This window comes from Butyrivibrio sp. Su6, assembly GCF_900108105.1.
In the GTDB taxonomy this organism is placed as follows: domain Bacteria; phylum Bacillota; class Clostridia; order Lachnospirales; family Lachnospiraceae; genus Butyrivibrio.
Genome location: NZ_FNUR01000002.1, coordinates 227,838 through 414,913, shown reverse-complemented (window position 1 = coordinate 414,913; position 187,076 = coordinate 227,838). Strand labels below are relative to the sequence as shown.

At 39.9% G+C, this 187,076-nt stretch carries 168 protein-coding genes and 1 pseudogene (1 of these 169 only partly in view); 21 read left to right on the top strand and 148 right to left on the bottom strand.

Annotated elements, in window-relative coordinates; genetic code table 11:
- The 10 genes from C4S54_RS04215 to C4S54_RS04170 all read right to left on the bottom strand — a co-directional run.
- A partial coding sequence (locus C4S54_RS04215) for an InlB B-repeat-containing protein (protein WP_146059961.1) occupies positions 1-4,606 on the bottom strand: 4,606 nt, incomplete at its 3' end.
- A gap of 36 nt (positions 4,607-4,642) precedes the next feature.
- Positions 4,643-4,876 carry a hypothetical protein gene (locus tag C4S54_RS04210; RefSeq protein WP_242973739.1) on the bottom strand — a complete coding sequence of 78 codons (234 nt, stop codon included), beginning with the start codon at positions 4,874-4,876 and terminating at the stop codon, positions 4,643-4,645.
- A gap of 332 nt (positions 4,877-5,208) precedes the next feature.
- The gene (locus C4S54_RS04205) at positions 5,209-5,400 is read right to left on the bottom strand and encodes a hypothetical protein (RefSeq protein WP_103868410.1); all 192 of its coding nucleotides are present in this window, start codon (positions 5,398-5,400) and stop codon (positions 5,209-5,211) included.
- A 239-nt stretch (positions 5,401-5,639) separates the two neighbouring features.
- Complete coding sequence (locus C4S54_RS04200) at positions 5,640-7,631, bottom strand: thiamine pyrophosphate-binding protein (protein WP_103868409.1); 1,992 nt, start codon at positions 7,629-7,631, stop codon at positions 5,640-5,642.
- Positions 7,632-7,637: 6 nt separating this feature from the next.
- Positions 7,638-8,417, bottom strand: a complete 780-nt coding sequence (rfbF, locus tag C4S54_RS04195) for a glucose-1-phosphate cytidylyltransferase (protein ID WP_103868408.1) — start codon at positions 8,415-8,417, stop codon at positions 7,638-7,640.
- Positions 8,418-8,500: 83 nt separating this feature from the next.
- Entirely contained in the window at positions 8,501-9,301 is an 801-nt protein-coding gene (locus tag C4S54_RS04190; protein ID WP_103868407.1) for a glycerophosphodiester phosphodiesterase family protein, read from the bottom strand.
- Positions 9,302-9,392: 91 nt separating this feature from the next.
- Entirely contained in the window at positions 9,393-10,355 is a 963-nt protein-coding gene (locus C4S54_RS04185; RefSeq protein ID WP_103868406.1) for a hypothetical protein, read from the bottom strand.
- A 146-nt stretch (positions 10,356-10,501) separates the two neighbouring features.
- On the bottom strand, positions 10,502-11,569 hold the full coding sequence (locus C4S54_RS04180) for a galactitol-1-phosphate 5-dehydrogenase (protein WP_103868405.1): 1,068 nt from the start codon (positions 11,567-11,569) through the stop codon (positions 10,502-10,504).
- A complete protein-coding gene (locus tag C4S54_RS04175) occupies positions 11,566-12,276 on the bottom strand; it encodes an IspD/TarI family cytidylyltransferase (RefSeq protein WP_103868404.1) in 711 nt (236 codons plus the stop codon). Before C4S54_RS04175 ends, C4S54_RS04180 begins: the two co-directional genes overlap by 4 nt.
- Positions 12,277-12,370: 94 nt before the next feature.
- Positions 12,371-14,200: an AAA family ATPase gene (locus C4S54_RS04170; RefSeq protein ID WP_242973738.1), complete on the bottom strand. Its 1,830-nt coding sequence runs from the start codon at positions 14,198-14,200 to the stop codon at positions 12,371-12,373.
- 230 nt (positions 14,201-14,430) lie between these two features.
- Here C4S54_RS04170 and C4S54_RS04165 point away from each other — a divergent pair, with 230 nt between their 5' ends.
- On the top strand, positions 14,431-15,246 hold the full coding sequence (locus C4S54_RS04165) for a Uma2 family endonuclease (RefSeq protein WP_330405580.1): 816 nt from the start codon (positions 14,431-14,433) through the stop codon (positions 15,244-15,246).
- A 138-nt stretch (positions 15,247-15,384) separates the two neighbouring features.
- Positions 15,385-15,513, top strand: a complete 129-nt coding sequence (locus C4S54_RS16300; RefSeq protein ID WP_278308901.1) for a hypothetical protein — start codon at positions 15,385-15,387, stop codon at positions 15,511-15,513.
- A 120-nt stretch (positions 15,514-15,633) separates the two neighbouring features.
- Here the strand turns inward: C4S54_RS16300 and C4S54_RS04160 are convergent, their stop codons facing one another.
- From C4S54_RS04160 to C4S54_RS04150, 3 genes are all read right to left on the bottom strand, one after another.
- On the bottom strand, positions 15,634-15,837 hold the full coding sequence (locus C4S54_RS04160; protein WP_278308900.1) for a hypothetical protein: 204 nt from the start codon (positions 15,835-15,837) through the stop codon (positions 15,634-15,636).
- A 94-nt stretch (positions 15,838-15,931) separates the two neighbouring features.
- Entirely contained in the window at positions 15,932-16,111 is a 180-nt protein-coding gene (locus C4S54_RS04155) for a hypothetical protein (RefSeq protein ID WP_074889355.1), read from the bottom strand.
- Positions 16,104-16,688: a hypothetical protein gene (locus C4S54_RS04150; protein ID WP_103868403.1), complete on the bottom strand. Its 585-nt coding sequence runs from the start codon at positions 16,686-16,688 to the stop codon at positions 16,104-16,106. Before C4S54_RS04150 ends, C4S54_RS04155 begins: the two co-directional genes overlap by 8 nt.
- A 184-nt stretch (positions 16,689-16,872) precedes the next feature.
- Here C4S54_RS04150 and C4S54_RS04145 point away from each other — a divergent pair, with 184 nt between their 5' ends.
- Positions 16,873-17,364, top strand: a complete 492-nt coding sequence (locus C4S54_RS04145; RefSeq protein WP_330405582.1) for a Uma2 family endonuclease — start codon at positions 16,873-16,875, stop codon at positions 17,362-17,364.
- 214 nt (positions 17,365-17,578) lie between these two features.
- Here the strand turns inward: C4S54_RS04145 and C4S54_RS04140 are convergent, their stop codons facing one another.
- From C4S54_RS04140 to C4S54_RS04060, 17 genes are all read right to left on the bottom strand, one after another.
- The gene (locus C4S54_RS04140) at positions 17,579-18,670 is read right to left on the bottom strand and encodes a DUF4422 domain-containing protein (protein WP_103868401.1); all 1,092 of its coding nucleotides are present in this window, start codon (positions 18,668-18,670) and stop codon (positions 17,579-17,581) included.
- A 14-nt stretch (positions 18,671-18,684) separates the two neighbouring features.
- Positions 18,685-19,365, bottom strand: a complete 681-nt coding sequence (locus C4S54_RS04135; RefSeq protein WP_103868400.1) for a glycosyltransferase domain-containing protein — start codon at positions 19,363-19,365, stop codon at positions 18,685-18,687.
- Positions 19,365-19,787, bottom strand: coding sequence for a hypothetical protein (locus tag C4S54_RS04130; RefSeq protein ID WP_103868399.1), 423 nt, complete (start codon positions 19,785-19,787; stop codon positions 19,365-19,367). Before C4S54_RS04130 ends, C4S54_RS04135 begins: the two co-directional genes overlap by 1 nt.
- Before the next feature lie 2 nt (positions 19,788-19,789).
- A complete protein-coding gene (locus C4S54_RS04125) occupies positions 19,790-20,977 on the bottom strand; it encodes a WcbI family polysaccharide biosynthesis putative acetyltransferase (protein WP_103868398.1) in 1,188 nt (395 codons plus the stop codon).
- 10 nt (positions 20,978-20,987) lie between these two features.
- Entirely contained in the window at positions 20,988-21,476 is a 489-nt protein-coding gene (locus C4S54_RS04120; protein ID WP_103868397.1) for a hypothetical protein, read from the bottom strand.
- Positions 21,473-22,396 (bottom strand): hypothetical protein, encoded by a 924-nt coding sequence (locus C4S54_RS04115; RefSeq protein WP_200821037.1) that lies wholly within the window; start codon positions 22,394-22,396, stop codon positions 21,473-21,475. Before C4S54_RS04115 ends, C4S54_RS04120 begins: the two co-directional genes overlap by 4 nt.
- The gene (locus tag C4S54_RS04110; protein WP_103868395.1) at positions 22,393-23,502 is read right to left on the bottom strand and encodes a hypothetical protein; all 1,110 of its coding nucleotides are present in this window, start codon (positions 23,500-23,502) and stop codon (positions 22,393-22,395) included. Before C4S54_RS04110 ends, C4S54_RS04115 begins: the two co-directional genes overlap by 4 nt.
- Complete coding sequence (locus C4S54_RS04105) at positions 23,495-24,427, bottom strand: hypothetical protein (protein ID WP_103868394.1); 933 nt, start codon at positions 24,425-24,427, stop codon at positions 23,495-23,497. The genes C4S54_RS04110 and C4S54_RS04105 overlap by 8 nt, the downstream gene beginning before the upstream one ends.
- A gap of 71 nt (positions 24,428-24,498) precedes the next feature.
- Positions 24,499-25,689 carry a glycosyltransferase gene (locus tag C4S54_RS04100; protein WP_103868393.1) on the bottom strand — a complete coding sequence of 397 codons (1,191 nt, stop codon included), beginning with the start codon at positions 25,687-25,689 and terminating at the stop codon, positions 24,499-24,501.
- Positions 25,686-26,891: an ATP-grasp fold amidoligase family protein gene (locus C4S54_RS04095; RefSeq protein ID WP_103868392.1), complete on the bottom strand. Its 1,206-nt coding sequence runs from the start codon at positions 26,889-26,891 to the stop codon at positions 25,686-25,688. The genes C4S54_RS04100 and C4S54_RS04095 overlap by 4 nt, the downstream gene beginning before the upstream one ends.
- A 158-nt stretch (positions 26,892-27,049) precedes the next feature.
- Positions 27,050-28,279 carry a nucleoside-diphosphate sugar epimerase/dehydratase gene (locus C4S54_RS04090; protein ID WP_103868391.1) on the bottom strand — a complete coding sequence of 410 codons (1,230 nt, stop codon included), beginning with the start codon at positions 28,277-28,279 and terminating at the stop codon, positions 27,050-27,052.
- 145 nt (positions 28,280-28,424) lie between these two features.
- The gene (locus tag C4S54_RS04085) at positions 28,425-29,480 is read right to left on the bottom strand and encodes a hypothetical protein (protein WP_103868390.1); all 1,056 of its coding nucleotides are present in this window, start codon (positions 29,478-29,480) and stop codon (positions 28,425-28,427) included.
- Positions 29,481-29,522: 42 nt separating this feature from the next.
- Complete coding sequence (locus C4S54_RS04080) at positions 29,523-30,599, bottom strand: FkbM family methyltransferase (protein WP_103868389.1); 1,077 nt, start codon at positions 30,597-30,599, stop codon at positions 29,523-29,525.
- Between the two features lie 31 nt (positions 30,600-30,630).
- Positions 30,631-31,641 carry a hypothetical protein gene (locus C4S54_RS04075; RefSeq protein WP_103868388.1) on the bottom strand — a complete coding sequence of 337 codons (1,011 nt, stop codon included), beginning with the start codon at positions 31,639-31,641 and terminating at the stop codon, positions 30,631-30,633.
- Between the two features lie 82 nt (positions 31,642-31,723).
- On the bottom strand, positions 31,724-31,909 hold the full coding sequence (locus C4S54_RS04070) for a carbamoyltransferase N-terminal domain-containing protein (RefSeq protein WP_242973737.1): 186 nt from the start codon (positions 31,907-31,909) through the stop codon (positions 31,724-31,726).
- 186 nt (positions 31,910-32,095) lie between these two features.
- On the bottom strand, positions 32,096-33,085 hold the full coding sequence (locus C4S54_RS04065; protein WP_103868387.1) for a hypothetical protein: 990 nt from the start codon (positions 33,083-33,085) through the stop codon (positions 32,096-32,098).
- Positions 33,086-33,527: 442 nt separating this feature from the next.
- The gene (locus C4S54_RS04060; RefSeq protein ID WP_103868386.1) at positions 33,528-34,097 is read right to left on the bottom strand and encodes a hypothetical protein; all 570 of its coding nucleotides are present in this window, start codon (positions 34,095-34,097) and stop codon (positions 33,528-33,530) included.
- Positions 34,098-34,358: 261 nt separating this feature from the next.
- On the opposite strand from C4S54_RS04060, the gene C4S54_RS04055 reads away from it, so the two are divergent.
- Positions 34,359-36,203, top strand: a complete 1,845-nt coding sequence (locus C4S54_RS04055; protein ID WP_160110674.1) for a LicD family protein — start codon at positions 34,359-34,361, stop codon at positions 36,201-36,203.
- Positions 36,204-36,210: 7 nt separating this feature from the next.
- On the opposite strand, the gene C4S54_RS04050 is transcribed toward C4S54_RS04055, so the two are convergent.
- From C4S54_RS04050 to C4S54_RS04005, 10 genes are read right to left on the bottom strand one after another with little or no spacing between them, the layout of a single operon-like run.
- Positions 36,211-36,897: a ribulose-phosphate 3-epimerase gene (locus C4S54_RS04050; RefSeq protein WP_103868384.1), complete on the bottom strand. Its 687-nt coding sequence runs from the start codon at positions 36,895-36,897 to the stop codon at positions 36,211-36,213.
- A 37-nt stretch (positions 36,898-36,934) separates the two neighbouring features.
- Entirely contained in the window at positions 36,935-38,935 is a 2,001-nt protein-coding gene (locus C4S54_RS04045) for a LicD family protein (RefSeq protein ID WP_103868383.1), read from the bottom strand.
- A gap of 28 nt (positions 38,936-38,963) precedes the next feature.
- On the bottom strand, positions 38,964-40,112 hold the full coding sequence (locus tag C4S54_RS04040) for a CgeB family protein (protein ID WP_103868382.1): 1,149 nt from the start codon (positions 40,110-40,112) through the stop codon (positions 38,964-38,966).
- Positions 40,113-40,145: 33 nt separating this feature from the next.
- Positions 40,146-41,177, bottom strand: coding sequence for a glycosyltransferase family 2 protein (locus tag C4S54_RS04035; RefSeq protein WP_242973736.1), 1,032 nt, complete (start codon positions 41,175-41,177; stop codon positions 40,146-40,148).
- 8 nt (positions 41,178-41,185) lie between these two features.
- Positions 41,186-41,902: a glycosyltransferase family 2 protein gene (locus tag C4S54_RS04030; protein WP_103868381.1), complete on the bottom strand. Its 717-nt coding sequence runs from the start codon at positions 41,900-41,902 to the stop codon at positions 41,186-41,188.
- Between the two features lie 3 nt (positions 41,903-41,905).
- Positions 41,906-42,232 (bottom strand): hypothetical protein, encoded by a 327-nt coding sequence (locus tag C4S54_RS04025; RefSeq protein ID WP_103868380.1) that lies wholly within the window; start codon positions 42,230-42,232, stop codon positions 41,906-41,908.
- Entirely contained in the window at positions 42,233-42,955 is a 723-nt protein-coding gene (locus C4S54_RS04020; RefSeq protein WP_103868379.1) for a glycosyltransferase family 2 protein, read from the bottom strand.
- Positions 42,948-43,610: an HAD family hydrolase gene (locus tag C4S54_RS04015; protein WP_103868378.1), complete on the bottom strand. Its 663-nt coding sequence runs from the start codon at positions 43,608-43,610 to the stop codon at positions 42,948-42,950. The genes C4S54_RS04020 and C4S54_RS04015 overlap by 8 nt, the downstream gene beginning before the upstream one ends.
- Positions 43,600-44,226 carry a hypothetical protein gene (locus tag C4S54_RS04010; protein ID WP_103868377.1) on the bottom strand — a complete coding sequence of 209 codons (627 nt, stop codon included), beginning with the start codon at positions 44,224-44,226 and terminating at the stop codon, positions 43,600-43,602. The genes C4S54_RS04015 and C4S54_RS04010 overlap by 11 nt, the downstream gene beginning before the upstream one ends.
- 52 nt (positions 44,227-44,278) lie before the next feature.
- On the bottom strand, positions 44,279-45,451 hold the full coding sequence (locus tag C4S54_RS04005; protein ID WP_103868376.1) for a hypothetical protein: 1,173 nt from the start codon (positions 45,449-45,451) through the stop codon (positions 44,279-44,281).
- A 140-nt stretch (positions 45,452-45,591) separates the two neighbouring features.
- On the opposite strand from C4S54_RS04005, the gene C4S54_RS04000 reads away from it, so the two are divergent.
- The gene (locus C4S54_RS04000; protein ID WP_103868375.1) at positions 45,592-46,539 is read left to right on the top strand and encodes a hypothetical protein; all 948 of its coding nucleotides are present in this window, start codon (positions 45,592-45,594) and stop codon (positions 46,537-46,539) included.
- Positions 46,540-46,617: 78 nt separating this feature from the next.
- On the opposite strand, the gene C4S54_RS03995 is transcribed toward C4S54_RS04000, so the two are convergent.
- The 6 genes from C4S54_RS03995 to C4S54_RS03970 are packed head-to-tail and all read right to left on the bottom strand — an operon-like array spanning position 46,618 to position 52,435.
- Positions 46,618-47,781: a CgeB family protein gene (locus C4S54_RS03995; protein ID WP_103868374.1), complete on the bottom strand. Its 1,164-nt coding sequence runs from the start codon at positions 47,779-47,781 to the stop codon at positions 46,618-46,620.
- 2 nt (positions 47,782-47,783) lie between these two features.
- Positions 47,784-48,953: a CgeB family protein gene (locus C4S54_RS03990; protein WP_103868373.1), complete on the bottom strand. Its 1,170-nt coding sequence runs from the start codon at positions 48,951-48,953 to the stop codon at positions 47,784-47,786.
- A 1-nt stretch (position 48,954) separates the two neighbouring features.
- Complete coding sequence (locus C4S54_RS03985) at positions 48,955-49,794, bottom strand: glycosyltransferase family 2 protein (RefSeq protein WP_103868372.1); 840 nt, start codon at positions 49,792-49,794, stop codon at positions 48,955-48,957.
- 11 nt (positions 49,795-49,805) lie between these two features.
- Positions 49,806-50,756 (bottom strand): glycosyltransferase family 8 protein, encoded by a 951-nt coding sequence (locus tag C4S54_RS03980; RefSeq protein WP_103868371.1) that lies wholly within the window; start codon positions 50,754-50,756, stop codon positions 49,806-49,808.
- Complete coding sequence (locus C4S54_RS03975; protein ID WP_103868370.1) at positions 50,731-51,354, bottom strand: hypothetical protein; 624 nt, start codon at positions 51,352-51,354, stop codon at positions 50,731-50,733. Before C4S54_RS03975 ends, C4S54_RS03980 begins: the two co-directional genes overlap by 26 nt.
- Entirely contained in the window at positions 51,326-52,435 is a 1,110-nt protein-coding gene (locus C4S54_RS03970; RefSeq protein WP_103868369.1) for a glycosyltransferase family 4 protein, read from the bottom strand. The genes C4S54_RS03975 and C4S54_RS03970 overlap by 29 nt, the downstream gene beginning before the upstream one ends.
- Positions 52,436-52,547: 112 nt before the next feature.
- On the opposite strand from C4S54_RS03970, the gene C4S54_RS03965 reads away from it, so the two are divergent.
- Positions 52,548-53,519 (top strand): DUF6492 family protein, encoded by a 972-nt coding sequence (locus C4S54_RS03965; RefSeq protein WP_103868368.1) that lies wholly within the window; start codon positions 52,548-52,550, stop codon positions 53,517-53,519.
- A gap of 5 nt (positions 53,520-53,524) precedes the next feature.
- Here the strand turns inward: C4S54_RS03965 and C4S54_RS03960 are convergent, their stop codons facing one another.
- The 39 genes from C4S54_RS03960 to rsxC form a co-directional block, all read right to left on the bottom strand.
- Positions 53,525-53,899 carry an HAD family acid phosphatase gene (locus tag C4S54_RS03960; protein WP_242973735.1) on the bottom strand — a complete coding sequence of 125 codons (375 nt, stop codon included), beginning with the start codon at positions 53,897-53,899 and terminating at the stop codon, positions 53,525-53,527.
- A 1-nt stretch (position 53,900) separates the two neighbouring features.
- Positions 53,901-55,361 carry a WavE lipopolysaccharide synthesis family protein gene (locus C4S54_RS03955; protein WP_103868366.1) on the bottom strand — a complete coding sequence of 487 codons (1,461 nt, stop codon included), beginning with the start codon at positions 55,359-55,361 and terminating at the stop codon, positions 53,901-53,903.
- Positions 55,362-55,372: 11 nt separating this feature from the next.
- Positions 55,373-57,472, bottom strand: coding sequence for an SIS domain-containing protein (locus C4S54_RS03945; protein ID WP_242973734.1), 2,100 nt, complete (start codon positions 57,470-57,472; stop codon positions 55,373-55,375).
- Between the two features lie 18 nt (positions 57,473-57,490).
- Positions 57,491-58,540: a GT-D fold domain-containing glycosyltransferase gene (locus tag C4S54_RS03940; RefSeq protein WP_103868365.1), complete on the bottom strand. Its 1,050-nt coding sequence runs from the start codon at positions 58,538-58,540 to the stop codon at positions 57,491-57,493.
- A gap of 17 nt (positions 58,541-58,557) precedes the next feature.
- Positions 58,558-59,517, bottom strand: coding sequence for a hypothetical protein (locus C4S54_RS03935; protein WP_103868364.1), 960 nt, complete (start codon positions 59,515-59,517; stop codon positions 58,558-58,560).
- A gap of 12 nt (positions 59,518-59,529) precedes the next feature.
- Positions 59,530-62,382, bottom strand: a complete 2,853-nt coding sequence (locus C4S54_RS03930; protein ID WP_103868363.1) for a glycosyltransferase — start codon at positions 62,380-62,382, stop codon at positions 59,530-59,532.
- Positions 62,370-64,400, bottom strand: a complete 2,031-nt coding sequence (locus tag C4S54_RS03925; protein ID WP_103868362.1) for a DUF6492 family protein — start codon at positions 64,398-64,400, stop codon at positions 62,370-62,372. The genes C4S54_RS03930 and C4S54_RS03925 overlap by 13 nt, the downstream gene beginning before the upstream one ends.
- A gap of 31 nt (positions 64,401-64,431) precedes the next feature.
- Positions 64,432-67,605, bottom strand: coding sequence for a glycosyltransferase family 2 protein (locus C4S54_RS03920; RefSeq protein WP_103868361.1), 3,174 nt, complete (start codon positions 67,603-67,605; stop codon positions 64,432-64,434).
- A gap of 28 nt (positions 67,606-67,633) precedes the next feature.
- A complete protein-coding gene (locus C4S54_RS03915) occupies positions 67,634-68,860 on the bottom strand; it encodes a WavE lipopolysaccharide synthesis family protein (RefSeq protein WP_103868360.1) in 1,227 nt (408 codons plus the stop codon).
- Between the two features lie 148 nt (positions 68,861-69,008).
- Entirely contained in the window at positions 69,009-69,827 is an 819-nt protein-coding gene (locus tag C4S54_RS03910; RefSeq protein ID WP_103868359.1) for a flagellin N-terminal helical domain-containing protein, read from the bottom strand.
- Positions 69,828-69,983: 156 nt separating this feature from the next.
- Positions 69,984-71,147: a radical SAM protein gene (locus C4S54_RS03905; protein ID WP_103868358.1), complete on the bottom strand. Its 1,164-nt coding sequence runs from the start codon at positions 71,145-71,147 to the stop codon at positions 69,984-69,986.
- 86 nt (positions 71,148-71,233) lie between these two features.
- Positions 71,234-72,052 carry a flagellin N-terminal helical domain-containing protein gene (locus C4S54_RS03900; RefSeq protein WP_103868357.1) on the bottom strand — a complete coding sequence of 273 codons (819 nt, stop codon included), beginning with the start codon at positions 72,050-72,052 and terminating at the stop codon, positions 71,234-71,236.
- 215 nt (positions 72,053-72,267) lie between these two features.
- Complete coding sequence (locus C4S54_RS03895; protein ID WP_103868356.1) at positions 72,268-73,446, bottom strand: glycosyltransferase family protein; 1,179 nt, start codon at positions 73,444-73,446, stop codon at positions 72,268-72,270.
- 12 nt (positions 73,447-73,458) lie between these two features.
- The gene (locus tag C4S54_RS03890; protein ID WP_103868355.1) at positions 73,459-74,268 is read right to left on the bottom strand and encodes a glycosyltransferase family 2 protein; all 810 of its coding nucleotides are present in this window, start codon (positions 74,266-74,268) and stop codon (positions 73,459-73,461) included.
- Between the two features lie 54 nt (positions 74,269-74,322).
- A complete protein-coding gene (locus C4S54_RS03885) occupies positions 74,323-74,802 on the bottom strand; it encodes a flagellin biosynthesis protein FlgN (RefSeq protein ID WP_103868354.1) in 480 nt (159 codons plus the stop codon).
- Between the two features lie 30 nt (positions 74,803-74,832).
- Positions 74,833-75,234 carry a flagellar export chaperone FliS gene (gene fliS, locus C4S54_RS03880; RefSeq protein WP_103868353.1) on the bottom strand — a complete coding sequence of 134 codons (402 nt, stop codon included), beginning with the start codon at positions 75,232-75,234 and terminating at the stop codon, positions 74,833-74,835.
- 39 nt (positions 75,235-75,273) lie between these two features.
- A complete protein-coding gene (gene fliD, locus C4S54_RS03875; protein WP_160110673.1) occupies positions 75,274-76,809 on the bottom strand; it encodes a flagellar filament capping protein FliD in 1,536 nt (511 codons plus the stop codon).
- A 59-nt stretch (positions 76,810-76,868) separates the two neighbouring features.
- Entirely contained in the window at positions 76,869-77,348 is a 480-nt protein-coding gene (locus C4S54_RS03870) for a flagellar protein FlaG (protein WP_103868351.1), read from the bottom strand.
- Positions 77,349-77,518: 170 nt separating this feature from the next.
- A complete protein-coding gene (locus tag C4S54_RS03865) occupies positions 77,519-77,824 on the bottom strand; it encodes a hypothetical protein (RefSeq protein ID WP_103868350.1) in 306 nt (101 codons plus the stop codon).
- Between the two features lie 21 nt (positions 77,825-77,845).
- Positions 77,846-78,181, bottom strand: coding sequence for a DUF5674 family protein (locus C4S54_RS03860; protein WP_103868349.1), 336 nt, complete (start codon positions 78,179-78,181; stop codon positions 77,846-77,848).
- Between the two features lie 81 nt (positions 78,182-78,262).
- Complete coding sequence (locus tag C4S54_RS03855; RefSeq protein ID WP_103868348.1) at positions 78,263-79,513, bottom strand: glycosyltransferase family protein; 1,251 nt, start codon at positions 79,511-79,513, stop codon at positions 78,263-78,265.
- Positions 79,514-79,575: 62 nt separating this feature from the next.
- Entirely contained in the window at positions 79,576-79,791 is a 216-nt protein-coding gene (gene csrA, locus C4S54_RS03850) for a carbon storage regulator CsrA (protein ID WP_103868347.1), read from the bottom strand.
- 75 nt (positions 79,792-79,866) lie between these two features.
- On the bottom strand, positions 79,867-80,322 hold the full coding sequence (gene fliW, locus C4S54_RS03845) for a flagellar assembly protein FliW (RefSeq protein ID WP_103868346.1): 456 nt from the start codon (positions 80,320-80,322) through the stop codon (positions 79,867-79,869).
- A 125-nt stretch (positions 80,323-80,447) separates the two neighbouring features.
- The gene (locus C4S54_RS03840) at positions 80,448-82,544 is read right to left on the bottom strand and encodes a flagellin N-terminal helical domain-containing protein (RefSeq protein WP_103868345.1); all 2,097 of its coding nucleotides are present in this window, start codon (positions 82,542-82,544) and stop codon (positions 80,448-80,450) included.
- Positions 82,545-82,622: 78 nt separating this feature from the next.
- Positions 82,623-84,470, bottom strand: coding sequence for a flagellar hook-associated protein FlgK (flgK, locus tag C4S54_RS03835; protein ID WP_103868344.1), 1,848 nt, complete (start codon positions 84,468-84,470; stop codon positions 82,623-82,625).
- A 54-nt stretch (positions 84,471-84,524) separates the two neighbouring features.
- Positions 84,525-86,183 carry a flagellar hook-associated protein FlgK gene (gene flgK / locus C4S54_RS03830; protein ID WP_160110672.1) on the bottom strand — a complete coding sequence of 553 codons (1,659 nt, stop codon included), beginning with the start codon at positions 86,181-86,183 and terminating at the stop codon, positions 84,525-84,527.
- Positions 86,184-86,282: 99 nt separating this feature from the next.
- A complete protein-coding gene (locus C4S54_RS03825; RefSeq protein WP_242973733.1) occupies positions 86,283-86,810 on the bottom strand; it encodes a flagellar protein FlgN in 528 nt (175 codons plus the stop codon).
- Between the two features lie 23 nt (positions 86,811-86,833).
- Positions 86,834-87,121, bottom strand: coding sequence for a flagellar biosynthesis anti-sigma factor FlgM (gene flgM, locus C4S54_RS03820; RefSeq protein ID WP_022773617.1), 288 nt, complete (start codon positions 87,119-87,121; stop codon positions 86,834-86,836).
- Positions 87,122-87,339: 218 nt separating this feature from the next.
- Positions 87,340-87,957 (bottom strand): thymidine kinase, encoded by a 618-nt coding sequence (locus C4S54_RS03815; RefSeq protein ID WP_103868342.1) that lies wholly within the window; start codon positions 87,955-87,957, stop codon positions 87,340-87,342.
- A 77-nt stretch (positions 87,958-88,034) separates the two neighbouring features.
- Positions 88,035-88,817 carry a mechanosensitive ion channel family protein gene (locus tag C4S54_RS03810; RefSeq protein ID WP_103868341.1) on the bottom strand — a complete coding sequence of 261 codons (783 nt, stop codon included), beginning with the start codon at positions 88,815-88,817 and terminating at the stop codon, positions 88,035-88,037.
- Positions 88,818-88,967: 150 nt separating this feature from the next.
- Positions 88,968-90,023 (bottom strand): hypothetical protein, encoded by a 1,056-nt coding sequence (locus C4S54_RS03805; protein WP_103868340.1) that lies wholly within the window; start codon positions 90,021-90,023, stop codon positions 88,968-88,970.
- A gap of 237 nt (positions 90,024-90,260) precedes the next feature.
- Positions 90,261-90,464 (bottom strand): hypothetical protein, encoded by a 204-nt coding sequence (locus C4S54_RS03800; protein WP_103868339.1) that lies wholly within the window; start codon positions 90,462-90,464, stop codon positions 90,261-90,263.
- 55 nt (positions 90,465-90,519) lie between these two features.
- Positions 90,520-90,987 (bottom strand): Hsp20/alpha crystallin family protein, encoded by a 468-nt coding sequence (locus C4S54_RS03795; RefSeq protein WP_022773610.1) that lies wholly within the window; start codon positions 90,985-90,987, stop codon positions 90,520-90,522.
- Between the two features lie 282 nt (positions 90,988-91,269).
- Complete coding sequence (locus tag C4S54_RS03790) at positions 91,270-92,067, bottom strand: RnfABCDGE type electron transport complex subunit B (protein WP_022775986.1); 798 nt, start codon at positions 92,065-92,067, stop codon at positions 91,270-91,272.
- A gap of 195 nt (positions 92,068-92,262) precedes the next feature.
- Entirely contained in the window at positions 92,263-92,850 is a 588-nt protein-coding gene (locus C4S54_RS03785) for an electron transport complex protein RnfA (protein WP_022775988.1), read from the bottom strand.
- Positions 92,851-92,852: 2 nt separating this feature from the next.
- Positions 92,853-93,623, bottom strand: coding sequence for an electron transport complex subunit RsxE (gene rsxE / locus C4S54_RS03780; RefSeq protein WP_022775989.1), 771 nt, complete (start codon positions 93,621-93,623; stop codon positions 92,853-92,855).
- A complete protein-coding gene (locus tag C4S54_RS03775) occupies positions 93,620-94,231 on the bottom strand; it encodes an RnfABCDGE type electron transport complex subunit G (protein ID WP_103868338.1) in 612 nt (203 codons plus the stop codon). Before C4S54_RS03775 ends, rsxE begins: the two co-directional genes overlap by 4 nt.
- Before the next feature lies 1 nt (position 94,232).
- Complete coding sequence (locus C4S54_RS03770; RefSeq protein WP_022775992.1) at positions 94,233-95,177, bottom strand: RnfABCDGE type electron transport complex subunit D; 945 nt, start codon at positions 95,175-95,177, stop codon at positions 94,233-94,235.
- A 15-nt stretch (positions 95,178-95,192) separates the two neighbouring features.
- Positions 95,193-96,509 carry an electron transport complex subunit RsxC gene (gene rsxC, locus C4S54_RS03765; RefSeq protein ID WP_103868337.1) on the bottom strand — a complete coding sequence of 439 codons (1,317 nt, stop codon included), beginning with the start codon at positions 96,507-96,509 and terminating at the stop codon, positions 95,193-95,195.
- Between the two features lie 374 nt (positions 96,510-96,883).
- Between rsxC and C4S54_RS03760 the strand changes: the two genes are divergently transcribed.
- Positions 96,884-98,674 (top strand): hypothetical protein, encoded by a 1,791-nt coding sequence (locus C4S54_RS03760; protein ID WP_103868336.1) that lies wholly within the window; start codon positions 96,884-96,886, stop codon positions 98,672-98,674.
- A gap of 64 nt (positions 98,675-98,738) precedes the next feature.
- On the opposite strand, the gene C4S54_RS03755 is transcribed toward C4S54_RS03760, so the two are convergent.
- The 14 genes from C4S54_RS03755 to C4S54_RS03690 form a co-directional block, all read right to left on the bottom strand.
- A complete protein-coding gene (locus C4S54_RS03755) occupies positions 98,739-99,926 on the bottom strand; it encodes a ribonuclease H-like domain-containing protein (protein WP_103868335.1) in 1,188 nt (395 codons plus the stop codon).
- A gap of 129 nt (positions 99,927-100,055) precedes the next feature.
- On the bottom strand, positions 100,056-102,305 hold the full coding sequence (locus C4S54_RS03750) for a carbohydrate-binding domain-containing protein (RefSeq protein WP_160110671.1): 2,250 nt from the start codon (positions 102,303-102,305) through the stop codon (positions 100,056-100,058).
- A gap of 268 nt (positions 102,306-102,573) precedes the next feature.
- The gene (locus tag C4S54_RS03745; RefSeq protein ID WP_022775998.1) at positions 102,574-102,831 is read right to left on the bottom strand and encodes a hypothetical protein; all 258 of its coding nucleotides are present in this window, start codon (positions 102,829-102,831) and stop codon (positions 102,574-102,576) included.
- A 171-nt stretch (positions 102,832-103,002) separates the two neighbouring features.
- Positions 103,003-104,295, bottom strand: coding sequence for a chloride channel protein (locus C4S54_RS03740; protein ID WP_103868333.1), 1,293 nt, complete (start codon positions 104,293-104,295; stop codon positions 103,003-103,005).
- Between the two features lie 215 nt (positions 104,296-104,510).
- Positions 104,511-105,500: a substrate-binding domain-containing protein gene (locus C4S54_RS03735; protein WP_160110670.1), complete on the bottom strand. Its 990-nt coding sequence runs from the start codon at positions 105,498-105,500 to the stop codon at positions 104,511-104,513.
- 13 nt (positions 105,501-105,513) lie between these two features.
- Positions 105,514-107,511, bottom strand: coding sequence for a methyl-accepting chemotaxis protein (locus C4S54_RS03730; RefSeq protein WP_103868331.1), 1,998 nt, complete (start codon positions 107,509-107,511; stop codon positions 105,514-105,516).
- A 132-nt stretch (positions 107,512-107,643) separates the two neighbouring features.
- Positions 107,644-109,299, bottom strand: a complete 1,656-nt coding sequence (locus C4S54_RS03725; protein ID WP_103868330.1) for a spermidine synthase — start codon at positions 109,297-109,299, stop codon at positions 107,644-107,646.
- Positions 109,300-109,337: 38 nt separating this feature from the next.
- Entirely contained in the window at positions 109,338-110,693 is a 1,356-nt protein-coding gene (locus C4S54_RS03720) for an MATE family efflux transporter (RefSeq protein ID WP_103868329.1), read from the bottom strand.
- Between the two features lie 31 nt (positions 110,694-110,724).
- Complete coding sequence (locus tag C4S54_RS03715) at positions 110,725-112,065, bottom strand: DUF2130 domain-containing protein (RefSeq protein ID WP_103868328.1); 1,341 nt, start codon at positions 112,063-112,065, stop codon at positions 110,725-110,727.
- Between the two features lie 342 nt (positions 112,066-112,407).
- Positions 112,408-113,943 (bottom strand): glycoside hydrolase family 28 protein, encoded by a 1,536-nt coding sequence (locus tag C4S54_RS03710; protein ID WP_103868327.1) that lies wholly within the window; start codon positions 113,941-113,943, stop codon positions 112,408-112,410.
- A 60-nt stretch (positions 113,944-114,003) separates the two neighbouring features.
- Entirely contained in the window at positions 114,004-116,487 is a 2,484-nt protein-coding gene (locus tag C4S54_RS03705) for a hypothetical protein (RefSeq protein WP_103868326.1), read from the bottom strand.
- A gap of 8 nt (positions 116,488-116,495) precedes the next feature.
- Positions 116,496-117,362 carry a carbohydrate ABC transporter permease gene (locus tag C4S54_RS03700; RefSeq protein WP_103868325.1) on the bottom strand — a complete coding sequence of 289 codons (867 nt, stop codon included), beginning with the start codon at positions 117,360-117,362 and terminating at the stop codon, positions 116,496-116,498.
- A gap of 10 nt (positions 117,363-117,372) precedes the next feature.
- Positions 117,373-118,287, bottom strand: a complete 915-nt coding sequence (locus tag C4S54_RS03695) for a carbohydrate ABC transporter permease (RefSeq protein WP_242973732.1) — start codon at positions 118,285-118,287, stop codon at positions 117,373-117,375.
- 82 nt (positions 118,288-118,369) lie between these two features.
- Positions 118,370-119,785 carry an ABC transporter substrate-binding protein gene (locus tag C4S54_RS03690; RefSeq protein WP_103868324.1) on the bottom strand — a complete coding sequence of 472 codons (1,416 nt, stop codon included), beginning with the start codon at positions 119,783-119,785 and terminating at the stop codon, positions 118,370-118,372.
- A gap of 179 nt (positions 119,786-119,964) precedes the next feature.
- On the opposite strand from C4S54_RS03690, the gene C4S54_RS03685 reads away from it, so the two are divergent.
- Positions 119,965-121,539, top strand: a complete 1,575-nt coding sequence (locus C4S54_RS03685; protein WP_103868323.1) for a response regulator — start codon at positions 119,965-119,967, stop codon at positions 121,537-121,539.
- Between the two features lie 3 nt (positions 121,540-121,542).
- Positions 121,543-123,315 carry a sensor histidine kinase gene (locus C4S54_RS03680; protein ID WP_103868322.1) on the top strand — a complete coding sequence of 591 codons (1,773 nt, stop codon included), beginning with the start codon at positions 121,543-121,545 and terminating at the stop codon, positions 123,313-123,315.
- Here C4S54_RS03680 and C4S54_RS03675 read toward each other — a convergent pair.
- Together C4S54_RS03675 and C4S54_RS03670 are read right to left on the bottom strand one after the other, a co-directional pair.
- Positions 123,275-126,232, bottom strand: a complete 2,958-nt coding sequence (locus C4S54_RS03675; RefSeq protein WP_103868321.1) for a glycoside hydrolase family 2 TIM barrel-domain containing protein — start codon at positions 126,230-126,232, stop codon at positions 123,275-123,277. The two genes, C4S54_RS03680 and C4S54_RS03675, sit on opposite strands and share 41 nt — an antisense overlap.
- Before the next feature lies 1 nt (position 126,233).
- On the bottom strand, positions 126,234-128,489 hold the full coding sequence (locus tag C4S54_RS03670) for a TIM-barrel domain-containing protein (RefSeq protein ID WP_103868320.1): 2,256 nt from the start codon (positions 128,487-128,489) through the stop codon (positions 126,234-126,236).
- Positions 128,490-128,610: 121 nt separating this feature from the next.
- Here C4S54_RS03670 and C4S54_RS03665 point away from each other — a divergent pair, with 121 nt between their 5' ends.
- Entirely contained in the window at positions 128,611-129,381 is a 771-nt protein-coding gene (locus tag C4S54_RS03665) for a helix-turn-helix transcriptional regulator (protein ID WP_103868319.1), read from the top strand.
- 13 nt (positions 129,382-129,394) lie between these two features.
- On the opposite strand, the gene C4S54_RS03660 is transcribed toward C4S54_RS03665, so the two are convergent.
- Both C4S54_RS03660 and C4S54_RS03655 read right to left on the bottom strand, forming a co-directional pair.
- Positions 129,395-132,457, bottom strand: a complete 3,063-nt coding sequence (locus C4S54_RS03660) for an alpha-mannosidase (protein WP_103868318.1) — start codon at positions 132,455-132,457, stop codon at positions 129,395-129,397.
- Positions 132,458-132,550: 93 nt separating this feature from the next.
- Positions 132,551-132,784 carry a NifU family protein gene (locus C4S54_RS03655; protein ID WP_160110669.1) on the bottom strand — a complete coding sequence of 78 codons (234 nt, stop codon included), beginning with the start codon at positions 132,782-132,784 and terminating at the stop codon, positions 132,551-132,553.
- A 273-nt stretch (positions 132,785-133,057) separates the two neighbouring features.
- Here C4S54_RS03655 and C4S54_RS03650 point away from each other — a divergent pair, with 273 nt between their 5' ends.
- The 3 genes from C4S54_RS03650 to nadE all read left to right on the top strand — a co-directional run bounded on the left by C4S54_RS03650 (position 133,058) and on the right by nadE (position 135,586).
- Positions 133,058-133,573, top strand: coding sequence for an adenylyltransferase/cytidyltransferase family protein (locus C4S54_RS03650; protein WP_103868316.1), 516 nt, complete (start codon positions 133,058-133,060; stop codon positions 133,571-133,573).
- 64 nt (positions 133,574-133,637) lie between these two features.
- The gene (gene pncB / locus C4S54_RS03645; RefSeq protein WP_103868315.1) at positions 133,638-134,843 is read left to right on the top strand and encodes a nicotinate phosphoribosyltransferase; all 1,206 of its coding nucleotides are present in this window, start codon (positions 133,638-133,640) and stop codon (positions 134,841-134,843) included.
- Positions 134,840-135,586, top strand: coding sequence for an NAD(+) synthase (gene nadE / locus C4S54_RS03640; protein WP_103868314.1), 747 nt, complete (start codon positions 134,840-134,842; stop codon positions 135,584-135,586). The genes pncB and nadE overlap by 4 nt, the downstream gene beginning before the upstream one ends.
- A gap of 1,173 nt (positions 135,587-136,759) precedes the next feature.
- Here the strand turns inward: nadE and C4S54_RS03630 are convergent.
- From C4S54_RS03630 to C4S54_RS03615, 4 genes are all read right to left on the bottom strand, one after another.
- Positions 136,760-138,037: an O-acetylhomoserine aminocarboxypropyltransferase/cysteine synthase family protein gene (locus C4S54_RS03630; protein WP_103868312.1), complete on the bottom strand. Its 1,278-nt coding sequence runs from the start codon at positions 138,035-138,037 to the stop codon at positions 136,760-136,762.
- An 11-nt stretch (positions 138,038-138,048) separates the two neighbouring features.
- Positions 138,049-140,085 (bottom strand): SpoIIE family protein phosphatase, encoded by a 2,037-nt coding sequence (locus tag C4S54_RS03625; RefSeq protein WP_103868311.1) that lies wholly within the window; start codon positions 140,083-140,085, stop codon positions 138,049-138,051.
- A gap of 15 nt (positions 140,086-140,100) precedes the next feature.
- On the bottom strand, positions 140,101-141,087 hold the full coding sequence (locus tag C4S54_RS03620; protein ID WP_103868310.1) for a diaminopimelate dehydrogenase: 987 nt from the start codon (positions 141,085-141,087) through the stop codon (positions 140,101-140,103).
- Between the two features lie 66 nt (positions 141,088-141,153).
- Complete coding sequence (locus C4S54_RS03615; protein WP_103868309.1) at positions 141,154-142,740, bottom strand: hypothetical protein; 1,587 nt, start codon at positions 142,738-142,740, stop codon at positions 141,154-141,156.
- A 150-nt stretch (positions 142,741-142,890) separates the two neighbouring features.
- Between C4S54_RS03615 and C4S54_RS03610 the strand changes: the two genes are divergently transcribed.
- The gene (locus C4S54_RS03610; RefSeq protein WP_103868308.1) at positions 142,891-143,802 is read left to right on the top strand and encodes a tRNA 2-thiocytidine biosynthesis TtcA family protein; all 912 of its coding nucleotides are present in this window, start codon (positions 142,891-142,893) and stop codon (positions 143,800-143,802) included.
- On the opposite strand, the gene C4S54_RS03605 is transcribed toward C4S54_RS03610, so the two are convergent.
- The gene (locus C4S54_RS03605) at positions 143,781-147,092 is read right to left on the bottom strand and encodes a DUF5107 domain-containing protein (protein ID WP_103868307.1); all 3,312 of its coding nucleotides are present in this window, start codon (positions 147,090-147,092) and stop codon (positions 143,781-143,783) included. The two genes, C4S54_RS03610 and C4S54_RS03605, sit on opposite strands and share 22 nt — an antisense overlap.
- 215 nt (positions 147,093-147,307) lie before the next feature.
- Between C4S54_RS03605 and C4S54_RS03600 the strand changes: the two genes are divergently transcribed.
- The 3 genes from C4S54_RS03600 to C4S54_RS03590 all read left to right on the top strand — a co-directional run bounded on the left by C4S54_RS03600 (position 147,308) and on the right by C4S54_RS03590 (position 151,623).
- Positions 147,308-148,159 carry an AraC family transcriptional regulator gene (locus tag C4S54_RS03600; RefSeq protein WP_103868306.1) on the top strand — a complete coding sequence of 284 codons (852 nt, stop codon included), beginning with the start codon at positions 147,308-147,310 and terminating at the stop codon, positions 148,157-148,159.
- Complete coding sequence (locus C4S54_RS03595; protein ID WP_103868305.1) at positions 148,149-150,908, top strand: glycoside hydrolase family 2 TIM barrel-domain containing protein; 2,760 nt, start codon at positions 148,149-148,151, stop codon at positions 150,906-150,908. The genes C4S54_RS03600 and C4S54_RS03595 overlap by 11 nt, the downstream gene beginning before the upstream one ends.
- 118 nt (positions 150,909-151,026) lie before the next feature.
- Entirely contained in the window at positions 151,027-151,623 is a 597-nt protein-coding gene (locus tag C4S54_RS03590; protein ID WP_103868304.1) for a 5' nucleotidase, NT5C type, read from the top strand.
- Between the two features lie 67 nt (positions 151,624-151,690).
- On the opposite strand, the gene C4S54_RS03585 is transcribed toward C4S54_RS03590, so the two are convergent.
- From C4S54_RS03585 to C4S54_RS03545, 9 genes are all read right to left on the bottom strand, one after another.
- A complete protein-coding gene (locus tag C4S54_RS03585) occupies positions 151,691-153,394 on the bottom strand; it encodes a flavocytochrome c (protein WP_160110668.1) in 1,704 nt (567 codons plus the stop codon).
- Between the two features lie 114 nt (positions 153,395-153,508).
- On the bottom strand, positions 153,509-155,044 hold the full coding sequence (locus C4S54_RS03580; protein ID WP_103868302.1) for a GGDEF domain-containing protein: 1,536 nt from the start codon (positions 155,042-155,044) through the stop codon (positions 153,509-153,511).
- A gap of 140 nt (positions 155,045-155,184) precedes the next feature.
- Complete coding sequence (locus tag C4S54_RS03575) at positions 155,185-156,588, bottom strand: carbon starvation CstA family protein (protein ID WP_103868301.1); 1,404 nt, start codon at positions 156,586-156,588, stop codon at positions 155,185-155,187.
- A gap of 143 nt (positions 156,589-156,731) precedes the next feature.
- Complete coding sequence (locus C4S54_RS03570) at positions 156,732-157,184, bottom strand: PaaI family thioesterase (protein ID WP_022775161.1); 453 nt, start codon at positions 157,182-157,184, stop codon at positions 156,732-156,734.
- A gap of 177 nt (positions 157,185-157,361) precedes the next feature.
- Entirely contained in the window at positions 157,362-158,351 is a 990-nt protein-coding gene (locus C4S54_RS03565; RefSeq protein WP_103868300.1) for a DUF4003 family protein, read from the bottom strand.
- A 50-nt stretch (positions 158,352-158,401) separates the two neighbouring features.
- The gene (locus tag C4S54_RS03560) at positions 158,402-158,572 is read right to left on the bottom strand and encodes a hypothetical protein (protein ID WP_022775164.1); all 171 of its coding nucleotides are present in this window, start codon (positions 158,570-158,572) and stop codon (positions 158,402-158,404) included.
- A 178-nt stretch (positions 158,573-158,750) separates the two neighbouring features.
- Positions 158,751-159,140 (bottom strand): DUF4342 domain-containing protein, encoded by a 390-nt coding sequence (locus C4S54_RS03555; RefSeq protein ID WP_022775166.1) that lies wholly within the window; start codon positions 159,138-159,140, stop codon positions 158,751-158,753.
- A gap of 166 nt (positions 159,141-159,306) precedes the next feature.
- A complete protein-coding gene (locus C4S54_RS03550; RefSeq protein ID WP_103868299.1) occupies positions 159,307-160,419 on the bottom strand; it encodes a glycoside hydrolase family 88/105 protein in 1,113 nt (370 codons plus the stop codon).
- A gap of 96 nt (positions 160,420-160,515) precedes the next feature.
- Positions 160,516-161,448, bottom strand: a complete 933-nt coding sequence (locus C4S54_RS03545; protein WP_103868298.1) for a DUF1848 domain-containing protein — start codon at positions 161,446-161,448, stop codon at positions 160,516-160,518.
- A 192-nt stretch (positions 161,449-161,640) separates the two neighbouring features.
- Between C4S54_RS03545 and C4S54_RS03540 the strand changes: the two genes are divergently transcribed.
- Positions 161,641-164,127, top strand: a complete 2,487-nt coding sequence (locus tag C4S54_RS03540) for a bifunctional diguanylate cyclase/phosphodiesterase (protein ID WP_103868297.1) — start codon at positions 161,641-161,643, stop codon at positions 164,125-164,127.
- A gap of 37 nt (positions 164,128-164,164) precedes the next feature.
- The gene (locus C4S54_RS03535) at positions 164,165-165,361 is read left to right on the top strand and encodes an MFS transporter (protein ID WP_160110667.1); all 1,197 of its coding nucleotides are present in this window, start codon (positions 164,165-164,167) and stop codon (positions 165,359-165,361) included.
- Here C4S54_RS03535 and C4S54_RS03530 read toward each other — a convergent pair.
- The 8 genes from C4S54_RS03530 to C4S54_RS03500 form a co-directional block, all read right to left on the bottom strand.
- Positions 165,358-165,582, bottom strand: a complete 225-nt coding sequence (locus C4S54_RS03530; protein ID WP_103868295.1) for a hypothetical protein — start codon at positions 165,580-165,582, stop codon at positions 165,358-165,360. The genes C4S54_RS03535 and C4S54_RS03530 overlap by 4 nt on opposite strands.
- 165 nt (positions 165,583-165,747) lie before the next feature.
- The gene (locus C4S54_RS03525; protein WP_103868294.1) at positions 165,748-166,128 is read right to left on the bottom strand and encodes a DUF1284 domain-containing protein; all 381 of its coding nucleotides are present in this window, start codon (positions 166,126-166,128) and stop codon (positions 165,748-165,750) included.
- Positions 166,113-167,504, bottom strand: a complete 1,392-nt coding sequence (locus C4S54_RS03520) for a transglutaminase domain-containing protein (protein WP_103868293.1) — start codon at positions 167,502-167,504, stop codon at positions 166,113-166,115. The genes C4S54_RS03525 and C4S54_RS03520 overlap by 16 nt, the downstream gene beginning before the upstream one ends.
- A gap of 176 nt (positions 167,505-167,680) precedes the next feature.
- The gene (locus tag C4S54_RS03515) at positions 167,681-168,265 is read right to left on the bottom strand and encodes an SOS response-associated peptidase (protein ID WP_103868292.1); all 585 of its coding nucleotides are present in this window, start codon (positions 168,263-168,265) and stop codon (positions 167,681-167,683) included.
- A 13-nt stretch (positions 168,266-168,278) separates the two neighbouring features.
- Positions 168,279-168,578: an HNH endonuclease gene (locus C4S54_RS03510; protein ID WP_160110666.1), complete on the bottom strand. Its 300-nt coding sequence runs from the start codon at positions 168,576-168,578 to the stop codon at positions 168,279-168,281.
- 94 nt (positions 168,579-168,672) lie between these two features.
- Positions 168,673-168,837, bottom strand: coding sequence for a hypothetical protein (locus C4S54_RS15920; protein WP_160110665.1), 165 nt, complete (start codon positions 168,835-168,837; stop codon positions 168,673-168,675).
- Between the two features lie 102 nt (positions 168,838-168,939).
- A complete protein-coding gene (locus C4S54_RS03505; protein ID WP_103868420.1) occupies positions 168,940-169,416 on the bottom strand; it encodes a GNAT family N-acetyltransferase in 477 nt (158 codons plus the stop codon).
- Between the two features lie 56 nt (positions 169,417-169,472).
- Complete coding sequence (locus C4S54_RS03500) at positions 169,473-170,018, bottom strand: prolyl-tRNA synthetase associated domain-containing protein (RefSeq protein ID WP_103868290.1); 546 nt, start codon at positions 170,016-170,018, stop codon at positions 169,473-169,475.
- A gap of 189 nt (positions 170,019-170,207) precedes the next feature.
- Between C4S54_RS03500 and C4S54_RS03495 the strand changes: the two genes are divergently transcribed.
- Positions 170,208-172,205, top strand: coding sequence for a glycoside hydrolase family 3 protein (locus C4S54_RS03495; RefSeq protein WP_103868289.1), 1,998 nt, complete (start codon positions 170,208-170,210; stop codon positions 172,203-172,205).
- Between the two features lie 42 nt (positions 172,206-172,247).
- Here the strand turns inward: C4S54_RS03495 and C4S54_RS03490 are convergent, their stop codons facing one another.
- The 4 genes from C4S54_RS03490 to C4S54_RS03475 all read right to left on the bottom strand — a co-directional run bounded on the left by C4S54_RS03490 (position 172,248) and on the right by C4S54_RS03475 (position 174,789).
- Positions 172,248-172,781 (bottom strand): hypothetical protein, encoded by a 534-nt coding sequence (locus C4S54_RS03490; protein ID WP_103868288.1) that lies wholly within the window; start codon positions 172,779-172,781, stop codon positions 172,248-172,250.
- Between the two features lie 120 nt (positions 172,782-172,901).
- Positions 172,902-173,573: an HAD family hydrolase gene (locus C4S54_RS03485; protein WP_103868287.1), complete on the bottom strand. Its 672-nt coding sequence runs from the start codon at positions 173,571-173,573 to the stop codon at positions 172,902-172,904.
- The gene (locus C4S54_RS03480; protein ID WP_103868286.1) at positions 173,570-174,025 is read right to left on the bottom strand and encodes a flavodoxin family protein; all 456 of its coding nucleotides are present in this window, start codon (positions 174,023-174,025) and stop codon (positions 173,570-173,572) included. The genes C4S54_RS03485 and C4S54_RS03480 overlap by 4 nt, the downstream gene beginning before the upstream one ends.
- Positions 174,026-174,069: 44 nt before the next feature.
- On the bottom strand, positions 174,070-174,789 hold the full coding sequence (locus tag C4S54_RS03475) for a sulfite exporter TauE/SafE family protein (RefSeq protein ID WP_103868285.1): 720 nt from the start codon (positions 174,787-174,789) through the stop codon (positions 174,070-174,072).
- Positions 174,790-174,984: 195 nt separating this feature from the next.
- On the opposite strand from C4S54_RS03475, the gene C4S54_RS03470 reads away from it, so the two are divergent.
- Positions 174,985-176,478 (top strand): hypothetical protein, encoded by a 1,494-nt coding sequence (locus C4S54_RS03470; protein WP_103868284.1) that lies wholly within the window; start codon positions 174,985-174,987, stop codon positions 176,476-176,478.
- Between the two features lie 14 nt (positions 176,479-176,492).
- Here the strand turns inward: C4S54_RS03470 and C4S54_RS03465 are convergent, their stop codons facing one another.
- The 19 genes and pseudogenes from C4S54_RS03465 to C4S54_RS03385 form a co-directional block, all read right to left on the bottom strand.
- A complete protein-coding gene (locus C4S54_RS03465) occupies positions 176,493-176,903 on the bottom strand; it encodes a peptide deformylase (protein WP_103868283.1) in 411 nt (136 codons plus the stop codon).
- 189 nt (positions 176,904-177,092) lie between these two features.
- A complete protein-coding gene (locus C4S54_RS03460; RefSeq protein ID WP_022775193.1) occupies positions 177,093-177,446 on the bottom strand; it encodes an arsenate reductase family protein in 354 nt (117 codons plus the stop codon).
- Positions 177,447-177,501: 55 nt separating this feature from the next.
- Positions 177,502-177,843, bottom strand: coding sequence for an arsenate reductase family protein (locus tag C4S54_RS03455; protein ID WP_103868282.1), 342 nt, complete (start codon positions 177,841-177,843; stop codon positions 177,502-177,504).
- Positions 177,844-178,326: 483 nt separating this feature from the next.
- Positions 178,327-178,830, bottom strand: a complete 504-nt coding sequence (locus tag C4S54_RS03450; RefSeq protein ID WP_103868281.1) for a GNAT family N-acetyltransferase — start codon at positions 178,828-178,830, stop codon at positions 178,327-178,329.
- 39 nt (positions 178,831-178,869) lie between these two features.
- Positions 178,870-179,418, bottom strand: a complete 549-nt coding sequence (locus C4S54_RS03445; RefSeq protein WP_103868280.1) for a GNAT family N-acetyltransferase — start codon at positions 179,416-179,418, stop codon at positions 178,870-178,872.
- A gap of 291 nt (positions 179,419-179,709) precedes the next feature.
- On the bottom strand, positions 179,710-180,081 hold the full coding sequence (locus tag C4S54_RS03440; protein ID WP_103868279.1) for a YccF domain-containing protein: 372 nt from the start codon (positions 180,079-180,081) through the stop codon (positions 179,710-179,712).
- Between the two features lie 68 nt (positions 180,082-180,149).
- Entirely contained in the window at positions 180,150-180,629 is a 480-nt protein-coding gene (locus C4S54_RS03435) for a YbaK/EbsC family protein (protein ID WP_103868278.1), read from the bottom strand.
- A 184-nt stretch (positions 180,630-180,813) separates the two neighbouring features.
- Complete coding sequence (locus C4S54_RS03430; RefSeq protein ID WP_242973731.1) at positions 180,814-181,620, bottom strand: nucleotidyl transferase AbiEii/AbiGii toxin family protein; 807 nt, start codon at positions 181,618-181,620, stop codon at positions 180,814-180,816.
- A 1-nt stretch (position 181,621) separates the two neighbouring features.
- Positions 181,622-182,227 (bottom strand): type IV toxin-antitoxin system AbiEi family antitoxin domain-containing protein, encoded by a 606-nt coding sequence (locus C4S54_RS03425; protein ID WP_242973730.1) that lies wholly within the window; start codon positions 182,225-182,227, stop codon positions 181,622-181,624.
- A gap of 135 nt (positions 182,228-182,362) precedes the next feature.
- Complete coding sequence (locus C4S54_RS16295; protein ID WP_278308898.1) at positions 182,363-182,497, bottom strand: hypothetical protein; 135 nt, start codon at positions 182,495-182,497, stop codon at positions 182,363-182,365.
- Positions 182,460-182,804 carry a hypothetical protein gene (locus tag C4S54_RS03420; protein ID WP_103868276.1) on the bottom strand — a complete coding sequence of 115 codons (345 nt, stop codon included), beginning with the start codon at positions 182,802-182,804 and terminating at the stop codon, positions 182,460-182,462. The genes C4S54_RS16295 and C4S54_RS03420 overlap by 38 nt, the downstream gene beginning before the upstream one ends.
- A 606-nt stretch (positions 182,805-183,410) precedes the next feature.
- Positions 183,411-183,830 (bottom strand): DUF523 domain-containing protein, encoded by a 420-nt coding sequence (locus C4S54_RS03415; RefSeq protein ID WP_103868275.1) that lies wholly within the window; start codon positions 183,828-183,830, stop codon positions 183,411-183,413.
- A 16-nt stretch (positions 183,831-183,846) separates the two neighbouring features.
- Positions 183,847-184,326, bottom strand: a complete 480-nt coding sequence (locus tag C4S54_RS03410; protein ID WP_103868274.1) for a MazG nucleotide pyrophosphohydrolase domain-containing protein — start codon at positions 184,324-184,326, stop codon at positions 183,847-183,849.
- A gap of 4 nt (positions 184,327-184,330) precedes the next feature.
- Positions 184,331-184,708 carry a zinc ribbon domain-containing protein gene (locus tag C4S54_RS03405; RefSeq protein WP_103868273.1) on the bottom strand — a complete coding sequence of 126 codons (378 nt, stop codon included), beginning with the start codon at positions 184,706-184,708 and terminating at the stop codon, positions 184,331-184,333.
- An 89-nt stretch (positions 184,709-184,797) separates the two neighbouring features.
- Positions 184,798-185,100: a Dabb family protein gene (locus tag C4S54_RS16425; protein ID WP_200821040.1), complete on the bottom strand. Its 303-nt coding sequence runs from the start codon at positions 185,098-185,100 to the stop codon at positions 184,798-184,800.
- A 27-nt stretch (positions 185,101-185,127) separates the two neighbouring features.
- Positions 185,128-185,319, bottom strand: a pseudogene (locus C4S54_RS16420) (DUF4298 domain-containing protein); the annotation flags it as partial.
- A gap of 217 nt (positions 185,320-185,536) precedes the next feature.
- Positions 185,537-185,755 carry a hypothetical protein gene (locus tag C4S54_RS03395; RefSeq protein WP_103868271.1) on the bottom strand — a complete coding sequence of 73 codons (219 nt, stop codon included), beginning with the start codon at positions 185,753-185,755 and terminating at the stop codon, positions 185,537-185,539.
- Between the two features lie 465 nt (positions 185,756-186,220).
- Positions 186,221-186,793, bottom strand: a complete 573-nt coding sequence (locus C4S54_RS16080; protein WP_200821036.1) for a hypothetical protein — start codon at positions 186,791-186,793, stop codon at positions 186,221-186,223.
- Positions 186,794-186,814: 21 nt separating this feature from the next.
- Positions 186,815-187,076: the end of a DNA/RNA non-specific endonuclease gene (locus tag C4S54_RS03385; protein ID WP_103868270.1), read on the bottom strand. Its footprint extends 707 nt past the window's final position; only the last 262 of its 969 coding nucleotides appear in the window; its start codon lies beyond the right edge, outside the window; it ends in the stop codon at positions 186,815-186,817.

Below are 187,076 nucleotides of genomic sequence, written 5' to 3'. Positions count from 1 at the left end.
CCTTGTACCAGCCAGTAAACTTATAGCCTGCCTTCTTCTGGGCTGTGGATCCATTGATTCCATCTGTTCCAAGTACCTGGATTCCTTCATCCTTGGCATTTGTTACTGTTCCCATCTTTGTATCATTGGATTCATAGCTTACTGTATATGTCTGGCCTGCATCTACTTCAAACTTTGCTGTGAAGGTTGTATTCTTATAAACTGCACCTTCCTTATTAAGTTTTGCGATAGCTTCTGCTGCTGTAAGCTCTGCGTCATCACTTGCAAGCTCTGTTCCGTTATACCAGCCTGTGAACTTATATCCTGGCTTTGCCTCTGCTTTTGATCCCGTTACTCCGGTTGTTACAAGCACCTGGATATCCTTATTCTCTTTTGTTGTAACATCTCCCATTGTTGCCGGGTCTGCCACGTATGTTACACTATAGGTCGCATCTGGATCTTCTTCCCAAACAGCATAAAGTGCATGATATGGTTCTTTCTCATCAGCTGCTACTTGAGCATGATTATATCCTTTATTATCTGAATAAACTGATGGATCATAAGTTATAAAGAGAGGGGATGTATTCGTTGTTGTAGTACCTACAGACTCAACATCTCTTGCCCAACCTTTGAATATGTAACCATGCTTTTCAGGAATGGATTCATCATCACCAAGTCCAAATACAGGAACAGCTTTATTTACTTCAAGATCTGTATCGTCACGATACTTACCGCCAAAATTGTCATACCATGTAATATGTGTTGGAGTAGGTTTCTCTACCTTTACATATTGCGCACGAAGCTGAATTGTATAGGATTTTTTCTCAGTTTCTGATGAATGCTCTTCATCTAAATCCTGAACACGCGCGTCATCCTTTAAAACCTGGAAAGTTGCTCCCGGAAGAACAGTAACATTTGTATCTTCAAACTTCTTAGTTGTGTCATTCCACTTCTGAACTACCCAATGTGAGAAACGTGATTCATAGGTCTTCGCATTTTCACCCTCACCCTCTGTTATAGCTGGTGTAGTAGTTGGAGCAGCACCTGCAGCTGCCCATGCTTTATCTCCATAAAGGTTAGTATCATTAGGTGCTGGATTTCCGCCATTAGCATCATAAATAATACCAATACCTGTAGCTCCGTCTAAAGTTCCTCGCCACTGCGCATATAGATCAAGCTTCTTTGTAATCCAAGGACGATCCACGTCAGCATTGGACTTAGTCTGATTTTCGACAAAATTCCCCCATTTATCCATTGGGTCAGTAAAATCTACTGTTTTATCATAACTATCATCCGTAACTGTTGTTTCATTTAAAACGAATGACTCAGCATCGAAACCATTTTTAAATTCAGGATCCAAGTACCAACCACGGAACTCATAGCCAGATGTTCTTCTACCGGTAGGAACACTCACTTTTCCGCCATAAGAAATTCGGAAACTCATTGCTTGAGATTCGGAACCCCAATCAAGAGTTGGGTCTGTTCCTGCATTAGGATGAAGAAATACACGGTACTGTATCTGACGCCATTTCGCATATACAGTTATTCCACCTTCAGGCATCGTACCAAATGTATATTCTGTTGTACATGCACTATCTACACACCAGCACTCAAATACATAACCGGCATGAGTCGGTGAAGGTTCATAATTAATGGTAGATATATCATCTAGGTAATAAATATTAGTTTTTTGGTGAAGCCGTCCTACATTTGTTTCTGATTCTATTGCCTTTCCATTACCATCAAAATATGCTCCATCCATATAGTTGATGGTATATTTGTTACGGGTATAAAAACAATTTAACGTTTTTACATTGCCATTTTTCCAATTTTTATCAACTTTGTTACCGTTGCTGTTGTAAGAAACAACTCCATATTTTGAAAATCCTGGTAATTCAATATAATCTTCTGCTTCTGTAAACCAATTGTAATCACAATCCAAAGATTTATATAAGACAAACGATTTACCTTCATATGACACTGTCTCTCCTGTTTCCCCTGGAAGTGCCTCAACATAATAATTGATTGTCCTAAATGTACCTGGCCCGTCAGTGTCCCTATGGAAAGTAACATCCGCATCAGGCATGATATCAATATATGATAATACCTGATTATATGGAGTACTGCTCTGTGGATCCCATCTTGCTGCAGTATAAGTTACCCCATCTGTACCAACAATAGGGAATTGATCGCTAATTGACTGTCCATAAAGAGCTTTTATCTCTTTGATAGTAGTATAGCTTCCAATGATGATAATACCCTTCCACACCTGGAACTTCAGCGTATGCTCATTTCTGTTATAGTAAACATTCACAACAGTAGTTCCCTCAGGAGCAATAGTTTTTCCTGACTGGTCGTCTCTATCATAATGGAAGCCTTTATAATCATCTCCATTATAGTCTTTAGTCCCTATCCTTACATATTTATTGTTTCCGGTTCCACGAACAGAAACAGCATTTATTGTTGATCCAACTGTTCCATTAAAGGTCAAAGCTTCTGCGAAGTCATAGCTTTGCCCATCGACGTTCTGTCTCCAGAGCAATATCGTATAATTTGCTGTAGTTGCTGAAATCCAGCTGGCATAGATAGTAGTTTTCTCACTAATTGTACTGCCAAAGGTAAACTTTCCAATTGTTACATTAGTATTCTGTGCATGTGCATTTGCATGTGCTTCTGTATCATACCAGCCACCAAATGTATAACCAAGACGAATCATTTCTTCAGGTTCGCATGGTTCAACTGTTGGTTTTCCAGATTTTACAAACTGAGGTGCATTATAAGTAGCACCTTTTCCGTTTTCATTAAATACAAGCCAGTGACCTTCAGCTTCAATAGCAGAAAAGGTAACATCACCTTTTATCTTAATATCAGCTCCGTTGGCATAAAGTTTACCTTCACCATCATTAGCTGAATAATCATAATCCTTAATATTGTCTTTACCTTCACTAACATGCCATCCCTCAAAATTGTGATTTTCATCACTTGCGGTATAATGCATATAAACATGATAGTCCTGATACCCATCATTATCATCTGCACGGAATTTTATCTCACTTGAACCAAGTGATGCGCCTCGATCATCAAGGTAAGAAACAGTATATGTTTTAAAGAGCATTGCATAATATGTTACAGTTTCCCCTTCTGCAACTCCGCTATTAAGCATATCTTTAATTTCATCACGAACATCAGCGATACTTTTCTCTTCTGTTTTTGTAGTATAATCAGCATTCTGTGTCCATCCACGGAACTGCACCCCGGGATCAGTCTCTCCAACTCCGGGATCATAAATAATATCATTAAAGTGAACAATATTATCAGAACCTTTAACAAGATCACTCTTCTTTACATAAGCTGAATATATCTCAGTAGTGCCATTCATAAATTTAACATTTAATCTGGCATCATTACCAGTGCTATCCTGGGCAGCCACAATAAATACAGAGAACTCATTACTATCAAGTTCTACCCCAGTCGCAACCTTTGTCTCGTCCTCAGGATCTTCGTTCTTTTCTTCTGTAGCGACTGTAGCCTCGATTTCTTTTACCTCGCCGTCATGCTGATGGAGCACGGTGAAGTCAGTACCTTCGATCTTATCAACAAGTGAAATTGATACGTGAACGTACTGTGCATCTGCAGGCTGGATTTCTTCTTTGTTGTATATGAACTTAATGTCAACACCCTTAGCCTCTTTTACGTTATCGCCAAGAGTATCCTGGGCTGTTTCAAGGGCCTGAGTTTCCGGAATAGCCTCAATTGATACAGTTGTGCCCTCAGGGAAAAGACCTTCCTCAGCCTCTACTAATACACTCATTCCTCCAGTTATCTTGCTCTCGGTAATTTCAGGCATTTCTTCAAGTTTCATGAACTTGGCTGTGAATGTTGTATCTTTTTCCACATCAGAAGGAACGAGCAAGGCATCATTGGTTACAAAATTGCCATCCTCGTCTACCCACTCTGTGAACTGATATTTATCATTCCAAGGAGTTGCCTCAGAGCCTTCAAACTTAGCATCTTCATCATTAAGGTCAACGGTTTCTTCTTTTACAGAAACACGTCCACCCATAGATGCTTTGTACTTAACAGTTACAAGGTTCTGCTCTTTTTCTTCTATTTCAGTAGAAGCTGAGCTTGCAGCGTCTGCTGCCTCTTCAATAGAAGCAGATGTTGCAGCTGAAGCAGCTTCTGTGCTTTCCACGTTTGCAGAAGTAGCTTCTGTTGAAGCCTCTACAGCTTCAGTTGCAGAAGCAGTTGCCTCTGTTGCTGCCGGAGCTGTTGCAGGTTCTTCTACAACATTTCCTCCATTTGTAATATCAGCGGTTGCCTCCTCGACAGCGCCTTCTGTAGCCTGATCTGAAGGTGTTCCCTCAGAGGCTTCAGTTTCTGTCTCGACATCCGCCTCGATATCAGACTCATTTTCCTCATTTTCAGCAGGAGTTTCTTCATCTGTTTCGATGTCCTCCCACTGGAGTTCTGAAGACTCTTCATTAGAATCTTCTGAGATCTGTTCAAGTTCTTCTTCGCTTCCTACAGCAAAAGATCTTGTGCTTGCATAATCACTACTAAAAGTAGTTGTAACAAGCGCAAGTGTCAGTAGGAATGCCAAAAATCTGTTTAGCTTTCTTGACATAACACTATGCCTCCCTCTCATAAAAAAATCGCAAAATCATGATGCAGTATGGGCCGTTTCCTTACTGCTCATGTTATTACCGCTTTTAATGGCCTCATCCATTAGCTGTAACATTTCCAATGTGCTTCTAAATCTGACACTCTTTTGTTCATTCGCCCAAACAAGTTCACCCTGCCAGGAGCCGTTCCGGCAATGGTCAACTTTTATAATGAACGTGTCTCCCATTTTATAAGTGCCTTTACAATACTCATTCATAACTCTTTTACTCATTACTTTCCCCCTAATGAGTAATTATATGGACCGGGTAATCATAAGACCTATCATAATTAACCATTTTTTTGAACTAAATTTCACATCGTCTACATAAAATTCTAAATAATATTTCAACCATGCGGAATAGGGAATTTATGAAGTTTTTATAAAATGTGTATTAAGTAAAAATAAACCGCAATAGCTCGTATTCTGCGGATTTTCAGACACTAAATATAGACATAGATTTATCTAAATAAGTTTATAGTTTTTTTAACAAAATAAAATACGGAGCCGGCGCACTTATAGTGCGACAGCCCCGCATTACATAAAGAATTTAATATTCTCTTTATTTATTCATTAACAGCTTCCTGATGGTGAATTCCTGCTGTTGCAGCTTCATCCATGAGTCTCAACATTTCCATCATACTTCTGAAATGTATAGTCCTGTTCGCTTCTGCCCAGACAATTTTTCCTTGCCAGGTACCATTCTGACAATCCGTGATCTTTACGATAAATGTCTGTTTGGCATCAAGTGATTTCATGTTTACCCCCTTTTTCAGGTTACCTTGTACATTAAGTCCTAACCCAATTGCATATATTGTACGCAAACAGCTATCATATTTTTAATCATAATCGCTCTTATTTTTGTTGTTTTTTCGTGAAATAAGAAATAAATCACTAAAGTTTTTCTAAAAAAACGTATTTTTGTGAAAAAAAAACCTACATCTGAAACGATTAAGTGTGCATCAGACATAGGCTTTATTTTTTGTTTAGAAACTAATTAAATATACATATTTTCTTCAAGTTCTTCTCTAGGAAGAAATGGCGCAAGGTCCTCTAAAGGAGCGCTTGTAAGGCTGCCATCAGCTTCTTTTTTCACTGATGACTTAGGAGCCCATGGCTGAACTGTGTCTGTAAATACTTCGCAAAACACAGGTGTATCTGAAGCCAAAGCTTTATCAATACCGTTTTCGAGATCACTTCCCTTAGCTATTGAAACATAGTTGTAACCGAAAACCTCTGCCAGCTTTCCAAATTCAGGAAAAGCAAGGTCTCCGCTCTCAGGCCCTATTCCAAACTTGGAATAATCACTGAAGTGATAGTTCTGAGTAAGTCTGATGGAGTGGTAACCATCATTATTTATAAGAAAGAGCTTTATAGGGAGCTTATTTGTAACTATAGTCTGAAGCTCCTGCAGGTTCATCATGATGCTGCCGTCACCTTCAAGGCAGATGGTCTCTTTTTTACCTGATGCAATGCAAAGTCCGATTGCTGCCGGAAGTCCATAACCCATGCTGGCTACAGCGTTATTAATAATGAATCTGCTGCCGTTCTTGATATGCCAGCTTTGAGAACCAGCGACACAGCAGGCACCGTTGCTGACTGCCGTGAGTGAGCCCTCACTAGCCTTGTCAGAAAGAGCTCTGATAAAGCCATAGACATTTACAGGCGCATCGCCGGTAGCACGCTGCTCTACAGACACAACAGGGTATTTCTCTTTCCACTTGATGCACTGAGCGCGCCAGTCATCGCATGGTGCAAAGTACAGCTGTTCATCCATTTTTGATTTCTGCCACTCTTTATTCTCATCAAGAGTTTCATTCATGGCTTCCATGAACAATCTGGCATCTGCGCGTATCTTCTTATCCACATGGATCGTGTGCTTTTCCATCTCAGCAGGGTCGATATCCACCATTATGACTTTGGCTGCTCTCGCCCAAGAACTCCAGGTATAACCGGTCTGTCTGATGGATATTCTGGATCCGATAACGAGCAAAAGATCTGAATTCTGAACTGCAAAGTTTCCAGGTCTATCGCCCATATAGCCGCCGCGACCGCAGTAGAGCGGATTTTCATCCTCTATGAGGTCAATAGAGTTCCAATAAGTACAAACGGGAACTCCAAGTTTGTCCACCATCTCTCTGAAAGTATCAAAACCCTTTGAAATGCGGATTCCGCCGCCCGCGTAGATGACAGGTCTTTTAGCCTTTTTGATCTCATCAAGAACCATCTGCGATACTGCCAGAAGTTCATTGTGGTTCATTGGCTCTGAGGCAGACGCATTGTCTTTTTCCACATCAGGGCAAAGACATGAATGCTCTTGTCTATACTCCTCGTCAAAGCTGCGAAGCTCGGCCGGATTAATTTCTTTTGCCTGGTAATTAACAGGAACGTCTACCCATACAGGTCCGGGACGACCGGTACTCATAAGGTGCCAGGCCTTCTCCATAACATACCTGATGTCTTCAGGCGCCTCAAGCATGACTGCGTATTTGCACATGTGCTTAGTCATCTGGGTGATATCGTATTCCTGGTCTCCTATGGAACGAGGAAGGCCTGAATCGTTTATAAATTCATGGCTTGTAATTGGTCTTTCTGAATCAGAGTTTTCCTGAATATCTGCGCTGCAGCCTCTTTTAGAGAGGCCGTACTCTGTGTTTCCTTCCATGTATCTGACTGTAGTGTCGTATCTGACCTGTCCACTTACAACGAACATGGGAAGTGAATCAAGCCATCCGCCAAGAACGCCTGTGATGGCATTGGTTCCGCCAGGACCTGAAGTAACGCAAAGAGCTGCAACTTTTTCTCCGTATCTTGAGTAGCTCTCTGCGGCAATAGCTGCGCCCTGTTCGTGATGGAAATGGGTACAGTGCATGCCCTCTGTATGGCCAAATGAGTTGTTAAGATGCATCGCGCCACCGCCTACAACTGTGAAACAGTCAGTGACACCTTTTTTGATCAAAAAATCTACTATATAATCTGATAATTTCATAAAACCTCACCACTTGATCCAAGGAGCTCTGCCTGTCTCAATGAGATCAGAGAGTTCATCTCTTTCTCTTGCAGTATCCATGCACTTCCAGAAGCCGTCATACTTATAAGCTGCAAGCTCACCGTCTCTTACAAGGTTATGCATTGGCTCTTTTTCAAAGAAGGTGCTATCGCCCTCGATGTAGTCGAAAACTCCCGGCTCAAGTACCATATATCCGCCATTGATACGGGCTCCGTCGATGTTGGCTTTCTCTCTGAAATCCTTAACAACTGATGAATCGTCAGAATCTATATCGAACACACCAAATCTCTGTCCTGCAAGAATGGCTGTAACTGTAGCAATCTTGCCATGGCTCTTATGGAACTCAAGAAGTTTGTTCATATCAAGATCGCAGACTCCATCACCGTAGGTCATGAAGAATGTCTCATTACCCACATGCTCTTTTATCCTCTTGATACGTCCACCGGTCATGGTGCTGTATCCGGTATCAACTATTGTAACTTTCCATGGTTCTGCCTTCTGAGAATGGAATGTCTTTTTATTCCTGTTAGCAAAATCAAAAGTTACGTCGCAGTTGTGGAGATAATAGTTGTTGAAATACTCCTTGATCACTTCCTGCTTGTATCCTGCACAGATAATGAATTCGTTGAATCCATAGTGGGAATACTCTTTCATGATATGCCAAAGAATTGGTTTGCCGCCAATCTCGATCATTGGCTTTGGACGCAAGTGGCTCTCTTCACTGATACGTGTTCCGAAACCACCGGCTAAAATTACTACTTTCATTTAAATGCCTTTCATTTTTAAAACTCTCTTTTTTAACCTATATAATATAAACCAAGTTGTTTGTTTTAACAAGGATTGGCAATTTACAGGTACTTCTCTGGCTCGTTGAGGAACACGTCGGTTATGCCCTTTGCAGCATATGCCTCTATGTTCATCCTGCCTCCTGTAGGAGCTTCAGGATAAAGATGTCCGCCGAACCACGCACGCACTGTTCTGCCTTGAATTCTCTCAATCGGAAGATCCATGTGAATTCCCGCAGGATGAAGCGCTATGCTGCCGTTCGGAACGTCTTCCCATAAGGATTCCAAGCCAATTGCCTTGTACAGACAATTTGACAAAAGATCATCCAAAACGCCAAGCTTTGCTGTTGGCTCAAACTCATGGATCTTGTAAAGAGATTCAGGGTAAAAGCTTGAGTAAACGATTGCTTCTTTAACGCCCATCTCATCCACAAGTTTAACTATTTTTTCCTCAATTCCAGGATAGTTGTAAACTGATGTTTTAAGCTCAATGTTGATGCGCATGCCGTCCTTTATCTCATCTTCAGGTATGCCTGCTTTAACTGCATCGCAGTAGACTTTAAGTTTTGGCATCAAAAGCTCAATGACTTCACGCATTGTAGGGATCTTCTCCGCAGGAACACCCTTGCCTGCAAAAATATGAAGAGCCTTAAGCTCCTCAAGTGTAAAATCTCTCACAAATCCAAATCCATCTGTTGTTCTATCCACACGCTCGTCGTGGATAACCACAAGCTCTCCATCCTTAGTCAGCTGAATGTCCAGCTCAACTCCGGCAAGGCCGTCAATTTCCATTGCCTTTCCAAAAGATGTAAGTGTATTTTCCGGATACATCTGACTGCATCCTCTGTGTGCCCAAAATCGCATATTTTTTCACAACCTTTCATTTAAATTCTAGAAGTTATCATAACTCTTTATAATTAAAAAGACTATACCATTTACTGGTATAGTCCGTTAATCATGCAGAAAATCGATTATAATACTCTTCTGCTTTTTCTATGGTAATCTTGAATCGTTTTACTAACTTTTCAATAATCGTCGCTTTCTCGACTCCATCTTCAATTTTATCAACGATGAATGCTTCTATTCCTTGTTCTATTCCTTGTTCTATTCCTTCTTTTAATCCATTTTCAAGTATAACATCACTCAAATTACACATATCATTAAGCCTCCGCTCAGTGTCTCTACTAACTTCTATCCCATACTCACCTGACAGCTTCTTCTTTTTCATTTCAGAATCTTCTTTTTTTAAGAGTGTCTCCAGCATCGCTATCAAAATATTTTTAGACTTCTCTAGGTTCTCATTACTTCTCAATCTGATTATAACACCTTGTAGCTTATCAATGTTTGGCAAATTCATTTTCTTGCCAAATAAAACCTCTTGAGTCAGAGAGATTCGATTAATTGAGTCCTCATCATCGCCAGCATCCATACATATCCATATACTGCGAACAGCCTTCAGACTATCGTAATCTGAATTTGTAAATTCTACTTCTTTCTGAGCAGAAATCATTCTTCCCAAATAAAAAACAACTCTGTTATCCAAGTGATAACCAAGTTTTGTTACTTTAGAACTCTTCTGCGCCTCAATGTTAATTAGTATCTTAATGAGCTGCACCCCGCAATAAACAGAAAATCTTATATCAAAATAAATCTTTCCTTCACTCGGTACATTATCTTCTTCAGAGCACTTTTTGATCTTATCAGCATTGGTATGCCCTGGTTCCACTCTGACCTTAGATATTTCCGGTTCATCAATATTGCTTATTATCGTCTGAATATCAGTATCCTTAAATTCATCTAATGTGTACTTAAGAATCCTAGCCAAAATCTGTTTATCTGCCAGCAACTCTTTTACATTCTCATCATATCTGGCTCTCTGACAAGTAATATCAATCGCCTGCGCTATATTTGTTTCCATTTGTATTACACTACTCCGTTTGCTTTACTTGTAGAAATAATATAGCACATATGTTCGCCACGAACAAGTGTTTGTTTTCCGCCTGGAATTGCACTTTTTCCCATTGATTCAGCATTATGCTTAGTCAGTAATTTTCGATTTTAACTTCAACCTACATCCACCATAATCTTTATGTACTCTTCTGATTTTTTTCTCATGATCTGAAGCCCTTCCTGCATGTGCTCAAGATCAAACCTGTGAGTGATGAGCATTGCGGGAGAAAAAGCCTGCTCACTCTTATGCCAAGTCGCAATTCGCTCTAATGCATAAGCCCAGTCGTCAGGATACGAAGAATTCCATGTCCCCATCAAGGTCATCTGGTTTCTCAATATCTTCCAGTAAACATTCCTAGGAAGTTCCATGTCTGAAGCAGGATTGCCAACAAGCATAACCTTTCCAAGTGGAGCCGTCAGGTTAACTGCCTGAGCGTAGCTCTCGGACCTTCCGATACACTCAAGATAGTAGTCAGCACCTTTTCCTTCCGTTTTTTCATTAATGAAAAATGAAGGCTCACCATATCTCACATCGCAGAAATGGTCATCGCTATACCCAATCTGCTTTATCATCTCTTTTTGAACATTCTTGTTTCCTATGAAAAAGACATTTCGACAGCCCGCATCTTTTAGAAGCATAGCCACCAGAAGTCCAATGGTGCCAAGACCGCAGACAACAATATTTTTCTCAGTCGCCGCTTCAAGTCCCTCTCCGACAAGTCCTATTCTTCTCAGCGCGTGCACTGCAACGCACATGGGTTCAAGCATGGCAGCCTCGTCATCCGTCACTTGGTCAGGGATGGGTAAAAGATTCCACAAAGGGGCGCATACATACTCGCCAAATCCACCATCAGAACGGGATCCCAGGTAATTATAGTTTTCACACATCTCATAATGCTGAGACTTGCACTGCCTGCAATTCATACAGGGAATCAGCGGAAAAACTCCAACTCTTTTACCCACAATTTCAGGATTATCGTCACACTTTTCCACAATTCCCATGAATTCATGCCCCGGAACAATTGGCATATTGTGGGCACCGGTCTTAAAAATGCGTGGAACGTCAGACCCACAAATTCCACACTTGCGCACCTTGATAAGCGCCTCGCCCGCCTTGGGCCTGGGGGCAGTGACTTCAGTGTATTTTAGATTGTCTATCCCATATAAGACTTGCGCTTTCATAGATAGTTTTCCCTCATAATCTCTTCTGCTCTGTCAAGATCCACCTGAGTTGTCACCTTGAAGTTCCTCTGATCACCCGGAATCATGGCAACGTCCATCCCCGCCATTACAGCAGGTTCTGTGGAGCCCTTTATCATTCTGATCTTATCGGGCAAAAGAGCTTCATTCGCCTCTAAATACTTCTTATAATTAAAAGCTTCCGGCGCCTGCCCGGCAAAAATAGTATTGCGGTTAAGCAGCTCGTCCACCCGAGCCCCTGTCCTGCTGAAATACACAGTATCATTCATAGGAAGAACAGGCATCGCACCATCATGGCTATCAAGCGCCTTAAAGCACTCCTCTATCATCTCTTCTGTAACAAAAGGTCTTGCAGCGTCATGGATAATAATATTATCGGTCATATCACCAAGTCCCATTTGCTCTATCTCTTTTAACGCATTATAAATAGAAAGCTGCCTGTTATCTCCCGGGTCAGAAAATCCCAGGATTTTCTCACTTATCTGCGGATCATCCGCGACGGCATCTTCAATCCTGTCACGCCACTCCTCAGCGGCCACGATCAGAATGTTATTAACGTACACAGATCTGCCAAAGGGCGCCATGCTATGCATGATCATCATCTGTCCAGACAACTCCACAAACTGCTTTGGTACTTCCGATCCAATCCTGCTGCCAATCCCGCCGGCAAGAATAATTGCAATATTCATAGGCACCTCGCTTTCTTATATACTTTTATATACTTACATTTCAATTATATACTCTTATATACTTCTTAGTAAGAAATCTGCTTAATATCGTTAATTAATCAACACTTTCTTTCAAATACTCTTCTACATTTTGATACTTTATTCCGTCAACTACTGCATTTTCACCACGGTACAAAACTGTCCTTGAGATAATTTCACCATAGTTAAATTCTATCTCTTTACATTTTTCTTCATCTATCAAGTGTTTGTACTGTTCCTCAACTATCTTGTCACTGTGCTTGATCTCATACAATTCGCAGGTTAGATTATCCTCATCATAAATGACCATATCAATCTCTCCAATGCTGAATAACAGTTTAAATACTCGTTTCTTCCTGGATTGCCTCTTCCTGGTTTCTAAAAGCACTATATCTTCCAGCATCCTGCCTCTTACCTCTCTAAGTATTCCCTCACAGATTTCCTGCCTTTCCTTTATAGGGTACTTAGAGAAAATCTCGTCTTTCATGAGAACGTGCACAAGTGCCTCTGCCTGGCAGTATCTCATTCCCGGCTGAGTAAAGATGATCTGTTCTTTAGGCTCTTTTACCCCAATTTGCTCCGTAGGGCAATTCACAATGAGATCCAGTAAATGAAGATACGACTTTATCTCTTCTACATGCTCCCTAGTTATCTCAACCGTCATATCTTTTTTATTTCTAATATCGAGTATCTTCTGAAGTCTATTAGTTATTTCTTTACAATCAACTTTTTCAAGTATGCTTTCTCTGGACTGGAGCATTGCCTTTTTGCGTTCAAGCTGTCTTGCAGTGCCCAAATCATGTGATACAAAATCCTTAGTGAGGACCGAGATCAAAAATCTGTGATTCATATCCTCTATGATCCTGTTGATCGCACCAGTTAATTCACCTGCTTCATATAATTCCTCAAGATGCATGAAATGACCACCATATTGATAGTTTGCCAGACTATGCTGAATATTTCTGGCTATTGCAGTATCAATATAGCGCCTGGTTGATTCATCGTCGCGAAAAGAAATGCTTTCATCCAGTAACTCTTCGGCATCAAAATTTTTTTCCCCCATCATGAATGTGCCGCCATAACGAATGTATTCGTCCACATCATTGATTCCAAGAAGCCTCGAATACTCCTTGAATGGAATAAATGTAGTATGAATTGTGTAGGCTCTATCATAAAGCTCATCACCAGTACTAAGCAGAAATCCAAGAGAATCTGTACCTGAGAGTACTATCTTCATGCCCATTGATGCATAAACATCAGAGAAAAGTGACGCTGAATCGATGAATTCACCAAGAAGTGTCACTTCATCAATAAACACATACTTAATCCCGGCGTTAATCATTTTCCTAAGATCATCATTAAGCTGATCCATAGTATCTGATGTCATGATCTTGATATATGCTGTTTCATCTGCCGGAAGCTCAGACATAGCCTGAAAAATAATAGTTGTTTTACCAGTTCGCCTAAGGCCGTAGATCAGACAGACTTTTCCAGGCAATCCATATTGGAGGTATTTTTTCAGAGGTGCAATGCAGTCCCTTTCTCCGTACTTTTGAGCTACAGCGCACATGTTCTTAAGCGCACTACCAGTAACAACGCGAGTTTTGTAGATCTCCATTGGCCTCAGCTTTTTAGTCTCAAAGTGAGGTGTATCCTCTGCTACAAAGCTTCCATAGTTTTCATCTTCAACCAACTGCTTAAGTTCTTCCTGAAGGTGCTTTCTCCTTTTTATCTGTGCTAAGACTATTGGCTCATCTTTGGCTTTTACATACTTATTGATCTTCTTTCCACCTTCATACCACTGAAGGTACATCCTAGGCTTACCTCTTATAACTTTGTATGTTAAGTTGCCCTTGGGCAAAGATCCTATCTCAGCAATAATTGCTTCCAGCTTGCTATCTGACATAATATATCCTCCATGTATTGAGCATAGCAAAAAGCAACCCTAAAAGCAACCCTCTTGTTATTTTATGGGGTTGCTTTTGGGGTTTGAACGTTTCCCATAAGGAGCAGCTATGGATATTTGTAGGATATTTATTGGATATTTATAAGTCACAATCAATCCATTTTTGGTTGATTCTCCATCCAATTTATATTATCATTATGCCAAACAAATTTTCTAAGGAGGACATACTAATGATGACAGTGGACGAAATGATACGTCAAAAGAACCAACTGAGATTAACTTACGCGCAGATTGCATCTCTTTCCGGCGTTCCGGTTGGTACTGTCCAAAAGGTCCTCGGAAAAATAACATCATCTCCAAGATATGACACATTACTTGCTCTTGAAAAAGTATTGAAACCCGAATCTGATTCGAATACCCTCAATGAAGATGAGCCTGCTTTTGGAGAAACAGCGCAATATAACAGCCAAACAATTATTCCTTCTGACAAAAAGCCTGGTGAATACACGCTTGACGATTATTATGCACTTCCTGACGATCAGAGAGTAGAGCTGATAGATGGAGTTTTTTATGACATGAGCACCCCATCTACCATTCATCAGATTATTTCGCTAAATATGTCTATCCAAATATCAAGTTTCATAGACAAAAATAAAGGTGACTGCATGGTATTTATAGCTCCTTGCGATGTACAATTGGACATGGACAATAAGACCATGGTCCAGCCAGACGTCATGATCATCTGCCAAAAAGATAAGATAGTTAAGAAAAATATATTTGGCTGCCCTGACTTCATTGTAGAGGTTTTATCTTCTACAACCAGAAAAAAAGACATGTCTCTCAAACTCGCAAAATATGAAAATGCCGGCGTGAAAGAATACTGGATGGTAGATCCGGACAAACTTAAGATCATAGTTTATGACTTCGCCCACGACTTTGATGTATCCATTTATGGTTTCGAGGACAAAGTGCCAGTAGGATTATATGACGGAAAACTCCAGATTGATTTCAAGCCTATTTTGGATGAGATAGAATTTTTGTTGTGAAAAATACTGGCGAAAAAAATTTGCTTCATATCAAGCCCGGAGGGTTTCCTATCATTATGCTCCCCAGTTAAACCACAGCATATATGCGAGGACAAAATAGAAAGAAATGCTCCCAAGGCTGAGGCTATGGAGAAGCTCGTGAAGGAACTTATCGGTGACAGACTACTAGAACTTAGCAGGTATGTTGTCATGGATATCTTGAACAAGACAATGATCATAGATAAAACAGCACTTACCGGTGCTGGATACACACTGGTAACTCATTAAAAGGTGGGTCAATTCACAGTGTAAAAATCGAGATTTATAAATAAAACTGACCCGCCCTCAAAATTGCACTGGCGGATCTAGGGGTGGGTCAGATTCAAGTGTTGTAAAAGTGGGTCAATTTTACTTGACATTCAACATCCCTGAAGTATGATTTCTTTCAACCATTTCCGAAAGCCCTTGCTCATATATTGGGATAATTCCCTTCTTTAACTTTTCAATCTTTTCTTCATTTACATCCACGCACCACACAGTGTTTCCCATCTCTGCAAAGAATGTTCCTGTAACAAGGACAACATAGCCTGTTCCAATTACTGCTACCCTCATAAGTTGCTGCCCTTCTTTATTAATATAAAAACTTCCCACATTGTAAAAAGTGCGGGAAGTTTAATAATCGAATTATCTCAGCCAATCTTTCTAATCAAATATTAAATTGCACACTGCATGCTGGCTTTTTCTTTTTACAGGGATGCTCTTTCATTTCACGGAACAATCTCTGTTCCTCAGCCTCTCTTTCCTCAGGTGACATCGAAAAAACACAATCAGGAATAATATTTCTATCATCTTCATATACTGATTCATATTCGTTATACTTATTCATCTATTGTCACCTCCTTATAGTTAATATCGAACTTCTCCATGCAAAACTTTATTGCTTTTTCTCTAGATTCACTTTCATTATATCCAAGCGATCTATATGATTCAACTTTTAACTCAAAATATAATTTATCAATTTCCTCATTACTGTTATATAGATATAATTTACCATTATGCCCAATAACTATTCCTAAATTATAACCATATATATAATTCGAATTAAAATCCTCAATACTTGGCGGTAATCCTGCTGGATGCGAATGAATGGTTACTAATCCAGAATGCATCTTTAAGAAATTTACAATGTTATGTGGATAAATTACTCTGGATTCCTCTATCGAATCCGTAACTTGAGCTACAACTTCAACGCTTTCCGCATCTATCCAATACATATCTTCATAGTTTGTCCCGCTTCTATGAAATAGCATCTTTTTTGCCAAGTTATACAATAGCTTATTTAATTCCGGTGAATCAGATATTTGGTCGAACTTCTTTCTAAATTCTCCGCCAGATATATAGGTATGATCAATACATGTATCCTTGCATCTGCCATACCTTTGTTCTTCTTGTTCATTATTCATTAGCAAATAATCCTTTCAAAATTCTAATTCCTGTGAAAAAGGCATATGCAGAAAACATTGCCATTTCCGAATGGATAAGACTCTGCGCGAAGCGCAACTTTGAAAGGATATCATATTACTTTATTTTTATCAAGTATAGAAAAGCTATCATAATATGATTATTGAATAAAAAAGTAAATTCCACATTAGGTACTTTTATTATGCAATAAACACCCCATCTACGATTCATCAGATAATATCACTGAACATGCCCATTCAGATAAAAAAATTCATCGATAAAAATAAGGGCAACTGCATGGTTTTTATAGCTCCATGTGATGTGCAATTAGATATGGATGATAAGACCATGGTCCAGCCAGACGTCATGATCATCTGCCAAAAAGATAAGATAGTTAAGAAAAATATATTTGGATGCCCGGACTTTATTGTAGAGGTTTTATCTTCTACAACCAGAAAAAAAGACATGTCTCTCAAACTCGTAAAATATGAAAATGCCGGTGTAAAAGAATATTGGATGGTAGATCCGGACAAACTTAAGATCATAGTTTATGACTTCGCCCACGACTTTGATGTATCCATTTATGGTTTCGAGGACAAAGTGCCAGTAGGATTATATGACGGAAAACTCCAAATTGATTTCAAGCCTATTTTGGATGAGATAGAGTTTTTGTTGTGAAAAATACTGGAGAAAAAAAATTTGCTTCATATCAAGCCCGGAGGGTTTCCTATCATTTCTCTTTTGGCATTTTCCACTTTTTTCCGGACTTCTGCCTTACTTTTGCCATAAACAGCTCTGTACACTGCTTTACCGCTTTCATCCCGGCTTTTCTATATAACGAGCTTCATAACGTCCGTCTTTCCTTTTCGGTTCGAGCCATAAAACATGATCCTTATACATATAGCTTGCATTCTGTGTGAACTACATTCAGTCTTTCTGCATTTTTAATGAAGTAGAGGGTTTCCAACGTCTCCCCCATATACCCGATATAACGATCCGACCTGTCACTTCCCTTTGGAACCGACAACTCTTCAGTTCTTTCAAGAATCGGGAAAAGCCACTCACAATACTCTCTAAGAACTGGCTTCTTAGCCAAAATAACATTGTAGTTATAGAGATACTGTTGCTCTAATACCAGCGGAAAGTATTCTGCATACTCCGGTTGCATTTCCCTTAGCGCTGTCAGCAATGCATTCCAATCAACCTCTTTTAGATACCGCTCATGATGCGCATGGATATTCGGCTCATACGGCATCGGATATGGCAACACAACATCCACGTCATTGTCCGGTAATCTCAAAAGATCATCATATGAAAACACAAGCATCCGCCTGTACTGAGCCAATCCATAATACTGCCCTTCTTCACCCTCTGGAATTCCAGTCTTGCAAAGCTTATTCTTCCATACCCAATACAACGCTGATAACTCAGAATAATTAACGTTCTTCTCTGAAATGTTCTCACCTTTATTATCCGTAATATCTGCGATTCTTATGTCGGTCAAAGCTGCACCTGCCTGTATCGGATACACATATTCAGGCAGTTTAGGGCAATTCTTAAGAGGTCTATCTACATGCGACTTAGCCATATACATCCTTGTGAACGGTCTATTATAGCCAACCGGTAAAGCAGATAATGGAAGGAAACGATCTAGCCTTATATGAAACATCTTCATCAACTCGCCCCATCGTTCAGAATCTAAACGACTATAATGCTTGAAACCATAATTTTCCAATATTTCCTCTATTTCAGGTTGTACATTTTCTGGAGTTGCAATGATTACCTCAAGTCCAGCCTTATCTTCCCTGGATATTGAAGAAGAAAACTCCGATAGTTCTCTTACGGGTATATTTCCTAATACAGGTGCATTATTTCCAATTTTAGACACTATAAAATACGGGATAACCCTCTTAGGATATAAAGTTCGTAGTGCTTCATAAGCACCCAGTGCATAACCTTGTGCCCCAAAAATTGCAAGCTGCATTCATCTTTTCCTTTCTATTTATAGTGTGCTCCTCTATCCCAACTTATATCAGGGTTAGTCAGGATATTATAATCTCCACCCAAATCACCGATATCATCTGCTCTTAGCCCCATAGTCCACAGCGTATATATAAGTGCTTGTTGATCGCGCCTTGCACTCCTCATATACTCCTCATACCAGTTCTTATATACCTCTACTGACATAGGATTATGAATATCCGTCACTATCATCCCGCATTCAAACATTCCGAAATGCCTTGGCAGTCCAACGTCAATATACCTAGCAATATCCTGTACAAGAATTTCCTTATCCACTGCTCCAAGCCATACAAGGAATATTCCTTCTGAGTAGATGCAGTCACGCTCCCTGTGCCTGTGTATTGCAATCCCAGTTTTCCCTACCTTCTTAACATAGTGAATTATCGGCTTTATTATCTGTATGGAGCCGTCCAAATAGATTGTGTAATCATATTCCGGAAATAGCAGATATGGATGTAGCTTACAGTATCTGTTCTTATCCTTGGGAGACATATTTATATCGGGCACTACTTCGTCAATATCTACCCAGTTGTATGCCTTCCCCGCCATAGCAGAATCATCCGATATCATGTAATAATCTGTTTCGTTTTCTATTGTAAGAGGTTCCCTAACATGATCGTATCCACCCGCAACGCATGTATATACTGCTATTTTCATTATTTATGAACCCCTCCATGCTCTACTGAATAATCAGTCAACTCCTTATATTTTTTATAAAGTGCCTCCCCATAGAATGATTCTATGACATCATCCATGAGTGCAAGTTCGCGTAACGTCACAGTGTGAAGATGATCATTCACAGCCAGCATTTTCTGAATTTCTAAATCATAAGGATCATCAACCAATATGAAGATTATTTTCGGACTTTCTGTCTTTATCAAATCTTCCTTATGTATTCCCTTCATTCCCGGCAATATTATTGAATCAACCTTGCTATCATCTCCATCACAATAATATTTTGCAGAAAGTCCAAGCATGTCCGGTATAACCTTATAAAGGCGCTTTCCAAGATATCCGAGACCGTATGTACATATATCCCAATTTTCATTTTTTGCATGCTTAATTATTTCATGATCCATTTTTAATCCATCTTTATCTGCTTTTTATATTTCTCATAATGCCGCCACCATAAATATTCTCTTATGAACTCAGGGAAATCCATATAATCTCCAAGCTTTTTTCCGGTCTTCCTCACATCATCTTCATCCCATATGATCCCAAGGAGTTTTCTGACGCATGGATACACACATTTTTCATGGGCATCCATCCTCTTATTGCAGATTAGCTCTTTGGGGTTTATCCCAAGAATTAATAAAACCTCTCTGGCTATATATTCCATGACAACATTGGTTGGATGGCCCGGATCATAAAACAACTTGTCTTTCCTGTAATTCTCCTCAATAAAATCCGCAATCTTAATATCCCATAGTGCCTCTCTGGTTCTTACCTTATTCATGCTGCTTTCATAATTAGCGATCACTTCCTCTTTAGGGATTGCCATATCTCCCATACAGAAACTGATAATCTCGTCAATATTCATTCCCTTATTAACGCAGTCCTCTATTACCCTGTCACCATACAGAAAGATTCCATCTGTATCTGTTCCTCCATTTAGAGCCTCATTGCCATTATCATTAAGTGTAATCACCTGTGGAAAGAACATCCTGCTTATCCCATACAAATGAGGAATCTTGATCTCACGAACTGCTTCCCCTAAATTTCTTCTTATATACTCGTCTGACACCTCATAACCAAATGAGTTGTTATTCCGTATATCCTCGTGAACCCATATATCGACATTTTCGAAAATTTCTGGCTCTGTTCTAAATTCCTTCGTTGATGATATAAGTAAAGGATATGGGTATATCGAATATTTATGAGTAAATTCTCGTGAAGACAACAGGTACTCTCTAAGTATTTCCATGTGACAGTTACCGTGAAGAAGAACTATATCCTTAATAAACCATTCATAATATGCAAAATTAACAAATTCCACCAGTCCTCGCTCCCTAAGCTCACTGGCAATCGTAGGATACAGATCCATGTTCGTTGCGACCACAAGTAGCATTTCTTTATCCGGCATAAAATCCACACCATACACAGGCTTACCACGAAAGGTATTACCACCATTCCTGTCTATGTAGCAGACAATATCTATCCCTGAAAGTTGGAACATATAGGTGCATCTCGCACCATGAATACCTGTTCCACGTACCACTACACCATTTTTTATCTTTTCTGCAATATCCTTGTTCATTCTAAGAGACATTCATCCATCCTCACATTCCCCAAACCACATCCTCAATAGATACAATAGGACAGGTTAACTTCTCATTAAGGGATTCATATATCTCTTTATAAAGCTCAGGCAAGGCAATTACGCACACATCTGTAGTTGGTAAATCTGCATCTGGCCTGTAACATTCCATTTCAAGGAAAAGGTTGTCAGCATTACGATCAATGCCGTAGTCCACTTCTACTCCACTGTCCTTCAACTCAGAGATAATGGCGTGAGCAATGTCGTTCATCCCATACACTGCAATATGACGATAACCTTTCTTATTAAAATAATCATCAAGCTTCTTACCCGCTTGATGCACCTTGACCCACTGCAGACAGACTTGATAATAATCCGAGAATTTATCCCCATTCTTCTCGATTTTCTCACAATGAAGGTCGTACTGCTTCCCGACCCACTTACTGCCAAAAATCACCCCAAAACAAAATCCCACTGCTATTCCAAACATTCCTGCAACTGTTTTTTTCATGACCTGCCTCCATACTTTTTATCAACTACAAGCCTTGCATAGTTGGAAAGCCCAATTCCAATAAAACCCGCTTCTTTAACGCTTTCAAATATAATTTCAATGTCTTCATATAATTTATCTATCTGCCCCTTGTTCTTGAAAGTGGGGCTTCCTCCTGGCATAAGCTCCGAGGAATGTATCATAAACTCAATATAATCTGTGCCGCATTCTTTCAGATAATGAATCATCCCAAGCATAGTCTCGCAATTATGTCCATTAGGACGGAACCACGCTGGTACTGTCCCTTTCCCTCTGTTGATCACAGTAACAGGAATTTCAACAAGATGCCTTTCCTTTACTCCGGAACAGATAATCTCCGGCGTTCCTTTCCATGAACTCCAATCAGTGCCTTTGCTTCTAATGCTCCAACCTGGTTGCCCTTCCCAAGATATGCCAGGCGTGCATGTGCAGTCGGCAACATATCCAAGGTCACACAGAACTTCTGCTATGCGTTTGTCGAAGCTCCACCTACCTCCCCTATGGGAAGTGATGTCGCAGTCAAATGCTTCCTCAAGTAGTGATGTCAACCTCCTAAGCTTCTCCCTGATGACAAGTTTAGGATATTCCGTCAAGTACGGCTTACCCCTATGGGCAGGCGATTTCACAAGAGGATAATAAGGCGGCTGATTCCATGCGTGTTCATGTGCACCTACTTCAAGTGTCATTTTCGCTAAACCTTCCCTTGCAAATTCCCTATAGCCCCCATCATGCGCCATCTCATAATTGGTCAGGTAGGTTGGAACGAAACCATACTTTTCACATAAAGCTTGAAACCTTGGAAGGAATCTGGCATTTTCAGTCGTTATCTCTGCCTTGATATCTGTTACCCCCCACAGGTTATCTCCCTCGGTGTCAATTGTTATTATGAAATATTTCTTCACAGCCAATCCTCTCTGATGCATAGCGCGCAGTGCGATTCCTCAAAAGCCAACACGTACTCATTCTTTGCAATCTCCTCATACTGCTTCCGTCTTGTGACTATTATAAGGAAGCTCTCATTGGGGGAGTAATCTTTAATAGCTTCCGGTCCACATATCCCTTGATTCTGATAAGGCACACTGTCTATAAGACACGAAGGCTTAATTCCATACACTGACATAAGCTGCCTGACAACATATCTTCCCCAATTGCCCATGCCCCATACGACCACTTTTCTTCCATTTGCAGCATCTTTTATAAGTGGCAGATTATGCTCCACGCACTCATAGTCTCTCTTCTGGAAAATAATCTTCGGTGCATAAGTTCTTACTTCACCGCCAAAGCTCCTCTTGAAATCAGATATGTTGGTAAGACTCACATCATCACCAATATACAATCCTCCAAAATCGAACCCTGTAAACCCCATTTCTCTAAGGTGGCACATAGCTTTATAATGCAGAAAGCTATTTGCTCTTCCTATCAGTGCTGACTTATCACTGTAACTGCGGAAATGGGACGCTCCAAAGGCAAAAGTGGATACTTTGTCCTCAAAATCCAAGATATATCCGTTCTGAACCAATTTTTCTCCATTCCTGTCACGGGCAGTGGCAAGCAGAAAACATCCGGCTTTGGCAGCTGCACTGAACCTTTCTATATCAAACTCAGCCAGTCCTTTGGTATGAGCAAATTCATTGTAAAATCTATTTAGGCTCTCCATTTGAATTACGTCAGGATACTGATCCATTTCTACAATAATTCCATCATTATCCCTCGCTCGCCTGACCTTGTATTTTCTGTTCTTATGAAAGCCGTCAAGGATTACCTTCTCCTCCGGAGTAATGTCAATCATTAAAGAATAATTTGTGCTATTCCAATCCGAACCTTTAGACATATAGATAAGCCCATTCCCATACCTCTCATTAATCCTGTCATCAAGTTCTCCAGCATAGAATATAGACAATTCATCGCAAGATGCCGCTTCCTGCTCAAATTCAGTTAGCTCCATCTTTTCAATAAAATATATATGCCTCACTTTACGTCCACCGGACTTATAGTCATACTCAATCATTTTGTGTTCCGTCCATAACATATATGTTTGTATACTTGCTCCAAAAGTCGTTGTATATCTTCCTTACTAGCCGGAATCTTCCGTTCCTAACAACTTCCTTATGCAAAACAACCCCACTATACATAAGGATTATTCTTCTTGGATTTCTGGTATAACTTGCCTCAATATTTGCAATAACCTTCCTGAAAGTCTCTCCACCAAACGGATTATTCATGTTGAATATAGTGTAGTAATCAATCTCTGTCGTAATCTTGGCAGCATCCTTATTGAATAACTCACAGTTTTCAATATTGCATTTTTCCAGATTGAGTTTGGCGATATCACATAATCTTTTGTCATATTCAACTCCCCCAATCTTCGCAGCACCATTCTGCGCGAACATTATCAAGGCTCCCGCCTTCCCATACCCGAAATCAAACATGTTTTCGCCTTCAAGACAAAGATTATCGAGCACATCTACAAGTGCATAATCGCAACCATATGAATAAAACACATTATCCCCAACAGCATTATCAACCATTGCACTTATATCAGTTCCATAAGCATAATCAAGCCAATCATAATATGAAACCTTGCTATCATAACCTTCCCCAAGACTCTTTCTAAGCCAGACATATGTAACACCTTCAATGTACCCATATTTTTGTAATCTAAGATTAACCTCTGTTTCCTCTTGAAAATCACATATAACAAAACAGTCATCAGCAGAAAGCTCATCCAATATAACTGATTGGAATACATGCATCTCTGACGGAAAATTTACTTTGTCATCAATAATCACATCAATAATTCGATTCATCCGACGAAAATAATGTGAAAGAAATTTTCCACTGAGTCCGTATCCCCACAGAACGATTCTTCTTCCGTTGGCCATTTTCAATATATTCTTTATTCTCCTGTCAAATTCAACCCACAGACCACCCATAATTCACCGTTACCTATCGTTCCAATACAATTCCTACACCTTGACATCTATACAATTTCTATTCAAAAAAATCATTCAACAGTCTCATCCCATATCACGCGATCCCACAACTCCATGACATTAGTCCTACTGTAATATTTCGCCCTTTTAATTGATCTTGCGCGATAGCGTGCATTAAGATCCTGATTAGAAAGCATTTCATACATAGCCATTCCAAGAGTCTTCTCTTCCGGCGTAATTTTCTCACTCACTTCGCTACTTCTCTGAATCCTTGGTGTCATCACCCCGTATTCACAATACACAGTCTCTGTTATATGCTTGCTTTTCCCCAATATTTCACCACAACCACCTGGAGAATCTGTTGATATTACAGGAACCCCGTAAGCCATGGCTTCCACCATTGCATTAGGAAATCCCTCCGCCTTTGATGCCATGACAAAACAGCACGCATTTGCAAGATACACTCCTACATCCTTCTGAAATCCAGCAAAGATCACTACTTCATCAAGCCCGAATTCATGTCTCAGTGCCTTCATATAATTCATCTGTCGTCCATCTCCGACAAATATCAGTCTCCCCTGTGGAAACATATTATGCGTTACAGAGAACGCCCTTAGCACAGAGTCAAATTGTTTTACCGGATCCATCCGTCCAACACATACCACCGTCTTATCTCCGTATAGCCACTCTATATCCTCACGGAAATCATCGTCCTCAAATCTTCGACGTTCAGCAGCATTTGGAATGATTACAATGTTATTTTTTTTAATGCCGTAATTTAAGGCAAGATCTTCCTTTACTCCACTGCTGACCGCAACAATCTTATCAGCAAACGGGTATATCTTTCCAAGAAGACGCCTGTCATACAGAAAGACTCCATCATATTCCCTTCTCTCGGATAGGACTGTCCTAATACTAATAATCACCTTCTCGTCTTTCTGTTTTGACAAAATGTTCAGTACATTACACCCCTCCATGAAGGATATACAGGCATCTATGCGGTACTTTTGTTTGAATCTCTTAAGGCTTCTAGCAGCAAACATCATCTCCCTAAAATTGTTAATGACATCAGATCCGACAAATGGATAATTAATATGTGTCTTAATAATCTCACCGTCTATATCGAAGAAAGATCGTCCGCTGTTAGCAAGGAGGAAATAATATACTTTATCACACTTGTGGAACAGATGCTTTCCAAGCTCCGCTGCAGCTCTTTCAGCGCCACCAGTGGTTAATGTAGGAATCAGGATTGCAATATTCATATGACCACCTTATCCCCAAGTATTCTGTCATACTCTTCCGGAACAAACTTGATACATCCACTCCATGTATAGAATGTAATCTCTCCAAAATACACTATTCCATCATGAAGATAGAAATCAACTCTGGCTTGTGGTAATCCAGCTGCAAGAATCTTAGAATATTCAACTATCTCATCCCATTTATCAGGTCTCTCCCATTTAATATCTGAATTTTTGTAGAAAGCCCAGAATGGAACACGTTTAAAGTTAATGTCATAATGGTCATTGGTTCTGGCATCAAAAGATGCGTGAGCTATGCCTCTACATATAGTCACAAATTCTACTTTACCGCCTATTACCGTTACCTTATATTCAACGGAATCAGGTTTGCCAAGAGAATCCATATACTTTTCAGCAATGATACGCGGTTTAACATCTTTGTATGGCCATTCCCTGTCCCCCCAGAAAGGATTAATGCTTAAACAGGTTTCCAAAACATTCTTAGCTTTCTCTTTGTCAAACTCTTTTTTATTTCTACAAACAACCATCCCTCCACTATCATGAGTACATTTCAACACAAAACTCTCTGGTAGTTTGTCAAAATCAATATCATCAAACCTATCCCACACTCCGTATAAAGGTGCTACATGCTCAGTACCTATTTTATTACTGACATACTCTTTCACAGCATACTTATCTACCATGGTTGTATATACGGGCTTTCTGTCGTACAGCTTAAGCCAATTAAGTTTCTCATTGAATGTTTTAGGATTTTCAAGGTCAAGTTCATATCCCATCCTATACTTGAACCGTACTTTCAAATATGTCGCGTCCTCCATAACGCTTGGGAATTTTTTTATAAGTTCTTTATTACCAAGGCCATCAAGGTAATGAGCAAGTTCAATAGGCGCATAGTCCGACTCAAAACGGTAATATGCCTTTATCCCCATACTATCAAGCTGCTCTGCTATTTCAGCCTCGGCAGTGCCTCTAACAGAAATGAACACAAAGATATCTGGATGCTCTTTAAGATAATCAACTGAGAAGATAGGAAGGCCGTTGCATTCTCCACCCGCTTTGTTATTATCCACATAAAATTCAATATCAAATCCAGCATCCTTTAAGAGTGCATAGCACCAAGTACTTCCATAATCACCTGCACCAAAGATGCAGATGTTCTCTTTTAAATTATTTACAAGATTTATAAATAACTCTTTATCCATATTTCCTCGTATAACAACTGGGTATAGTAATCAATAGTGTGAACCTATATAATCTATAACGAGCAATTTATTCTAGCGAGCTAAATAAACATAATTAAAAAAATAAATTAATCACCAACAAGTACTCCACCTAATTATTGTTATTAACCTCAGACCTTTTACTTACGTATTTCAAAGTATCTTTGATTCTTATTGCGAAATTCCATCATTTCTTTTTCTTGCTTTGAGTAGCAGAAATGTCCGCATACACTATTCAATAACATGACTCCATAATAACCAAAGTTTATACAATGTTGCATAATTTGAAATTCATCTCCGTCTTTCCAATCACATCCATTCCCATTAATTCCATCTAATTCAAAACCACCCATCGAATTATAGAATTCTCTCGAAAACAGAATAAAACAAATTGCATGCCTACCTGAAATCAATCTATACCGCTCCATCCCATGACTTTCTGCTCTGTTATTCAGCAAATCTATATTATCTATAGACCAATAAAACATCGGAAAACGGGAATCTACTCTAATATCAGGAGAAGCTATATCTCCACCATAATATAGATTTCTACTAAATTCTTTTTTGTATTTTTCCTTCAAATCAAACTCTTCTAAAAAAATATACGAACTTGAATTTAACGGAACCATGGGGCTAACAAACCCTACCTTTAACTCTCCAAGGTCTTTCATTTTTTCAAAAAAGGCAGACATCTTCCCAAAAACATTTTTTGTGACGTAAACATCTTCATCCATCTTGAATATAAGATCTTTTTCAGTAAATTCCGCCAACATCAAATTTTGTGCATACAAGGTATTGTTAATATCGGTTGAGAAATACGACCAACCATTTATTTTGGCAATCTCTGATAATCTTACATCATAGAGTCCCGAACTAAGCAAGCAGACATCTATGTCGCACGGGCAAAACTCTCTAACACGCTGAATAGTATCCCCCCATAAAAAATCTTTATATCCTATTAGAATATATAATAATTTCCGACTAGCCGTTTTCCTGTTTTCAAACCTCGTTTTACACGAACAAAGTCTTATATATTTTTTCGTTAAATCTTCAAAATACACCGTCCTATCCCAAGCATTAAGGTATTTGCCGCCTTGAATAATCCTCCATACCGGAATACCAATTTCCTGAAGTTCACGCATTATTTGTCTACCATAAAGATATGAAAGAATAATCACAACATCATACTTATACGACTTAATATTTAAAGGATCTATTACTTTGTATCCTTTTATTTTTTTCCCCCACAACCGCTCATCTTTATCAGCAATTACTAAGATATCCCACTCCTTAGGTACATTTCCAATTACCTCACGACAGTAATTTCCAGCTCCGTATATTATTACTTTTAGACAGTTATCTTTACCCACAGTTCCCTTCTCCAAATTATTCACTACTTACTAACATATTTACTGGAATTGAAAAGTATCAAATCATAATCACCTGCTCCAAAGATGCAAACGTCATTCTTAATATCATTAGCAAGACTTATGAATTTTTCACAATTCATTACCCTCACCATCTCTCTGTAATCTGTCCATAAATATCTATACAGCCACTCCTCTTATCAGATTCAACACGATGTACAAAATCATCCAGGCATATTACCTTACCTAAATAACCTATTTTATCTCTCAAACATTCCTCAATCTCCTCATAAAAAGATATTGCAGTTACAATGATAAGATCGGGACAAAAATTCCTCATGCAATCATCTATATCATTTGAGTCTGCTATTAGTGTTTCTTGTATCACACCCCCAGATGGTATTTCAGCGACCAAAAGCTTTCCTAATTCATTTTTTCCATAAACAAGCACTTTATATATGCCATACGATGCAAGATATTCATCAATCCTTATACCATCTTGCTTTATCCTTATCCATGAAAGCAGACAATCATTGAATTCATCCAATTTGCTAATGCGTATTTTATCCTCATTCTTTCCGTATAAATATCCAGAGGCAACATCAGTTGTAACATCTTCAACTTTGGAAGATTCTCTATCACTGTTTTTATGTAACCAAATAATCCGTCTGCGTGTATTCTCCCACGCAATGTATCCTTTCGACATATACTCAGGACTGTAACCAAGATCAGCAAACATAGATACATAGTCGTGACTGTACTCATAGGGCGGTGATTCTACTAAATCGACAACAATTCTTTCCACTATGTTTTTCATCACAAGTTGGGAAAACATCTGGTAAACTTCGTCTGGTGCAATACCATGTAGAAAATTTACAGCTATCATAAGACTAATATGTTTATTTCTTATATTCTCAAAAGTTCCTGTCTTAAACCTTGGTCCAAAAAGATGAAGAATCCTTGCTCCTGTTATAGTTTTGCTATCTATATCATAACCCAGTCGATTTTTATGGCGAATTTCCGAAATTATATCCCCAAGACCACAACCACATTCAACAATATACCCATCACCAATTTTACCTTTCCGGATAAGGTAATTTACCCTGTTAATTATCGAGAGGGCATATTTCTTTTCTTCAATACAGTTCAGATGCCACTTGTCAAAACCGATGAGCTTCTGAAGAATTTCTTTTTTATTTTTCATATCTTCAGAACTCTCCAATACAACGCATATATATTCCCTATTTCAAATAACAGCATATAAAATTGTGCCATACATCGACGCCCCGTAGTGCCTGATATGCAACTTATACTCCGGAACCATTTCATGTACCATCATAGGTATTTCCCATAAATGTGAGGGCTTGTGATATATGCATATTGCCATGCAAGGCTTATCTCTGCATATAGTTTGCCTGGCACCCTTAAGCGCCTCCACTTCACTTCCTTCTATGTCCATCTTAATGAAAGAAACTTTTTCGTTAACTACCTCATCAATGAAACATGTAGATATGCTCGCACCATAATCGGTCACCTTCCCTGAAACGGAATCATTTCCATCTGTGAAATGCAGAGTAGTATTGCAAGACCATAATCCCATATCATAAAACTTAATTTTATCTCCATATCTCCACAATACCTTGTCCCTTATTTGTCTTGCCTTATCAACCTGCGGTTCGAACGAATAGATTCTCTTAAAATCATTTCTTGTCCAAAATGCTATCTCTTCAATAGTGTCCCCATCATAAGCTCCGCCATCTATGTACACACCGTCTGCAAAAGGCTTCCAGTACTCGTCAATAAAATACTCACTCTTCCCTCTGTTCATAATGTCTGTATAATCAATTTCTCCATCTTCTCTTTTCCTAATGACAGAATCCAAAATGTTCACAGAATCCATATCACTCAGATGCATTTTTACTTCTTTTAATTTGTTTTTATCAAGTTTCTGCGAGATAATATCTTCTTTCAGTTCGAGTGGACGATTCATCCAGAATTCAGAATAATAGTTAGAAATCCCCAAACTTTCTAGCTGAGTTGCCATCTCATAAGTATATGTTCCACATATTAAAACAACTCCATCTTCTCGTATTCTTAAAGCGGATTCCTCTGGACTGCATACTTCATATTGCCTGTTAAATAATTGTATAGAACGTTGTTTATCATGGTCATTATCCAAAATACAGGCTATATTCCATACATTTCCGAAAGGTCTCATTTGTCTCAAAATCTTTACAGCACTGTTGAATCCAAACAAATACACCTTTCTTTTTGATGCCTCTAAAGCAAAATCTTCCCATGTGTCCTTCAAAAATTTTTTCATAGTCTCTTCTCTTTTTTCATTAACTAATATCTTAGTTAAGCAGCTTTATAAAATAGTTCAAATCCATAAAACCATCTTCATGCATAATCGCATAATCATTACCGTTGTACTGCTTGCACAAGCCAATATATTCATCCATCACATTGTTATCAATCTTAATTTCAAACTTATGGGTATCCCGACCAAAAGCCAAAATCATACCATCAAATGTTGTCGCAAGTTTAGAGTTATTATCATTTCCTGATGTCATAAAAAACTTACTATCTATGCGACTTACTAAAGCTGTATCGACATTCAATTTGTATGTTGGCATTGCTACACCATATACATACATTGCATTCCCAGTTTTCAAACCTCCTAGCACTTCCCCGCCATTATTCAACACATAAGAATTGATTATATTCCCAGATAAATCTGTAACAACAATACGTCCATTTTCGCAATTACGCGGTACAAACCATAATTTTCCATCGTCATACTGGATGCCAGCTATCCTACCTATATCGGAAATACTTTCTGTTTTCTGCTCATATGTTTCCAAGTCCAATAATAAATAATTATTAGTATATGATATTCCAACAGCCAGCTTATTATCCCAAAGTGCGTAGCTTCCTCCCCATAGTTGTTTTTTTTCTTTCAAAATATATTTGCCTTCTCTTAATTGCAAATCAAAAACATATATATCAAGCGCATGATCTCCCATCATAAAAACCTTATTATCTTTTAGAAATGCACCTGTAAATTGATATGCATGGTCTCCCATCCCATGCCAGGGAATATCATACTTTGTCCAATTATGATCTGTCCTTGTATATATCCAAAGATGATTTGCATTATATGGACACAAAATCACTTCATTTTCAGTAACACATATACCACCATATAAATCAGTTTTATATGCTGACTCTTCATCCGGGCCGATTAAATAATTGGTTATACCTGTTTTTATATCTATACGACCTATGATATTAACATCACGCATCGTAAAATAAATTGAATTATTAAAAATCGTACTGCTATGACCTATATGCCCTTTGTTCATTAATCTTCTTCCTCATCAAAAATATGTGCATTATTTCAATAATTCACTTTTATACCATTCTATAGCCACATCAATACCGCGTTCAAAATTCCAGTCTGGACTGTATCCCAGCCTCTTTCAAACAATACTTCATAGCATTCTCTGGTATATGGAAATCATGCTTTGTTCTTGTAAATCTTTCTTCCTGTGCTGCTGCAATAATTATTCCATCCTGAATAAGACATGCTGCAGAATCATGGTATAAACAAGAGACGCCAAGTATATACATTAATAGACGACTTTCTTTTTTATAGTTTCTATATGCTCCTCATAAGGAGGCATTGATGATCTGGTCACAAAGATTTTTTATGAGTCCATATTCATTTCCTTCACGGATACTCTGGGATATCTTAATAACAAATAAAAAACTCCCAACATAAGATTTCACACCTTACATTGGGAGTTATTATCATTATTATTCTGTTTTACTGAGCACTTTATTTATATACTCATTTGCTTTTTCTTCTGAGATTTCAAATCTCTTACACAGTTTGCTTTTTATTATATCAGTAGAAATACCATCTTCCAACTTATCTTCGATAAAGGCATCTATGCCTTGTTCTATACCTTCTTCTAATCCTTGATCATATGCTCTGAAGCACGGTAGATCTAATACTTTCCCACCCATAACGTCACCCACTTTCTTCTGAACATTGTCCTGTTTCATCGTTAGTTTGTACGCAACTCTATATGTCAACCTTATGATAGCATCATAGGAAAGTGCTGACAAGTTGCTGACTTCTTGCTCTTGCTTCAATCTCAGAAAAATCTTTTCATAAATTCCAAGTAAGTCGTCAATTTGAGCTTCATTGCAATTAATTTCCGGAAGTTTTCTCTCAAAGTTAAAAATATAAAAAGGAATCAACATATATAGCTTCTTACTAAAAATCTCATCAATGCTATAATCCGACACTTTTATTAATGGTATGTCATATGATACTTCCTTATTATTGGGCAATGCTATTTCAATTGTAGCCTTATCAGCAACTTCATTTCCTGCTCGCAAAAGTAACACGCCTGATTCAGGAAAAGTAAATCTTGCTTTATATAAACTCTTTTCTCCGTTATCGATAGCAATCTGAGTTCCATATTCAAATACTCTTACAAGTATTATTCCATCATATTTTTTACTTTCACATTCCAGATGATATCTTTTTGTGATATTATTGCAAGTTATATCAAAAAAAGAATCTGTTACTCTTTTCTCTTCTGAGCCATCCTCATGTTCAATATAATGTTCGTTTCGTAGTCTTTTTACCACTGCCGATTTATCATATTCTTCATCAAACATATAGTTTACAAATGGTATTAATAAATCATTACAGCGTCCCTCCATGGTTCTGAATGCATCATCGTATGCAGTTTCAGAATAGGCTGGATTATTCTTTTTGTCATTTTCTTTCAATTCTTTTCTCCTTTATGTATGTAATTACAATATCCAACACACATAGGTAAGATATAAGAAGACTTCCAAGACACAAAAAGACCATAAAAAGAAATCATCGTTAGTTCAAAAGTCAATCATGGGAATAGTCTGGCGAATTGCCACGAACACTATGCATGTAAGATTGCTTTGATACAATAGCATATCCCCACCCAGATGTAAAGTATGAACTTGTCAAGGTTCACCACTACTTCGCACTTCTTTTATCTAAATTCTGTATATATATATTTTATTTTATCGCTCTTTATGCACTCAATCAATCATTTAGATTCGTTTGGGCGTTAAAAAAGCCGATACACATTTAAATGTGCATCGGCTACAAGCTCTAGTAAAACTTTATACCTATCAGGTGTACATACTTCTCAAAACATTCACATTTCTTTTTATATCTGCCTTATATCAATTATTCAGTAAGATTAAGCTTCATTATATAATCAATTGACAATCCCGTGTTTTGTGCTACATACTCCGGGCTACTGCCACTCCTAAGAAGATTTTTTGCAATACCATCTGTTACACTTGCCGTTACACTTGTTGTTACCTTTTTAGTGTTTTCAGCAATAGCATCCTGTTTCTCTTTTTCTATTATCTGCTCTACCTTAGTCAACATCAGCATTCTCCTTATCTTATCAGCATCTTCCATAAGAATCACCTTATCACAAAATACAAGCAAACCTTTTAATGCAAATATTCTCTGATTCTCATTTCTTATCTCATCTACAAGTTCAATTGCTCTTTGGATCGCGATCTGCTTTTCTTCTCTTTCTATAAAAGTGAGCGGATATATTATAAGCTGCATCAGATCCTTGTCTTCAAGTTTTTCAAATCTTCTGACATTTTCTGATATTCTCACCCAAAGTTCTTCTGCATCTATTTCAGACAAAAATGCCTCTTCAATATGCATTGTAAAATCACCAAGGCTTAAATCAGGCTTTGTCTGAGTTCTTTTCACATCAGCAGTATAAATAATCAATACTCGCATTCTAGGGTAATATTTGAGTTCATTATACAAAGTTTTAGCTAGTCTAGCAACGTAACCCAGATACTTATGTCCTTGTTTTGATAGACAATTTCCTTTTTCTCGTCCATCCAGTTTCCTCCATTTAATATACTTGCTGAAAGAAATCCGTTCATGGACAGAACTATAGAATTATGTATAGTTATTCTTAGACCACAAAGTATTAACTTAATTACGATAACAATGTTACAATTATTTCATAGGAGATTAGCGACTATGAATCATTGCATAGACTTTTTCAGAGACGAAGTAAGAAACGGATTCTACATTCCCACGGCCATCAAGCAGGCGTGGGCCTGTGCTCTTGATGTGCTTGCAGAAATAGACCGTATCTGCACTTCCCACAATATAACCTACTATGCTGACTGGGGAACACTTCTTGGTGCAGTGCGTCACGGCGGATTCATTCCATGGGATGATGATCTTGATATATGCATGAAAAGAGATGACTACATCAGGTTCCGGGAAGTGGCTGACGCTGAGCTTCCGCCTGAATTTGTCATCCATGATTATGAGAGGCAGGAGAATCACTGGCTCTTTTTGGCAAGAGTTGTGAACAGTTCGAAATATGGGTTTAATGAGGATTATCTAAACCGCCACTACAATATGCCCTGGCTCATTGGCGTAGACATATTTCTAAAAGATTATCTGTATAAAAATCCCGAAGACGAGAAAAAGCGCTGTGATGAAATACTTCGCATCCTAGCTGTCGCTGAAAAAGAAATAAACTTAGGTAACGTATCTTCTGCCAGAGCACTTTATAAAAAAGCTGAAGATGCAATGTCCCGGGTTCCCGAAAGCGAATCCGACAGAATTTGCCAAATTTTCCCATGGGGGCTTAAAGGAAATACCGGTGAGCCAAAAGAATACTATGGAGAAGCTGTACGCCTTCCATTTGAAGACACAACAATCCCGGTACCGGTTCACTATAATCAGCTTCTTTCAATGCGCTATGGCAACTATCTTGAGATTCATAAAGTCTGGTATGCTCATTCATACCCAGCTTTTGACAACCAAAGGCAGTCCTTTGAAGAAGAGACTTCTGAAAAACTCCCTGCTTTTATATATTCAGATGATCTGTTAAAAAGAGCTCCATTTCATACAAAAAATCAACCCAGTAAAAGAACAGCTCTTTTCCTGCCAATCGGCCCAAGAGAATGGGCAGGGTTCCAGAAGGCATATGAAAAAGAATCTGCATCTCACGATACAGATGTATTTGTTGTACCTATTCCTCTTTTATTCAAAGACTACTTTGGAAGAATTAAAATGTCGGATGAAGAGATAATCGCAGCAACGAGGCTTTCTGAGTATCCATCTGACCTTCCACTTTACAACTGGCTGGACATAGATTTAGATAAACTATGCCCTGATTTCATATACATTCAAAATCCTTACGATGATCAGAACCCATGCCTTACAGTGCCTGATTATTTCTATTCACAGAATTTGCAGCAATATACTCACAAAATTGTTTACATCCCAATATCAAAAACCTGTGAATTTACTGAGACTGACCGAAATGACCAGATCAATATGAAATTCTATGTGAATATGCCAGCCCTTTTCTATGCTGATGAAATCTGGCTTCAGTCTGAAAATATTAAAAAGCAGTACCTGGCTAACCTTGTTAATTTCTCAAACAGCAAAAACGAAAATTACTGGGAAAGTAAGCTGATTGTAAAATCTGGACTTTATGACAGCGATATCAAAAGTGACCTCTCATCAGTCAAAAGAATACTATTCTGCATCTGTCCGTATGAAATAAAAGAGCATCAGGATATCATCACCGATGCTCTAAAAGAACGTATAAATATTTTCAAGAATACTTCAGATAAAATCGCCGTTACAATCTGTTCATACCCTTCGGACGATAGCTGCGCGCAGCTGCTGTTAGATATTGCTGCTCAGGAAGGTCTTATCTGCGACTACATAGCCTATGACCTCACAGACTTGGATGAAATTGCCATGAGTTTTGATGCTTACTATGGAAGCGCATCGCCTCTGGTTCCGGTATTTGCAGAGCACAAAAAGCCAGTGATGATCTCGAACTATAGTGTTTAATATAGCTTCACTTATGCTGTAAATAATCAAAATCCAGCTTCCTTATAGCATCAATAGTTTCTTTGTAAGTTCTTTTTTGTTCAAAAAGAACTGTTGTCCCCAACACAAACCCATCAACTCCATGGGGCGCATATTTTTTTATCTTATCTGCTCCGCAGGCTCCATCCCAAAAGAGTTTGAAGCCCATTTTATCTCTAAGTTTGATTAGTTGTTCTATCTTTTCACCTACAAAGGGCAAAAACATCTGGCTGGCATTCCCCGGATTTACAGCCATTACAAGCACGCTGTCCACAATTCTCAAAAGTTCTTTTATTGTTTCAACACTGGTTCCGGGATTTATAGCTATCCCGGGATGCATCCCGGCATCTATAATCTTCTGGATTGTTGCTGACGGATGATACTCAGCTTCAGGATGAATATACACAGTATCCCCGGGTCTGAGCTCATTTAGAAAAATGCTTATACTGTTCCTGGGATGTTCTATCATAAGGTGCACATCCAGAGGTTTTTTGGTCAGCCTCGCAATACACTCCATATCATACAGAGACATGGCGAAATTGTTCACATAACGACCATCCATTATATCAATATGAAAAGAATCAATTCCTGCTGCCTCAAGATCACGAACTTCCCTTTCAAGGTTTCCGAAATCCGCACACATCATTGAAGCAGTAAGCAAAAAATCATTCTTCATTATCACACCCTCATTCATAATAGTTCGCACAAAATGATCAGCAATCCACATTCTGTATCATTACTGGGATTCCTTTCCTAGCACACTCCTTCGGAATATATCCCGGATCTCCGTAGAAAGCATCCCAATTATCCATATACCCAATAGAAGTACCCTTTGGGTCATAGAAGCAATTGTGGTAACTATCTAAGCTTGTCATAAGTTCACTGAACTCAGACCATAATTCGCTATTAATATCTTCTAATTGGGAAATAATTGCCTCCTGAGGAACAACAACTGCAATTATTTTTTTCTGTTCCTCGGCAAAACTATCAAGCGATTTCTTTATCTTCTTAATTGACTTTTCCTTCCCCTTAAGAAGCATACTAATAGAAATGTAGTAAATTATGATTTTTCTTCCTTTAGCAATTTCTACAATTTTTTCCCACTCGCTATCAGCAGCATCTGAAATGTTTTCAAATATGTCTACACTATTCTCTTTACTCGCAGATTCATCAGATAGCTCTTTATCACCACAATACTCTCTTATGGTAATGATCTTATGTTCCCAGTAATTTCGAGTATTTTCACCTGTAAGCTCTATAAGTCTGTTAAAATAAATCTCTTTTTGTTTATCAGACTGTAATACCACCCTATCCGCACATATAACTGCCGGCTGTTCCACCAGCGTGGTGATCGCACTTTCAGCCTTCTCTTCCTTTTCTGACGGGTCCTCAATATCATAGCAAGGCACATAAATCAGTTCATCAGTATATTCTTTAAGATTGGATGAATAAAAAAACTCATGAACAGAAAAGCTGGTATTATATCCATCAAAAGGAACCTGAGTCACAATTATATCGGGGTGAATTCCAACAAAATCGAACTTCTCGCAATCTTCAACAGGTACATTTTGTGCAAACTTATTATGATCATCATGCTTTTGACCAATATTGCCATCAAAATCACAATCGAAATAAAATATTGGAAGCACATGGACTTCATACTCCTCAGAATTCGAAGAATAGAATTCCCAAAGCGGTTTCATAGTATTCCACCAAGCAGTTCTTACCGGTAAAAGAGCTACAATCTTTCTTTTGAGCACAGTTTCAGGTGACACAAGTTTTAATGCATAGCGTTGTACCGATGATAACAACTCATGATAGTTCAATGTATAACAAAACGGATTATGACCAATACTATTTTTCAAAATTTCCTGCTGACCGGAATATACCGGATAATCATGAAGCCCACCGCCCTTAATAATACGCATATAGTCTCCATAATCAGCAAGCAATTTCTCGTCATATCTCGCCATAACGTTCATAAATGTATTTTCAAAAGGTAGCCTGACAATACTATCATATATTTCCTTCGAATATTTATGACTTCCATCTGATACAAAGAAAGGCATGAACGCAACGTTCTCAGCATCATAACAAGAACGCTCACTATATAATGCTTCAATTTTCATTAAAAGAGACCAATATTTATCAGAATTTATTTCACCGGTGGACTTTAGTAACGACATTTCAGCCGACACATCCCTGACACGCTGTATCCTATCAGCTTCCTTTATAGGATCATCATATACTCCATCCAATGGAAAAATATCTACTCCTGCAACATATGGACAGCCATAATACTCTCTCATATGCTCCTGACTATAATCTATTGCATGGCTATTAACTACTCTTCCGGTAATCTCACTATATCCTTTTTGAGTGCCAATAGTAAGAATCTCATACTCTTCTGGAAGCTCTTTTTCAGCAATCTCAAAAAATCTAAGCCAATCCGGTCTTAACATACATATATCAAGATCATCATCCCATGGAATATAACCTTCATGTCTTACTGTCCCAATCAAAGTTCCATAATCTGCATACCACTTGATATTATGTTCATTACAAATTCGCGCAATATGAGAAAGCACTTTAAGTTGTACTGCCCAATAGCGCTTCATCATTGTTGTGACAAAGAATCCTTCTCGGACTTCGTCATAAAAAAAATCTGATGAAAAATCAATATTTTCAATTGAAAATCTTTCTATTCTCTCCATTTGACTATCAGCTCATGTATAGTTTTGTTTAGCTTAAAAGTTCAGCAATTCTATCTTCATATCTAAAGTTTTTCTCTATCTTTTCTTGCCCGGCCGCAGCAATTTTTCTTCTTAAATCGTCGTTTCGCAAGTAGAATTCAGTTTTGGCAACTGCATCCTCCAATGATTCATATAAGATGCACTCTTCTCCATCACTGAAATACTCATATATTTCAGGTTGAAAGCTGGATAAAAGAAATCCTCCGCAGCCCATAATATCCAGAGCCCTTAATGGAATTCCTGACCGATTAGCCTTAAGAACAGGACAAAGATTAACTTTACTTGCTTTAAATACTTGTGGCATTTCTTTCAAATAGTCTACCGGTCCTTCAAATTCTACATTTGCAAGTAGTTCTCTTTCATTATCTGAAAGCTCATGAGTATAAAGCTTAAGTTGGTGATCTTTGGACAAAAAACTAAGAAGAGTCATTCTTTCAAGATGCGTCAAGTAAGCAGCCACAGCCCAGCATAGTTCCTTTTGGTTTACCTGAATTGCATTTTCTGACAGGCTTCTATAACGTTGTCTTACTTTTTCTGTAAACTCTTCTGAAATAACATCATCAATGATATATGCGCCATACAGCTGAAGTTGTGCTTTGATAGCTCCGTCAATATATCCTTTTTGATATTCATCCATATGTGCCATTAATTGTGGCAGCATTGATTCATACAGCCTTCCGACAAAAGAAACATCGCACCCATATCTGCCATAGTCAGTTTCTATAGCATCCAGCCTCTTGATATTAACTGCAAGTGGAAGATAGTAGATATTATCAAGTCCTAATTTTTTGTATCTCTCATAATCTGCTCTCGCAAAGAAAAAAATTTTGTTGCATTCATAGTCCATACATTCTGCAGTGGGTAGATTGGGAGGACTATCAAAAAACCATGAAATGTACCTGATATCATGCTTCTTACAAACTTTAGAAACTACCGGCCAAAAATTTGTTGTAAAAACAAGATCATAATTGCTCTCAGATAGATCTTTTTCCATCCTGCTCATGAAAACATCATCATTATATTTATCGACCTCCTGCGCATAAGGAATGCTGTTGCACTTATGTCCTGCCTTCTGCAAAAAATACACAAGATCATATTGAATATAGGAATTTAGAAAATCATAAAGAAGTATATTCATCTATTACTTATTCACCCTTTTTCCTGTTCCATTTCATTTCGCAAATCTTTTATCGCATTCTTTTATAATTCCGACATCCAACTCAGCAATTCTGTTTTTTACCTCTTCATTTTGATCGTATGGGATTGTAATAACTTCGTTTTTAAGGACTGATAACTTCTTAAGCAAGCCTTCCTCATTCTTGCCGCAATCATCAAAGTATTTGCTTATTTTTTCTGTGCTTGCTCCATACCTTACAATCTGATCATGTATACACCTGTTAACTCCAAAAGAATACATTCTAGTCATTGCATACTCTATTATCTTCTTGCATTCTTCATATGAAGGCAGCTCATGACATCGATCATATGTAGCCCTAATTGCTCCATAAATAGAATCAAAATATGTGTTCAGATCCAGCGTTTTAGTGGCAGATCCTTCTATATCGCAATAGTTATAAAGAACTTCTTTAACATTTCCAATACTACCTGCGCGCATAAACATATAAATAAGAATCTCTGTATCTTCCAGGCACCTTATATTTTCTCTCATTCTAATCTGAGGCTCTTCCCATAATTCTCTTTTAAATATTTTAGTAACCAGGTACCCGCCACAGGCAATAAGTGCTTTTCTCTTATCATCATCAAGATAACCAGTCAGGTTATCTCCTGTGTACAACGTTGCTGTATCTTTGGATTCACTATAAAAACCTGTATCAACAATGTCATATCCGCCTTCTTTGGCTTTATTGTACAAAAGTTCATACATAGTTGACGCAACATAATCATCACTATCAACAAGTCCAATATATTCTCCTGTAGCTACATCAAAGCCCTGATTTCTTGCTCCTCCGCTTCCTCTATTAATTTTTCCATCAATTATGACTACTTTATCAGGAAACTGCTCTTTACAGCTTCGCATTATCTCCCAGGTATTATCGCTTGAAGCGTCATTTATTATGATTATTTCTATATCTTGAAGTGTCTGATTTACAAGGCTTGTAAGGCATCTGGTAAGAGTTTTACCGGAATTATATGCAGGTACGATTATGCTTACTTTTTTCATTTGTCCAGCTTTAGAGTCCATGCTATTCCTCATCTTTTTAATGACAAAAACAAATTCAGATCCTCTGGCGTTCCAAGTCCATGCATCTTCTGCCCCACGTTGCAATACACTATTTTTTTACCATCTGCAATCATTTCGTTATAAACAGGAGCCACATAAAACTCATTGTTTACTCTGATATTTTTATCTATCATTTGATGAGCATACTTAACAAAGTCCCTACCGTGCTTATAATTATAAATTCCCACAGTAGCTTCATTTGAAATCACTTCTTTCTCTCTTACCTCTGTTACAAATCCATTATCATCATATTTTATGTAACTCCATTTTGGATGATTAGCAGGCATAGTCATGATCAGCCCATCGTTGTCATATAGATGCTCCAGATATTCATCAATTACAGTATCAACATACTGGTCACTGTTTGCTATCATCATTTCATCATCGTTATCTATATATTTTTCGGCCAACAAAACAGTACAAGCTGCCCCCTCCGTGATGTGATCTATAGTTATGATCACAGGGTCCCCTGCCATTCGCTTTAGTTCTTTTTCAAGATCATATTTTACAAGATGCTCTGCCTGACAAATATAGATAAACCTATGGTCACAGGTAGGTCTTATATTGTCTGTAACAACCTCGATCATAGGCTTGCCATTAACGTCAATAAGAGGTTTGGGAACCTTATAACCAGCATCTGCAAATCTGCTGCCTCTACCAGCCATAGGAATCACTATATTTAGCATATTTTAGCCCTCCGTAAGGTATTTATCGTTGTTAGCTCCGGGAATCTTAACTACCACATTTTGAGCATCAGTAATTGCAGTAAAATCAGTAGCATCACCGGGTTCAACCACGATGATGTCACCCTCTGAAAACTCAGTATCAAACATTTTTACTTTTCCTTTTGTCACAAGCGTAAACTCTGTAGCAATCTTATGATAGTGTTTGTCTTCATAATCTCCTGCTTTGTAGTTCTTAACCGCAACTTCTACGTCATTTGTTTTATAGAGACTAGGTTCAAAATTCCCAATAAACCACCCCTTAGTCATATCATCTAATTTTTCAACCTTCATCTAGAATCTCCTTTTATCTTCATATTCCTTAATTTTTTCTGGAGAATAGAAGGTATTATACTGATCCCTTGCAACCTCATAAAAGCCAACTTTTCCTCCGTCAAGGATTATTTCATTAAGTGATGCTGAAATATAATAATTGCCGTTATAATTGTTATCCTTAAGTATTACTTTTTTTGCTGCCTCAACAAAATCCCTTCCTTTCTTAAAATAATAGAATCCTGCTATAGCATGCTTTGATAATGGTCTTTTTTCAGCCACTTCCACCACTTCTCCGTCTATGATCTTGGCATAACTCCATCTTGGATGAATGCTGTCAAAGGTGATAACGCCTGCATCAACATCGTTTTCACTAAAGTGTTTCAGAACATCGTTATAATCCACATCGATAGTCTGGTCACAATTTGTGATTATGAGAGGTTCATTATTATTGATACTCTGAATAGCCATTAGGCAAGTGCACAATGCTCCTGCTGTCTGTGCCCCAAGAATAACTATATCTGTATCATTTCCTGTAAGTATCCTGGCTGAATCATCTAAATGAAATTCAGCGCAATCTTTCTTATCAAAAACGAATACAAAATGCTTATCTTCAAGTCTAAAAAAGTTTTCAACCACCTGCTCAAGCATGGTCTTACCTTCTATTTCAATCATAGGCTTTGGAAAAAAAGAGTCCTTAAAGAACAATGACTTACCCATAGAGGGGATCAGTATATTATTCATTTATGACCTCCTTTCTTTGAACCTCGCCATTTTCACATTTTTTTATCATTTGTGAGATATTTTCATAATTGACGTCATACACTGTTTCCACAGCCAAAACATATGCTCCGCTATCTCTTCCTGCCTGAACTCCTTTAGGGTTATCCTCAACCACAAGACACTCTTCAGGTTTTAATTCAAACTTTCGAATTGTCACGTTATACATCTCTGGATCCGGTTTTGCTTTTACAACATCTTCATTGGATACATAAAGATCAATATATTTTTCCAAATTAGACATGCGCATCATATTTTCTATCGTAGCCCTCACACTGTTGGAACAAACTGCAATTTTATATCCTTTAGCATGAAGTCTAGATAATGCATACTCGTGATGAAACATAGGCCGACATTTAAGTGCAGTCTCTTCCATAGTATATTTTTGTTTAAGCTGATTTAAAAAAGGATGTAGTTCTTCAGGAAGATAGTACTGTTCACTCAACATTTTTAGCTTCTCTTTTGTCGGAAGTCCGTCAAATGTGTGAAGATGGTCGTATCTGCTTATGCCTAGCCCAAATAATCCCAGTGCCTTATTTAGCGATTCATAATGCCAGTCCTTGGCATCGATCAGTACGCCATCCATGTCAAAAAGAATCGCTTTGATCTTAGTTCCCATAGAAATATTCCTCCGCTTCCGCCGGTGTATCTGTACATAACATTACATCGGCATCATCTACGTATTTTTTTAGGAATTTCCACATATTTGCCTTATCCCGTCCATGTATCTCCGGTGAAATAATAGAAACCTTCTTGCCCTGCTGCCTCATCTGATCGATTACTTTCTCACTGATCCAGGAATTTTCCCATTCGTCCATCCACACACCATGAGACTTTTCCAAAAGAACCGGTTCTTTTTCATACTCACTCATCCTTGTGAAAACATTAAACTCCTGCTTGTGGTACACTACCTGCTCAGGAATAGACATATCAAAGACAAAGCAATTTTGAATATTATATTTTTCCAAATCTGCTCTTAGCAGATTCTGAATGCCATCTGCTTTAATATTAATAGCCAGCGGCGTATTCATATTCATCTCTGAATACAGCTTCAAAACTTCATCAAAAGAAAAACACTCTTTGGTGGCTACATTATGTGATACGACAAGCTTTTCTTCATAGTCTCTGATGTCAGTCTCTATGCCATAGCCATTTTCAAAAGCACGCCTGAAGCTTTCCAGTGTATTTTTCTCTTCTACTGTTTTCCAAAATCCCCGGTGCGCAAGTATCTGCATTACGAACCTCCTATTCTTGAAAACTATTATCAACAACTACTCAGAAGCTTTTTCACTTATCTATTTCTGAATTTAACATATCTGTAAATTTCAAAGCTCCAAGAAAGTTAAAATGTGAACTATCATAGTAATATCCACGATTTTGGGCAATGTCATCTCTTGAATAGTCCAATAATTTAAACTCATATTTTTCTCTTGCCCTATCTAATACTGAGTAAAAATAATTCTTCCATAGTTCAATCATTTCTTCCTCTTTAGCCCATACTCCGGAAAATCTTGGGATAATAGTCAAGTAAACCTTCATATCAGGATTAATCCCATATAATAACTCAAGCGTTTTTTCAAAATATTCTATATTATCGTTTAATGTATTCTCGAATTTCGTTTTAACATATCTACCGAGCCTAAACTTTTCAATATCATCGTCAGAAACCACCTCAAATCTATAAAATTGGTTACGAATAGGAAAAAAATCATCGCCATAAAGTTTATCAATACTAAGATAAAAGAGTTTTTCCCAAACATTTTTTATTTCATCACTTTCTCTACTATGCCATCCGTCATATACTAACTTTACCAATTCCGAATAGTTATATTTTTCTAAATGTTTGTTTTTATTAAAATTGTGTTCATCAAAATCAATACCCCCACTTGAAAGATATTTGATCATACTTTCAGAAAATGAACAATCATAGTCAAAATAGCTATAATCAAACATATCAATTATGGCAGTTTGAAGATTTACTAATTTATCCGGATAGTTTAAATAGCAATACTCTAAACTTTTATAATTGTAATAAATATCTTGCGCAGAAACTGCCAGATTAGCAAACTTCCCATTCCCGAGTCTACCTGAAATAATTCCAACTTCAGCATGAGAAATACCTAATATTACCCCCATATAATAATCTAAATTAGGTCTTTTCATCTCAATATCCGCTCTCATAATTGGCGTATAATCTTCCCTAAGCCTGTAAAAATCAATAAGCATAGCGCTATCGCCATAATTCCAGCTTAAAATATTCCATATTTTTCCTTTAAGAGATTCCAATTCGAACGCAACAATTATTATTTCGTATCCATCTAGGAAATTCCTCGGCGCAGTAAGCACCAAAAAATCGTCATAAACATATGATGCATCAACTAATTGAGGATATTTAATAGCTCTGTAAACATCCTCAATACCCTTTTTATTGCCTATTACTGCGATTTTTATCTCCTGCATACTTATTTGAGAACTCCTGTCACACTCTTCTGCAATCGTTATAACGTATATTTAAGTATATTTTATCATAGTTATATGCCAATAAACAGCGTAACGTAGTATAATTAGTTTATCCCCATGGGACTTTACGGAGGTTGAGAATGACAATCTACATAATTTCACCCCAAAACAGAATAAGTGGAGGTCCTGAGTTGGCTCATCAGCTGTGTAATGCCATAAACAGGCTGTCTAATGTAAAGGCCTACATGTGCTATGTCAATTTAGAAGAGCCTTATAACATCATTGAAAACGCCGTAACTCCCACTCCTTATCTCGTTTATAACACTGAAAGCCGTTCAGATATTGATGAGATTGACAGAGCAGGAAACATTGTTATTTTCCCTGAAGGTCTCACCTTTAGTATGATGCACATAAAGCGCGCCAAGATTGCCCTCTGGTGGATGAGTGTTGATAATTACATCACATCCACCAATGAGTGCAACGTTGATTTTATAAAAGACAACGTTTTCCTTCACCTATTTCAGTCTCGTTACTCTATAGAATACGTCAAAAAGATGTTTCCTGAAGCAAATGGGATTTATCTTTCTGATTATATAAATGAAGAACACGGCAAATTCATCTATCCTGCTGAAGGCCGCATGAATAATGCTTTATACAACCCGGCCAAGGGCTTTACCGAGATCAAACCGCTTATAGAAAAAGCTTCCTGGCTTAATTGGATTCCTTTGGTAAAAATGGATCTGCCACATATGATACTCACAATGCAGAGTTCCAAGTTATATGTTGATTTTGGAAATCATCCCGGCAAAGACAGGATTCCCAGAGAAGCTGCTGCCGATGGCTGCGTTGTTATAACAAACAAAAAAGGATCAGCAGCCTTCCATGAGGATGTGCCGATTCCTGAAAAATATAAGTTTGACGATCCTGCAAGCCAGCTGGATGACATAAATGATCTGATGCATGACATCTGTGACAACTTCCTTCAACATCAGAATGCCTTTGCTGACTATAGGAGCTTTATTGCTTCAGAGAAAGCAAAGTTTGATGAGGACGTTCTTAACTTTATTTCAGTACTTAGAAATTCATAAAAAACGTCTGTCGCATTCCTTCATGATAGTAAAATCCAGAAAACCGCATGATCTCAGATGAGCTTTTCTATATATGAATCATCCAATCTTTGCCAGTATACTTCCAAGGGCTTTATCGTAGCTATACTTCTCACTTACATGCTTATAGCCGTTTAGTGCTATCTGAAGCCTTGCTCTTTCGTTAGAAAGGTAAAAGCTGACCTTATCATGAAGCTCATCTATATCATGGAATACTTCTATATCCCTTCCGATAGTAAAGAGCTCCTCTATTTCAGGCTGATAACTACTCAGCATAAACCCGCCAACTCCCATAATATCAAATACCCTAAGGGGTACCCCTGATAAGATGGAATGAAGGGATATATTAAGATTTATCTTACTGAGATAGTACATCCTTGGAAGTTCTTCATCATAGGAAAGTCTGCCTCCAACCTTAACTCCGGAAACATCAACCGACGCATCATTTGTATGAAGTCTCACATCATAATCGGACAGCGACTCTAGTATGCAGCTTCTTTCCAAAAAAGAAATGTATCTTGCAAATAATCTTGCTCCAAGATATTCATCCTTGTCCATCAAAAATTCATCTGCCTCGTTTCCGCCATATATCTTCCACAGCTCTGAAACAGCTTCCGCGGAAAGCCTACCATTTATCCTGTTCTTTCCATCCCATATACCAAAAGAACTATTTACTATAGCTTCAATTTCTCTCCTTGTACTATCTGATGCTTTCTCCATGACATCTTTATAGCTGTTATCGCTATAAAGACTTCCAACAAAAGAAACATCGCAGGAAAACCTGGCCTCATCGTCAGAATTTATTACAAGTCCTGTATTTCTATAGACATTTGTAGCAAGAGGCTGGTAAAAAACATGCTTTCCTCCGGCTTTTTTTACCTGTTCCACCTGAATCTTGTCAAAGGAAAAGATATAGTTACAGCCATTTCCTACCTGCTTCTCATACAGTTCCTGCTGGGGCATATCATATATCCAGGAAACATACTTAATTCCCAGGTCTTCACAGGCATCACTGACAGCCGGTGAAAAATCCATGGTTATGGCAACATCAATCTTATCTTTTGTCAGCAGTTCTTTTACCTTGCAGGTATCGTTATGTGCCTTGCTGTGAATAGAAATCTTCGTGTCGATAACCTTTATGTCCCTGCCGGAATTAAGCATAGTCCATGCAATGTCATCATATTTAATTTCATTTAAATACAATAGTCCATAGACTGTGCCCATATTCACCCCTTAGTCACTATGTCAATTATATCCTGCAGGCGCCCTTCATATGTGTGATCGGCCAAAATCTTGTCGTGGCCTCTCCTTGCTATATCTCTTCTTTCATCTTCATGACCGAGGTAATATTCTATCTTCTCCATAAGGTCTCTTTTGCTCTCATAGTAGACAAAGTCTTCGCCGGGAACAAAGAATCTAAGATAGTCCTCCTGATAGTTAGACAAAAGAAATCCACCACACCCCATGATATCCATCGCTCTAAGCGGAATGCCCTTTTGAATGCTCCTTAATGAGATGTTTAGGTTAATGGCAGAAGTTTTGAATACAATGGGCATCTCAAGGTAATAATCTGCTTCTCCCCTGTTGTCTACGCCTTCTGCACTAAAAGTCCCATCCCCGGTATAAAGCTTTACAGGGTATTTTTTTCCAATTTCTCTTATAAACTCACTTCTCTCAAGTGCAGTAATTTTTCTGTTGATGACGTAATTGGCATAAAGGTATTCATAGGTTACAACGCTGTCGTATCCGGGCTTTATCTCCAGAACCTTTTCCATCTCTGCTATGACACGCTCTGTAAGGGAATTCTCAATAATGTTAACTCCTTGGATTTCCATTTGAGACTTAATAAGTCCATCCAAATAGCCCTTGGTATACTCTGAAATCCTGCCCTCCAGCCTGTCATAATATGTGTGGTCTTCAGTATATAACCGTCCCACAAAGGAAATTTCTCCGCCATATTTTCCTGCCATATCATCAGTAACAGTAATGGAGTCGTATCTCTCTACCGCCGCCGCCATAGGAAGATAAAAAACATTTCTAAATCCCTGACCGGCAAACAACTCGTACATCTGCGAATCAAATACAAAAATATAATTGCACTTATTTATCAGGGTGTAGGAAAAAAGCCTGACAGCAGGATTGTCATATACCCATGCCGCATATTTGATACCAAGTTCATTGCAAACCTTGGAAATAACGGGGAAATAGTTAAAAGAAAGGACAAAATCAAAGTTTAAATTCCCTATATCCTCTTTAAACTTTTCCATGAATTCTTTGTCATCATCATCTATATGATTGTCAAAGCCATAGGAAGTAACCGATATCCCCAGCTTTTTTGCAGCCTGTATCAGATCTTCGTTTCCTATGCTCTTCCAGTCCAAAAATAAGATATTCATATTACTTTTGTTCTTCCTTCATCTTATTAGCTATATTGATGATCTCGATAAGTCTGTCCGTACCATAGGTATTGATAATATTCTGATAAAACTGAAGCCTGAATACATCCACTTCCCTTGGATCATGGACTGTTTCCAGCATGTTCAAATAAGCAATAAAACCTCTTGGACTTTCCATGAATTTCTTGTCTGAACTTGCTGAAAGTCCATCAGGCAGATATTCGCATATATAAATGATCTCATTAAACCACCTGATCTTGTACCCATCTCTTGCAATACTGTCCCAGATCAGAGACTCGGGAACAAACTTTTCGCCCTCAAACTCAGGAAATGGATATTTTTTTAAAATGCTAGTCTTGTAAACTTCAGCTTTATCATCTAGCAGGTTATACAGATGTCTCTGGAGATTGGTGCAATCCACGTATTCCCCTTCAAACTTTCCATATCCGCCAACAGGCTTCATATTCGGCTCGCTTTTAAGTCCGCTGACCGCTGCAAAAGAATCATCATCTGCAATCTGGGAAAACCATCTGTTAACCTTCTCTATGGCATCATCCAGGATATAATCATCACTATCAACGATAAAAAAAGCGTTGCTTGAAGCCATTTGAACTGCCTTGTTGATTCCTCTGTGCTTTCCACCATTTTCTACTTTCCTGTAAATAATAGAGAAATCATTTTCTTCTCTGAGCCAGATTTCAAAAAGCTCATCAGTATTATCTGTGCTTCCATCATTTATAACAATCCATTCGAAATCTTTGGAAGTCTGCCTCTTGAGGGAATTATAAAGTTGTTCCAGCCTATATGCCCTGTTGTATGTAGGCGTAAAAACAGTTACCATATACAAATCCTTTACATGATCTCTTTAACTTTTGCCATAAGCTGCTGAAGCAGATCAGCCTGAGTCCTGTTTTTCTCATCAAGGCTTCTCATAAAATGCTCTATGGAATCATCTGTAACGGCAGATTCAACGAATTCCTCCAAAAGCCTCATATAAAGAGGTGTTTTCTTCGCATAATCCCACCACAATTTTTCAATATCATAATGATAATTGGCATTCTCCCATGGTTTTGCACCGGGGAAATGCACTATTGCCACATCTTTTTTTACTTCTTCGTAGGTTATCCCTGAAGTATGCGCAACTCTTGCAAAAAGGTCATAATATGCAAAATCGACATAACCGACATTTTTCCAGTGTACCCAATTAAGAATATCCTGATCGGGCGCTTCCATCTTATAATCCCAGGCTTCAAAGGCATCAAGATATGTTTTAAAGGAATATCTCCCGCGCATTAGCTCCAGATTAAGAAGCATAACCCCCGCATTGAAATATCTATAACCATGCTTGTAGGCTTCTCTAAACATCTCGTTGTGCTTTGGACCATAGCCCTCTTTTTGATTAAAACCTCCCTTGTCATCACAGGCAATTATTTCTTTACCGGCAAAGGCCATATTATAAAGGTCATCTAAGGCTTTATTGATAACCATATCTCCATCAAGATAAAGAGCTCTTGATACACTTTTGGGCAGTACTTCAAGCATCATTAGTCTAAAATATGTTTCAATGCTCCACTGATCATTTCTTGGAAGCCTGTCACTGAACTTACTCCTATCTACCGCAACGAGATGAATATTTACGTCATATTCATCCAATGCTCCCTGTAGAAACTCTTCATCTTGCCCCGTGAGTTCACTATGTAGAAGATATGCATCAACTTTCTCTTTTGAATTAATGCCAAGGGATGTAAGCATTACAAGAGTATATGGAATATACTTTTTATTCAGTGCAGTAATTACGTTCATCCTTTTTTCTCACTTTCCAGATTGCGCAGTCCGGCGCAAGTAGATATTTCTTTTCATTTGGGAACGCTCTCTCCATCTCCTGCCTGAGAGATGTATCTCCAATGCACATAGCCAAAAGAAGTCCACCATCCTTTAGGTTTTCATAGGCCTTATGAACAGCTGCTTCCGGCTCCGGACACTTTCCTACACCATTTACAACTACCATGTCGCTTTTTCTTTCATCACACCCCTTACTATATTCTGATTCCGGCTTTAACTCAGATAAAATATTCAGGAAATGTTTTTGTATATAATCGTTGGATGCGCCATATTCGGTAATATGCTTGGCGTCCTTGCTCCTTGTATGCTCTCTTATAAACATTGTATCTAGCATCCCAAAGCAAATGTCATACCGAGATATCATCTGATCTGAGCCGCAGAATGAAGAATGGGCATCAAGATTATTTAGAATCAGCGTTGATACCGTGATATTATCAAAGTAATCGTGAAAAGGAACCCTTCCCTTGTTAGAGAACCAGTCCTCAAGATCCAGCAATACTTCATCACCCTCTTCACTTTTATAAAGATATTTAAAACCCTCCAGCACAAAGTTTCCCATATATATCCCCGGCAATCTTTTCAAGGTTAAACAGCTCTTTTCCCCTGTTATAAGAGGCTTTTGACATTTTGCTTAAGTCCCGTTCTTTGCAAAGTTCAAGAAGTATCTTAGAAAAGTTCTCTGCATCACCGATAGGAGCGCTAAGACCTGCCTCGTTTTCTCCAATGCAGTCTTTATAAGACTCTATCTGAGTGATAGCCATAACACATCCTGTACACAGTGCTTCTGTCATGGCATTTGGAACTCCACCTTCCATATCGCTGGTGGAAGCAAATATCTTGGCTCTCTCATATTCTCTGTGAAGCTCTTCTTTGTCACTTATATTATCAACTATTATGACGCGATCCGATATCTCCGAATGATATTCCATAAACATATCCAGATACTCAAACATTTCAGGATCGATGGGACCTATCAACTTTAATTTCCATTCAGGAAGCTCATGAGATACAAGCGCAAAAGCATCAAGAAGAGTCTTTACTCTTTTTTGTTCCTCTATGATCCTTCCCACATACAATATGGTGTTATCTCTATCCTCTATCGGAACATATTCCACATCACTTGTGCCTTTTACAAGGTTATAATAACCATTTCTCTCGCACTCTATGTTCCAGTCCCATTTTTCATTCAAAAACTTAGTCATAGTAGCATCGGACTGCCACATAAGGTCCATATTGTCAAAATAGCTAAAAAATGGATCTTTATAAAACACAAGTCTGTCTGCATACTCAATATTCATGTCAAGGGCACAGGTCTTCATGCACTTTGCACCAATTTCTCTTAGATACTCAGACATCAAAAGGTCATGACTTGTAACGCCGTAGAACATGAACAGATCGATATCGTCGATATTCTTTCGTATGTATTCTTTTTTAGATTCAATGGAACTATCTTCAAGAACTACAAAATTTATACCTTCAAGGTATTTGAGATATGTATACTCTTCCCCAGGACCGGTCACCAAAGTAACTTCACATCCATGATTTTTGTGAAGCAGGTACGGAACAAGTGCGATATCTTTGGCAAGTTCCACATTGTACCAAGGCCTTGGTTCCCACACAATAGATGTTATCCTATGCATTACATCTCCATCTTCCAAAACTGTATTCAAACTCGTTGTTATGCTTAATTATACACCATATACCGTTAATTTTTGTTATAATGACTAATATACATATATCGGAGGTACCTGTATGACAAATCCAAATAATACCATGTTTCCTTGCATTATTCCTGCTATCCCGGAGGATTTTAACAGGGCAAAAGATACACTCCATTACCTGTTTGAATTTCTCCCTGTAAGCAAGATCGTATTTATAGGTCCATCTTCTCTGGAACCATTAGTTAACGAAACTGACGATTCCGATCTTCAGATTGATTATATAAACGAAAACTCTCTGGTACCTTTCTCCAAGGTAAAAGAAGTTTTTGATCCAATATTAGCTGCTGCCACTACCAAGGCCATATCCACAGTAAACTGGTATTATCAGCAGTTTCTTAAGATGGCATATGCCACAGTTTGCAAAGAAGACTACTACCTTTCCTGGGATGTAGATACTATTCCTGTAAAAAAAATAGACATGTTCGCAGAAAATGACAAGCCATACTTTGATATCAAACCTGAATACAATACCAGCTATTTTGTCACCATTGAGAGACTCTTTGGTTATACCAAGATAATTCAGGACTCCTTCATATCTGAACATATGTTATTTAATAAAGATTATATGCTTGAAATGATCGATGAAATTGAGAAAACAAGTTTTGAAGGAAATGCCTTTTATGAAAAAATTCTGTCAGCTGTAGGAACCGATAATCTAAAGCTTGGTTTTTCCGAGTTCGAAACCTTTGGAACCTTTGTGGCAATGCGTCACCAATCTGCATACATGCTCAGAAAGTGGAAATCCTTCAGAAATGCCAACTTCTTTGTGGATATCTCTGATATCACTCCTGAAGATATAAAGTGGCTCTCTAAAGATTATCACGCCGCGACCTTTGAAAAATACCAAGAAACTGAAGATATGCTGGCGGGCCTCTTTAGAGATCCTCATTACAGAGAAAAATTATCTCCGGAACAGTTCTATAAAGCCATCTTAGAAAGCGGCACCATGGGTGAGTACAATGACGGCAAGATAAAAGTAGGGGACAGCTATTTTCCTATCTGAAACAGTTACAGCTTTTCATCAATGGTAACATCTATTTCAGGAAATAAATCTCTTTTCAGATTAAGAACCATGCCCATTTTCAGGCCGCTTGGCTTATCATCATTAAGTAGTATCCTCTCCCCATAGGGCGCATTAAATATGATACTGTCGTATCTGATAGAATTCCTTTTCAGGAATTCTATTGTTTTTTCACGATATTCATCTGTTCTGGATGTAATGAACACGATCATATCCTCCTTGGGAATTCCATTTAGAAATTCCTTTGCCCCAGGTAAAAAAGTGTCTTCTCCATCTATCTTGTAGCCGTTGTGCTTCACTATAGTACCATCGATATCCAATATCCAGGTATGTCCAAGCTCTGATAAAACTATATTTTCCATATCACTCCTCAAATTCATGAAGATAAATCTGTAACCACGTGCTATTAGTAAGGCCGCCATCAGCAATAAGCGGATTGTTAGTCATGTATTCGTTGTCATATTTTTTCCAATAGAACATAAGCTGCAAGGGATCAATTATGATTGCAGCATTTTTAAGAAACTCCCAGTAATGCATCAGTTCATCATCACTTTGTTCAATAATTCTTCCTAATATAGCCCTCTCATAAAAGCTTCCGGCAAGATAAGATTCCGGATCCTTATATGGGCCTATCTTTTGACATAAGGCCAGCCTCTCGTCTTTAGTATAGCCCAAAACCGAGAATACATCGTCTCTAGGGGTAAGCCTGAGCACCCTATCATACTGATATCCTGTGCCTTTCTCATCTGGATAAGCGTTTTCCAATCTCTCATCTTCACAGGAACATGAATAAAACCTTTTTATATCTCCAACAGTTCCGAAAGTCATGAAATCTGTCAGTCTGAATGGATATGTCAAAAGAGATGAATATCCGCCAAGAAACTCTATTCTGCCCTCAAGTTCCTTCCGGCGAACCGGATACAGACTCATCATATTTCTCATATAGTTCAAGAAATCCGGTAAAAAGAATCTCTGATCTGTTCTGGTCTTTAATACATATTTTATATTCTTATCTCTTTCAGCAAGTTCTATCCCCTTTAATGAACTAAGTGCCTGCAATTTTACATTTGTCTTTCCTGTGATCTCAGGCTTTTCGTTTTCTAATACTACGATTCCTACCGCTTCAACCATGTATCTCAATTCAGTTGTAACTTCACCAGCCCAGGTAGACAGGATAATAGTTGTAACAGGATACAGCCTTCTGTAGTACAAAAGAGTCTCTAATGTAAAATCCCCTTCATAAAGAACAGGACCCTGAATCACAATTGCAGTATCAGAAAGTTCAATCCTCGGATATATCTTCCTCACTGAAAAATGCCACATCTTATTCAATGTGTAATAGTCCTTACTTATGGCAGTAAGTTTAACCATATTTTTGCATATTTCTAATAAACTGGCATCTACTATGGTTTCCATCGGAGGCGCAGGAACATCAAATCTTATCTTTAGTGATATGACTCCAGCCTTATCCTTTATGATATGAAGGCGATCAACTATATTACTTTCCTCTGTCTCATCAAGACACTTTGCGTATTGCTCCATAATAGCAAGAGCATCCTGCATAAGACTTTGCAATATTTCAAGTATCCTTGCTCTTTCAGGATCTTCTATAGATATCAGCGCAATATTTGAATACTTATGTGTAGAAAAAAATTCAAAAGTCACTTCAATATATTTAGAAAAAGCAAGCATATTCTGCTGTGCAGTCGTAACAATATTTCTGAAATCATCCTGACCAACATATTGCACTGCTATTGCTGTATCTTTTTCTACCTGATTAAATTTTTCTACAACAATTTTTTTAAAAGCTGCCGAGTATTCCATCTATCTACGCCTCAATTCTCAACTGATAATATCTCGCCAATTGCTCCTCCTGGATGATTTTCCTTGAATCTATCCAATGAAACATCCATCCTTCTGGCTAGCTGCATGGCAATCATCTGTAATACGATTAAAAAGCATGTAGTGGAATTGTTGGGGATTATATTCCATGGATCGCCCTCATGCTCAAGAGGAATAATAAGCTTATTGTCTGCATACTTCACTACGCTTCCATTTTCATTACAGCTCATAAGCCACAGCTTTACACCTTTTCTCTTTTTTATTAACTCTGCCAGATATACCGACTCTGTAGTGCTTCCGCTCTTAGTGAGAATTATAAGCACATCACCCGGATGAACCAGTCCCATCTCGCCATGTACGGCAGAATTAGTGTGTAAGAATCTTGCATCGAGTCCAAGAGAAACCATCGTTCCCTCAAATTTTTCGCAAATAGGAACGTTTTTGCCAAGGCCTGATGCAATGACCTTGTGCCCACCTTTCAATGCTTTCTCACAATCAAGTATAAGCCTGTCCATCTCACTCATGGATATTCCCCGAAGTGCACTGTTGATAAAGTTCATATTTCTGGAAAAATAACTATAAGCACTTTCCATTCCAAGAGCTTCTTCAAGATAATACAGTCCATTGTAAAAAGCTCCACATATTGAGTCATAGTCTTCCCAGGCATAAGTAGTAAGGCTTAACCAAATAATAGCTAATAATATCTTAACCTGGCGTCTTGTAACTTCACCCTCTAACAAGTCAAAGAAATACTCTTCCATATTTTCCCAACTGTTAGAACCTATATCTAACGTTACATCCTTTTCCCTTATATCAAGACTAAATCTCTTTAGATTAAACTGATCGTAATTACTAAAAAGGCTATAATATAGCTTAACCCAATCATAAGCTGCATCACCATAGAACTCGGTATTCCCAAAATAACCTCTAGGATCTATGAATACAGGATCAGAGTCATGGCGAAGGACTGTGTTACTAAACGTACAATCGCCGTGAATAAGGACGAATTCCCTTGGAGCATACTGCATTACAAGGCGTTCTACTTCTTCCTTGTGGAAAAAGATATTTCTACACTCTCTACCGTTAATAGTAACCACAGGGTCATTGGCAAATGGCACAAGATTTCTAACCTTTTTTAGCCTGTCATAGGTCTTATCAAGATAAGCCACTCTATAGCTCTCCTCGTCATAGGGAGCGCTTTCCATCTGATGTATCTCTTTGAGCTTTCCAATTATCTTTTCAAGAACATATTTCTTTTGCTCAGTAGGAAGATAGGTGTATTCATAAATATTCTTACCATCAACCAATTCCATTACTAAAGGATCATAAGAATAAATTGCAGGTATTCCATCAAAGTTTTTTCCCTGCATTTTCTGATACCAGGCACATTCTCTAATTGCGAGCCTCTTACCTTGCTCATCAATACCTTCTTTTATCACCTTATCGTTATCTATAGTGATCTTATTAAAAGGCCTGCATCTCATTTTGGGAAGTTTGTTCCACTCGCTGTACAGCCCATATTCCTTAGTCCTATACAAAGGCTGTTCTTCAAATTTAAGTCCTTTTCCTTTTAAATAACGTACAAACTCTCCATCCGCAGGAATGTCATTTATAAAGCTCTTATCCTTAAATATAAAATGACCGGCAACGCCATATTCATCGCTTCGTTCTTCTACAAATTCATTATTCTCATATTTCCATCGACAGGTAAAATCTTTGGAGATACCAATGATATTGTTATCTGTTTCAGGAATCTCATAATCATCAGACAGCACAAGATCGCACCAGATTAACATAAACCTTTCACCGTCCGGTACATAACTGAGTGCATCCGAAAGTCCAGCGCATGTTCCTGCATGCCCAGTCCCCGACACAAGCTTATAATCTACTGTGGCAAATTCACGCAAATAACGTTCAAGAACATCAAATTTATAGTCTCCGATGATTATGTATTTCTTTTCAGGATATTTTTTAAATAAGTGAAAAATCATTGGAAGGTTATTTACCGGAACCAAAGCTTTTGGCTTATTTCTGGTAAGCACCTGCATTCGGGATCCTTTTCCTCCTGCCTGAACGATTATATAATCAAGCATATTGCCTCCTTTGCTGAATTAGTAAACTCTTGCAACTATCTGTCTTTCGTACTGCTCATCCTTTACATCTTCTATCTGCCTTCTTTCACCGATCTCATCATTATTGCAGTATTTGTAAGGGATATTGACCTCATACAGACTTGATAAGCCTCTTTTATATTTTTCATAGATCAGATCTATATGTCCAATGTCTACAGCCTGATATCCGGCTTTGCACAGGTCATATGCCAAAACTGTTGCTGTAGGACCAAGAGAGATCAAAAATAGTGTATCTTCATCCCTCTTTATTGCCTCATCATAAATCTGCTGATATTTTTCAAATGCATTTTCAGAAGGTGCCAGAATTCTTGTTATCTCTAAAGCACCATTTAAAAGGTCATTTCCAACACCCATTCTGGTGTACTGGCCTTCTATTATGGTGACTTTTCTTTCTTCCCAGATTTTCTTAAGGAGATTAACATCCCCGTCATTTTCCATTCTATGCATAACTCCATTGGCATAGATCTTGTCTTTTTTTAAAAGTTCAGAATGGAAACGTCTGACCATAGGTCTCATATACGCTCTTACGCCATCTGCATCATCTTCTTCAAGGCCTTGCAATGAACTATAGAAATTAGGATTAAGACCAACCAAAAGATCAGGAACATCTACCTCTAATACTTCCCGCAGCCTCCTTCCAAGTTCTTCTGATTCGCCTTGGAAATTCCATCTTTTGGTCCCGGCTATTGCAGCAAACTCGCCGTCCCCCAGCCTTGCAACAGATTTCTTTTCCTCGATAATAAGACGGAGAGTCTCTTCGATTGACAGCATCTTCGGATAAATAACATCCACCTTGTAGTCAGGTGCCGCAAGCTCATAAGGAAGGCTGTCTATCCTATATCTGTTTATCCTTGCCATCTTATAGATCGCAGCAATCTGTGCCTCTGTGTTTTCATCAGCTGATTTACGCCCTTCAATTATCTGAATGAGCTGTGACAATAATCCATTTATCTCAGACTGCCACTTTACCAAAGCCTCATTTTCCTTTTCCAGATCTTCTATTTTTTTTTCAAGTTCAGAATGATCCATTCCTACTCCCCTACAGTTTAAATGTTTTCTACGATCGCTTTTAATAGTTCATCTTCCCACTCAGATCTGTACTGGTATGACTGTAAAGATTCCAGAGCATTTAATTGATATAAATGGTCAGATATATTGGCGTTTCTTTCCATTACAAGTCCGTCAATATCCTTATATGTAGGATGTAAGCAGGTGATATTACCCTCTCCAAGAGCAATCAAATCAAGTATTCCGCTCCTGAAACCAATAAATCTCTTAAAGGATCTTGATAAATTGTATAACTCTACCAATTTGGTTGATAAAGGCTTGGTTCCTTCAACTAATGTTTCATAAGGGAGATTGTTGTAATTACAATAGACCTCATAGCCCTTATCTTTTATCATATCAGCCATCTTTTTCCAAAATGACTCTGGAATATCTCCTGGTTGAGACTTGGCTGTAGGAAGAATCATGACTGCATTGCTATATTTGCTGGCACTTTCCGGAGGATTTGGTGCTATGGCACCATTCTTTATGCAATCGTCATCAAGTCCCAAAAAATCCCGCCTTGATTTGTTCATGAAATCATGGTCTCTGGGCCCCATAAATGTGAAATAAAAGGACACACCTGATTTATTAAGTGAAATTGTATAATGGAAAAAGCCATACCTGATATGATCTGAATACCATAACTGGTTAAATCCGATATAAGACTGTAATGCTGTAATTTCCTCAGCTTTAAGTCCCAGCACATCATCTATCTGCGTAAATAGCCGTGCCAGTTCAGTTTGATATTCAGGAACTACTGCCAATATCTGCTTGCAGCCATACTTTTTCTTATAAGCATCCAAAAAAACGAAATCCCAAAGCGTATCACCAATATGTTGAGGAATGATGATAACATCCATTCCTTCCGGTCTGTTTTCCTTTAAAGCGTTATATATTTCCTCACCCTTTAGATATTTCTCTGCAAGTGCAGCAATTCTTGCCTGAAAAACACTATCCATATGCTCCTCCACTTATATAAGTTTTTTTAAACTGCTGAATCCTATGTGCGCAGGATTGTAGTAATCAAATGTAAGTCTGTGTATAGCTTCGATATCCTGATCTTTATCTTCAAAAAGAGTTTCTACTCCTTTTCTGATATTGATTAGCTTTTCTACCTTCTCATTGCTACTTAAAATAAGGTTATGGCTGATCTTGAGCACCAGTTCTTCTATATCTTCAAAACGATTTTCCAAAATTAGCACATCCCTTAGATCGTTTGTATAAGCAAATATCTCTCTTAATTTCTCTTCTAAAGTCAGCTTGCAGCTATCATAGGTATATGAAACAAGTTCTCCTGTGAAATTCGCTATTCTTATCTGTCTGAACATGCTAAGCGCCTTCTCATCCAGCACCCCATATGTGGCAAAAAGTTCAATGCTCTTAAGATAAAAATCGTTATACATGCTGTGGGAATACGAATAGTATTTATCCACAGATGCATTCATACCTGATACATCCACATATGAGTTAAATCTGTACAGGCACTTTGGGTAATATGCAAAAGAATGAACCTTTGGCAAAACCTGAAGATTAAAGAAATAATCCGCTCCAAAAATATCGTTTCTAAAACGGATATCCTTAATGACACTCTTTTTATACACATTAAGCTGATTATTAAGAAGCCCTGCCCTCATGATGTTTCCCCAGCTGTACCTGCACTCTGCGTCTCCTTCAAATACAAAAGGCTCCTTACTGTACTCTATAACACTGTCAGCATCCTGACTCAGAATATTCTGATTCTCGTCGCACTTTGTAGTATTAACCGCAAAAAGAAACATATCTGTACCAAAGCACTTTAAGTAGTTTGCTGCTGTCATCAGTGCATCCGGCATAAAGAGGTCATCTGAATTCAGAAAAGTAACATAGTCTCCCTTTGCCATGGAAACACCTATATTAAGGCTTTCGTAGATCCATTCATCTGCATGGATAACACTTATCCTGTCATCAGCCTTTGCATAATCATCAGCAAGGATGCCGGTTTTATCGGATGATATCCCCTCCACGATGATAAGTTCCCAGTTTGAGTATTCTTGTTTTAGGACACTTTCAACCGCTTTATGGAAAAATCTCTCATTATTCTTAACAGGCATCACAACTGATATAAGAGGCCCACGGGCATATGCCTTTCTATCCACCGTGGTTAGTACTGTATATAGCTCATCTACTATTTTTTTATAGTCGTATTTATCACGATAATCTTTAAAGGAGTTTTTGCATTTTCCTTTGAGTTTTTCCTGATCCAGACATAAACTTCTAAGAGCTTCCGCCATAGCATTGGCATTTCCGGTAGGCACCACTTCACCGTTTTGACCGTAACCGACAGTCTCTTTGGCTATATCAATATCTGTAAGAGCCAATGCGCATCCGGCACTCATAGCTTCAGGAAGCACGTTTGGAAATCCTTCGAAATCTGAAGTAAGTGCAAAGATCTTGCCGGCAAGAAATTCTTCATGGAGCGCCCTTTTATCTGTTATCTCGCCGGTAAATACAACTTTCTCTTTAAGGTCAGGGTTACTTACATAATACTCATCTACATATCTCTTAAATTCTTCTGCGACCGGTCCTACCAGTTTGAGCGTCCAATCAGGGAATTCTGCTGCTATCTTTGCAAAAGCTTCCAATAAGACATCATTCCTCTTTTGCTTTGAACCAATCCTGCCAACAGTTAATATCTCATTTTTTTTGGAGTCAAAGTCAGGTTCAGTAACAGGTCCTACACCAACCGGATAATATCCGCATCTGACAACATCGATATCCATCTTCCACTTTAAAGCTATGAATTTCTGCAAGTTTTCGGTTGTTGTTGATATCACATCACAATTTTCATAGAAATCATCATACTTCTTGTCAAAGCGTGGAATGTTATTTACCCAATAGGAATTGGCATCAAGTGCCAGATAGATAATTCCATAGGGATTAACCTTCCTATAAATCTTGGAAACACTTATGTTATCCTCATATGTTCCATAAAGCATAAGGCAATCAATAGAGCTTCCATTTTCCTCTAGCCATTTTCCCTTGGACTTAAGATCATAGCTATCAAGCTCAACCATCTCTGTTCCGGAAACGAATTCCTTAGATGGATAATTTCCGGTTTTATCAAGTCCTACAAGATAAACCTTGCAACCTTTTTCCTTGTACAAAAGATAAGGAACAAGTCCTATAGCCTTAACAAGCTCAGAATTATTAAATGCTCTGTTGTGAGGTGTCATTGCCGCAACAGTGTGAATTGTACGTTTTACTTCTTTGCTTCTTTTAGGAATAATGTATTCAGGCGCCATGCCAGGCTTATAATCTGTCAAAACATCTATCATGTCAAAATTGTAAGTATCACAGTCTTCATAAAGGCCTTCCTCATGACCTTTAACCACAATAAATGCGCAATCATCTTTTTCAGGTATATTCCCACCAGAAAGAAGAGACACCACTTTTAGATCACAGCCACTGATCTGTACATCATTGGTACCAGCAAAAATGCACTCAGAATCTGGATGCATTTCTTTTACCGCTCCGTCAATAAAAGAGGTAAGCCATTTAATATCACTACCTACGCAGACAACCCTTATAGCATCAGGTGTTTCCATAGCCTTTTTTATCACCAATAAAATGATCATAAAAAATGCTTCAATAAGGCCCTGATTACCACTAAAGGAACCCGAAAAGAACTCAAAAGACCGCTTTACTATGGCGTCTATGGACTTATCTGCACTATGAAGAGGAATTCTGCTATAGTTCTTCAAATTGTCTTCATAGGAAAAGATTTCCTGGAGCTCCCCATTATTTTCATACCAATATTTAAAATCTGAATATGTTACTCTCCCCATTTTTCACCTATCATAACGCCATCTTCATTTAAAAGTGATGATAGCATTGCCATCAAGACTTCATCCTCCGGATTTTTCTCCACAAGGATAACGTCAAAAGAGCCTTCTCCATAGAAATCTATGACTTCTTCTATTCCGGGAAGGATGTTCTCTGTTTTTTTTGCAATTTCAGCCATTTTGCTGTCAGGCTCGATTCCAACTATCTCGCTCTGATAATACAGGTATTTAAGTGCTTTGATATCTGCACCGATACCGCATCCATAGCACATGATCATAAGTCTGTCAGAAGGATCTTTATTTATCTCTTGAATAAGTGACAAATTTACATGCTTAGCAGCCTCTACATCAAAGCCCCTTTCCTCAGACAGTTTATCTATCTGCCCTTTGGTGTCACCCTCTTCTGACTGAAGACTGGTATTGTATATAAAGCTGTTTCTTACAAGCATTGATCTATAGCCATTTTCTAATAACTTAAGGGCAAATGCTTCATCTCCAACTGCCTTTAAAGAGTAGCCCTCTTCCATGCCATGGACTTCATTCCAAACACTTCTCTTTATTAGCATGGCATAACTTGATAGCGATACCCTCTCAATACATGGGCGTTCCATAGGTATGTTATTTCTCATACCAAAATCCATGTACTCTTTTTCTGTGTCATACCGTGCATCAATGGTTTGCTTGTTAACTGCAAGATTAGATACGCAGCCAACTGCTCCTATATCATTTTGCGAATAAAGAGCTGATTTCAGGAAATATAATGTATCAAAAGCAAGCCTCGTGCTGCTGTCAAGAAGAAGTATGTCGCAGTCGTCAAAGTCCTGACCGGCAAGTTCCCTGATAGCCTTATTTATCCTTGCGCCATAGGTTAAGCTGTCATCTTTTCCTGCATAAACTATGGTATAGCTATCAGTATTAAGAGCGCTTTCAATACTTGCCTTACACCCATCCAAATCTTTTTTATCCGAATTATCAGAAATGACGATTACTACGCGTCTGTCCCTGTCATTTGTCTTGGCAAAATCTCCGGAATTTACATTTCCACTCTGCTTTGCGAGGATGTCATCCTGCCAGATTTCCTTGTACCCATCCGCAAATTCCATCTGCGCAAGCTGAAGCATCTTCTTGGCAGACAACTTTTCCTGATACTCTGGATTATCAAAGAAATTCTTGTTATCTTCTCTGACTTCCTGGCCTTTTTCAAAAGAAATTGCATCAAAGTCTTTGCTAAGCCAGGCAAAATCTCTATCGCATATGGTATTTAGATCAAAGAACATGGCTCCCATTCTAAAGGAATGCCAATCCCTCAGCTTATAAACCGATGGATAACGAAGCGCCACATAAGTGCCATATGTTTCAAATTCACTAAATGAAGAATCAAATATCTTATCCGGCTCTATGGCATTAATGATCTTTTCCCAGAATTTCTCTCCTTCTATGCTTTCATTTTTCTCAATGTCAGCAACAAGGTTCTTCATAATATCGCATCTTATGAGCATGTGCTCTGAGATAAAAGATCTTTCTATTACCTTCTTAAATCCGGGAAGTATCTTTCCTAAAGTTTCAAAGTATTCAGGATGATACTCATGCTTTAAATCTATATAGGGTTGCCCGGTTTCGGTGCTGAACATATTGATGTGTCTACAAGGAACCGTATCTCCATCCCAAACCATATAGTATTCATCCTTGCACAAGAAAGCATACTGCATCTTAAGAAACTGCTGATAATACCAGCCTGTTATTCCTCTGGGAAGTTCTTTACCTCCAAGCACATCTGCAAGCCTCTTGCTTAATACCTGATGAACATCATTAAATGCTATTACATCATTTTCGTTAACCCATGTTATATAGTCACGAATCTTTTCATTAGAATAAGCCACATCTCTAACCGCTTCATTTCCAATAAAGCAGATCTTACCGTAGGAATAATTATCAATGAGTCTTCTGTACATACCAAGAAGTCTCTGGCAATCTGGAGCTGTTACAACTATCAGTACATCGAAATGATTGTCTTTTTGCATAAGTTACTCCTTAATGCTTTTATCCTATTCTTCAGCCAAGTCCATGAGCTACAACGTCATACTCTTCAAGCTTTTTAGGTAATGCCTCGATGCTCGGATATACTGGAATGCATGAAATGGCAAATTTCCTTGCTGCCTCATTTTCCTCTACTCCGCATACATCAGCATTTGGATAAAGATAATGAATATGTCCTAACATATTCCCACATCCCGACCCTATGTGAACCAAGTTAAAACAGCTTTCTTCTGTATATCCTTTATATGCAAGACTCATAATGAAATTGTATTCATTACGGCTCATTCCGGCATAAAGAGTGCTGTCAAAGCCCCACTTTTCTATTACGATCTTTCTATGCTTAACAAATAGTTCGTGAGGATTCTCAACTCTAATAAAGCTCTGACTTCCAACATGATATATAAACGCGTTATGACAGACCATAGTTCTATATCCCAGATACCTTATATGAAGACAAATATCATCGTCTTCCACATAGCCGGGATTAAAACGCTCATCAAATCCACCTGTTTTATTCCAGACTGCTTTCCTGATAAGAAGCGCAAAGCCGCATAGCTTACTCTGCTCCTCAAGGGGCCGCTTTACATAGACATTAAAGTCTGCCCCATGCTTAACGTATTCTTCAGGATCATCAAATTCAACTTCATGAATCTGATCAGCATCAGCATAATTCTGGACAGCTCCAACTGCACCTATATCATCTGCTTCATAAAGTCCCATTCTCATCCAGAAAAGTGCATTGGCAGGTACTCTTGTATCGTTATTTAAAAAGAAAACATCATAGTCATCGGATATATACTGACATGCAGCATTATTGCCGCCGGAAAAACCAAGGTTTGTATCATTTAAGATAACCATGGCTTCATCGTGATTCTCACCCCATTCAGAGAGCCACTTCGCTGTTCCGTCTTTGGAACCATTATCAAATATCACAAGCAGATAATCATTTGGATTGCAGTTGTTATATATGCTCTCAATGCATCTCTGAAGCAAAAATAAGTTGTTATAAGACAATATAACAATTGCTGTCTTTTTTACCTTTATTTCATTATTACCGATAAGGTTATTTTTCTTATCTTCCAGCACATCTCTTGCGCTTACATCATCACAAAGGAAACGTGCATTTTCATAGCACAAATAGGCCTGATCCACATTCTTATCAACAAGACTGTCTCCAAGCTTCTCATATTCTTTATAGGTATCTTTGCTAAGGTATTTGAGCCTGTCTTCAATGACGATTCCATCAGAACCGGAATACATACCGGTATGCTCATTGACTGCGGAGCTTTCACTATCTCCCCAGGTCTCTTTGTACCCTTCCTTATATTCAAGCTGCGCTGCCTCAAGCATTTGTCTGGCAGTGAGTTTTTCCTGATAATACGGGTTATCAAAGAGATTTTTGTTATCTTCTCTGACAAAATGACCTTTTTCAAAAGATATTGCATCAAAATCCTTGGAAAGCCAGTCAAAATCTCTGTCAGAAATAGTATCTATAGAATAGAAAGTCCCTCCCTGTCTAAAGGAATGCCACTCTCTAAGCTTGTACATGGATGAATATCTGAGGGCAACAAAGGTGCCATAGGTTTCAAATTCACTAAAAGCAGAATCCTGTATCATTTCTGCAGGAATTGCCTCAATTATCTTTTCCCAGAATTTATTGCCTTCGAGAGAATCATTCTTTTCTATCTCCTGAATAAGTTCCCTCATAACCATAGTATTTATGAGCATATGCTCTGATATGAAGGATCTCTCTATCACCTTTCCAAATCCCGGAAGTATTTTACCTAAGGTTTCAAAGTACTCTGGATGATATTCATGCTTTAGATCCAGATACGGTTTTCCTGATTCTTCCTGGAACATTTCAATCTTATGACAAGGAATAGTATCTCCATCCCAAACCATGTAGAACTCATTTTCACATTGTAATGCGTACTGCATCTTGAGAAATTGCTGATAGTACCAGCCTGTAATTCCCCTTGGCAGTATTCTTCCGGCCAGAAGCTTTTCCATCTTTTTGGTCATGCAGGCATGTACCTGATCAAAACTTATAAGCGAATCTTCGTTTATAAACGACACTCTGGAGTTATCCAACGTACTATTACCTATGACATTTTTAACTTCATCAGTTCCAACAAAAAAGATAGTACCAAAATCAATGTTTGCTACCAGTCTTGGATATAATGGCAAAAGCCTCTCGCAATCTTTTGGTGTAATTACCACTAAAGTATTGATGTTAGTTTTTTCATCTTTTTTTTCTAAAAGATCCCCTAGTTCCATGATAAGCTTGTTTTCCTTTTCTCTATCATATGCAAAATTGTGGATCTCATTGCCGCCAAGGGCTTGTGGATTCGATGGAAACTCATATATTCCATTTCCTTTATCTATCCATTGTTCAGAATAGATTATTGCTAAATTAGCACCGCAAGCTGTCAGATAGTCACATATTCCACTCCTAAGCCCAATAAAAAGATCAATATACCGTGATAATTCCTGCAATTCATCAAATGACGAAGCAAGTGGAATTGTTCCGGGAATCATCACTTCCGACTCAAGATTGTTATAGTTTGTGTAAACTTTTTTTTGATAATTATCTGAAATATATCTTGCTAAGTGTTCCCAAAAATCTATATCAATCGGTTTGAAAGTATTTGCGCTCGGCATTAGAACAACAGAGTTTGAATAGTCTTCTTTTTTCTTTTTATCTATAGAGATTTCTGCGTGCATTCTTGATGGTTCGACATCCACACCAAGTCCTAAAATGTTCTTCCTTTCCTCGCAGATATCTGAATAATCTTCCAGATAAAGTGAAAGCGTATAGCTATCTTTATTCACAATAATAAATTCTCTATGGTTTCCTAAAACTATATGATTCTGATTCCATAGTTCATTTCTGACTATATAAAGCTCTAATGCTTCCATTTCTGCCGGAGTAATATCAAAAGTTGCATCAATAGCAGGATATTTTTGTACTATGCTAACTTGTGTAGTTTTCACAACATACATCAATCTGCATTTATTCTTTAGCTTATAAGCTTCCGCATATGCTGCCAGCCATACTGTATCCCCAAGCTGTGCCGAACAAATAATTACATCTGTGTTTTCAGGCCGTTTATCCTTGAGAATATTGTAGATTTCTTCTCCAACAATGTATTTATCATTGAAAAAAGTTATAAATTCACTCCATTCCATATCCTTTTCCTTGCAACCATATAATGAATTATTGGCATGATAACCACTCCAAAAAGCTTACCCTTCCTATTCCTCCTCCATGTTCATATCCACTGCTGTTATATTCTCTATCCTTATATTCATCGTCATTATATTTCTGCCAAAGAAGGTCAATGGTACTTCCATCCACTATTATAAAAAGTTCATTTCTGTAGTAATCACTATCCTCAATTGTGAATTTAAGTTCATACCCTAATTTTTCCAGGTAATAACTTGCAAACCAGGCTTCAGCAAAGCGAAGTCTTCCGAATTGTTCTGCATTGATCCACTCTACATGCGAATCTTTTCCCCAATCTCTTGTATCAAGTGGACAATCAAAATAATTTTCCACATCATCTATGTCGCCATAGATAAACATGTCGCAGATATTATAAACTCTGAATGAAAGTGTAGTTGTGCTGATAGCTATAAGTCTTTCCTTTTGAGTTGTTTTTATCTTTAATGGAAACTGTTCTAAAAGCTTTTCCATATAGAAAAAGAGGTTAGGTGTATGGAATCTCTGATCAGTTCTAGCCTTACACACTCTTTCGCAGCCAAGTTCTCTTGCTTTTCTGATTCCCTCTATTGAGGATAATGCCTGATAAGCACAATTAGCATATCCTGGTTTTTTGGGAGGTTCATTGAGCAGAACTATAGCCCCCAATTCTTCAAATTTATCTTTTTGATTCTCTTCACTTTTCCAGGTAGATAAGATTACCTCGCATTCCGGGTACAGCAATCTATATAGTTTAACTGATTCATAAGTGAAGTCATCTTCTTTTTTTATTGGTCCTTGTAAAACAATAGCTGTTTTTAACTTAGCCTGCTTGTGAGACCGTATTCCAATCTCATCAGCCTTTTTGGGTCTATATACCTTAGTCAAAAACTCTCCATCATCATGTATTCTTTCTGTCCTGTTGATGACAGTCAGTGATGTTTCTAACAGTTCAATTCCCTTATCATAGAGAAATTCAATCTCATCCGCATCATCTATATCAAAACTCTCAAATCTATCCAATAACTGTTCCATAAGCTCAATATACTCAGAAAGCTTATATATTGCCGCACTTTCATTCTCATAATAAAAAGTCATGGATTCCCTAACTGCTTTTGATGAACTTACCAGCATTCGAATAATATCAATTGCTAACGAAAATTCGAGATTACAAATGCTATTTTTTTCTTTTTTATGTGCTTCGATAATCTTCGATAATCCATCCATAATCAAGTCTTTCATGCAATTTCTCCTAATAAGTCATATATAATTATTTTACCATATTGCGTGTATAAATGTGCAAAAAAAGGACTTCAGATTGCTCTGAAGCCCTCTTGGTAGTCTGCAATGTTTGCAATAGACTGCTTGTTCATTCGAACAATAACAATAATTAACCGAGAAGTGAAAGAACACCCTGATTAGTCTGGTTAGCCTGTGCCAGCATTGACTGTCCAGCCTGTGCAAGGATGTTGTTGTTAGAATACTTAACCATCTCGGTAGCCATATCTGTATCACGGATAAGTGATTCAGCAGCCTGAGTATTCTCAACTACGTTATCAAGGTTCTTGATTGTGTGCTCAAGTCTGTTCTGGATAGCACCAAGATCAGATCTCTGCTTTGAAACTGACTCAAGAGCTGACTTGATAGATGTGATAGAACTCTTTGCTACGTCATGTGAGCTAACAAGAAGCGCGTTAACACCAATCTTTGTAGCACTCATCTCTTTGATACAGATGTTGATCTGGTTCTTTCCACCAGTCTCAGATCCAACCTGAAGGTTCTTGTTAGTAAATGTACCATCAAGAAGATTCTGATTGTTGAACTGAGTTGCAGCTGATGTACGAGAAATTTCAGATGAAAGTGCATCAAGCTCTGACTTGATATAGCCACGGTCAGTTGATGTTAAAGTGTCGTTTGCAGCCTTTGTTGCCAGCTCGTTCATTCTCTGAAGCATATCATGAACTTCGTTGAGGGCACCTTCAGCTGTCTGTACAGAAGAAATACCATCCTGAGCGTTTGCAGAAGCCTGTGTAATACCTCTGATCTGACGTCTCATCTTTTCAGAAATTGAAAGACCTGCTGCATCATCTGCTGCTCTGTTGATCTTGTAACCAGATGATAACTTCTCACTTGACTTTGCCTGAATACCAGTTGTAATTCCAAGCTGTCTGTTTGCGTTCATCGCTGTGACGTTGTGTTGTACTACCATAATATTATTCCTCCTTGAATATGTACGGCAGCATCCTTGCTGCTCGTGTGATTGTTTTGAAATAGTAGTTAGTGCTGGCCTAAATACTATCTCTGTTTTGTATTACACCTTTATTATCGACCATAAATATAAAAACTTTACACCTAACTTTATAAATTAATTATAAATTTTAACCCAATCCTCTAGCTTACTTGGTTTATTAATTCTATGCCATTGTACATCCTCCGGATTACGGCAATACCTGCATCTTTCAAAAGGAATCGCTAATCTTCTTTTTATGTTTTCTGTAGTCAATCCCTCTTCATAAAGATCTATAGCACCATCTTCAGGCAATTGCTTATTAAAGTACCTATTAAAATATTTCGTTGTAAACGGCAAAAAACAGGCCGCGATTTTCCCATCATACAAATTATTACAATTCTTCTGAAAACAGTTTTTAAATTTCACACCTGTACCTTCATCGCTGTTAGCCTCAAGACTTTGCTGCTTGCGAAAGACTGTCGCCATTTGAGATATTGCAAAGGGCACATCTTTGATTTCAAGAAAACTCCTTATCTCTTCAATTTTATCCTGCATTACTGGATAATAAGATACCCAAATCCCCGAATTGTTCCCGCAATCTTTAAGAGCTTGAAAAAATGAATCCGGCATATTGCGAAGCAGCAGGCCATTAGTGACAACGTGAATTGCCGAATCGGGATATATCTTATGTACCAGCTTTATGTATCTTACTATTTCGGGATTGAGAAGAGGTTCACCGCCCAAAATACGTATTAGTCCTATGTCTTCTATAAAAAATTTGAGTTTACTTATATCTTTCTCAAACTTATTGAAATCTGGAAAAACCGGCTCTTCAACCAGGCCCGAATAATGCTCACAATCAGCACAATTCAGATTACAGTGATCTGCAACATGAAATTCCAAATAGGGTAGCATTTTAGACTCGTAATAGGGTTTATAATAATCAAGAATAGTTTTTTCTTTATCATCGAGTTCTTGACATTTTCCCGATATATATACATTTTCTAAAGAAATCCCTACCTTCAATAAATTCCCCAAATAATCTTCCTGTCCTATGTAATTTTCAAAAGGTATTATAACCGCGCCTATATCCCCGCTTTCTACAAATACTTTTGCAGTACCTGTTGATAAAACCGGCAAAAATCCATCTGCATTGTCTTCATCATATGGATTCCAGTATGCAACCACGGCAAGTTTCTCTCCTCCATACTTTAAAGCTATCCGATTATAAGTTTCTTTGATAAAATGTTCATGGAATTTCGAAAACTCATTATTCATATATATAACTACAGGTATCATGTGCCCTCCAAATTAAACATTTTACTAATATCAAAAAAGCCAGCGGAGAAACATCATCTCCACTGGCTCCTATATCAATGCCGGTATTACTGAAGCAGTGAAAGAACACCCTGATTGGTTTGGTTAGCTTGAGCAAGCATTGACTGTCCAGCCTGTGCCAGGATGTTGTTGTTAGAATATCTAACCATTTCCTCTGCCATATCTGTATCACGAATAAGTGATTCAGCTGCCTGCGTATTTTCAACTACATTATCAAGATTCTTAATTGTATGTTCAAGTCTGTTCTGAATAGCACCAAGATCAGATCTTTGCTTGGAAACAGACTCAAGTGCGGACTTAATTGAACCAAGCGCTGATTTGGCAACATCATGAGTGCTGACTTCAAGTTGATTAACTCCAATATGAGTCGCTGACATTTCCTCAATACAGATATTGATCTGGCTCTGAGAACTTGTTTCGGCACCAACCTGAAGATTCTTATTTGTGAATGTTCCGTCTAACAAATTCTGATTATTGAACTGTGTAGCGGATGCAGTTCTGGTAATTTCTGATGCAAGAGCATCAATCTCTGATTTGATGTACTGACGGTCGGATGACTGCAAAGTATCATTTGCTGCTTTTACTGCAAGTTCATTCATTCTTTGGAGCATATCATGAACTTCATTAAGTGCTCCTTCTGCTGTCTGCACAGTAGAAATTCCATCTTGCGCGTTAGCTGATGCCTGAGTAAGACCACGAACCTGTCTTCTCATTTTTTCAGAAATCGCAAGACCAGCTGCATCATCTGCTGCTCTGTTGATCTTATATCCAGATGAAAGTTTCTCACTAGATTTAGCCTGGACATCAGTTGTGATTCCAAGCTGTCTGTTTGCGTTCATTGCAGTAATGTTGTGTTGTACTACCATATTATAATCCTCCATGAACGGGGCCCGCTTCCCTGCTGCCTTTCCATCTTTTCACTTGTGCAGCTTTCGCGGAGTCCCTTCCATGGCTGCTTTATTTTAACTTTCACTACTAATATCGGCCATGAATCAACTTTCTTAACCCTTTTTGAAATAATTTTTTATATTTTTTGAAAAATATGAAAAATTATTTTTGTGGTATTAATTTTTTAGACTTATTAGCCGATAAATGATGTCACCGCCTTTATCATACTAATAGTCCTCATAATTATTGTATGTTTTTGTCTGACCTCTTCAAATCCCAGCCTTGCTATTTTTTCTCTTTCATCATCATGTTCAAGATAATATTTTACTTTTTCCCTTAATTCCTCCTCATTTTCATAGGTTTCTATATGCTTTCCTATTTCAAAATACTCCTCTATCTCTGGCTGGTAATTTGTTAAAACAAACCCTCTGCAGGATAGTATATCCCATACTCTTTGCGGAATTCCAGTTTGTATTGATCGCATTGTAGTATTTATATTTATCTTGCTTTGTCTAAATACAAATGGCATCTCTGTAAGAGTCTTAACTCCATCATGCTTTACAATCCTTGGATCAATCCTATCAGTACTGCTTCTTGTAAAAAGATGTACTACTCCCTCCCCCATTTCTGATGCTAGAGAATTTAATATTTTCGTTCGTTCCAAATATGCCATATGATATGTAAGATAATTATTGATGAAAACAGACTGATCCAAATTTATTACCATATCTGCGTTATCAAACAATGACTCCTTAAAGTTTACATCTTCAATATCCTCTAATCTAAGATTTGAATTAATATAATCTATTCCAAATGAAGAATTCTGAATCTGCTTTTCCATAAGATCAGTTAAGTTCATTTTTTTATCAGATCTTATTTTCAGGCTTAAAAATGGATCTTTTTCATTGTATAGAGATCCAATAAAGGATATGTCGTACAGATAGGTATTTTCATCTCCTAATAGCCTTGAGTTCCTCTCAATCGGAGATCCCAAAGGAAGATAAAAAGTCCCTTCTGAGTTATAATCCTTTATTGATAAATACTGTGCATAATCAAAGAGAAATAACCTGTTGTTCTTATTTCTTATGCTGTTGTGATATATCTCAAAAACAGGGCAATCTACTGTTTCTGCCATATATATAACTCCAAGCTTGTCACAGATTATAGAAATAAAAGGAAAATAATTAATCGAAAAAATAAATAACGGAGCGTAATCTGCAATAAGCTCTCCAATTTTATGTATCTTCGATGATATATTCAAAGAATTATCCATTCCGTCATCATCTTCAATTACATTTATCCCCATACCCTTGAAAGCATCAATATAATCAGGCTCACACACACTGTTATATCTATAAAAAATCATATTCATCAGGCAACCCCATCACTTTAGATATGTTGAAAGAATATTCCCTACGTTTTCTAAAACTCCGTTCTTTTTTGCGCTTAAAAGCAGACTTTCGACTGCCTTATCAAATATTTTTCTTTCCAGTAAAATATCTTTATTCTTAGCAATAATGTAACACCTTGCATCATAATACTTTCCTATATCCGACGACATGCCCTCACTTATAAGATCTACTTTCATAAGAGATTTTGGTATAACCCGGATCTTATACCTGTAAGCAAATCTTATCAAAAACTCCCAATCTTCTAATGCCTTTATGTTTTCATCAAATCCACCTACATCACAAAAAGCTTTCTTATTCACTAAAATAGTTGGGGATCCAATAAAATTTCTTAGAGCAAGTTCTTCTAAATAGTCTTCTCTCTCATCTATACCGACTTGAACTTCACCATTTTCTTTTGTCAAAGCAGTATACCAATGGGAATATAACCAGGCATCCGGTTTTTTTTCGATATATGTACTCATTTCCTTCAATTTATCCAAATCCCATATATCATCACTGTCTTGTAGGGCTGCCCATTCTGTCTTTATAAGATTCTTAATGGCATAATTACGTGCTTTTGCTGCACCGCCATTAACTTCCATTTTATAGTAAGAAAGCTTAGGGTATTTTTCTTTGAGTTTTACGATCACATCTTTCGTATTATCAGTAGAACAATCATCCATTACCAATAATTCAGTTATCTCAAATAGTTCCCCATCACCTTCCTGTGAGAAAACACTTTCGATAGATTTTTCAATTTTGTCTGCCCTATTGTAGGTTGGAATGATCACACTTATTCTCATATTTTGCCCCCTTAATATAATTCTACCAAAAAAAGAGAGCCCTTGGCTCTCTTTTTAATTTTTGTTATCTAAAAATTGTGGAGGAATGTCTTTAAAATTGTTCATCGTTCTGTAATAGTTAAAGGCCGCTGCAGAGGTTTGTCTTGAAAAATTCATCTTCTGTCTAGCAGCGCTAAAATACTCTTCAGCAAGCTTTTTATTGCGATGTTCAGTAGCTTCTATGGAAGCACTTCTACCGGTTATCTCCTGAATCAGTTCTTGCATCCTTTTTATCTGTTCTTTAAAACTATCTTTATTTTGTCCAACCTCTTCCTTAACTCTATCGAAAAGAGTTTGAAAGCCATCATCAAGTTTAAGGAGCTGATCTATAAGTTCGCCTTTGTCATCAAGTATCTTGTCAAACGCCACTTCATCAACTTCATCAGGATTGCTTAGAAGATTTTTCTGTTTTTCATTCTCTTCCTCAATCTTTTTCATTACCTCGATTTTCTTTAGCAAACTTTCCTCTAGCATATCAAGACTGGCAGATAACATTATTTACCCCCTCTGCAAGTGATACTGGTTTCACGCATCTTTCACATAAACATGATTTGCCTTCATAACCTCAATCCAGTTATCACGAATTGCATGCATATGTCTGTTAACTTCAGCAACTATTTCCCTGTCTTTACCAATATTTGCCTCAACAAGTCTCCTTGCAATATAAGAGTACATGTTTTCAAAATCCTGTGCAACAGGATATTTCATATCGAGTGTGTTTCTTAGATAATCAATTATTTTTTCCGTTTTAATGATATTTGTATTAGCCTTTTCAAGATCTTTTTTCTCAATTGCATAGTCTGCAACATTTAAAAACTTTATAGCTCCGTCATAAAGCATAAGTGTCAATTCCGGTGCAGACGCAGACATTACCTTATTGTTTTTATACTGTGCATACGCTTTTTGTTGAGTTGTGAATACTGGCATATACGCTCCCTCGCAATCTTATTTATTATTTATGTTAGGTTAGCTTCCACTATTAAAAAAACCTGAAAGTGAACTGCTTGATGAATTTATCTTTGATAAAGCTGTTTCCATAGTAGAAAACTTTTTATAAAGTTTGTCTTGAGCTGCTGTAAGTGCATCCTGAGCGTCAGATATCTTAGTATTATACGCACTATACTGAGATGCCATAAGCTTGTCTTCATAAATTGTAAATGAACTGCTGTATTCTGTTCCTTTCATCAAATCTGATAATTTTCCATATAATGATTTGGATAGATCTGAGAAGAAATTCATTACAGCATCAGGGTCTGTAGAAATCATGCTTTTTAAGAGATCCGTATTGCCACTTGTTGACGAGTCATCCGGATCTCCGTCAATATGAAGGGCATCTCTTTCATTCTCTTCCGTGGAGAAATAGCTTCCTGTTGATATGCCAAAAGATGACAATGATAAGTTCTTTACTGTACCATCCTTAAGCTTAACATCAATACCAGAGCTCATAATGTCTCGCATGGCATTTCTTACAGTTGCTATTGTATCATCGCCGCTAAGAAGACCGCTCTTAATCTTATTTTCCCACTCTTCAACTTCAGTATCAGACATAGCCTCTTTCTGATCATCAGTGAGCATCTTATAGCTGCTGGCTTTATCTGCATTATAAAGAGTCGCAAATTCCTTCATCAGATCATTGTACTCTTTAAGCATTTTCTTGATGTTATCATAAATGCCACTAGTGTCCTGTTTTGTTGTAAGAGTTATTGGACTGTCTGTAACTTCATTAGCCGTGATCGTAAGACCATTTATCTCGAATGTATTGCTGTCTGATGTATATGTTTCACCGTTAAGAACAATCTCAGCACTTGAACCGGCAATGTAGTTTGATCCATCCTTTTTTACAGCGAGGCCAAGTTTACTCATAGCTTCGCTGGCACTTTCATCTATAGCAAAAGAAGCCGCAGCACCTGCTGACTTGGAAGATACATAAAATCTTCCGTTATTCTCATCATAATTAAAATTGAGACTGGTTCCATTAGTCGAAGTAGCACTTTTTAATTTAGAAAGTACACTATCAATTGTATCTCCATCTTCTATGGATACAGACAGCACGTCGGCACTATTACCACCAATTGTGAATTTGATCTCATCGCCCGCCGACAACCCCAAATCCTTGACCTTGGTCTCTTTAGTAGCTTTAGTATTGCTATCTCCTACTGTAACTTCTTTACCTGTTAAATAAGCAGATTTTGCAAGCTTTGTTATCTCAAGTGACTGAGTTGCCTCCATGGCATTTTCACCTGTAATAACTGTAGCGGCATTATTATTTGAAACAGTTGTTGTCTTCTTTGTGTATGCAGAGGAGAATCTCATATTACTAAGAGCACCATTGTAAAAAGAAACAACCTTTTTATTTAGTTCTTTCCATTTATCCTGTTTCCAGGTAAGCTTCTTCTGATTACCTTTTGCTGTATCAAGTCTATCCTGCTTGGTCTGTGTCAGCGCGGTTATGATACTTTCAGTATCAAGACCCGAGTTCATTCCTGTTATTCTGATAGGCATAAGCATTCTCCTTTCTCAATCCATGAGCGTGTTACATTGACTTCCATGTCAATTTGTCTTTATCTCTTCTCATCCACCATAATGCCGGCAATTTCCCACACTTTGGCAATCATATCAAGCGTTTCATCCGGTGGGAACTCCTTGATGACTTTCTTTGTCTCCTTATCAACCATCTTGATGGTTACGCGGTTTGTCTTTTCGTGGATTCCAAAAACAGCCTCCGCATTGGATCTGACATTCTTTGTCATCTCAGAGATAGCCTTTTTGACTTTTTCGTTATCAGCCTGAATCTGCTCTTCAGTAGCTTCAAGCCTATTCTGTCCTTCAGTATAATTTTGCGCGCCACCCTGAGCACCACCATTAGACCCGGACGCATTATCCGCGTTTTCAACCTTTAAATCCACGTTTTGAGTAGTGCCAGCTGCTTCTGCATTTGCAATTTCAGACTGAGACTGACTCTGCTCCTGTACCTGTGTTCTTACCTGTGGCTGTGCCTGCTGAACAAGAGGCGAAAAGCCATTAATTGCTTCCATTCCCATAATTCATATACCTCCGTGTCTGAACAAGGAACCTGCCTTATCATAAACGTTACATCCCGTTATTGGTTTATATAGCATTTCTTATCCTCTATATCGGAATGCCCGTCAAAATCTTTATAGCATCAAATAAAAAAAATCCTAAAATTTATAAAAATTTTAGGATTTTCTTTTTAACTAATTGCATCTGTATATTGTTTCCAATATCTCATAATATAATCATCATCAACCTCACCGTTATACCAGCGAAGAATTTCATTTTCCTCCTCTAATAGTTCTCTTTCTCTACGAAAATTTTTGGGATCCGTATATGTCATAAATATCAGGTTCTTTATCTTTTCCAAATAAGAATCGGAATGATCTTCTTTAGCAGTTCCATTTCTAAAATTATTTCGTGCACGGATAAGTCTCTTAACTTCTCCATGTATATTTGATAATTGTTCTTTTATATCTAATTTATACCAGTTTTCACAAGTCATAATATAATCCTCATTAAACAATTATTTGATCCACTCTTTGAGAATATCAAAGAGCTCATCTATGGTCGCCTGATCTGTAAGCTCTCTGCCGCGGCCAATTCCTCGTTCTCTATTCCTATCAATATTAGGATGAGATTCCCAAATTACTTCCACCGGATCTTTCATTATATTTCCGCCATAAATATCCTTGATATCAGAACCTGCATCATAAAGCTCATTTTCTAAATCAATATGCATATCTGCATCAATGGCAACTTGTCTTTTCTTCTTATCAATACAGAACTTAACCATATCATCATAAAAATGATTATGATTCTCCCATAAATCCTCTAAATCAATCGCATTACTTAATATCATCCCTTTTCCTCCAAACACCTTACATCTTGCTTATTAATATTTTGCATCTTACCCACAAGTTTACTACATATTCCCCAATTCTTAAACTTTCGTTTCATTCTCATCAAGAATCATTGGAAGCAACTTTGTATAAGCAAAATTTTCAAGTACTTTCTTTTGCCCGTTTTTGGCTATCTGCTTTCTTACATCATCATGCTTAAGATAATATGCCGTCTTTTGGATCATATCCTCTGGAGTGACCGCCATAACAAGGTCCACGCCATCTTCAAAGTACTCCGCAATCTCAGACTGATAATTTGTAATAAGAAACCCGCCTGCTGCCATAATATCCAGAACACGAAGGGGAACACCCGCCAGAATAGATCTAAGTGTAATGTTTAGGTTTACCTTGCTCCTATGAAATACTCGCGGCATCTTGTCAGTATAAGACGCAACTCCAAGATTGCAGACTCCATCAATAGGCTTGGCTCCCGGCATGGTATAAAGAACTGTATCAAATTGCCTGCCCATCTGCTCCAGTATGTTGTGACGCTCGTTTACAGTTACTTTCTTCCTAAGTATATCCAGCATAACACCGTCATAATCAATCTCATACTTGCCGGTCTGCTCAAACTTTATATATTCTCTAAGTTCTTTTATCTTTTCCTGAGGGTATATTGAACTTTCAGTAAAAAAATCCTGCCCAAAGACCTGTTCCTGCGCTTTTATTACTGCATCAGTATAGCCTTTTAAAGCCGGAGGCAGAAACTTAACCTGATCATAAAAATTAAACTCATTATCATACAGATTCCCCAGAAAGCTCACATCATGCTCATAAACTATCTCTCCACCTGTCTCCTCATCAAGCTTCTGGCAAAGCTCAGATAGTCTCTTATCATTAACTCCCAATGGTGAATATCTGACTGTGGAAACACCTTTCCCCACTAACCTCTTATAAAGCAAAGAATCAAAAACAAATATCCTGTTCACGGAATTATTTGTTACATGAGAATCCAGCGTATAATGCGGGCAGTCAAACACCCAGCTGATATACGGTATACCATATTTCTGGCAAGCCTCCGAAATGTTAGGGAAAAAGTCAAAACTAAAAAGTAAATCATATTGAAGATGATAACTGTGATGATCAGATTCATCCTCGACACTACCATCATCCACAGCATCACCTGCGTTTTTTCCACAGACAAGTCCTCTTATCTTCTCATCCATCTCCTGTGTCAGGTCAAATCCATGCATATCAAGCTTAAACACATCAACCTGGTGCCCAAGCCTTCTCATTGCATCCCTGCAATCCTCGCCATTAAATTCGTCCCAGTCATAATAAAGAATTCGCATTTTTTAACCTTTAAAAAAGCTGCTGCCCAATGGGACAGCAGCCTCTATTATCATAAATGTACTTACAACAACTTCTTAAGAGCATCAATGCCTGATACATCTGTAGCCTGTTTATTCTCATTCTGAATCTGGATATAGACTTCTTTTCTGTAGATCGGGATTTCCTTTGGTGCAGAGATTCCAAGTTTTATCTGGTCGCCTCTGATATCCAGTACTGTGATCTCAATATTATTATTGATGATGATCGCTTCATTCTTTTTTCTTGATAATGCTAACATTCGCTATCCCTCCATGGTTTTGTAGTTGTGCAGGTATAAATCTCCCCATCCCTGCTATATTTCTAGTAACTTTGATCACCCTTTTTCTTTATTCTTCTGAAGAATGTCGTAAATCGGGAACTTCACCGGATATTCATCATTATCAATAATTGTCTGGGAAGCCTTCATTTCTTTTGTATTAATTATAAATGGTCCCTTGAGATTTACAGTCATCTTGGTAAGATCATGTGGCACGGTTACTGTAACAAGAACCAGCATATCATCCTCAGCCAGTTCGCCAATGGCCTCTACCTCTGTCTTATCAACAAGTGGCTTATAATCAGGGCAAACAACAAGCGGATCCATAACCGGCATTGCAAAATTCGGCTCATCGATGGACTGAAGCCACTTTATAGTACCTGAACCCTGCTCTTCATCATGCATAAGGGTAAACTTCTGAAGGTCAGGAAAGCCTATGATACCGTTTGGAAAGCAGATTATCTTACTGTCATCAATTTCAACTTCTCCGAAAATCCTTGTCGCTAATTTCATTATGTAACCTCCATGCTATCATATGTACATATGTATATTGGTGTCACGATGATAAAGAGGTTCTCTCCTATCACCATTAATTATATACGTTATTTCGTCATTATGCTACAAATAATTAATACCCATCAGATATAATTTATAAGTGAACTCTGACTGATCTTACCTGTAGCCATAAGACTTGCTTCATATGTTACCTGGGCTGAAGTAAGCTGTGTAACAGTCTCAGCAAGATCGATATCTTCGTTGTCAGACTGCAAAGTCTTAAAGGTAGTTGTCTGGCTCATTAGTCTGGTACTAACCAGATCAAGTCTCTTTGACCTGGTTCCGTTTTCTGTAACCGCAAGGTTCGCTGTATCAAGGGCCTTCTGCATGGAAGTGATCTTGTGCTCAAACTCCTTCTGAAGTGTTATTCTCTGGCTGTCATAGGCTTTCTGTGCTGCTTCAATCTCAATCTTAAGCTTTTCTTTTACAGCTTCATCTGTAGTTACTGCCAGTTTTTCATTGAGAGCTTTCAGTGTTCCGTTCATCTGCTTGAGCTCATTTATCATGTTATCAAGGTCATCCACATCTCTTTTAACACTGGTTGTGAAAACTGCGTCTGCTGTTGTATTAACAACTACAGACTGGGCAAATCCTACATCGTAGGCAATATCATGAGCTGCAGTTCCATGGTTATAAAGAATCGTGCCCTCTTCATCGGTATATGTGCAGTTAAAAAGGTTCTCCGGCTTAATATCACCGGTACTCCATTCCTTCTTATCATAGACAACGTCGATAGAATTGGCATTGATAAGGTCAGGAAGCGTTGCGAGCTTATTAGTCAGCTCTTCATTTAAAAGAATCTCTCCGGTAGCCGCATTTAAATATGCCACAGAGCCGGTGGGCTGATCATTTATCTCATTATAAAAATCATCGATTTCAGCATCATCACTAGTTGTATAAATAATATTATCAGGCCCTATCTCAAGTGTCGTCTCAACATAGGATGAATGAATACTTCCATTTCCGGTGACATTCACTATATTTTTTGAATATGTACCATCGCCGTTTTCAGTAACGATATTATCTACTATAGTGTAGGTTCCATCACTATTTACTGTGGCAACTGCAGTATTTCCGTTATATTCAAGGTCCATTGTGTAGGTCTGACCAATAGCAGGCAAAAGAGGTATTGTATACTGAACCTGCTGTCCCGATGCATTTGTATAGGTAACGGTGGTCTTCTGCACAGACTCTATGTTTGTTATGCCTGATGCTACATTGTCACTCTGACCTGTGGAATCATACACACCATTTTCATCCATTTTGAAAACATATTCTTCAGTTTCAGTCTTTCCTGTAATCGTATAGGTGGCATCAGAATTTTGGCTAACAGTATAGGTAATGCCATCATTGGTCACAGAAAAGCTCTCGCCTTCAGCTGTGTCCTCATTCATAGGTATTGATGCGTAATGGGTATATCCCTCTGAAGTAGTAAAGGTCAGTTGAACAATCTTGGTCGTATCATCCACAGCACTTGTAGCCGGCTGTAAAAGAGATTCTCTCCACTTAAGCTGCGCTGTATTGCCATCATTCTTCTTATAATTCAAAGTGTCATAAGACAGTCTCAGTCTTCCAACACTTACTTCAACAATATCGCTCTGATAAACTGTCTCCGAGCTATCATTTAGGATATTCTCTGAGCTAAGCTTACTCATTCCGGTAACTCTGGTTGAGGTACCGATATTCCCTGCATTAAACTCATCGTTTATATCTGTATAATCTGCAGTTGTTGTCCTGTCAAAAGAAAGAGCGTTATCCGTTCTGTACCCGGTAAAAATATACCTTCCTGCAAAATCAACGTTACCTGTTGAGTAGTACTCTTTTGAAAGAGCTCCCATCTGAGTAACGATAGTAGAAAGGTCATCAAGAGTAAGATCCATGTTGGCGCCCTTGGTTGCCTGCTTTACGCAATCAGTCAAAACGGCCGTAACTGTAGAAAGAGCATCCGCTGTAACATCAAGCCAGCTCTCGGCATCCTTGGCATTCTTTTCATAATATTGGGAAATCTGTGTGACACTGCTTCTGAGTCTCAGAGCTCTGATAGCAATAACAGGATCATCCGAGGGTCGGGTTATCTTTTTACCTGTAGACATCATGGTGTTTAGCTGATTCTCGGTGATCTTGTTGTTATTGATATTATAAAGAGAATTGTTCTGCATTATTTTGTTGGTGATACGCATAAATATTCCTCCGGTTGACTTTCCATGTCAAAATAATGCATCCTTGCATATTATTCCTACACATATATAATCGGCAGATTATACTCCGGTCTGAAGTATCAGTCTGTCATAAATTTCTGAAAGAGTCTGGATCATCTTGGAGGAAAGAGAATATGCATTCTGGTATTTTACCAGGTTAGAAGCTTCTTCGTCTTCATCGACACCGGCATCCGAAAGTCTCTGGTTTTTAATGGTCACTTCAAGTGCGGTATAGGTGTCCTCCAAAGTTCCGGCGTTACTGGAATTAAGTGCCACATCCGCCAAAACCTTTGTAAGGAATTCACCTGATGTTGATCCTCTGAATATCTTTTGTGTGTCCAGCATAGTCTTGAACTTGGTAAGATTTCCAAATTCAGATTCTCCCTCTGTAATATCAGCCTTTGTTGCAAGTCTGTCCGCATTGTCCATCAGCACAGAATTAACCGCAAAGTTTCCACCATTCAGACTGTAGTATCCCTTATTTTCAGAAAGAGAAGTCAGCTGCTCGTAGCTGTACTGAGCTGCTGAGTTAGTATCCATTGATCCCGTAAGCATCGCTACACCATCAAGAGAATCTGAAGTATAGCCGCCTACCATTATTTCATTTACTTCTTTTGAAAACTGTCTTATCCACTCATTCATCTGAGACATATAATAAGGAAGTCCCTGATATTCATTGGCAAATCCAATATAAGCAACCCTGTTTGAATCAGGAATACTTGTCAAAGACTCCTCATCTATCGTAAACACATAAGTGTGCTCACCATCATATTCCCATGAATCGTACTTATAGTCCTTGTCGCCTATGTGGATTTTTCCATCAGCAGGAATCGTGCACATGGTCATATCCATAAGATGAGTATCTGAAACTTCAACCGTAACCCTTACAGGGCTTACCTTATCATTAACTACCGTACATTTTCCGTTAAAATAGTGATTATTATTGCCATCACGCATTGCAAGAAGCCCCTGAAGTTCGCCACCAATTATCTTTGACTCAATGGCAAAATCAGAGAGCTCTTTTACGTTATCTCCATCCTTGTAATTACCGCTCCCCCACTTAAGTTCATAAAGACCTGACACATCATTCTGGTTAACAGCGCCGTCTTCATCCCTTGCAACAGGAATAAGTTTCCTGTATTCATAGGTATCAACGAGCTCATATGCACCGGCCACCCAGATCTGATATCTTGTAGCACCGGTAACTCTGTCCGGATTGTTCTCATCAACTACTGGAGTTTCTTTGGTCTCAACTGAGATCATCTTGGAGAGCTCATCTACCAGCATATCTCTTTTGTCCCTGAGTTCGTTGGCCTTGGCCCCTGTCATCTCAATGATATTGATCTGCTTATTTATAGAAGCCACTTCCTGAGAAATTGAGCTGATTCTGTCTGCGCACAGCTTTATCTCAGAATTGACATCGCTCTGAAGTCCCTGAAGAGACGTATAAACATTGTTAAAATATTCCGTCAGCGCCTGCATGCTTGATATATAGGCGGTCTTGGTCTCTGTCGTTCCTGCAGCAGTCCTTACCGATTCAAGAGCTACTTCCATCTTAGAGAAAAGAGATGAGAATCCGCTGCTTCCATCGTCTTCAAGATACTGCTCTGCAAGCTTTGTGTAATAGTTTTTCTGTGATACCTGCCCCAGGAGCTGTTCATTGTTTCTGAACTTCACATCATAAAAACTATCGCGAACTCTTTCTATTGCGATAGTCTCAACGCCTGCACCGGCACATCCATATCTCGCAAATACCCTGAGGGCATCTGATGCCTCCTGTTTTACCTTCTGCCTGCTGTAACCATCAGTGTTGGCATTTGCTATATTATTTGCAGTTGTATTTAATGAAGCGTTGGCAGCTCTAAGTCCTGAAGCTGCGATATTAAGTCCAAAAAACTGAGAAGTCATAGGTTTTCCTCCTATAAGGAGCTAATCATCCCTGTAATCCACAAAGATCAAAGGTTATGCTCCTAAAGTACTGACAAGATGCTCAAGCATCTGACTTACTACATTTATGTATCTGCTGGATGCGTTATATGCATTCTGGAACTGTATCATATATTCAAGTTCTTCATCACTTGATACTCCAACGATTTGCTCTCTTGCCGCAGATACCGCTGAAACCGTCTGCTCCTGGGCCTCTTTTACGCTGTTATGTACATCGCCGGAATTGGCAACCTGTGATACCAGACTGTTATAGTAAGTAATAAAACTGTTTCTGCTTGCAACGTTCGGGTTCAGCACATATTTTTCACTGGTAAATGCTGCCCTGAGCGCCTCTGTTGTATCATTATCCTCATTTCCATCTTTTGTTCTGAAGGTAAAAGTCGTAGGGTCTTTTAACAAAATAGGATTTATCTGAGTATTCTTAATAGTAAAACCTGTAGTTACTGAGCCTGCAGGATGATCATCATCAATATCATAGGTAAGAGCATCAGTCTTATTGGCTACCACAAACATTGCAAAATCTGAAGTTGTTCCAAGACTGTTATCAAGGGTTGCCGGATTACTTTCTGCATCTTCCATGATCTGATTTATCGCAGTCATGATATTGTGGACCATCTGGTCGAACTCCGCCTGAACATTCATGATCACTGAATTAGCGATATTTGAATTGTAATAGTCTTCGCTTTCAGTTATGTCATGATATGTAGCGTTGTGATCACCTCTTGCCAAAAGAACTGACTTAAGCTTTCCAATATCGGTATTCGTGGAAGTTGAGATTGTTTGCGTCAGGTCGTATAAGTGGCCGCCCGAAATAGATGTGATTATCTCTTCTCCGTACATGTTATATTCTTTTTTGGCTGCGTATTCCCAGTATGGTGTGGCATATCCAACAGGGCTGTCCAAAGTTGTATCTATTCCGATATGATTGACGTGATCTGTTGTAACAAAGGATGATCCTTCAAAAAGAACTGTCACATTACCAAAAACATCCTCTGTATACTCTATTCTTCCCATTTCGCCAAGCTTATCCAAAAGATTGTTTCTCTCATCTCTAAGGTCGTTGGCTTTTTCATGTCGTCCTGATTCTATGCTTACAATATCTTCATTGAGTGTTCTTATCCGGTCGCCGTAACTGTTTATGTTATTAACCATTTCATATACGGACAGATCAAGATTTTCCTGATAGGATACCATTCCGTCGTAAACACTTTTGGCTCTGGTTAAAAACTCGTTACACCTTGTTACAAGTGAACTTTGCGTAACTGCTGAACAAGGATCCTTTGCCAGCTCCTGAACTGCAACCCAGAGGTTGTTGAGTGACTCAGCAAATTCTGTCCCGTTCATTTCCTGAAGCTGATCCTCGATCTCTTCAAGAGCCTTCTGTGAAATATCATAAAAAGCGTATCTTCCGGACTCCAGCCTGTAGGAAATATCCAGAAAATCGCTTCTTACCTGCTTACAGTTATTATATTCAACACCTGTACCAATCTGTTTCCAGGCGATGGCCTCATTTCTTTTTTCAAGAGTCTGATAAGCTCTTGTTCCCTGTGAGACCTGCTGCCTTGTGTAGCCCAATGTATCAACATTAGCCAGGTTATGTGCAGTTGTATTTAATGCGTTTTGTGATGTTGCCAGACCTGACTGACCAACATACAGATTAGCCATAAGTGACATATGCTGCCTCCTAAAAAAGGGTACAAAAAAGACACTACCGCGTTTAAACGGTTTCCACATGAGTTATCTTCTTTGCGCTCCCCCTATAAGGGGGAGATTTTATTGCTTTGCATCGAATCCGCCCTGTGTGTAACCTAAACATTCGCCTGTAGTGTCTAAAGCTCTTGAATAATTCGCCGTCTGCGGAGCGCTTTTTGACGCTTGGATGATGTTCATTTCAAATTTCACCATTTCCAGTGAACTAATAAGAAGTTCCTGGTTCTGGCTATTCACACGTCTGACACTATTAGCGACAGTAACGAGTTTATCCCGTCTTGATGCCAGATTTCTCTGATCTTCTGGTCTTTTCTCTAAAACTACGATCAGATCGGTCAGTTTCAATGAATTAACATCCTTGTTAAGCACGTTTGCAATATCCTGCATCGCGGTCTGTCTTTTCTTCTCGAGCGACTGGATATTACCTATTATGTGCTGCTCCTCATCCGTGATCTTCGCAAGTGCAGTCAGATCGCCCTTTACAATAATAGGGGTCTTTCTGCTTGATAACTCCAGTAATTGTTCATACATAGTACATTCCTGATCAAGCACGCTGACCAGATTCTCCATAAGACTAGCCACTGGAATCATCCTCCTGATATTTATTTAATTAATTACGCAAGCCCGTTAGCTTCGTCGAATTTAGCCAGTAATTTATCTGCAAAAGCCTCTCCACTCACGTCATAAGTTCCATTTTTAATAGCTGCTTTAAGCGCCTGCACTTTGTCTTCCCTGACATCCGGAGCAGCGTTCACAGCCTGTTTAGCAACCTGAATTTCTTTTCCGATAGAAGAAAAGGATACAGTATCCCTTGCGCCCTCAGTCTTCTTAGTTGCTGTGGTCTTATTAACTTTGCTTGTCGAGTAAATCTGCTGAACCTGACTGTATGCATCTATTCGCATAATCTTTTCCTCCTTCCTTGGAGTTTTTTTGCTTCTACTTCATTTATCGGTAGAAGTTGCCATTACTTTAGCTGTTTCTGAAAAATATTTCCCCAAATATTATTCACAAAGAAATGGCTAAAACACCCAAGGTTGCCATACTTTTTACGGTTTCCAATATCTTTATCGACCAAAAATTAAAAAACTTTAGAGTATTTTTATAATTTTTTTTATTTTTTTCAGTTAGTTTCTGAAAGGTCTCTTTCTCTGGCTCCGTCAACCTCTCCACTGAGGAAATGTCTGCGACAGAGGGAAACATAGGATTCATTTCCCCCCATCATGATCTGTTCACCGCTTCTGACGATCTTGCCATTGCTTACACGTGCATTGAAGTGAGCCCTTCTTCCACACCAGCAGACTGTAGGAACTTCTTCTATATAATTGGCAATTTCCATAAGTCTCTTTGATCCGCTGAATAAATGACTTGTAAAATCTGTTCTAAGTCCATAACAGATCACAGGAAGATCATACTTATCCACAACTTCTGCCAGCATATCCACCTGTTCCTCTGACAAAAACTGCGCTTCATCGACGATCACACAATCCAGCTTTTTCCAGTTGTCACTATTTCCTGTAAACCATTCATTTTTTACTTCTTCCAAAAAGTCTTCAACAAATGTGCACTCAGCACTGAGGCCAATCCTTGACTTTACTGTTTTTTCGCCATCTCTGTCCTCAGCCTTTGGCTTTAATAAAATAGCTGTCTGCCCCTTCTCAAGATAGTTGTAACGCACCATAAGTGCATTGGCTGTTTTGGAACTCCCCATTGCTCCATACCTGAAATACAGTTTTCCCATTGTTTCTCCCCTTGATTAATGTTTTTTGATCTATAAAAATCTATATCTGATCTGTCCTATACCACCTGGCACTCTTGTTATTCATTGCCCTTTATCAGTACCAATTTATTATAAGGAATCTCGATGCCTTCCTCATTAAACCGCTTCATAAGCTCAATGCGAACATCAGAGCAGGCTGTCGGATTATCCCTGAAATCAGCTGTCTCCATAAGTGCTCTTAAGGTCACACCGCTGTCATCGCAGCTTCTGCACAAAACATTTGGCCTCGCCCCGAAGTGCTTGGGATGAGATGCTATCACATCTGCCATAATTTCTTTTGCCTTCTCAATATCAGTGCCATAAGCGACCGAGATATCTATAGGATATGAAAAAGATTCTTCCTGAGTATAGTTAATTATTGAAGCTGCCCCAACTATGGAATTAGGAATGTAAATGATCTCATTCTGATAAGTCTTAATAACTGTGTGTCTAAGTGTGATGTTCTCTACAAAGCCCGGTTCATAGGAGTTGATCATTACCCTGTCACCTATGTCAAAAGGCCTTGAGTGAGAAGCAGAAAGAGCTATTCCTGCAAACACATTTGCAAGAGTCGACTGGGCTGCAAGACCAAGTACTACAGCTGCTATTCCGGAAGAAGCAATCGCCGTCTCCCAGGTCTTTGAAAAAGCAGGAATACCGCTCATTGCAGTAAGTGCTGCTACCACCCACAATATCGCTATTATGATACCCTTTAGGAAAATGAGATGGAGCTTGCCGCGAAGCATCTCTTTGCTCAAGAATTTATTCATCAGAAAGCTAAGTAAATAAGCCATAATAAATGGTAAAACATATTTTAGAAAAACATTTAAGAATTCTGTCATAATTGCTCCATATTGTACATTTTTAGTTATTTAACTTCTAAAGTATACCATATATGGACATAAGAAAGAATGCCGCTTGCAAAGCATTTTATTAATCAAAAGAAAGATCCCACCCGCATATTGATTACGGATGGGATCATGATCATTTTTTTACAAAGTTGCCATATCAAGCTGGTGCACTGTTCCGACACCGCCGCTTTCTCTTAAGAATAGCCCCGACGCCTTCATCATACCGGCGATCACAAATTCACTGTTTTGATGCGTGAACTCAGTTGATGCACTTCCAAGATAGATTGCTCCCACATCTGCCTCTTTTAGCGACATCAGATGGTCCTTCCCCTCTTCATCCCGGATCCATATCCTGAGAGCCTCATAAATCTCGTCGTTTTCATCAATCCACCCGTTGTTGTCTTTGTCATATACTCCCAAATCCTTGAAGCCATCCCCACTCTTCGTTCCAAAAAGCTCTGAACCGTCATTGATCTTTCCATCGCGGTTTCTGTCCAGGGCAAGATAACCGCTCCCTTGTGAAAGAGCTGAAATCTTTTCCTCTTTGCCATCACAATCAAGATCAAAATAGAAATGCTGGTCGGAAATAGATGAAACATCACTTCCAACATTGATGACAAGCGGATCAATAAACTTTGCAGCACTTGCCATAGTCATTCCTGCATACTGACAGAATCTCCTGGACATTGAAAAATCCACATTAAAGTCAATGCTTCTGCCATCTTCGGTCAAAGCCAGTCCCTGTCCTGAAAATGTGGTCATCTCTTCCTCAACATGCACCATCTCGACAGTTGTCACCTTAAGGAAAGAATTACTTGTCAGCATATTGGCTGTGTTAGAGATCGTATCCTTGAAATGTCTGCTTTGGTCTTCACCGCCAAGCATTTGCAAAAGACTCATGATTCTTTGAAGAATTGAATTCCTGATCTCTGCAAGCTGCTGCTCAAGTGATGACTCGTAATTACCAAGATACTCTGTCTTTGACGGTTTTAACGAGGAATAGTTTTCGCTTCCTGTCGCCTTGCTTTCGGATAGATCTCCAGTTGAAATCTCAAGACTATCCATCTTCTTTTCCTGATCATTTAAACTATCAAGAAAAGCGCTTCTGGTCACTACGCCACTTTGTACATTAACCGTATTCTCCTCGTAGTACTGGTGGCTTGAGACCATGTTTACCTGTGCCTGTGCAATTTTCATGGTACCTCCTTTGGGTCACGAAGGTTCATATTTTGCGCTAACAGAGGCAGACTCTATATTTGCGCAAAGAAAATGAACCTTCAAATGAAGATGTTGATCCTCCATGAAGATTCACGCTTTCCCTAGCTATAGTCGTAAGCCGCTGGCACTGCTTACTTTTTTGATGCAGCATTTAAGCTACTTATTGTATCGGTAAAAAAAACTTATACATTAGTCAAATAATAAAAGACTAAATATTCAGACTTCTTCATCATCCATTTCTTCAAATGCAATGATAGAATCAATGATATCCTCAAAGTCCTCTTGAAGTTCCTCTAAAGTATCGCCTTCGTAAGTGTAGATCTTGCCGTCTATCTCAACTTCTCCGGTATAAAAATCACACTTCTCATCATACTCTACAGTTCCCTTATATCCTTCGTATTCAAGTTCTTTTTTTGACATAAAAAATCTCCCTCGGTTATTCGCCGCGGGAGATTTTCTAAATAGCTGATAAATATCAGTCTTTAACTTCGATCCTTGCTGCCTCTTCCTTCTCAGGAATTGCTTCCTTTTTAGGAAGTGTAACTGTCAGTACACCATTTCTGTACTGGGCAATTATATCTTCAGGCTTAAGGCCTTCTACACTAAAGGACCTCTGATAAGATGAACTTCTTCTCTCACGACGGATGTACTTACCATCATTATTTTTTTCATCCTTATTTTCGCTGTGAGAAGCACTAATTGTCAAGACATCATTCTTCAGGTCGATATTGATATCCTCTTTATTAAATCCAGGGAGCTCAGCTTCAAGCTGATAGCAATTATCTTTTTCGATCACATCGGTTCTCATGAGGCCTGACATGTTATCAAACTTTTTGCCCGCGCCTTTGTTGTAATCGCAAAGCTCGCCAAAGAATCTGTCATTAAATAAGTTGTCCATCTCATCAAAAATATCATTATTACTCCAAAGCATAGGCATTAACATAAAACATCACTCCTTTTCTATTTATATTTTTTATTTAGGTTGTAGTAGTTTTGTGCAGCCAGTTAAGATTGTTTAAAATGTAATTAGCACTCTTTAATGTTGGCTGCTAATTTCTTGTTACAAGTATGTTATAGAACATGTAGCACATAATGTCAACACATTAATTTCTAAAAAAAATATAAACTCTCAAATACATACGTATAAAAAGAGAGTATTTCTGCTAAAGCAATACGCTTACGCAAAAATACTCTCTCTAATCTACATGAACAGTCTCTAATTATTTTAAGATATCTTATGAATAGCTTTCTTAGGACACTTCTCTACACATGTACCGCAATGTGTGCACTTCTCCTGGTCGATGGTTGCCACATTGTTTTCCACAGTGATTGCGCCGGCAGGACAGTTCTTTTCACAAATATGACAGGCAATACATCCAACCTTGCAATATCCGTTAACAAGTTTACCCATATCCTGTGATTTGCAGGCAACTGATTCCTGTGCTGAGTATGGAATTAGATCAATAAGGTGTCTTGGGCAGATGTCTATACACTTTCCGCAAGCCTTACAATTCTCTTTATCCACAACTGCTACGCCATTAACCACATGTATCGCATCAAACTGGCAAACCTGAACGCAGCTTCCGCCGCCAAGGCAGCCATAAGAGCAAGTCTTTGAGCCGCCGCCCGGAGCCTGTGCCTGAAGTCTACAATCTGATACGCCCTTGTACTCATATTTCTGAGCTGCATTCTCGCAGTCACCGTTACAATGAACAAATGCAACCTGCCTCTCTGTCTCAACAGCTGCAACTCCCATTATCTCTGAGATTGCTGCTGCAACAGGAGCACCACCAACAGGGCACTGATTAACTGCTGCCTCGCCTTTAGCTATGGCAGCCGCACAACCTGAACATCCGGGGAAGCCGCATCCACCGCAGTTATTACCAGGAAGTGCCTCTAAAATAGCAGCTTCTTTTTCATCCACATCAACATGCAGTTTCATGTCTGCCAGTCCAAGGATAAGACCAATCACAATTCCTACACCGGCTACAACTGCTGTTGCAATGATAATTCCATAGGTCATAGTCTTTTATCTCCTATTATTTTTATAGAGTGATATACGGATTGCTCCACTTCGTTTTCGCAATCCTACATACATTCGGAACACGATATGCTCATTAAATTCGCATATCTTTATTCCTCATGTATGTTCGGTCTTCAAGGTTACAAGTATATGCATGCAAGCATGCATACTTGTAACTTCTCATCCCTTTATCACTCACTTCAAAGCTGAGAATCCGGTAAATGCGATAGCCATAAGTCCGGATGTCAAAAGAACCATTGGCATTCCCTTAAATGGTGCAGGGATGTCATTGTATTCCATTTTTTCACGAAGACCTGCCAGAATTACAATAGAAATTGTAAAACCAATTGCTGTGGCAAAACCGCAAATTGTACTCTCAAGAATTGTGTATCCATCAGTTACGTTATTGAGGGCAACACCAAGAACTGCACAGTTTGTTGTAATAAGAGGAAGATATACACCAAGTGCCTGATATAAGGAAACGATGTATTTCTTCAGGATCATCTCTACGAACTGAACCAGCATGGCAATTACCAGGATGAATACAATAGTCTGAAGATATGAAAGATCAAGTGGATTCAAAATAAACTTATAAATAATGCTGCACACAAGTGAAGCAAGTGTGATAACGAAGATACATGCGCCACCCATTCCAAGAGCTGTATCTGTTTTCTTTGAAACACCAAGGAATGGACAAAGTCCAAGGAACTGGCTAAGTACTACGTTATTAATAAGTGAAGCTGAGATCATCAGCCCAATTAAACTAAGTATTGTCTCTCCCATGATTACTTAGCCTCCTTTTCTGCTGCAATCTTATCTGCTGCTTTTTCTTCAGCTGAGCCGCAGCAACCCTCGCCAAATTTTGAAGTATCCTTGCCTTTCTTGGCCATGTTTGATTTGATCTTATTCATGATAGCGATCAAAAATGCAAGAACAAAGAAAGCTCCGGCCTGCTGTACAAAGATGCTGATTGGCTGATATCCGGAAAGGAATGCACCAACTGGTCCGGGAACAACTGTGCCTGCTCCAAGGATCTGAACATCAAAAGCTGTGCCTGCTCCGACAAATTCACGAACAAGTCCGATAACAGTGATAGCGCAGGTAAATCCGATTCCCATTCCTATTCCATCAAAGAAAGCCGGAACAACGCCGTGCTTACTAGCATATGCTTCTGCTCTACCAAAAATGATACAGTTAACAACGATAAGAGGAATATATACACCAAGTGCGCTGTTAAGTGCCGGTACATAGGCCTGCATAAGAAGCTGGACCAATGTAACGAATGAAGCAATAACTACGATAAATGAAGGAATTCTGACTGTTCCCGGAATCACCTTACGAAGAGCGGAAATAACCGCATTACTAAGCGCCAATACAAAAGTTGTTGCAAGTCCCATACCGAGACCATTTATAGCTGATGATGTTACTGCCAGGGTAGGGCACATACCGATCATCAACACAAGAGTAGGGTTTTCAGCTACAAGGCCGTTAAAAAATCTCTCTAAAGGAGTATCTTTCTTAAATCCTAAAGCGCCCGTTTTTACATCTGCACTCATGACTGACCTCCTTTCAAAACATTCTCAAAATAGTTCACAGCTGCATTCACACCATTAGTTACGGCCCTTGAGGTGATTGTTGCACCTGAAATAGCCTCTATCTGTGTGGCTGAATCTGTCATCTGACCACTCTTCACAACTGTGAACTGCTGAGCATTTTTGTCAACGAACTGTGGAACCAGCACCTTTTCTGCATTCATTCCAAGTCCGGGAGTTTCAGCAATTGAAATGATTGAAATACCATTTACATTTCCATCATTTGTAATACCAACTGTGTAAGTAATAAAATCGCCATATCCTTTTGAGCTTACCTGAATGACATATCCAAGAGCTGCACCTGAAGCATCCACTGCCTCTTTTACGCTCTCAATAGTAACACCCGGGAATGCTGCACCAGCCTGCTGAGCACCGGCTTCATCTATTGCTACGTCATTGAAAGTAGCGGCTGCTGCGAATACTGACTGGTTCGCCTTATCCTGTGCAAGCTTTTCCTGATAAGCTATAGGCGCCTTTGTCACCTGGTATACAACTCCAAGAAGTACACCTGCAACTAAAGTGATTGCAAAAAGGATCAGGGCGTTTTTAATCATGCTCTTTGTATCGTTCATGTTATTTCGCCTCCTTTTTTGCAACTCTCTTTATACCAAAGGCTCTTGGAATAGTGAACTTCTCAATAAGCGGAACAAGAAGGTTTGAAATGATGATCGCATATGAAACGCCTTCAGCATTTGCTCCGAATATACGGAATATTCCGGTCAAAAGACCTAAGATAAAGCCATAGATATATCTTCCCTTGGTAGTGATAGGACATGTCACATAATCTGTTGCCATAAAGAAGGCACCGAGCATAAGTCCACCACCAGCAAGGTGTGCTGAAATATAGGACCAGTTAAATCCATACCCACCAAAAAGACCTACAAAAATAATGAAGGTGATTATGTAAGTAAATGGAATTACGTAATCGATAATGCCTATTGCAAAGAGGATCATGGCTCCTATCGCAATGCAGAGCATTGATGTCTCACCGATAGTACCTGCTGTTCTACCGATAAGCATATCCATTACATTAACCTCTACACCATTCTTCAAATTGGCAAGTGGTGTAGCTCCCGTATAAGTATCTGTAACGAAGTTGGTCATAATAGCCGGGAAAGAAATAACCAAAAAGCATCTTCCACCAAGTGCCGGGTTCATAAAGTTCTGACCAAGTCCGCCAAAGAGCTGCTTAACAAGGATAATTGCGAAGATACCTCCAAGGATTGGAATCCAGAACGGAACTGTTGATGGAAGGTTAAGTCCAAGCAAAAGTCCTGTTACTACTGCGGAGAAATCTCCGATAGTTATCGGCTTGTGCATTGCTTTTTCGTAAATAAACTCCGAAAGCACGCAGGAAGCAATCGATAATAAAATAATAATTAGTGCATCCAAGCCAAAGTTATAGATACCAAAACCTGTTGCAGGCAAAAGAGCTATCACAACCCACATCATAATATTTGAAGTAGTGGTTTTGGATCTCACATGGGGATTGGATGATACGCTTCTTAAATCACTCATCTTATCTCGTCCCCCTTACTTTTTTCTTTTTCCGAGCTGTATTTTTCTCATGCCCTTAATGAGCTGAGTAAGCTGGCGTCTTGCCGGACAAATATAACTACAGCATCCACATTCGCAGCATTCCATTCCATACATATCAAGGAATGCCTTCTCATCACCATGTTCAACAGCATCTGCCAGATTCTTGGGGATAAGTCTTTCAGGGCAGGCCTCTACGCAACGTGCACAGTTGATACACGCACTTGGCTCAAACTCTGCTACTTCATCCTTAGTAAGGCAGGTAAGTGCTGAAGCTGTCTTTGTAGTAGGAACGTCGAGATCAAAGATTGCAAATCCCATCATAGGACCGCCTGAAATGATCTTGGCAGGTTCTGTCTTAAATCCGCCTGCATCCTCCAAGAGCTCTTTGTAATTGGTTCCAATCCTTACCTTATAGTTTCTTGGATCTGTGATAGCGTCACCGGTAATGGTAACAATTCTCTCCATGAGAGGACGTCCCTCTTTTACCGCTCTGCACACAGCACAAAGAGTATCAACATTGTCAACGATACATCCAGCATCTGCCGGAAGCATTGAAGAATTGATCTCTCTACCTGTAACTGCATAGATGAGCATACGCTCAGCACCCTCAGGATACTTGGTCTTGACGGGCTTAACGCTTATCTTTTCCTCATCTTTTGTTAATTCTTTGAATTTAGCGATTGCATCAGGCTTATTGTCCTCAATTGCAAGGATTCCTCTCGCATTTGGGAAAATACTAACCGCAATCTTAAGACCTTCCAACAAAAGCTCAGGCTCTTCGATCATACGCCTGTAGTCGGAAGTCAGATATGGCTCACATTCAGAGCAGTTTGCGATAACATAGTCGATCTTATCCGGCTCTTTTGGTGAAAATTTAACAGCAGTTGGGAATCCTGCACCTCCCATACCAACGACACCAGCCTCTCGAACAGCTGCAATCTTGTCCTCGGCGGTCATTTCTTCGTACGGTTTTAATGGCTTAAATTCCACTTCGTCATAATTACCATCGTTTTCAACTATGATGCTGTCACACATAGCTCCTGTCGCAAGACGCCTTGGCTCGATTGCCTTGACTGTTCCTGAAACAGTTGCATAGATGGGCGCAGAAACAAAGCCACCTGCTTCTGCAATCTTCTGTCCTGTAAGAACATGATCACCAACAGCAACGATTGGTTTAGCCGGTGCACCTATATGCTGTGATATCGGATACACCAAATCCCCTTTAGGGAGGACTGATTTGATGGGCTTATCCTTGGATAATTCCTTACCTTCGTAAGGATGGATTCCGCCCGTAAAAGTACCTCTTGCCATCTCCTACCCTTCTTTCATATTTTTGTTTATAGTGAAAGTACAGGGGCTATCCCTGCACTTAAAACTACTTATTTAATTATACTAAATTATGTACAATTTTGCTTGATTAATATCAAAATAATCTGTCAATTTTATCCACCTGTCTATATATTGTGTTAATTAACCTTTCCCCCCTATATATATCGGTTTATAGATGCGTTATATTTGCTTTATTGTAATTTAATGCTTGCCATCAAGCCCAGTATTTCCGTGAATTCCCGCTTTTAGCAAACGCACGTTCGATTGTTTTCACTATAGCCAAGTGCTATTGTCATGTGCAGCGAAAATGACTTCGCTTAACAACACACATATATTCTATGGAGGGAATTAGTGTTATGCAAAAGAAATTTCTAGTATCTTTAACAGCAACAGCAACTGCTTTCTCAATGCTTGTTGCACCAAGTCTCACTGCATTTGCAGAAGATGCAGCAGCCGAAGATGTTACTACCCCTATCAATATAACTTCTGATAGCGAAGAAAAGAAAGTTGTAGTCGAAAGTGTTACTGTTGACACAGGCAATAGTGCTATTACTGTTTCAACTTCTGAAGGCTCTGTTACTGTTAATAAAGATGTAAATACAAGCGGATCAAATGGTACAACGACTCGTCATTACACAGATGGTGACAAGACATATAACACTTCTGCTCCTGCAATCAACGTAACTGCAGGTAACATCGAAGTAAAGGGAAATGTTAATGCAAATGGCGATGATCAGACTGGAATTACTGCTGGTTCCTATGTCACAAATGATAAGGCAGAAGTAACAGTTGATGGAAAAGTTTCTGCGAATGGTACCGGTATAAATGCACGCGGTGAAAATACAACTGTTGAAGTTGGAAGTGTCAATTCAGGAGATGATGCCATATTTGCATATGATGGGTCAACCGTTATCGTTAACGGAGATGCTATTTCAACAGGTGCAGTAAACACAACTTCATCCGGAGAATATAACAAAGAGACCAAGCAGTATGAAAAAAAGACCGAAAGTTTTTACGGCTCTGGCATCCAAACTGATGGAAGCGCTAATATTTTTGTAGATGGCAATGTTATTGGTATAAATAGTGACTCTGTTGGAATCTTTCAGGATATAGAAGATTATAACAATAATGAAGAGCAGGGAGCTATTATCATCACCGGCACAATAGCATCTTCTTCTGATAGTTCACCTCGTCTCTCAATTGGCAACTCTTATACATATGGTGATGAAGTAAAACCAACATATAAAGACCTAGATGATGTTTTGGCATCAATTCCAGAAATAACTATCTATGAAATGGATAAAGGATACATTAATATTGACAGAACAGTTGACGATGCTAATGTAACTTATAGCGACGTCTATAGAGCTGTAGTTAAGACAATCAACTATATCATCAACCAGGATACAGAAAGCCAGAAAAAATATGGTCTTAAGTTAACTGAAGATAATGAAAACGTGAAAACAATCTCTGATCCTAATAAAAAAACTTATGACACAGTAAATATAAGTGAAGCATTCAAGGTAGCCGCAAATGTTCCTGAAGGCTATGAAGTTACTGCCGGAGAGAACGTTAAAGTAACAAATAATGGTGATGGAACATTCACACTGGTTCTTCACAACGTTAAAGGCGGTATCAACGTTAAGGTAACAGCAATTGTTAAGACTACTGAGAATACAGATGGTTCACAGAGCTACGAAGTTGTAGTAGAAAATGTAACTCCATCTTATGCAGATCCTGCACAGGCTCCTGCAGGTGCAATAGTTGTATCTAACACTGTAAGCGCAGCAGATACTCCAAGCCAGATTGCAGCAATTAGCGGAACAAAGCCTGCACGTACTGTTTCCTATAACATGTCAAGCATTACTCCAATCCAGTACAAGGAATCAATCATTTCTAACGTAGCAGCAGCTCCTCAGGGCGGCGCTATGAACATTGAAACTGACAGAGTTGCCTGCCTCGATTCAAAGATGATCGCAGCAATCGCATCTCGTCCTGACATTGATGTAAACGTCGTATTCACATACGGTGGCAAGAAACTTAAAGTTACTATCCCAGCAGGATATGACGTAAGTAAACTTCTTGATGAGTATGGCTACTGCGGATTCTTAAGACTTATGTCAATTCTTGGATCTACTGAGCTTTAATAGTTTAAAAAAGAGTCGCATCTGCGGCTCTTTTTTTATTATTTCCTTACCCACTATGAACATCCTACAGTTCAAGCACATGTGCGATCACATGACAAGCGTACAGGCTCATTGCAAATCTGCTCTTTTTCATATTCTCATTAAGGTCAAAGAAAATATTCTTATCGTTATAATCTGATTTAAAAAACGGCGCAAAGCACAGGTTCCATTCCTGTAAATACTGTCCCTCTTTTTTGGTGTAGCAATTCTCAGGTGATGCCTTTACTCTGTAATCTTTGTCCACAAAGCTTGCGATAGACTTGTGCAAAGCTGTGTCTTCCTGTGGAAGATAATAATAATCCTTATAATTGGAATAGAAGTATTTTAATGTTGTTTCATATAATGGAACTCTGAGAACTGCCTCAGTTCCATCAATTTTGAAATAACATCCGTCAAGATTCCCTGAAAGTGAAGAAGGAAGAGGTTTAGGAACTGACAGTTTCATGTAGACTTCCTTTTTCTGCGTTCCATCTATGTCGTTATAGTAGTTGGCCTGAACTTTTTTAGCGCGGACAGGCAACAGCTCAAGAAGTTCTTCTGATGAAGGAATCTCTGCGTCAGTTCTGACAGCTTCTTTAGGAAGCTTTGAAAAAGAATTAAAGAACTCTTTATACTTGAGCATCGTAAGAACATCAAACATTCCTTTGACATCTTCATAATTGTGAAGCATGAGGAGCTTTAATTTCTCAGCATCTTTGGAAACAGTATAGTCCTGATAGACCGGAATAAGCTTCCCTCCATCATACTTATCTTCTCTCTGAATTCCCAAATAAAGCTCAATTGTCTTTTGCTTACAGTCAAGAAGCCCCAACTGCTTTTTATAAGGCTTTACCTCCTTATAAATATCAAGGGAACTCATATGCGCAAACGGATTTGAAAGTCCATACTTTTCAAATTTGGCTAAAAGAAATGGAATATCAAATCTGTCACCGTTAAAGTGGATAAGTATCTTATACTCCCTGGAGAATTCAATAAACGCCTCAAGAATCTCTTTTTCCTGATCAGGTGTCTCAGCAAAAAACTGACAGACGTGCCAGTTACCATTATCATGATAAGCACATCCAATAAGGTATATATCAGCACTCTTGGGAGAAAGCCCAGTAGTTTCAATATCAATAAAAAGAAAATCTTCAGGCTTGCAGTTTAAAAGATCCGGCAAAGTCCTTACAAAATGACTACCAGAAAGAACAATTCCCTCACTAGTCTTAATCATACACGTTTCCTCTTTCGTAATAATACGAAATCTCCTATAAGAAATATTTTATCAAATAGGTATAATAAAGCAAGAAGCGGTTCACAGATACCAGATCATCTGCAAACCGCCTCTTGGAGTCTATTTTATTCAGTTTCCTGATGCTGGAGCCTGCTCGTTTGTAGGTGCCTCACCTGATGGCGCCTGTCCATCAGATGGCATCTGACCACCGGTTGGGGCCTGGCCGTCTGTTGGCATTTGGCCCTGCATCATACCACGGCCGCCCATGCCGCCACCGTGGCCACCCATGCCCATGCCTCCGGTGCTGTTAGTTGTATTAATGCTGTCTGCTGTAATCTCACCTGACTGGTCACCGGCTGTAAATGTGTAGGTCTCGCCTGAAACAAGATCTGCTGAAGAATAAGTGATTGCGCTCGCACTCTTGATAAGCGTAAAGCTTGCAACTTCATTTCCTGATGAGTCACTGACTGTAATAACAGTTCCCTCTTCGAGCTTCTCGCTAAATACATAAGTAATTGTCTGCTGAGTTGATGAAGAGTCTGCATTTTCAAGCATTCCTGATGATCCAACCGCTGTCACTGTTCCTCCGTTTATAACGAAGATCCCCTGATTTTCAGTTCCTATGTCAATTGCGGCATTCATATCATCAGAAGGACCATCAACATATACTGTTCCGCCATTTATTGTAAGGTTCTTATTTGAATCAAGTCCGTCACCGCTGGCATTTACATAAACAACACCGCCATTTATTGTGATATCAGGATCTGTAAGGGTTGTAGATGCGTTAAATCCATCATCTGAAGATGTTACGCTTACTTCACCATCATTTATAGTAATGACTCCCGCTTCAATTCCTTCATAGCTGTCTTCTACAGTTATAGTTCCTCCGTTGACTGTAAGGTTTGTGTCTGAATGTACTCCATCATCCCCAGATGTAATGTTAAATGTTCCTGAGTTTATAACAACATCTGATGTTCCGTGAATTGCATCGTCCACTGTATCAATTGTAAATGTACCACCATCAATTGTCATAACACCTTCTGCTTTGATACCCTTCTGGCTCACACTGTTTGAATCTGAATCTGTAGAGTCGGCTGCATCATCCATCATTCCTCCGCCAAATCCACCGTTATCACCAGTCGGCTGCATATTAGCCTGATTCTGCGCTCCCATCTGTCCCGGCTGGAAGCTGCTCATAGCAGATTCAATTGCATCAATAGTTGTCTGATAATCAGCAGAAATGGTTCCATCTTCGACAAGTCCATTTAGCCAGTCAACAACACTATTCATGTCTCTTGGTGCACTTTCCAAAGCTCCTGCCTCTTCGAGTGCTGCAGCAAGATCACTTGCTCCATCAACTCCCATTCTCTCAAGCATTTTTGCGATCATATCGGAACTATTTCGCTCGCCGCCCATGCCGCCACCGCCAGGTGCTGCTTCGGATTTCTTTTCAACTGATGCTGATCCGTTTCCTGTAAAGATGTCAAAGTATCCATCCGCAATATTAAGAGTTCCGTCTGACTGTATTGCATCACCATAAGAATCAATATCAAATGTTCCTGATGTTATGTTAAGTTCTGTTCCTGCCTTAATTCCATCATTTGCTGAAACCAGAGTGAGATTAACGTCACTTATTGTCAGTATTTCTTTTGACTGAATGCCATTGTTGATGTATCCATTAACAGTAAGTGATCCGCTTCCGGCCACAGTGAGGCTACACTTAGCCATGATTGTTGCCTTCTGGCTGTTGCTAAATCCTTCATCCGCTGCTTCTGTGCTATCTGTACTTTCAGATGCACTTGCAGTATCTGCAGAAGACGTTTCAGTTGTAGCGCTATCAGACTCGCCAGCTGCCACATTTGTCTCAGCACTTGCATTTGCCTCATCAATAGCTGCCTTAGCCTCTTCATAAGTTGTCTCTGTTCCGCTTGTAAGCACGTTCTCAGTGCCTTCCATCACGTAGATAGTTGCGCTGTTTGCGTATTCAATATAGATTGCATCCTTCTCGCTGTTTGTAATTGTCGCTCCGTTCAGAACGATCGTTACATCCTGGCCCTCAGCCTCAACTTTGATTCTTCCTTCTGTTAAGGTACCACTAAATGAATAGGTTCCACCCGATGTGATCACAATGTCATTATCTTCTACACTTGCTCCGTTACCGCTCACAACTGATCCATTATCGGAAAGTGTGATCACTGCTGTAACATCACTTAAATCTATACTTGCATCAGAACTTGCAACAACTGTTGCACTCTCTGTACTAACCGTGGCTGTCTCATTTTCACCTGTTGTTGTCCCACATCCTGCAACCAACAAAGCTACTGCCATTACTGTTGCAAGTCCAATTCCCATTTTCGATTTCATTTTTTTATTTAACATATTATTCTCCATTCTACTTTTCACATGCCTTTAGGCTGTTCTTTAAACTCATTCTCTTTGTCTACACTGCCATTCTAAAAAAACAACCTAAATCCAGCCTAAAAAAATATTGAGGAAAATATAAATTCACGGCGCAAAGTAATTTCCAAAAACACATAAAAACTCACACTGATCATCCAACCAGTGTGAGCTTTAAATATTATCTTTATTAAATTAGTCGCCTATACTGAATATGCGAATCTGTCACGCAGAAAATCCACACATTTAATCATCTAGCCTGAGCCCATGTAACCCCGTACATCTGCTCCATGAGTTTTCTAAGTTCATCCTTCATGGAATTGCAGGCAGATGCTTCATCAACAAAGTTCATAACTCCGATGCGTTCTTTTTTATCCTGGAAAAAGACAGCCCAACCATTCTCAGTTTTATCAAGGCATATTCTATTCTTATGATGTCCACCAATTTTGTAAAGCTTTGATGGTACCAAGTGTTCTTTGAAATATTTCTGAAGTTCCTTTGCGTTCATAGTTGCCTCCCAAGTGAAATCTCTATTTGCTATCATGAAAATAGTGGTTTCTTAAATGATTGCATGTAGTTTTGATTACTACATATAATATATCACATAACTACTTGAGTGACAACATGCTTTTGATGCAAAAATAAACATGCCTCAATACCAGCTTATTTCCCTGCCATATCAATTTGTATCCCTGTTCACATACTTGTTATGGAACTTGGAATAAACGATCTTTTGACTGCTATAAAGGCTTGAATATCCGGAGAAGGTGTAGCTCAGTGCAACAGCCAAAAGATAATATGGCATGCCTTTGAAGCCAAATAATTCAAAACAAATAAATAGTGATGAAATAGGGCAGTTGGTCACTCCGCAAAAGAGCGCCCCCATTCCGATAGCAGCGCAAAGGGCCGGATCAAATCCTAAAAGTTGTGAATAAAGGCAGCCAAAAGTTGCGCCTATATAAAGAGCTGGCACAATTTCACCACCCTTGTAGCCGGCGCCAAGAGTCAGCGCTGTAAAAATGATCTTCAAAAGAAAAGCAAAATAAGGAGCCTCACCACTTAAAGCCATTTCAATCACATTCATTCCAGCTCCGTTGTAATACCTTGTTCCGGAAATAAAAGTAAGAGCCGCAACAATGCAGCCACCAACAAACACTCTCAAATATGGATTGGTAAAAAACTTCTTATATAGTCGCCCGGATATTTTCAAAACATCACAAAAGATAACGCTGACTACTGCACACAAGATTGCAAGAATTGCAGTAAATATCGCATTATAAACAGTAAACTCAGGCACGATGTTTACTGCAAATGTTTCCCCCTGAGCTCCCAAAAACTCTGCAACTCCTGAAGCTACCAGAGCCGATACAACACAGGGCACAAGAGCTGAATAGTACATAATACCTACATTTTCAATCTCCATTGCCATAAACGCAGCAGTCATAGGAGTTCCGAAAAGTGCTGAGAAAGCAGCACTCATGCCACACATAGTGATGATCTTTATATTTCCATCTTTTAGTCTGAAGAGCTTTCCGAGATTGTAGCCGATACTTCCGCCCATCTGAAGCGCCGCACTCTCACGACCTGTTGAACCACCAAACAGATGAGTCAAAGTCGTAGAGATGAAAATAAGCGGAGCTTTCGTAATAGGAAGGTTTTCTCCCGCCTGAATTGACTTGATCACAAGGTTTGTTCCCTTATCCTCATAATCCTTGCAGAGTCTGTACAGAAACACTATCAAAAGACCTGCAAAAGGAAGCCCTAGAATAATATAATCATGCTCGTTTCTAAAACCTGTAGCCCAAACTATCGCGCGTCCAAAGGCTGCACCAATAGCTCCAACCACAATTCCTGTTATACTTCCCAGAATTATCCACCTGAAAAAGACTCTTATCCTCCCAAGAAGATCCATCTCCGGCATATGATCAATGATATACTCGATAGGATTACTGTTCTTTTCCTTGTTTTCCATACACTTACCTCAAACTTCTGTTAAAAAAAATTGCTCATATCGCCGCAATATCGCGATATTTTTAGGATTATGACACATTTGCCCCGGTTTCGTAATACTTTTTTGGAATAACCATAAAACTTTCACAATTTAAAATCTGAGTTTTCATAATATGCAAAACAGGGCAATGAAATGCTTTTTAAGCACTGCACTGCCCTTTATTATCATATCACTTATTACTTGTACTGACTCACATTGGATGCATCTACAGCTTCAAACGGAACATAGATACATTTGTGATCCTCTGTAGCATAATCGATTCCCTCGATCGTACCGCCACTTCCAAGTGCTATAGCCGCCTTTACAGCTGAAGCCCCCTGACCTGCTGCGCTCTGAAGAACTGTAAATGCCATCTCACCGGAAGAGATTGACTCGCAGCCATCTGCTGTTGCATCGACACCGCACACAGGAATCTTGGTATAATCCAGACCATATTTTTTCATTCCACTGATAACACCAAGAGCCATCGTGTCATTGTTACAAAAAACAGCATCAACGCTCTGCCCTGTCTTCATAAAGATTCCGAGCTTATATTCAGCTTCAGCGTCAGACCAGTTTGCATAATCCTTAAATACATATGTCGCATTACAGCCATTTTCTTTTAAAGTCTTGACAACTGCATTGGTTCTTCCGATTGTAGCTGAATGTCCCTGCTCTCCCTCAAAAATAATTACATTTAGGCTTGAAGGATTGCCCAGTTTTTTAAGAACATATTCAGCCTGAAGCTGTCCGGCCTGTTCCTCACTTGAACCTGCGTAAATATATTTATCGGCAGTAAGATGTTCATCCGAAGGCTGGTTATTAACATAGATGATCGGAAGATTTCCTGCTGCCACATTCATCTGAAGAGCTGTGCTGGCATCAGATGGTCTCAGGATAATTGCTGTATATCCCTTTGAAGCTGCGGTTGCTACAAGCTCTGCTTCCATCTCAACGCTTCCGCCTGTCTCAACCAGATCAACAGTCGCTCCGCTGCTGGTTGCTGCTGATGTAACCGCATCGGCCAGCTGGCCTCTGAAAGTATCAGTAACATCATTCATAATCAAAAGAATTTTTGCCTTTCCGCCACCACCAGTGCTCGCCGTGCTTCCTGAAGCAGCTCCGCAGCCTGCGATGACCGTAACCAGCAATAATCCTGTTAAAAGAACTGTAATAATCTTTTTCATCTTACAAGCCTCCTCAAATCTTGAACTTCTGAACATAAGAAGTGAGCGTGTGGCTGGTTCCTGCAAGTTCTTCAGAATTATCTGCCACATCCTGACTACTTCTGGTGATATTCTCAGCCATCTCAACCATATTCTCTGATGTAGCAAGGATCTCATCTGCACTGGCTGCCTGTTCCTCAGAAATGGCTGCTACATTGGTTGCAACATCATCAACCTTCTGCACATCTTCTATCATGTTCTCAATAAGCTTGTTGGATTCCTGAATATTGTTATAAATCTGGTCAAAAGTACCAACGGCAACGCCGATAAGTTCACTGTTTTCCTGAATGCTTGTAGCACTGGCATGGGCCTGTCCCACCGCATTCTCTATAAGTTTGTGCACCTCTTCAATGAGGTTTGCAATATTCTGAGCACTTTCTGCTGATGTCTGCGCAAGTTTACCGATCTGAGTAGCAACAACAGCAAAGCCTTTTCCTGCTTCACCTGCTCTTGCTGCTTCTATGCTGGCATTAAGGGAAAGGAGATTTGTTTCCTCAGCAATCTCACCGATCATTCCAACAATATTTGTGATCTCTTCAGAAGCTGTTCCAACCTTGTTGATAGAATTAACAAGCTCGTTGTTTGCAGCTTCGATATCCTGCATGGCTGTGCTGAGTTTCTCCATGTCCTGACGACCTTTTTTAGAAATCTCAACGGTTTCCTTCATGCTCTCATTGGCCTTGTCACTATTATCTCTTGTGTCAGAAACAATAGTTGCAAGAGTTGTTGCATTCTGCGCAATATCATTAACCGCTGTAGCAAGCTGATCAACTGTCTCATTAAGCTGCTTCATAGCTTCTGACTGAGCCTGCGAAGCATCATACATCGTCCGTGAAACCTGATCACTGCTATCAGACTCCTGTCTTAGTTTCTCTGATTCCTCACTGATACTTCTAAGCATATTTCTCATGGAAGTAACAAACTCTGTAACCTTACCTCCCATGATTCCAATCTCATCATTACTCTCAGAATTAACTTCAATTGTAAAGTCTCCCTCTGACATAGCTGTGATATTTTCTGTAATATGTCCAAGAGGAGCGATAACTCTTCTAACCACATAGAGAATTGAAACAACTATAAGAACAACTGCGATAATACCGATAATGATAAGCAGATTACTCATCTGTGTTACCGCACTTAAGATAATGCTTGTAGGAATATATGATACAAGCACCCAGTCAGTTCCTTCTATTTCCTTAAAAGCTGTCATATAAGTTGCAATCTCTTCGGTTGTATAATCGCCGGCTGAAAGCTTTTTGTATGCTCCATCAAGAAAAGCATCTGATGATGCTCCTGTTAGCTTTGTTGATACAAGGCTTGAATTTCTATGGGCAAGGATCGTGTAATCAGACTTATCCACAAGGAAAGAGCTTGCATTAGCCATTTTTACACCGGAATTAACGATGATACTGATGGCGTCAAGCGGCACATCAGCGCCAAGAACCTTCAGCTCATCACCTTCCATATCTAAAATACCTGTAGCACTGATAACTGTTGTACCGTTTGCATCAGAATGTGCCCCGCCATAAGCCATATCCACTCTTGTGATACCCTGCTTATACCATGCACTTCCAAGTACATCAGACTCGGTAGTTTCAGACTTAGACGCTTTGATAAGCTTTCCATTTGACGTTCCAATATACAGTCCGTTTGGACAACTGGAGTTATAGCCATAGAACATATCCAGCATACCTGAAAGCTCGCCCTCTGCAGGATTTTCTTTTTCTATAAAGTATTTTACTGTGCTAAAAAACTGCAGATTTTCACTAAGCCATGCCTCAATATTGTCAGCCTGGTTTGAAATAGACGACTCAAGAGTTTCATTCGCCATTTCAGTCATTCTGCTCTTTGAAAGAAGCGACGCCACAAGAACAAGCGCGATAACCATCGCCGATACAAGCGGAACGATGTAGCTAATAAGCTTAGTACTTATCTTTTTTGTTTTTTTCTTTTTTTCAGTCTTTTCACCCATTTTTCTCTCTTTCTCGCTTTCGCGGACACAAAAAAATAGCACATTACTAAATCGGTAATGCATGTTTATTATAGCATCAACCATTTAGAAATGTGCTCGATTTCGTACTAATTTATACAATTTTCAGACAGTTTACAAACTGTTTATCAATCCTTCAATTCCCTGTGATCTGTAGATTTCCTTGTAATACTGCACTTCATCCTTGATTATTGAGTCAATCTGTTTCATACCAAGAAGCTCAACAGGTGCCTTGTCATCAGTCATGATATTCTCACCCGCTTCATATTCTGTCGCAGTCAAAAGAGCTCTCTCCATCATGGCCGCCAGTTTTTCATTTTCCTCTTTTGCCGCATTGCTCTCAAGATTAGTAAGAAACTCATCTGACTCTGTGGCAAACAGCTCTTTATTGGTTGCCCCTGGAACATCAACTACTACAACGTTCTTAAACACTGATGAAATGGTGTCCGCCAGATACGTGTTGATCGTAGCCTGCTGGCTTCCACTCTGGGACTCATCACTGTACATGTTCATGTTGACCACCATAACACCACCGGGTGCCAAATGCTCTTTTACCAGGGAAAAGAACTCCACAGAAGACATCTGAAATGGAATAGTAATATCCTGATATGCGTCAACCATGATAACATCATACTGGTCACTTACTGCTGCCAGATAGGCTCTTCCATCATAGGTTGTAACTGAAGTAGTATCAGGAAGTTCAAAATACTTATGGGCTAAATCTGTAATCTTATCATCAATCTCAACACCGGTGACATTCACATTATCAAAATATCTGCTAAGCTGTGTCGCGTATGTGCCTGACCCCATTCCAAGGATAAGTACATCCACATCCTCACCATTTTCCGCCTTGTCTTTTACTCCGCACATGTAAGGAGCTGCCATGGCATAGTCATAATACATACCGGTCAGCGCCCCTTCTTTTACCAGAACCGACTGAACTCCAAAGAGAACGTTTGTGGAAAGGATTACAGAATTTGGTGTTTCTTTTACCTGAAGATAGTTGTATACGGACTCGCCTTCATAGGTAAGGCCACTCTCCCAGAAAGCGAAGCTTGTGCTGTGTCCAAAGACGCAACATATATCAAAGATCAGTATCCCCGCTATTACTTTACTTAGATTTTTTTTTTGAGTTTTTTCTTCCGCCTCATCCGGACTTAGAAAATAGCAAACGCAAAGTGCTACCAGGATACCTGCGAAAATAAGGAATGTAACTGAAGTTCCGACTGCAGGAATAGTTATAAATGTAGGAGCAAAAGTACCGATAATGCTTCCTACTGTATTAAATGCACCGAGAGTTCCGATAATCCTTCCGTTATCCTCAAGGGAATCTGTTGTATATTTCGCAAGGCTCGGTGTAACAGTTCCAAGCAAAAACAAAGGATAAACAAACACGATCATACACGCCGCAAAGGCTGCGATCACGAGGAAATTCGAGTTAACAGTAAATACCAAAATTGCTGAAATTCCAAGTATTATGTACTTTCCAACAACCGGGATCAGCGCTATCCAAAGTGCTGCGATAAGAACCCTTCCATAGAGTTTTCCGGGATCCTTGTCCTTATCGGCTTTTCGGCCACCGTAGATATTACCAAGCGCCATGGCAATCATGATCGTTCCGATTATTATAGTCCACACAATCTGTGATGAACTAAAATATGGGGCCAGGAGCCTGCTTGCACCAAGCTCTACCGCCATTACAGACATTCCTGAAAAGAACTCTGTTAAATAAAGAAATAACTTATTTTTTAATATTTTCTTATGTCTCATCTACTCACCCAACACTTCTCATTTTTATATTGCCGGTATCAGTCGTTAAATTTCTTAAGCTCTGACGCGGCAAGAGGAATAGCCAGTCCAAAAGAAAGCACATCGGCACAGGACTGCGCCATCTCAACTCCAAGAATACCCAATAATGGAGGTAATATCAATATCATTGGTATAAAGAAAAGGCCATTTCTTGAGGATGCCATTATGGAAGCTTTGACACCTTTTCCAATAGACTGAAGCATCATGTTGCTGATAACGATTGTTCCTGAAAGCGGAAGCGTGCAGGCCTGAAATCTGAGTGCTGCCACACCAACCTCCATTGCCATCGGATTTTTGGAGAAAAGAGTTATTATATCCGGAGCAAAAATAAAGCATACAACGCCTATTCCAACGAGAAATACTGTTGAATACTTCACGCAGAAAATGAATCCCTCTTTTACCCTCTTTGTAAGGCCTGCGCCATAGTTAAATGAACAGACGGGCTGATATCCCTGACCAAATCCGATAAGAGCAGAAGCCATCATCATCATGACTCTTCCCGCAACAGACATTCCTGCGATTGCAGCGTCTGAGCCAATAGCTCCTGCAGTTCTGTTGAGGATAAGAGTGGCAATAGCTGCCATCCCCTGTCTGAATAAAGAAGGGGCACCGCCATTTACGATTTCTTTTAAGTAATAACCATTGATATGGACATTTTTCAGGCTGAGTTTAATATTCTCACCCTTGCTTGTTCCAATTAAAAGAACAATAAAGCTGGTGATCTGTCCCATTACTGTAGCGATTGCAGCACCTCTGACCTGCATGTGGAAGACAAGGATAAGAAGCGGATCAAGAACAATATTCATGACAGCGCCGCACATAAGTCCGATCATGGCATATACTGCACTTCCCTGGAATCGCAGCTGATTGTTGATAACAAACTGCGCCATCATAAATGGGGCTCCAAACAGGATTATCCTCATGTAATCCATGGTAAACTGCATGGTTGTGCTCGTGGCACCAAGAAACTGTGCAATCTCTTCTACGTAGATATTTCCTACTATTGCAAAGATAACTCCAAGAATCAGCGACAGTGCAAATCCGGTGGATGCCATCTCATTGGCCTCTTTGTGATTGCCAGCCCCAAGCATTCTGGAAAGGAAATTGCCTGAGCCGTGACCACAGAAAAATCCTGTTGCCTGAATAAGCGCCATCACTGTAAATACAAGTCCTACGGATGCCGTTGCTGCGGTATTGACCACAGGATCAGATGACACCCTTGCTACAAAAAATGTATCTGCTGTGTTATAAATAGCCGTTACCAGCATGCTTATTATAGTCGGCACAGACAGCGACAGAATAAGTTTTGGTACCGGTGTTGTTGTTAAATATTCTCTTCTGTTTTGTGTTGCCATTAAGTATATAACCTATTTTCTTCTTAATATTTTATTGCTGCTCTTTCAGCTCATCGAACTTCGCCTTCATAGTAGGATTGTTCCTTGTAAGCTTTTTTACGCTGACATCATCCACCTTACTGTTGGCAATCCTAAGCTGATTGTCGCTTCCAAGAAGTTCTTTTTTCACCTTTTCAAGGTGCTGGATAGTCTTATCGATTTCTTCTATAGCAGTATCAAAATGCTTGTGGGCAAGATTGTAATTCTTGCTAAAGTCATCCTTAAACTTCATGAGAGAATCTTCAAAATTGGAGATATCAATATCCTGATTGCGGACTGCTGCCAGCTCCTGCTTGTATGAAAGCGCACCAAGAGCGGCATTCCTTAAAAGCGTGATCATTGGAATGAAGCACTGTGGCCTTACAACGTACATCTTGTCATACTTGTAAGAAACATCAACTATTCCTGCATTATACAACTCACTATCGCTTTCGAGAAGAGATACCAAAACCGCATATTCGCAGTTTTTCTCTTTTCTGTCCTTATCAAGCTCCTTAAAGAAATCCTCGTTTTTATGCTTGGTAGCAGTTTCATCCATCTCATTCTTCATCTCGAACATGATGGATATGATCTCAACACCGTTCTCGTCAGTTTCTCTGTAGATATAATCGCCCTTGCTCCCGGTTCTTGCATCATTATCTTTTTCAAAATATGCATTCTTAAAAGCTGTGGCCCTGAGCTGATTAAACTGTATCTCACAGTGCTGCTCAAGGGTCTCACCAACCATCTTTGTGGACATCTTGGTCTTTAAGTCTTTATAGAACTCTACTTCTTTTTCCTTCTGCTCAAGAAGGATCTTTCCTTTTTCTTTTTCCTGAGTAAGTGCATTTTCAAGGTCTCTTGCCTTCTCATTGAATGAGCTTTCAAGTTCATGCTTCTCATCCTCGACCTTTTTTACCGCTTCCAAAACTGCAAGCCTGGTCTTATCTGAAGTGCTTTCTATCTCAAGCTGAAGCTTACTGTTCTTCTCCTGAGCTTCGCGGAGCTTGTCTTTTAACTGCTCAATTTCTGCAGCCTTCTCCTCTTTTAATTCATTTATTTTTTGGTTCTGCTCTTCAAGCTCTTTATACTGTTTCGTTTTTAACTCTTCGATGATCTTGATCTGATTTTCAATCTCTTTCTCATACTGCTGCTTGGTCTTAAGAGTGATCTTGTCCTCCTGCGCAGCCATCTCCAGAGCATGCTTCTCCTGGAGGTGTTTCTCAAGCTCACTTGTGCGCCTATCCAGGTCTTTTTCAAACTCTTTATCCCTTATCTGCTGAACGATCGAACTGAGCTCTGTATCATCAACCGTAAACGCCTGCCCGCAATGTGGGCACTTAAGTTCTGCCATATCCCTAACCTCCATCAAATCCATCAAATCCTTTACATATTATAGCGAATATTTGTTCGAACATTTGTTCTTGTATTAAAAAACTCCACATGCTATTATTACATGTGGAGCGGTAGCCTCGCATATGCGAGGAGGTGATGCCAATGGTGAGCTTTGCAGATATGTTTACTTACACCTTAGTTTTACTTGCACTTGCAACACTCATTGTATCAATAAAGAAGTAACCGCCCTGTTCTTGGCCGGACTAGCGGTTATAACTTTGTAACTACAGTTCATATCAAGCGGGGTTGCCGCTTCTTTATTTAGATTATATCAGACATGGTTTGCTTCGCAACATCTTTTTTACAATTCTTCTACTATGCATTCCCTTGTATTCATGCTTCGCGGCACAACATGGACACCTGAATATGTACACTTCGGTGCGTGCCTGATAAACAGGCCGTATGCCGGCACATCGCCCATAGCGCTGTTCTCAGGATAATCAGTGACATTCTCATGTATTTCAGGTAAAAGATTTATCTCTTCCTTGTCGTCTCTGTATGTCACATCAAATCCGCTTATCATGATCTCTCCAAGATCTTTTCCTTGGCCATCCTCCATCCTATATCCCGTCACAATTGATGGCACCTCAGCATTTACAGCCTTGATATTCTCAATAACCACGCCGTCTATAGAACCGCCCAAAAAGCGTTTCATCTCATCCTCTGCATCAGCATATCCAAACTTATTCCTCTTGCAAAGGCAGATAAAAAGCGGACAGGCAACGTTGTCCATGGTGATATTGCGAACAGTAACATTTTTTACATTGCTTCCATCAGCAGTCTCAATGGCAATACCGGAGCACGTTCCCGGATAAATATCTAAAAAGAAATGACAATTCTCGCATGTCACATTTTCAATGTCATAGTAAGTCTCTGTTCCAATCTTAAAAGCATTGGCAACGCTAAGAACCGTGCAGTCTGAAAAGCGTACATTCTTCGTGCCACGCATCTTTCCTTCGGAAGCCACATTTAATCCGTCGTGGTCGTGGACCCTTGGAGCCTTAACGCACAGTCCGTCATCTGCAGTAGAAATAAAGCAATGTTTGACCTCAACTTCTTCACTGCCCATAACATCAATACCATCAGTGTTTGCTACGTGGCGGTTTCCGTTGATTACTACATTTGAAACCTTCACATTGTCGCACCCATCAATGCACAGATTCCAGTCCATGGAATCCTCCAGGATGACATTCTCAATGATCACATTCTTACAACCATTAGCCCACAGCATGTACATAGGTCTCTTGATCTTTGGCTGACCATTTCCATATTTATCTTCAGCGTAGCGGATGCGGCTTCTGATCGCATATCTCATAGTATCCACAGGATATCCCATTGGATCATAAAGAAATGGTGGCTGTTTGATTTTTTCAAGAGGTGTCAAAAGAGGCTTCTTAAGAGGCAGATAAACAAAGTATTCTCCGCTGCCATAAATCCTTCCACCACCTGTAACGCGGACATTCTCCGCATTATCAAGGATCACAAACGCATCTACAAAATTGTCATGGTCTTTTGATGCAACCAAAGCACTATCCCCGGTTATCCACAAAGTAGTATTGTCATAGATCTTAACAGTACCTGAAATGTACCATCCGCCATCAACAAGCACTACTCCGCCGCCTGAGCTTTTTGCCGCATCAGCAGCTTTTTGAACAGCTTCCGTATTTACTGTCATTCCATCAGCAACTGCTCCGAAGTCTCTTATATCAAATACCTTCGACATGTTCTTATCCGGAAGCCCCTGCTGCCTAATATACTGCCCATAAGGAATTCCTTTATAATAATCACCCTCATAGATCACACCATTATCAGGCATTGTCGCCCTGTCTATCTGCATACCCGTTTTTCCTCCGCGATTTTTCTAGTATTTTATGATGACTTTGATCCCCTGTCATCATTATATTACATACTGCGTCTTGTCTACTCCTTTTTCATACTTCAGAAATTCAGTTCCGGAAACAAAAAGTTTTCCACAATTCTTGTCATAATAAGGGGCAAAAGAAACAGCTTTATTTCTGAAATTCTCAAAAGATCCATCATCTGTTTTACTTCCACATATAACAACATATGCAGAATCCCTTGAAGCTACTCTAAGCTCACTATCAAATATCATATCTGAGTATTTATAAGGCTTATGGCTGCACCAGATTGCCAAATAGCCATCTGCCTTTCTAAGAAACAGCCATGAACTATTGCCCTCGCCATTTGACTTCCCGGCAGCATTTTCAGTACCAAATGGCAACGCACCGATCACACTTCTGATATCTTCAAATTCGCAGACCTCATCAAATCTCTTTTCAGGCAGATATATATGCACAAAGCCCACAGGGTGCTCATCCGGAATCTTATAAATTCCCCCAAGTACATTGCCCTGTTGTCTAAGGGCAGGCATTACACCATTTCCAAACCAATAGCCCGGTCTCATATCTGACTCTTCATTTGATACTCCCGGATGGTTGATAAAAATAACCGCCTCTGGTGAAAGCGCTGCGTACCACATATGCTGCTGATATCCATATGTACCCGGTTCAAAATATGAAGTACCATGGAAGCTTTCGTTTAGAGACTTTGTGTATATATGCTCTGTTGCATCCCCAGCATCCATCTCATCCGATAGTGCCTTAAGCCTTACGTTTTCCCATCTTCTCTTCCCAAGACTGCAAGGCGACTGTACACTTGTAAGACAGTAATCCGCAGTCTTCTTTAAAACAATTTCCGCATTGCCTGTCTCGTACTTTTCATCTTGCTCACTTCTCATATAACCCACAAGCTCATCAGGAAATCTGTACTTACTTCCATGCATAAACGCACCCCAGCCCTCGCCGTAGGCACCCGGTGCAGTCTTATCAAACATCCTTATAGTTTCCTGTATTCCTTGGGCAAAAGGATAGATATTGCCTCTGTACACTCTTCCCATTGGAGCGATCATACATCCCTTAAAGCAGTGCTTTGCCACATGAATGAACATGTCATCCAAAATTTTCACTACCCTCTTAGATGTATTCTCATCAGTAAAATCAACAACATTTAATAAAACGGCAAAAGTAACATTTAAATATACAGAGCTCAAAAACTCCTCAAATCCGTACTCCTCAACGTCTTTGATCCAGGCTTCCAGATTCTTTTTACCAAATTCAAAAAGCTGCCTTCCATTCATTTCAGCCAGTTCAAAATACTCATCGGGGTACATTCTTCCTGCTTCATAGGCGCACATGTAAAACATCAGCGAGTGATTCTCACTCCAAAAGCACATGGCATCAGAGCCCTTCATGCTCATCCAGTACCTAAAACCAAGAATCACTTCTTTTACCCTGGCCATCAGTTCTTCATCAAAAAGATCCCCATGAAGGTGAAGAAGTCTAAATAAGCCGCAAAGCTCAAAATCAGCACAGTCCACTCTCTGCTCAATAAGATCAAGAGTATTAAAAAGAAGCTTTCTATCAGCGCCGTCCGTTCCAAGATCTGAAACTCCAAGTTCCAGTCTTGCAAGGATATTGGGCATTGAGAATCCAAACTCACCTCTGTTATTACTTGTAATCTCAGCTGTTGCCCTAAACACATCCCTGTCATATTCAGGCTTTCTCTTATCTGCATCTTCAAAAGTTCTCTCAAGCTTAAACTCAGAAATCTCTACACCAACCTTAACTACAGCAGATTTAAATTTCCCAACTGGCACTTTTTCATCTATATGCTTTGCGCACACATCATAATCAGGGCTCTCCAAAGCCTCCATCATGTAGGCCCCCTCAGGTTCTCTAATATCTGACACGATTTCAGATGCCTCAATCTTGATACTGTCTAGATACTTCCAGGCATCATATAATCTTTTTTGCTCACCCCCTTCAAAAAGAGCTACATGTATACTGCTCTTATTTTCTGATAAAATCTGTATTCCTAAAATATTTCTGCTGTCTCTTGCACCAAGATTGCTGCACACAGCATAAATACTGTTTTTCCCTTTTCGGAGTTTTAATTCCACATCAACATATTCAATTGGCTTGTATACAGCTCTGTCAGTGCCGCCCACCTTTTTACCATTGCAAAAAAGAGACGCCTTCATGTATGTCCAGAGCCTTGCCTTTATGCACATTTCCTCGTCCGCATAAAGATATGTCTGCGCCGCCAAGGATACCGTTTTCAGGGTAGAATAAAAAGCAGATACGTCAATCATATCTGCTTTGCAAGGCGCATACACTCTCCATGCTGCGCCCTTTATTCTATCTATACCACAATCATCAGAGGAAAACTCTCCTCTCAAAATACCCTCTAAAGTTAACTGATCTATTGCTTTTTTATCAGTATAAAAATCCTTTTCATCGGGGCCGGATATCAGGTACTGCCCGATAAATCCGCCCTCCGTAAGTTTCCACATATTTTCCATAGTAATAATTATCCCTTAACTGCTCCTGTTGTCATACCACCCATGAAGAATCTGCTAAAGCAGCAATAAACTACAAGCATTGGAACAATGGCAATTGTAGCTCCTGCGAACATTATGTTCCAGGCTGCTGTTCCGTCACCTGCGTTTTTAAGCATGTTTACACCAACAGTCAAAGGTCTCATTGAATCATTTGTCATAGTAAATACCAGAGGAAGAATGTATTCGTTCCAGCCCTGTCTGAAGGATAAAAGAGCTATTGTTGCTATTACAGGTTTTAAAAGAGGTGCAATAACGGCATAGTATGTCTTAAAAAATGTGCATCCGTCAATTGTTGCCGCCTCGTCAAGTTCTCTTGGAAGTGAGTCCACAAAGCCCTTTGCAAGGAATATGTATGTAGCCTGTCCGCCACCTGCTGAGATAAATATTACTGATAAAAGACTTGTATTCATCTTGATCTTAACTGCAAGTTCGAACAGAGGTCTAAGTGAAACAGAACCAACATTTATAAACATAAATGCGATAAAGGTTCCATAAAGTATTTTCTTAAACGGAAAATCTTTTCTTGAAAAAACATATCCGGTCATAGTAGATGTAAGAAGTGAGATCACCATTACTCCCACAGCAAGTATCACCGAATTAAGTGTATATCTGGCAAAATTCGCCTGTTCCCAGGCCTGAGTATAATTTGAAACTATAAACTTCTTTGGCAGGATATTGGATCCTCCCACTAAAAGCTCGGCATTTGCCTTAAATGATCCAAAAATAATATATATCACAGGAAAAACCATCATAATACTGAGTATCAAAATGAATATCCACGCCAATGCTCTGAGCGTTTTTGTTCCTGTAGAATAAACAGCATGTGTTTCTCTCATTTTCTCCTCCTTACTCAGTAATATGATCAAGTTTTCTTGCTATAAACAGATAGATGATTGTTACAACACCTACGATAAGTGCAGCCACAACGCTGAGCAAAGCTCCATATCCAATCTGCTGCTGAGAGCCGTTTCCAGAGCCAAAGATCACGTTGTAAATATAAAGGAACATGACCATTGATCTGTTTCCAGGTCCGCCTTTTGAGAGAACCATGATAGCCTCATAATCCTTAAATGCGCTTGTAATGGCAAGCATCAAAACAGTCTTTAATACCGGAGCAAGCATCGGAAGTGTCACATAGAAAAATGTCTGAAAAGCATTGGCTCCGTCAATCTTGGCTGACTCATAGCAGTCCTCACTAATACCGTTCATACCTGTGCTGAAATATAGCATGTAGTTACCAAGACCGCCCCATACTGCAAGGATGGTTACTGCTGCCATGATGACATTGGGACTTGTGAGCCATTTTATCGGCTGACTGATTATATGCAGATTCTGCAGATATGCATTTAATATTCCGTTCTTTGTTGCAAAAAGAAATGTGAATATCATACCGGAAATTGAAGTTGATATGATTGTTGGCATGAATATAACTCCACGGAACAAACCTGATCCACGCATCTTCATATTCAGAAGAACAGCAACAAACAATGCCAGCGGAATTATGAATATCAGTTTAAGTGCTGCATACTCGAATGTAGTGCCCACACTGCCCCAAAACTGCTTATCTGATAGCATTCTTGTAAAGTTAGCACTTCCTGTATATGTAGCAGTAAAACCATTATAGTTATAGGTTACATACCTGAATATCCATATGAAAGGATATATCGAGCATACTATCAGCATTAAAGTGGAAGGAAGCAGCATAAGAATTGGAGATATGCTGTTTGAATTGAATTTTTTCTTATTTTTTTTCCTTTTCACGCCTGACTCCTTATATTTACAAAACTATCGAAACAAAATGGGGAATCAGGCCAGTGCTCTGATTCCCCTGATAATCTTTATCTTACTCTGTTAAATACTCTGCAGTACCCATGCTTGGGTGAAGTGGATCATAATCCTTGATAACAAGTCTTGTGCATGATCCTGAAGCTACGTCTGCATCAAGAGCCTCATTGTATCTTGTGTTCAGATCTTCAATAGCCTCGTCGATATCAACATATCCCATAACCGCATTCCAAAGAACTGTTCTGTAGTTATCACCCTGAAGGTTAATTGTAGGTGGTTCAGGATATACTGATTCATATGAAAGAAGTGAGAAATCTGAAAGTCTTCCCATCTTTGACTTGTCAATCACGCTGTCCATGTATGTAGAAATAGGAAGATCATATCCGCCTTCAAAATAGCCCTTTAAGAATTCCTCAGACTGGAAGTACTGGATAACCTTCCAAGCCTCATCCTTATGCTGGCTTGTTGAAATGATTCCGTATGCCTTGTTAGGTGTTGTCTGAAGAGCACCCTTGATTTCTCCGTCAAGTGAAGGAACTTCAGCTACGCCCCACTCAAAGTCTGTGATAGGAAGCTGATTTGTAAATACACCTACTTCCTGAGAAGCATTTGACCAAAGAGTGAACTGCTGCTCTGTGAAAAGAGCTCTCATGTTATCAACACCCTGCTGATCAGGATAAGCTGCTGCAACAAGTTCCTGTCCTTTTTCAAGGAATGGCTTGTATCCGCTGAAATCAAACTTACCATTTACATAGTCGTAATAGAATACACCTGAAACCTGAGCTGACATCTCAAGAAGTCTCTCAAAAGGAGATGATGATGTGAATCCGATTCCGTAGTAATCGCCGTTTCCGTTAGCAGTGATTGTCTTTGCCATTTCTACATAATCTGTAAGATTATTAGGAATTGATGTGTATCCATTCTGCTCAAGGAGATCCTTGTTGTACTCAACTCTTACGCCTGATCTTAAGCCACTATATACAAAATAGATGTTGCCATCTTTGTAGTTCTTGCCTTCGTATGCATGTTCGTAAGGCTCGTTAACTTTCTGGAATTCTTCATCTGCATCAATATATTCATTAAGTGGAATAATGATTCCTGTATCAGCAAATGTATTGAGAGGAAGTCCGTTTGCACCAACGATGTCAGGAGCTGTTCCTCCTGTATAGGCGAGGTTTATCATGTTCTGATAATCCTCTGTTATTGTTGTGAGATTAACATAGATATTATCTGTGTTCTCTTCGTTAAACTTATCGATCATCTGGCGAACATAGTCTTCGTCGTGACGATCTTCTGACCAAACTTCAATTACAATCTTGTCGCCAGTGTCAACTGCAGCTGTGTCAGATGCTGCTTCAGTAGCTGTAGCCTGAGTTGCATCAGTTGTTGCAGCTGTATCTGCAGAGCTTCCGCAAGCTGCAAGTGACAAAGCCATAGCTGATGCTAAAACCGTACTTAAAACCTTCTTCTTCATTTTTAACCTCCGTTTTGCTATATGTAGCCTTTTGTTACCATGTATAGAGTTTACCATTGCCCCTGTGGACATAAAAAGGACACATTTGATTTTATATGTAACACTTTCTTGGGAACTGGTGTTAAAATGTTATTTATTCATCAAAATACTAATATTAAAAATGTTACAGGAGAGGAAGTATGCAAGAATCTGCAATCAGGAACGTTACTGCTATTCTTATTGACGATGAACAGTCAGTAATCGATGGATTAAAGCATATAATCGATTGGGATAGATTCAACATAAAGCTTCTGGGCACAGCAAACGATGGAATCACTGCCTTAAAGCTTCTTTTAGAGTGGCAGCCTGATTTTGCGATTGTTGATATCAATCTTCCGGGAATCAGCGGACTTGAAATAATAAAGCAGGCAAGAGAAAACAACATCAAATCCGATTTCATCATCTTAAGCGGATTCGGAGAGTTTTCTTATGCCCAGGAAGCTATAAGGCACGGAGCAAAGGCTTATCTTTTGAAGCCTGTTAACCCCGATGAGATCAACAATCATATCGGTCAGATATGCCTTGATCACGCCAAAAGCAGCCACACTCCCATGAGTAAACGCTATACACGAAAGCTCACAGATGACTATTTTAACAGGGTTATCTCCGGGAAATTCACAGATCTGAATTCCATCAATTCATTTTTAAACAGCCTCGATCTTGATATAGGGCTTGGTTCTTCATATGTCTATGTTTTTCAGTTTAGTAACGACATAGCAGAAATTGATGAACTTATAGGCGTAATAGATAATTCTCTTCAAAGCGTAAGGCACGTGACCTGGCAGGTTAGCCCTGAAAAGGTGGCCGCAGTCATCACTCCTTCCGAGGAAACGCCTTTTAATCTGGCTCTAAAATGCTCCGAAAATCTTGAAAAACACAGCTACACAGGATTTACCATCGGGATCGGCGACACCGTAAGAGAACTTACAGGAATTGCCTACTCATACGAAAGAGCTCTCACAAGCCTTAGCTACAAGATCTACGACTCCAGCAACAACATCTTTTCCTATGAGAATATCTGCACAGTGCCTCCCACATTAAGGCTTCAGGACATCGACTGCCTTCCACTTGTACAGTTCATAGTTAAAAGAGATAAAGATAATATCAAAGCCTTTTGCGAGGAGTTTTTTACCAGCTTACTGTACGTAAAAATGCCTCCTCCAAACTATGTTTACAGCATGTGTTACGCTCTTTTTGCCCAGATTCAGAAAGAGTTTTCCAATTTCATAAAAGAAGACATAAATGATATTGCAAATGGTCCCGAACTGTATAAGTGCAATACCATAGAAGCCATCAAAAAATGGCTGTCGGATACCTTCTGCGCCATGTCAGAATTTGTTGATGCCATTTATGGATATTCAGACCCTGAAGCCAACAAGACTCCTGATATCAGCAGTATTGATGACGACATAATAAAAGAGGCTGCAAAATACATTAACGAAAATATCTCTCACATGATAAAGATTGAAGATATTGCCAGAAACGCTCACCTATCTCCCTCATATTTTGCGACATACTTTAAGGAGAAAACAGGGGCAAACTTAAGGGATTATCTGCTTTACTCAAAAATGAAACACGCAGCAATGCTGATCCGTTCCCAAAAGGTAAGCATAAATGCGCTTGCAGAATCTTTGGGATACAGCGATTACCGTTCATTTTCACGAGCATTTAAAAACGTATACGGATGCACCCCATCCGATTTTCAGAACAGATAAACTATGAAAAAATTTAGAGATCAACCGGTATTTAGAAAAATAAGTCTAACTCTTTTTGCCATAATAATGGTTTTTGTTTTGGTGCTCGTATCAGCATCGCTTCTTTTTTATTTTTCAAGAAACAGTCAGTGGTATTATAAGGAATCTCTTTCCTCTTCCTCATTTGCTTCCGACACGCTCACAACCCACTATAATGTTATAACCAAACACTTTGTAAAAATATTTGGTACTGAGAATCTCTCAAAGCTCATCTCATCAGATAAGCTCTCACAATCAAACTTAAAGCCCTATCTTGAGGACCTGCAGTCCTCAGACTATCTTATTGACTCCACAATTGCCATTGATACGGCAGGAAATATGTACTCTTACAACTGGTCTTCATCAGGCAAAAAAATGCCTGCCCTTTCTGCCAGTGACTTCTCACATATCAGTGGGATCACATTTCTTACTCAGAGGAACAGCCCGATCAATACGGGAATATCGACCATTCCAATAGTATATCCCCTGTACGTTGACAAAAATTCTTTTGTGGCTATCGCATCTGAAAATGATGCTCCAAAGCTTTACGTTGTTGTCTACTTAAACTACAACAGCCTTATCTCTGCGCTTACAAGCTCAGGCGTAAACTTCAGAGATATCGATACACATGAACTATTTCTTTTTTCAAAGGGAGAATGTTTAAATATCATAGATACCGAAAATGATGATGCACTTGCCAATTATTCAGCGCTGTATAAAAAACTGGAGATCACAGGTGCCCATGCCTCTTTTGCTGACAACCACGAGTGCTGGATACTGACTACGCTCTCAATTCCAAATACATACCTTTTATACCACACAAGCGCAGCTTCCCTGTACGATATTTTGGGATTGAACAACAATACTATTGCACTATTTCTTTTGCTCATAGTAGTTGTTCTTGCCGTTATTTCGCTTCTTTTATCCAGGTACATCAGTAAGCCCATCCAGATCCAGGCTGAGATTGTAAAAGAGATTGAGCTTGGAACCTACGACAAGAAGAAAGAATTCAAGACAAATGATGAGATTGGAAGACTGAACAAATCAATTAACCAGATGTACGATACCATTCAGTCTCAGATCGAGCAGATAAAAAAAGAGGAATCTGAGAAATATCTGGCCCAAATGCTAAGAGCTTCCGAGCAGGTAAATCCTCACTTCCTCTACAATACTTTGGATGCTATACAGTCAGAGGTGCGAACAGGAAACAGCGAAAATGCCGCCGACCTGATCCAGTACCTCTCAGAATACATGCGCATCGGACTTTCTTACGGAGATGATACAATACTTATCACTCAGGAAATACAGCATTCAAACGCATATATCCACCTTATGGAGCAACGTTTCAAGAAAAATATCTCTTTCATATATCAGATATCGCCCATTCTTTATAACACAAAAATACCAAAGACCATACTTCAGCCGCTATTGGAAAACAGCATAAGGCATGGCTTTGGCATTGATGCTGACGGTATTCCGGTTCTGCAGCCCACAATTGAAGTAAACTTCTCCTATCAGGATGGCCAGATGACGATAGAAGTTTCCGACAACGGATCCGGCTTTGATCCGGATAAAGTCCTCTCCATCATGTACAACGGAATTGATGAGAAAACGCGACATGTAGGTCTTCACAACATCTACTACAGACTGATCAGCACCTACGGCAAGGAGAACATCACTATTAAGGCTGAGTCTATTCCTTATTACAAAAACACCGTCACAATGGTTCTACAAAAAATCGAAGTACCTCGCCATTGAGATTATCTTTCTTATAGGGCTCTTTAAGCCTTGGCCCGCACGAAGCAGATCCTGCCCCCAGCATGTAGCTGTCAATGTGAATATCCGTTGTATGGCACCTTATCAGATCTTCTCTATGAGTCGCTTTGGCACACTGTATAGGTGTGAAATGATCTGCGCTGAATATGAAGGGGTTACCCGACGCCGTGAATTTAAGGCCGCGCCCCTTTTCATCGCAAACTTCCAGTAGCCTGGCCTCAGATCGCATCGAAGCCTCCTGGGGCTTTAAATAGTTTTCCCTTAAGTCTTCAACCTTCATGCTGTACTCCCCAAGCTTAGCATGCTCTTTAAAATCCGGAAGATTTATTTCTCCTCCAAGCCCAAAGAATCTGACATTATCAAATTCAGGAGGCATCTCAAAAGATACCCCAAACCTGGGAGCAAAAGGAATCTTCACACAATCCGTGCACTTAACTTCCATAAGCATGCATCCTGTACCAAAAATTTCCATAGTCATCTCATACGTTAGAATTTTTCCATGGTTGGTCTTTAATACATATTTTCCGCCGAGAATCACCGAATTTGATGTTTTTTCTTCTCTATCCAAAGAGACAAGATAGCTCTTTTCCGTATCAAGACAAAGCCTCTCCCAGTCTTTCCTGTAAGCAATATCGTTGTCCAAAGGAGCTCTGAACACGCTCACATCAAATCCTGTCCTTCCGCCAAATGGCGTCGGATTTATGTACTCTTTGTTTTTATACTTATAGCTCTTTAAACTTCCGTCCTTTTTATCAAATACTATCTCACCATCATCACAAGAAATAACTATTCTGTTCTCACTGTGCCTTACTTTTGGCGCTTCTTCCCCCGCTCCCAAAATCTTCGGCAATGTAGTCCTTAATGATATCTGTTCAAACGCGATTTCTTTTCCATTCTCATAATACTCAAGGATAAGTGCATCGTAGCTTCTGTCTGTATCAAGAGTGACTTTTCTTTCTTCCTGAGGCAAAAGAGCTAAAGAAAGCTCCCCCTGTTTTCTTCCATTTACATCTAGTGTCGTCCACTTTACAGTTAATTCAGAATTCGCAAAATATCTGTGATTTTTAAAAAGAAGCTTTATCTGATTGTCATTCTCAGAAACAAGCTCCGCCCGCACAGGCCTGTAACAATTCTTAATCTGCTTTGCTCCCGGGTGCGGCGTTCTGTCAGGGAAAAAGAGCCCGTCAACACAAAAATTTCCATCGTGGTACTCTTCATTATGGTCACCGCCGTAGGTATACTCATACTTGCTGTTTTCATGCCACACCGCGTGATCCGCAAATTCCCAAACACAGCCTCCCAGCATGTTGTCAGCAGCATAGAAGGACTTCAGGTAGTCTTCAGTCTGACCTGCACCAACTCCCATTGCATGGGCATATTCGCAAAGAAAATACGGCTTTTCATAATATTTTGACGAAGCTCCTTCTCCATCAGCTACCTTTTTTACCAGCTCCTGAGAAGGATACATCTGCGAAATCACATCATACGCCCATCTTCTGGTTCTGCTCGCTCCCTCATAATGGATTGGAATATCTGTCTTTTTCTTTAAGAGCTTATAGCAATAATCATGATTCTTTATGCCATAGGATTCATTTCCAAGAGACCACATAACGATGGATGCATGATTTTTATCTCTTTCATACATTCTCATCACCCGGTCCTCAAAAAGAGGTCGCCATTCCAGGCCGTCAGGAATCCTTGTTCGTATCTCTTTTACCCTTGCTGCTCCGTGGCATTCTATATCCGCTTCATCGACAACATAAAGGCCATACTTATCGCAGAGATCCAGAAATATCGGATCAGGAGGATAGTGCGAGGTTCTGACACAGTTCATGTTGTATGCCTTCATTATCCTGACATCTCTCTCCATGTCCTCAGGTGACAGGTAATAACCCTTTCTGGGATCAGTGTCATGATGATTTACCCCCAGAAGCTTTATCTTTTGGTTGTTGAAGTAAAAGACATTTCCCTTTATCTCAATGTGCTTAAATCCGATCTTCCTGCGCACCTTTTCGCATTCCGTGCTTATGGATATCTCATACAGATTTGGCGTTTCCGCAGACCACTCCTTAACTCTGAGCTTTTTAAAGCATATCTCTGCTCTGTTTTCTTTTACCAATACATTTCTGGATTCACCGTTAAAATCGATCCGTGCGCTGGTCTTTTCATCTCCCGAAAAGAATAGATTCACATCCAGATTGTAGGTTCCATCAGCGTTATAGGCCACCCTCGTATGCAAATCTCTTAGGTAACTCTTTTCATGGAAAGTGAGATAAACATCTCTGAAAATTCCATTATTTCTAAACATATCCTGACACTCAAGATATGTCCCAGTGCACCATTTATGAACCACAGCCACAATCTCATTTTTTCCGTTTTGCAAAAGAGCTGTCACATCAATCTCAGCTGTGTTATGGCTTCCCTCGCTGTAGCCTGCATATTTACCATTCACGAAAACATCAAGAGCTCCAGCCACCCCTAAAAATGTCAGAATGTATGAGCCGGTTCTTTTTTTAAGTTCTAACTCTTTTACGTACACACCCACAGGGCAGTCCGCCGGAAAATTGGGCGGATCTGCCAAAAACTGATACCTGGTGTTTAGATAATAAGGCTCCTCGTACCCGGTAAACTGCCACATTGAGGGAACCGGCACGCTGTCAAACTCGTAATCATCAGTATCAATGCTATCGGGCATTTCCGATACTTTACCAAAGTATTTAAACTTCCACGGTCCATTCAAAACAGTGACCAGAGAAGATAAATACCTCTCATTAAGCTCATTGACGCTGTCAAGATCATCCTTTATCCCAAAGGGAATAAAATACGAGTGAGCCTCAGTCAGATTGTCTCTGAACATTGAAAGCTTTTTATAGTTATCAGTTTTTAATCTGTATTCCATATCACATATCCCAAACTTCAGTCTTTTCTATCTCGTCTATTCCATTCTTAAGATTGTCATTTACTTTTGCGTACTTAAGAACAGTACCCGCTTTTACGTACATTGGCATCGTTTTAAGATCCACTTCTCTTTCGATCCACATACCCTCAGACTCAATCTTTTCTTTTGTAAAATAATCGTACCAAGTTCCCTTTGGAAGGTAAATGCTGCGTGTATTGCCCTTGGAAAGTGGCTTGAGCACAGGTGCAATAAGAATGCTGTCACCAAACAAATACTCATCATCGATAAATCTGACATTTCTGTCCTCAGGATACTCCAGGAAAAGAGCTCTCATCATAGGAAGGCCCGTCCTGGTACATTTTTCTGCCTCTTCGTAAATATAAGGCATAAGCGAATACCTTAGTTTGTCATAGAATCTGAATATTTCCAGCGCTTCTTTTGAAAAATACCAGGGCTCCCTATGTGCATCGTCACCTACCCCGTGGCACCTTGAGTGTGATGAGAAAAGACCAAGCTGTGCCCAACGAATATATAACTCATCGTTGGGAACTCCGATAAATCCACCTATATCATGTGAGAAGAACGGTACTCCGCTCATTCCGATAGAGAGAGCTCCCCTAAGTGTTCCTGCCAGGGCGTCAAAACTACACTGACTGTCGCCGCCCCAGCGTATTGGAAATCTCTGGATTCCAGCCGTTCCACTGCGTCCCCAGACCATGTTTTCTCCTGTGACTTTTTTACATGCATCGAACACAGTCCCGTTATATACAAGAGAATACAGATTGTGGAAATGATCTCCATCAATGTTGTCATACTGTGCATCCTCAGGTATACCCTCACCAAAATCCGTCTTCATCGCTGATGCTCCAAGTTCCATCAAACCACTTATCTTTTCGCCATACCATTTTCTTGCATCAGGATTGGAGAAATCTATTATTGTGTCATCTATCCAGCTTCCCTTGTATTCTTCAGGAAGGTGATAAACTCCGCCCTCTTCATTCTTTGCAAGGTATCCATGCTCTTTTGCTTCTTTATAATTATCATTATTATCTTTTGGTGGTATGAAATTATACTGCCAAAGGGTTACATTAAAGCCCTCATCCTTAAGCTTTTCAATGTGCTTTTGTGGCTCAGGAAATCTTTCTTTTGAGAACTTTAGATCGCAGTTCCAGTCCTCTGTAAACCAGGCTGTATCAAGGTGAAGTACATCGCAGGGCACATCATTTTCCCTCACCTCTTTCGCGATGGCATCAACAACCTCCCATGAAGTGTAGCTGTTTCTGCTCATCCAAAGACCAAATGACCAAAGAGGCGGCATCTTTGAAAAACCTGTGAGGAAGCAGTATCCCTTAAGTATCTCCTTGGGATTTCTTCCTGCTATTACAAAGTAGTCAATCTGAGGCTCCAACACTGAAAATTCCACAGCTCCAAGGTCTTTTGTTCCTACCTCCCAATTGGTCTTTGCTGAAGAATTCAAAAACAGTCCATAACCCTTGGTGGACATGTAAAAAGGCACGTTTACGTAGCTTCTTTGGCTGGTGGTTCCAACAGCATCTTTATTGTGAAAATCCACTGTTCTGCCGTTTCTTGTAAAACAGTCAAATCGCTCACCAAGGCCGTAGATCACTTCATCCATATCAAGCTCAACAGCTTCGAAACATGCATATTTTCCGGCAAGTTCACTGATTGAAAGGTCGTGGATATCTGCTGCCTTGAAATCTGTCTTCTTTTCTGCGAAGAATTCATTTCCACCCAGGTAAGAAGCAGAAATCTTCAAGTTACTTTTATCAATCTTAATTTCAATTTTCTCTGTCTTTATATTTATGGTTTCTGCAGTGTTTTCAAGGCACGAGTTAACTTTTAAAGGCTCTGCGATGAGCATTCTGTACTCTTTTGGTATCTTGGCATAATAATCTGTGATTTCTTCTTCCTTTGAAAAAGAAATTCTGAAAATTTCATCAGACCACAACTCAACGTTTATATATTCCTCAGCAATTGTTGCTTCATCGGGTTTGTACAAATGCAAAGAGGTCTCATGCGTATATGAAAGCACGCTCTTTCTTGCTTTTACACTTAATTTAATTCTAATTCCTCTATCAGTTTTCTTAATCTCTTTTATCTCAAAAGGTCTGTTGTGCACCGCCGGACTCACCTCAAAGGCTGAAATTCCGTATGTCGCTTCGCTGCTTCTACTTTCCTTTACGTTTTCTGAAAACTGCGGATATTCCTTATTTGTAGCAATTGTTTTTTCTTCCATTATAAACCTCCAAAACTGCTTGTGATTCAGTATATTACTGGTATAATTAAAGCAATTCAGGACCGGATATTAAAGAAATCTATATCTAAATTATGGAAAAAAATTACGATTGGAAAAATTTATGTTATTCGAAACAAAACATAGTAAAAATAACTATTGCACCACACTCCATTACAAGGATATAAAAACTATTCCTCACTGCCAAAGTACCATCGAATTTCTCTTTGTCCGTGACGGAGCAGTAAATGCGCTTCTCAATAACAACAACTTTATAGTAAAAAAGGACCAGTGCATAATCGTGCTTCCTTACGAAGTCCACAATTTCACTACAATAAAAAAAAGCCAGGTTGATGTCTTCATTTTTTCTTCCGACATTGTCCCTGACTTTTATAATCATGTAAAAAACCACGTGCTTCAAAATCCGGTTGTTAGCTTTGAGCCTGAATTCCATGATCACATTTCCGAAAAGAGTTCCGATATGTTCTTAAAGAAATCTGTAATTTACAAGTTGGCTTCTGAGGCAGTTAAGGGCGGACTTATTTCTAAAGGTGAACTTCAAAACGCTGATATAATGAGCCGAATCATACTCTTTATTCAGGAAAATTATAATCAACAGATAACCATCCGCGACCTCGCTGCTCACCTGGGCTACAGTTATAATTACACCTCACACATATTTAAGGAGCTTTTTCCTCAGGGCTTCTGCGAGATGGTTAACATACACAGATTAGAAGAAGTCATACGTCATCTCAAAAACCATGAGACCAATATGACTCTTCTTGCATCCGAATCAGGTTTTTCAACCATACGCTCTTTTAATCAGAGCTTTAAAAAACACTACGGAATGTCCCCAAGGGATTACTACAATCTTAAGTTCCGAAACAAGGAATAAATGTGGTTTTTAGTCAAGTAAGTGAAATTGCAATTGTAATGAGCTCAAATGGGCTGTAGGAAAGTTCATCAGTCTCTTTTTCTACATCTTCCAGCATATTCATTAACGTTACTTTTCTTGGAAGACTGATTCTTCCTCGTCTTCCGTTCTGCTCTGAAAGCCTTATGACAATGCTCTTTCCGTCCTCTGAAAGCTTCATTGCCTGAAGGATAAGTCCGTTAAAAAGCTTAAGTTCAGGAATGATATCACTTATGGAGGAGCTCTTTTCCACCCTGATCAGAGGATTGTTATAGCAAAGTGCCTTTTCATTTATCTTAGCTTCAATGTGGTTGCCCTCGTGAGGAAGGATCACATAGGAGAAATGATGCTTTCCTATATCAGAGTTAACATCAGGTCTTATGTTGGATCTTAGAAGGCTGAGAGACATGCCTTTTTCTTCCACTCCAAGGCCGTACTTTCCTTCATTTATGATAGCAACTCCTGCGCCTTCTTCTGCAAAGTCGCACCATTTATGAGAGCATACTTCAAACCTTGCCTGCTGCCATGATGTGTTTTTGTGGGTTTCTCTCTTGATGTAGCCTGCACTTGTATCGCAGATAAGCTCTCTTGAGAGAATGTTACAGGAGAACTCTGCCTTAACCAGTCTATGCTTCTCGTCCCAATCCACATCATGCTCAACTTCAATATACGGAGAGTCCTTGAAAAATCTAAGTGTCACGCCCCATCTGCTGTTGCCTTTGGCAAGTGAAAGCTTTGCCTTATTTTCAGGGGTCTGCAATACTGTCTTAAACTCTCCAACAACGCTGTTTGAATAAGTGAGCTTTAAAGGCTCGATAACTGTGAAATCATATTCAACATCTTTGTAATTGGGCAGAATATCCCATGCATCATACATTCCGGGAACATCCTGATAAAGGTGAAGCTTGTTAAAGCCTCCATCAGTCCACTCTCTGCCAGTCTTTGCATCAATAAGGCTGTCAAAGCTTCCATCGCTGTTAACCATTGCTTCATATAATGGAGTAGATATCTTAAGTTTTCCTTCCCCATCATTTTGGCATTTGATCCAGTCGCTATTGAACTGATGCTGTTTAAGTGCCTTTACATTGCTGCTTTCCTGCTCACTGATTTTCAGGATCTCTTTGATCTTGCAGGACTCAAGGGCCGGCACATCAGGATATGCATAAAAGCCTCTTACGCCCTCTCTTTCGATATCTCCATCTTCATCCGGGATAAAGGCAACCTGATCAAATGGAACATTGAGTGTATTTAGAAGGTAATTGCCGTTTTCGCTAATGATTTCATCGAGGCCTGTCTCAATTTCCTCATAATCTCTGATTGCATCCTTAAATACCGGATTTATATGACTTCCCGGAAGAATATCATGGAACTGATTTACAAGCATCTTTTTATAGGCCTTATCAATTTCAGCTTTTGGATATTCTTTTTTATCACTTATCATTCGCATCAGGGACAAAATCTCTGCTGCTCTTATCTTACCTTCAAGTTTTCTGTTATATCTTTTTAAGATGGACTTTGTTGTGAACGTTCCTCGGTGCATTTCAAGGTACAATTCACCGTCCCATGTTGATAAGTTCTCATTTCCCTCAAGGTTTCTGTGGAGAAATTCATGAGCTGACATATGTTCAGTCTTTGGCATGACGGACAGCTTATCAAATCTGTGCATAAGCTCAATCATCTCTTCAGTAGCGCCACTTCCGCCATCTCCGTATCCAAACATACTTAATGTCTGGCCGCCACTTTCTTTATCCTGATATGCATTCCAGTTTTCCATGATCTGACTTGGCATGTTCCATGTAATAAAATGAGTTGGTGGAACGCTTGCGTATACCGATGTTCCATCGATACCTTTCCACAGGAAGTTGTTATGTGGAAATCTGTTTGTGTCATTCCAGGTAGACATCTTGTTTGAAACAAAGAAATCCACTCCACTCTTTTTCAGAATCTGAGGAAGTATCCAGCTGTTTCCAAATACGTCCGGTAGCCATGCATTGTCGGCGGTTATCCCAAACTCTTTTCTGTAAAAAAGCTGTCCATAGAGGCATTGTCTGATAAGGCTCTCAGCACATGGAATATTACAGTCCGGCTCCACATACATAGCGCCGATTGGCTCAAACTGGCCATTTTTTATCTTTTCTTTTAATTCATTAAAAAGATCCGGATAATTTTCTTTTAACAATTCATATACATAAGGCTGCGTGTGAGCATACTTAAAGTCAGGGTACTTGTCCATGAGCCTCATCTGAATGAGAACGGTTCTGGCATTTTTTTGCACAACATGCATCCTGCGCCAGTAGTAGGCAATATCCAGATGCGAATGTCCAACAAGGGCTACATCTCCGCTAGATCTGAAGTCTTTGTTCTGATAAATATGCTCATCTATGTATCTAAGGGCATCGGCTGCACCCTCATAGGTATCAAAGTCTACAAGGTTAAGCGCTTCATTGAGCTCTCTGTTAAGGAATGCCCTATAGTCTTCGTCAAACTCCTCAGCCCCTGCTATATCCAGTAACAGTGTCAGGTCATAATAAAGATCCAGCATATCCTGGTTAACGGTGCATATATAAGCACCTTCGAATATCTGACGACATCCTCTTGAGTCCATCGCATCAGGATTTCTTTCATCATCAGGCTTTGATCTGTTAAAGCCTTCTATTTCAAAATCAAAGCTTCCATCCTGGTTAAGCCATCTGTTCAACTCTATCCTGTCTCTGTTTGGGTCAATACCACCTGCATACTTGCCGTTTATTTTTACTATCATTTCAGCAGCTGTATGAAGCAGGAGATACAGCTCTTTTCCCATAAGTTCAGGCGGAACCTGACCTTGCCCTCTAATAAACGCTGTTCCATCGGGAGTAAAGTAGACATCTCCCTGCTTCAGCGGTCTGTAATCATTGTCATAAACATACTCATTTTCACCAATCTGGTGCGCATCGCGAACCTCAATATCAGTTATCTCGACCTTTGTATCGATGATAGCTTTTTTTATCCAACCATATCTAAGCGCCGTCCATTCTTCAGGGCGCATGCTTCTTCTTACTACTTTTACAAATGCCATTATTTTTCCCTCGTGTTTTTATCTTGTTTCCGGGTTTCTTTGTCTCTTTCTCTTTTCGCGTTCCCAGTTGTCATTGTCCTTTTCCCGGTTATATCATGTTTCCCAAAAGAAGGGCTTCTTCCTGATTGCTTCGATTTCCACATTCTGCCCAAGATCTTCCCGTATCCTACTCTTGATCCAGTTGCAGCATCTGTCCAGGATGAAACACTTTGAGCATTCTGCCCTAAACAGAAGTGTTAGCTTGTTGTCCTTAAATGAAACAAATTCTACCCAGCCGCCATCCCCTTGGATCATACCGGCTATTGTATTCTTGATGTAATCTTCCATAATAATTTCCACCTTCAGTTTATGTGTCTTTTCTTCCATCTTTGAATTTCCTATATTTTTACTTTTACATGATGCACTGAATCTATGTTCATCCTCAAGGACACTTTCCTATGAACAATGTGGCATTTTCTATTTTCTTAATTAAAATATGATAATCACTGAATTTTTCCTATTTGTAAGCTTTTTTGTCCCAAAAATACCTATACTCCGTCTCAGAGTGTGATATGATGGTGTGGTACTTAAATTCACGTCACATATCTTTTGGAGACAGCAATGCAGAACATCGGAATTGTTTTTGGTTGTTTCATACCTATGCACAAGGGACATGAGTCCCTTATCAAAAGAGCTCTTTTAGAAAATGACAGGCTAATACTGGCAGTATGCGGATATCAGGCTGACAGGGGCAAAGATTTTCTGGACTTTGCCACCAGATTTAAAATCGTCACAGAAATGTTCCAAGATGATCCACGAGTAATAGTTGTAAAAATCGATGACAAAAAGCTTGGGCTAGATGGCACATTCACCCACGAAAACTGGGTTTTATGGGGAAACGAACTGTTTGAACAGGCCAATATTTCGCCGGATAGCGCACACTTTAACTGGTATACCGGAGAACCATCTTACATAGATAAACTTGGAAAAATATATCCGGACCACACATTCAATCTTGTAGACAGAGCAGTCATACGTGTATCCGGAACTGAGATTCGAAACAATCCCACAATCCACGCAGATGACATCAATGAGGCGTTCAGAAATTACCTGGAAGATACTGGAATGCTTAAATAAAGCACAGCATAACGAAAATAAGAAACAACAAATATAAATATCATTTTTCTTAGGGGATACTATCATGAAAAACATTATTGAAAGTTTACTTGAAACAGATCTTTACAAATTTTCTATGGGTCAGGCTATCTATCACAACTTTCCTGACTACACCACAACCTGGTCATTCAAATGCAGAAATACTGACGTGAAGTTCACACCTGAAATGGTTGAAGAGATCAAGCGTCAGATCTACGCATACTGTGACCTCAATTTCGATGAGGATGAACTTGCATACCTTGCAGGAATTAAATGGATAAAAAAATCTTATGTGGATTTCCTTCGTTTATGGCATCCAAGATATGAGGATTTCACAATTGGAACCGACGCTCCATGCGGGCTTTCAATCGAGACAAACGGAACCTGGCTCAACACATCCATGTATGAGATTCCAACTCTTGCCATTGTAAATGAAGTATACTTCCGTATGGCATATGACTATGATGAGCTCTTCACATCATTTGAAGAAAAACTTGATGAAAAGATTTCAATGCTCACAAGCGGCACTTACAAGATTGGTGCATTCAGTGAGTTCGGTCTAAGAAGACGCCTTTCTGCTGAAGCCCAGGAGCTTGCTGTAATGAAACTCAAAAATGCCAAGCTCGACGGTTCAATCTTTGTAGGAACATCAAATGTATATCTTGCAAAGCTTTTAAATGTAACTCCTGTAGGAACAATGGCTCACGAATGGATCATGTGTGTCGGCCAGGGTAACCACAAGCACAATCCGGCATACTCCAACTGGTATGCTCTCGATTATTGGGTAAAAGAATATGGAATTCTTAACGGAACAGCTCTTACAGATGCTATAACAACAGACTGTTTCCTTCGCGACTTCCAGCTCACATATTCAACTCTTTTCTCAGGCGTAAGACACGACAGTGGCGATCCATTTGAATGGGGTGAAAAGATGATAAAGCACTATGAGAGCCTTGGAATTGATCCTAAGACAAAGACTCTTCTCTTCAGCGACAGCCTTGATTTCAAGCGCGCCAATGATATCTTTGCCCACTTTAACGGAAAGGCTAAGGTTGCTTTTGGAATCGGTACCTATATTGCCAACGACACAAAAGTTCCGCCTCTTAACATCGTAATGAAGACAACAGCCTGCAATGGTCAGGACGTTGCCAAGATCTCTGATGTTGAAGGCAAGGGAATGTGCAAAAATCCTGCATACGTCGATTATCTGCAGAGATGCATCGATTGGAGAATGGAGAACGAAGCCATATGATAAGAGATTTTAATGCTAAAAAAGAAATTGAAAACATAACAGCCTGGATCAAAGAGTGGTTCGACAACAATGGTCCAAAGGCCAGCGCTGTCATTGGTTTATCCGGCGGAAAAGACTCAACAATAGTTGCTGCTCTCTTAGTAAGAGCTATTGGAAAAGATAGAGTTGTCGGCGTTCTTATGCCTGACGGAGAGCAGAAAGATATTGATGATTCAAAAAAAGTCGCTGAGATACTTGGAATAAAGTCACATATCGTGAACATCCACCCTGCAGTTGAAGGTGAGAAAAAAGCTTTAGAAGCAGCCGGCGTCACTCTTTCAAAAGATGCCATGATCAACACACCGCCCAGGATCCGCATGGCTACACTCTATGCCATTGCCCAGTCTCTTCCAAACGGAGGCCGCGTTGCCAACACCTGCAATGCCTCAGAAGACTATGTTGGCTATTCAACCAAATACGGCGACGCTGCAGGTGACTTTAGCCCCTGCTCTGACTTCCTTGTGTGCCAGATGCGTGCCATCGGCGATGAGCTTGGTCTTCCATCTGACCTTATTCACAAGACTCCATCAGATGGACTTAGCGGAATGTCAGATGAAGACAAACTCGGCTTCACCTACGATACTCTTGATAAATACGTCCTCACAGGCATCTGTGAAGATGAGGAAACAAAAAAGAAGATTGATCACCTTCACGCGATCAACCTTCATAAACTTCAAACCATACCAACCTATCGACAGAGTTAAGGTAAAAGACAGTGGAGACGGTTCTAATAATTTGATCTTTGTTACGAATGCTTACGCCAGTGACGTAAGCATTCTTTAGTTTTCAGTTCATCCTTTATAGAATAAATCACATGATAACAAATATACATATTGGAAACGATACTTTAATTTTTTATAAATGTTTAGATTGCGGCTCCGTACGCCACCATTGACTGAACCTGAGGAAAACGCCCTGCCAGTCCTGCCGACGGTGAGGATGATGGGAACAGTAATTAGATTCATGCACCGTCGGATTCAGCATTGTAGCGTTTTCCTCAGCCCCCGTCAACGGCAAGCACCTTCGGTGTGGCTGGGGTAAGGTGCCTCGGGATCCAATTCCGAGAACAGTAGAAGTGGCTAGTTTCAAGGATATGTAGGGATAGTAATTGTAGGGATGGCTACTTTCAGTAATGTGGAGGGTTTAGCAAAGTAGATGCGGATGCTAAAAAAATCGCTATATGCCCATTTTTACTGTTACAATCCGGAAGTGTAGGATAAATGGCTGACCACCAGCAACACCTATACCTGCCAGAAATATGACCTAAACAAAAGAAAAACACGGAATAGGTCATGAATTTTGTAATATTTTAACAATATCACAATAAAAAACATGACCTAAATAAAAGAAAAACACAGAATAGGTCATAATTTTTGTAATAGCACAGCGATATTACACCAAAAAACATGACCTAGACAGGGGAAAAAGCTAATTAGGTCATGTTTTTAAGTAATAGCATGGTATCCATGCAGGCGTATCCTCGCATGTTACAATAAACCAATTATCACAATAAAATGAGCATATAGCACTACACATCCTTGAAAGTAGCACCCTGGCTGCTCATAGCCATACATATCCTTGAAAGTAGCCGCCCTACTGTTCCTGGATTCAGATCCAGAGGCAATTAAAAGCAGCCACACCGAAGGTGCTTGCCATTGACGGGTTTTGAGGAAAACGCTACAATGCTGAATCCGACGGTGCATGAATCTATCTACTGTTCCCATCATCCTCACCGTCGGCTCGCAGACCAAGGCGTTTTCCTCAGGCTCAGTCAATGGTGGCGTACAGAGCCAATTACTTACCAATTGTTGCTTGTCAAAAAAAATTGACCCACTAGGGGTCAATTTTAAATGTAAATCAATACAATTCAATTTTTATTACTCCAATGCCTGAGCGATGTCTGCGATAAGATCTGCAGAGTCTTCAAGTCCGCAGGAGATTCTGATAAGGCCTGCAGGGATACCTGCTGCCTCAAGCTGTTCATCAGTAAGCTGACGATGTGTAGATGTTGCAGGGTTAAGGCAACATGTTCTTGCATCGGCAACGTGAGTTTCGATCGCGGCGATCTTAAGCTTCTTCATGAAGCTTTCTGCTGCGGCTCTTCCACCTTCAAGTTCAAAGGATACTACGCCGCATCCACCGTTTGGTAGATACTTCTTGGCAAGCTCATAGTACTTGTCTGATTCAAGTCCCGGATAATTAACCTTAACGACTTTCTTGTGACCTTCTAGGAATTTAGCTACTGCAAGTCCGTTTTCAACATGCTTTGGCATGCGAACATGCAAAGACTCAAGTCCGAGATTAAGGATAAATGCATTCTGTGGAGACTGGATGCACCCAAAGTCTCTCATAAGCTGTGATGTGCACTTTGTGATAAATGCACCTTCTTTGCCGAATTTTTCTGCGTAAATAATTCCGTGATAAGACTCATCAGGCTGTGTAAGACCCGGGAACTTATCAGCATGAGCCATCCAGTCAAACTTGCCGGCATCAACAATAGCTCCGCCAACTGCTGCCCCGTGGCCGTCCATGTACTTTGTTGTAGAATGTGTTACGATATCAGCTCCCCACTCGATAGGTCTGCAGTTTACAGGAGTTGGGAAAGTATTATCAACGATAAGTGGCACGCCATGAGCATGTGCAACCTTCGCAAATTTCTCGATATCAAGAACTGTAAGAGCAGGGTTTGCAATTGTCTCACCAAACATTGCTCTTGTGTTTTCCTTAAATGCTGCGTTGAGTTCCTCCTCATCAGCATCAGGTGAAACAAATGTAACTTCAATTCCCATCTTAGCCATTGTTACAGCGATAAGATTAAATGTTCCTCCATAGATTGAAGAAGAAGCTACAATGTGACTTCCGCACTCGCAGATATTGAACAGTGCAAAGAAGTTAGCTGCCTGACCTGAAGAAGTGAGCATTGCTGCGCTTCCACCTTCCAATGCTGCAATCTTTGCAGCAACGTGGTCATTTGTAGGGTTCTGAAGTCTTGTGTAAAAATATCCTGAAGCCTCAAGGTCAAATAATTTACCCATATCTTCGCTTGTGTCATACTTAAATGTTGTTGACTGAATAATAGGTATCTGACGAGGTTCTCCGTTTCCCGGTCTGTATCCCGCCTGCACACATTTTGTTCCAATTTTCTGGTTGTTCATACTATCCTCCGTTATTGTTTTCCAAAATATCTAAATGCCAGCATAGTTATGTCATCAAACTGAGGTGCCTCCCCGACAAACTCATCTATCGCCAGCTTCATATTGTCTAATATTTCTGCAGAATTGCTATCTTTTTTCCTGTTGAGAGCTTCAAGCATCCGTTCATTTCCAAAGAGCTCATTCTCTGCATTTGTTGCTTCAGGTACTCCATCCGTATAAACAAAAATATTGTCCCCTGGATGAAGCTCAAATTCATGCTCCTTAAAATGCAAGCCTTCAATTGTAGCTACAGCAGGTGAATGGCGATACTCCACAAGCTCATAGTCGCCACCGGCTCTTTTTATGGCAGGATGCTCATGACCTGCATTGGCAGCAATTCCTTTTCCTGTAGAAATCTCAATTATAGCTAACCACACAGTAACAAACATCTCCGAATCATTACTGCTGCAAAGCTGTTCATTGGTATACTCTAGAATCTCTGAAGGAGAACCACCCATAAACGCCCTGTTCTTGATAAGTGTCTTGGCAATGACCATGAAAAGTGCCGCCGGAACTCCCTTTCCGGAAACATCAGCCATTACCAGAACTATATGATCATCATCCAGTAAAAAGAAATCATAAAAATCGCCACCAACTTCTTTAGCAGGATCCATGGTCGCATGAAGGTCAAATTCATGCCTATCTGGAAACGCCGGGAATTTTCTGGGAAGCATATCTTCCTGAATCTTAGTGGCTACAGAAAGCTCCGCTCCGATCCTCTCTTTTTCAGCAGTCATAGCTGTCAGATTGGCAATGTAATCCTTAAGAGAAATAGCCATGTTGTTAAAACTTACAGCAAGATCTCCAATCTCATCATTACTATAAATCTTGGCCACATGCTCGAGATTTCCGTTACTGATCTCTTCTGCATCTTTCCTGAGCGCAAAAAGCGGCTCCGTAAAATTCAATGCAAAGCTTCTCACTATGGCTGTGATCATGAAGATTACCAGGATAAAAATAAGAATAAACCAGACCATGCTTGTAAGAATCTTGGAACTCATATCCTGAACCGGCTCCAAGATCATGCTCTGCGGCACTCTGATGCATAATTTCCAATTGGTACTCTCTATTGGAGAATATGCAAAATAGCAATCTGATATTTCAGAATAAGTTACCCCTGTTTCCCCGGACATGATAGCTTCTATGAGTTCATCATTCATCTCCTTGTCATCTTTGATGTTCAGGTCCTTATATTTTGGCAAGACTGCATAGCCTTTTCCATCCACAATGAAAGCGTAGTCGCCATCACCTGCCAAAACATCAAAATCAACAATAGCTGAATACAGATCGTCAATAAGCATATCCATGCACACAACGCCCTTGAACTCGCCAAGCTCACTATAAAAGGGCGCTGCACATGTGATCATCATGCCTCTGTTATAATCATCCATATAGACATCGGTAAAGCAGACCTGTCCTTTTTCCCTGGCCAGGTCATACCATACTCTGCCGTAATAGTTGTAATAAACTTCGCTGCCATCACTATTGGCCGTCATCTCGGAATCAGCATCATAAGATATCTGAATACCTGACTTTGTGCTCAGATAAATAGCTACAATATTGCTTATGTCACTGTTGTACACAGGGACAAATATCTGCTCGGCATTTCCCAAAAGACCTATCTCATCCTTAACGTCTTCGTAGGAAACCTCCCTTGTAGCCAGATATCTTTTCATCACTTCCTTGTTATTATCAAGTGGCTGCGGAGGCAGAACCTCTCTTGGCTTATATTTCTCCGGCGATTCATAAAGCTCAGATATATAATCCGAAAGAGCTTTTGTATATTCCGCATATCTAAGAAGCTCAGCATTGGCTAAAGTTGCCTTGTTCACTACTGTATTAGAAAGATTCCTCTCCATTCTGGCTGTCAGTATATCTTTTGCCTGCGACCTGATTCTGAGCATGCTAATTACACTAACTGTGCTAGTTATCAAAAGAGCTACGACAATGATCGCCATGACCATGATCTGTATTTTACTTCTAATAGACAGTCGCTTCTTAGTTTTCATGACTTATACCCTGGATCAAAGAAGATGTGCTCTAAGCTCTTCTCCACTCTTGTCTGAAAGATAAGCAGGTGGAATATCAAGGATTGTCTTGCATCCTTTAAGTCCCTCGTCGTTCATACGCTTTGCTGCTCTTGCAACTGCTACGAGAACGCTTGTTGTAAATTCAGGATTTGAATCGAGCTTCAAGCTGTATTCAATAATGTGATTGTGCTCTTTATCAGCGCCTGTCTTGCCGCTTCTGAACACAAATCCGCCGTGTGCCATTCCGCTGTGGTTCTTCAAAAGCTCTTCTTCGCTGATGAAATGAACTGTTGTGTCATAATCAGCAAAATAGTTAGGCATTTCCTTGATCTCTTTTTCTACTGCTGCAGCATCTGCACCTTCCTCAAGAACAACAAAGCACTCTCTTGTGTGCTTCTGTCTTGTTGTAAGTTCAGGATTTTCTCCGTTTCTAACTGCCTCAAGAGCGCTCTCTACAGGGATTGTGTACTGCTTTGCATTCTTAACGCCTTTAATTCTGCGGATAGCATCTGAATGTCCCTGAGATACTCCCTTGCCCCAGAATGTGTAATCTTTTCCATCCGGAAGAATAGCATTTGAATAAACTCTTGCAAGTGAGAACATTCCAGGATCCCAACCACATGAGATAACTGCGATCTTGCCGCTTTCCTTTGCAGAAGCATCAACGTTTGCAAAATGCTCAGGAATTCTTGCGTGTGTGTCAAAGCTGTCAACTACATTGAAAAGCTTTGCATACTCAGGAGTCTGAACAGGAAGATCTGTTGCACTTCCTCCGCAAAGGATCATAACATCAATCTTGTCCTTGTAATCAGCAACATCCTTAACAGAAACAACAGGAACACCTTCTGTTGCTATCTTTAAAGAAGAAGGATCTCTTCTTGTAAACACAGCTACAAGCTCCATATCCGGAGCGGCCTTAACTGCAAGTTCCACACCTTTACCAAGGTTTCCATAACCCAGGATTCCAATTCTAGTACTCATAAACTCCTCCTTATCGCTTAAAACCTGACTCTAGTCCGGCATAAATTTATTTCGATTATACAACAATCAAAACTCCAGCCAAAGATATTTTTTACCATCGTTTCCAAAAAGAATACACTTGCCTATGGTCTCGCGCTCACTAAGTTGCTCTCGCCAGTAATCGCCAAGGGCATTTAACACTTCATCTGGAAGTGAAGAAACCGGTGTATCGGGCAGATACAAGGTAAAGTTTTTGCCGTCGTCATCCACTCCAGGTGGTGTCACAAAATATGTGTGAGTCTTAACGCCGGTCTTTGTCTCCTTTACAACCTCAGTCCCTGCTTCATTCTTGAGGGTAAGGTCAGAAAGGGTGATTGCAAACTCAGTGTCACTAACCTTTTTCTTTAAGGCAAACTTGCCGGTGAACTCGTTCTTTTTTGACTCATTTCCATTTTCACTTGAATAATTAGATGAATAATAGGAACCTTCCACGCTGCCATCAGCATTTATATGAAGGATCGTGCTTGCATCCTCATTATTCCTGAGAGAAAGATATATCGGGAAAAAGGCACTTGTTTCAATAAAATTGTCAGCATTAAAGGTCTCTATGTCAGGATCAAAAGTGTACTCAAGTTCCTTCCACTCAACATCCTCAGCGCTTGCAATTTCAGGTGTGAAGCCTTCTGCCTCTGCCTTCTCATTAATGAGTTCATTGAGCTCCTTTATAGAAATGGTCTCAATTCCTACGGCATCATAAAACTTCTTCAGAGGGTACTCATCGTCATATATGCCGTCGTCCTCAATAAGCTTGCAGTAGAAATATCCCCCAAGGCCGTTGTCATTTTCATAGTCACCGCTATACTGCGCGTAACTGAAGATATTGTCCTTTTCATCTTCCGTATTATTAAAATCAAAGCTAAAGAAAACAAAGCTTCCCGGAAGTGGCATTTCAAGACTTACGTGCTCGCCTTCGCCGCCCCAGATATCTCCAGGATATTCCGTGTCTGAGCAGTCAAAAACTGTTGTTTCATCGCCGTAGATATAGTGCCAGTTTCCGTGGGCATCTATGTAGCTCTTTTCAAAATAATGATTGGAAGCTCCGCCTGATCCGTCGCCGTAAATATATCCGTATTTATTGATTCCAACTCTGCTTCGTGACCAGCCCTCATTGGAATAAAGACACTCAAGCTTTCCATCAATTTCTTTTATAATAAGGTACTCAGCCCAATCCTCCAAAGAAGGTGTGTGGATGCAGACTGCCAGCTCCTCATTGCCATCATTTCCGCAGTCAAGGTAAGAGTATTCGATCCCTTCAAGCTCAATCTTGGCTCCCTCAAACTGTCCAAGATAATTGGAAATAATTACATTTGTAAGTTCCTCAAGGGTGTAATTCAGGTCCTTATCCTTTTCAAAAGAAAAATATGTTCCAAAGTCCCTGTCCTGATTTATATGAACTTTTGCCTTGTTCGCAAGGAAGTTTGCATATGTAGCCTCAACTGCATCCGCCTCAGTTTCTGTCTCTGCTGAAGTCTGGACATCTTCCGATGCATCTTTTGACGCCTCTTCTGTTGTAGTTCCTAAAGAAGTGCCCTCACCCGCACTTTTCTGATCAGTCCCGCATGCAGAAACTAAAAATGCACAGGCCAACATGATCCCAATCAGTTTTTTCTTCATATAATCCTCCTCGCAAACTTTTGCATTTGCACATTCTTCCTCAATTATACTTCCTTTAATTATTTCTGGCACCATTGAATAGATAAAAAAAGTATGATAACATTCATAGACACTTTACAGGTTTTTTTGATTTATTAATAAGGAAAAGATATGTTTAACTCTAAAATAAATGAAGACGCAAACAATGATAAGAATATTGAGATTTGCGAAGAAGACACTATCAGATGCAAAGAGATCGAGCGAAGCATTATAAAAAAGTTCAGGCCTGAGCTTTGGAGCCAGTTCACGAAGGCAATAAACACCTACGAACTTATTCAGGATGGTGATAAGATCGCGGTTTGCATTTCAGGTGGAAAAGATTCCATGTTAATGGCCAAGCTTTTTCAGGAGCTTTCAAGGCATGGTAAAAAGAACTTTGAAGTAGAATATCTTGTAATGAATCCCGGATACAACGATGTCAACTATGAAAACATCTTAAACAACGCCAGGATCATGCAGGTTCCCATCACTGTTTTTGAATCCGATATTTTTCAGGTCGTAGATAAAGAGATCACGGGTTCCCCCTGTTATCTTTGCGCCAGAATGCGAAGAGGCGCCCTTTACAGCAAGGCAAAAGAGCTTGGTTGCAACAAGATAGCTTTAGGTCACCACTACGATGACGTCATTACTACTATTCTTATGGGAATGCTCTACGGCGGTCAGATCCAGACCATGATGCCCAAACTCCACAGCACAAATTTTGAGGGCATGGAGCTTGTAAGACCTCTATACCTCATTAGAGAAGAAGATATTATCAAGTGGATGAATTATAACAATCTTAAATTCATAAATTGCGCCTGCAGAATGACAGAAAGGCTTGCCGACAGTGAAGATGCATCCACTGTCAGCAAACGTGCCGAGGTAAAAGAGCTTATTATGGAGCTTCGCAATAAGAGCCCTTACATAGAAGCAAACATCTTCAAAAGTGTGGAGAATGTTCATCTCAACGCCCTTGTTGCCTACAAGACACCTGATGGAAAGCGCCATCATTTCCTTGATAATTACAGTGAATATTCTGAATAAATATATGCATTCTGATGCGTATTATCCAGTTCAATAACCTTTTTAAGACAGTCCATTGCTTTTTCTTTATCTCCAAGGCCTATATATCCAAGGCCCATGAGATAATAGCAATGGGCTTTATTTTTTTTGTCCATATCTGCGTCAAACACTGACATATCCGGCATTGATACAGCAAAATAGTCCATTTTGAACTTATCGTGAAGATGCTTTTGCCCATAATCAAGGAGCTTATAGAACCTTGAATTGGCTTTCCTTTTATTCCCAAGCTTCTCAAAAGCTAGCCCCTGGTAAAGTATCATATCAGCAGGCTGGTCATAGTAGTACATCATTCCTGCGACTTCCATGGCTCCAAGGGTGGCTTTCTCAAAACACTCTTTTGCCTTCTCATTGTCACCCAGCATTTCTAAGCAGCATCCAAGGTTGTAGTAAATATGATTGTCCTTCGTGCCTTCAAGTCTGCCTTCACCAAGATTTTCAGGATATGAAAGAGCCTCAAGGAGCTTATCTTTTGCTTCGCCTGCCTTGCCCTCTTTTATCAGCTCTTTTGCCGGCTCAAGGAGACTTACCTTAAACTGAGTTGTGATCTTTCCTTCTGCGCCTTCCCAGGTCTGGAAGCTGTGGCCTGTGATCCTCTCGTGGGCCTCTTCATGAAGCTTAAGGGTATTAAGCAGTGTCACATACTCTGTATAAAGGTCATCTCTCTTCTCGATAAGACCAATGTTTTCCTTATATTTCTCAAGTCGCTCCTTCAAAGGTCTGTTGAGCTTTTGATAGAGCTGGTCGAGCTCAAGGAACACTCTTGCATCCTGCCTGTTAAGGTCAAAGGCTTTCTCAAGGCAGCTAAGCGCTTTCTCAGGATCGTTTTTCTTGTTGTAGTAAGCAATTGACAGATTCCTTAAAACAGTCGGGAATGTATCACATATCGCAAGGGAAGCCTCATGCAGCTCAATTGCCAGATCATACTGAAGCTTGTCATAGTACAGACACCCCAGATAATACCTTGCTTTTGAGCCCTCCTCATCAGCAGCTATAGCCGCCTTCAATACTGCGATGTCCTCGAGCTTATTAGGGAAGCAGTAGTCAGGATCTGCCTTTTCCCCTTTCTTATATGCCAAAAGAGCTTTCTCTTTTTCACCCAGCTTTTCTAAATATGCACCGCGATAATAATGAACCATTGGATTATCGCCGTCGTAGATATCAAGGGCGCTTACAGCTTCTTCATAGAATCCGCCTTCAGCAAGGTCCCTTGCCACCATAAGGAAGGTCTCATGGAAGTTCCTTGTAAATTTTCTGAACTCCTCTGCTCCTTCGCCCACAAGCAAAGTCCTGATATAAGCTGACACAAAATCAAATGTATCGAATTTTAAGTTCTCGCAGGTATAGTCGAGAGCCTCTGTTTTTCTTCCAAGCTTGTAGAGAATGGCTGCCCTCAAAGCTCTCGCCTTTGTGCTATGACTGTTTTTCACAAGTGCCTCGTCTATCAGGTCAAGGGCTGTCTCATACTCATGTTTGCTGGCCGCAATAGCCGCAAGATAGTAGAAAGATTTCTCCTTCTGCTCATCTGACCAGGTTGCCTTGTAGAAGGCATCGTAAGCCTCATCATATTTTCCCTGGTAAAAAAGACATAGTCCCAAATTGTAGAAGCTCTCAGAATCATAAGGATTGGGATGAAGTCTTGTAAGTCTCTCGATCGCTTTTCTGAAGTACTTCTCTGAAAGGTCGAATCTGCCTCTTTTCAGCAAAAGAAGTCCATAGGAATTGTTGATCCTGATATCCCCGGGATCGCGCTTTAAGCCCTCAAGGTAATAAGGGTCAGGTAAAAATGTCGCATGGCGATACTGCTCAATATGGTTACCTGCAAGGAAAAGCTCCTCATTGGTCTGAATTTCGCACGGGTCCTTTACTGCCTCTGCAGGCTCAGCAAACTCAGGGTCTTTTTCCTCAAGGATCTTGTAGGAAACAAGCTCTTTTCCCGAATTATTGTCTGTGACTGTTACTTTGATCCTGCTCTTGTCAAAGTCCTCTTTAGTCACATTCCCTTCCAGGATCCTGCCAAGTTCAAGCTCACGCTCGCAGATATCCACAGGGGAAATAGAAAGCTTCTCAGAAAAAAGAGTCTCACCACCATAGAGGACTGAAAGGGTTGCGTCATTGTACTTCTCAGTTGCATAAATGCAGATATAGAGCGCGTTGTCAGGCTTTACCTCAACATTAAGCGCCCCATGGATCGTGGCATTTTTTACCTGGCCGACCTTCTTGTATGGCATAAAGTACTGCTTAAATACCTTCTCCTCATAGGGCTTAAGCCAGGAGAAATCAGGCTGATTGTCACAGAACATGCCGGTCATAAGCTCGATATATGGGCCATCCTCGTCTGTAAGATTTCGGTCCCATGCCTTTCCAAAGTCACCGCACCCCCATGTCCACTGCTTTTTGCCCGGTGACACATGGTGGTCAGCAACATGCAAAAGACCTGCTTCTTTCTTATAGTCATAGCCTCCAACAAAGTCAAAATCAGACTTCTCAGCCATATATGAAGTAGGCACAGGAATATTCTTATATCTTGAAATATCCACACCCTCGCTGTAATCATGCTTGTAATACTCACCTGTTGCGATAGGGAATCTTGAAACAGCGCGTTTTCCGTGGTCATATACGTTGTGAACATCGGGCGGAAAAATTGACTGTGTGTAATCATTTACAGAAACCGCAGGGTTAGCCCACCACAAAAAAGTCTGCGGAAGCGGTGTTCTGTTATAGAGCTGCCCTGTAATCTCTATAAAAGCCTTCCCCGGATAAAGGGTAAACTTGGTTATCTCTTTTGTTCCATACATCTGGTCAACATCGCCTGTGATCAGAGTTACACTGCCGTCGTCATTCTGTGTAAGCTTATAATCCACAGGAGAATAAGTTGTAGGTCTGTGATGCTGAGGCCAGTTAAACTCAATGCCTCCTGAGATCCATGGCCCCGTAAGTCCGACAAGAGCTGGTTTTATCACCTGATTGTAGTATACAAAATCATAGTCATTTGTCTTGTCATAGGCTCTCTGAATCCTGCCTCCAAGCTGTGGAAGGATCATCACTTTGATGTACTCGTTCTCAAGAAAAACTGCCTTCCAGGCCACATCCTTTTTGGTGCGGCTTATCTCATTGGTTGAAGGATAAGGATATATTTTTCCTGTGCTTCCCTGATACACTCTCTTCTCCAAAAACATTGGATTTATATCAGGCTTTCCGACCTCATAAGTTGGGATAAGTACGCTCTCTTCCCATATCTTTGCATCTATCATATTCGTTCTCCTTTGTGGATACTATTGCTATTAACATTCGTAACTATTCAGAGCAAGCCCCGGACTAGTTACTTACATTTTCATTTACCCCAGGGTTATCATCAAGTGAAAAAATTGGTGATTTTTGTTAAAATATTGCTCTATTGTATGAGCTATCTGTCAGTGCTATAATTCCTCTATGTTAAAAGAAATTTTTCTCAGTCAAGGAAACGCTTATGAAATCTACAGAAAAGTACGTTTCAAGGGATTCTGAATACTTTTTCCACTATGCCTCTGCCACGGCTCAGAAGCTCTTTTTCTATCCTGTTGTGGCAGGTAGGTTCACGTACCTGCCGGGTTATGAATTAAGTCGTGAAAGATATGACAGTTACCTGCTCATAATTGTTGAATCCGGAGAACTTACAGCCTGCATTTCAGGAAAAGAATACATAGTATATCCCGGTCAGATTTTATTGATAAATTGCTATGAGCCTCACTCCTATAAGAGCCTTGTGAAAACCACCATCTCATGGATTCACTTTGATGGAAACATGAGTAGGGACTTCTATGAAGCGATACTTAATTCCAAAGGAAATGTCTTAACGCCGCAGAACCTGCAGCCCATAAAGAGTCTTTGTCACAAGATCATCCAGTCCATGAGTGACAGCAAAAACAAATGCTCCGAGGGTGATTACTCGCTGATGATCCACACTCTTTTAAACTATATGCTGACTTCAGAGAACACCCAGATCATCGGAAACAGTGAGAATTTCCAAAAGGTTCTAAGCTACATAAACGATCATTTTTCAGAAAACATTTCAATCGATGAACTATCGGGGATCGCCGGTCTTACAAGCTACTACTTTCTCAGAGCTTTTAAGAAAAAAACAGGCGTAACGCCGCACCAATTCATTATTGATACAAGGCTTTCGTCCGCCAAATACTACTTATCTTCAACGGATATGAGCATAAGTGATATTGCTGAAAAGGTTGGATTTAGCGACGAGAGCGCATTTTGCCAGTCATTTAAAAAGAAAAACGGCACAACACCGCTTAAATACAGAAGAGGAGAAAATTATGAGATATGATCTAACAGGCAATTGGACGATAAGTGCAAATCAGGTTAAAAAACAAGGTATGCTCCCCGGAACCCTTGATACCAACGAGATTGGAAATAACGACAAGGTTGCAAAGCCCTGGCACCCGGACCTTGAAGGCAAAAACAAACGCATGGAAAAAGATGCAGAGACTGACCCAAGGATTAACTCTAGGTTCACAAGACTCTACACCTATGAGGGCGAGGCTACATTCCAGAGGACTTTTGATGAAGAGCCTTCTTCTGACAAAAGACTCTTTATCATAGCAGAAAGAGCCCGTGCCCTTTCTCTTAATGTGGACGGCACAGACATTCCAAGCGCCAGCGGGTGCCTTAGCACTCCATACGTTTTCGAAGTGACGGGAATCCTTCACAAAGGAAGCACCATCACCTTCACCTGCGACAACTCCTATCAGGGACTTCCTTACAAAGATATAGTCTTTTCCTCAGCAGCCACAGATGAGACCCAGACTAACTGGAACGGAATAATAGGCGACATCTACGTAGAGGAAAGAGATAATATCTTTTTATCTGACATTATGGTCTACCCTCACGGAAACAAACTTGATGTCCGCATTGTTATAGATGTAGCTGAAAACGCTGTAAAGGCCACGGATATGAGAGTTGTTCTAAGCTGCCCATACCTTGCTGACACTATTGAGTCAGCGGTAGACATTGATTCATCCGATGACTGTACCGTCATAGAGCTCACAGGCCTTGAACTTTCCGATAATTATGGAGCCCACCTCTGGGATGAGGGAAAGGGCAATCTCTGTGACCTTACAGTAGCTCTTTTAGCTGGTGCAAAAGAAATAACAAGGAAAAATGTACGCTTTGGCATCAGGGACTTCTCCTACGATAGCGAGGGAAGACTTACAATAAACGACCGCAGATTTTTCCTAAGAAGCGAAGCCAACTGCGCCGTTTTCCCAGAAACAGGCTTTCCTCCAATGGACAAGGAAAGCTGGACAAAGATACTTAAAACCTACGCCTCATACGGTGTAAACTGCATGCGTTTTCACTCCTGGTGTCCGCCGGAAGCAGCTTTTTCTGCAGCTGATGAGCTTGGTATGATGATGCAGCCCGAGCTCTCCCAATGGAATCCAAGAGACGCTTTTAAGAGCAGTGAAAGCAAGGAGTATTACCAGACAGAGATCCTGGAGATTCTCTGGACCTACGCCAACCACCCTTCTTTTGTCATGCTCTCACTCGGAAATGAGCTCATAACAGATGAAGAGGGCGTAGCCTACATGCACGAGCTCTTATCAATCGCCAAAAGAACTGACAATACCCGCCTCTTTGCCTGGGGATCAAACAACTTCTACGGCGCAAACGGAGTTGATAAAGAGAGCGACTTCTACACTTCTGCCCGCTTTAAGGACAAGCACATCCGCCTTTCCGGAGTTAGAGGTCTTTTTAACACGACCTATCCTAATGCAAAAAACAACTTCTCAGAGATTATGAAAGACCTCAGAAAAGACTATGACAAACCCGTCTTTGGTTTCGAGGTTGGTCAGTACGAGGTCTCTCCTGATATGGACGAGATTGATGAGTTCAAAGGTGTTACAAAGCCTGATAATTACAGCATTGTAAAGGATAAATTAAAAGCCCTTGGCATAACAGATGAAGAATGGAAAAAGAGAATCGCCGCAACAGGTGAGCTTGCCTTAATAGGCTATCGTGAGGAAGTTGAAGCTGTCATGAGAACTCCTGAAATGTCAGGCTTATCTCTCCTTGGTCTTCAGGACTTCCCCGGACAGGGAACAGCTCTTGTGGGAATGCTAAATTCTCACCTTGAAGTGAAAGCTTTTCCTTTTGCCGAACCTTCAAGATTCAACAGCTTTTTCACTTCCAAAACGCTTTTGGTCCTTCTTGACAGATACACTTATATTGCAGGAGATGTGATAAAAGCAGATGTTTTATTTGCCAACTACAGCCAGGATGATTTCTTTTCACCTGTAAAATATGCCCTCTGCGAGCATTCAGATGGTGCTGCAGCTACATCTGGCACTGCCTGCAAGAGCGGAACCTTAAGTGAAGTTAATTGCCCTGCTGGAACACTAACAAATGTGGGAACGATCGAGCTTCCATTAGACGACTACACTTCTCCTAAAAGACTGGATCTGGTTGTTTATTTTGAAAACACTGACATTAGAAACACTTACCCTGTTTGGATTTACCCGGATGATAAGCCTGTTTGTCCTGATTCAGTTTATGAAACAGAAGTTTTTGACGAAAAGGCAATAAAGATTTTGGAAGGCGGCGGCAAAGTATTCCTTGCTCCGCACTCAACACAGGAAGCCCTTCCACATTCTGCCAAAGCTCAGTTTTCTACGGACTTTTGGTCAGTTGGAACTTTCCCTAATCAGGAAGGAACCATGGGACAGCTCATTCAAAAGGATCATCCTTTGTTTAAGACCTTCCCTACTGAAGAGTTCACCAACTACCAGTGGTGGCCAATGGCTTCACAAAGAGCTTTCATCCTTCCAAGATACATGGACACTCTTGTAACTGAGATGGACAGCTATGCTACTCTCCGCCCAATGTCACAGCTTCTTGAAGTAAAGTGCAACGGCGGTAAACTTATGGCTTCCTCCATGGGCCTTCAGGACCTCCAGGAATATCCTGAAGCGAGAGCTCTTTTGCACAGTATCTACAGCTATATGGATTCAGATGAGTTTAACCCCGTTTCTGAGATGACTGCTGATGACATTGACAAGACATTGGGACGGTTCTTTTGACTTATTTTTTCATATTTCCGCTCCCAAACAGTGGCGTATATGAATTGACCAAATCACTTCATATACGTATACTCTTAATGTGTCATTTTACGGAACAGAAAAACGGAGTAAACGAAATATGAATATTTATATTGATTTTGACGATTGTTTATGTGAAACTGCCAAGCACTTTTCCATACTTGTAAAAGAGATGTTTAATAAGGAAGTGCCTTACGAAGATATAAAGTTCTTTGATCTCAAAAGATCTTTTGATCTTACTGATAAGGAATATGAAGATATGATGATTGAAGGCCACAGGCCTGAGGTTCTTCTTTCTTACGAAGAAACACCGGGAGCTGTAGAGACTATCAATAGCTGGATTGATCAGGGACACGATGTCTCAATCATCACAGGAAGACCTGACAGCGCTTATGAAGCTTCAAGACAGTGGCTAGACGAACATGATCTGAAGAGAGTTAAGCTCTTTTGCCTGAACAAATACGGGCGCGACAGTTTCATCAAGAACAGCGAGTTCAATCTTGAGCTGGAAGATTACTACAAAATGAAATTTGACTATGCCATTGAAGACTCACCTATGGCATTTAAGTTTTTTGAACACCTTCCAGATCTTAAGGTAATGGTAGTTGACAGGCCCTGGAACAGCGACTGCGAATTTCCAAGCAAGGCCTTCACAAGATGCCCTGACTGGAAAGCAATAAAAGAACTTGTTAAATAATAAAAAACTTCCAACACAGTTTTATCTGCCCTGTGCTGGAAGTTTTATTTTTATTATTTTTTATAAATCACTTTGATGCGTTCTCACCGGCAATTCTTCCGAATACAACGATATCAGCAACAGCGTTTCCACCAAGTCTGTTTGCTCCGTGGATACCACCTGTAACCTCTCCGCAGGCATAGAGTCCTGGGATTGGAGTTCCATCTGTTGAGATGACCTGAGCATCTGTATTTATCTTTACACCGCCCATACAGTGGTGGATTCCAGGTCCTACATTAACTGCGTAGTAAGGTCCTGAAGAAAGATCTGTAAGAGGCGTTCCAATATCTCTTGAGAAATCAGCATCCGTGCCTGAAGCAACATAGGAAGACCAGGTACTTACTGTTTCTTTCAAAGCAGCAGTGGCATTTGCATCAAACTCCATGGCCTTTGCAAGTTCATCGAGATCTGCGCCTGTCACAAGGTATCCGCTCTTATCGAGTTTCTTGATAACCGCTGAGCCTTCATACATTTCCTGGTTGGCAATAAGCCATACATTTCCACCGGTCTGTGAAACTTCTGCAGCAGATACTGCATCTCTTGTTCCGGTTTCATTGGTGAATCTCACACCTTCTCTATTTACGAGGATGGCACCATCACCTCTTAATGCCTCACCAACAAGTGCTCCATCAGTAGGGATTACAGTAGGATGAAGCTGGATCTGCTCCATATCCACAAAGTCTGCACCAACTTCACCAAGGAAATCAATGGCATCACCATCTGCAGTTGCCACGTTTGTGGAAATATATCCTGCAAGATCAGGACGAAGCGCTACGATACGATCCATGTTGCCGCCAAATCCACCTGTTGCAATGATAACGGAATTAGCATGAACAGTGATGTTTTCGCCATATGCTCCAACTCCTGATACACCTACAGCTTTTCCATCTTCCATGAGGATCTTATTTATTGCAGCTCCGGTCTGTACTTCAATTCCGAGCTCATCAAGTCTTACGCCAAGGGCTGATACAAGGAAGTTACCTACAGAAGTAACATTTCCTTCTGCATCCACAGGGCGATGAGTTCTTTTTGCACTAAGACCGCCCATTGTTCCCAAAGGGCCTGAAAGAGGAGCATTCTCTTTATCCAGCCAGTCGATAGCTTCTGATGTATTCTCAGCAAGAGTCCTTACAAGCTCCGGATCATTTATCTCTTTTCCACTCTTAATGGTATCCTCAATAAAGAGTTCTACGGAGTCTTCAATTCCCTGCTCTTTTTCATAATGAGTCTCTGCTGCATTCATTCCTGAGCTTGCACGGCTTGTATTTCCGCCAAGGATATCACTCTTCTCAAGAAGAATTACGCTTTTACCATTTTCAGCAACGGTGATTGCTGCCGTCATACCGGCTCCGCCGCCTCCGACAACTACAACATCAGCAGTAGCTTCATAATCTTCGGCAGTTCCTGCGCCAGCTCCGCTTCCATCAGCAACTATACCAGCCTCTCCAAGCGCCACTCCTACAGCTTCCAAAAAACCTTTTGAGGAATAAGTCGCTCCGGAAATAGTATCAATATTCACATTCTGAGTCTTCAGGATCTTTGTCCTTAGTGCTTTTATGGCACTTCCTCCAATAGATGGTGTCTCGCCCTCTGTCTGATATGTAATATCTGTTATAGTATTTCCTTCGACAAAAACAGAGACCTTGATCTCTCCTGCAAAGCCCTGCGCTGCGCCATCGTACTGATGTCCTTCGTGCTCAACGACATACATGCTTCCGCCAATGCAAAACACAATTAATGCCACGCATGCTAAACATGATAAAATTCGCTTTGTGAGACTTCCCATATTTTTTCCTTTCCATCAAAAAAATGATATAACTTGATTTAAAGCAACCTGAAAAAAACTTCAGGATTCTTTCACTCTTCTTTCATAGCCATTTCTCTGATAATAACGATTCTTGTCCTCATACATCAAAGAATCCGCCATTACTTTTAATTTCTCCAATCCCACCTCAGGGTTATCAGCATGGACTGCATAACCTATTGAAATCGCAAGTTTGCCTCCATAGCTTCCTGTCCACGCGGAGACGTTCTTTTTTATTTCGCCATCTATAGCAGAAATATCTTTTGTATGAATAACAAGTGTGAACTCGTCTCCACCTGTCCTGTACACTTTTCCTCTATCTCCAAGTGATTCACTTAAAGCATTGGCAGCTGCACAGATAAGCTCATCTCCCGCAGCATGTCCAAAGGTGTCATTGACATGCTTTAACCTGTTGATATCAACAGAAGCTATAACAAAGTCATCTTCAAGAGGCTTAGATTTATAAACAGAAAGATCGTATTCCAGACATCTCCTGTTATAAACATTGGTCAAAACGTCGGTGTGAGAAATCTTTATAAGATTCTCTTCCCTTCTTTTGTCCATGTTTATATTCTGGACAGTGTACACTATAAGTGACGGAAAGCCCTTTTCATCCTCTTCAATGTTGATGTACTGGGCTCTGAACCACCCGGTCTTTACATTTATATATTCTCCGTAGATAAATCTTTTACCATACAACCTGTTCTTGAGGGTTTTCAGATTTGTAAAATCCCAGAAGTCTTCCAGATGTTCTTTATCCACATTTTCTTTTATATGATGATTCATAAGAGAATGAGCATGGTCCCCCAAACTTAAGGGTTTTGCCTGTTCTCCATCCTTAATGGACAATTCTGTCATTGCCTTAAAATCTATAAGATTGACATAGTCATACACCTCAGACATGGAATAAAGAACGTCCATCTGAGCATGGATTTGCGTAGCATACGCACGAGTCTCACAGTTTTTATGAATAAGATCTGCAAAGTATCCGCTGACAATCCTCATGATTGCCAATCCCGAAGCCGTCATAACCGCTGTTTCAATGGTATATCCCATCAGTGTATTGGCAAAAAACTCCATGTTTGTGCTATAAACAGAAATAATATCAGCATTGTAAAAAGAAATTATGTACGAAGATATGATCATTGCAATGTAATTAGTTGTTACGCTAATAATGAATAATTTCCTTTCACAAAAAAGGGTGCTTAAAAATGGTACAAAGAACCATGTAATATTCACATGAATATGGTTGTAGGTCATTTGAACCAGGAGCACTTCCATGCAAAGAAATGCTATTAGACCTGCAAAACGCGCATAGGGCCATACTCTGATTATCTGTCGATGAAGAAAAGCCACTACGATCATACTCGCAGAGATCACAACGCAGGTGCTGTATGAGGCAGCATTAAACACTCCATAAAAAATGCCCACGGCAATAGCTGGTCCTGTAAAAATACAGAGCCAAAGCACCGTGTTAATATAACGGTTTATGATCCTTCGATTTTCTTTCATAAATTCATCATAATCCGTCGCATCAACTACTATATTGGGCGTGTAAATGTCGCTATTTTTAGCCATAGGCAGCACACCTGACAATAAACCAATCCATGAATCTTATAACACTAATTCTAATAAAGCCCATAGATAAAATCCACTATAGCTAAAAATATTTAATAATATTTAGAAAACTTTTATCCAATATACTGTTTGTATTCTTCTTATCTATTTTTTAGTTTCATTAAATAAAAGATAAAAAGAGCAAGTGCGAATGCTATACCGATTGGATAGCTTACAGCTGCAGACAGCCTTAATCCCTCTTTTGCCATAAGAATGTATGTCATGCTGACTGCTGACATAAAAGTCGCAGGAAGTGCGGCTATAAGAGAGCTCTTTTTACTCTTACCTTCTTTTAGCAGATATGCTGAAAATGTCCAAAGTGCGATCATTGCCAGAGTCTGATTGGACCAGGAAAAATATCTCCAGAGCACATTAAAATCAAGCTGAGTAAGGACTGCTCCTGCTCCTAACAGAGGAAGTGTGATGATAAGACGATTTTTTATCTTACTCTGATCAAGCTTTGTCATCTCGGCAATAATAAGTCTGGCGCTTCTAAAAGCTGTATCTCCTGATGTTATCGGGCATACAACAACGCCAACCACCGCGAGGATTCCACCAACACTTCCAAGCATTGTCCTTGAAATCTCATACACAGTTCCGGACTGGCCCAGATTTGTCAATGCATCGTTTAAAAGCTGTGTTGATCCATAAAATGCAACTCCTGCAGCGGCCCATATCAGTGCAATAACAGCTTCTGATATCATCGCTCCGTAAAACACAATTCTTCCCTGTTTTTCACTGGTTATGCACTTGGCTACCATAGGCGACTGAGTAGCGTGAAATCCTGAAATAGCTCCACAGGCCACAGTTATAAACATGAATGGCCAAATAGGTAGATTCTCAGGATGGAGGTCTTTTAACGTAACCTCAGGAATAGTGTAGTTTCCAAAAATGGTTCCGCCCATAACACTTGCTGCCATCGCAATGAGGATTATTCCAAATATTGGATAGAGATTACCAATAAGCTTATCGATCGGAAGGAGAGTTGCCAGAATATAATACAAAAGAATAATGATTACCCAAAAACTCGTGCTAAAGATGTCAGGAGTAAGTTTCGCAATAAGAGCTGCCGGGCTTGTAACAAATACAGTTCCTGTAAGAAGCAAAAGAACTATTGAAAATACGCGCATTCCGATTCGAACCTTGTTACCAAGGTACTTTCCTGATAATTCCGCTATTGATGCGCCTTTATTTCTTGATGAGATCATTCCGCACAGATAGTCGTGAACGGCGCCACCAAGAATTGATCCGAATACTATCCATAAAAAGACAACCGGTCCGAAGCATGCTCCCATTAGAGCGCCAAAAATCGGGCCTGTCCCCGCTATATTCAATAGCTGTATCAAAAAGGCCTTGCCCGTTTTTATTGGAACACAGTCTACTCCGTCATTTATCGTAACCGCCGGAGTTTCTCTGTCATCAGGTCCAAAAATCTTCTCAACTATTTTTCCATACACCAAATATCCACATAAAAGTACTACTAAAGAAATCGCTAACGAAATCATTTTTCTCCTTGCCCCTTGCTTTCCCCATTGAGTGTAGTTATCCATATCAATTTTACTATACTGCGTCAGCACATTATCTAAAATAAGTATAAAATAAAAGACTCTGCTGTTTCGCAGAGTCTTTTACCCATCTTTTTGTCATATCAAAACTTGAGATTGTCACCCAGAACAGGAACCTTGCTGGCAAAGAATGAAAATTCACCACTGTCCAAAAGATTTCCGTCATCATCAGTAACTCTTATATCAAATACCAAAATGTGCTTACCGGTCTTAAGCTTCATGCATTCGCAGTAAATATACTCTGTATTTACTGCAGGCAACAAGAAGTTTAAGTTTGCGGATACTGTCGTTGCGTAATATCCGCTCATACTTGCAGTAGCTCCCGCCATTGCGTCAACGAAGGAAAGAAGTGCACCTCCGTGTATACTGCCATATGTATTATGAAGCCTTGAGTCACATTTAATCCTAGCTTTACTGTAAGTTGAACTCAGTTCCATAATCTCAAACCCAATGAAGCTGTTATATTTGTTCTCATATAACTCGGGAATCATCTTCTCCCTCATTGCGTTTTCTTTTTCTGATCTTGCTTTTCTCAATTTCTGTTTCCATGCCTTTCGTGCTTATTATCAATGAGTCTGCAATAATATAGGCAGCTGATACAAGCCGTTACGAGTATCAGCTGCCACAAAAAGCAGATTTTATGTGATTATTATATCGCCCAAGGCTCTAAATTTCAATCAGTTGGCAAATCTGTTCCCTGATGCCGCACTCCATCAGTTACTTGATGATGAAGAAACAGAAGCCGCAGACATAACTGCTACGTACATGCAAAGCTGCGCAGTAATAACGGCAGAAAGAGCACTGCTTGCGACAGATGCACTAGTTGCTACATTTCCGTCAGAATAAATTCCTGAAACTATCATAGTTCCAAGCATAAGCCTTGTATGTCTGTCCATATCCAGTATTCCAAAGCCTTTTTTGCCATTAAGATATTCTGCTACTTCCACAACCTCAGAAACAAGTTCTTCTGTATTCCTGTCGATTCCCACAAGAATTCCAAGAGAAGCCAGCTCATAGCCTTTACCATACTTTGCTCCGGCATTTTTGAAGGCCTCAAAAAGCTCCATTACTTTTTCGCTCTTTACCTCTGCCTGTCCATCAAATGTTGCAAGCACCTGACTAAGTGAGTATGCAGCATCTTCATGGAATGCAAAGTTCTTTTTAATAAGCTGGTAAATAGCCTCCAATTCTTCCAATATCTCTTCTGTACTCTTATTTTTCATTGCTAAAAGGACTGCAAGGCTTGTATCCTCATCCGTAGTAAGAAATGGATGATCTTTTCTCATGCCCTTCATAATCTCATAGGTCTTCTCAACAAGGCTTTCTGCCTCGGATGCCCTTCCTGTATCGCAGATTGAAGCTGCAGCAAGGACTCTGTAAGACGAACCAAGGATCTTACCCTTCTGAAATTCCTTATACACATCTATCAGCTTATCCAGATACCCTTCAGGATTACCACTGGCAGCCATCTTGGCTGCAATGATCAGCTCATTGTTTCCCCTGATTTCTGAAAAGATTCCCTGCTTTTTTCTGATAAGCTTTTTACAATCTTTAAGCTGGTCAACGTCAGCCGTCTTGTCTTTTTCTGTAAAAAAAGAAGCGGCTACAACTTTCATAAGACCGTGATCCAATAAAGAAGCCTTCCCCGCAAGCTTCCTGTTTTCCACCAACAATTCACATCTTCTCTCAATTTCACTTCTCATACACTTTTCTCCCCAAAATTCAGTCTGTTCTTTAAATTGTCATTACCGGATCATACAATTGAATACTGCATGAACTCATACTTAAGCTGCGTTCCTTCTGCTATTCCTTCCGGCAAAAGAGCTCTCGCAACGAGCTTTAGATCCTCAGATTCAATATCTGTTCTCTTTAAATTAGCATAATCTCCGTCAATACTTTCTACTACGTAATACCAAGTTTCCATGACAAACCTCCTGTTTATCTGCCACAACGCATATGTATATGATAATACTACAGAAACCCGCAGGTATAAATGAATTCTTTTAAGCTCATTTGACTCAGGTGTGCTCATGGGACATAAAAGATATAGTGGCAATAACTTTATCACCACTATATCTTTCATTCATAAGTTCATAAGATATTTATTTTATCTCATCTGTAGTTCCGTCTTTTTTTACAACTTCAAGTCGGCATCCAAGTCCGAATGCTGCAACTGATCCTGCGATCAGTGCCCAAGGTGCTGCTGCCAGTCCAAGAATTCCACCGACAATTCCTACATTAACAGGTACGCTGAATACTACCTCGTTGCCTTTCTTGATCTGAATTCTGTCAACATTTCCTTCTTCGACTTTCTTCTTAAGCTTGTCCATTGCTTCCTTGATGTCATCGCTGACATCCTTTGAATCCGGCTGGATCAGCTTGATTGCTGCATCAACATCTCCGTCAGTTTTAACGAGAGCTTCCTTTGCAGCTTTGTAATCAACGCCTGTCTGCTCCATTACTTTTTCAACAGCTTCTAATGTAATATTCATAATTCCTCACCAACATCCTTTCTTAAAAAAATGTTTTTAGTTGCTTGTACTATGAATACATTGTATTGCTGCCCCGGCCTCAATTACATGTTTTCTTTAGCAAAAAAATCTACGTTATTTTGCCATTTTTGAGAATCAGCAGGAAATCAGCTTCCTTTTATCCAACTTACAGCGCTTCGCAGAGGGCAACCAGTGTAAGGGACTGGCCGTAGGCCATTGGACGGATCTGAATGTTCTTGTAATGCTGTGCATCCATGCCCATAGCTGTGCCTGCCGATACGTTAAGCACTGTGCCGTCTGAATCCACATTGTCGCATATAGCTGCGATAGCCTTAGCCGCACAGTCTTTGTAATCTTCTGATAGAATTCCAAGCTTTATTCCGCGAAGAAGTCCTGCTGCCATGGCAGCTGTTCCGGAAACTTCCTCGTAAGAAGTCTCGTCATCTATAACCGTGTGGAAAAGTCCGCTCGCACCCTGATATTTCCTCAAAGCTTCAGCATGATCAACAAATGTATCCACAATAAACTGCCTTACGCCGCCATCAAGATAATCCGCGTCCTCAAGGAAAAGAGTAACGCCAAGCGTAAACCATGAATTGCCTCTGCACCAGTATATTCCACCGAAATTGTCGTTTCTCTCAAAGCTGAATCCATGGTAAAAAAGCCCTGTCTGCTTGGAGTAAAGATACTTTATATGTACCAGGAACTGATGGGTTGCCTCATCTCTCCAGGCAGCATTGTCATACTTTATGCCCATTTTCTGTAGGAAAAGAACTGCCATAAACAGGGTATCAGCCCAGATCTGGCCATTGTTTAACATGACACCGTTTCTGTCGCCGATAGCACTTGTCACATGCTGGAATCCACCATCTTTAGTCTTTGGAAGCTCCTCCATAAGAAACTTTGCCTGATCAAGGCATAACTTCTCATATTTTTCCTTGTCGGGCATCTTATCAAGAATGCTTATAAGCGTAAGATATGGGCATGATGTATTAATATTTCTGGACGGAAGCCCAATCTCAAGATTTCTTTCATACCAGTTCACAAAGAAATCCATATATTCATCGCTCTTCCTGTAATTCTGCAAAAGATACAGTCCATAAAGACCTACTCCCTGCGGCCAGTCCCACTCCTCGATGCCATAATCCCTGGCGCACTTTCCGGACTTGATAATTTCCTCAACCGACATCTTTTTGTCCTGCTCATAGTCAGCTCCACCAAGATTAAGAAGCTTATCCACAACCTGCTCAATTTTCTTCTCTAAAAAAGACTTATCCATAGCTACCTCCAATACATTTATTATTTTACCCCAAAAACAAACTGTAAATATTGCTTATCCGCTGATATTACTGGTATTTTTCCTCTAGTTTACATCTCACAGAAAATCAAATGAAAGCTGCCCGTCGATCCAGCTCTTTTGCTCTGCCTGATGAATCTCATCCTCTGGCCTGACATGCCCGATAAGGAGCGGCGAAAGCGGATCGTGATTCTCATTATTATCCATCACCGTCTTCGCATCATAGTTGGCATAACAGTACCTGCACATGTGAAGGCACGTGTTATACATGCCTATGTCATTCGCAAGATAGCACGCGCAGGAAGCCCGCGCATTCTTTACCTTTGGAAAATTCATGCTGTTATGAACAGCCTTTTCATACATTGGCTGAGTCATGCAGCCACTGCAGTCTGCGCCAAATACTTCCAGCTCATTTCCCTCAGCGCAGGGCCGAAGCGTCATCCCATGATCCTTCGCAATCAGAGCCATCTTTTCACCAAGGTACATTCTGTCTGCTTTTTCTAAGGGCTTCGCCTCGGGAAAGTTCTTTTTCACTTTCTGATAAATATCTATAAAGCTGATAACTGCCGTCTGTGTGTAGCCATCAAGGGTCGATGCGATCTCCTCGAACTTCTCAAGATGATAATCCTTCGTATATTTGTCATCCAGGAAAATCGGGTCATATCGCCATCCCATTGAATCCACGCCCGCAAACTCAGAGAGTCTTTTGAAGGTCTCTGCCACATCAGGTATATCCGGAACATTGGGCTCTATGTCCCTTCCGTAGCCCGTAATCGTCACATACCAATACATTCCATATGGTTTCAAAAGATCCAGATATTTAAGCATGGGTTTCGGATTCTTTGAGCAAAAGCAGATTATGTCAACCACCGAAGGATTTAGCAAATACTTTGTAATATATGTCATATTGTAAGGATTCCGCACATAGACAAAGCCCTCTTTTAGCCTGTTTGCAAACCAGTCAGCATAAAAAGCCGGAATATCTGTGCGAGACCCGGTCTGAATTATCATACTTATATCCTTTCAAATACTTAAAGCTCCATAATTATATTACGCGGAAACCACCACTTATTGCAAACAACTTATTTGGAAACAATAATTAAATTTGTCATATTTATAATCATTTAATAATATTATTTACTATCGGTACTCAACTTATGTTATGCTCAATATAGCAATAATTTTTTCACGGAGATTACGTTCATGCCACTTGCCTCAGACAATAGTCAGGAACGCAAAAAAATCGCGGAATACGTGGTTGCTAATATTGAGAAAGCACTGGAAAATTGCTGGGTAAAAGTTTATTACCAGCCTGTTGTTCGCGCGCTCACAGGGCAGCTTTGCGGCGCTGAATCTCTGGCAAGATGGATCGACCCTGAAATGGGATTTCTTTCACCTGATAAATTCATAGGCGCTCTCGAAGAGAGCAGGCAAATCCACAAGCTTGACTGCTGGATGGTTAAAAAAGTCTGCTCCGACATTTCAGAGCGTATTCATAATGGTCTCGATGCCGTTCCGGTATCGATCAATTTCTCGCGCCTTGACCTTGAAGCCACTGACATGCTCAAGGTTTTGGAGGATGCGGTGGACGAGTACGATATTCCCAGGGACTACATTCATGTTGAGATAACCGAGAGCATGATCGTATCTGACGCTGAGCTGATGTCCGGCATGATAGAGCGCTTCAGAAGCACCGGCTATGAGGTGTGGATGGATGACTTTGGAAGCGGTTATTCCTCTCTTACTGTCCTTAAGGACTATCATTTCGACACCCTTAAGCTCGATATGTCATTTCTTCGCTCCTTTGACGACAAATCCAAGGCCATAATTACTTCTACAGTCATCATGGCAAAAGAAATTGATATCATGACGCTGGCAGAAGGCGTGGAAAACCAGGAGCAGGTGGAGTTTCTAAAAAACATCGGCTGTGGCCGACTCCAGGGCTATTACTACGGCAAACCAATGCCCATAAATGACTTTTTTGACCATATCAAAGAGAGCAAAATTGAGATTGAAAAGAGGCAGTGGCGCCATTTCTACGATGTGGCCAGCTTCCATGCAAGGCATACTGATGAACCTTTGGCCATTTTAGAAGATGACAACGGAGTTCTCAGAACTCTTTTCATGAATGACATCTACAAAATACAGGCTTTTGGCAGATCCTACGACCAGGAAGATATCGATCAGAAAGTATTCCATTCCAACTCTCCCATAAATTCTCAGCTCAGAAAATTCGCTGATACCGTTGAGCAGAGTAAGAACCTTGAAACCTTCTACTTTACTGTTGATGGAAACATTCTTTGTCTTAAGGGAAAAGAGATTGCAGAAAACGCCGGAAGCCATATCCTTATGAGCTCCATTCGCAATATATCTTCTGATACAAATATTGAAAAAAGAAACAGCCTTGACTTCAGGTTAAAAGAAATAAATCACATGTTTGACACTGTGGCTCAGATCAATCCATCTAATAACACAATTATTCCAATGGTTGGAAAATTCCGTTATATGAAGGGCAGCTCCAGCGATGGCATGGATCTTAATACCTATACACAAAAGTTCAAAGAGGAATATATAGCGCTGGCTGACGCCAAGAAGTTTGATGTTTTCTGCGACTGGTCTACACTTAACAGCCGCATAGAAAACAGTTCCAAAGGCTATGTCGAGAATATGTTCAGGATCAAGCAAAGTGACGGTAATTATGAGTGGAAAGGCCTGTCGCTCATGCTTATTCCAGGAACAGAGGAACAAGAATTCCTCATGTGCACAAAGCCAACTCCTGACGATACCCACTCAATCCTTAACAAAATCCAGGAATTATACAACCGCGAAGACTACGGGCTTAATTCAGATGACTCACAAATGTATGCACAAATGTGGGAAAACACTGTAACTGCCTCTCATCTTAAATTCTTTTGGAAGGATAAAAACAGAAGGTTTTTGGGCGCCAGCAAAGCGTTCCTTGACTTCTACGGCTTTACCATCGACGATATCCTCGGTAAAGATGATGAGGACATGGGCTGGCATATCGACGGAAAAGCATACAGAAACGATGAACTTGATGTTCTTTCCAAAGGAGCCGTGGTTTCAGGTGTTCCGGGATACTGCATCGTCAAAGGTATTGTCCATAACATCATGTGCTTCAAAACTCCTATATATGACGGTAACGAGATTATCGGCCTGATGGGCTATTTCTTTGATGTTGATGAGGAAATGGCCAGAATAGACAAACTTTATAACGTAAAAAGAACTGACACTGTTACCGGTTTTATGAATAAAAAAGGTTTCCTTGATGCCCTTATTGATTATTCCCAGAACTACCATGACCTTGGGCGCGACTATGCTCTCATCATACTTAGAGACATAAAGCATGCGAGGGTTGCGGCTGACTATGGAGAAGACTTTATTAATAAGCTTCTGCAACGAATGGGCCAGGAAATACTGAAAGTCACAAAGGACCGCTGTGCTGTGGCCAGAATGATACAGTCAGATTTTGCGCTTCTTTTATACACCGATAAGCAATCTGAAGTTGATGAATTGTGCAGTCAGTTAAAAGAAGCAATTGAATCTATAAGAGAGCTCGATGGCAACAAGATGACGCTGAAAGTCAGCATTTCAGCAATGCTCAGATCTGACAAAGAAGCCACAGATGAAAACATGTACCACAAGGTCCTTGACCGCATTCAGCAGTAGACGGTACTTAAAAAGCATATCTGCTCAGGAGGTTTCCATGAACAGTAATGATAAATCTGAAAAGTTCGACTTTTTATGGCTTGTGCTTTTTTTGATCATATTCATTAACGGCTTTGAAGCAGGCGGCTACCAGGCCAGCCTTCGAAGCATCGGGCAAAACTACGATCTTTCCGAGACCTCCAAAGGCCTCTTTGCGGCAACTGAGCTCTTTGCCACCATGCTTGCCCCTCTGATCCTTGGCGCATGGGCAGACGCCAACGTCAAAACAAAGTGTATAAAGCTCCTGCTGGTGATCCAGTTTGTGGCCGCCGCAGGAATCCAGATAATTGGTCTACAAAGTGCATTTGTTGTAGGTGTGTTCTTTCTTGGCCTAACCACCAGTGCACTTCAGTTTATATCCATCGCTGCTCTTGCAGACTCCTATCCCATCAGCGGTAGCAAAAAAATCGGATTCATGACCTCCATGTATGCCCTGGGAGCTTTGGTGGCTCCGCTTGTTGTGGAGTATTACCTTGGACTTGGGCTTACCTGGAAAGTTCTTTTTACCATTCTCGCAGTGGGAAGCCTCATTTCTTTTGCCGGAATCATGGCATCAGGAGAGGGGAAAAGAGAATCTGCTGCCAGGAGAGCTGTCACAGATGGGTCCACAAAAAAAGAAACAGAATTCTTCCTTATGGGAATCCTGCTTCTTTGCGTTATCATGTGCATCTATGTTGGATTTGAAAACGGCTTTGCGTACTTTGTAGAAACTCTGTTCGCGGACGTTTTGGACTCAGGCCTCGGACGCTACGCCCTCTCAGTGTTCTGGGCAATGATGATCCCTTCGAGAGTATTCGTGGGCTATTTTGCAAAAAGAGCCAGAGCCATCCTGCTTACTGCCCTTGTGGCAATTCCACTTCTCACCGTCCTTGTAGCTCTTATGGATAACAGCCTCGTGGTATTTGCGCTCTGCATCCCTCTTGGCTTTGCCAGCGGCGCCATCTATCCATGCGTCCTCAATATGATGATTCCTTTCGCCGGAAAAAACACCGCCTTTTCGACCGGCATGATCACCACTGCAACGGGCATCGGCGGTGTTGTTTTCACAGCCCTCACCGGCTTCAATGCAGAACACCTGGGAATGAGAATGGCCATTGGAATACTGGCCGCCTTTTATATCTTCTCAATTGCCGCAGCTATCTGCGCCGGTAGGATGTACCTGAAGAGGAGCCAAGGCACCAATGGTGCCTCTTAAACCTCGTCTTGAACGTGCTTGATGAGACTGTAAAGCCCAACTACCAATAGTACAGGCAGTGCGATGTAAACAAGTCCTCTGATCAAAAGCCCGAAAAGAATAAGTGGAAGGAATACAAGTGTAAACATAATCTTCATGATTCCCCAGCTTGCTCTGAATGCAAAGCCGATCATCTTTCCAAAAATCCAGAAGAAAAATATTATAAATAATAGTGATAACATAATGAACACCATCCTTTCAAGAACATAAACTATTTTTTCTTATAGCTAAAGTATATTCCGGAAAGGCTTATGGATATATGACCGATACGGCGACTTTCTATTATTATTTTCACTTTTTTAGCAAAATATCGTGACTATTCATTATTACTGCAGATGTCGTCTCGGCTACTCCTTACTCCTGCAGATATAGTCCCAGCTGCAATCACCGCAGATATCGCTTCTGATACCCGCCTTGATGATCCTGGTCTTAACCAGCCCTGTGAACTTGTCAAAAGAAATCTCGCATCCATCGCTGAGTCCGCAAGCCTTCAGCACTTCTTTGTCATATCTGATAACCTTGTCCTGAGAGCTGCACAGGCCACCCTCATTGTTTGGACAATTTTTGCAGACAACATCTGTCTGAGCCTTCAGCACCACTTTCTGCTCCGGGGAAGCCTCTAGCTCTTTTATCACACGTCCCATATGGTCTGTAAAATCAGCACTGTAGCCCTTGCCTTCATAGAACTGAAAGCACATCCCATGATGGGGTCTTAAACATTTCTCCATGATATAAATCTTCTTTCCTCTTCTACTTCTATTGAAATATTAGTATTCCCATTGTTCGCAGCGGAATTTGCTTCCGAACCAGCATTGATAGTTTCCTGCCCTGATGCAGGCTTGTAATCGGATGAAACGCATGGAGGAAGATAAACCGAAAACTCCATTCTTCTGTGGCTCTTGTTTTCCGCATCGCTAAGATTGAAATAGTCATAACCAGCCAGCGAATCATCCCAGGTGCAATCCACATTGTGGAAACCGTCATCAAGCTTGATTATGTTCCAGGCATGGCGCTCGCTTCCGCCCCAACCATGACAATTGTAGGTCGGAACCTCAACAAGCTGCATCAGATACTGGAAGCAGCGGGCATAGCCTGCACATACAGTATTGTCCAATACCACCGAACTATAGGCACTCTGATCCAGCGAATTGTACTGATAATTGAGCTTATCCACTATCAGATCATGGATATACAGCTCTTTTTCATAAGGAGAACTTAAACTCCGAGCGCCTGCTGCCAGGCTCTGGGCTGTAGCCTCAAATTTGCCTCGCGCTGAAGCAATATCATTGAAATTCTTATAAAAATCAAAGTCAAACTCTATAACATTTCCATTGTAGTCATACTGGAAATAATAGGATATGTCCACCCAAAAGAGCTCCGGATGGTCATCCAAAAGACAGCAGAACGCGCTCTCCACCTCTTTATTGGTGGTTGCCTCATTTATGGGCGCAAACTTCGTGTTAAGCGCAACGGCATTGGCGTACATCTGCCTGTACAAAGCCTTGCATCTGTCGTTGAGCATATGATAGTAAGGATAGTAAAGTTCATCAAACTCCAGACCTTCACCGGTCTCACCCTGATCAATGCTGTCGATGATCTCCTGCGCCTGTTTTTCATCTTCAATATCAACAATCTCAGGTTGCGGCGAAAGCATATGGGAACTGTCTTTGGGGTAATCCCCTTCAGACGTATCTTCCGAAGGATTTATGAAAGCATCCACAAACTCCTTATAATCAGGATTGTTTTTGCTCTCTTCATCAACCACGCTGTCGTCCCACGCATCAACATAATCCTTGTAAGTCAGATCAAAATTATAGGGATGCGCTGTCTCTGGCCCATCTGTACTGACTTCTTCTGCCTCAGACTCTTTTTCTGTTTCCTCTTCCAAAGAAGTCTCTGTAGCTGCCGCTTCTGAGCTTGCTGCAGATGCGCTTGCTGCAGCCGCACTTTCTGCACTGATTCTCTTTTTCTCCTCAATGTCAGCTACGACCTGCTTTAGCGGCTCCGACAAAGCAGGATTGACTGCGCACAGTCCGATATACACGCACATCAAAATGATCAGTGCCAGTATGAAATACAGTATCTTTGCAAGAAAATCTTTCATCGTCACCTTCTCCTCTCATCCGTGATCCTTAAGGTGCCCAATTTTTTTAAGCAAAAAGAGGCCTCATCAGCCTCCCCAAGCGCATTATAACACTGACATATTATTATTTTGGAATATTAGCATAAAATTTTTTTAAATATTTTTAGCCATTTCTTTTCCAGGGTTCGGATAAAAGATCAGAACAGGCTAAGCTGTTCATAGTCACTTTTTCTATCAAGCTCTGGCATTGGCTCTTTTATCATTTCAAGGGCTGCAGCCGGGTCTTTTAAATAATCCCTGACATTTTCAGTATCAATCATGACCGGCATTCTATCGTGAACAGGCTTCATTGATGCATTTGCCGCGGTCGTCAGAATCACGCAAGAATCCTTGTTATCGCTAAGGTCATAGAAACCTGCAAGGTAAATTGGCTTTTCATCAGCTCTTTTGAACTTGAACTTCGTCTTACTTGCATCCCACTCATAGAATCCCGCAGCAGGCAGAATGCACCTACGATTCCGAATGCTGTCAGCAAACATCGACTTTTTTGTCACCGATTCAGCCCTGGCATTGATGATGAGCTTTTTGTCTTTGGATGTGATTCCCCAAAACAGATCCTCCAGCGCAAGGTCTTCGTTTGTGCCCTTGTTCCAGATGATTCCCGGAGTAGCCATCCCAGGAGTAATGTCTCCAGCCCTGGTAGCAAGCGCTCCCTTCGTAAGCTTTAGGTCACCCTCAACCTTATATGCAGCTTTGTCACTAAAGTAATATCTACAGCACATCTGTCCTCCTCGTTTAAGAAACAGGTCTTTTCAGCTCATCTCTATATTCACTAGCCATTTCGCAATATCTTTTTCCAAGAAATCGATAATAGTCCTCAGCCACCACCATCCTGGATGATTTCTGCCTGTTGCAGTTTCTGCACAAAGGCAAAAGATTTCTCTCATCATCCGTGCCGCCATGGTACTTGGGGACATAATGGTCTATCGTAACTTTCTGCCTCTCAAGATGCTTCCCGCATGCCGCGCATACCCCGCCTGTCTTTGCCATAATCCGGTCTTTTAGCTGCAACTTATGATTCTTGATTCCCCGCATAACTGCCCCCCTCTGCATTAGTTCATCTGTTTTCCTTGTTCTGCAAGTTCATCTGTTTTCCATATTCTCCAGCTTCATCTGCTTTCTTACAACTTCATCTGCCTTCCTTATCTTTTATCAATGCCTCTCTGATGGCCATTGCAATGACTTCATCCGGCGCCTTTTTCATGGCATCTGCCTTTGGATTGCTTTTTAATTTTATCTCTGGACGAGCAGCTGTTTCCGACTGTTTTTTATCTGTATTCTTTTTGTTAGGCATTGTTTCTCCTCGCTCTTGATCATGTGGGATAAATGTCGCCAATTTGGTAATCTTATCCCACAATCAGTAAAATACGGTGTTTTTAAATCATGGTGTTACAAATCAAAGCCTCTTCCAAAAAAATCTATTCATAGTGCTATGCACTACCTCTTTGGGGCGCTCGATCTCTTTATAGCCCTTCTTTTTGTAGATATAAATCGCAGCCATAAGATTGTCATGAGTCTCCAGATACGAAGCCTTATACCCCGCTTCTCGCATCTTTTCTTCGATGAAGTCTATCATTTCATAGCCTAACCCTGAGCCTTTTGCAGAATCCGCCAGGTATAATTTCTGCAGCTCGGCTGTATCTTTCATGGGCTCAAATTTGTCATATCCGATTCCACCTATAACCTGGCCATCATCCCCTTCGATGACAAAGTATTTCCGCCCATCGCCATCGTAATAGTCGCTCAGGTGGTCCAGTGCATCATCAAAATACACTGTTCCAGGAATATTAAGCTTAAACTTTTCCAAGTTGTTTCTGACAAGCGCAGCTACTGCGGCATTGTCAGCTTCTTTTATCTCTCTGAATTTGATCATCCCCATATTTCCCATTCCAAATCCAATCAGTTAAACTGTAATCTCTATCTCATTCCTCAGTCTTCTCCAACAAGATGGACGATTTCTGCCTCATGACCAACTGCAGGCAAAAACTTCCCAAAGATATCCTCAGTCTTTATCTTCAAGCTTGATGTGTTAACGCAAGGGTGGCAGCCTATGTACTCTCCAGCCTTAACGTCTTCGTCCACGAGAAGTCTTACGTCATGCCCCTTGTCATTCATAAGGCCCATGACGCTCACTGCCCCGGGCTCAATATCCAGAAACTTAAGCATGTCTTCAGCTTCTGCAAAAGAGAGCCTTGCTGAATTTATCTGACTAGACAATTCCTTTGTTTTAAACTTCTTATCTCCAGGCATTAAGAGCAGATAAAATGCCGTTTTCTGCCTGTTGCATAAAAAGAGATTTTTGCACATGGTCGTTCCAAGTGCCACATCTACTGCTTCGCAGGCCTCCATAGTCATGGCCGCTTCATGATCTACTCTCTGGTACTCTACTCCAAGCCCATCCAAAAAATCATAGACTCTTATCTCTCTTGAAAGCCTGCTTTCAGTGTTTTCCGGTCTTCCGTTATGTAATTCCATTTCCACTCCCATTACCGATCTAATCCTTCCAAAACTTTTTTATTACATTATAAGATTTTCCTACTACATACAACAATCTCTAAAATTAATCTAAAATATGCCATCCCCATGATGAAACGAAAGTTATGAATGATAAAATGTACATTAGCATACATTATAGCAACATTAATTCTTTTTGGGGGTTCTTAAATGTTATCTAAATTTTCCAAATTTATATCAATCATTCTTACACTTACTCTTTTAACAAGCACTTATATGCTGAGCGGATGTGCCGCAGACAATGACGAAGCCAGGGTAGCCAGGCTGGTAAAAAATATGTCCCTGGATGAAAAAATATCACAAATGATAATCCCGGCTTTCAGAACCTGGAACGAAGAAAATGTAACAGACCTTAATTCTTTCCCGGAGCTTAGTGATGCTTTAAGGCGCCATCAGTACGGCGGCGTGATCTTGTTTGGTTCAAATATTACCGGAAATGAGCAGGTGACAAGGCTCCTGCACGAGCTTCAGGACAATAATAAACATATAGAAGGCGTTTCTACGCATATTCCTTATCTGACTCCTGTGGACGAAGAAGGCGGAATCGTGATCAGGCTGACCTCGGGAACACGAATGACCGGAAATATGGCCATCGGAGCCACGACAGATTCAGAAAAAAATGCAGAGAAAACCGGAAGTATACTTGGTGAGGAGCTCGCTGCCCTCGGCTTTAATGCTGACTTTGCGCCGGACATTGATGTGAACAATAATCCGTCAAACCCTGTTATCGGCACAAGGTCTTTTTCCGACGATCCAGCCCTGGTGGCTAAGCTCGGCAACGCTTATGCGAAGGGCCTTGCCCAGAACAATATCATTGCAACTTATAAGCACTTCCCCGGCCACGGAGACACCAGTGTAGACAGCCACATCGGTACGCCTTCTGTTGAAAAGACCTATGACGAGATCAAGGAGACCGAGCTTGTGCCCTTTAAAGCGGCAATCGAAAATGGCGCTGAAATGATCATGACAGCCCACATAACTTTTCCACTTATCGACGAGCAAAAGACATTTGGAGATGGCGTAACTACCGGCTTTTTCCCAGCTACAATGTCCAAAAAGATCATAACTGACATCCTCAGAACCGATATGGGCTACGACGGCGTTGTTGTAACCGATGCCCTTGAAATGGACGCAATTGCTGATGCGGGTCTTGTTCCGGGTGAAAAAGACTCCTCAGAATACTTCGTAAACATCGCAAAAGAAGTAATCAACAGCGGCGTTGATATTCTGCTCCTTCCTATGGATCTGAAAAACGCAGAGGCTGCGACTTTCTATGATGAATACATCTCCGGGATTACGTCTTTAGTTTCTTCCGGCGAGATAAGCCAGGCCAGGATTGACGAGAGCGTAACCCGTATCCTCTCTCTGAAAGCGAGACACGGAATGCTGGACGAGACTGAAGAATCTGATATAGAAAAAAATGTGTCTGACAGTATCGCGATTGTCGGCTCCAAGGAGCATCACGATGCTGAAATGGACATGGCAAGACAGGCTATTACAGTTGTAAAAAATGATGACAGAACTCTTCCTGTCTCAAAAGAAACAGCGAATGTCTTCGTTCTTGGCAGACAGAATGCTGATGCCACAACTTTGCAGTATGCTATTGATGAACTGAAAAAGGGGGATTACATAGATTCAAAGACAAACATAAATATTGATTATTATTACGATTCCTCCGCCGATGTCAAACTCCACTACACAGACGAAATGAGTGAAAAGATATCCGGATCAGATGTCGTGATTGGCTTTTCCTATGCCTCCGGAAATGGCGCTCTGGATAAGACCAGTCCTCAATATATTGGAATTACCAGCGCTATCAATGACATTCACGCTGCAGGAGGAAAGTTCATTCTTGTAAGCGAAAACCTACCATATGACGCCGCTATTTATAAGGATGCAGATGCTATTGTTCTTGCCTACATGGGCTCAGCCCTTGGTACAGATCCCACAGATAAAACCGACAGTGGCTCCGGTCTAAAGGCCACAAACGCCAATATCGTAGCAGCCATCGAAACAGTATTTGGCTCAAACAAACCCCAGGGCCATCTTCCTGTAAACGTTCCTGATGTTACGGAAAATGCCGATGGCTCCTTAAGCTATAGCACTACTTATCTTTATGAAAGAGGCTTAGGTGTCACTTTAGAGTGACACCTAAGCTGACATTTAAAGAGATTGAGTTGACAGCTTTTCTCAATAAAGCTCTTTTAACGTCTCAAATATTGTCCTGGCTGCGAGCATAGAGCCTGCAGGTGAGGCGTGCCTTCTGTCCTCAAAATACAGATCAGTCTCGGGATGAGCATGAATCTGTTCCCACCATCTCTCCCCTACAGGAGCCACAAGACATCCATATTTTTCAGCCAACTTTCTGTATCTTGCTGACATTTCCGGCTGAAATTCCTCATTCCCTTCCTCTGTCCATGTCATATAAAAGCAGGCTTTTGCCTTGGTCTGCCTTATCCATTCCATTATCCTGTCCGCAGCGTCTTCCATCACAGAAAACTCGCCCATTGGGTGAGCTACATGCTGAAGAATTACAAAATCATAGTCCCCGTAAAGAATATTAAACCTGGTCTGCTCATTATCTGCATGATAGTCAAGTCCCATGCCGCCTTTAGTGAGCATCGTCACCTGCATATCAATGCCATTTTCTTTGCAAATGTCTTTGAACATCTTGGGCATATCATTGTAATACGTGTGGCTGTTTCCGATAAAAAGTGTCCTCATTTCTCCCTCCAATACTCTGGTTGCTTCGTCAGCTCTTTTTCATTATTGGTTTCTCACAGCATTGGGCTTTTGCGGAACTAATCTATTAACCTTCCGCTTGTCCACATATTCATCGCCATCTCAATCTGCGATATTTTTAAAATAATCAATGACATCAATAAGACTTTCGCAGACCGTATCTGCAAGCTCTCTCATCTCATCATCAGCAGGAATCATATCCGGAACCATGATTGGCTTCATTCCGGCTGCATGGGCTGACCTGATCCCGTTATATGAATCCTCGATGGCAAAAGAGTCTTTGGGATCCACCTTGAGTTTGTCGCAGGCAATGAGGTATATCTCGGGGTCGGGCTTTGATACCTTAACTGAGTCCCCGCCAACTATTTCTTCAAAATAGTCTAAAAGCCCTGCATCTTTAAGCTCCGCTTCCACGACCGCTTTTCTTGTGGACGATGCAACTGCACATCTCACATTCTCTGCCTTTAGGTACTCCAGGATTTCTTTTACGCCAGCCTTTATTGGGAGTCTGCCTCCATCGTATTTCTCATGGAAGAGTCTGCTGCTCTCAGAAAGAAGTTTATCCGCAATACCTTCGCCAAAGTCTTTTGAATAGGCATCCTCAACAATCTGCCTGGTCTGATTCATATTTGTTCCTATGCATCTGTCGAACACCTCGCGCACGTCAGTTATGCCATAGCCTGCTGCCGCCTCTGTCCATGTATAAAGACATGCCCTCTCCGAATCGAAGATAACGCCATCCATATCAAATATCACACTATATCTGCTGTTCATTCCGCTCTACCAACTCTAATAATATTTCTGAAAAACTCAACTGCATCAGTCAGATCATTTTCATCAGGATGCCCTTTACTTGTGCCACCGACCAACTTAAATGGTCCAAAAGTGTTATATCCGTGGCATGTGAACTTACCAACAACCTCAGCGTTCTTGTCTTTGACTGAATCTGCCATGGATTTTGAAAAATCTTTATTCATAGCACTGGTCATTATGTAAAAGATCTTTTTACCCTGCGGAAGATTTTCATGGGCAAAATTCTTCACCTGCTGATGGAACTGCGCAGCATAAATGCCTGAAGCAAAGCCTATCAAATCGTATTCAGACAAATCTTTCTTCTGCACCTGTGTGGCGTCGATCAACTCCACCTCAAACTCTTTAGCAATGGCATCTACCACCTTCTTTGTGTTTCCGTGATGTGTTGAAGCATAAACAATACAGCATTTCATTTCAAACCCCTCCCACAAAATTTAGTCATTTTCTATTTATTATATCATGCAACATTTGTAAAAATCAGCACCGCTCCTGATAGAATCAAAAGAACTATCACAATCTTTTTTACTACGAGCTCATTTATCTTACCGGCGCTGTACATTCCAAGGCCAAGGCCAATCAGCATAAATGGTGAGAGTAGCAAAGCTTTCTTTAACATATCTATAGTCAGGATTCCGTAAAAGAGATACAGTCCAAGCCTAAATGTGTTTTCAATAATAAATACTGTGCAAATATTTGCTTTAAAAGATCTTGTATCCTCTGTTGTTCGCCCAATATATGCACCAAGAAGTGCCCCAACTCCATAAAGTCCGCACAAAAAGCCTGACAAAATACCGATAATTATCAGCAGAACTTTTGAGTTCTTAGATTTCTTTTTGGCTAATTCTCTGATCAGCATCTCAATGCCAACGATAATAACCAATATTCCGAATATTATTTTTATTATAGTCACATCTGTGTTTTTTAATAAAAAAGCCCCGACAGTACTGCCAATAATTACCATGACCACCAAAGGCACTACTACCTTTAGATCAATTGATTTTCGTTCCTTCCAGCTAATGATCAGATTGGTCGGTAAGCCAAGTATCAGCTCTACCGGTGATATCTCTATATTTGCAACGCCAAAGCTCAATATTGAAGTAAAAACCAGCGTGTTTGCAAAGCCACACAGTCCCTTTACATAAAATGCTGCCAATGAAGCAAGTATCCAAAAAAACATTAATCTCTTCCATCCTCTATTCCGAATTACTCTATTATACGCAAAAAGAACACTCCATGCTATTCTGAATAACAAAATGGTCCATCAACCCCGTCCCTGGGTATCATTCTGAATTTATACTTTTTTTATAATCCTTGTGCAAACTCAGTCGTATCATTAAATAGTGTAAAAAAATTCAGAATATGGGAGAGAATTATGAAAAGAATAGCTACATTACTTTTATCAACAGCAATTGCCATTTCAGCATTGGCAGGATGTGGAAATGCCACTACAGAAACTACCGGCAAAACCTCACAGTATGAGCAGCTCATCACCTCTCTCCATGCAGGACAGTCATATGCATATGCTCCTGTCTGCGAAGGAGAGGATGCTCTCTTGGTAACAAGTTATATTTTTGATGACACTATGGGACATTTGGCAACCTATGAAGCCACCATTTACATAGAAAAAAATGGTTCTATCGAGAAGGTCACTTCTGTCCAAAGCGGCGGGACAGCATATCCGATTGCTGTAACCGATGACAACAGCCTAATAATATCTATGCGTAACTCTATAGCTAAAGGATATGTAAGTAAAGATACGGGCAAGTTCGTTATTACAGAAGAATCAAATATTGATTATCTAGCTGCTGAAGATGGTGTTTACCATAACTACAAAGACGGCGCCGTAGATATCTCAGCAGACCCTTCATTGTATGATGAACTTAGCGAAAAATATTCAAACTCAGAGGTACTTAATTTCACAAAAGCAGGCCTTTCATCTGATGGTTATCCACAGCTTTCAGGAGCTGTATACGCAGCATACAAAGGAGATGACCTTTACAACATCTCGAGCTACTATGTTTTTGACAGCGAAACTTCCGGTTCTACCCAGACAACAGATGGCTTATCAGGGATTCCTTTCACCTATGAAATTGATGGCGAGAACATTACCTTCCATTTCGCTTCAGCAGATGATAATACACAAGCCAGGTTCAGCTGGGATAGCGGCGCTTTTCCTACTTTAGAATTTGCAGGCAGCAATGAAACCATCTCTTTTTCATGCATCGGAAATGCAAAAGCTGACACCTTTGATGCCGTTAAGTATTATGACAATGACAGCAACCTTTATATGATAGTAAAAAAGTTTGATGAAACAACACTTACCGGCGATCTGTACCGCGAAGAAAAGATCAAAACAGAATACGTTGATAACGCAGAAGAAAACAGCTATATCTTCTCTGAAAACGGGACTCAGTTCTCAGTTGTTTCTTTTGAGGAAGTAAATAAAGAACTTGAATATGGAACAGATGAAGAATTCAAAAAAGATGTTATAGGCTCCAGCAGATTCGACCGTTTCCTCGTAAAATGCAGTGATGATGACGCTTATTATGCACTTGAAAAAGAGGACTATGAGCCGGTATATCATGTTGTTTACATGCTGAATGAGGGGAATGTAAGAAAACTGATCGAAGAAAATGTTTCTTTTAAGATCAAAGAAAACTGTGAAATCTATCTTCAAAAATTTGTTGATGATGGTGAGTTTGCAAATCTCGAGGAAGAATACATTGTTGGAAGAGAGTTTAAGGGAGACAATTACCCCGGTTGGTCAGCAGATGCTAAAGAGTATTATATGACCAGTGACATGCTTGTCGCATTAGGCGTTATTGACGGTGAACTTTACAATTTTAATCAGATTTATGTTCCTTAAAAAAATTTTTAATTTCAAATCAATATTCCCTCAAAGTGGTCGATCTCATGCTGGATTATCTGGGCAGTAAAATCCTTGTACTTCCCGTGCTGTGGCTTGAAATCCTGGTCAAGGTAATCCACCTCGATCTCTTTATACCTGGTGCAGGGCCTTACTCCTTCAAGGGAAAGGCAGCTCTCTTCTGTCTGATATTCTCCGGTTTTCTTAGTAATAACAGGGTTAACCATCGCAAAATGAAAAGGTCCCATGGCAACTACGATTATTCTTTTCTTCACACCAATCATGTTGGCTGCCATGCCAACGCAACGCTCCTGGTTGGCTCTCAGTGTATCAAGAAGATCGACAATAACCTGCTTGTCAGCCTCTGTTGCCGGCTCTGACTTTTGTCGCAAAAACATTGGATCTCTCACTATCTTTTTTACCATTACTCACTATCCTCACTTAAATCAAAAGAGTCAACTATCTTCTCATAGGCCAGTCTCGGATCATTATCCTCATCTGTCAATCTACTGGTACTTATCTTCCTTTATCATCCTTATAGCTTACTGTTTCTGCGAGATTTTTTCTTTCTCAACTCGTCATACTGTCCTATCATGTGTTCTTTCATTACATGATTATAAGCAAGCCTCTTCCCAATCAGCCTCTTTAAATCCAGCAAGCACTCTCTTATCTGTGACCAGCAATGGTCTTTTTACAAGCATCCCATCTGATGCCAGCAGATCAAGCATCTCGTCATCACTCATATTAGGAAGCTTTTTTGACAGTTCCATTTCTCTATACAGCTGTCCGCTGGTGTTAAAAAACTTTTTCAAAGGAAGTCCACTTTTAGCATTGAGTTTCTTTATCGTATCACGGTCAGGATGTTGCCCCTTTATATCAAGGCTCTCGTATTTAATGCTATTGTCATCAAGCCATTTCAGCGCCTTCTTGCAAGTAGTGCATTTAGAATAACAATAAACTTTTACCATGATTTATGCCTCCTATCTTATATTTGCAAAACTAAGTTTCTGTGACGCCTGTCTATTATTGCCACTTCTTCCAAACATCCGGCTGGTAGCCAAGAGTTGCCTGCTTGCCGTTTCTGACCACAGGTGTCTTGATGATCTGCTGATTTTCCAGAAGCTTGTCGAACTTGTCCTCATCAGCAATATACTGGATCAGAGCTACAGTGTCTTTATCCTTGGCTTCAGTATTGACCATCTCCATGACACTTCCAACAGCGCTGACAACAGAGTTCAGCTCACCCTTGCTCATTTCTTTTTCCTTCAGGTCTATGAACTGAAACTTTATATTGCGCTCTTTGAAGAAGCGTTCCGCTTTCTTTGTATCATTGCACTTTTTGGTGCCCCAGATCTGTATATTCATCTCTTTTTGTAACTCCTTGTGTTAAAGCATCTGAAAACTTTTTATAACCGATTATCCCCAAATTATTCTATCTACCATTCGGGTATCAGATCAAGCCTGTCTTTCTGCCTCTATCGCACTATTCACATATATAGGCAGTTCTTTTGACCTTAGATATTCTGCCTATATCACATATATCTCAAATAAGGCAGTTCTTTTGGCCTTAGATATTCTGCCTATATCACATATACCTCAAATAAGGCAGTTCTTTTGGCCTTAAATATCCTGCCTATATCACATATATCTCAAAAGAGGCAGAATTTCAATTCAAATTTCAACTGCCTATATCAATAGCACTCAAAATATAGGCAGAAATCATCCCGAATAATCAACTGCCCACATCTACATTACTCGTGATATAGGCAGAACTACGACCGCAATTTGAACTGCCACTATTTGAAACATACTGGATAGTGGCAGTTTTACACCAGCTATCTCTTTAAATTAGTACTTTTTTATCCTCATAAAATAATGATCCTCGTCTTCACCTGCTCTGTATGCCCCATTATTCAGCATTACCTTTTGAGATGCGATGTTGTCTTTATTGACGCGAAGGTAAATCTCATCCTCGGGGATAATCTTATTGGCCTCGGAAAGAGTAAGCTTTAAGCCGGCTGTACCATACCCTTTTCCTCTTTCATCCCTCTTGATGCTGTAACCAATATGTCCCGCGCCGTTCCTAAGAGTATCTGTAAGATGATGTCTGATACGAAACTCTCCAACCAGCTTTCCTTCGTTCCATAAGTAGTAATAAGTTTCAGGTACAAACCAGTCTGGCATATTTACAGGATGCTCATAAGATATGAGAGTCGGAAGTACATTTGCTATATATTCATCATATGAAACGCCGTGATATGGATTAGTTAACCCGTTCTCATCGGTAGGTAGCTCCGTTGTGTATTCCCATTGTGATCTGGCATCGTCAGTGTTAATTCTTCGAAGTTCCATTACTGCTCCTCACTTTCCCGGATATCTGCTTATCTTGAATTATTGCAGTTTCTTAACCATATGAATATCATCTGCATAAGTACCGTCCTGGTACTTGTTTGCCTTCGGTATCCTTCCGCACTCCTTAAAGCCAAGGCTCTCATAGAGGTGATATGCCCTGTCATTACCACCAACTACCGTAAGTTCTGCCTGCTCATATCCCAGCTCTTTTATTGTAAAAAGAAGCTGCTCCAGCATGAGACGTCCCAGCCCAAATCCAGTGTACTTCTGATAAAGAGCAATTCCGATATCTACACGATGCTTGGCCCTGCGTCTGCTTCCTATAGGCTGAAATGAACAGTTGCCCGCATATTCTCCATCAACAAAAGCAAGTATCAGCATGGAATCCTCAGATGAATTCTTGGCATTGATAAACTCTACCTCAGACTCAGCCGTGTACTTTACTTCATCAGGGTCGCAGAGAAGAAACCTTGTTTCTCCGCAAACAGTTTTCAGATAATCAACCAAAAGCTGCGCCTCCTCCGGCTTAGCGCTTCGAAGCAATATTTTCTTTTCCCCGAGCATATACTCTTTTTCTTCAAAAACCATTTTCCACCTCTTCTTTCTATATGTGCCTCTGCTAAAAAATGCCCCATCAAACGACTTGTCTGATGAGGCTCACATATCATAATTACAATACAGCTATGCTCTATTGTAACTATTCCTCATCATGCATATCAAAAACAGATCCCTGATTGTATTTCACGGATTCGTTATTGACCATATTAGAATTGACGAGGATACTCTTAATCATAGCTGCTCTCTTTCTGAAAATTATTAGTTGTTAGTATAATTATCTGACAACTTGCTGTCAATATGTTTTTTCATTTCAATTGACCATTAATAATGAACCCTAACAACCTTTGCCCCAAATGGGAAAAGAGCTACTCTCGCAATCTTAAAGAATTGCTTACCAAAAGGAATTCCAATAATGGTGACACATAAAATACATCCAATAATTGCATTTGCAATTGCAAGTTCAATTCCGGAGAGGCAGATCCAAAGAATATTAAGAAGCAGAGATACCGCTCCGCCTTCATCCACAACCTCTTTTCCGAAAGGATTCAGTGATATTGAGGACAGCTTAAAGCACTGAAGTCCCACAGGAATCCCAACAACTGTGCAACACCAGAGCAGCCCTACAAACCACCATCCCAGGGCACTAAGAAGCCCTCCGCATAATATCCAGATAACATTTCCTATAAACCTCATAATCCCTCCTTTAAACACCCCTTTTTAACCATTATATGAAATTTCAGTAGTAATTGCTCTATTTTTCTTTACTCGTCTTCTTCCCATCCTTTACATACATCGCACCAGCCCTCGGCTCCGGTAACAGCTTCAAGTTCTGAAGGTGTCACTTTGACAGAAGTGAACTCATTACCTCCTGCAGGGTGGACATATTCAAATCTCTTCATGGATACATCAAGCCAGATAGGGATGTTATTAGCCACAGCAAAAGGACAGACTCCGCCTGGCTGGAATCCCGTGATACTCTCTACCTGATCCCTGGGAATCATGTGTGGCTTAGTGTGAAATAGCGATTTGAACTTAGAACTGTTAACCTTACCATCGCCTGCCATTACCACAATTACAGGCTTTTCATCTACTACAAAAGACAATGTCTTTGCAATCTCCGGTTCGGTACAGCCTATCTGCTGTGCAGCATGTTCAACTGTATCAATCGTTTCTGTATGTTCTGTAAGCCTGTCACCAAGGTTATTGGATATAAGAAACTCTTTTACCTTTTCATTGACCATTTTTGCCCTCCACGGAAACAATCATTTTTTGTTACCATTATAGGCACAATAGCGCTTATTCTGCGTATGTATTTTCCTATAGCCGGTGATAGTCTGGGGTTATATCAGAATTAATTCCAAGGTCAGCAAAAGAAAAAAGCCAGAAGATGAGCTGCCCTCATATTTTATAGCTATTAACCGATTATTACAAAACATTAAAATCAGACAGATATTTTACAATGGCATCTGCTATTTCGTTTATATCGTCATCCACCCAGCGTTGCCTTGAGCTATCAACTCTTTTCAGATATTGCTTATCTCTAAATGTATTTGACACTCGAGTAATAATTTCTCCCATCGTGTTTTCTCTCATTCCAGGGTCAGAAAGAATATAGTGGTCAATCAAGTTTAAAAGCTTATCTCTTTTAGCAACTGTCTTTTGATAATACATGTCATAAATATCCTTGTATCTTCGGCTATTACTGCCAAATATCAGAAGAGAACGCAATTTCTCTGTAAAAGACTGTTCAACTGTGTTTTTCAACAGGCTCGCCCCGTTTTCATCCATACAAACATCAAAGCAGTACTCTTCCTGTTCAACGTCCAGATCCTTATGTACCCCAATGTCGATTTTGCTACTGATGCTGCTTCCGGATTCATCAGTGATCAATACTTCTATACTTTTTCCATGATAATCCTGATGCTTTAGTTCTTTGATATCGCTGGTGATTGCAATATTGAGCCCATCTATGCAGTTTAATTTCTCTACAAACAGTCTTATGGATTCATCAGAAATAGAATAATGGATAAAGTCCAGATCTATGTCACGTGTTGCTCGCCTGTTATTGTTCGTAATACTACGCATGACAACACCACCTTTTATTGTAACATTCCTGTTTAGCGGTCCAATCGATATAGCCTTCAAAACAACATCCTGACAGACTCTTGCTGCGGCAAGCTCTCTTGTCAAACCATCTTCCATGTATATATCTATCATTTCATTTATATTCAATTTACATTACCTCCTCATCCAGGGCTTTGGAAATCATTTTGCTTTTTGGGAATATTTCGGCATACTCCTGGATCCGCCATATTTCAAGGTCACCTATTATTCCCCTATAATTTAACAGAATCTCTTTATAGATGTCATAAGGCATAGAATTCTTATTCCGAAGAAGTTCGATGAGCATGCGTTCTTTATCATATATCCTTACAACAACTCCATTCTTTTCTATTTCCTGTACTCCAAGTGGTAAAAGATCCTGACGCACATATAGCTGCTCCACTCTCTTATCTGTAATCCGAGCAGCTTTGGAAGATGTCGCGAGAAAATATTTCTCTGGTATAACATCTGTAAGACCATGAATATAGAAAGCATATTCTCCTGCAAGTATGGCTTTTGGATATTTTTTCAATATAACTTCCAGCTCATTATTGTACTTTCGACTTGAATATATCCCATTTTCAATTTTAAAAACATTGCCTGAATCTATGGCCTTCTTGAGTTTATAATCTGAGCCGTATTCTTTTATTGCTTCTTCATATGACATAATCATTTTAAGTAATCCTCGGTAAAAAATGTTTTTATTCCTACTTTTACTTAAATATACTCTGTACATAGAATGAATTCAAGTAAATATCGGTAATATTATATTTTTTGCCGATATTTACTCTTTTATTTTGTCGAACCTCACTCCTAAAGCAGCTCCTATAAGAAATTATTTATTCGTCTCCTCTGTAACAACCTCTCCGGTTCAGCCGATGATTCCGCCAAACTCATCCTGACGCCTGACATCCACAATCACATGGCCATCATCAGCTTTGCTGTTTCCTTTTCCTCTCAGCCACGCATCAATAGTTATCGTTCCAGTAATCTTCTGCTGCATCATAAGCTTCGTCTTCATCTTCATAGTCATCTTCGTAATCATAAAACTCTTCGTACTTATCATCAGCGAAGTCCTGGGCTGATTTGTAACTGTGCACATCGTAAGAATCATAGGATTTCTTTGATGACTTTGAACTTCTCTTCTTGGACGCGCTCTTGCTGCTTGTTGTTTTCTTCTTAGAACTCTTCTTACTTGATGAATAACTGGTTGTTGTCTTCTTACCTGCTGCCTCTACTGATATAGATGACATTCCCACTGCCGTTACCATCATCATTACTGCTACTAAAACACTTAATATTATTCTTTTCATAATTCACAATCTCCATTCCTTTTTTGATAATCCTATTCTGCCATAACAGGTGTCCAAAAAAGGCCTCTTCATCCGCGAACTAGTGTTCAATCTTTTGGGGATTGCGGATTACGGATAAGATTGGCTTTTATGAACCGATTTATCCGTACTTTTTCTAGGTTTTTGCTATTTATACTGTACAAAAGAGATTTTAACTCCTGGTACAGTAATTATTTATTCCCACTACTGCACCAACGCAAAAAATATTATTGATACAGTATTATTTTTCTTTTATTGATTAGTCCTGCCAGATTTACTACTGCAGGAATAAGATAATTTAGAGATCTACAGTAAATATTTTTTACATTTACTGTAGGATTTTGAAAACCAAGATAATTACAGTAATCACGTTACTGTATGAATACAGTTCTTTTAAATGATACAGTATTCAAAAGAAAGCACTACTGCACATTCTAGGATTTCATTTAATATGCAGTAATGCTCCTTGTTCTCTTTAGGTTTTTGGTGATTTTGATTCTTGGTTTACGGATAAGATTGTCCTAAATGGACCAACTTATCCGTACTCATCATACAAAAGAGATCCTGGCACCTTTAGCATTCTCTTAATCAGTCCAAATCCTCCACATCAATTAGCTTAATCGATGTTTCACTAACCATCTGAGCAAACACTCCCATGCCTGGGATCTTCTTTCCGGTAAAAGAGCCATCGTAAACCTCTTTTACTCCGCAGCTTGGGCTTCTTGACTGAAGAATACAAACTTCAGCACCGGCATCCATTATCTTCTTAAAGGCTGCCTCTGCTCCGGATCTGAACTCTTTATCAACAATCTTGCCTTCTTTATTGGTAACAACTCCGTTCACTATCTCAGCCGGAATCCTTGGTGTAGGAAGACCTCCCATTACCTCCGGACATACAGGAATCACCTCGTGCCCTTCACAGAAAGCCTTGACCTTCTCGCTGTAGTTATTCCCACCGTTGTATTTGCAGTTTTCCCCTAAAAGGCATGCGCTAACAGCTATGACCATTACAGTTTTCCATCCTTCATTTGCTATTAACCCCCTTACGCTCCTTAGCTTTTTCAATGAGCTCAGATGCCTCATTGAAAGCCCCTTCAAGGTAATCTGCTTCCCACTCTCTGCCTTTCTTCTCTTCCTTCTTTATCGCAGCCCAGGCTTCGTGAAGTTCTTCTTCTGAAGCATATTTCACGCCCTCAAAAACATGCGGATGTCTCCTGACCATCTTATCTGAAATGGTCTTTGCAACATCTTCAAAAGTAAATAGCCCCTCTTCCTCTGCGATTACAGAGTGAAACATTACCTGCAACAGCAGATCCCCAAGCTCTTCCCTTAGGTTTGCCGCATCCCCAGTCTTTTCGAGAATGTTGATTCCTCCAACAACTTCCGCTGCTTCCTCTATGCACGCAGCTTTCAAGCTGGAATGTGTCTGCACCTTATCCCAGGAACAGCCGTTTTCACTTCGAAGCGTCTCTACTATACTTTTCAGCCTGCTTATCTCTGTCATTCTATCAAAACCTCGTTCCACATTTCGGGCAAAAATCAAAATCCTCAGTTGTCTCGTATCCGCACTGCCTGCATCTCTTATAGCCAGTAGTAAATCCTCTTCCACTGCTTACCTGAGTCAGATGGCTTGGCAGTATCTCTATCTCCTCACCCCTGGCAATCATCTTACCAATCTCCGGATCAAGCTCATAAACAGTTCCGCAGCAGCTAGTCTGCACATAGTAATGTCTGTTCCACTTGAAAGTCGGTATAAAGAAAAGAGACAGCACTGTATATGTCATAAACACGTTGAAACGTCCATATTTCCCGCAGATGGAACAGGTGATCAGCTGATTAAAGTTAAAGTCTTTCCTGCCATCTGTGATTCCCATAATAAAAAACATTTATCTCTTCACCCCTGTTTTATATATTTTGCAAGCTCAGAGTTTTGCTGTAAAAAGAACTGATCTCTGACTACCTGCTTTATCATGCCTTAAGTCTCATAATCCAGACAACTTCTGATCTTGGTATAAGGTCTTACCTTGGAATCAGCCACTGCTACATGCTCAGGATGTACAGAATATCCCTTAAGTGCCTCTACACTCTCAAAAGTTGAATCAAGCATCAGGTCTGCGTTAGAGGACTCAAGGCCATTTATATTAACCTTGATATCAACGATCCCGGGGACCTTGCCCTTTAACCCCTCAAGCCCTTCTTTGATTCCCTGCTTGATAGCTGCCTTCTCCTCTGCAGAAAGCTCGTCTTTTAGTGTCCATAAAATCACATGCTTAACCATTCTCGTTCCCTTTATCCTTTCCATTAATTCATTATTCCGCTCAAGCGCATCATAGATTCCATCTTCAGAAAGAACTCCACGCTTCAGTTCTTTTGGTAAACGCCCATCTTCATCCAAGGCAAGATCATCTTTCCAATCCTGGCTGGAGTAATACTCATCGTCAATTATCTTGAAATATATTCCAATTGAACTTTCTAGTAGCTTTTGTTCTGCTACCATTTATATTCTTGTAATATAGGCAGTGTGTTTAAGAGGCATATCTCTGCCTATATCGCATTTTTCTTAAATAGAGGCAGTGCTTTTTAGACGTCCGGTTCTGCCTCTATTATACTTTTTATAAATATAGGCAGAGAATTTTAGCCCTATTTTTCTGCCTCTCTAGCGCTTTTTACAATATAGGCAGAACAATTACTGCAAAATCAACTGCCTCTATTCCCTATCCCTTTAATATAGGCAGAGCACCAACCCAAAAATCAACTGCTCCATTCACAAATTCCTTGATATAGGCAGATTTGCCGTATTTTTGCACCGAACAAGGTATGGCTACAGTGATAACGATGTTGCCTTCCAATGTAAGTCTCTTCTGCGCTTCCATAAATTCATTCTTAAAACGTGTGCTACCACACAAAGTTATTACTGGATATTTACCAACCATAGCCTTTTCCTCACTTATCTACCATTATATAAAATCCCACTTGTATTTGCTTTATTTTTCTTTCATAACATTTTTAATTTCAATTAAAGTTCAAATCGTAATATAAAGACATCAAGAAGAACACAACTTCTTGACCCCCACAAAATAATGCTTTTTCATAACACAAACCCCTTCGGAGAATATCCGAAGGTTCCTCCCTAAAACAACGCCGCTACATTTCCTAATTCAGGAAATATAGCGGCTTAATATATTCTCATTAATCCCTTAGCGCTATAATTGACATATGAAAATACTACTAGTGATCGATATTCAAGTTAATATTGTATTGTTCTGTATGGTATATTCAGCCATTTAGCTGCCAAAATAAAAGGATGCCCTGACTGCAGTTTTAGCTACAATCAGATACATCCTTACTTTTTTCGGTATTATGGTATTATAGGAACTCAATCGCCTAAATACTACTGCTTATGGATGGCAGTGTCCGCAAGAAGAATATCCCTGGGCAATGATATCATCGCGGCTTAATGAAGATGTCGCATAGTTTTCAGGTTTGATTTTCTTAACGTCATTACAAGAGGGGTAATGAAACTTCTTGGTGTTGGTATTCAGAACGTAAGATGCCTCAGTCTGCTGTTGTGACGGGATGTTATAAGTATCGAAACCATTTCCGCCATTACTTTTTGTTCCCTTAGAAGCTGTTCCTGCTGTCGATGTAGTTGTAGCAGAAGCTGTAGTTGTGGCTGCTATAGCAACCCTGCCTTCAGCTTTTCCATGTTCATTATAGTGCTTTAAAAGAGCATCTCCATCAGCGCCTATGGCTGTCTGAAGATCCACGTTATTTATATAGTAGTCATAGGCATTAAAGGTTGTGGTGTTTCCCTTGTAGGTCTTTAAGGCCTGTACTTCTTTTGATTCCGTTGCTGTTGCTGAAGCTGCTGTTCCTGCTGCTAAAGCCACTTTTGCAGGAGCAAAAGCTCCAAATACCATTGTCGCAGCTAATACCACTGTTAATAACTGTTTCTTGATAAGATACTTCATTTCTTGTCCCTCCTGGTGTTCTTATGGGTTACATCTCTTACATGGAACGTATCCCTGATTTATAAGGTCATCCCTTGAACCTTCATAATAAAGCTTATTCTTTTCCTTCATGTCACTTACACTGCTGCATGACGGATAATGAAACTTCTTGGTATTTTTATTGGCAATATAGCTTGCACTCTGGGGAGGTTGGTCGGCTTGCTCAGTCTGTGCTTCAACTGCTGTTTCAGTTTGATCTGGCGAGCTTTTTGTGAGCCCCTGCTCTGTCTCATTTGAAGTTATG

Coding starts and splice junctions, on each gene's coding strand:
- C4S54_RS04210 (WP_242973739.1), bottom strand. CDS start 4,876: ATGAGTAAAAGAGTTATGAATGAGTATTGTAAAGGCACTTATAAAATG.
- C4S54_RS04205 (WP_103868410.1), bottom strand. CDS start 5,400: ATGAAATCACTTGATGCCAAACAGACATTTATCGTAAAGATCACGGAT.
- C4S54_RS04200 (WP_103868409.1), bottom strand. CDS start 7,631: ATGAAATTATCAGATTATATAGTAGATTTTTTGATCAAAAAAGGTGTC.
- rfbF (WP_103868408.1), bottom strand. CDS start 8,417: ATGAAAGTAGTAATTTTAGCCGGTGGTTTCGGAACACGTATCAGTGAA.
- C4S54_RS04190 (WP_103868407.1), bottom strand. CDS start 9,301: ATGCGATTTTGGGCACACAGAGGATGCAGTCAGATGTATCCGGAAAAT.
- C4S54_RS04185 (WP_103868406.1), bottom strand. CDS start 10,355: ATGGAAACAAATATAGCGCAGGCGATTGATATTACTTGTCAGAGAGCC.
- C4S54_RS04180 (WP_103868405.1), bottom strand. CDS start 11,569: ATGAAAGCGCAAGTCTTATATGGGATAGACAATCTAAAATACACTGAA.
- C4S54_RS04175 (WP_103868404.1), bottom strand. CDS start 12,276: ATGAATATTGCAATTATTCTTGCCGGCGGGATTGGCAGCAGGATTGGA.
- C4S54_RS04170 (WP_242973738.1), bottom strand. CDS start 14,200: ATGTCAGATAGCAAGCTGGAAGCAATTATTGCTGAGATAGGATCTTTG.
- C4S54_RS04165 (WP_330405580.1), top strand. CDS start 14,431: ATGATGACAGTGGACGAAATGATACGTCAAAAGAACCAACTGAGATTA.
- C4S54_RS04160 (WP_278308900.1), bottom strand. CDS start 15,837: ATGAGGGTAGCAGTAATTGGAACAGGCTATGTTGTCCTTGTTACAGGA.
- C4S54_RS04155 (WP_074889355.1), bottom strand. CDS start 16,111: ATGAATAAGTATAACGAATATGAATCAGTATATGAAGATGATAGAAAT.
- C4S54_RS04150 (WP_103868403.1), bottom strand. CDS start 16,688: ATGAATAATGAACAAGAAGAACAAAGGTATGGCAGATGCAAGGATACA.
- C4S54_RS04140 (WP_103868401.1), bottom strand. CDS start 18,670: ATGCAGCTTGCAATTTTTGGGGCACAAGGTTATGCACTGGGTGCTTAT.
- C4S54_RS04135 (WP_103868400.1), bottom strand. CDS start 19,365: ATGAAAATAGCAGTATATACATGCGTTGCGGGTGGATACGATCATGTT.
- C4S54_RS04130 (WP_103868399.1), bottom strand. CDS start 19,787: ATGGATCATGAAATAATTAAGCATGCAAAAAATGAAAATTGGGATATA.
- C4S54_RS04125 (WP_103868398.1), bottom strand. CDS start 20,977: ATGTCTCTTAGAATGAACAAGGATATTGCAGAAAAGATAAAAAATGGT.
- C4S54_RS04120 (WP_103868397.1), bottom strand. CDS start 21,476: ATGAAAAAAACAGTTGCAGGAATGTTTGGAATAGCAGTGGGATTTTGT.
- C4S54_RS04110 (WP_103868395.1), bottom strand. CDS start 23,502: ATGATTGAGTATGACTATAAGTCCGGTGGACGTAAAGTGAGGCATATA.
- C4S54_RS04105 (WP_103868394.1), bottom strand. CDS start 24,427: ATGGGTGGTCTGTGGGTTGAATTTGACAGGAGAATAAAGAATATATTG.
- C4S54_RS04100 (WP_103868393.1), bottom strand. CDS start 25,689: ATGAATATTGCAATCCTGATTCCTACATTAACCACTGGTGGCGCTGAA.
- C4S54_RS04095 (WP_103868392.1), bottom strand. CDS start 26,891: ATGGATAAAGAGTTATTTATAAATCTTGTAAATAATTTAAAAGAGAAC.
- C4S54_RS04085 (WP_103868390.1), bottom strand. CDS start 29,480: ATGAAAAATAAAAAAGAAATTCTTCAGAAGCTCATCGGTTTTGACAAG.
- C4S54_RS04080 (WP_103868389.1), bottom strand. CDS start 30,599: ATGAAAAAATTTTTGAAGGACACATGGGAAGATTTTGCTTTAGAGGCA.
- C4S54_RS04075 (WP_103868388.1), bottom strand. CDS start 31,641: ATGAACAAAGGGCATATAGGTCATAGCAGTACGATTTTTAATAATTCA.
- C4S54_RS04070 (WP_242973737.1), bottom strand. CDS start 31,909: ATGTATATACTTGGCGTCTCTTGTTTATACCATGATTCTGCAGCATGT.
- C4S54_RS04055 (WP_160110674.1), top strand. CDS start 34,359: ATGAATCATTGCATAGACTTTTTCAGAGACGAAGTAAGAAACGGATTC.
- C4S54_RS04050 (WP_103868384.1), bottom strand. CDS start 36,897: ATGAAGAATGATTTTTTGCTTACTGCTTCAATGATGTGTGCGGATTTC.
- C4S54_RS04045 (WP_103868383.1), bottom strand. CDS start 38,935: ATGGAGAGAATAGAAAGATTTTCAATTGAAAATATTGATTTTTCATCA.
- C4S54_RS04040 (WP_103868382.1), bottom strand. CDS start 40,112: ATGAATATACTTCTTTATGATTTTCTAAATTCCTATATTCAATATGAT.
- C4S54_RS04035 (WP_242973736.1), bottom strand. CDS start 41,177: ATGGACTCTAAAGCTGGACAAATGAAAAAAGTAAGCATAATCGTACCT.
- C4S54_RS04030 (WP_103868381.1), bottom strand. CDS start 41,902: ATGCTAAATATAGTGATTCCTATGGCTGGTAGAGGCAGCAGATTTGCA.
- C4S54_RS04025 (WP_103868380.1), bottom strand. CDS start 42,232: ATGAAGGTTGAAAAATTAGATGATATGACTAAGGGGTGGTTTATTGGG.
- C4S54_RS04020 (WP_103868379.1), bottom strand. CDS start 42,955: ATGAATAATATACTGATCCCCTCTATGGGTAAGTCATTGTTCTTTAAG.
- C4S54_RS04015 (WP_103868378.1), bottom strand. CDS start 43,610: ATGGGAACTAAGATCAAAGCGATTCTTTTTGACATGGATGGCGTACTG.
- C4S54_RS04010 (WP_103868377.1), bottom strand. CDS start 44,226: ATGCAGATACTTGCGCACCGGGGATTTTGGAAAACAGTAGAAGAGAAA.
- C4S54_RS04005 (WP_103868376.1), bottom strand. CDS start 45,451: ATGCAGGAGATAAAAATCGCAGTAATAGGCAATAAAAAGGGTATTGAG.
- C4S54_RS04000 (WP_103868375.1), top strand. CDS start 45,592: ATGACAATCTACATAATTTCACCCCAAAACAGAATAAGTGGAGGTCCT.
- C4S54_RS03995 (WP_103868374.1), bottom strand. CDS start 47,781: ATGGGCACAGTCTATGGACTATTGTATTTAAATGAAATTAAATATGAT.
- C4S54_RS03990 (WP_103868373.1), bottom strand. CDS start 48,953: ATGAATATCTTATTTTTGGACTGGAAGAGCATAGGAAACGAAGATCTG.
- C4S54_RS03985 (WP_103868372.1), bottom strand. CDS start 49,794: ATGGTAACTGTTTTTACGCCTACATACAACAGGGCATATAGGCTGGAA.
- C4S54_RS03980 (WP_103868371.1), bottom strand. CDS start 50,756: ATGAACGTAATTACTGCACTGAATAAAAAGTATATTCCATATACTCTT.
- C4S54_RS03975 (WP_103868370.1), bottom strand. CDS start 51,354: ATGGGAAACTTTGTGCTGGAGGGTTTTAAATATCTTTATAAAAGTGAA.
- C4S54_RS03970 (WP_103868369.1), bottom strand. CDS start 52,435: ATGCATAGGATAACATCTATTGTGTGGGAACCAAGGCCTTGGTACAAT.
- C4S54_RS03965 (WP_103868368.1), top strand. CDS start 52,548: ATGACAAATCCAAATAATACCATGTTTCCTTGCATTATTCCTGCTATC.
- C4S54_RS03960 (WP_242973735.1), bottom strand. CDS start 53,899: ATGGAAAATATAGTTTTATCAGAGCTTGGACATACCTGGATATTGGAT.
- C4S54_RS03955 (WP_103868366.1), bottom strand. CDS start 55,361: ATGGAATACTCGGCAGCTTTTAAAAAAATTGTTGTAGAAAAATTTAAT.
- C4S54_RS03945 (WP_242973734.1), bottom strand. CDS start 57,472: ATGCTTGATTATATAATCGTTCAGGCAGGAGGAAAAGGATCCCGAATG.
- C4S54_RS03940 (WP_103868365.1), bottom strand. CDS start 58,540: ATGGATCATTCTGAACTTGAAAAAAAAATAGAAGATCTGGAAAAGGAA.
- C4S54_RS03935 (WP_103868364.1), bottom strand. CDS start 59,517: ATGGATAGTGTTTTTCAGGCAAGAATTGCTGCACTTGCAGAGAAATAT.
- C4S54_RS03930 (WP_103868363.1), bottom strand. CDS start 62,382: ATGGGGAGAGTAACATATTCAGATTTTAAATATTGGTATGAAAATAAT.
- C4S54_RS03925 (WP_103868362.1), bottom strand. CDS start 64,400: ATGCAAAAAGACAATCATTTCGATGTACTGATAGTTGTAACAGCTCCA.
- C4S54_RS03920 (WP_103868361.1), bottom strand. CDS start 67,605: ATGGAATGGAGTGAATTTATAACTTTTTTCAATGATAAATACATTGTT.
- C4S54_RS03915 (WP_103868360.1), bottom strand. CDS start 68,860: ATGAAAGACTTGATTATGGATGGATTATCGAAGATTATCGAAGCACAT.
- C4S54_RS03910 (WP_103868359.1), bottom strand. CDS start 69,827: ATGGTAGTACAACACAACGTCACAGCGATGAACGCAAACAGACAGCTT.
- C4S54_RS03905 (WP_103868358.1), bottom strand. CDS start 71,147: ATGATACCTGTAGTTATATATATGAATAATGAGTTTTCGAAATTCCAT.
- C4S54_RS03900 (WP_103868357.1), bottom strand. CDS start 72,052: ATGGTAGTACAACACAACATTACTGCAATGAACGCAAACAGACAGCTT.
- C4S54_RS03895 (WP_103868356.1), bottom strand. CDS start 73,446: ATGAATATGATTTTTTATAGATATAACAGTGTGTGTGAGCCTGATTAT.
- C4S54_RS03890 (WP_103868355.1), bottom strand. CDS start 74,268: ATGAGAATAAGTGTGATCATTCCAACCTACAATAGGGCAGACAAAATT.
- C4S54_RS03885 (WP_103868354.1), bottom strand. CDS start 74,802: ATGTTATCTGCCAGTCTTGATATGCTAGAGGAAAGTTTGCTAAAGAAA.
- fliS (WP_103868353.1), bottom strand. CDS start 75,234: ATGCCAGTATTCACAACTCAACAAAAAGCGTATGCACAGTATAAAAAC.
- fliD (WP_160110673.1), bottom strand. CDS start 76,809: ATGCCTATCAGAATAACAGGAATGAACTCGGGTCTTGATACTGAAAGT.
- C4S54_RS03870 (WP_103868351.1), bottom strand. CDS start 77,348: ATGGGAATGGAAGCAATTAATGGCTTTTCGCCTCTTGTTCAGCAGGCA.
- C4S54_RS03865 (WP_103868350.1), bottom strand. CDS start 77,824: ATGACTTGTGAAAACTGGTATAAATTAGATATAAAAGAACAATTATCA.
- C4S54_RS03860 (WP_103868349.1), bottom strand. CDS start 78,181: ATGATATTAAGTAATGCGATTGATTTAGAGGATTTATGGGAGAATCAT.
- C4S54_RS03855 (WP_103868348.1), bottom strand. CDS start 79,513: ATGCGAATTCTTTATTATGACTGGGACGAATTTAATGGCGAGGATTGC.
- csrA (WP_103868347.1), bottom strand. CDS start 79,791: ATGTTAGCATTATCAAGAAAAAAGAATGAAGCGATCATCATCAATAAT.
- fliW (WP_103868346.1), bottom strand. CDS start 80,322: ATGAAATTAGCGACAAGGATTTTCGGAGAAGTTGAAATTGATGACAGT.
- C4S54_RS03840 (WP_103868345.1), bottom strand. CDS start 82,544: ATGCGTATCACCAACAAAATAATGCAGAACAATTCTCTTTATAATATC.
- flgK (WP_103868344.1), bottom strand. CDS start 84,470: ATGACTTCTCAGTTTTTTGGACTTAATATCGCAGCTTCAGGACTTAGA.
- flgK (WP_160110672.1), bottom strand. CDS start 86,183: ATGTCACTTATGGCTAATCTGTATGTTGGTCAGTCAGGTCTGGCAACA.
- C4S54_RS03825 (WP_242973733.1), bottom strand. CDS start 86,810: ATGATTCCAGTGGCTAGTCTTATGGAGAATCTGGTCAGCGTGCTTGAT.
- flgM (WP_022773617.1), bottom strand. CDS start 87,121: ATGCGAATAGATGCATACAGTCAGGTTCAGCAGATTTACTCGACAAGC.
- C4S54_RS03815 (WP_103868342.1), bottom strand. CDS start 87,957: ATGGGAAAACTGTATTTCAGGTATGGAGCAATGGGGAGTTCCAAAACA.
- C4S54_RS03810 (WP_103868341.1), bottom strand. CDS start 88,817: ATGACAGAATTCTTAAATGTTTTTCTAAAATATGTTTTACCATTTATT.
- C4S54_RS03805 (WP_103868340.1), bottom strand. CDS start 90,023: ATGAAAATTGCACAGGCACAGGTAAACATGGTCTCAAGCCACCAGTAC.
- C4S54_RS03800 (WP_103868339.1), bottom strand. CDS start 90,464: ATGTCAAAAAAAGAACTTGAATACGAAGGATATAAGGGAACTGTAGAG.
- C4S54_RS03795 (WP_022773610.1), bottom strand. CDS start 90,987: ATGTTAATGCCTATGCTTTGGAGTAATAATGATATTTTTGATGAGATG.
- C4S54_RS03790 (WP_022775986.1), bottom strand. CDS start 92,067: ATGACCTATGGAATTATCATTGCAACAGCAGTTGTAGCCGGTGTAGGA.
- C4S54_RS03785 (WP_022775988.1), bottom strand. CDS start 92,850: ATGGGAGAGACAATACTTAGTTTAATTGGGCTGATGATCTCAGCTTCA.
- rsxE (WP_022775989.1), bottom strand. CDS start 93,623: ATGAGTGCAGATGTAAAAACGGGCGCTTTAGGATTTAAGAAAGATACT.
- C4S54_RS03775 (WP_103868338.1), bottom strand. CDS start 94,231: ATGAACGATACAAAGAGCATGATTAAAAACGCCCTGATCCTTTTTGCA.
- C4S54_RS03770 (WP_022775992.1), bottom strand. CDS start 95,177: ATGAGTGATTTAAGAAGCGTATCATCCAATCCCCATGTGAGATCCAAA.
- rsxC (WP_103868337.1), bottom strand. CDS start 96,509: ATGGCAAGAGGTACTTTTACGGGCGGAATCCATCCTTACGAAGGTAAG.
- C4S54_RS03760 (WP_103868336.1), top strand. CDS start 96,884: ATGCAAAAGAAATTTCTAGTATCTTTAACAGCAACAGCAACTGCTTTC.
- C4S54_RS03755 (WP_103868335.1), bottom strand. CDS start 99,926: ATGATTAAGACTAGTGAGGGAATTGTTCTTTCTGGTAGTCATTTTGTA.
- C4S54_RS03750 (WP_160110671.1), bottom strand. CDS start 102,305: ATGTTAAATAAAAAAATGAAATCGAAAATGGGAATTGGACTTGCAACA.
- C4S54_RS03745 (WP_022775998.1), bottom strand. CDS start 102,831: ATGAACGCAAAGGAACTTCAGAAATATTTCAAAGAACACTTGGTACCA.
- C4S54_RS03740 (WP_103868333.1), bottom strand. CDS start 104,295: ATGGAAAACAAGGAAAAGAACAGTAATCCTATCGAGTATATCATTGAT.
- C4S54_RS03735 (WP_160110670.1), bottom strand. CDS start 105,500: ATGAAAAAGATTATTACAGTTCTTTTAACAGGATTATTGCTGGTTACG.
- C4S54_RS03730 (WP_103868331.1), bottom strand. CDS start 107,511: ATGGGTGAAAAGACTGAAAAAAAGAAAAAAACAAAAAAGATAAGTACT.
- C4S54_RS03725 (WP_103868330.1), bottom strand. CDS start 109,299: ATGAGACATAAGAAAATATTAAAAAATAAGTTATTTCTTTATTTAACA.
- C4S54_RS03720 (WP_103868329.1), bottom strand. CDS start 110,693: ATGGCAACACAAAACAGAAGAGAATATTTAACAACAACACCGGTACCA.
- C4S54_RS03715 (WP_103868328.1), bottom strand. CDS start 112,065: ATGGCAGAACTTAAGTGCCCACATTGCGGGCAGGCGTTTACGGTTGAT.
- C4S54_RS03710 (WP_103868327.1), bottom strand. CDS start 113,943: ATGCAGATAGACAGGGCGACAATGCCTGATAATGGTGTGATCTATGAG.
- C4S54_RS03705 (WP_103868326.1), bottom strand. CDS start 116,487: ATGGAAAATATGTGGAAACTTACGGAGGGCGGATTTATCGGGCAGTAC.
- C4S54_RS03700 (WP_103868325.1), bottom strand. CDS start 117,362: ATGAGAGAAACACATGCTGTTTATTCTACAGGAACAAAAACGCTCAGA.
- C4S54_RS03690 (WP_103868324.1), bottom strand. CDS start 119,785: ATGAAGAAGAAGGTTTTAAGTACGGTTTTAGCATCAGCTATGGCTTTG.
- C4S54_RS03685 (WP_103868323.1), top strand. CDS start 119,965: ATGCAAGAATCTGCAATCAGGAACGTTACTGCTATTCTTATTGACGAT.
- C4S54_RS03680 (WP_103868322.1), top strand. CDS start 121,543: ATGAAAAAATTTAGAGATCAACCGGTATTTAGAAAAATAAGTCTAACT.
- C4S54_RS03675 (WP_103868321.1), bottom strand. CDS start 126,232: ATGGAATACAGATTAAAAACTGATAACTATAAAAAGCTTTCAATGTTC.
- C4S54_RS03670 (WP_103868320.1), bottom strand. CDS start 128,489: ATGGAAGAAAAAACAATTGCTACAAATAAGGAATATCCGCAGTTTTCA.
- C4S54_RS03665 (WP_103868319.1), top strand. CDS start 128,611: ATGTTATTCGAAACAAAACATAGTAAAAATAACTATTGCACCACACTC.
- C4S54_RS03660 (WP_103868318.1), bottom strand. CDS start 132,457: ATGGCATTTGTAAAAGTAGTAAGAAGAAGCATGCGCCCTGAAGAATGG.
- C4S54_RS03655 (WP_160110669.1), bottom strand. CDS start 132,784: ATGGAAGATTACATCAAGAATACAATAGCCGGTATGATCCAAGGGGAT.
- C4S54_RS03650 (WP_103868316.1), top strand. CDS start 133,058: ATGCAGAACATCGGAATTGTTTTTGGTTGTTTCATACCTATGCACAAG.
- pncB (WP_103868315.1), top strand. CDS start 133,638: ATGAAAAACATTATTGAAAGTTTACTTGAAACAGATCTTTACAAATTT.
- nadE (WP_103868314.1), top strand. CDS start 134,840: ATGATAAGAGATTTTAATGCTAAAAAAGAAATTGAAAACATAACAGCC.
- C4S54_RS03630 (WP_103868312.1), bottom strand. CDS start 138,037: ATGAACAACCAGAAAATTGGAACAAAATGTGTGCAGGCGGGATACAGA.
- C4S54_RS03625 (WP_103868311.1), bottom strand. CDS start 140,085: ATGAAAACTAAGAAGCGACTGTCTATTAGAAGTAAAATACAGATCATG.
- C4S54_RS03620 (WP_103868310.1), bottom strand. CDS start 141,087: ATGAGTACTAGAATTGGAATCCTGGGTTATGGAAACCTTGGTAAAGGT.
- C4S54_RS03615 (WP_103868309.1), bottom strand. CDS start 142,740: ATGAAGAAAAAACTGATTGGGATCATGTTGGCCTGTGCATTTTTAGTT.
- C4S54_RS03610 (WP_103868308.1), top strand. CDS start 142,891: ATGTTTAACTCTAAAATAAATGAAGACGCAAACAATGATAAGAATATT.
- C4S54_RS03605 (WP_103868307.1), bottom strand. CDS start 147,092: ATGATAGATGCAAAGATATGGGAAGAGAGCGTACTTATCCCAACTTAT.
- C4S54_RS03600 (WP_103868306.1), top strand. CDS start 147,308: ATGAAATCTACAGAAAAGTACGTTTCAAGGGATTCTGAATACTTTTTC.
- C4S54_RS03595 (WP_103868305.1), top strand. CDS start 148,149: ATGAGATATGATCTAACAGGCAATTGGACGATAAGTGCAAATCAGGTT.
- C4S54_RS03590 (WP_103868304.1), top strand. CDS start 151,027: ATGAATATTTATATTGATTTTGACGATTGTTTATGTGAAACTGCCAAG.
- C4S54_RS03580 (WP_103868302.1), bottom strand. CDS start 155,044: ATGGCTAAAAATAGCGACATTTACACGCCCAATATAGTAGTTGATGCG.
- C4S54_RS03575 (WP_103868301.1), bottom strand. CDS start 156,588: ATGATTTCGTTAGCGATTTCTTTAGTAGTACTTTTATGTGGATATTTG.
- C4S54_RS03565 (WP_103868300.1), bottom strand. CDS start 158,351: ATGAGAAGTGAAATTGAGAGAAGATGTGAATTGTTGGTGGAAAACAGG.
- C4S54_RS03560 (WP_022775164.1), bottom strand. CDS start 158,572: ATGGAAACTTGGTATTACGTAGTAGAAAGTATTGACGGAGATTATGCT.
- C4S54_RS03555 (WP_022775166.1), bottom strand. CDS start 159,140: ATGAATATTACATTAGAAGCTGTTGAAAAAGTAATGGAGCAGACAGGC.
- C4S54_RS03550 (WP_103868299.1), bottom strand. CDS start 160,419: ATGGATAAGTCTTTTTTAGAGAAGAAAATTGAGCAGGTTGTGGATAAG.
- C4S54_RS03545 (WP_103868298.1), bottom strand. CDS start 161,448: ATGATAATTCAGACCGGGTCTCGCACAGATATTCCGGCTTTTTATGCT.
- C4S54_RS03540 (WP_103868297.1), top strand. CDS start 161,641: ATGCCACTTGCCTCAGACAATAGTCAGGAACGCAAAAAAATCGCGGAA.
- C4S54_RS03535 (WP_160110667.1), top strand. CDS start 164,165: ATGAACAGTAATGATAAATCTGAAAAGTTCGACTTTTTATGGCTTGTG.
- C4S54_RS03530 (WP_103868295.1), bottom strand. CDS start 165,582: ATGTTATCACTATTATTTATAATATTTTTCTTCTGGATTTTTGGAAAG.
- C4S54_RS03525 (WP_103868294.1), bottom strand. CDS start 166,128: ATGGAGAAATGTTTAAGACCCCATCATGGGATGTGCTTTCAGTTCTAT.
- C4S54_RS03520 (WP_103868293.1), bottom strand. CDS start 167,504: ATGAAAGATTTTCTTGCAAAGATACTGTATTTCATACTGGCACTGATC.
- C4S54_RS03515 (WP_103868292.1), bottom strand. CDS start 168,265: ATGTGCTGTAGATATTACTTTAGTGACAAAGCTGCATATAAGGTTGAG.
- C4S54_RS03510 (WP_160110666.1), bottom strand. CDS start 168,578: ATGCGGGGAATCAAGAATCATAAGTTGCAGCTAAAAGACCGGATTATG.
- C4S54_RS15920 (WP_160110665.1), bottom strand. CDS start 168,837: ATGCCTAACAAAAAGAATACAGATAAAAAACAGTCGGAAACAGCTGCT.
- C4S54_RS03505 (WP_103868420.1), bottom strand. CDS start 169,416: ATGATCAAATTCAGAGAGATAAAAGAAGCTGACAATGCCGCAGTAGCT.
- C4S54_RS03500 (WP_103868290.1), bottom strand. CDS start 170,018: ATGGAATTACATAACGGAAGACCGGAAAACACTGAAAGCAGGCTTTCA.
- C4S54_RS03495 (WP_103868289.1), top strand. CDS start 170,208: ATGTTATCTAAATTTTCCAAATTTATATCAATCATTCTTACACTTACT.
- C4S54_RS03490 (WP_103868288.1), bottom strand. CDS start 172,781: ATGAGGACACTTTTTATCGGAAACAGCCACACGTATTACAATGATATG.
- C4S54_RS03485 (WP_103868287.1), bottom strand. CDS start 173,573: ATGAACAGCAGATATAGTGTGATATTTGATATGGATGGCGTTATCTTC.
- C4S54_RS03480 (WP_103868286.1), bottom strand. CDS start 174,025: ATGAAATGCTGTATTGTTTATGCTTCAACACATCACGGAAACACAAAG.
- C4S54_RS03475 (WP_103868285.1), bottom strand. CDS start 174,789: ATGTTTTTTTGGATACTTGCTTCATTGGCAGCATTTTATGTAAAGGGA.
- C4S54_RS03470 (WP_103868284.1), top strand. CDS start 174,985: ATGAAAAGAATAGCTACATTACTTTTATCAACAGCAATTGCCATTTCA.
- C4S54_RS03465 (WP_103868283.1), bottom strand. CDS start 176,903: ATGGTAAAAAAGATAGTGAGAGATCCAATGTTTTTGCGACAAAAGTCA.
- C4S54_RS03460 (WP_022775193.1), bottom strand. CDS start 177,446: ATGGTAAAAGTTTATTGTTATTCTAAATGCACTACTTGCAAGAAGGCG.
- C4S54_RS03455 (WP_103868282.1), bottom strand. CDS start 177,843: ATGAATATACAGATCTGGGGCACCAAAAAGTGCAATGATACAAAGAAA.
- C4S54_RS03450 (WP_103868281.1), bottom strand. CDS start 178,830: ATGGAACTTCGAAGAATTAACACTGACGATGCCAGATCACAATGGGAA.
- C4S54_RS03445 (WP_103868280.1), bottom strand. CDS start 179,418: ATGGTTTTTGAAGAAAAAGAGTATATGCTCGGGGAAAAGAAAATATTG.
- C4S54_RS03440 (WP_103868279.1), bottom strand. CDS start 180,081: ATGAGGTTTATAGGAAATGTTATCTGGATATTATGCGGAGGGCTTCTT.
- C4S54_RS03435 (WP_103868278.1), bottom strand. CDS start 180,629: ATGGTCAATGAAAAGGTAAAAGAGTTTCTTATATCCAATAACCTTGGT.
- C4S54_RS03425 (WP_242973730.1), bottom strand. CDS start 182,227: ATGTACAGAGTATATTTAAGTAAAAGTAGGAATAAAAACATTTTTTAC.
- C4S54_RS16295 (WP_278308898.1), bottom strand. CDS start 182,497: ATGATGCAGCAGAAGATTACTGGAACGATAACTATTGATGCGTGGCTG.
- C4S54_RS03420 (WP_103868276.1), bottom strand. CDS start 182,804: ATGAAAAGAATAATATTAAGTGTTTTAGTAGCAGTAATGATGATGGTA.
- C4S54_RS03415 (WP_103868275.1), bottom strand. CDS start 183,830: ATGGTCATAGCTGTTAGCGCATGCCTTTTAGGGGAAAACTGCAAATAC.
- C4S54_RS03410 (WP_103868274.1), bottom strand. CDS start 184,326: ATGACAGAGATAAGCAGGCTGAAAAGTATAGTAGAGACGCTTCGAAGT.
- C4S54_RS03405 (WP_103868273.1), bottom strand. CDS start 184,708: ATGTTTTTTATTATGGGAATCACAGATGGCAGGAAAGACTTTAACTTT.
- C4S54_RS16425 (WP_200821040.1), bottom strand. CDS start 185,100: ATGGTTAAGCATGTGATTTTATGGACACTAAAAGACGAGCTTTCTGCA.
- C4S54_RS03395 (WP_103868271.1), bottom strand. CDS start 185,755: ATGGTTGGTAAATATCCAGTAATAACTTTGTGTGGTAGCACACGTTTT.
- C4S54_RS16080 (WP_200821036.1), bottom strand. CDS start 186,793: ATGAAGTATCTTATCAAGAAACAGTTATTAACAGTGGTATTAGCTGCG.